The sequence below is a fragment of the Actinoplanes sp. NPDC089786 genome (assembly GCF_040684855.1).
Classification (GTDB): Bacteria; Actinomycetota; Actinomycetes; order Mycobacteriales; family Micromonosporaceae; genus Actinoplanes.
Map to the genome: position 1 here is coordinate 665339 of NZ_JBFBGU010000001.1, position 223702 is coordinate 889040.

The 223702-nt window shown below is 71.1% G+C and carries 231 protein-coding genes, 1 tRNA gene, 6 pseudogenes and 1 riboswitch (2 of these 239 cut by a window edge); of the genes and pseudogenes, 119 read left to right on the top strand and 119 right to left on the bottom strand.

The genetic code is table 11. The features are described 5' to 3' along the window. A protein-coding gene (locus tag AB0O15_RS03160) for a helix-turn-helix domain-containing protein (RefSeq protein WP_364313301.1) crosses the window boundary here: on the top strand, positions 1-94 show its 3' portion. The gene continues 908 nt to the left of window position 1, outside the view; only the last 94 of its 1002 coding nucleotides appear in the window; its start codon lies off the left edge, out of view; the stop codon is at positions 92-94. 25 nt (positions 95-119) lie between these two features. Then, entirely contained in the window at positions 120-659 is a 540-nt protein-coding gene (locus tag AB0O15_RS03165) for a hypothetical protein (RefSeq protein WP_364313304.1), read from the top strand. Between the two features lie 77 nt (positions 660-736). Here AB0O15_RS03165 and AB0O15_RS03170 read toward each other — a convergent pair whose 3' ends face one another. The 6 genes from AB0O15_RS03170 to AB0O15_RS03195 all read right to left on the bottom strand — a co-directional run bounded on the left by AB0O15_RS03170 (position 737) and on the right by AB0O15_RS03195 (position 4960). Next, positions 737-949: a hypothetical protein gene (locus AB0O15_RS03170; RefSeq protein WP_364313307.1), complete on the bottom strand. Its 213-nt coding sequence runs from the start codon at positions 947-949 to the stop codon at positions 737-739. Next, positions 942-1286, bottom strand: a complete 345-nt coding sequence (locus tag AB0O15_RS03175; protein WP_364313309.1) for a metalloregulator ArsR/SmtB family transcription factor — start codon at positions 1284-1286, stop codon at positions 942-944. Before AB0O15_RS03175 ends, AB0O15_RS03170 begins: the two co-directional genes overlap by 8 nt. After that, positions 1273-1707 carry an SRPBCC domain-containing protein gene (locus tag AB0O15_RS03180; protein WP_364313311.1) on the bottom strand — a complete coding sequence of 145 codons (435 nt, stop codon included), beginning with the start codon at positions 1705-1707 and terminating at the stop codon, positions 1273-1275. Before AB0O15_RS03180 ends, AB0O15_RS03175 begins: the two co-directional genes overlap by 14 nt. Before the next feature lie 61 nt (positions 1708-1768). After that, on the bottom strand, positions 1769-2335 hold the full coding sequence (locus AB0O15_RS03185; RefSeq protein WP_364313314.1) for a dihydrofolate reductase family protein: 567 nt from the start codon (positions 2333-2335) through the stop codon (positions 1769-1771). Between the two features lie 11 nt (positions 2336-2346). Further along, a complete protein-coding gene (locus AB0O15_RS03190) occupies positions 2347-3138 on the bottom strand; it encodes a DUF488 domain-containing protein (protein WP_364313316.1) in 792 nt (263 codons plus the stop codon). A gap of 31 nt (positions 3139-3169) precedes the next feature. Continuing rightward, positions 3170-4960 carry an NAD-binding protein gene (locus AB0O15_RS03195; protein ID WP_364313319.1) on the bottom strand — a complete coding sequence of 597 codons (1791 nt, stop codon included), beginning with the start codon at positions 4958-4960 and terminating at the stop codon, positions 3170-3172. Positions 4961-5062: 102 nt separating this feature from the next. Between AB0O15_RS03195 and AB0O15_RS03200 the strand changes: the two genes are divergently transcribed. Next, complete coding sequence (locus AB0O15_RS03200) at positions 5063-5866, top strand: hypothetical protein (RefSeq protein ID WP_364313321.1); 804 nt, start codon at positions 5063-5065, stop codon at positions 5864-5866. A gap of 70 nt (positions 5867-5936) precedes the next feature. Here the strand turns inward: AB0O15_RS03200 and AB0O15_RS03205 are convergent, their stop codons facing one another. The 3 genes from AB0O15_RS03205 to AB0O15_RS03215 all read right to left on the bottom strand — a co-directional run bounded on the left by AB0O15_RS03205 (position 5937) and on the right by AB0O15_RS03215 (position 11053). Then, on the bottom strand, positions 5937-9185 hold the full coding sequence (locus tag AB0O15_RS03205) for a S8 family serine peptidase (protein WP_364313324.1): 3249 nt from the start codon (positions 9183-9185) through the stop codon (positions 5937-5939). A gap of 196 nt (positions 9186-9381) precedes the next feature. Next, positions 9382-9795 (bottom strand): GNAT family N-acetyltransferase, encoded by a 414-nt coding sequence (locus tag AB0O15_RS03210; RefSeq protein ID WP_364313326.1) that lies wholly within the window; start codon positions 9793-9795, stop codon positions 9382-9384. Positions 9796-9826: 31 nt separating this feature from the next. Next, complete coding sequence (locus tag AB0O15_RS03215; RefSeq protein WP_364313329.1) at positions 9827-11053, bottom strand: DUF4032 domain-containing protein; 1227 nt, start codon at positions 11051-11053, stop codon at positions 9827-9829. A gap of 113 nt (positions 11054-11166) precedes the next feature. On the opposite strand from AB0O15_RS03215, the gene AB0O15_RS03220 reads away from it, so the two are divergent. Both AB0O15_RS03220 and AB0O15_RS03225 read left to right on the top strand, forming a co-directional pair. Continuing rightward, positions 11167-12558 (top strand): serine protease, encoded by a 1392-nt coding sequence (locus AB0O15_RS03220; RefSeq protein ID WP_364313331.1) that lies wholly within the window; start codon positions 11167-11169, stop codon positions 12556-12558. Between the two features lie 13 nt (positions 12559-12571). Beyond that, on the top strand, positions 12572-13273 hold the full coding sequence (locus AB0O15_RS03225; RefSeq protein ID WP_364313333.1) for a phosphatase PAP2 family protein: 702 nt from the start codon (positions 12572-12574) through the stop codon (positions 13271-13273). Here AB0O15_RS03225 and AB0O15_RS03230 read toward each other — a convergent pair. The 4 genes from AB0O15_RS03230 to AB0O15_RS03245 form a co-directional block, all read right to left on the bottom strand. Next, positions 13254-13382, bottom strand: coding sequence for a hypothetical protein (locus AB0O15_RS03230; protein ID WP_364313335.1), 129 nt, complete (start codon positions 13380-13382; stop codon positions 13254-13256). The genes AB0O15_RS03225 and AB0O15_RS03230 overlap by 20 nt on opposite strands. A gap of 225 nt (positions 13383-13607) precedes the next feature. Then, positions 13608-14693, bottom strand: a complete 1086-nt coding sequence (gene nagA, locus AB0O15_RS03235; protein WP_364313338.1) for an N-acetylglucosamine-6-phosphate deacetylase — start codon at positions 14691-14693, stop codon at positions 13608-13610. Then, on the bottom strand, positions 14690-15604 hold the full coding sequence (locus AB0O15_RS03240; protein WP_364313340.1) for an ROK family protein: 915 nt from the start codon (positions 15602-15604) through the stop codon (positions 14690-14692). The genes nagA and AB0O15_RS03240 overlap by 4 nt, the downstream gene beginning before the upstream one ends. Then, positions 15601-16518 (bottom strand): sugar isomerase, encoded by a 918-nt coding sequence (locus tag AB0O15_RS03245; RefSeq protein WP_364313342.1) that lies wholly within the window; start codon positions 16516-16518, stop codon positions 15601-15603. Before AB0O15_RS03245 ends, AB0O15_RS03240 begins: the two co-directional genes overlap by 4 nt. Before the next feature lie 189 nt (positions 16519-16707). Between AB0O15_RS03245 and AB0O15_RS03250 the strand changes: the two genes are divergently transcribed. From AB0O15_RS03250 to AB0O15_RS03265, 4 genes and pseudogenes are all read left to right on the top strand, one after another. After that, positions 16708-17493, top strand: a complete 786-nt coding sequence (locus AB0O15_RS03250) for a DeoR/GlpR family DNA-binding transcription regulator (protein WP_364313345.1) — start codon at positions 16708-16710, stop codon at positions 17491-17493. Positions 17494-17567: 74 nt separating this feature from the next. Continuing rightward, complete coding sequence (locus AB0O15_RS03255; protein ID WP_364313347.1) at positions 17568-18560, top strand: ATP-binding cassette domain-containing protein; 993 nt, start codon at positions 17568-17570, stop codon at positions 18558-18560. Further along, positions 18557-19558, top strand: coding sequence for an ABC transporter permease subunit (locus AB0O15_RS03260; protein WP_364316999.1), 1002 nt, complete (start codon positions 18557-18559; stop codon positions 19556-19558). Before AB0O15_RS03255 ends, AB0O15_RS03260 begins: the two co-directional genes overlap by 4 nt. Before the next feature lie 158 nt (positions 19559-19716). Then, positions 19717-19941: pseudogene (locus tag AB0O15_RS03265) on the top strand (DUF3263 domain-containing protein); the annotation flags it as partial. Here AB0O15_RS03265 and AB0O15_RS03270 read toward each other — a convergent pair. Next, positions 19938-22142, bottom strand: coding sequence for an AAA family ATPase (locus AB0O15_RS03270; RefSeq protein ID WP_364313349.1), 2205 nt, complete (start codon positions 22140-22142; stop codon positions 19938-19940). The pseudogene AB0O15_RS03265 and the gene AB0O15_RS03270 overlap by 4 nt on opposite strands. A gap of 86 nt (positions 22143-22228) precedes the next feature. Here AB0O15_RS03270 and AB0O15_RS03275 point away from each other — a divergent pair, with 86 nt between their 5' ends. The 4 genes from AB0O15_RS03275 (at position 22229) to AB0O15_RS03290 (ending at position 28640) form a co-directional block, all read left to right on the top strand. Next, positions 22229-24991, top strand: a complete 2763-nt coding sequence (locus AB0O15_RS03275; protein ID WP_364313352.1) for an alpha/beta fold hydrolase — start codon at positions 22229-22231, stop codon at positions 24989-24991. A gap of 104 nt (positions 24992-25095) precedes the next feature. After that, on the top strand, positions 25096-25911 hold the full coding sequence (locus AB0O15_RS03280; protein WP_364313354.1) for an ABC transporter permease subunit: 816 nt from the start codon (positions 25096-25098) through the stop codon (positions 25909-25911). Between the two features lie 55 nt (positions 25912-25966). Then, a riboswitch (SAM riboswitch) is annotated at positions 25967-26096 on the top strand. An 8-nt stretch (positions 26097-26104) separates the two neighbouring features. Continuing rightward, on the top strand, positions 26105-27388 hold the full coding sequence (gene thrC / locus AB0O15_RS03285; protein WP_364313357.1) for a threonine synthase: 1284 nt from the start codon (positions 26105-26107) through the stop codon (positions 27386-27388). A 253-nt stretch (positions 27389-27641) separates the two neighbouring features. After that, complete coding sequence (locus AB0O15_RS03290) at positions 27642-28640, top strand: GNAT family N-acetyltransferase (protein ID WP_364313360.1); 999 nt, start codon at positions 27642-27644, stop codon at positions 28638-28640. Here the strand turns inward: AB0O15_RS03290 and AB0O15_RS03295 are convergent. Continuing rightward, positions 28637-29083: a hypothetical protein gene (locus AB0O15_RS03295; protein WP_364313362.1), complete on the bottom strand. Its 447-nt coding sequence runs from the start codon at positions 29081-29083 to the stop codon at positions 28637-28639. The genes AB0O15_RS03290 and AB0O15_RS03295 overlap by 4 nt on opposite strands. 1 nt (position 29084) lies before the next feature. Then, positions 29085-29612, bottom strand: coding sequence for a GNAT family N-acetyltransferase (locus AB0O15_RS03300; protein WP_364313363.1), 528 nt, complete (start codon positions 29610-29612; stop codon positions 29085-29087). Between the two features lie 329 nt (positions 29613-29941). Here AB0O15_RS03300 and groL point away from each other — a divergent pair, with 329 nt between their 5' ends. Then, the gene (groL, locus tag AB0O15_RS03305) at positions 29942-31564 is read left to right on the top strand and encodes a chaperonin GroEL (protein WP_364313366.1); all 1623 of its coding nucleotides are present in this window, start codon (positions 29942-29944) and stop codon (positions 31562-31564) included. Between the two features lie 86 nt (positions 31565-31650). On the opposite strand, the gene AB0O15_RS03310 is transcribed toward groL, so the two are convergent. Further along, positions 31651-32601: a GNAT family N-acetyltransferase gene (locus tag AB0O15_RS03310; protein WP_364313368.1), complete on the bottom strand. Its 951-nt coding sequence runs from the start codon at positions 32599-32601 to the stop codon at positions 31651-31653. Between the two features lie 67 nt (positions 32602-32668). Here AB0O15_RS03310 and AB0O15_RS03315 point away from each other — a divergent pair, with 67 nt between their 5' ends. Together AB0O15_RS03315 and AB0O15_RS03320 are read left to right on the top strand one after the other, a co-directional pair. Further along, complete coding sequence (locus AB0O15_RS03315) at positions 32669-34444, top strand: glycerol-3-phosphate dehydrogenase/oxidase (protein WP_364313371.1); 1776 nt, start codon at positions 32669-32671, stop codon at positions 34442-34444. Further along, positions 34441-34722 (top strand): DUF4031 domain-containing protein, encoded by a 282-nt coding sequence (locus tag AB0O15_RS03320; protein ID WP_364313374.1) that lies wholly within the window; start codon positions 34441-34443, stop codon positions 34720-34722. The genes AB0O15_RS03315 and AB0O15_RS03320 overlap by 4 nt, the downstream gene beginning before the upstream one ends. Before the next feature lie 164 nt (positions 34723-34886). On the opposite strand, the gene AB0O15_RS03325 is transcribed toward AB0O15_RS03320, so the two are convergent. Further along, positions 34887-35519, bottom strand: a complete 633-nt coding sequence (locus AB0O15_RS03325) for a metal-dependent phosphohydrolase (protein WP_364313377.1) — start codon at positions 35517-35519, stop codon at positions 34887-34889. Between the two features lie 16 nt (positions 35520-35535). On the opposite strand from AB0O15_RS03325, the gene AB0O15_RS03330 reads away from it, so the two are divergent. Further along, positions 35536-36750 (top strand): FUSC family protein, encoded by a 1215-nt coding sequence (locus AB0O15_RS03330; RefSeq protein WP_364313380.1) that lies wholly within the window; start codon positions 35536-35538, stop codon positions 36748-36750. A 316-nt stretch (positions 36751-37066) separates the two neighbouring features. Next, a pseudogene (locus AB0O15_RS03335) lies at positions 37067-38587 on the top strand (PrsW family intramembrane metalloprotease); the annotation flags it as partial. A gap of 1672 nt (positions 38588-40259) precedes the next feature. On the opposite strand, the gene AB0O15_RS03340 reads toward AB0O15_RS03335, so the two are convergent. Beyond that, entirely contained in the window at positions 40260-40556 is a 297-nt protein-coding gene (locus AB0O15_RS03340; protein WP_364317002.1) for a co-chaperone GroES, read from the bottom strand. Positions 40557-40717: 161 nt separating this feature from the next. On the opposite strand from AB0O15_RS03340, the gene AB0O15_RS03345 reads away from it, so the two are divergent. Next, a complete protein-coding gene (locus AB0O15_RS03345) occupies positions 40718-41983 on the top strand; it encodes an AI-2E family transporter (protein ID WP_364313382.1) in 1266 nt (421 codons plus the stop codon). Positions 41984-42012: 29 nt separating this feature from the next. Here AB0O15_RS03345 and AB0O15_RS03350 read toward each other — a convergent pair whose 3' ends face one another. After that, positions 42013-44031 carry an ATP-dependent DNA helicase gene (locus AB0O15_RS03350; protein ID WP_364313384.1) on the bottom strand — a complete coding sequence of 673 codons (2019 nt, stop codon included), beginning with the start codon at positions 44029-44031 and terminating at the stop codon, positions 42013-42015. Between the two features lie 146 nt (positions 44032-44177). Here AB0O15_RS03350 and AB0O15_RS03355 point away from each other — a divergent pair, with 146 nt between their 5' ends. After that, complete coding sequence (locus AB0O15_RS03355) at positions 44178-44684, top strand: DUF402 domain-containing protein (protein ID WP_364313386.1); 507 nt, start codon at positions 44178-44180, stop codon at positions 44682-44684. Here the strand turns inward: AB0O15_RS03355 and sigJ are convergent. Continuing rightward, the gene (gene sigJ, locus AB0O15_RS03360; RefSeq protein WP_364313388.1) at positions 44667-45572 is read right to left on the bottom strand and encodes an RNA polymerase sigma factor SigJ; all 906 of its coding nucleotides are present in this window, start codon (positions 45570-45572) and stop codon (positions 44667-44669) included. The genes AB0O15_RS03355 and sigJ overlap by 18 nt on opposite strands. Positions 45573-45666: 94 nt before the next feature. Here sigJ and AB0O15_RS03365 point away from each other — a divergent pair, with 94 nt between their 5' ends. The 4 genes from AB0O15_RS03365 to AB0O15_RS03380 all read left to right on the top strand — a co-directional run bounded on the left by AB0O15_RS03365 (position 45667) and on the right by AB0O15_RS03380 (position 48890). Then, complete coding sequence (locus tag AB0O15_RS03365) at positions 45667-46647, top strand: hypothetical protein (protein ID WP_364313391.1); 981 nt, start codon at positions 45667-45669, stop codon at positions 46645-46647. Between the two features lie 108 nt (positions 46648-46755). Further along, positions 46756-47382, top strand: a complete 627-nt coding sequence (locus AB0O15_RS03370) for a DUF47 family protein (protein WP_364313393.1) — start codon at positions 46756-46758, stop codon at positions 47380-47382. Beyond that, the gene (locus tag AB0O15_RS03375) at positions 47383-48390 is read left to right on the top strand and encodes an inorganic phosphate transporter (protein ID WP_364313396.1); all 1008 of its coding nucleotides are present in this window, start codon (positions 47383-47385) and stop codon (positions 48388-48390) included. It abuts the gene before it with no gap. A gap of 182 nt (positions 48391-48572) precedes the next feature. Continuing rightward, positions 48573-48890 (top strand): NIPSNAP family protein, encoded by a 318-nt coding sequence (locus AB0O15_RS03380; protein ID WP_364313398.1) that lies wholly within the window; start codon positions 48573-48575, stop codon positions 48888-48890. On the opposite strand, the gene AB0O15_RS03385 is transcribed toward AB0O15_RS03380, so the two are convergent. Next, positions 48884-49849, bottom strand: a complete 966-nt coding sequence (locus AB0O15_RS03385; RefSeq protein ID WP_364313401.1) for a Gfo/Idh/MocA family oxidoreductase — start codon at positions 49847-49849, stop codon at positions 48884-48886. The two genes, AB0O15_RS03380 and AB0O15_RS03385, sit on opposite strands and share 7 nt — an antisense overlap. A gap of 47 nt (positions 49850-49896) precedes the next feature. Between AB0O15_RS03385 and AB0O15_RS03390 the strand changes: the two genes are divergently transcribed. Then, complete coding sequence (locus AB0O15_RS03390; protein ID WP_364313403.1) at positions 49897-50709, top strand: NUDIX hydrolase; 813 nt, start codon at positions 49897-49899, stop codon at positions 50707-50709. A gap of 82 nt (positions 50710-50791) precedes the next feature. Here AB0O15_RS03390 and pstB read toward each other — a convergent pair whose 3' ends face one another. From pstB to AB0O15_RS03420, 6 genes are all read right to left on the bottom strand, one after another. Next, positions 50792-51568, bottom strand: a complete 777-nt coding sequence (gene pstB, locus AB0O15_RS03395; RefSeq protein ID WP_364313405.1) for a phosphate ABC transporter ATP-binding protein PstB — start codon at positions 51566-51568, stop codon at positions 50792-50794. A 14-nt stretch (positions 51569-51582) separates the two neighbouring features. Next, on the bottom strand, positions 51583-52650 hold the full coding sequence (pstA, locus tag AB0O15_RS03400; protein WP_364313408.1) for a phosphate ABC transporter permease PstA: 1068 nt from the start codon (positions 52648-52650) through the stop codon (positions 51583-51585). Continuing rightward, the gene (pstC, locus tag AB0O15_RS03405; RefSeq protein ID WP_364313411.1) at positions 52647-53717 is read right to left on the bottom strand and encodes a phosphate ABC transporter permease subunit PstC; all 1071 of its coding nucleotides are present in this window, start codon (positions 53715-53717) and stop codon (positions 52647-52649) included. The genes pstA and pstC overlap by 4 nt, the downstream gene beginning before the upstream one ends. A gap of 43 nt (positions 53718-53760) precedes the next feature. Continuing rightward, entirely contained in the window at positions 53761-54855 is a 1095-nt protein-coding gene (pstS, locus tag AB0O15_RS03410; RefSeq protein ID WP_364313414.1) for a phosphate ABC transporter substrate-binding protein PstS, read from the bottom strand. Between the two features lie 183 nt (positions 54856-55038). Next, positions 55039-55920: a mycothiol synthase gene (gene mshD, locus AB0O15_RS03415; RefSeq protein WP_364313417.1), complete on the bottom strand. Its 882-nt coding sequence runs from the start codon at positions 55918-55920 to the stop codon at positions 55039-55041. 9 nt (positions 55921-55929) lie between these two features. After that, complete coding sequence (locus tag AB0O15_RS03420; RefSeq protein ID WP_364313419.1) at positions 55930-56652, bottom strand: response regulator transcription factor; 723 nt, start codon at positions 56650-56652, stop codon at positions 55930-55932. A gap of 267 nt (positions 56653-56919) precedes the next feature. Here AB0O15_RS03420 and AB0O15_RS03425 point away from each other — a divergent pair, with 267 nt between their 5' ends. From AB0O15_RS03425 to AB0O15_RS03455, 7 genes are all read left to right on the top strand, one after another. Continuing rightward, positions 56920-57918 carry a hypothetical protein gene (locus tag AB0O15_RS03425; protein ID WP_364313422.1) on the top strand — a complete coding sequence of 333 codons (999 nt, stop codon included), beginning with the start codon at positions 56920-56922 and terminating at the stop codon, positions 57916-57918. Positions 57919-58004: 86 nt separating this feature from the next. Further along, positions 58005-58793, top strand: coding sequence for a DUF2993 domain-containing protein (locus AB0O15_RS03430; protein WP_364313425.1), 789 nt, complete (start codon positions 58005-58007; stop codon positions 58791-58793). A gap of 71 nt (positions 58794-58864) precedes the next feature. Further along, positions 58865-58942 (top strand): Ms5788A family Cys-rich leader peptide, encoded by a 78-nt coding sequence (locus tag AB0O15_RS03435; RefSeq protein WP_311772860.1) that lies wholly within the window; start codon positions 58865-58867, stop codon positions 58940-58942. A 128-nt stretch (positions 58943-59070) separates the two neighbouring features. Beyond that, positions 59071-59919: a sulfurtransferase gene (locus AB0O15_RS03440; protein WP_364313428.1), complete on the top strand. Its 849-nt coding sequence runs from the start codon at positions 59071-59073 to the stop codon at positions 59917-59919. 3 nt (positions 59920-59922) lie between these two features. Beyond that, positions 59923-60246, top strand: coding sequence for a DUF1416 domain-containing protein (locus AB0O15_RS03445; protein WP_364313434.1), 324 nt, complete (start codon positions 59923-59925; stop codon positions 60244-60246). Between the two features lie 75 nt (positions 60247-60321). Next, a complete protein-coding gene (locus AB0O15_RS03450; protein WP_364313437.1) occupies positions 60322-61158 on the top strand; it encodes a hypothetical protein in 837 nt (278 codons plus the stop codon). Positions 61159-61233: 75 nt separating this feature from the next. Beyond that, positions 61234-64029 carry an RICIN domain-containing protein gene (locus AB0O15_RS03455; protein WP_364313440.1) on the top strand — a complete coding sequence of 932 codons (2796 nt, stop codon included), beginning with the start codon at positions 61234-61236 and terminating at the stop codon, positions 64027-64029. A gap of 154 nt (positions 64030-64183) precedes the next feature. On the opposite strand, the gene AB0O15_RS03460 is transcribed toward AB0O15_RS03455, so the two are convergent. The 11 genes and pseudogenes from AB0O15_RS03460 to AB0O15_RS03510 form a co-directional block, all read right to left on the bottom strand. After that, positions 64184-65638, bottom strand: a complete 1455-nt coding sequence (locus AB0O15_RS03460; RefSeq protein WP_364313442.1) for a tetratricopeptide repeat protein — start codon at positions 65636-65638, stop codon at positions 64184-64186. Then, positions 65635-66402 carry an EI24 domain-containing protein gene (locus AB0O15_RS03465; protein WP_364317005.1) on the bottom strand — a complete coding sequence of 256 codons (768 nt, stop codon included), beginning with the start codon at positions 66400-66402 and terminating at the stop codon, positions 65635-65637. Before AB0O15_RS03465 ends, AB0O15_RS03460 begins: the two co-directional genes overlap by 4 nt. Positions 66403-66428: 26 nt before the next feature. Next, positions 66429-66908: a hypothetical protein gene (locus AB0O15_RS03470; protein WP_364313444.1), complete on the bottom strand. Its 480-nt coding sequence runs from the start codon at positions 66906-66908 to the stop codon at positions 66429-66431. Positions 66909-66939: 31 nt separating this feature from the next. After that, positions 66940-67836 carry an alpha/beta hydrolase gene (locus tag AB0O15_RS03475; protein WP_364313447.1) on the bottom strand — a complete coding sequence of 299 codons (897 nt, stop codon included), beginning with the start codon at positions 67834-67836 and terminating at the stop codon, positions 66940-66942. After that, complete coding sequence (locus AB0O15_RS03480; RefSeq protein ID WP_364313450.1) at positions 67833-68156, bottom strand: DUF2516 family protein; 324 nt, start codon at positions 68154-68156, stop codon at positions 67833-67835. Before AB0O15_RS03480 ends, AB0O15_RS03475 begins: the two co-directional genes overlap by 4 nt. Positions 68157-68207: 51 nt before the next feature. Continuing rightward, the gene (locus AB0O15_RS03485; protein ID WP_364313453.1) at positions 68208-68660 is read right to left on the bottom strand and encodes a hypothetical protein; all 453 of its coding nucleotides are present in this window, start codon (positions 68658-68660) and stop codon (positions 68208-68210) included. A 122-nt stretch (positions 68661-68782) separates the two neighbouring features. After that, positions 68783-69127: pseudogene (locus AB0O15_RS03490) on the bottom strand (helix-turn-helix domain-containing protein); the annotation flags it as partial. Positions 69128-69309: 182 nt separating this feature from the next. Next, a complete protein-coding gene (locus AB0O15_RS03495) occupies positions 69310-70221 on the bottom strand; it encodes an asparaginase (protein WP_364313456.1) in 912 nt (303 codons plus the stop codon). Then, entirely contained in the window at positions 70218-71045 is an 828-nt protein-coding gene (locus AB0O15_RS03500; RefSeq protein ID WP_364313459.1) for a 3-keto-5-aminohexanoate cleavage protein, read from the bottom strand. Before AB0O15_RS03500 ends, AB0O15_RS03495 begins: the two co-directional genes overlap by 4 nt. Positions 71046-71163: 118 nt before the next feature. Further along, complete coding sequence (locus tag AB0O15_RS03505; RefSeq protein ID WP_364313462.1) at positions 71164-72192, bottom strand: folate-binding protein; 1029 nt, start codon at positions 72190-72192, stop codon at positions 71164-71166. Beyond that, complete coding sequence (locus AB0O15_RS03510; protein WP_364317007.1) at positions 72189-72587, bottom strand: transcriptional repressor; 399 nt, start codon at positions 72585-72587, stop codon at positions 72189-72191. Before AB0O15_RS03510 ends, AB0O15_RS03505 begins: the two co-directional genes overlap by 4 nt. Positions 72588-72686: 99 nt before the next feature. Between AB0O15_RS03510 and AB0O15_RS03515 the strand changes: the two genes are divergently transcribed. Continuing rightward, the gene (locus tag AB0O15_RS03515) at positions 72687-73427 is read left to right on the top strand and encodes an aminotransferase class IV (RefSeq protein WP_364317010.1); all 741 of its coding nucleotides are present in this window, start codon (positions 72687-72689) and stop codon (positions 73425-73427) included. Here AB0O15_RS03515 and AB0O15_RS03520 read toward each other — a convergent pair. Both AB0O15_RS03520 and mtfM read right to left on the bottom strand, forming a co-directional pair. Beyond that, positions 73408-73965, bottom strand: coding sequence for an FABP family protein (locus AB0O15_RS03520; protein ID WP_364317012.1), 558 nt, complete (start codon positions 73963-73965; stop codon positions 73408-73410). The two genes, AB0O15_RS03515 and AB0O15_RS03520, sit on opposite strands and share 20 nt — an antisense overlap. A 38-nt stretch (positions 73966-74003) precedes the next feature. Further along, entirely contained in the window at positions 74004-74108 is a 105-nt protein-coding gene (mtfM, locus tag AB0O15_RS03525) for a small membrane protein MtfM (RefSeq protein ID WP_364313465.1), read from the bottom strand. 13 nt (positions 74109-74121) lie between these two features. Here mtfM and AB0O15_RS03530 point away from each other — a divergent pair, with 13 nt between their 5' ends. Continuing rightward, positions 74122-74496: a DsrE family protein gene (locus AB0O15_RS03530; protein WP_364313468.1), complete on the top strand. Its 375-nt coding sequence runs from the start codon at positions 74122-74124 to the stop codon at positions 74494-74496. Positions 74497-75085: 589 nt separating this feature from the next. Here AB0O15_RS03530 and AB0O15_RS03535 read toward each other — a convergent pair. Next, positions 75086-76543 carry an MFS transporter gene (locus AB0O15_RS03535; protein WP_364313471.1) on the bottom strand — a complete coding sequence of 486 codons (1458 nt, stop codon included), beginning with the start codon at positions 76541-76543 and terminating at the stop codon, positions 75086-75088. Positions 76544-76621: 78 nt separating this feature from the next. On the opposite strand from AB0O15_RS03535, the gene AB0O15_RS03540 reads away from it, so the two are divergent. Further along, entirely contained in the window at positions 76622-77200 is a 579-nt protein-coding gene (locus AB0O15_RS03540; protein WP_364313474.1) for a TetR family transcriptional regulator, read from the top strand. Here AB0O15_RS03540 and AB0O15_RS03545 read toward each other — a convergent pair. The 4 genes from AB0O15_RS03545 to AB0O15_RS03560 form a co-directional block, all read right to left on the bottom strand. Further along, complete coding sequence (locus AB0O15_RS03545; protein ID WP_364313476.1) at positions 77163-78158, bottom strand: phosphotransferase; 996 nt, start codon at positions 78156-78158, stop codon at positions 77163-77165. The genes AB0O15_RS03540 and AB0O15_RS03545 overlap by 38 nt on opposite strands. Positions 78159-78162: 4 nt before the next feature. Then, positions 78163-79173: a LacI family DNA-binding transcriptional regulator gene (locus tag AB0O15_RS03550; RefSeq protein WP_364313479.1), complete on the bottom strand. Its 1011-nt coding sequence runs from the start codon at positions 79171-79173 to the stop codon at positions 78163-78165. Between the two features lie 5 nt (positions 79174-79178). Further along, complete coding sequence (locus tag AB0O15_RS03555) at positions 79179-80594, bottom strand: GH1 family beta-glucosidase (RefSeq protein ID WP_364313482.1); 1416 nt, start codon at positions 80592-80594, stop codon at positions 79179-79181. Positions 80595-80711: 117 nt separating this feature from the next. Continuing rightward, a complete protein-coding gene (locus tag AB0O15_RS03560; RefSeq protein ID WP_364313485.1) occupies positions 80712-81470 on the bottom strand; it encodes a maleylpyruvate isomerase family mycothiol-dependent enzyme in 759 nt (252 codons plus the stop codon). Positions 81471-81520: 50 nt separating this feature from the next. Here AB0O15_RS03560 and AB0O15_RS03565 point away from each other — a divergent pair, with 50 nt between their 5' ends. Next, positions 81521-82570, top strand: a complete 1050-nt coding sequence (locus AB0O15_RS03565; RefSeq protein ID WP_364313488.1) for a UDP-N-acetylmuramate dehydrogenase — start codon at positions 81521-81523, stop codon at positions 82568-82570. A gap of 8 nt (positions 82571-82578) precedes the next feature. Here AB0O15_RS03565 and AB0O15_RS03570 read toward each other — a convergent pair whose 3' ends face one another. Further along, a complete protein-coding gene (locus AB0O15_RS03570) occupies positions 82579-83055 on the bottom strand; it encodes a CAP domain-containing protein (RefSeq protein ID WP_364313491.1) in 477 nt (158 codons plus the stop codon). Between the two features lie 176 nt (positions 83056-83231). Further along, positions 83232-83906: a HAMP domain-containing sensor histidine kinase gene (locus tag AB0O15_RS03575; protein ID WP_364313493.1), complete on the bottom strand. Its 675-nt coding sequence runs from the start codon at positions 83904-83906 to the stop codon at positions 83232-83234. A gap of 169 nt (positions 83907-84075) precedes the next feature. On the opposite strand from AB0O15_RS03575, the gene AB0O15_RS03580 reads away from it, so the two are divergent. From AB0O15_RS03580 to AB0O15_RS03630, 11 genes are all read left to right on the top strand, one after another. After that, on the top strand, positions 84076-84777 hold the full coding sequence (locus tag AB0O15_RS03580) for a response regulator transcription factor (RefSeq protein ID WP_364313496.1): 702 nt from the start codon (positions 84076-84078) through the stop codon (positions 84775-84777). Positions 84778-84858: 81 nt separating this feature from the next. Next, on the top strand, positions 84859-87198 hold the full coding sequence (locus AB0O15_RS03585) for a chemotaxis protein CheA (protein ID WP_364313498.1): 2340 nt from the start codon (positions 84859-84861) through the stop codon (positions 87196-87198). Position 87199: 1 nt separating this feature from the next. Further along, entirely contained in the window at positions 87200-87637 is a 438-nt protein-coding gene (locus AB0O15_RS03590; RefSeq protein WP_364313500.1) for a chemotaxis protein CheW, read from the top strand. After that, entirely contained in the window at positions 87637-88524 is an 888-nt protein-coding gene (locus AB0O15_RS03595) for a hypothetical protein (protein ID WP_364313502.1), read from the top strand. Before AB0O15_RS03590 ends, AB0O15_RS03595 begins: the two co-directional genes overlap by 1 nt. Further along, on the top strand, positions 88524-89642 hold the full coding sequence (locus AB0O15_RS03600) for a chemotaxis response regulator protein-glutamate methylesterase (protein WP_364313505.1): 1119 nt from the start codon (positions 88524-88526) through the stop codon (positions 89640-89642). The genes AB0O15_RS03595 and AB0O15_RS03600 overlap by 1 nt, the downstream gene beginning before the upstream one ends. Continuing rightward, positions 89639-90484: a protein-glutamate O-methyltransferase CheR gene (locus tag AB0O15_RS03605; protein WP_364313507.1), complete on the top strand. Its 846-nt coding sequence runs from the start codon at positions 89639-89641 to the stop codon at positions 90482-90484. Before AB0O15_RS03600 ends, AB0O15_RS03605 begins: the two co-directional genes overlap by 4 nt. A gap of 15 nt (positions 90485-90499) precedes the next feature. After that, positions 90500-90877 carry a response regulator gene (locus AB0O15_RS03610; protein WP_364317015.1) on the top strand — a complete coding sequence of 126 codons (378 nt, stop codon included), beginning with the start codon at positions 90500-90502 and terminating at the stop codon, positions 90875-90877. Then, on the top strand, positions 90874-91362 hold the full coding sequence (locus AB0O15_RS03615; RefSeq protein ID WP_364313510.1) for a chemotaxis protein CheX: 489 nt from the start codon (positions 90874-90876) through the stop codon (positions 91360-91362). The genes AB0O15_RS03610 and AB0O15_RS03615 overlap by 4 nt, the downstream gene beginning before the upstream one ends. After that, positions 91359-91721: a response regulator gene (locus AB0O15_RS03620; protein WP_364313512.1), complete on the top strand. Its 363-nt coding sequence runs from the start codon at positions 91359-91361 to the stop codon at positions 91719-91721. Before AB0O15_RS03615 ends, AB0O15_RS03620 begins: the two co-directional genes overlap by 4 nt. Positions 91722-91726: 5 nt before the next feature. Continuing rightward, positions 91727-92215: a hypothetical protein gene (locus tag AB0O15_RS03625; RefSeq protein WP_364313514.1), complete on the top strand. Its 489-nt coding sequence runs from the start codon at positions 91727-91729 to the stop codon at positions 92213-92215. Between the two features lie 116 nt (positions 92216-92331). Next, positions 92332-93387, top strand: coding sequence for a winged helix DNA-binding domain-containing protein (locus AB0O15_RS03630; protein WP_364313516.1), 1056 nt, complete (start codon positions 92332-92334; stop codon positions 93385-93387). On the opposite strand, the gene AB0O15_RS03635 is transcribed toward AB0O15_RS03630, so the two are convergent. From AB0O15_RS03635 to AB0O15_RS03685, 11 genes are all read right to left on the bottom strand, one after another. Beyond that, positions 93374-94138, bottom strand: a complete 765-nt coding sequence (locus tag AB0O15_RS03635) for a flagellar biosynthetic protein FliR (protein WP_364313518.1) — start codon at positions 94136-94138, stop codon at positions 93374-93376. The genes AB0O15_RS03630 and AB0O15_RS03635 overlap by 14 nt on opposite strands. Continuing rightward, positions 94135-94881, bottom strand: a complete 747-nt coding sequence (fliP, locus tag AB0O15_RS03640) for a flagellar type III secretion system pore protein FliP (RefSeq protein WP_364313521.1) — start codon at positions 94879-94881, stop codon at positions 94135-94137. Before fliP ends, AB0O15_RS03635 begins: the two co-directional genes overlap by 4 nt. Positions 94882-94903: 22 nt before the next feature. Continuing rightward, positions 94904-95308 carry a flagellar biosynthetic protein FliO gene (locus AB0O15_RS03645; protein ID WP_364313524.1) on the bottom strand — a complete coding sequence of 135 codons (405 nt, stop codon included), beginning with the start codon at positions 95306-95308 and terminating at the stop codon, positions 94904-94906. A 4-nt stretch (positions 95309-95312) separates the two neighbouring features. Next, a complete protein-coding gene (gene fliN, locus AB0O15_RS03650; RefSeq protein WP_364313526.1) occupies positions 95313-96065 on the bottom strand; it encodes a flagellar motor switch protein FliN in 753 nt (250 codons plus the stop codon). Further along, positions 96062-97009: a flagellar motor switch protein FliM gene (locus AB0O15_RS03655; RefSeq protein ID WP_364313529.1), complete on the bottom strand. Its 948-nt coding sequence runs from the start codon at positions 97007-97009 to the stop codon at positions 96062-96064. Before AB0O15_RS03655 ends, fliN begins: the two co-directional genes overlap by 4 nt. A gap of 156 nt (positions 97010-97165) precedes the next feature. Then, positions 97166-97630 (bottom strand): flagellar basal body-associated FliL family protein, encoded by a 465-nt coding sequence (locus tag AB0O15_RS03660; RefSeq protein WP_364313531.1) that lies wholly within the window; start codon positions 97628-97630, stop codon positions 97166-97168. A 20-nt stretch (positions 97631-97650) separates the two neighbouring features. Beyond that, positions 97651-98643: a flagellar motor protein MotB gene (locus AB0O15_RS03665; protein WP_364313533.1), complete on the bottom strand. Its 993-nt coding sequence runs from the start codon at positions 98641-98643 to the stop codon at positions 97651-97653. A gap of 75 nt (positions 98644-98718) precedes the next feature. Continuing rightward, positions 98719-99510 carry a flagellar motor protein gene (locus AB0O15_RS03670; RefSeq protein ID WP_364313535.1) on the bottom strand — a complete coding sequence of 264 codons (792 nt, stop codon included), beginning with the start codon at positions 99508-99510 and terminating at the stop codon, positions 98719-98721. Then, positions 99510-99785, bottom strand: coding sequence for a flagellar FlbD family protein (locus AB0O15_RS03675; RefSeq protein WP_364313538.1), 276 nt, complete (start codon positions 99783-99785; stop codon positions 99510-99512). Before AB0O15_RS03675 ends, AB0O15_RS03670 begins: the two co-directional genes overlap by 1 nt. Before the next feature lie 202 nt (positions 99786-99987). Next, complete coding sequence (locus tag AB0O15_RS03680) at positions 99988-101181, bottom strand: flagellar hook protein FlgE (protein ID WP_364313540.1); 1194 nt, start codon at positions 101179-101181, stop codon at positions 99988-99990. A 3-nt stretch (positions 101182-101184) separates the two neighbouring features. Then, positions 101185-101661: a flagellar hook capping FlgD N-terminal domain-containing protein gene (locus AB0O15_RS03685; RefSeq protein WP_364313543.1), complete on the bottom strand. Its 477-nt coding sequence runs from the start codon at positions 101659-101661 to the stop codon at positions 101185-101187. Positions 101662-101765: 104 nt separating this feature from the next. On the opposite strand from AB0O15_RS03685, the gene AB0O15_RS03690 reads away from it, so the two are divergent. The 4 genes from AB0O15_RS03690 (at position 101766) to AB0O15_RS03705 (ending at position 106776) form a co-directional block, all read left to right on the top strand. Continuing rightward, positions 101766-102854, top strand: a complete 1089-nt coding sequence (locus tag AB0O15_RS03690; RefSeq protein ID WP_364313546.1) for an EscU/YscU/HrcU family type III secretion system export apparatus switch protein — start codon at positions 101766-101768, stop codon at positions 102852-102854. Between the two features lie 61 nt (positions 102855-102915). Continuing rightward, positions 102916-104961: a flagellar biosynthesis protein FlhA gene (locus AB0O15_RS03695; RefSeq protein ID WP_364313548.1), complete on the top strand. Its 2046-nt coding sequence runs from the start codon at positions 102916-102918 to the stop codon at positions 104959-104961. Beyond that, positions 104951-106540 (top strand): hypothetical protein, encoded by a 1590-nt coding sequence (locus AB0O15_RS03700; protein ID WP_364313551.1) that lies wholly within the window; start codon positions 104951-104953, stop codon positions 106538-106540. Before AB0O15_RS03695 ends, AB0O15_RS03700 begins: the two co-directional genes overlap by 11 nt. Next, positions 106537-106776 carry a hypothetical protein gene (locus AB0O15_RS03705; protein WP_364313554.1) on the top strand — a complete coding sequence of 80 codons (240 nt, stop codon included), beginning with the start codon at positions 106537-106539 and terminating at the stop codon, positions 106774-106776. The genes AB0O15_RS03700 and AB0O15_RS03705 overlap by 4 nt, the downstream gene beginning before the upstream one ends. A gap of 11 nt (positions 106777-106787) precedes the next feature. On the opposite strand, the gene AB0O15_RS03710 is transcribed toward AB0O15_RS03705, so the two are convergent. Then, positions 106788-107450 (bottom strand): MBL fold metallo-hydrolase, encoded by a 663-nt coding sequence (locus AB0O15_RS03710; RefSeq protein ID WP_364313556.1) that lies wholly within the window; start codon positions 107448-107450, stop codon positions 106788-106790. Positions 107451-107629: 179 nt separating this feature from the next. Between AB0O15_RS03710 and AB0O15_RS03715 the strand changes: the two genes are divergently transcribed. From AB0O15_RS03715 to AB0O15_RS03725, 3 genes are read left to right on the top strand one after another with little or no spacing between them, the layout of a single operon-like run. Continuing rightward, positions 107630-108277 (top strand): hypothetical protein, encoded by a 648-nt coding sequence (locus AB0O15_RS03715; protein ID WP_364313559.1) that lies wholly within the window; start codon positions 107630-107632, stop codon positions 108275-108277. After that, positions 108274-109251 (top strand): transglycosylase SLT domain-containing protein, encoded by a 978-nt coding sequence (locus AB0O15_RS03720; protein WP_364313561.1) that lies wholly within the window; start codon positions 108274-108276, stop codon positions 109249-109251. The genes AB0O15_RS03715 and AB0O15_RS03720 overlap by 4 nt, the downstream gene beginning before the upstream one ends. A gap of 17 nt (positions 109252-109268) precedes the next feature. After that, positions 109269-111305 (top strand): flagellar hook-length control protein FliK, encoded by a 2037-nt coding sequence (locus AB0O15_RS03725; protein ID WP_364313563.1) that lies wholly within the window; start codon positions 109269-109271, stop codon positions 111303-111305. 180 nt (positions 111306-111485) lie between these two features. On the opposite strand, the gene AB0O15_RS03730 is transcribed toward AB0O15_RS03725, so the two are convergent. The 11 genes from AB0O15_RS03730 to AB0O15_RS03780 form a co-directional block, all read right to left on the bottom strand. Then, positions 111486-112793, bottom strand: coding sequence for a FliI/YscN family ATPase (locus AB0O15_RS03730; protein WP_364313565.1), 1308 nt, complete (start codon positions 112791-112793; stop codon positions 111486-111488). After that, positions 112790-113458 (bottom strand): FliH/SctL family protein, encoded by a 669-nt coding sequence (locus AB0O15_RS03735; RefSeq protein WP_364313568.1) that lies wholly within the window; start codon positions 113456-113458, stop codon positions 112790-112792. Before AB0O15_RS03735 ends, AB0O15_RS03730 begins: the two co-directional genes overlap by 4 nt. Then, positions 113451-114446, bottom strand: a complete 996-nt coding sequence (fliG, locus tag AB0O15_RS03740; protein WP_364313571.1) for a flagellar motor switch protein FliG — start codon at positions 114444-114446, stop codon at positions 113451-113453. The genes AB0O15_RS03735 and fliG overlap by 8 nt, the downstream gene beginning before the upstream one ends. A 76-nt stretch (positions 114447-114522) precedes the next feature. Continuing rightward, positions 114523-116130 (bottom strand): flagellar basal-body MS-ring/collar protein FliF, encoded by a 1608-nt coding sequence (gene fliF / locus AB0O15_RS03745; RefSeq protein ID WP_364313574.1) that lies wholly within the window; start codon positions 116128-116130, stop codon positions 114523-114525. Positions 116131-116134: 4 nt separating this feature from the next. Then, positions 116135-116482 (bottom strand): flagellar hook-basal body complex protein FliE, encoded by a 348-nt coding sequence (gene fliE / locus AB0O15_RS03750; protein WP_364313577.1) that lies wholly within the window; start codon positions 116480-116482, stop codon positions 116135-116137. A gap of 2 nt (positions 116483-116484) precedes the next feature. Next, complete coding sequence (locus tag AB0O15_RS03755) at positions 116485-116880, bottom strand: flagellar basal body rod C-terminal domain-containing protein (protein ID WP_364313579.1); 396 nt, start codon at positions 116878-116880, stop codon at positions 116485-116487. A 5-nt stretch (positions 116881-116885) separates the two neighbouring features. After that, positions 116886-117233 carry a flagellar basal body protein gene (locus AB0O15_RS03760; RefSeq protein ID WP_364313582.1) on the bottom strand — a complete coding sequence of 116 codons (348 nt, stop codon included), beginning with the start codon at positions 117231-117233 and terminating at the stop codon, positions 116886-116888. A 124-nt stretch (positions 117234-117357) separates the two neighbouring features. Next, a complete protein-coding gene (locus AB0O15_RS03765; protein WP_364313585.1) occupies positions 117358-117678 on the bottom strand; it encodes a hypothetical protein in 321 nt (106 codons plus the stop codon). A gap of 19 nt (positions 117679-117697) precedes the next feature. Beyond that, positions 117698-118075 carry a flagellar export chaperone FliS gene (gene fliS / locus AB0O15_RS03770; protein WP_364313587.1) on the bottom strand — a complete coding sequence of 126 codons (378 nt, stop codon included), beginning with the start codon at positions 118073-118075 and terminating at the stop codon, positions 117698-117700. Between the two features lie 19 nt (positions 118076-118094). After that, positions 118095-119387 (bottom strand): flagellar filament capping protein FliD, encoded by a 1293-nt coding sequence (fliD, locus tag AB0O15_RS03775; RefSeq protein WP_364313590.1) that lies wholly within the window; start codon positions 119385-119387, stop codon positions 118095-118097. Positions 119388-119524: 137 nt separating this feature from the next. Continuing rightward, on the bottom strand, positions 119525-120340 hold the full coding sequence (locus AB0O15_RS03780; protein ID WP_364313593.1) for a flagellin: 816 nt from the start codon (positions 120338-120340) through the stop codon (positions 119525-119527). 248 nt (positions 120341-120588) lie between these two features. On the opposite strand from AB0O15_RS03780, the gene flgN reads away from it, so the two are divergent. Genes flgN through csrA form a run of 5 tightly spaced genes read left to right on the top strand, consistent with a single transcriptional unit; the run spans position 120589 to position 124107 of the window. Further along, entirely contained in the window at positions 120589-121074 is a 486-nt protein-coding gene (gene flgN, locus AB0O15_RS03785) for a flagellar export chaperone FlgN (protein WP_364313596.1), read from the top strand. After that, on the top strand, positions 121074-122471 hold the full coding sequence (gene flgK / locus AB0O15_RS03790) for a flagellar hook-associated protein FlgK (RefSeq protein ID WP_364313598.1): 1398 nt from the start codon (positions 121074-121076) through the stop codon (positions 122469-122471). The genes flgN and flgK overlap by 1 nt, the downstream gene beginning before the upstream one ends. 13 nt (positions 122472-122484) lie before the next feature. Further along, positions 122485-123378 (top strand): flagellin, encoded by an 894-nt coding sequence (locus AB0O15_RS03795; RefSeq protein WP_364313601.1) that lies wholly within the window; start codon positions 122485-122487, stop codon positions 123376-123378. Between the two features lie 41 nt (positions 123379-123419). Continuing rightward, positions 123420-123806 (top strand): flagellar assembly protein FliW, encoded by a 387-nt coding sequence (locus AB0O15_RS03800; protein ID WP_364313603.1) that lies wholly within the window; start codon positions 123420-123422, stop codon positions 123804-123806. 40 nt (positions 123807-123846) lie between these two features. Then, entirely contained in the window at positions 123847-124107 is a 261-nt protein-coding gene (gene csrA / locus AB0O15_RS03805; protein WP_364313605.1) for a carbon storage regulator CsrA, read from the top strand. 55 nt (positions 124108-124162) lie between these two features. Here csrA and AB0O15_RS03810 read toward each other — a convergent pair whose 3' ends face one another. Next, positions 124163-124996: a peptidoglycan DD-metalloendopeptidase family protein gene (locus AB0O15_RS03810; RefSeq protein ID WP_364313607.1), complete on the bottom strand. Its 834-nt coding sequence runs from the start codon at positions 124994-124996 to the stop codon at positions 124163-124165. Positions 124997-125177: 181 nt separating this feature from the next. On the opposite strand from AB0O15_RS03810, the gene AB0O15_RS03815 reads away from it, so the two are divergent. The 4 genes from AB0O15_RS03815 (at position 125178) to AB0O15_RS03830 (ending at position 129489) form a co-directional block, all read left to right on the top strand. Then, a complete protein-coding gene (locus AB0O15_RS03815; protein WP_364313609.1) occupies positions 125178-126737 on the top strand; it encodes a methyl-accepting chemotaxis protein in 1560 nt (519 codons plus the stop codon). Positions 126738-126846: 109 nt separating this feature from the next. Next, entirely contained in the window at positions 126847-127587 is a 741-nt protein-coding gene (locus AB0O15_RS03820) for a hydrolase (protein ID WP_364313612.1), read from the top strand. A 91-nt stretch (positions 127588-127678) separates the two neighbouring features. Next, on the top strand, positions 127679-128497 hold the full coding sequence (locus AB0O15_RS03825; protein WP_364313615.1) for an SRPBCC family protein: 819 nt from the start codon (positions 127679-127681) through the stop codon (positions 128495-128497). 80 nt (positions 128498-128577) lie between these two features. Continuing rightward, on the top strand, positions 128578-129489 hold the full coding sequence (locus AB0O15_RS03830) for a CDP-alcohol phosphatidyltransferase family protein (protein ID WP_364313618.1): 912 nt from the start codon (positions 128578-128580) through the stop codon (positions 129487-129489). On the opposite strand, the gene AB0O15_RS03835 is transcribed toward AB0O15_RS03830, so the two are convergent. Next, positions 129458-131263, bottom strand: a complete 1806-nt coding sequence (locus AB0O15_RS03835; RefSeq protein ID WP_364313621.1) for a PAS domain-containing sensor histidine kinase — start codon at positions 131261-131263, stop codon at positions 129458-129460. The genes AB0O15_RS03830 and AB0O15_RS03835 overlap by 32 nt on opposite strands. Positions 131264-131341: 78 nt before the next feature. Continuing rightward, positions 131342-131560: a hypothetical protein gene (locus tag AB0O15_RS03840; protein ID WP_364313624.1), complete on the bottom strand. Its 219-nt coding sequence runs from the start codon at positions 131558-131560 to the stop codon at positions 131342-131344. A 228-nt stretch (positions 131561-131788) separates the two neighbouring features. On the opposite strand from AB0O15_RS03840, the gene AB0O15_RS03845 reads away from it, so the two are divergent. The 3 genes from AB0O15_RS03845 to AB0O15_RS03855 all read left to right on the top strand — a co-directional run bounded on the left by AB0O15_RS03845 (position 131789) and on the right by AB0O15_RS03855 (position 133834). Further along, positions 131789-133006 (top strand): S8 family peptidase, encoded by a 1218-nt coding sequence (locus AB0O15_RS03845; protein WP_364313626.1) that lies wholly within the window; start codon positions 131789-131791, stop codon positions 133004-133006. A 130-nt stretch (positions 133007-133136) separates the two neighbouring features. Further along, positions 133137-133541, top strand: a complete 405-nt coding sequence (locus tag AB0O15_RS03850; protein ID WP_364313628.1) for a response regulator — start codon at positions 133137-133139, stop codon at positions 133539-133541. A gap of 149 nt (positions 133542-133690) precedes the next feature. Continuing rightward, positions 133691-133834: a hypothetical protein gene (locus AB0O15_RS03855; RefSeq protein ID WP_364313630.1), complete on the top strand. Its 144-nt coding sequence runs from the start codon at positions 133691-133693 to the stop codon at positions 133832-133834. On the opposite strand, the gene AB0O15_RS03860 is transcribed toward AB0O15_RS03855, so the two are convergent. Together AB0O15_RS03860 and AB0O15_RS03865 are read right to left on the bottom strand one after the other, a co-directional pair. Beyond that, entirely contained in the window at positions 133800-134570 is a 771-nt protein-coding gene (locus tag AB0O15_RS03860) for a class I SAM-dependent methyltransferase (protein WP_364313632.1), read from the bottom strand. The genes AB0O15_RS03855 and AB0O15_RS03860 overlap by 35 nt on opposite strands. Further along, positions 134567-135319: an SDR family oxidoreductase gene (locus AB0O15_RS03865; protein WP_364313635.1), complete on the bottom strand. Its 753-nt coding sequence runs from the start codon at positions 135317-135319 to the stop codon at positions 134567-134569. Before AB0O15_RS03865 ends, AB0O15_RS03860 begins: the two co-directional genes overlap by 4 nt. A gap of 222 nt (positions 135320-135541) precedes the next feature. Here AB0O15_RS03865 and mshA point away from each other — a divergent pair, with 222 nt between their 5' ends. Then, the gene (gene mshA, locus AB0O15_RS03870) at positions 135542-136840 is read left to right on the top strand and encodes a D-inositol-3-phosphate glycosyltransferase (RefSeq protein ID WP_364313638.1); all 1299 of its coding nucleotides are present in this window, start codon (positions 135542-135544) and stop codon (positions 136838-136840) included. Beyond that, positions 136834-137316, top strand: coding sequence for a YbjN domain-containing protein (locus AB0O15_RS03875; protein ID WP_364313640.1), 483 nt, complete (start codon positions 136834-136836; stop codon positions 137314-137316). Before mshA ends, AB0O15_RS03875 begins: the two co-directional genes overlap by 7 nt. Here AB0O15_RS03875 and AB0O15_RS03880 read toward each other — a convergent pair. Beyond that, positions 137313-138809, bottom strand: a complete 1497-nt coding sequence (locus AB0O15_RS03880) for a chemotaxis protein CheW (RefSeq protein ID WP_364313643.1) — start codon at positions 138807-138809, stop codon at positions 137313-137315. The two genes, AB0O15_RS03875 and AB0O15_RS03880, sit on opposite strands and share 4 nt — an antisense overlap. Further along, complete coding sequence (locus AB0O15_RS03885; RefSeq protein ID WP_364313646.1) at positions 138806-141601, bottom strand: PAS domain S-box protein; 2796 nt, start codon at positions 141599-141601, stop codon at positions 138806-138808. Before AB0O15_RS03885 ends, AB0O15_RS03880 begins: the two co-directional genes overlap by 4 nt. A 1009-nt stretch (positions 141602-142610) precedes the next feature. Here AB0O15_RS03885 and AB0O15_RS03890 point away from each other — a divergent pair. Then, complete coding sequence (locus tag AB0O15_RS03890; RefSeq protein WP_364313648.1) at positions 142611-143357, top strand: phosphoglyceromutase; 747 nt, start codon at positions 142611-142613, stop codon at positions 143355-143357. 127 nt (positions 143358-143484) lie between these two features. Here the strand turns inward: AB0O15_RS03890 and phoU are convergent, their stop codons facing one another. Then, a complete protein-coding gene (phoU, locus tag AB0O15_RS03895) occupies positions 143485-144132 on the bottom strand; it encodes a phosphate signaling complex protein PhoU (protein WP_364313650.1) in 648 nt (215 codons plus the stop codon). A gap of 185 nt (positions 144133-144317) precedes the next feature. Between phoU and AB0O15_RS03900 the strand changes: the two genes are divergently transcribed. Both AB0O15_RS03900 and AB0O15_RS03905 read left to right on the top strand, forming a co-directional pair. After that, positions 144318-145595, top strand: a complete 1278-nt coding sequence (locus AB0O15_RS03900; protein WP_364317018.1) for an ATP-binding protein — start codon at positions 144318-144320, stop codon at positions 145593-145595. Positions 145596-145624: 29 nt separating this feature from the next. Next, positions 145625-146308 (top strand): response regulator transcription factor, encoded by a 684-nt coding sequence (locus tag AB0O15_RS03905; protein WP_364313653.1) that lies wholly within the window; start codon positions 145625-145627, stop codon positions 146306-146308. Positions 146309-146316: 8 nt separating this feature from the next. Here AB0O15_RS03905 and AB0O15_RS03910 read toward each other — a convergent pair whose 3' ends face one another. Further along, the gene (locus AB0O15_RS03910; RefSeq protein ID WP_364313656.1) at positions 146317-147180 is read right to left on the bottom strand and encodes a hypothetical protein; all 864 of its coding nucleotides are present in this window, start codon (positions 147178-147180) and stop codon (positions 146317-146319) included. Positions 147181-147289: 109 nt separating this feature from the next. Between AB0O15_RS03910 and AB0O15_RS03915 the strand changes: the two genes are divergently transcribed. Continuing rightward, a complete protein-coding gene (locus AB0O15_RS03915) occupies positions 147290-148105 on the top strand; it encodes a sugar phosphate isomerase/epimerase (protein ID WP_364313659.1) in 816 nt (271 codons plus the stop codon). A gap of 44 nt (positions 148106-148149) precedes the next feature. Here the strand turns inward: AB0O15_RS03915 and AB0O15_RS03920 are convergent, their stop codons facing one another. Continuing rightward, a complete protein-coding gene (locus AB0O15_RS03920) occupies positions 148150-148686 on the bottom strand; it encodes a CGNR zinc finger domain-containing protein (RefSeq protein WP_364313662.1) in 537 nt (178 codons plus the stop codon). 54 nt (positions 148687-148740) lie between these two features. Here AB0O15_RS03920 and AB0O15_RS03925 point away from each other — a divergent pair, with 54 nt between their 5' ends. The 5 genes from AB0O15_RS03925 to AB0O15_RS03945 all read left to right on the top strand — a co-directional run bounded on the left by AB0O15_RS03925 (position 148741) and on the right by AB0O15_RS03945 (position 152679). Then, positions 148741-149661 (top strand): proline dehydrogenase family protein, encoded by a 921-nt coding sequence (locus tag AB0O15_RS03925; RefSeq protein WP_364313664.1) that lies wholly within the window; start codon positions 148741-148743, stop codon positions 149659-149661. A gap of 201 nt (positions 149662-149862) precedes the next feature. Then, positions 149863-150084, top strand: coding sequence for a helix-turn-helix domain-containing protein (locus AB0O15_RS03930; RefSeq protein WP_364313667.1), 222 nt, complete (start codon positions 149863-149865; stop codon positions 150082-150084). A gap of 238 nt (positions 150085-150322) precedes the next feature. Further along, complete coding sequence (locus tag AB0O15_RS03935) at positions 150323-150424, top strand: AURKAIP1/COX24 domain-containing protein (protein ID WP_007465623.1); 102 nt, start codon at positions 150323-150325, stop codon at positions 150422-150424. A gap of 70 nt (positions 150425-150494) precedes the next feature. Then, a complete protein-coding gene (locus AB0O15_RS03940; protein WP_364313670.1) occupies positions 150495-151580 on the top strand; it encodes an NAD-dependent epimerase/dehydratase family protein in 1086 nt (361 codons plus the stop codon). Between the two features lie 73 nt (positions 151581-151653). Beyond that, positions 151654-152679 (top strand): lysophospholipid acyltransferase family protein, encoded by a 1026-nt coding sequence (locus AB0O15_RS03945; RefSeq protein ID WP_364313673.1) that lies wholly within the window; start codon positions 151654-151656, stop codon positions 152677-152679. Between the two features lie 411 nt (positions 152680-153090). Here the strand turns inward: AB0O15_RS03945 and AB0O15_RS03950 are convergent. Together AB0O15_RS03950 and AB0O15_RS03955 are read right to left on the bottom strand one after the other, a co-directional pair. Further along, positions 153091-153930: pseudogene (locus AB0O15_RS03950) on the bottom strand (DUF5667 domain-containing protein); the annotation flags it as partial. A gap of 160 nt (positions 153931-154090) precedes the next feature. Further along, positions 154091-154942, bottom strand: coding sequence for an ECF subfamily RNA polymerase sigma factor, BldN family (locus AB0O15_RS03955; protein ID WP_364317020.1), 852 nt, complete (start codon positions 154940-154942; stop codon positions 154091-154093). A 442-nt stretch (positions 154943-155384) separates the two neighbouring features. Between AB0O15_RS03955 and AB0O15_RS03960 the strand changes: the two genes are divergently transcribed. The 9 genes from AB0O15_RS03960 to AB0O15_RS04000 all read left to right on the top strand — a co-directional run bounded on the left by AB0O15_RS03960 (position 155385) and on the right by AB0O15_RS04000 (position 164489). Next, the gene (locus AB0O15_RS03960; protein ID WP_364313676.1) at positions 155385-156887 is read left to right on the top strand and encodes an AMP-binding protein; all 1503 of its coding nucleotides are present in this window, start codon (positions 155385-155387) and stop codon (positions 156885-156887) included. After that, complete coding sequence (locus tag AB0O15_RS03965; RefSeq protein ID WP_364313678.1) at positions 156884-157141, top strand: glutaredoxin family protein; 258 nt, start codon at positions 156884-156886, stop codon at positions 157139-157141. The genes AB0O15_RS03960 and AB0O15_RS03965 overlap by 4 nt, the downstream gene beginning before the upstream one ends. A 9-nt stretch (positions 157142-157150) precedes the next feature. Continuing rightward, positions 157151-157792 (top strand): HAD hydrolase-like protein, encoded by a 642-nt coding sequence (locus AB0O15_RS03970; RefSeq protein ID WP_364313680.1) that lies wholly within the window; start codon positions 157151-157153, stop codon positions 157790-157792. Positions 157793-158032: 240 nt separating this feature from the next. Beyond that, complete coding sequence (locus AB0O15_RS03975) at positions 158033-158752, top strand: redox-sensing transcriptional repressor Rex (RefSeq protein ID WP_364313682.1); 720 nt, start codon at positions 158033-158035, stop codon at positions 158750-158752. After that, complete coding sequence (locus AB0O15_RS03980; protein ID WP_364313685.1) at positions 158749-160038, top strand: glutamyl-tRNA reductase; 1290 nt, start codon at positions 158749-158751, stop codon at positions 160036-160038. The genes AB0O15_RS03975 and AB0O15_RS03980 overlap by 4 nt, the downstream gene beginning before the upstream one ends. Further along, positions 160035-160964, top strand: a complete 930-nt coding sequence (hemC, locus tag AB0O15_RS03985; RefSeq protein ID WP_364313687.1) for a hydroxymethylbilane synthase — start codon at positions 160035-160037, stop codon at positions 160962-160964. Before AB0O15_RS03980 ends, hemC begins: the two co-directional genes overlap by 4 nt. Next, positions 160961-162547, top strand: coding sequence for a uroporphyrinogen-III synthase (locus tag AB0O15_RS03990; RefSeq protein ID WP_364313690.1), 1587 nt, complete (start codon positions 160961-160963; stop codon positions 162545-162547). The genes hemC and AB0O15_RS03990 overlap by 4 nt, the downstream gene beginning before the upstream one ends. A 9-nt stretch (positions 162548-162556) precedes the next feature. After that, the gene (gene hemB, locus AB0O15_RS03995) at positions 162557-163546 is read left to right on the top strand and encodes a porphobilinogen synthase (protein ID WP_364313693.1); all 990 of its coding nucleotides are present in this window, start codon (positions 162557-162559) and stop codon (positions 163544-163546) included. A gap of 448 nt (positions 163547-163994) precedes the next feature. Next, entirely contained in the window at positions 163995-164489 is a 495-nt protein-coding gene (locus tag AB0O15_RS04000; protein ID WP_364313696.1) for a helix-turn-helix transcriptional regulator, read from the top strand. A 4-nt stretch (positions 164490-164493) separates the two neighbouring features. Here the strand turns inward: AB0O15_RS04000 and AB0O15_RS04005 are convergent, their stop codons facing one another. Together AB0O15_RS04005 and AB0O15_RS04010 are read right to left on the bottom strand one after the other, a co-directional pair. Beyond that, positions 164494-165507, bottom strand: coding sequence for a GNAT family N-acetyltransferase (locus tag AB0O15_RS04005; RefSeq protein ID WP_364313698.1), 1014 nt, complete (start codon positions 165505-165507; stop codon positions 164494-164496). A gap of 77 nt (positions 165508-165584) precedes the next feature. Further along, a complete protein-coding gene (locus AB0O15_RS04010) occupies positions 165585-166943 on the bottom strand; it encodes a murein transglycosylase (RefSeq protein ID WP_364313700.1) in 1359 nt (452 codons plus the stop codon). Between the two features lie 281 nt (positions 166944-167224). Between AB0O15_RS04010 and AB0O15_RS04015 the strand changes: the two genes are divergently transcribed. Then, the gene (locus tag AB0O15_RS04015) at positions 167225-167434 is read left to right on the top strand and encodes a zinc ribbon domain-containing protein (protein ID WP_364313702.1); all 210 of its coding nucleotides are present in this window, start codon (positions 167225-167227) and stop codon (positions 167432-167434) included. 288 nt (positions 167435-167722) lie between these two features. Continuing rightward, entirely contained in the window at positions 167723-170359 is a 2637-nt protein-coding gene (locus AB0O15_RS04020) for an adenylate/guanylate cyclase domain-containing protein (RefSeq protein WP_364313704.1), read from the top strand. 94 nt (positions 170360-170453) lie between these two features. Here AB0O15_RS04020 and AB0O15_RS04025 read toward each other — a convergent pair whose 3' ends face one another. Next, complete coding sequence (locus tag AB0O15_RS04025; protein ID WP_364313707.1) at positions 170454-170963, bottom strand: phospholipase; 510 nt, start codon at positions 170961-170963, stop codon at positions 170454-170456. A gap of 212 nt (positions 170964-171175) precedes the next feature. Between AB0O15_RS04025 and AB0O15_RS04030 the strand changes: the two genes are divergently transcribed. Next, positions 171176-172192 carry an NAD-binding protein gene (locus AB0O15_RS04030; protein ID WP_364313710.1) on the top strand — a complete coding sequence of 339 codons (1017 nt, stop codon included), beginning with the start codon at positions 171176-171178 and terminating at the stop codon, positions 172190-172192. Positions 172193-172196: 4 nt separating this feature from the next. Here the strand turns inward: AB0O15_RS04030 and AB0O15_RS04035 are convergent, their stop codons facing one another. Together AB0O15_RS04035 and AB0O15_RS04040 are read right to left on the bottom strand one after the other, a co-directional pair. Then, positions 172197-173228: a 2-oxoacid:ferredoxin oxidoreductase subunit beta gene (locus tag AB0O15_RS04035; RefSeq protein WP_364313713.1), complete on the bottom strand. Its 1032-nt coding sequence runs from the start codon at positions 173226-173228 to the stop codon at positions 172197-172199. Beyond that, a complete protein-coding gene (locus AB0O15_RS04040; protein WP_364317023.1) occupies positions 173221-175074 on the bottom strand; it encodes a 2-oxoacid:acceptor oxidoreductase subunit alpha in 1854 nt (617 codons plus the stop codon). The genes AB0O15_RS04035 and AB0O15_RS04040 overlap by 8 nt, the downstream gene beginning before the upstream one ends. Positions 175075-175250: 176 nt before the next feature. Between AB0O15_RS04040 and ndhC the strand changes: the two genes are divergently transcribed. From ndhC to AB0O15_RS04065, 5 genes and pseudogenes are all read left to right on the top strand, one after another. Beyond that, a complete protein-coding gene (ndhC, locus tag AB0O15_RS04045) occupies positions 175251-175628 on the top strand; it encodes an NADH-quinone oxidoreductase subunit A (RefSeq protein WP_364317026.1) in 378 nt (125 codons plus the stop codon). Between the two features lie 50 nt (positions 175629-175678). Next, positions 175679-176050: pseudogene (locus AB0O15_RS04050) on the top strand (DivIVA domain-containing protein); the annotation flags it as partial. Between the two features lie 86 nt (positions 176051-176136). Next, positions 176137-176613, top strand: a complete 477-nt coding sequence (locus tag AB0O15_RS04055; protein WP_364313716.1) for an SRPBCC family protein — start codon at positions 176137-176139, stop codon at positions 176611-176613. A 35-nt stretch (positions 176614-176648) separates the two neighbouring features. Further along, the gene (locus AB0O15_RS04060) at positions 176649-177230 is read left to right on the top strand and encodes a DNA-3-methyladenine glycosylase I (RefSeq protein ID WP_364313718.1); all 582 of its coding nucleotides are present in this window, start codon (positions 176649-176651) and stop codon (positions 177228-177230) included. A 24-nt stretch (positions 177231-177254) separates the two neighbouring features. Continuing rightward, a complete protein-coding gene (locus tag AB0O15_RS04065; RefSeq protein ID WP_364313721.1) occupies positions 177255-177788 on the top strand; it encodes a hypothetical protein in 534 nt (177 codons plus the stop codon). Between the two features lie 44 nt (positions 177789-177832). Here the strand turns inward: AB0O15_RS04065 and AB0O15_RS04070 are convergent, their stop codons facing one another. The 3 genes from AB0O15_RS04070 to AB0O15_RS04080 all read right to left on the bottom strand — a co-directional run bounded on the left by AB0O15_RS04070 (position 177833) and on the right by AB0O15_RS04080 (position 180320). Further along, complete coding sequence (locus tag AB0O15_RS04070) at positions 177833-178639, bottom strand: serine protease (protein ID WP_364313723.1); 807 nt, start codon at positions 178637-178639, stop codon at positions 177833-177835. An 83-nt stretch (positions 178640-178722) separates the two neighbouring features. Next, positions 178723-179511 carry an enoyl-CoA hydratase-related protein gene (locus tag AB0O15_RS04075; protein ID WP_364313725.1) on the bottom strand — a complete coding sequence of 263 codons (789 nt, stop codon included), beginning with the start codon at positions 179509-179511 and terminating at the stop codon, positions 178723-178725. Further along, positions 179508-180320, bottom strand: a complete 813-nt coding sequence (locus AB0O15_RS04080) for a PaaX family transcriptional regulator C-terminal domain-containing protein (RefSeq protein ID WP_364313727.1) — start codon at positions 180318-180320, stop codon at positions 179508-179510. Before AB0O15_RS04080 ends, AB0O15_RS04075 begins: the two co-directional genes overlap by 4 nt. 259 nt (positions 180321-180579) lie before the next feature. Between AB0O15_RS04080 and AB0O15_RS04085 the strand changes: the two genes are divergently transcribed. Then, on the top strand, positions 180580-180747 hold the full coding sequence (locus AB0O15_RS04085) for a DUF3117 domain-containing protein (RefSeq protein ID WP_285683996.1): 168 nt from the start codon (positions 180580-180582) through the stop codon (positions 180745-180747). Between the two features lie 188 nt (positions 180748-180935). Further along, complete coding sequence (locus AB0O15_RS04090; RefSeq protein ID WP_364317029.1) at positions 180936-182264, top strand: leucyl aminopeptidase family protein; 1329 nt, start codon at positions 180936-180938, stop codon at positions 182262-182264. Between the two features lie 29 nt (positions 182265-182293). Here the strand turns inward: AB0O15_RS04090 and AB0O15_RS04095 are convergent, their stop codons facing one another. Continuing rightward, positions 182294-182899: an O-methyltransferase gene (locus AB0O15_RS04095; protein ID WP_364313730.1), complete on the bottom strand. Its 606-nt coding sequence runs from the start codon at positions 182897-182899 to the stop codon at positions 182294-182296. Between the two features lie 193 nt (positions 182900-183092). Here AB0O15_RS04095 and AB0O15_RS04100 point away from each other — a divergent pair, with 193 nt between their 5' ends. After that, on the top strand, positions 183093-184343 hold the full coding sequence (locus tag AB0O15_RS04100) for a trypsin-like peptidase domain-containing protein (RefSeq protein WP_364313733.1): 1251 nt from the start codon (positions 183093-183095) through the stop codon (positions 184341-184343). 56 nt (positions 184344-184399) lie between these two features. After that, positions 184400-184795 (top strand): preprotein translocase subunit TatB, encoded by a 396-nt coding sequence (locus tag AB0O15_RS04105; RefSeq protein WP_364313736.1) that lies wholly within the window; start codon positions 184400-184402, stop codon positions 184793-184795. Here AB0O15_RS04105 and AB0O15_RS04110 read toward each other — a convergent pair. From AB0O15_RS04110 to AB0O15_RS04120, 3 genes are read right to left on the bottom strand one after another with little or no spacing between them, the layout of a single operon-like run. Beyond that, on the bottom strand, positions 184788-185930 hold the full coding sequence (locus tag AB0O15_RS04110; protein ID WP_364313739.1) for an Mrp/NBP35 family ATP-binding protein: 1143 nt from the start codon (positions 185928-185930) through the stop codon (positions 184788-184790). The genes AB0O15_RS04105 and AB0O15_RS04110 overlap by 8 nt on opposite strands. Positions 185931-185951: 21 nt before the next feature. After that, entirely contained in the window at positions 185952-186497 is a 546-nt protein-coding gene (locus AB0O15_RS04115) for a DUF1003 domain-containing protein (protein ID WP_364313741.1), read from the bottom strand. After that, entirely contained in the window at positions 186494-187771 is a 1278-nt protein-coding gene (locus AB0O15_RS04120; protein ID WP_364313744.1) for a CBS domain-containing protein, read from the bottom strand. The genes AB0O15_RS04115 and AB0O15_RS04120 overlap by 4 nt, the downstream gene beginning before the upstream one ends. Positions 187772-187807: 36 nt before the next feature. On the opposite strand from AB0O15_RS04120, the gene AB0O15_RS04125 reads away from it, so the two are divergent. After that, on the top strand, positions 187808-188662 hold the full coding sequence (locus AB0O15_RS04125) for a PhzF family phenazine biosynthesis protein (RefSeq protein WP_364313746.1): 855 nt from the start codon (positions 187808-187810) through the stop codon (positions 188660-188662). Between the two features lie 154 nt (positions 188663-188816). Here AB0O15_RS04125 and AB0O15_RS04130 read toward each other — a convergent pair whose 3' ends face one another. Continuing rightward, a complete protein-coding gene (locus AB0O15_RS04130) occupies positions 188817-189311 on the bottom strand; it encodes a hypothetical protein (protein ID WP_364313749.1) in 495 nt (164 codons plus the stop codon). Positions 189312-189376: 65 nt separating this feature from the next. Beyond that, complete coding sequence (locus AB0O15_RS04135) at positions 189377-190075, bottom strand: HAD family hydrolase (RefSeq protein ID WP_364313752.1); 699 nt, start codon at positions 190073-190075, stop codon at positions 189377-189379. 124 nt (positions 190076-190199) lie between these two features. Between AB0O15_RS04135 and AB0O15_RS04140 the strand changes: the two genes are divergently transcribed. Continuing rightward, positions 190200-191144 carry a DMT family transporter gene (locus tag AB0O15_RS04140; protein WP_364313754.1) on the top strand — a complete coding sequence of 315 codons (945 nt, stop codon included), beginning with the start codon at positions 190200-190202 and terminating at the stop codon, positions 191142-191144. 120 nt (positions 191145-191264) lie between these two features. Here the strand turns inward: AB0O15_RS04140 and AB0O15_RS04145 are convergent, their stop codons facing one another. Beyond that, complete coding sequence (locus tag AB0O15_RS04145) at positions 191265-191873, bottom strand: DUF4190 domain-containing protein (RefSeq protein WP_364313756.1); 609 nt, start codon at positions 191871-191873, stop codon at positions 191265-191267. Between the two features lie 142 nt (positions 191874-192015). Between AB0O15_RS04145 and AB0O15_RS04150 the strand changes: the two genes are divergently transcribed. Continuing rightward, positions 192016-192939 (top strand): SDR family NAD(P)-dependent oxidoreductase, encoded by a 924-nt coding sequence (locus AB0O15_RS04150; RefSeq protein ID WP_364313758.1) that lies wholly within the window; start codon positions 192016-192018, stop codon positions 192937-192939. A 168-nt stretch (positions 192940-193107) separates the two neighbouring features. Here AB0O15_RS04150 and AB0O15_RS04155 read toward each other — a convergent pair whose 3' ends face one another. The 4 genes from AB0O15_RS04155 to trxA form a co-directional block, all read right to left on the bottom strand. Further along, positions 193108-193569: a DUF4190 domain-containing protein gene (locus AB0O15_RS04155; RefSeq protein WP_364313761.1), complete on the bottom strand. Its 462-nt coding sequence runs from the start codon at positions 193567-193569 to the stop codon at positions 193108-193110. Positions 193570-193668: 99 nt separating this feature from the next. Next, on the bottom strand, positions 193669-194076 hold the full coding sequence (locus tag AB0O15_RS04160; protein WP_364313764.1) for a CoA-binding protein: 408 nt from the start codon (positions 194074-194076) through the stop codon (positions 193669-193671). A 53-nt stretch (positions 194077-194129) separates the two neighbouring features. Continuing rightward, a complete protein-coding gene (locus tag AB0O15_RS04165; RefSeq protein ID WP_364313766.1) occupies positions 194130-196043 on the bottom strand; it encodes an intein-containing Rv2578c family radical SAM protein in 1914 nt (637 codons plus the stop codon). 119 nt (positions 196044-196162) lie between these two features. After that, the gene (trxA, locus tag AB0O15_RS04170) at positions 196163-196525 is read right to left on the bottom strand and encodes a thioredoxin (RefSeq protein ID WP_364313768.1); all 363 of its coding nucleotides are present in this window, start codon (positions 196523-196525) and stop codon (positions 196163-196165) included. Positions 196526-196938: 413 nt separating this feature from the next. Here trxA and AB0O15_RS04175 point away from each other — a divergent pair, with 413 nt between their 5' ends. The 4 genes from AB0O15_RS04175 (at position 196939) to AB0O15_RS04190 (ending at position 199474) form a co-directional block, all read left to right on the top strand. Further along, a complete protein-coding gene (locus AB0O15_RS04175; protein WP_364313771.1) occupies positions 196939-197589 on the top strand; it encodes an RNA methyltransferase in 651 nt (216 codons plus the stop codon). Between the two features lie 70 nt (positions 197590-197659). Beyond that, positions 197660-198331: a DUF6758 family protein gene (locus AB0O15_RS04180; protein WP_364313774.1), complete on the top strand. Its 672-nt coding sequence runs from the start codon at positions 197660-197662 to the stop codon at positions 198329-198331. 117 nt (positions 198332-198448) lie between these two features. Beyond that, the gene (locus AB0O15_RS04185) at positions 198449-198607 is read left to right on the top strand and encodes a hypothetical protein (RefSeq protein ID WP_189078560.1); all 159 of its coding nucleotides are present in this window, start codon (positions 198449-198451) and stop codon (positions 198605-198607) included. Positions 198608-198616: 9 nt separating this feature from the next. Beyond that, positions 198617-199474, top strand: coding sequence for a PH domain-containing protein (locus AB0O15_RS04190; RefSeq protein WP_364313776.1), 858 nt, complete (start codon positions 198617-198619; stop codon positions 199472-199474). A 111-nt stretch (positions 199475-199585) separates the two neighbouring features. Here AB0O15_RS04190 and AB0O15_RS04195 read toward each other — a convergent pair whose 3' ends face one another. From AB0O15_RS04195 to AB0O15_RS04205, 3 genes are read right to left on the bottom strand one after another with little or no spacing between them, the layout of a single operon-like run. After that, complete coding sequence (locus tag AB0O15_RS04195) at positions 199586-200641, bottom strand: helix-turn-helix transcriptional regulator (RefSeq protein WP_364313778.1); 1056 nt, start codon at positions 200639-200641, stop codon at positions 199586-199588. Between the two features lie 7 nt (positions 200642-200648). Next, on the bottom strand, positions 200649-200957 hold the full coding sequence (locus AB0O15_RS04200) for a hypothetical protein (protein ID WP_364313781.1): 309 nt from the start codon (positions 200955-200957) through the stop codon (positions 200649-200651). After that, complete coding sequence (locus tag AB0O15_RS04205) at positions 200957-201190, bottom strand: helix-turn-helix transcriptional regulator (protein WP_364313783.1); 234 nt, start codon at positions 201188-201190, stop codon at positions 200957-200959. The genes AB0O15_RS04200 and AB0O15_RS04205 overlap by 1 nt, the downstream gene beginning before the upstream one ends. Positions 201191-201434: 244 nt before the next feature. Between AB0O15_RS04205 and AB0O15_RS04210 the strand changes: the two genes are divergently transcribed. From AB0O15_RS04210 to AB0O15_RS04220, 3 genes are all read left to right on the top strand, one after another. Continuing rightward, positions 201435-202289, top strand: a complete 855-nt coding sequence (locus AB0O15_RS04210; protein WP_364313786.1) for a PHP domain-containing protein — start codon at positions 201435-201437, stop codon at positions 202287-202289. A gap of 4 nt (positions 202290-202293) precedes the next feature. After that, positions 202294-202911, top strand: coding sequence for a MarC family protein (locus tag AB0O15_RS04215; RefSeq protein ID WP_364313789.1), 618 nt, complete (start codon positions 202294-202296; stop codon positions 202909-202911). Positions 202912-202980: 69 nt separating this feature from the next. Beyond that, the gene (locus tag AB0O15_RS04220) at positions 202981-203796 is read left to right on the top strand and encodes a PD-(D/E)XK nuclease family protein (RefSeq protein WP_364317031.1); all 816 of its coding nucleotides are present in this window, start codon (positions 202981-202983) and stop codon (positions 203794-203796) included. Positions 203797-203803: 7 nt separating this feature from the next. Here AB0O15_RS04220 and AB0O15_RS04225 read toward each other — a convergent pair whose 3' ends face one another. Genes AB0O15_RS04225 through AB0O15_RS04235 form a run of 3 tightly spaced genes read right to left on the bottom strand, consistent with a single transcriptional unit; the run spans position 203804 to position 205146 of the window. Then, the gene (locus AB0O15_RS04225) at positions 203804-204367 is read right to left on the bottom strand and encodes a dienelactone hydrolase family protein (protein WP_364313792.1); all 564 of its coding nucleotides are present in this window, start codon (positions 204365-204367) and stop codon (positions 203804-203806) included. A 30-nt stretch (positions 204368-204397) separates the two neighbouring features. Next, positions 204398-204703 (bottom strand): GNAT family N-acetyltransferase, encoded by a 306-nt coding sequence (locus AB0O15_RS04230; RefSeq protein WP_364313794.1) that lies wholly within the window; start codon positions 204701-204703, stop codon positions 204398-204400. Further along, positions 204694-205146 carry an HD domain-containing protein gene (locus AB0O15_RS04235; protein WP_364313797.1) on the bottom strand — a complete coding sequence of 151 codons (453 nt, stop codon included), beginning with the start codon at positions 205144-205146 and terminating at the stop codon, positions 204694-204696. The genes AB0O15_RS04230 and AB0O15_RS04235 overlap by 10 nt, the downstream gene beginning before the upstream one ends. Positions 205147-205736: 590 nt before the next feature. On the opposite strand from AB0O15_RS04235, the gene AB0O15_RS04240 reads away from it, so the two are divergent. The 3 genes and pseudogenes from AB0O15_RS04240 to AB0O15_RS04250 form a co-directional block, all read left to right on the top strand. Continuing rightward, the gene (locus AB0O15_RS04240) at positions 205737-206450 is read left to right on the top strand and encodes a GAF and ANTAR domain-containing protein (RefSeq protein ID WP_364313799.1); all 714 of its coding nucleotides are present in this window, start codon (positions 205737-205739) and stop codon (positions 206448-206450) included. Between the two features lie 169 nt (positions 206451-206619). Then, positions 206620-207453, top strand: a complete 834-nt coding sequence (locus tag AB0O15_RS04245; RefSeq protein WP_364313801.1) for a PP2C family protein-serine/threonine phosphatase — start codon at positions 206620-206622, stop codon at positions 207451-207453. Positions 207454-207457: 4 nt separating this feature from the next. Continuing rightward, a pseudogene (locus AB0O15_RS04250) lies at positions 207458-207804 on the top strand (site-specific integrase); the annotation flags it as partial. Between the two features lie 148 nt (positions 207805-207952). Here the strand turns inward: AB0O15_RS04250 and AB0O15_RS04255 are convergent. The 6 genes from AB0O15_RS04255 to AB0O15_RS04280 all read right to left on the bottom strand — a co-directional run bounded on the left by AB0O15_RS04255 (position 207953) and on the right by AB0O15_RS04280 (position 213874). Then, positions 207953-208026 (bottom strand) — tRNA-Ala (locus AB0O15_RS04255). Between the two features lie 107 nt (positions 208027-208133). Continuing rightward, complete coding sequence (locus AB0O15_RS04260) at positions 208134-208856, bottom strand: hypothetical protein (protein WP_364313802.1); 723 nt, start codon at positions 208854-208856, stop codon at positions 208134-208136. 102 nt (positions 208857-208958) lie between these two features. Then, the gene (locus AB0O15_RS04265) at positions 208959-209597 is read right to left on the bottom strand and encodes a GNAT family protein (RefSeq protein WP_364313803.1); all 639 of its coding nucleotides are present in this window, start codon (positions 209595-209597) and stop codon (positions 208959-208961) included. Next, a complete protein-coding gene (gene glp, locus AB0O15_RS04270; RefSeq protein WP_364313805.1) occupies positions 209598-210908 on the bottom strand; it encodes a gephyrin-like molybdotransferase Glp in 1311 nt (436 codons plus the stop codon). Next, positions 210905-211828 carry a UTP--glucose-1-phosphate uridylyltransferase gene (locus tag AB0O15_RS04275; protein ID WP_364313807.1) on the bottom strand — a complete coding sequence of 308 codons (924 nt, stop codon included), beginning with the start codon at positions 211826-211828 and terminating at the stop codon, positions 210905-210907. Before AB0O15_RS04275 ends, glp begins: the two co-directional genes overlap by 4 nt. Positions 211829-211879: 51 nt before the next feature. Further along, positions 211880-213874: a diguanylate cyclase gene (locus tag AB0O15_RS04280; protein WP_364313809.1), complete on the bottom strand. Its 1995-nt coding sequence runs from the start codon at positions 213872-213874 to the stop codon at positions 211880-211882. 94 nt (positions 213875-213968) lie between these two features. Between AB0O15_RS04280 and AB0O15_RS04285 the strand changes: the two genes are divergently transcribed. Together AB0O15_RS04285 and AB0O15_RS04290 are read left to right on the top strand one after the other, a co-directional pair. Beyond that, positions 213969-214574, top strand: coding sequence for a 5-formyltetrahydrofolate cyclo-ligase (locus AB0O15_RS04285; protein WP_364313811.1), 606 nt, complete (start codon positions 213969-213971; stop codon positions 214572-214574). A 65-nt stretch (positions 214575-214639) separates the two neighbouring features. Beyond that, positions 214640-215017: an FmdB family zinc ribbon protein gene (locus tag AB0O15_RS04290; protein WP_364313814.1), complete on the top strand. Its 378-nt coding sequence runs from the start codon at positions 214640-214642 to the stop codon at positions 215015-215017. On the opposite strand, the gene AB0O15_RS04295 is transcribed toward AB0O15_RS04290, so the two are convergent. After that, a complete protein-coding gene (locus AB0O15_RS04295; RefSeq protein WP_364313816.1) occupies positions 215014-215193 on the bottom strand; it encodes a hypothetical protein in 180 nt (59 codons plus the stop codon). The two genes, AB0O15_RS04290 and AB0O15_RS04295, sit on opposite strands and share 4 nt — an antisense overlap. Before the next feature lie 64 nt (positions 215194-215257). On the opposite strand from AB0O15_RS04295, the gene AB0O15_RS04300 reads away from it, so the two are divergent. Next, positions 215258-215575: a translation initiation factor 2 gene (locus AB0O15_RS04300; RefSeq protein ID WP_364313819.1), complete on the top strand. Its 318-nt coding sequence runs from the start codon at positions 215258-215260 to the stop codon at positions 215573-215575. 58 nt (positions 215576-215633) lie between these two features. Here AB0O15_RS04300 and AB0O15_RS04305 read toward each other — a convergent pair whose 3' ends face one another. Beyond that, on the bottom strand, positions 215634-216107 hold the full coding sequence (locus AB0O15_RS04305; RefSeq protein WP_364313821.1) for a DUF2231 domain-containing protein: 474 nt from the start codon (positions 216105-216107) through the stop codon (positions 215634-215636). 181 nt (positions 216108-216288) lie between these two features. Between AB0O15_RS04305 and AB0O15_RS04310 the strand changes: the two genes are divergently transcribed. Continuing rightward, the gene (locus AB0O15_RS04310; RefSeq protein WP_364313823.1) at positions 216289-216714 is read left to right on the top strand and encodes a Fur family transcriptional regulator; all 426 of its coding nucleotides are present in this window, start codon (positions 216289-216291) and stop codon (positions 216712-216714) included. A 30-nt stretch (positions 216715-216744) separates the two neighbouring features. After that, positions 216745-217599 carry an oxygenase MpaB family protein gene (locus AB0O15_RS04315; protein ID WP_364313824.1) on the top strand — a complete coding sequence of 285 codons (855 nt, stop codon included), beginning with the start codon at positions 216745-216747 and terminating at the stop codon, positions 217597-217599. Here the strand turns inward: AB0O15_RS04315 and AB0O15_RS04320 are convergent. Beyond that, a complete protein-coding gene (locus AB0O15_RS04320) occupies positions 217507-218736 on the bottom strand; it encodes an MFS transporter (RefSeq protein ID WP_364313826.1) in 1230 nt (409 codons plus the stop codon). The two genes, AB0O15_RS04315 and AB0O15_RS04320, sit on opposite strands and share 93 nt — an antisense overlap. Positions 218737-218811: 75 nt before the next feature. Here AB0O15_RS04320 and AB0O15_RS04325 point away from each other — a divergent pair, with 75 nt between their 5' ends. Then, the gene (locus AB0O15_RS04325; protein WP_364313829.1) at positions 218812-219384 is read left to right on the top strand and encodes a CGNR zinc finger domain-containing protein; all 573 of its coding nucleotides are present in this window, start codon (positions 218812-218814) and stop codon (positions 219382-219384) included. Here AB0O15_RS04325 and metG read toward each other — a convergent pair. Further along, entirely contained in the window at positions 219376-221181 is a 1806-nt protein-coding gene (gene metG, locus AB0O15_RS04330; RefSeq protein WP_364313831.1) for a methionine--tRNA ligase, read from the bottom strand. The two genes, AB0O15_RS04325 and metG, sit on opposite strands and share 9 nt — an antisense overlap. Before the next feature lie 119 nt (positions 221182-221300). Between metG and AB0O15_RS04335 the strand changes: the two genes are divergently transcribed. Beyond that, a complete protein-coding gene (locus tag AB0O15_RS04335) occupies positions 221301-222626 on the top strand; it encodes a hypothetical protein (RefSeq protein WP_364313834.1) in 1326 nt (441 codons plus the stop codon). Positions 222627-222648: 22 nt separating this feature from the next. Here AB0O15_RS04335 and rsmI read toward each other — a convergent pair whose 3' ends face one another. Then, entirely contained in the window at positions 222649-223494 is an 846-nt protein-coding gene (gene rsmI, locus AB0O15_RS04340; RefSeq protein WP_364317034.1) for a 16S rRNA (cytidine(1402)-2'-O)-methyltransferase, read from the bottom strand. A gap of 137 nt (positions 223495-223631) precedes the next feature. Between rsmI and AB0O15_RS04345 the strand changes: the two genes are divergently transcribed. Continuing rightward, positions 223632-223702 carry the start of a phospholipid carrier-dependent glycosyltransferase gene (locus tag AB0O15_RS04345; RefSeq protein WP_364317036.1) on the top strand. 1450 nt of this gene lie beyond the right edge of the window, so 71 of the gene's 1521 nt are visible here — the first part of the coding sequence; the start codon lies at positions 223632-223634; the stop codon falls past the right edge of the window.

Genomic DNA, 223702 nt, shown 5'->3' on the forward strand with positions numbered 1-223702 from the left:
CCTGGAGTACGGGATGCCGCCGTCGAGGTACCGCAACGTTTCGGCCCAGGAGAACAGGAATCCGGACGGGTCCGTCTCGTCCTCCCCGGCCTGAGCCACGGCGTACCGACCATGGGTCCATGACTCTGTTGCGCCGCTGGCCCACGGCTCTGGGCCTGGTCACGATCGTCGCCGGGCTGCTGGTGCTGCCGCGCGACGCGGAGAGCTTCGGCCCGGCGGTCGCCGCGATGGGCGGCGTCTACCTCTTGGCGTACGCGGTGGGCATCCCGTGGTTCGCGTGGCCCGGCTTCGTCATCATCACGGCGGTCACCGTGGTCGCCCAGATCTTCCGGGACACCGTCGACCCGGCGGTCACGCTCGCCGTCGTGATGCTGTTGCTGTGGCTGGCGGCGGTGGTCCGGCGGCGCTGGACCGACCGCCGCACGTTCGTCGTGCAGACCGGCGGGCTCGTGGTGTTCGCCGTGATCGCGATGATGTGCTCGGCCGTGCGGCCCGGCTTGGGCCTGGCGTTGGCCGGCGTGGGCTGGCTCGCCCACGGCGCCTGGGACGCCTACCACTTCGCCCGGAACAGCGTGGTCGACCGGCCCTGGTCCGAGTTCTGCGCCGTGGTCGACCTGGGCGTCGGCGGCGCCCTGCTGATCGCCGCCCTTGCGCCGTAGGTGGAGGAGGCGCCCGGCCACCGCGTCCGCCGCCCCGGACGACGCGGTGGCCGCGATCGAGGAGCACGGCGGCACGGTCACGTTCCTGGTGCGTACGGACGTCGCGCCGGCGCGGCGTCCGGGCTGATCCGGTCGGCGAGCCGGCGCAGGGCGGTCACGGTCGCCCGGCGCAGGGCCACCCCGTGTTGGCGCGGCGGGCGCTCGGGCACGATCGGCGCGTCGGGCCGGGCCGACAGCACGTGTCGCCGGGTCGCGTCGTCGGCCAGTTTCACATGCAGCAGGTCAAGCATCGTCTTCTCCTTCGAGGGTCTGTCGGAGGGTGGCCAGCGGGCCGTCCCAGTCGCGGGCGAGCGCGCCGAGGAACTGCTGGGCCACCCGCATCGGCGCGGAATCGAGCCGGTAGCGGACCCGCCGCCGCTCGCCCGGCTCGGCCACCACCAGGCCCGCGTCGGTCAGCAGGGCGAGGTGTTTGGCGATGGCCTGGCGGGTGATCGGCAGCCGCGCCGCGAGGTCGGTCGCGGTGGCCGGGCCACCGGCCGCGAGCGACGCCAGGATCGCCCGCCGGCTCGGGTCGGCCAGCGCGGTGAAGACCTCGGCCGCCACCGCCTCGGGGTCAGGCCTGGCCATCGAGGTACGCGACCAGCTCGCCCAGCTCGTTCGTCCAGCCGGTGTTGTTGCCGGGCCAGGCCACCTGGTGTTCGGCCTCGGAGGTCTGGCCGAACCCGGTCTCGACCATGGTGAGGGTGGTGCCGGCGCCGACCGGCTCGAGCGTGAACTCGACGTAGGTGCGTCGCGGGTCGCTTTCGGGCAGCCCGTAGATCGGCCAGGTGTAGGCGAACACGCGCGGCGGCTCGAGCCGCTCGATGGTGAGGGTGGCGGTGTCGCCGCTGTCCCAGGCGAGCTTGGCCTGACCGCCGACGCGCAGGTCGACCTGGGCCTTGTTGCCGAACCAGGTGCCCAGACCCTCGGCGGTGGTCAGGGCCGCCCAGACCCGCTCGGGTGGCTGGGTCAGGTCGAGCCGGCGTTCGATCCGATCGGGGAATGCCATGACGCCTCCTCAGTAGCAACCATTTGGTTGCTACTGAAGTTATCGCAACCAGTGGGTTGCGTCAAGGGCGCCCGTATCGAAGGATGACCACGCCGGTGGTGGAAACCTCGCTGTGCTCCCAGGCGAGCGTCGCCGGTGCCACGCCCTCCGCGAACATCCGCTTCCCGGTGCCCAGCACCAGCGGGAACATCAGCAGCGTGCAGTGGTCGATCAGGTCCTTGGCGAGCAGCGTCGGCATCAGCCCGCTGCTCCCGAAGACGACCAGGTCCTCCCTCGTGCCGAGCGGGCCGATCTCGTCGTCCCGGATGACGTGGCTGTTCGTCCAGCCGGCGCTGTCGAGGGTCCGGGAGACGACGTACTTGGGCTTCTGGTTCAGCGCGGCCACGGCCGGCTCGCTCTGATCGGCCCCCGACCAGCTCGCGGCGAAATTGTCATAGGTCCGGCGGCCGAGGAGGAACCCGCCGGCCCCGGTGGTCGCGTCGCTCATCACCCGCCCGACGACCGGGTCCATGTAGGGCTCGGTCCAGCCGCCGTGCTCGAACCCGCCGTCCCGGTCCTCGTCGGCCGACAACACCGACTGCACGACCCCGTCCAGCGTCACGAAGTTGACCACCGAGATCCCGGGCATGTGTTCCCCTGTCAGCTGGAGCGCGTCTCGTGGATCAGCCACGCCGGTATCGGGGCGCCACGGTCCACCGCGGACAGCTGGTCGAGCATCTCGACCAGGCGATCGGGGGTGGTGCCCTGGTCGCCGCCGAGGTAGAGCTCGAGGCCGATCGCGATGGTGAAGTCGACCACCGGGCCGTACCGGAGGACGACGTCGGCCTCCAGGGTGACGCCGGTGATCCGGAGCAGCCAGGTCGCGTCCATGCCGGGGGCGTCGAACGGGCCGCGCAGCTCCAGGGCCAGGGTGCCGGCGTTGGCGTCCCGCCAGGCGGCCAGCGCCGCCCCCAGCGCCAGGTCACGGCTCTCCAAAGGCTCGTCGGCCGGCTCGGCCCGCCGGGGCAGACCGGACTCGACGGCCGAGAGGACGAGCCGGCGGTGGCACCGGTTCTGGTCGGCCTCGAAGCACAGCAGGGCTACGCGCGACCTGCGGGCCAGCCGGGCGAGGTCGTCGAGGGCCCGGGCCGGACCCGGGGCGCGGAGCAGCATGACGTAGGCGGCCTGCCGGGCCGGCGAATCGGCGAAGCCCTCCCGGTTGTCCCGCGGGTTGCCCAGTTCGGGCCGGTGCTCGTAGGCGATGTCGTGCTCGGCCAGCGCCTGGGACAGGGCGGCCCGGCCGAACCCGGGCTTGCGGGAGACCGGGTTGAGGCGCACGTCGACCACGCGGGTGATGCCGCTCGCGACCAGACCGGCGACAAAGGACTCGATGGCCTGGCCCTCGTAGCCGACGCCGACGAGGCCGGGCTCAGCGGAAGGTGCCGGCGACATGGGCCGCGTCGCGGAGGAAGAGGGTGTCTCGTCAGGCCGCATCGTGGTCCTCCGCCACCGGTGGCGTGGCCTGTTCCAGCAGGGCCCGCAGGCCGGCCCGCCGGGCCACCACGACCACGCGATCGCCGGCCGCCAGCACCCGGCGCCGGTCGGGGGACCAGTCGACCCACTCCGAGTCGGCCGCCGACATGCCGATCACCCGGACCATCAGCGGGCGGTCGGCCTGGTGCAGCACCGCGCCGTCCATGGGTGACCCGGGCAAAACCCGGACCGCCGCCACCAACAGCGCGTGCCGGTCGACCGGGATGGTCACGATCACGTCGCGGTCGAGCAGGGACGCGGCGAAGGCCGGGGCCACGAGACGGGACACGCTGCGCGAGATGTTGATGTTGAAGGCCTTCTGGACCCGGCCCGCGAAGTCGTCGTCGAACAGGCGCAGCACCACGCGCATGTCGGCCCGGGCGGCCCGCGCGTTCAGCGCCGCCTGCAGGTTGGTGACGTCGTCGGTGGAGACGACGACCAGCGCCTTCGCGGTGTCGATGTGGGCCTGGCGGAGCGTGTCGTCGGAGGCCGCGTCGCCGACGATGAACGGGACACCGAGCTGACGGGCGACCTTGGCGCCGCGGGCGTTCGGGTCGCGGTCGATGGCGACCACGTCCAGGCCGAGGTCGTTCAGGTGGCGGAGGGTACGCGTACCGACCGTGCCCAGGCCGACCAGCACGATGTGGTCGGTGTGCCCGCTGCGGACCTGCCCGTTGGCCAGCTCCAGCCGGGCGTTCACCATGCCCTCGACGACCGCCGCCGTGATCAGCGGGATCAGCGCGACACCGGCCAGCGTCAAGATCAGCTGGGCGGCCTGCGCGATCCCGTTGCGCTCGACCTCCACATCGGACGATCCGACCGCGGTCAGCAGCGTGACGTACATCGACGTCCAGAAGCCGCCCGGCACGTTGTCGGTGCGCGCCAGCACCGCGCCGGCCAGCACGGTGATCACCAGCGTGATGAGCACGGCCACGCCGAGCTTGCGGTTCATCGCGGCGCGGACGGCCCGGACGGTGGACCGGAACGGCCGCGGGCGGCGGGCCGAGCGGGCCAGCTTGCGGGCGGCCACCGCCTGGCCGACCGGCCGCCCGGAAGCCTCGGCGAGCACCAGGTCGGTGGGCCGGTCCTCGCCGGGGGCGGGGTCGGCGGGCAGCACGGCCACCTGACCCGATCCGTCCGACGAGGTCAGTGAGCAGACCACGTGATCTTCCGGTACGTCGGCCCGGCGGGCCACGTACATCGTCCGGCCGGCATGGCGGAAGTGGGTGGGCGCCGGCTCGCCCAGCGCGGCGGCGACGAACGCGGGCGCGGCCATGGTGGCGTCGCTGAGCACGGCGCAGTCGTCGAACAGCTTGCGGACGCCGTACCCGAGACCGGTGTTGAACATCCGCAGCACCAGCCGCAGGTCGGGCTCGACGGCCTGGGCGCACAGGGCGGCATGAAGGTTGATCACGTCGTCGGGCATGACCAGGGCCAGCGCCGCCGCGCCGGCCAGACCCGCGGCGCGGAACGTGCTCTCGTCGAGGCGGTCGGCGCGCACCACGCGTACCCCTCGAAGCCCGCCCAGGTCAGGGACGTTGGCCCGCAGCCGGTGGGGCACGACCAGGGTGATCCGGATCCGGTGGCCGGCGTTGGAGAGCTCCTCGGCGAGCGTGTAGACCAGCGAGTCGCTGCCGCAGATGACGAAGTGTGGACGCCCGTCGGCGCCGTTAGTGAGGCGTTGCTGGAGGCGGGACATGAGCCCGCGCCGCGACGCTCCGGACGGCTGATCGGCACTCACGGACTGATCGTAATCATGCCGATCACCGGAACCAGGTGCGCCGGACGCTCGTTGCCCCTTCCGAGCCATTTTGTCCGTGAGGCTGACATACGGAGGACCCGAATGCGTAAGTACCTGATCGCCGCCGCGGTGACCGGAGGGCTCGTCCTGTTCGGCGCCGGCCCGGCGCAGGCGGATGAGCGGCCGCTGCCCGTCGTCGACCAGGTCGGCGGGATGCTCGACCCGGCCGCGGGTGGCGCGAAGCCGTCGGTCGGGGGCCTCAACCCGCTGGGCGACGGCATGACTTTGGACAATCCGCTCGGTGAGGCGCCGATCGTCGACTTCAAGCCGGGCACCAACTCGGTGACGCCGCCGAAGCTGCCGGGCGGGGCGGCCCCGGCCACATCCACGGCCAAGTCCACGGCCAAGGCCACCGAGGACAAAGCCGACGGCCCGAACAACGGGATCTCCACGGGCGTCGGTGGCCTGCCGGTCGTCGGCGACCTGATGAACGGCGGCGGCCTCCCGCTGCTCGGCGGAGGCGGCGTTGGCGGCGGCGCGACCGGCGGTGAGCGCCCGGTCGCCACCCAGGAGTCCCGGCTGCTCGGCAGCGATCTGCCGCTGCTCGGCGGCCTGCTGCCGGAGAAGCCGGCGCGCACCCTGCCCGCGGCCGTCGGCGACGACCCGGCCGACGTGAGCGGCCTGCCCCAGGGCGGCACCGACGTCCCGGCGGCGACCAAGCCGGCCACCAAGCCGGCCGACGACACCCCGCCGGCCACCAAGCCGGGCAGCGACACCCCGGCCCCGGCCGCCCAGGGCCCGGGCGACGACCAGCAGCGCCTCGCCGAGGAGCCGATCGACAACGAGTCGGAGCGCCCGTTCTCGGACGGACGCCCGGTCACCGGCGAGGACCCGGACTTCAAGTAGAAGAAGAGCCGGACACGAACGGGCCCGCCCTCACCGTTGAGGACGGGCCCGCTCGCCTACCGAGAATTGCCTAGCTGACCGACCCGATCTGAACGGTGCCGCGGCCGACGACCGCGCCCTGGCTGGTCAGGAAGACCGCCTCACCGAAGAGGTTCCGGCCCTCGGCCGGCGCCGCCGAGGCGACCACCGACCCGGTCACGGTCGTGGATTCGCCGTTGGCCAGCGGCGTCGCCGTCGCCGGCACGGTCAGGGCGCCGAGCGCCGGGCTGTAGAACACGTCCAGGTAGTCGTACTGCGTGGTCCCGGCCGGAACCGCGTAGCCGTCGACCACCACGGTGTACGTGCCCGCCGCGGGCGACGGGATCGACACCGCTTCCTCGGAGTCGCCGTCGGCCCGCAGCGCCACCCGGACGCCGCCGAAGTAGACCTCGAGGTCGAGGTCGGCCGCCGGGTCGGACGGGTTGCCGATGGACACGTCGAGCCGCGACGCGCCCGCCGGGACGGCCACCTCGAACTCCTGCCCGTCACCGTCGGCGATGGTCGGGCGCTCCGACTTGGCGCTGCCCAGCGGACCGCCCTGCGCGGAGAGCGTGAACGGCCCGAAGGTGTTGGTGACCTTCCAGGTCACCGGGGCCGGGGTGCCGGCCGTGACGCTGGGCAGGGTGACCGTCTCGGGCTCGACCGTGGTGCCCTGCACCTTGGCGGTCAACCGGTACGGGTTCTGCAGGAACGGCGACGTCCGCCGGGACTCCACCTCGATCTCCCAGACGCCCGGGATCGGGTCGTCGTAGGAGCGCTCGTCCGGCTTGCAGGTGGCCGGGTCGGAGAAGTTCGGGTAGCACTCCAGGCTGGACGTCGAGTCCATCGGCACGCCGTTCGGGTTGATCGCGATGAACCGTGTCTGCGAGTCGCCCTTCAGCCCGGCCAGGTCGACCTGGAGCGAGGTGGCGGCCTCGGGCACGACCACGAAGTACGAGACGGACGAGTTGCGGTCCACCTTGCCCTCGCCGTTCAGCGCGTAGGCCGGCTTCGTCGTGGTGACCGAGGTGACGACCGTGTTCAGGATCTCGTAGTCGACCACCGACGTCGCCGGGTCGTCGACCTTGAGGATGGCCGCGTTCAGGCCGTCCTTCGGGTTGACGATGACCGAGACGGTGACCGCCTGGTTCAGCGGCAGCAGCACGTTGCCGGCCGACTTGAACGCGCCCTTGTCGCCGACCCAGGTCAGCTTGTGCCGGACCGGCTTGGCCGAGCCGCTGGTGCGCTTGATCTCCACGTTGTAGACGCGGGTCTGGCCGGCCGCCTGGCCGCCGTCACCGGCGACGCACCGGTTGTGGATGCCGGCGCCGCGGTTCGGGGTCGGGGTGAGGAACCCGGACAGCGGCGTGCAGACCGGCGCCGAGGACTCGTACCCGATGGTGTCGATGGTCTTGGACAGCAGCTTCCACGCGCCGTTGACCTCCATCAGGCCGTCGCCCTGCGCCGCCACCGAGACACCCTTGATCGGCTGGGCCGAGGTGTAGATCGCCTTGCGCAGTTGGGCCGAGGTGACCTGCTTGTTCGAGGCCTTGGCCGCGGAGAGCAGCAGGGCCGCGGCGCCGGTGGCCTGCGGCGAGGCCATCGAGGTGCCGTTCTGGTGGTTGAGGCCGATCGGCAGCGTGTAGCCGGCCTCGGCGATGCTCGGCTCGTCCAGCCACATGTTGATGGTGGAGACCGCCGAGCCGGGTGCGGCGATGTTCGGCTTGAAACCGCCGTCCTCACGCGGGCCGCGCGAGGAGAAGTTGAACATCGCCATGTCCTTGCGGACCACCGAGCCGTAGTTGGACAGCCAGGTGTCCTTGCTGATGCTGGCGGCCACGCTGACCACGTCGGTGGCCACGGACGGGTCGCCGATGGTGTTCACGCCGGGGCCGGAGTTGCCGGCCGAGATGAACAGCTGGACGTTGTAGTCCCGGATCAGCCGGTTGTAGAGCCCGGCCCGGGCGTCGGAGCCGTCGTTCAGCGCGGGCAGGCCGCCGATCGACATGTTGATCACGTCGACGCCACGGTTCACGACCAGGTCGATCATGCCGGTGGTCAGCGCGGCCGCGGTGCAGCCGCCGCCCCACGAGCAGGCCCGCGCCGACACGATCTTGGCGCCGGGCGCCTGACCGTCCAGGTTGTCGTTGCCGAGCATGTTGTTCGCGGCCAGGATGCCGGCGACGTGCGAACCGTGCAGGCTCTCCGGGATGCCGATGTTGACGAAGTCGACCAGCCGGCCCGGCTGGCCGAGCGGGGCCAGGTCGACGTCCTCACGGAACTCGACGACGAACGGGATGCGCTCGGCGACCGCGGTGGCCGGGTTGTCCGTGCCGAACCACCCGATGTCGTACTTCTCCTTGTACGGCCGCATGACGGCGTCGTCGGTGAAGTCGTTGTTCTGGTTGGTGTCGACCCGGATGTCGTGCGACGCCGGGTCGTAGAGGATGCCGAAGACATCGGTGGTGTCGCCGTCGCGGTTGACGTCACCGGCCGGGTCGCTGGCCGCGGTGATCGCCTCGCGGAACGTGTTGTAGAGGTAGGAGCCGGCCGGCACCTTCACGGTGGCCGGCGCCGGGTTGACCATGCCCCGCCAGGTGGCGTCGTTCTCGACCAGCGGGTCGGTGGCGGTCACCCAGTCGACGATCTTGCGTTCGCCGGTCGAGGTGGTCTGCAGCGCCGGGTTGTCCAGGGCCACACCGGAATCCATGACACCGATGGTCACGCCGCGGCCGTCCCACTCCGGGTGCTGCCGCTTGAACTTGACCGAGCCGGTCTCGTTGGTCGGCATGTACGGGTTCGACGCCGGCGTGCGGCGCCCGGGGCCGGGCAGCGTGGTCGTCTGCTTGGCGCCGCGCTTCCCCTTGTGCTCGAGCGGCTCGGGCAGCTTGATCTGTTCGTCGAGGTCGATCGCGGTGACGCCGGGCAGCTTGGCCACCTTGACCACGTTGCCGGTCGGCACCTGGGCCAGCACGTAGCCGACCTGGTCGAAGCGCCGGGCGACCTTGCCGCCGAGGCTCTTCACCTGGGCCGCCACCTCGGCCGTCTTGCCCTCGTCGGCGGCGATGATCACGGTGACGGCGGCGGCGCCCTTGGTCTCGGCCTGGTTCAGCAGGTCGGTGTCGTGCGCGCCGAGGGTCGCGGCGGGCGATTCCTTGGGCGTGTCGCCCGGTGTCTCCTGGGCCGGTGGCACGGTCGGTGCGGGCGCGGCCTGGGCGGGAAGGGCGTTGCCGAGTACGGCGACCCCCACCGCGAGCACGGCGACACTGGTGCGCCGGCTCCAGGCGGATCGATGTCTCACGTACGGTCCTCCGGAAGCATGGTCGCCCGCCAGGGGTTTAGCGGGCGTACCCGAGCGATCCTCGGACTCTTTCGTTCAGCTAGTCACTATGGTCGATGGAGTCGTGACAAGCTTGAGACATTTACATCTACGCATGTTCACTATGCTGGTGACTTTTTAAAGGGCGGCGTCCGTTAGGTCGGTTTCTTCCTGCCGGTCATGTCAGGTCCCAGTTGAGCAGCAGGAACGGCTGCTCCTCGGCCGCGCCGGCCTTCCGGTAGGTGGCCTGGGCGGCGGCGTTGTCACTCTCGGTGCCGACCCACATGCCGTAACACCCGCGTTCCCGGGCCAGGTTCGCCAGCGCCGTGACCAGCGCCGTGCCGACCCCTTGCAGCCGGGCGGCCGGCGCGACGCCGAGCTCGTACACGAACATCTCGGTTCCCTTGTCCGGGTGGGTGGTCTCCACCCCCGAGATCATCCCCACCGGCCGCCCCGCCTCGTCGTAGGCGAACAGCAGATGGTGTCCGGGCTGTTCCAGAAATCGCCGGGTGGCGTCGGGCCACGGCGGCCCGTCGAAGAGGTCTCCACCTCGCAGAACCTCGTCGACATCCACGACCCGCTCGATCCGCATGGCGCCACCCTATGACCGCCGCCGGTGATCGCTACGGAAGTGAGGGGGCGTCCTCGAGCGAGCCGACCTCGACACCGAGCACGGCCTGCTCGTCGGGCTTGTTGACCAGCACCTCGGTGAGGTAGCTCTGCACCGTGGGGGCCATCCCGACGTCGCGGCCGGCCTGTTCGGAGAGCAGCCACTTGTGCTGGATGATCTGGGAGAAGATCTCCTGCGGCTCGAGCTTGCGGCGCAGGTTGGCCGGCACGGCGCGGACCACCGGCTCGAAGACCTCGGTCAGCCAGCGGTGGGCGGCCTGCTGCTCGTCGATCAGGTCGCTCTCGGCGCGGTAGGTGTCGAGGTTGTTGAGCAGCTGGCGGGCCTGGTTCTCTTCGGCGTCGAGGCCGGTCAGGCGGATCAGGCGCCGGGTGTGGTAGCCGGCGTCGACCACCTTGGGCCGGATCCGGTAGCCGCCGTCCACCGTGGACATGGCCACCTCGGCGACGTCGAAGCCCAGCTCGTTGAGCCGGCGGATGCGGCCCTCGATGTCGTGCCGGGCGTCGCGGGGGATCTCCTGCTCGTAGGTGACCTCGTGCCACAGGCGCTCGTAGCGGGACACGATGTCGTCGACCACCGTCTCGGGGTCGATCGACTCGTGCAGCAGCTCGGCCGCCTGCAGGTCGAGGCATTCGCCGAAGATGTTCAGGCGGAGGATCTCGATGTCCTCGCTGCGCTGGCCCTCGGACAGCTTCGGGTAGAGGTTGCCGGTCTCGGCGTCGACCAGGTAGGCCGCGAAGGCGCCCGCGTCGCGGCGGAACAGGGTGTTGCTCAGGCTGCAGTCGCCCCAGCTGAAGCCGGTCAGGTGCATCCGGACGATCAGCGCGGCCAGCGCGTCGAGCAGACGGTTCATCGTCTCGGGGCGCAACACGTGTGAGAACAGCGCGCGGTACGGCAACGAGAACTGCAGGTGCCGGGTGATCAGCACGCTTTCCAGCGGCTCGCCCGACTCGTCGTGGCGATCGGTGACGATGGCCACCGCCTCGACCGCCGGGAAGTCGATCCGTTCCAGGGCGCGGAGCAGGTCGTACTCCTTCTCGGCGATCCGCTCGCGGGTCTCCTTGAGGGCGTACACGGTCTCGTTCAGCTTGACGAAGCGGACGATGTGGCGGGAGATGCCCTGCGGCAGCGCGACCAGGTGGTCGGCGGGCCAATCCTCGAGCGGCACCGACCACGGCAGGTCGAGCAGTGCCGGGTCGACGAGGGCGGACGTGATGCGCACCGACCCAGTGTGCACGCTGTCCCGCGCGCGTCGCTCCCGCACGTGGCTCGTTACACAAACTGCCAGATCGCCGTATTGGCCTTTTTGTGCCTTCTATGAGCTTCGGGAGCAGCATGCGCCGCAAGGTAGGCATCGTCGTCGGGGCCTGTGCCGCCCTCGTACTCACCGGATCGGCGGGTGCGGTGGCCTGGAACGCGCCGACCGGCGACGACCGCCGGCCGGTCGGGGGCTGGCAGGAGGCGCCGGCGGTGGAGCCTACCCCCGTGTCGTTGGCCGAACGCGCGGCCAAAGCGGCGCCGGTGACGACCACCGGGCAGCCCGAGACCGAAGACCCGCGCACGCACGCCGAGCCGGTCCGGACCAAGCCCGCGGCCCCGCGCCGGGTCGTCGAGGAGAGCGCGGCCGCGGCCGCCGCCAAGGGCCGGCAGAAGGTGGGTGAGCTGCTGCGGGTCGGAAAGATCCTGGGGTACGAGCAGAGCCCGCGCAAGGAGACCTTCCGCTACCCCGGCGCCTCGTACGTGAAGCTGCACTTCGACCGCATGATGATGGTGCCCGGCGACTACCTGACGGTCTCCGACGCCAAGGGCGAGGAGTCCTACCGGTACGACGCGCCGCCGCTGCTCGAGGGCGCGTCGGTGGACAAGTGGGCGATGTCGGTGACCGGTGACACCGCGGTGGTGGAGATGCACCGGGGCATCGACCCGCTCGGCACGCGTTCGCTGGCCGGGGACCTCGGGGTCAGCGTCGACCGGGTGGCGCGCGGCTTCTCGCGTACCGAACAGCGGGGTGTGCCCGAGGAAAGTCTGACCGCGCCGGGCCGCACCGGCCGGGAGGAATCGGTCTGCGGCTCGGACGAGTCCAAGGACGCGGTCTGCTACCGGTCGAACGACCCGGTCGCCTACACCCGGTCGAAGGCGGCCGCGCGGCTGCTGATCGACGGCACCGAGCTGTGCACCGGCTGGCGGATCGGCGCCAACAACCGCCTGCTGACCAACAACCACTGCTTCGACAACTCGGACGCGGCCTACGAGACCGAGGTGTGGTTCAACTACCAGTGCGCGGCCTGCGGCGGCTTCGACACGTTCAAGCCGACCAAGGTCTGGGGCGACCAGGTGCTGGCCACCAACCACACGCTCGACTACACGCTGTTCACGGTGGAGAACTTCAACGCGATCAAGAAGTACGGCTACCTGGAGCTGGACACCGCCCGCCCGGCGAAGGGCCAGCCGCTGTACGTGCCGCAGCACCCGGCCGGCGACCCGACGCGCATCGCCGGCGTGCTCGGTGACAAGGCGGGCAACTGTGCGGTCTCGGACAACGGCTACACCGGGTACGCGGCCGGCTCGGACGTCTCCTACTACTGCGACACCGAGGGCGGCTCGTCCGGCTCGCCGGTGCTGTCCCGCAAGACCAACAAGGTGGTCGCGCTGCACCACTTCGGCGGCTGCCCCAACTCGGGCGTGCGGGCCGACCTGCTCCACAACCAGCTGCAGAGCAAGCTGTAGGTACCGTGGTCGCGTGACCCGACCCCGCAGCTGGTGGCCCGACCTGGTCTTCGTGGGCGCGTTCGCGCTGCTCACGGTGCTGCTGGCGCAGGGGCACCTGCTCGGGGCCGATGCCGCGGTGGCCGACTGGTCGGACGCGCACCGGCCGCCGGTCGCCTACTGGATCGCCCGGGTCCTGAACAGCCTGGGCCAGGGCGGCTGGCTGCTGATGCCGCTGGCCGTGCTGCTCGCCGTGCTGCTGGCCTGGCGGACCCGGTCGGTGCGGCCGCTGCTGGTGTTCCTGGCCACCGGCGTGCTCACGTACCTGACGATCGGCCCGGCCAAGATCTTCTTCCAGCGGGCGGCGCCGGCCTTCACCGGCCCGGACCGGACGATCCTGTTCAACGACGCCGCGGTCGGCCCGCTCGGGATGAGCTATCCGTCCGGCCACGTGGCGAACGCGGTGGTCTGGTACGCGGTGATCGCGTTCCTGCTGGCCGGGCTGATCGGCGGGCTGGGCCGCCGGGCCAGGCTGGCCCTGCGGATCCTGCCGCCGGTGATCGTCTTCGGCACGACCACCTACCTGAGCTGGCACTGGATCACCGACTCGATCGCCGGCCTGTTCCTGGGGCTGGTGCTGGCCCGGCTGCTGGCCCGCGTCCCGTGGGAGACGCTGCCGCTCCCGCGATGGCTGGAGCGCCGGGCCCCGGTCGGAGCTAGCCGGCCCGGGAGCTGATCTCCATGCCGTCCTCGACCGGGAAGCCGACGCTCACGTAGCCGTTGGCCGGGTCGCGGACGAAGTCGACCGCCGCGATCTTGGCCGCGCTCATCTCGGTGGTGACCACGCGGCCCACGCCGTTGTCGCGGACGGCGGCGGCGAGATGGAGGGTGGAGATTCCGTACGAGGTGCCGAACTCGACCCGGGCGGGCGGCGCGGGTCAGCGCGTAGAGCAGCCGGCCGCCCTCGGGGGAGACCGGCAGGTAGGCCTCGGCCAGCGCGTCGGCCCGCTCCTGGGCGGTCGCGCTGGTCACCGGGCAGGAGATCACCGACGAGTACGTCGACGACCTGGTCAGATCCATTCTCCGGCCCGCATCACGCGCTTGACCCGCAGGTCGTCGGAGAGCACGACCAGGTCGGCGCGCAGGCCGGCTTCCAGGGCGCCGACCTCGTCCGACCGGCCCAGCACCCGGGCCGGGGTGGTCGACGCCATCAGGCAGGCGTCGGTCAGCGGGATGCCCGCGCCGACCGCCCGGCGCAGGGCCGCGTCCATGGTCAGCGTGCTGCCGGCGATCGAGCCGGTGGCGATCCGGGCGACCCGGCCGGCCACGGTCACGGTCTGGCCGCCGAGCTCGTAGGCGCCGTCCGGCATCCCGGCCGCGTCGATCGCGTCGGTGACCAGGGCGGTGCGGTCCGGGCCGGCGGCGCGGGCCAGGTAGCCGAGCATCCCGTCGTGCAGGTGGACGCCGTCGGCGATCAGCTCGCAGACGACCTGCCTGGCCGCGAGCAGGCCGATGACCGGGCCGGGCTCGCGGTGATGGATCGGGCGCATGCCGTTGAAGAGGTGCGTCCCGAGGGTGGCGCCGGCCTCCACACCCTTCAGGGTCTGTTCGTACGACGCGTCGGTGTGCCCGATGGCCGCGACGACGCCGTTCCGGTGGAGAAAGGAGATCGCCTCCCGGGCGCCGGGCAGCTCGGGGGCGATCGTGACGGCGCGGACGATGCCGCTCGCGACCAGCGCCCGCAGTTCGGTCAGGTCGGGATCACGGAGGAAGTCCGTGTTCTGGGCGCCGCAGCGGACCGCGGACAGGTAGGGGCCTTCGAAGTGGACCCCGTGGATCAGCCCGTCCTCGACGAGCGGCTGGAACGCCGTCACCGCGTCCCGCATCAGGTCGAAGGGCGAGCTGACCAGGCTCGCGAGCACCGTCGTGGTCCCGTGGGCCAGGTGGAAGGCCGCGGCCGCGGCGGCCGAGACCGGATCCCCGGTGGTGAAGGTGTGCCCGCCCCCGCCGTGGCAGTGCAGGTCGACGAAGCCCGGCACCACGTAGTCGGTGGTGTCGGCCGCTGACTCCTCGACGGCGAGGATCGCCGGACCGTCGACCGTGACGTGGCCGGGGACGATCGAGCCGGGCCGGACGATGCGGCCAGCGATGTTCACGACAGCGCGTCCAGTCCTAGGAGGGCGGCGCCGAGGCAGCCTGCATTGTCACCGAGCGCCGCTCGCTCCACGCGCGGCAGCCGGAGGAACCTCTTCCGCGCGTCCAGCGCGCCCCGGAGCGGGGCCAGCAGCGCCTCGCCGGCCTCGGCCAGGCCGCCGCCGATCACGATCATCCCGGCGTCGTAGAGGGCCTGGGCGGTCAGCAGCCCGTCGGCCAGGGCGTCCACGGCCTCGTCCCAGACCGTACGGGCGAGCGCCTCGCCCGCCGCGGCCCGGGTGGCGACGTCGAAGGCGGTGGAATCGGCCACGCCGGACACCCCGGCGTACCGCCGGCCGATCGCGGACGCCGACGCGATCGACTCCAGGCAGCCGTTCCCGCCGCACGGACAGGGCGGGCCGCCGGGCCGCACGATCACGTGCCCGACCTCGCCCGCGGCGCCGTGCGCCCCGGCGAACGCGACCCCGTCGACCACGTGGGCCGCGGCGATGCCGGTGCCGATCGCGATGAACAGCACGTGCGGTTCGCCCCGGCCCGCGCCCAGCCGCGCCTCGGCCAGGCCACCGGCGCGGACGTCGTGCCCCAGCGCGGCCGGTAACCCCAGCCGGGCCACGACCAGGTCGCGCATCGGCACGTCCCGGAAGCCCACGTTGGACGACCAGACCGCGATGCCGTTCGGCTCGTCGACGACACCGGGGACGGCCAGGCCCACCGCGGCCGGCTCGAGTCCCTCGGCGCGCGCCCGCTCGGCCAGGCCGACGATGACCGACAGGATCGTCTCGGTCACCGCCTCGGGCCCGCGCTCGGCCCGGGTCAGGTGTCGCTCGGTGTGCAGGACCCGGCCCTCCGGGTGGACCAGCGCGCACTTCATGCCGGTGCCGCCCACGTCGAGGGCGATGACGACGGGCGTCACTGGAGGACGACAGACCGGGTCAGGTTGCGGGGGTGGTCGGGGTCGAGACCGTGGGCCTCGGCCAGGGCGATGGCCACCCGCTGGGCCAGGATCAGGTCGGCCATCGGGTCGAGCGGGGTACGCCCGCCGCACCAGCGCCCGATCGCGCCGTACCCGCCGTGGTGCCGGGCGTGCACGAACGACGCGCCGGTGGCCTCCACGTCGTCGGCCAGGTGGGCCGGCACGTCACCGATGGCCCAGACCACCCGGCCCGGCGCCGCGATCGAGATCGGCCCGTGCCGGTAGTCCATCGCCGGGTACGCCTCGGTCCACATCATCGCGGCCTCACGGCACTTGAGCGCCGCCTCGTGGGCCAGGCCGACGGTCCAGCCGCGACCGAGATAGGTGATCTGGGTGGTGGTCTCGACCCGGATCGGCAGGGGCAGCCGGACGGCCACCTCGGCGTCGCAGGCGATCGGGGCGATGTCCTGGCCGAGCCCGGCCCGCAGCAGGGCCAGCGCGCTGGTGGCGAACCGGGTCTGCACCACGGCCTGCTCGTCGGCGAAGTCGAGCACGACCACCTCGTCGGCCACCGCCGCGGCCGGTTGCAGCGGATCGGCGGTCACCACCGTGGTCGGGGTACGCAGGGCGCCGAGCAGGTCGACCACCTCGGTCGTGGTGCCGGAGCGGGTGATCGCGACGACCCGGTCGTACCGCCGCCCGGCCGGGAACTCGGACGCCTGGAACGCGTCGGTCTCGCCCTGCCCGAGCTGCTCGCGCAGCGCCGCGTAGGCCTGGCCCATGAACCACGACGTGCCGCACCCGACCACCGCGACCCGCTCGCCGGCGACCGGCAGCCCCGGCGAGGAGGCCAGCTTGGCCGCCTGCTCCCAGCAGTCGGGCTGGCTGGCGATCTCGGTCTGCACGTAGGTCATCTGGGTTCCTTCGGCGGCGGGGATGCGCATATGCGTTCGGTACGGTGCCCTTTCGAGCTGCATTCTGCGTGGATCTCCGCTGGGATCGCAACAGTCGGGTTACGTTCGCGCAGGCGCGATCTTTGCTCCGCCGCTTTTCGAGCACTAATGTGCACACTCTTATCACGGAACGTGCATGAGGAGGGGTGGGTGGATCGGTACGCGCGGTGGAATGCCTTGCTCGAGCTACTGGCGGAGAGCGGGCGGGTGACCGTCGAGGACGCGGCCGCGCGACTGGACGTGTCCCAGGCCACCATCCGGCGCGACTTCGACCAGCTCGCCCAGCAGCAGATGATCACCCGGACCCGGGGTGGCGCGGTCGCCAACGGCGTCTCCTACGACCTGCCGCTGCGCTACAAGAGCGCCAAGCACTCGGCCGAGAAGCAGCGCATCGGCGAGGCCGCGGCCCGGCTGGTCGACCCCGGCATGGTCGTCGGGCTGAACGGCGGCACCACGATGACCGAGGTGGCCCGGGCCCTGGCGGTCCGCGCCGACCTCAACACCAGCGGCGAGGGCGCCCAGCTCACCGTGGTCACCAACGCCCTGAACATCGCCAACGAGCTGCTGGTCCGCTCGCGGATGAAGATCGTGGTGGCCGGCGGCGTGGTCCGCCCGCAGTCCTTCGAGCTGGTCGGCCCGCTCGGCGGCGCGCTGCTCAAGGAGGTCACCCTCGACGTCGTGCTGCTCGGCGTGGACGCGCTCGACGTGGAACTCGGCGCGGCCGCCCATCACGAGGGCGAGGCCGCGATGAACAGCCTGATGGTGGCCCGGGCCAAGCGGGTCGTGGTGATCGCCGACTCGTCGAAGCTGGGCGGGCACGCCTTCGCCCGGATCTGCCCGATCAGCAAGGTCGAGGTGCTGGTCACCGACTCGACCGCCCCGGAGAGCGCGCTGGCCGGGTTCCGTGATGTCGGCGTCGAGGTCATCGTGGCTTGATGCCCTGTCGCACATTCGCCTCCGGGGCGCCCAAACCGCGCCTGAATGTGGAACCGGGCACATAAGGTGCTCGCGTGACCGCCGTACTCGAGATCGAGGGTCTGCAGAAGACCTATCGGAGCCGCAAGGGGGTGCGCCGCGCGCTCGACGGCTTCGACATGGTCGTCGAGTCGGGTCAGGTGCACGGCTTCCTCGGGCCCAACGGCTCGGGCAAGACCACCACGCTGCGTACGCTGCTCGGCCTGATCAAGCCGAACGGCGGGCGCATGACCATCCTCGGCCGCGAGGTCCCCGAGCACCTGCCGGCGGTGGCCGGACAGGTCGGCGCGATCGTCGAGAGCCCCCAGTTCTTCCTGCCGTTCACCGCCTGGGACACGCTCAGCCTGCTGGCCGACGCGGGCGGGGTGCCGCGGCCGCGGGTGCCCGAGGTGCTCGAACTGGTCGGCCTGCGCGACCGTGCCAAGGACCGGGTCAAGACCTTCTCGCTCGGCATGAAGCAGCGGCTCGCCGTGGCGTCGGCGCTGCTCAAGAAGCCGAAGCTGCTCATTCTGGACGAGCCGGCCAACGGGCTCGACCCGGGCGGGATCCGGGAGATGCGCTCGTTGATGCGCACCCTCAGCGAGGCCGGCATGACGGTCGTCGTGTCCAGCCACATCCTCGGCGAGATCCAGCTGATCTGCGACTCGGTCACGATCATCTCGGCCGGGCGCCGGGTCGCGGCCGGCTCGGTCGCCAGCGTGCTGTCCCACAACCGGTCGGCCGGGGTCCGCGTACGCGTCGAACCCGGAGTTGACCTGGTCGCGGTGGCCGAGGTGTTGCGCTCGGCGGGCGCGCCGCAGGTGACCGCGGCCGACGACCACCTGATGGTCGGCGGGGTGGACCGACCGGCCTGGATCACCTGGGTGCTCGCGCAGCACGAGGTGTGGGTGAGCGAGCTGGCGCCGGTGGCGGTCGACCTGGAGAGCGTCTTCCTGGAGCTGACCGGCACGGCGCCCGTCGACGGGGTGAACCGGCAGGTGGACGAGTCGGCGGCGGCGACCGGCGGAGCGGGCGGGTGGGGACAGTGAGCCTGGCCACGGCGGAACTGCGCCGGCTGACCAAGCGCCGTTTCGTGCGCTGGCTGGTCGCCGGGACGCTGGCGGTGATGGTCGCGATCGCGGCGGGCATCTTCCTCAGCAACGAGAAGGTCGGCCCCGAGCAGGTCGCCCAGGCCAAGGCGGCGGCCGAGCGTGAGTACCAGGACGCGTTGCGCCAGGCCGAGCAGGACCGGCTCACCTGCGAGCGAGCGCCGGGCACCAACGGCCTGCCGGCCGACTGCACGCAGCTCTACCAGCCGCAGCCGCAGGACTTCTCGCCCGACTGGCACATGCCGTCGACGTTCACCTTCAAGTCCGACTTCGGCGCCGTCCTGACCACGTTCGCCGCGATCTTCGTGCTGCTCGGGTTCGTGGTCGGCGCCTCCTATGTGGGCGCCGAGTGGAGCAGCGGCGGCATGATGAACCTGCTGCTCTGGCGGCCGCGCCGGCTCCAGGTGCTGGGGACCAAGCTGGGCATCCTGCTGGGCGCGGCGGCGGCGCTGAGCGTGGTCGTCGCGGTGCTCTGGACGCTCGCCTTCATCGGGATCGCGTCGACGCGCGGCACCCTCGACGGCATGACGGCCGGCGCCTGGCGGTCGACCGCGCTGACCGAGCTGCGGGCGGTCGTGCTGATCCTGCTCGGCACCGCGATCGGGTTCGGGCTGGCCTCGCTGGGCCGGCACACCGCGGTGGCGCTCGGCGTGGCCGCCGGGGTCGTGGTGGTCCTGCAGTTCGGGCTGTTCCTGGTGCTGAACATGGCGTCGGTGCCGTTCGGCGAGATCTTCCTGCTGCCGATCTGGGCGGTCGCCTGGATGAACAAGGAGATCAAACTCGAGAATTACCAGTCCTGCGCCTATTCCGCGGTCAACGGCTGCCAGCCGGACACGCTGACCCTGACCTGGCCGATGGCCGGCGGCCTGTGGGTGGCGATCTTCGTCGTCATTGTGGGTGCCGCCCTGTGGACCATGCAACGCCGCGACATCACATGAGGTAGCTTCGGGGTTGCTCGTACGATGCTCTTCGATCCGTGCTCAGGAGCACCATGCACCCCGAAACCTCACCATCCGATGTGGAGCGTCTTCCGGCCCCGAGGCCGCCCGCTCCCTGCACGACCGCCCACGCCGCCGAGGCGCCGCCGGTCGCGGCGCTGTCCGAGCGCGAGCTGAAGATCCTGGCCTTCGAGGCCAAGTGGTGGCGCCACGCGGGCAGCAAGGAACAGGCCATCCGCGACACCTTCGAGCTCTCCTCGACGCGCTACTACCAACTGCTGAACGCCTTGCTGGACAACGCGGCCGCGCTCGAACACGACCCGGTGCTGGTCGGCCGGCTCCGCCGCCTGCGCTCGACCCGGGCGCGCAGCCGCCGCCGCTAGGCTCGCGCCTGCTGGTCGGCGAACTCGGCCAGCCACTTCACCTGGGCCGGGTTGAGCGACGGGCGGATCCGGCCGCGGGCCGCGGTCACGTTGGCCGCGGTCACCCGGGTCGCCTCCAGCGACTCACGCATCGCGGCCAGCGCCGACTCACGGATCAGCGCCGCGCAGTCGGCCGACGAGAAACCGTCCAGGTCGGCGGCGAGCGCGTCCAGGTCGACCTCGTCGTCCAGCGGCACCGAGCGGGACGACGCCTTGAGGATCGCCAGGCGCGCCTCGGTGTCCGGCGGCGGCACGTAGACCAGTCGTTCCAGCCGGCCCGGCCGCAGCAGCGCCGAGTCGATCAGGTCGGGCCGGTTGGTCGCCCCGATCACCACCACGTTGCGCAGTTCCTCGACACCGTCCAGCTCGGTGAGCAGTGCCGCGACCACGCGGTCGGTGGTGCCGCCGTCGGTGCCCTGCCCGCGCTGCGGCGCCAGCGCGTCCACCTCGTCCAGGAAGACCAGCGTCGGTGCGGCCTCGCGGGCGCGGCGGAACAGCTCCCGCACCGCCTTCTCACTGTCGCCGACCCACTTGCTGAGCAGCTCGGCGCCCTTGACCGACAGCACGTTCGCTTTACCCGTACCCGCGATGGCCTTGACCAGAAAGGTCTTGCCGCACCCGGGCGGGCCGTAGAGCAGCACACCGCGCGGCGGCGAGACGCCCAGTCGCGCGAACGTGTCGGGGTAGGTCAGCGGCCACAGCACCGACTCGGTGAGCACCTGCTTGACCTCGGCCATGTCGCCGACGTCGTCCAGCGTGACCGCCGCGACCTCCAGCGACGACTCGGCCATCGAGGTCGGCCGGACCACGTCGAGCGCCGCCTCGAAGTCGGCCATCGCCACCGTCGGCGAGTCGGCCTCCTTCTGGCGCAGGGCCGCGCGGACCCCGGCCTCGCGGGCCAGGGCGCCGAGATCGGCGGCGACGAATCCGGGAGTACGCCCGGCGACGTCGTCCAGGCGCACGTCCTCGGCCAGCGGCATTCCCCGGGTCAGCACACCCAGCTGCTCGCGGCGCATGGCCTGATCGGGCAGCGCCACCGCGAGCTGCACGGCCAGCAGGTCGGGCGCGCGCAGCTCGGGATCGACCGTCTCGGGCCGGCTGGTCGTGCAGACCACCGCCACGCCCGCCTTGACCGTCTCGGCCAGCACCTGCCGGAACACCGTGGCGATCGGACCGGGCTCGGCACGCGGGGCGAGCGCCTCCACATCGGCGACCAGGATGACGGCCGGGCCGCCCGTGCGCGCCTCCCGGGCGGCGGCGCGCAGCCGGCCGGCCGCGGCGTCGTTGGTGAGCGCGGCCAGCTCGGGACCCCAGATCGCCAGCACCCGCGCGCCCACGCCCGCGGCCACCGCCCGCACCAGCGCGGACTTGCCCGACCCGGCCGGACCGGAGAGCAGCACGCCCAGTGACACCGTGGTGCCCAGCCGGCCCAGCACCTCGCGGTGGTGGAAGCCCAGGTCGAGCAGCTCGGTCAGCTCCTTGGCCTGGGTGCGCAGGCCGGGCAGGTCGTCGATTGAGGGCGGCGGCACCTCGGGGTCGGTGGTCGCGGGCGCCTGGGGCCGTTCCGTCCGGGCGCCGGCCGGCTGGGCGAAGTGCCCGTCCTGCCAGCCGACCACGGTGTCCATGGTGACCAGCGCGGCGTCGGCCTCGGCCACGTCGATCACCTTGAGCAGCGTGCTGGTCCAGGCGTAGCCGACCCGGTTGGAGAGGCTGCGCCGGGCGCCCTCGACGGCCGCCCGGTGATCGGCCGAGAGCAGCACGTCCTGTGGCAGCAGCGACACGTCGTCGCCGGCGCTGACCACCTTGCCCAGCAGCGCGAGCCGGAGCATCTCGGGGGAGACCACGGCGACGATCTCGGCCGGGCCGCTCAGCGTGACCCGGCGGGCCGCGACCACCGGGATCGGGGTCACGGTCACCTGGCCGCCGTCGCGCAGGCCGAGGTTGCCGATGGTCAGGTCGTCGGCGTAGAGCAGCGCGCGGCTGGCGCTCGCCTCGGCCCGGGCCGCGATGCCGGCCGTGGTGCGGGCGCCGTCCAGTCGAAGTGGGTCGCCCGGGTTGATCGCCAGCGCCGCCATCACCTCGGGATGCAGGCGGACGATGCCGCGACGAGCGTCAAGGGCCGCGGGCCGCTGGGTCACGGTCAGCGTGAGATCGTCTGCCACGCGTACAAAGCTAGCGTCTCCCCGCCGGTCGTATCCCCTCGCAGTTCACAGCACTCGCACAGTTGGAGCGGGATAGTTTTGCACGCATGCAATCAGGCCGTCGTAGGGTTCTGTCCGCCGCGGCGGTTCTGGTGATCGTCGCGGGTCTCGTGGTGGCCGCCGTGTTGCCCGACCGCGCCGCCTGGACCACCGCCGACCAGATGGTCACCGTGCCCGAGGCGCCGGCCGGTGCGGCCACGATCGACCTGGACACCCGCTTCTACCTGCCCCGCGACCGCGACGGCAAGGTGCCCGCGGTGCTGCTGGCGCATGGTTTCGGCGGCACCAAGAACTCGGTCCGGACCGACGCCGAAGACCTGGCCGAGCAGGGGTACGCGGTGCTCACCTGGACCGCCCGCGGCTTCGGGCGCAGCGGCGGACAGATCCACCTGGACAGTCCCGACCACGAGGTCCGGGACGCCCAGCGCCTGCTCGACTGGCTGGCCCAGCGGCCCGAGGTTCGCACCGACGCGGCCGGCGACCCGCGGGTCGGCGTGGTCGGCGGGTCGTACGGCGGCGCTCTCGCCCTGATGCTGGCCGGCCATGACCCACGGGTCGACGCGATCGTCCCGCTGATCACCTGGAACGACCTGGGCCGCTCGTTCCTGCCGCAGTCGGCCGGCACCGGCGCGCCCGGCGTCTTCAAGAAGGGCTGGGCCGGCCTGTTCTTCGGCAACGGCGCCGCCTCGCCCGCGGCCTCGGGCGACTCGCCCGACACCGGCGGCGCCGGGCTGCCGCCGCGGCTGCCGGCCCAGCTCCCGCCCGGCACCAACCCCGCCTGTGGACGTTTCGCCGCCGACGTCTGTGCCGCCTACCTCTCGATGGCCACCACCGGCATCCCCGACCAGGCCGCGCTGGACGTGTTGCGCAAGTCGAGCCCGCAGGCCGTGCTCGGCCGGATCAAGGCGCCGACGCTGCTCATCCAGGGCGCGGTGGACACGCTCTTCCCGCTCTCCGAGGCCGACGTCAACGCGCGCGGCATCGCGGCGGCCGGCACGCCGGTGCGGGTCGCCTGGTTCACCGGCGGGCACGACGGCGGGCTCGGGCCGCAGACCGACCAGGACCGGACCAAGTTCCTGACCGTCCAGTGGCTGAACCACTACGTGAAGGGCGAGGGCGCCGCTCCGTCGATGAGCTTCACCTACTCGCGGGTGGCCGGCTTCAGCGCGCTCGACCGCGGCCTGGTCACCAACGGGTACTCGGTCGACGCGTACCCCGGCATCAGCGGGACCGGCCGCACCGACATCTCCGTGCAAGGCCCGGCGCAGCCGATCGCCAACCCGCCCAACGGCAATCCCGGCGGCCTCTCCTCGTTGCCCGGCGTCGGCGGCCGGCTGTCCACGCTGCTCGAAGGCGTGGCCGGCGACATCCCCGGCCAGTACGCCACGTTCGCCTCGGAGCCGGTCGCCCAGTCGGTCGACGTGGTCGGCGCGCCCACCGTCCGGCTGCGGGCCGCGTCACCGACCGGCGAGGCGACGCTGTTCGTCAAGCTCTACGACGTGAACCCGGCCGGGACCGAGACGCTGAGCGCCGGCCTGGTCGCCCCGGTCCGGCTCACCGGCCTGCCGCGCGACGTCGCCCAGGCCCAACCGGTCACCGTCACCCTGCCGGCGATCGTCCGGCGGATCGAGGCGGGCAACGCGCTGCGCGTCGTGGTGGCCACCTCCGACCAGGGCTATCTCACGCCCGCCGCCCCGGCCACCTACACGGTTGCGGTCGAGCCCACGCTCACGCTGCCCACGATGGTGGGCACGCCGATCAGCAACCCCCAGGTGATCTGGCGGTACGTGCTGGCCGGCCTGATCGCCGCCATCGTGCTGGGGCTGGCCGTGGTGCTGCTGCTGCGCCGCCGCCGGGCGCGGCGGGCGCCGACTGTGGCCGAGTTCGCCGACACCCCGCTGGTCGTGCGCGACCTGCGCAAGGAATATGCGGACGGCTTCGTCGCGGTCGAGGACATCAGCTTCACCGTCGAGCGCGGTCAGGTCGTCGGGTTGCTCGGTCCGAACGGCGCCGGCAAGACCACCACGCTTCGGGTGCTGATGGGGCTGACCATGCCCACCCGGGGTGAGGCGCTGGTCTTCGGCAACCCGCTGGTGCCGGGGTCGCCGATCCTGTCCCGGGTCGGCTCGCTGGTCGAGGGGCCGGGCTTCCTGCCCCACCTGACCGGCGAGCAGAACCTGCGGGCGTACTGGCAGGCGACCGGACGGCCGTGGGCCGACGCGCGGTTCGACGAGGCGCTGGAGATCGCCGGTCTGGGCGATTCGATCCACCGCCGGACCAAGAACTACAGCCACGGCATGCGGCAGCGGCTGGCCATCGCCCAGGCCATGCTCGGGCTGCCCGAGCTGCTGGTGCTGGACGAGCCGACCGACGGGCTCGACCCGCCACAGATCGCCGAGATGCGCCGGGTGCTCAAGCGGTACGCCACCGACGGGCGGGCGGTGCTGGTCTCCAGCCACCTGCTGGCCGAGGTGGAGCAGACCTGCACCCACGCGGTGGTGGTCAACAAGGGCCGGATCGTGGCGTCCGGGCTGGTCGACGAGATCGTCGGCGAGTCGCCGTCGGTGCAGATCGACGTGAGCGACGTGGCCGAGGCGTCGCGGGTGCTGGGCGGCCTGGGCGTCGCCTCGGTGCTGCCGGACGGGGCGAACGGGCTGATCGTGGACATGAACGGCACCCCGCGCGCCGAGGTGGTGGCGTCGCTGGTGCGGGCCGGGGTCGGTGTCGATCGGGTGGTGCCGAGACGCCGCCTGGAAGACGCCTTCCTGGCTCTGGTCGGCGAGAATTCGCGGGGGAGTGGAGACCGATGACGGGAAGCGGCAGCGGGGAGGCTACGGTCGCGACCACGACGGCGAATGATCGCCGGACCGCGGAGCGTGGAAACTCAGCCACGGGATATCGGCCGTCGGCCACCATGCCGATCTGGGCCGAGGTCAGGCGGCAGGCCTCACGGAGGCGTACCCAGCTGGCTCTGGGTTTCATGGCTCTTCTGCCGTTGATCGTGCTGGTGGCGTTCGAGTTCGGCGGCGAGAGCGACGACGACAACGGTGGCGGGCAGTTCTCCAGCCTGGTCGACCTGGCCACCTCGGGCGGGCTGAACTTCGCGCTGTTCTGCCTGTTCGTCTCGGCGTCGTTCCTGCTGGTCGTGGTGGTCGCGCTGTTCTGCGGCGACACCGTGGCCAGCGAGGCGTCCTGGGGCAGCCTGCGCTACCTGCTGGCGATCCCGGTGCCGCGCGCGCGGCTGCTCGGCGTCAAGCTCGTGGTGGCGCTGGCCTACTCGCTGCTCGGCCTGCTCACCCTGGCCGGGGTGGCGCTGCTGGTCGGCACGCTGCGGTACGGCTGGCACCCGCTGGGCAGCACGATCGCCGCGGAGATCCCGCCCGGCGAGGGGCTGCTGCGGCTGCTCGGGATCCTTGGCTATCTGGCCGTGATCCTGCTGATCGTGGCCGGGCTGGCCTTCCTGCTGTCGGTGCTGACCGACGCGGCGCTGGGCGCGGTCGGCGGCGCGGTGCTGCTGTGGATCCTGTCCAGCATCCTGGACCAGATCGAGGCGCTCGGGGTGGTCCGCGACTTCCTGCCCACCCACTACAGCGACGCCTGGCTCGGGCTGCTCTCCACCCCGACGCAGACCGACGACATGGTGCGCGGGGCGATCGCCGCGGTCGCGTACGCCACGATCTTCTGGTCTCTCGCGTTCTGGCGCTTCACCCGCAAGGACATCACGTCATAAGCATCACGTTTTCGCTTAGCGTGATGGGCACGTAAGGTGTGGGAAACAACTGAATACCTCATCCAGAGGGGCAGAGGGAACGGCCCTGCGAAGCCCCGGCAACCACCACGCATGTCTCGATGACGAGGCCCCGCGCGGCAGGTGCTAATTCCGGCCCAGCCATCTCGGTATGGGAAAGATGAGAGGAATCTCCGTGACGTCTACCGTCAGTGCATCCGCTCCCACCACCTCCAGCCCCGCGCGCGCCCTGGTCTGCCGCGCCTGCGGCGCCGAGTTCCCGCTGGCCGCCCAGCACGCCTGTTACGAGTGTTTCGGGCCGCTCGAGGTCGCGTACGACCCGGCGGCGATCGCCCAGGTGACCCGCGCCCAGATCGAGGCGGGTCCGCAGAACATCTGGCGCTATGCGCCGCTCCTCCCGGCCGGCCAGGACCCGGCCACCCGGGTGACCCTCGACCCCGGCCTGACCCCGCTGGTCAGCGCCCCGGCGCTGGCCACCGCGATCGGGCTGGACGCGCCGCTCTGGGTCAAGGACGACTCGGCCAACCCGACCCACTCGTTCAAGGACCGCGTGGTCTCGGTGGCCCTGACCGCCGCCCGCGGCCTCGGCTTCACCCGCTTCGCCTGCGCCTCCACCGGCAACCTGGCCAACTCGGTCGCCGCCCACGCGGCCCGGGCCGGCGTCCCGTCCATCGTCTTCATCCCCGGTGACCTCGAACAGGGCAAGATCGTCACCACCGCGGTGTACGGCGGGGAGCTGGTCGCGATCGACGGCTCGTACGACGACGTGAACCGGCTCTGCGGCGAGCTGGTCGAGACCGACGAGTTCGAGGACACCGCGTTCGTCAACGTGAACGTCCGCCCGTTCTACGCCGAGGGCTCCAAGACGCTCGGTTACGAGGTGGCCGAGCAGCTCGGCTGGCGCATCCCGGCCCAGGTGGTCATCCCGATGGCCAGCGGCGAGCTGCTCACCAAGATCGACAAGGCGTTCACCGAGCTGGTCGAGATCGGCCTGGTCGAGGCCCCGGCCGGCGGCTGGCGGGTGTTCGGCGCCCAGTCGGCCGGCTGCAATCCGATCGCGACGGCCCTGCACAACGGCACCGACCAGATCGTCCCGGTGAAGCCGACCGGCATCGCCAAGTCGCTGAACATCGGCGACCCGGCGGCCGGCGCCTACGCCATCGAGGCGGTCCAGCGCACCGGCGGCTGGATGGACTACGCCGGCGATGACGAGATCCGCGAGGCCATCCAGCTGCTCGCCCGCACCACCGGCGTCTTCGCCGAGACGGCCGGCGGGGTGACCGTGGCCGTCCTGCAGAAGCTGATCGCCTCGGGCAAGCTCGACCCGGCCAAGGAGACGGTGGTCTTCAACACCGGTGAGGGACTCAAGACGCTGGACGCGGTGGCCGACCGGGTCGGGCCCACCCACCGCATCAAGCCGTCGCTGCGGGGTGCTCGCGACGCCGGCCTGCTCGGGTAACAGGGTGTAGTCGGTGATCCGACAGTAAGTTCGTTTTCCATCCTGCGAGGACTTGCGAAGGGATCACAACGTCGGCAGGATGCTCTCTGCGGGAGGACGCGACGCCGTACGAGGCCCCACCTTCGAGCTTGGCGACAATCTCTACCGGGGCCCAACGACCCAGTGCCGGAGGCGCTGTGCGCGTGTCCTCCCGACCAATATCTCTCCCGGTAATTCGGTCGCGGCGGACTGGTAGTGCGTCCAGTCTGTGGGGATGCGCATCGATGTCGCCGCGTTCGACGGCTCCGACGAGTCCGTCCTCCACCAGGCCTACCAGGTGACCAGGGCCGCCCAGCTCCACGAGGTGCCGGACATCCCGTACATCCCGGAGCCCTTCTACGTCGACACGGTGCGCCGGGGCTACCCCGCTCAACGGCACATCCGCGCGCTGGCCACGCTCGACGGTCAGCCGGCCGGCACCGCCGAGCTGGGCCTGCCGCTGCTGGACAACCTCGAGCTGGTCAGCCTCGACCTGAACGTGCACCCCGAGTTGCGCCGGCGCGGGGTCGGCCGGGCCCTGCTCGACTGGGCGATCGAGCGGACCCGGGCCGAGGGCCGGAAGCACATCTCCTCGGAGACGGTCCAGAACCGCCCCGACGGCGACGCCTTCGCCGCGGCGGCGGGGGCCAAGGCCGCGCTGCCCGAGACCCGCAGCCGGCTCGACCTGACCACGGTCGACCCCGCCCGGCACGCGTCGATGCTCGCCGAGGCGTGGGAGCACGCCGCCGGCTACCGGGTGCTGAGCTGGCTGGGCATGCCCGCCGACCAGTACCTCGACGACATCGCCTACCTGGACAGCCGGATGGTCGAGGACGCGCCGATGGGTGATCTCACGATCGAGCCGGAGAAGATCGACGCCGACCGGGTCCGCGAGTCCGAGCAGAACCGGCTCGCCCGGGGCATGGACCGCTTCCACACCGGGATGGTGCACGAGGCGAGCGGGCGGATGGTCGCCTGGTCGACGCTCTCCGGGCCGCCCGCGCTGGAGACGCACATCTGGCAGCACATCACGATCGTCGACCCCGACCACCGCGGCCACCGGCTCGGGACGATCGTCAAGCTGGGGAACCTGCGTCACACGCTCGAGCACAAGCCGACGCTGACCGCGATCGACACGTTCAACGCCACGGCCAACGAGTACATGCTCTCGATCAACCGGGCGATGGGCTTCAAGGCGGCGGACACCTGGATGCAGTGGGAGCTGACGGTCTAGCCGTTCTCGCTCCTCCTTCGTCGGAAGCGCGCCGCCCAGGGGCGGAGCGGGTGGTCCGGGTCGTAGCCGCCGGCGTGCAGGCCCGCGTGCTTCTCCAGGGCGTTGCGGCAGCCGTAGGAGCCGGTCATCGCGTACGAGTAGCCGCAGAACAGGTAGTAGGCCGGCCAGAACAGCGGACCGAGGGCGGCGTACTGGCCGACGTGCCGGCTCTCGTGGCCGAACAGGTCGGTCCGCTCGTCGGCGAGCAGCCATTCCGCCGTCCGCCGGGTGAAGATCACCGACCCGACGGTGAAGCAGGTGTTCTTCGGGATCCGCCGGGTGTAGCCCTCGGCGATCAGCACGCCGTCACGGCCCGGCCGGATCGTCGCGCCGGTCGCCCGGGCGATCGCCAGGCCAGCCAGCGTGGTGCCGTTCGCCCAGGTCAGCAGCGTGCGGGCGCGCATCTCACGCCGTCCGGCGCATCTGCAGCTCGGTGAGGCTCGGGATCACCGGGTGGGGCACGCGGACGCCGGTGTCGGTGAAACCCAGCTTCTCGTACGCCCGGACCGCCCGGTCGTTGCCGGTCACCACCTCGAGCATCAACTCGTTCCGCCCGGCCTGCCGGGACCAGTCGGCGACCGCCTCGACCAGGTCGGCCAGGACGCCGCTGCCGCGCCGGGCCGGGGTGACGTAGACCGCGAAGACGACCGTGGCCGCCGGGTCCTCCGGCAGCACCGTGCCGCCGGCGTGGCCGACCAGCGGGCCGCCCGGGTCGGCCACGAACTGGGCGAGCGTCCGCCCGGCGCTGGCCTGCACGATCCGGCGCCGGTAGTCGTCGTGGCCCCGGGCCGCCGCCGCGGCCAGCGTCTCGAGGAAGGCGAGCGGGCTGTCGGCCAGCATCTCCAGGCGCAACGCGCGCATCCGGCCGGCGTCCTCCGGCGTCACGCGGTGAACCGCGACCGTCGAGCGAGGGGCTGTGCTGAGCGACACCATGATGCCTGCCTACCCGGCACACCGGGGAGCGGCAAGCAGGTTGCGTCTATCCGACCTCGCTGCCACCGGTTTCGCCACCGGCGTAACTAGTCGGGTGACTACGGCTTCGTCCTTGCACTCGCACCCTCGGAGTGCTAAACATGGCGTTGGCACTCGCGTCATGTGAGTGCCAAGCAGGTCGGGACGGTGGGGTTCCGGCCGGGCGCCGCCATCGGTGCCCCGGCACGGGGCCGGTCGTCGCGGGCTATCCGGCTCGACCTGAGGACGTCGCATCGCCAGGTGGCGACGTCCGCAGAGGTTCCTGTGAATGTCCGGGAGGACACAGCCGTATGGCCAAGATCATCGCATTCGACGAGGAAGCTCGTCGCGGCCTCGAGCGGGGCATGAACCAGCTCGCCGACGCCGTCAAGGTGACGCTCGGCCCCAAGGGCCGCAACGTCGTGCTCGAGAAGAAGTGGGGCGCGCCCACCATCACCAACGATGGTGTGTCGATCGCCAAGGAGATCGAGCTCGAGGACACCTTCGAGAAGATCGGCGCCGAGCTGGTCAAGGAGGTCGCCAAGAAGACCGACGACGTCGCCGGTGACGGCACGACGACGGCGACCGTCCTGGCCCAGGCGCTGGTTCGTGAGGGCCTGCGCAACGTTGCCGCCGGCGCCAACCCGATGGCCCTCAAGCGGGGCATCGAGGCCGGCGTGGCCAGCGTCATCGAGGCCCTGACGCAGCTCAGCAAGGACGTGGAGACCAAGGAGCAGATCGCTTCGACCGCCTCCATCTCCGCCGGTGACTCCACGGTCGGCGAGATCATCGCCGAGGCCATGGACAAGGTCGGCAAGGAAGGTGTCATCACCGTCGAGGAGAGCAACACCTTCGGGCTCGAGCTCGAGCTCACCGAGGGCATGCGCTTCGACAAGGGCTACATCTCGGCGTACTTCATGACCGACGCCGAGCGTATGGAGGCCGTCTTCGACGACCCCTACATCCTGATCGCGAACAGCAAGATCTCCGCGGTCAAGGACCTGCTCCCGATCCTCGAGAAGGTGATGCAGGGCGGCAAGCCGCTGATCATCATCGCCGAGGACGTCGAGGGCGAGGCCCTGGCGACGCTGGTCGTCAACAAGGTCCGCGGCACCTTCAAGTCGGTCGCCGTCAAGGCGCCGGGCTTCGGTGACCGCCGCAAGGCCATGCTGGACGACATCGCCATCCTCACCGGCGGCACCGTCGTCAGCGAGGAGGTCGGCCTCAAGCTCGACGCCGCCGACCTGTCCCTGCTGGGCCAGGCCCGCAAGGTGGTCATCACCAAGGACGAGACGACCATCGTCGACGGCAACGGCAACGCCGAGCAGATCCAGGGCCGGGTCAACCAGATCCGGGCCGAGATCGAGAAGTCGGACTCCGACTACGACCGTGAGAAGCTGCAGGAGCGCCTGGCCAAGCTGGCCGGCGGTGTTGCGGTGATCAAGGTCGGCGCGGCCACCGAGGTCGAGCTCAAGGAGCGCAAGCACCGCATCGAGGACGCCGTTCGCAACGCGAAGGCGGCCGTCGAGGAGGGCATCGTGCCCGGTGGTGGTGTCGCGCTGGTGCAGGCCGGCAAGACCGCGTTCGACAAGCTTGACCTGGTGGGCGACGAGGCCACCGGTGCCAACATCGTCAAGGTCGCGCTGGACGCCCCGCTGCGTCAGATCGCCGTCAACGCCGGCCTCGAGGGCGGCGTCGTGGTCGACAAGGTGCGCAACCTCGAGGCGGGCCACGGCCTGAACGCCGCGAACGGTGAGTACGTCGACCTGCTGGCCGCGGGCATCATCGACCCGGCCAAGGTCACCCGCTCGGCGCTGCAGAACGCCGCGTCGATCGCCGCCCTGTTCCTCACGACCGAGGCGGTCGTGGCGGACAAGCCGGAGAAGAACCCGGCCCCGGCCGGTGCTCCGGGTGGCGGAGACATGGACTTCTGAGTCCAAGCTTTCTCGAACGGGCGGGTCGCTGCTGCGGCCCGCCCGTTCTGTCGTTACTGCACGCGCCTTTACTGCCCGAGGGCCAGTCAGAGTTGTTTGCGATACAGGAAGAACACCCGCTCGACCCGGGCCCCCACCACCTGGGAGTAGAACGGCATCGGGCCCACCCAGCCGATCTGGACCGACGTCAGACCAGCCTTCTTCTGATCGGCCAGGCAGCGCTTGAGCAGCACCGAGCCGATGCCCAGCCCCTGCGCGGCGGGCGCGGTGCCCATCGGGCCGAACCAGTTCGGCCGGGACCCGTACGCGGCGAAGCCGAGGATCGAGCCGTCCCGCACGGCGACGTGACAGCCGGTGCTGTCGGTGATCTCGGCCGCCCACTGGCGCCCGAAATTCGACTCGGCGAGGTCGGTCAGCGCGGGCCCGTCGGCCGGCGTCGCGCCCCGGACCACCACGCCCCGCCCGGCCAGCCGCGCCTCGTCGGCCTCGGTGTCGCCCAGGGTCTCCAGGTCGGCGGTCATGTTCCAGGCGGGCTGGTCCTCCTCGAAGCCCAGCGCCATCGCGGCGCAGATCGCCGGGGTGTATCGCACGTCGATGCCCGGCCAGGCGTAGACCGGCGGGTTGCCGGCGATCACCACGTCGCTGGCGCCTAGCCCGGCCAGCGCGCCCTCGACCCGGGACACCAGGGCCCGGGCCACGCCGCGGCGGCGCTCCCGCCGATCCACCGCGATCAGGTCGATGTGCCCGATGGACGGGTCGCGGTGGGACACCGAGCCCAGCACCACGCCGATCACCCGGTTGCTCGTCGCCGCCACTTCTTCCCCGGCGCCTTCACTCCAGGCCTTCTCCTCGGCCGGCGCCAGCGCCAGGAAACCCGCCGTCCGCCGGGTCGCCGGCCCGCCGGTCCCGCGCAGCCGGTGCACGATCTCGGCCGCCTCGGCCGCGTCCTCCGGCAGATCCAGGGCGGCCCGGCACAGGGACACCACGGCCGGGACGTCGTCGTCGGTCAGTTCGGCGATCCAGAACTCGCTGTCCACAGACGTCGAACCTACCGGGCCGGATTCAACCGCCGGAGTGACGCCTCGGAGCGCTAACGTGGGACGGGTGCGTGATCCCTCGGTTTCCCGGTACACGGCCGGCCGGCTCTCACCGATACGCCGCGTCACCGACCTCAAACGCTTGCGCGACGAGCGGTTCGACGTGCTCGTCATCGGTGGTGGCGTGACCGGCGCGGGCGCCGCTCTCGACGCCGCCTCCCGGGGCCTCAAGGTTGCCCTGGTCGAGGCCCGTGACCTGGCCGCCGGCACGTCCAGCCGGTCGAGCAAGCTGATCCACGGCGGCCTTCGCTACCTGGAACAGCTCGAGTTGCACCTGGTGCACGAGGCGCTCACCGAGCGTGGCCTGCTGGCCAGCCGGATCGCGCCCCACCTGGTGCGCCCGGTCCCCATCCTGGTCCCGCTGGAGAAGACGAGCCCGCCCTCCCGGGCCTGGCACCGCGCCTACTACGGGCTGGGCGTGGCGGCGTACGACGTGTTCGCCGGCGTCTTCGGCTCGGGCCGGGGCATGCCGCTGCATCGCCACCTGAGCAGCCACGGCGCCCGGCACATGTTCCCGAGCCTGCGCGCCGACCGGGTGGCCGGGGCGATCCGCTACTTCGACGGGCAGGTCGACGACGCGCGGCTGGTGGTCAACCTGGCCCGCACCGCGGGCAGCCTGGGCGCGGCGGTGGTGACCAGCGCCCGGGTGGTCGGCTTCGTCCGCGAGGCGCGCGAGGTGGTCGGCGTGCGGGTCCGCGACCTGGAGGCGCCCGACGAGCCCGACTTCGAGGTCCGGGCGCGCACGGTGGTCGCGGCGACCGGCGTGTGGAGCGACGACATGTCGCAGATGCTGAGCGACGTCGGCGTACGCCCGGGCCTGCGCGTCCGCGCGTCCAAGGGGGTCCACGTGGTGGTGCCGCGCTCGGCCATCACCGGCGAGGCGGGCCTCATCCTCCGTACGCCCACCTCGGTGCTCTTCGTCATCCCGTGGGGCGGCCACTGGATCATCGGGACCACCGACACCGACTGGCAGCTCGACCGGGCCCACCCGGCGGCCTCCGCGCGCGACATCAGCTACCTGCTCGACCAGGTCAACCAGTGGCTCGACCGGCCGCTGACCACCGACGACATCGAGGGCGTGTACGCCGGCCTGCGCCCGTTGCTCTCCGGCGAGGCCGACTCCACCTCCAAGCTGTCCCGCGAACACGCCGTGGTCGAGCCGATGCTCGGGCTGATGCTGGTGGCGGGCGGCAAGTACACGACGTACCGGGTGATGGCGGCCGACGTGATCGACCGCGCGGTGCGCCGGCTGGGCGGTCCGTGGCGCCCGTCACAGACCGCCGAGCTGCCCCTGCTCGGCGCGGACGGCTATGCGGCGGCCTGGCGCGACCGTCTCGACACGGCCCGGCGCCATGGCGTCTCGACCGGCGTGGTCGAACATCTGCTCGAACGCTACGGCACCCTCACGGTGCACCTGCTGGCCATGATCAACGCCGACCCGGCGCTGGCCACCCCGCTGACCGGTGCCCCGGAATACCTGGCCGCCGAGGTCGCCTACGCGGCCCAGGCCGAGGGCGCGCTCCACCTCGACGACGTGCTCACCCGCCGCACCCGGATCTCCATCGAGACCTCGCACCGCGGCGCCGAGACCGCCAAGCACACCGCCGCGATCATGGGCGAGGTGCTGGGCTGGGACGAGGCGGTGCGCGAGCGCGAGGTCGAGCACTACCTGGCCCGGGTCGAGTCGGAGCGGCAGTCCCAGAAGATGCCCGACGACGCGACCGCCGACGCCGCCCGGATCGGGGTGCCCGACGTGCGCGGATACGCCGCGGACCGCCCTTGATCCTGGTGGACGAGCCGGTCTGGCCGGCTCGCGGACGGCTGTGGTCGCACCTGATCAGCGACCTCTCCTACGAGGAACTGCACGTGTTCGCCGAGATGCTCGGGGCGCCGCGGCGGGCCTTCGACCGCGACCACTACGACATCCCGGACGTACGCTTCCGGCCGGCGCTGTGGCTCGGCGCGACGCTGCTGCCGTCCCGCGACCTAGCCGCCCGCCTGCGCGCGAACGGCCTGCGCCGGCCCAAACACCTGCACCGTCCTTCGCCGCGCCTGCGCTGAGCCGCTTCTTCGCCTGTTTCTTCCGCCCTGCGCCTCGCGTTCTGCGCTGAGCCCTTCTCCCCGCTTGTGCTGAGCCCTTCTCCGCCTGCGCTGAGCCTTTCTCCCCGCTTGTGCTGAGCCCTTCTCCGCCTGCGCTGAGCCCTCCTCCTGCGCCCGGCTGGCCGTCAGCCGTTGAGCTCGCGTTCCAGGTTGGCGCGGGCCTTCGCCTCCCACTCCTCGCGCAGCGGCGGGTGGCGGTAGATCGACGGCAGTTCGAGCAGCGCCTTCAACACTTGGGCGCGGCCGTCCTTGAAGGCGTCGTCCGGCACGTGCGCGTATTCGCGCCGGATCGCCGCGGTGTACTCGGCGTACCGCTCCTCGTCGGCGGCCAGGATCGCCAGGTCGGCGTCGCACAGCAACTCGCCGTCCGGGTCGTCCTCGCCGGTCGCGTGCCCCGCGGTCAGGCCGACCAGGCGCGCGATCTCGGCCGCCACCTCGGCCGGCGCCCCCAGCGTGGTCAGCAGCCCCTCGGCGAACTCGGCGCTGTCCCGCTCGTTCTCATCACCCAGCGCCCGCGGGTCGTAGATCGCATCGTGCAGCCACGCCGCCACGCGCACGCGGTCCGGATGCGGCGCCAGCGCCGCATGACGATCCACCACCGCGAGTACGGCGGACAGATGCGACACGTCGTGATATTGCCGCTGTGGTTCCGCCCAGCGCGACAGCAGGTATTCGCCCGCCGCGCCCAGGTCGTCGTCCCCGGCCGTTGCCCCGACGCCCCGAACCGCTGCCCGCCATTGCTCCACAAGACTCGTCACCGCCTAAGTTTGGGTCATGACCGAGGCGGGTGACGAACCCACCGACCGCAGGGTGGCGAAGATCCTGGCCGGAATCCCCGGGCGCTCCCGGCATGGCGCGGCGGCCGCGTGGACCCGGGTGCGCGGCGGACTCTTCCTGGCCGTCCAGGCCGCCCTGGCCGCCGGGCTGGCCTGGTTCCTGGCCCACGACGTGCTACATCGGCCGACACCGTTCTTCGCGCCGATCGCCGCCGTGATCACCCTGGCCTCGTCGGTGGGCCAGCGCGCCCGCCGCACCGCCGAGCTGGTCCTCGGCGTCGCCATCGGCATCGGGGTCGGCGACGCGCTGATCTACCTGATCGGTCGCGGCCCCTGGCAGATCGGCCTGATCGTGCTCGGCGCCGTCCTGGTGGCGACCGCGGTCGGCGGCGGCACCCCGCTGGTCGTCCAGTCCGCCTCGTCCGCCGTCCTCGTCGCCACCCTGACCACCGGGCCGGGCCTGCCTTACACCCGATTCATCGACGCCCTGGTCGGCGGCGGCGTCGGCCTGATCGTGATGACGCTGCTGCTTCCCCTGAACCCGCTGAGCGTGGTCCGCCGCGCCGCCGACCCCGCCCTCACCGAACTGGCCGAGGGCCTGCACGGCGTCGCCGATGGCCTGGCCGACCACGACGACGACGCGGTCGACAAGGCGCTCACCCGCCTCCGGTCGGCCGAGGCCGCCTTCGCCGCATTCACCGCCGCGGTGGCCGCGGCCCGGGAGAACGTCGCCTTCGCCCCCGCCCGCTGGCGGTCCAAGGGCGCGCTGGCCCAGTACGTCGACGGCGCCCAGCACCTCACCTACGCCCTGCGGAACGTCCGGGTGCTGACCCGCCGGGTGCTCACCGCGATGGGCGACCAGGAGACCATGCCCGAGGTGCTCCCCGAGTCGATCAGAGCGCTCGGCGACGCGGTCGCCCTGCTCCGCCAGGAGTGGGCCAAGGGCGTCGAACCGATCGCCACCCGCGAGCGCGCGCTGCGGGCCGCCGCCGAGGCCGGCCGCGGCTACGAGGAGGGCGTCGGCTTCTCAGGCGGCGTCGTGGTCGCCCAGATCCGCACCACGGCCACCGACCTGCTCCGCGCCACCGGCGTCGACCACGCCGAGGCGCCCCGCCTGGTCCGCAAGGCAGTCGGCTGGCAGGCCAAACGCCGCGCCGGCCGCTACCGCACCGCCCGCCCCCGCCCCGAAGCCACCGGCCACCAGCCCTCCTGACCCTCACCCGCCGCCCTCCCGCCCTGTTCGTCCTGGCTCGGGCCAGCCGGGTCGAGGGCGGATGGCTACGCTGGGCGCTATGGCCGAACCAGCCCCGCCGAGCGGCGCGCCCGACCCGCATTCCCAGTCGGTCGTGCCCGCGGCCGCGCATCAAGACGCGCAGTCGGCGGCGCCCACGACCGCATATCAGTCCGAGCAGCCCGCGGCGTCGTCCGCCGAGCAGCCGGGGGCGTTCTCCGCCGAGCAGCCCGCGGCGTCGTCCGCCCAGCAGCCCGGGACGTTCTCCGCCGAGCAGCCGGCGGCGCCTCTGGGCCAGCCGCCGGCCGTCCCCGCGATGCCCCGCCGGAAGACCGGCTGGCGGCGCTGGCTGCCGCTCACGCTGGTGATCACCGGCATCGCCATCTGCTCGGTGGCGATGCTGCTCGTCCTCGGCTTCAACAACGGCATCCAGGGCCTGGTCGTCGGCCTGATCGCGGCGATGCTGCCGGTGCCCGTACTCGTCGGCTGTTTCCTCTGGCTCGACCGCTACGAGCCGGAGCCGAACCGCTACCTGGTCTTCTGCTTCGCCTGGGGCGCGGCGGTCGCCACCTTCACGGCGTACTGGGTGAACAACGGCGCGGCCTGGCTCTTCGGCGTCCTGGGCCTGCCCGACGCCCTGGTCGCCGTCCTGATCGCGCCGTTCATCGAGGAGTCGATGAAGGCCCTCGGCCCCGCCCTGCTGTTCTGGCGCCGGCGCGGCGAGTGGTCCGGCATCACCGACGGCATCGTCTACTGCGGAATCTCCGCCCTCGGCTTCGCCATGGTGGAGAACGTCCTCTACCTCGGCGGGCACGGCTACGCCGCGGGCAACGAACAGTACGGTCCGGCCACCGGCATCCAGAACGTCTTCCTGATCTTCATCGTGCGCATCCTCTTCACCGGCTTCGCGCACCCGCTCTTCACCTCGATGACCGGCATCGGCCTCGGCCTCGCCTCCCGCTCCAGCGACGGCCGGGTCCGCGTGCTGGCCCCCATCGCCGGCCTGCTGCTCGCGATGATCCTGCACGGCACCTTCAACCTGCTGCCCACGCTGTCCGTGGCCACCGGTCAACCCCTGATCATGCTGTACGGCTACCTGGGCTTCATGGTCCCGTTCTTCTTCGCCACGGTCGGTTTCGCGATCGCACTACGTGGCTACGAGGGCCGCCTCAGCGAACGTGTCCTGCCCCGCTACGTGCAGGCCGGCTGGTTCGCCCCACCCGAGGTCGCCTCCCTGAGCAGCCTGGGCCGCCGCCACTCGGCCCGCCGCTGGGCCCAGCGCGTCGCCGGCGCCGCCGGCAGCAAGGCCATGCGCAGCTTCCAGTTCGCCGCCACCAGACTCGCGATCGTCCGCGACAGCATGGAACGCGGCCTGCTCCGCAAACCCGAGGACCAGGCCCGGGCGCTCGAGGAGGAACAGGAGCTGCTGACCGCCATCGGCGGCTACCGCGCCATCTTCTCCGGCCGCGACCCGCTGATGCCCCGAGCCTTCTGGAACGGCCACGACTACCAGATCTCCTTCCCCGACGGCGTGACCCGCACGGTCAGCGCCCCCATCGAGCCGGTCGTCCCGGTGCCGGTACGCCTGGCCCCGCAGCCGGCAATGGCCTGGTCGGGCGGCAGCGGATACGGGGCGGTGCCGGGGTATGGCGGTGCGCCCGGCTATGGCTCCGCGCCCGGCTATGGCTCCGCGCCCGGCTATGGCGCGGCCCCGGGTTACGGCGGCTCGACGCCCGGCTACGGCGGCGCACCGGGCTACGGCGGCAGCTCGCCGGGTTACGGCGGCTCGACCCCGGGTTACGGCTCGACTCCCGGCTATGGCCCCGCAACCGGCTATGGCCCCGCAACCGGTTATGGCCCCGCAACCGGTTATGGCTCAACCCCGAGCTACGGCGCGAACCCTGGCTATGGCTCAACCCCGGGCTACGGCGACGCTCAGCCAGCTACGGGTGCTCAGCCTGCGACGGGCACTCAGCCTGCCACTGGCGAACAGCCTGTCTCGGGCGCGTATCCCGGATACGGCGCGGCACCCGGTTACGCGCCGCGGCCTGATCTCTTCGGACAGCCCGGCTACCCGCCCCAGCCAGGCCAAGGGTCCCAACCCGTATCCGGTCCCTCTGCCCAGGCGGGGTATTCCGCTCAGCCCGGCCAGCCCGCTCAGCCGGGCTATTCTTCTCAACCTGGCCAGCCCTACCAGCCGGGCTATCCGTCCCAGCCTGGCCAGCCTTCTCAGTCGGGCTATCCGTCCCAGTCCGGCCAGCCTTCCCCGTCTGGCTACCCGGCTCAGCCTGGCCAGCCTTCCCAGTCGGGATATGCACCCCAGCAGGGCTATTCGGGTCAGCCTGGTCAGCCTTCTCAACAGGGCTATTCGAATCAGCCCGGCCAACCTCCTCAGCCGGGGTATCCGGCCGGGCCGGGCCAACCGTTCCAGCCCGGCTACCCGAACCAGGCCGGCCAGACTTCTCAGCCGGGTATCTCTGCGCCGCGACCGGCGGCGCCGGGCTGGGGTGCCCCGGTAAGTGGAACCAACACCCCGCAGGACCTGGCATCCGGGTCCGTGCCGCAGGTGCGGCCGCAGTCGCCGGAGCCCTCCGCATACCCGTCCTACGGCAATCCCTCCACCTTCGGCGGCCCGGACACGACCCCGAGCCACACCCCCTACGCCCCGCCGTCGTATCCCTACTCCGCGCCTGACCCGACTGCCACGCCGCAGCCTGCGTCCGATCCGCAGTCTGGGTCCACCTCGCCGCCTTCGGGATCGACGCCGTGGTCCTCGCCGCCGAGTTCGGCTCCGCCGCACTCGACCGGCTGGGGTGACTCGCACTCCTCGGCAGCCGCCGGGATGCCCGGCTATGGCTCACCATGGCCGGACTACAACTCACCGAACACCGGATCGGGCTCGTCGTCCTCGGGCGACGACTCACGGTCGTCCGACTCGGGTGCAGCGTCGGACTCGGGTTCTTCCTCGTCGTCCACCGATTCCGGCTCGTCCTCGTCGTCCGACGGCTCGTCGTCTTCCTCGGACAGCTCGTCCTCCAGCTGACCTGGTGCCTGCTTCTGAGCGCCTACTGGCCGGCCGGTAGGCGCTCGGCGCTCAGGGACGTCGTCAGCCGGGCGGGAGTGGTGCATGGTCCGGAACGCTGTTGGCCTGGGCGGGAGTGCTGACGCTCAGGAATGCCGTTAGCCCGGGCGGGAGTGCTGAGGGCACGAGGACGCTGTTGACCCGGCGAAAATGCTGCGCGCTCAGCGACGCTGCTGGTAGGTGGAAAGCGCGGCGCGCAAGCGGGACTTGCGCCGGGTCAGGGGCACGTGGCTATCGAGGCCAGCCGGTCGCCGAGCCCCGGTTCGGGGGTGTCACGGGCGTGAGGGCGGAGCGGGTGCCTGGGGTGACCACCCTCATTCAGCCCGGATGCGGGCGCAACGGCCTTGAGTGGCAGGTGGTCGCTTCGATGGCGGGGCCTTGTGTTCGGCGTACCTCAGCGGTTTGGTTCTCAGAGGTAGAGGCCGGTGCCGTCGGACTCCACGCGGGTGGCCGCGACGGCGTGGACGTCGCGTTCGCGGAGGAGGGTGTACTCGCGGCCGTGCAGCTCGACCTCGGAGCGGTCGTCAGGGTCGAAGAGCACCCGGTCGTTCACCACGATGGAGCGGACGTTCGGGCCGATGCCGACCGCCGTCGCCCAGGAGAGCCGGCGGCCCATCGACGCGGTCGCCGGGATCACGATGCCGCCGCCGGAGCGGCGTTCGCCTTCGCCGCCGTCCATGCGGACGAGGACACGGTCATGCAACATCCGGATCGGCAGCCCGGTCTCGGTAGTGGTGTCGGCAGTCACGACGGAGACGGTACGCCCGCCACGCCGAGTGGGAAGACTCGGCCACGTGCGGCGCGGAATGTGTCGTGCCGTGCGACTACGGTGATCCCTACGCGATGACGCGAGGAGGGTTTGGCGGGGTGAGTCGCTTTCAGCGTGTGCGGGACAACCTGCAGCGCGCTTACCAGAGCGGGCGTGAGTCCGTGCGGATCGCCCGGGCCGACCGTGACCGTGAGCGCGAGGCAGAACCAGAGGTCGAGTTTGTTCCTCCGCCTCCACCCGACCCGCTCGACAACCAGTCCACCAGCAGCCGTGACGACACCGAGGTGCCCCACGCGCTGCGCATCGCCGCCGCCTGGTCGTGGCGCCTGATAGTGGTCGGGGTGGTCGGCTGGGCGCTGCTGCGATTTGTCGGGATCATCCGCATCGTCATGATCCCCCTGGCTATCGCGCTGCTGCTGTCCGCTCTGCTGGCGCCGGCCGTCGGCTGGCTGCTCAAGCTCAAGCTGCCGCGGTCACTGGCGACGTTCCTGGTGCTGATCTGCGGGCTGGCCGCCGTCGCGGGCACGCTGACGCTGGTGGTCAACCAGTTCGTCGACGGCCTGCCCAAGCTGACCGACAACGCCAGCGCGGGCATCCGCCAGATCCAGGAGTGGGCCCGCACCGGTCCGCTGCACCTCTCCGACGATCAGGTCGACAACGCCATCGACCAGCTGCAGCGGTGGGTCAACGCGAACACCTCGTCGCTGACCTCGACCGGCATCTCGACGGCCGCGACCCTCGCCGAGATCCTGGCCGGCGCGCTGCTCGTGCTGTTCACGACGTTCTTCTTCCTGCGAGACGGCCGCAAGATCTGGCGCTTCCTGGTACGGCTCTTCCCGGTGAACGCCCGCTGGTCGCTCTCCGACGCCGGTGACGCCTCCTGGTCGACGCTGGGCGCCTACGTGCGGGCCACGGTCCTGGTGGCCTTCATCGACGCCACCGGCATCGGCCTGGCCCTGGTGATCCTCGACGTCCCGTTCCCGTTCCCGCTGGCCGCCCTGGTCTTCCTGGGCGCCTTCATCCCGATCGCCGGCGCCAGCATCTCGGGTGCGGTGGCCGTGCTGGTCGCCCTGGTGGACAAGGGCTGGGTGATCGCCCTGATCCTGCTCGGCGCCGTCATCGCCGTGCAGCAACTCGAGGGCCACGTCCTCCAGCCGCTGATCATGGGGCGTGCCGTCGCGATTCACCCGCTGGTGATCATCATCGGCATCACCTCGGGCGTGGTGGTGGCCGGTGTCATCGGCGCGCTCGTCGCCGTGCCGCTGATCGCCGTGCTCAACACCGGCATCCGCCGCCTGGCCCGCCGCATACCCGAGGTCCCTCCCGACGCCGTTGTCGTCACCGCCGAGCAACCAGCGACCTGACCAAGGCCGGTTGCGCTGACCGGCCAGGGCTACGGCTTGCCGGAGAGGCGCTTCAACGCGCCCATCGCAACCTCTTGGCGGGTCGTGTACCAGAACGGCGGCAGCGACCGGCGGAGGAAGGCGCCGTAGCCACGGGCGGTCTCGAGCCGGGAGTCGAGGACGGCGACCACGCCCTTGTCACCGGTCGAGCGGATCAGCCGGCCGACGCCCTGGGCCAGCCGGATCGCGGCGATCGGGACGCTCACCGCGGAGAAGCCGGAGCCACCCGTCGCGTCCACCGCCGCCGCCCGGGCCGCCGCCAGCGGCTCGTCGGGGCGGGGGAACGGCAGCCGGTCGATGACCACGAGCTGGCAGGACTCGCCGGGAACGTCCACGCCCTGCCAGAGCGACATCACGCCGAAGAGGCAGGTCGCCCGCTCCTCGCGGAACCGGCGGACCAGCAGCGGCAGCGCCTCTTCGCCCTGCAGCAGGACCGGCAGCGTGGTGCGGGAGCGGACCAGCTCGGCCGCCTGTGTCGCGGCCTTGCGGGACGAGAACAGGCCCAGCGTGGCGCCGCCCAGCGCCTGCACCAGCTCGAGCAGTTCCTCACCGGCCTGGTCGGGCAGCCCGGACGCGGCGGGCCGGGGCAGGTGGGACGCGACGTAGAGGATGCCCTGTTTCGGGTAGTCGAACGGCGAGCCCACGTCGAGCGAGGTCCAGCCCTCGCCGGACGTCTCCTGCGGGGCGCGTGGCGCGGGCAGACCCAGCGACCGGGCCACCGTGTCGAAGCGACCGCCCAGCGTCAGCGTGGCCGAGGTGGCGACCACGGTGCGTTCCTCGTACAGCTTGCTGGCCAGCGTGCCGGCCACGGACAGCGGCGCCACCACGAGCGCTCGGCGGCCGCTTCCGAGGTCGGACTTCTCGACCCACGCCACGTCGAAGTCCGACTCTTCGAGCAGGCGCCGGGACGTCTCGGCGATCTCGTCCAGGGTCGCCTTCGCCTGCTGTTTGCGTACCGGATCGGGGTCGTCGTTCTTGACCTCACCGACCGCGGACAGGGCCTGACGGGTGGCCGAGTCGATCAGGATCACCGCCTCGGCGAGCAACGGCGGGAGGCCGGTGGTGATGCGACCGGCGGGTGCGTCGCCCAGGCCGACGGTGAGGGCGTCGGCGGCCTCGGCCAGCGCCTCGGCGGCGGCCGGTGGGAGCAGCGTGCGGGCGCGCTTGGCGGCCCGCTCGATGGCGTCGGGGGTCAGCTCGGCCTGCGACGCCGACGACACCCGGTCGGCCAGTTCGTGGGCCTCGTCGATGATCAGCAGCTTGTGTGGCGGCACGATGTTGCGCTCGGCCAGCATGTCGACCGCCAGCAGGCTGTGGTTGGTGACCACGATGTCCGCCTCGCGGGCCCGGGTGCGCGAGGCCTCGGCGAAGCATTCCTGACCGTACGGGCAGCGCGCCGCGCCTGGGCAGTCGCGCGCCGGCATCGACACCTGGCGCCAGGCCGTGTCGTCGACGCCCGGGTCGAGCTCGTCGCGGTCGCCGGTCTTCGTCTTCTCGGCCCAGGCCTGAAGCCGCTGGATCTGTTTGCCGAGCCGGCCCGCCTCGCCCAGCCACTGGGTGCCGGCGCGCTGGGCGGGCGCCGTGTCGAACAGCGTGTCGGTCGGCTCCTCCTCGTCGGCGTGTTCCATCTTCGCCACGCAGAGGTAGTGATGGCGGCCCTTGAGAACGGCGAACTTCGGGCGCCGCCGGAGCAGCGGCTCGACCGCGTCGGCCAGCCGGGGCAGGTCGTGCTCGACGAGCTGGTTCTGCAGAGCCAGCGTTGCTGTCGACACGACGACCGGGCCGTCCACCAGAAGCGAGGGCGTGAGGTAGGCCAGCGACTTGCCGGTGCCGGTGCCGGCTTGGACGAGCAGATGTTCCTTCTCTCGGACGGCGCGCTCGATGGCGTTGGCCATCTCTTGCTGGCCGGGCCGGGTGGCGCCACCGGGCACGGCGCCGACCGCCGCCCCGAGCAGATCGGCGGCCTTGGCCTTGCGTCCCTGGGCCTTGTCGCCCACCGCGGCCGTCACGACCGCCCGCCCCGGATGACAGCTGCCCGCACCCCACCGCGACGCCGCGGTTGAGGGCCGGGAGGACAGGAGTGAGATGGCTCGACCACGTCGGAGACCGTACCCGCAGCCACCGACAAAGTCCGCGCACCGTTAGGGTGCCTGTCATGCCGAGCGAGACGGTCCGGGTCGTCTATACGAAGTTTGACGGCTCGGCGCACCGCGACTATCCGGCCCGCAAGCTCAGTGAGGATGACCTGGGCATCTGGGTCGGTGTGCCGCGCGGAACGGCCTCCGTCTACCACGGACGGCCGTCGGTCGAGCAGATTCCGTTCGTGCTCCTGATTCCGCACGCGGCGTGGTGGACCGGCATGTTCAACCCTCCTCCTCGCACCAGCGAGGTTTATTGCGACATCACCACTCCCGCTCGGTGGGAGGGTGACACGGTTCACATCGTGGATCTCGACCTGGATGTGGTCCGCAGGCGCGAGACGCAGGCCGTCGAACTGCGCGACGAAGACGAGTTCGCCGACCACCGGGAGCGGTTCGGCTATCCGGACGAGGTGGTCACCGAGGCGTTCGCGGCGGCGAGCAAGCTGCTGGTCGCCCTGGGCGACGGCACCGAGCCGTTCGCCACGCAGTACCGCAAGTGGCTGTCAGACGTCGTCGACTAGCCCCAGCTTCTCGATGTCGCCCAGCTTCGCCGGGTTGAGCTGGTTGTAGACGGCGGTGATGCGGCCGTCCTCGACGGCGAGCGAGAGCACCGACCGGAACTCCCGGCCGTCCGGGTGCCAGCCGTGCGCGAAGAGGCCCAGATCGCCGTTGACGAGCACCGGGGTCATGGTCATGCCGGTCATCGCGCCCAGCCGGGTGCCGAGCAGGCCGATCCAGAAGCGGGCCACCTTGTCGGCGCCGACGATCGCCCGGGTGCCGGCGTTGACGACGCCGCCACCGTCGCCGATCGAGACCACGTCCGGCGCCAGCACGGCGGCGAGCGCCTGGGTGTCGCCGGAACTGGCCGCCGCCATGAAGGCCTCGAGCACCCGCCGCTGCTCCGGAAGGTCGGCGTTGTGCCGGGCGTGGTCCTCGGCCACCGCGCGGCGCCCGCGTGAGGCGTGCTGGCGGGCCGCGGTCACCGAGGTGTGCAGGACGTCGGCGATCTCCTCGTACGGCACTGCGAACGCGTCGTGCAGCACCAGCGAGACGCGTTGCTCCGGGGTGAGCTTCTCGAGGACGACGAGCAGCGCCAGGCCGACCTCGCTGCGCTGCGTGACGCGCTCGGCGGGGTCGTCCAGCCGGGTCACGACCGGCTCGGGGAGCCACTGCCCGGGGTACGCCTCACGACGCACCCGGGCCGACTTGAGCACATCCAGGCTCAGCCGCCCCACGACGGTCGTCAGCCACCCACGGAGATCGTTGATCGCACCGACCCGCCGTGCCTTGTCGAAACGGAGCCACGCCTCCTGCACCGCGTCTTCCGCCTCGGCCCGGCTGCCCAGCATCCGGTAGGCCACGGAGATGAGGTGCGGCCGCTCGCGCTCGAACTCCTCCTCGGGAGACATGGGGTAATTCTCTGCGACATTGCCCGCTCGCGGGAGCCTTGTGTGTCACAGTGGCAGCACCGAACGTACCATTTGTCCGATCTCGGAGAAAGCCGTGGCGAACGATGTGACCACCATGGTGGGCGGTGCTGTCGGCCTGGCCGGCGCCGCCGGCGCTCTGTCGGCCGGTGTTGCCGCCCTGCGCCGACCCGCGCGGTACCAGCCATCGGGCCATGCCCTGGTTGGCACCAACGACGTGGATCCGCTACCCGCCGTGCTCAGAAGCGGCCTTGCCGGACTGACCGTGCCGGTGCTGCCCGGCCCGCACGGTGAGCTGTTCATCGGCCCCGGCGTGCCGCAGCCGGGCCGAACTCTGCGCCGCCTGGTCCTCGGGCCCCTCCTGGCCCGGGCGAAGGCGCGTGGTGGCCGGTTGTGCCCCGACCAGACGGTGCCGTTCCGGCTGGTCGTCGAGTTCATCGGGCCCAGCCGGGACGCGAAGACGCTGCTTCGCGCCTACCGGATGCTCGACCAGCAGCTTCGCGACCACGCCTCGCTGCTGAGCCGATGTGTGGACGGCCGGCTCGAGCCGGGCGCGGTGACCGTGGCCGTGGCCGGCATCGTGGACGTCCGCGAGCTCCTCATCGCGGAACGTCAGCGCTACGCCTTTGCCGACGGCACCTTCGACGACATCGGCTCGCGTTCCGCACCGCCCTCGCTGGTGCCGATGATCAGCGAACCGTGGTCGCGGCGGTTCGGCTGGGACGGCCGTGAACCGATCTCGGCCGAGGAGAGGCACTTGCTTCACGCCATGGTGCGCGCGGCGCACGAGGACGGCCGCACCGTCCGCATCTCGGGTCTGAGCGTGGGCGCCCGCAACGCGCGCCGCGCCGTCTGGCGTGAACTCGGTCTTGCCGGCGTGGACGTGCTCGCCGACACCGATCACGTCGGGCTGGTCCGCCACCTGCGGCGGCACCCGGTACGCCCGCAGGAGGCCGTGCGGACCTTCGTCGCCAAGCCGGCCCGGAAATCGGCGCCGGCCCCGCGCGCGGTGGTCTCGGACGACGCGACGGCGTTGCGTAAGGTGAACGAAGCCTGACCTGCGGGTGATCGGGAAATGAGCCGGGGTGGGCCGGGTCAAGGCGCCACTCGGGCGTTACCTATTGTTCCCGAAGAATCTCCACTCCCGTCGATCGAGGTCCGCGCCGTGAAGTTCTCCTTCCGCCCCACTGAGGGCGCGTTCTACGAGCTGTTCACCCGTGCTGCCCAGAACCTCGTCCGCGGCACCGAGCTGCTCAACGAACTTGCTCTGCCTGGGGTGGACGTGCAGTCGGTCAGCGACCGGATCACCGACGTGGAGCACGACAGCGACCAGATCACCCACGACCTCTACAAGAAGATCAACTCCACCTTCATCACCCCGTTCGACCGCGAGGACATCTATTCGCTGGGCTCTCAGCTCGACGACGTGATGGACCACCTGGAGGCGGTCGGCAACCTGCTCTATCTCTACGGCCTGACCGAGTTGCCGTCGCTGCCGCGGGAGATGCACGAGATGGTCAACGTGCTCGATCAGCAGGCGAAGATCACCGCGGACGCGATGCCGCGGCTGCGCGCGATGAAGGGCCTCGACGAGTACTGGATCGAGATCAACCGCCTCGAGAACGAAGGCGACCGCACCTATCGGATGCTGCTGGTCCGGCTCTTCAGCGGTGAGTACGACGCTCTGACCGTGCTCAAGATGAAGGAGGTCGCCGACGAACTGGAGGCGGCCTGCGACGCGTTCGAGCACGTGGCCAACACCATCGAGACCATCTCGGTCAAGGAGTCGTAGTTGTCCGCGGAACTCATCGCCGTCATCGCGGTGATCGTCGTCGCGCTCGCCTTCGACTACACGAACGGTTTCCACGACGCCGCCAACGCGATCGCGACGAGCGTCAGCACGCGAGCCCTGACCCCGCGCGTCGCACTGGCCATGGCGGCGGTGGGTAACTTCATCGGCGCGCACATCGGAACCAAGGTCGCCGCGACCGTCGGCAGCGGCCTCGTCGATCTGCCCACGGGCGTGCCCAGCCTGGGTGTGGTCTTCGCGGGCGTTCTCGGCGCCATTTGCTGGAATCTGGTCACCTGGTATTTCGGCCTGCCCAGCAGTTCGTCGCACGCCCTTTTCGGTGGGCTGGTCGGCGCCACCATCTTCGCCGCCGGCGGCGAAGTGCAATGGTCGAACATCACCGAGAAGATCTTGCTACCCATGGTGTTGTCGCCGATTGTGGGATTCGTCCTCGGATTCGCCGCGATGATCGCCGTGCTGTGGATTTTCCGGGGCGGCCACCCGGCTCGTCTCAATCGTGGTTTCAGGCACGCGCAGACCATCAGCGCGGCCGCCATGTCCATCGGGCATGGCATGCAGGACGCTGCCAAGACGATCGGTGTGGTGGTGTTGGCCCTGCACGTGGGTGGGTGGCAGTCGGACGCCCGGACCATTCCGGAATGGTCGATCTGGGCCTCGGCCGCCGTCCTGGCGGCGGGCACCTATTCGGGCGGGTGGCGGATCATCCGCACGCTGGGCCGCAAGATCATCGACCTGCGGCCGCCGGAGGGATTCGCGGCGGAGACGGTCGCCAGCGGCGTGCTCTACTTCAACGCCCTGGTGCTGGGCGCGCCGATCTCGACGACCCACACCATCACCTCGGCCATCATGGGTGTGGGAGCCACCAAGCGTCTCTCCGCGGTGCGCTGGAACGTCGCCGGCAACATCGTGCTCGGCTGGGTCATCACCTTTCCCGCCGCGGCGACCATTGCCTGCCTGCTCTATTTAGTTGTCAAGCCACTGTTCGCCTAGGCGCTTTCGCCTGCGAGGCCACAATCGTCGCAGGGCGGCCGCCGGCGGCGGTAGTGACAAAGTGTCATGGGATTTCGATGACATTTGTCAGTTGCCGTCGGCAGCCGGTGCGGGTCTATGGTCGAACGGCATCGAAGCTTTCAAGGAGGCGGGCTTATGACGTTGCGGCAGAGAGTCGCGAGATGATCACCTGCGTTGTCGACTACGTGATCGACCCGGCCAAGGTCGCCGACTTCGAGGAGTTCGGGCGGCGCTGGATGCGGCTGGTGGATGAGCATGGCGGAACCCACCACGGCTACTTCCTGCCGTCCGAGGGCGCGAGTGACCGGGCGCTGGCGCTGTTCAGCTTCCCGAGCCTGGCGGCCTACGAGAACTACCGGGCGCTGTTCGGCCACGATCCCGAGTTCGTCGAGGCCGACCGGATCCGGGATGAGAGCGGGTGCGTGTTGCGCTACGACCGCACGTTCATGCGCCCTCTGCTACCGGGAGGCGATCAGTAGGAGACACCGATCTGTTCGCGGACCATGTCCAGCAGGGTCATGACCTCGAGCGTCGTGGCGATGGGGACGAGCGGGCTCTCCCTGAGACCGGCGTCCAGGCAGCGCTGCACCTCGGCCGCCTCGAAGCGGTAGCCGAGGCCGTCGTAGTCACGCTGCCGGTGCTCGACCTCGGTGCCACGGGTCACGGTGAAGCCGCGCGGGGCCCAGAAGCCGTCCGGGATGTCGATGCGGCCGGTTTCGCCGGTGATCGACGCGCCGTTGGCCGAGGCGCCGTTGATGCTGCAGGTCAAGGCCGCTACGGCGCCGCTGTCATAGCCGAAGAGGAGGCCGGTGGTCTCGTCCACGCCTTCGGGGGTGAGCCGGGCCCAGGACTGGACCGAGGCGGGAGCGCCGAGGAAGAGGTGGGCGAAGTGGATGGGGTAGACACCCAGGTCGAGCAGGGCGCCGCCGCCGAGCGACGGGGCGCGCAGGCGGTGCGTGGGCTCGAACGGGCCTTGCAGGCCGAAGTCGGCGTGGATGGCGGTGACCGGGCCGATGTGGCCCTGTTCGATCAGTTCGGCGATCTCGCGGATGACCGGGTTGCAGCGCATCCACATGGCCTCCATGAGGAAGGCGTTGTGGCCGCGGGCCTCCTGGACCAGCAGGGCGGACGAGGCCAGGTCGAGGGTCATCGGCTTCTCGCAGAGGACCGCCTTGCCGGCGCGCAGGCACTCCAGCGCGGCGGCCTCGTGCTGTGCGTGCGGGGTGGCCACGTAGACCACGTCAACGTCGGGGTCGGCGGCCAGGTCGGCCCACGAGCCGTGCGCGCGGGCGAAGCCGTGGCGCTCGGCGAACGCCGTCGCCGTCTCGAGGGAGCGGGAGCCGACGGCGGCCAGTTCGGCGCCGTCGACCAGTTTGAGGTCCGAGGCGAACGACTCGGCGATGCCACCGGTGCTCAAGACTCCCCAACGCGTCGTCATGATCGCCACCGTATCGTCCGGCGTCGGCCCGGTGGGAGGATCCTCCCGTGACAGAACCTCGTGATGGGTATCCGCTGCCGCCCGCGATGGTGAAGCGGGCGAACGAGTTCACCGGGCCGCCGGCGCCGACCCGCCCGGCCGCCACCGTGGTTCTGCTGCGCCCGGGCGGTGTCGGGCTCGAGGCCTATGTGCTGCGACGGGCGAGGGGGATGGCGTTCGGTGGGGTGTATGCGTTCCCGGGCGGGGGCGTGGACCCGGACGATCAGCCCGCGACGGTGCGCCAGGACTGGGCGGACCTGCTCGGGGTGAGCGACGCCGAGGCCCGGGCCGTGGTGGGCGCGGCCGTGCGGGAGCTGTTCGAGGAGGCCGGCGTGCTGCTGGCCGGAAAGCACGAGGCGGGAAGCGGCGCGGCGGCGAGCGGCGGGGAGATCGTGGGAGATGTCGCGGGGGAGGAGTGGGACGCGGAGAGGGTGGCGGTCTTGCGGCGGGAGTTGCGGATGGCCGACCTGCTCGCGAGGCGGGGGCTGAGGATGCGTGACGATCTTTTGCATCCCTGGGGCCGGTGGGTCACGCCAGAGTTCGAGCCGCGTCGGTTCGACACGTGGTTCTTCGTGGCGGCGCTTCCGGCCGGTCAGGAGGCTCGGGACGTGTCCGGGGAGAGCGACGGCACCGCCTGGATCGATCCGGCGGACACCGGCGGCCTGGCCATGTTGCCGCCTACGCGGGTGACGCTGGCCTCGCTCAGCGGGTTCGGCAGCGTGGACGAGGTCTTCGCCACCAAGCGGAACGCCGCCGTGCCGGTGCAGCCCCGGGTGGAGCTGACCGACGACGGCGGCGCGGTGTTGCGGGTCGATCCCTGAGAAGAGGCCGACCCTAGGAAGAGGCCGACCCTAATTAGGAAGAGGCCGACCCCTGAGAAGGGTCGATGCCCAGGAAGACAGCTCAGCCGAAGCGGCCGGTGATGTAGTCCTCGGTCTTCTTCTCCGTCGGGTTGGAGAAGATCTTCTGGGTGTCGTCGTACTCGATCAGGCGGCCGGGGTCGCCCGTCTTGTCGATCGAGAAGAAGCCGGTCTTGTCGCTGACCCGGGCGGCCTGCTGCATGTTGTGCGTCACGATGATGATCGTGAAGCGGTCCTTGAGCTTGAACATCAGGTCCTCGATCGCCAGCGTGGAGATCGGGTCGAGCGCCGAGCAGGGCTCGTCCATGAGGACGACCTGCGGCTCGACGGCGATCGTGCGGGCGATGCAGAGACGCTGCTGCTGACCACCCGAGAGCCCGGCGCCGGGCCGGCTGAGGCGGTCCTTGACCTCGTCCCAGAGGTTCGCCGAGCGGAGCGAGTTCTCCACCGCGTCGTCGAGCACCGACTTCTTCTTGACGCCGTTCAGTTTGAGGCCGGCCACGACGTTCTCGTAGATCGACATCGTCGGGAACGGGTTCGGGCGCTGGAACACCATGCCGATCATGCGACGGACCGCGGTCACGTCGACGTCGGGGTCGTAGATGTTCTGGTCGTCGATGGTGAGCCGGCCCTCGATGCGGGCGTTCGGCAGCACCTCGTGCATGCGGTTGATCGACCGCAGGAACGTGGACTTGCCGCAGCCCGACGGACCGATCAGGGCGGTGATCGTCTTCGGCTCGACCGTCATCGAGATGCCGTCGATCGCCTTGAAACTTCCGTAGAAGGACGTCACGCCGGACGCCTCGATACGCTTGGCCATGGGGTTACCTCTTGTCAGGAAAGCCGGTTGCGGCGGGCGAGCAGCTTGGCGGCGATCGTCAGGATCAGCACGATGGCGACCAGCGTCAGTGCGGCCGTCCAGGCGCGGTCGGGCGCGAAGCGGGACGCGTCACCGGCCTGCGAGTACGTGTACAACGCGAGCGACGACTGGTTGCCGTTGAACGGGTCGAAGTTGATCGCCGCGGCGCCACCGGCGACGAGCAGCACCGGCGCGGTCTCGCCGGCCGCGCGGGCCACCGACAGCATGACACCGGTCACGATGCCGGGGAGAGCGGTCGGAAGGACGATCTTCATGATCGTCTTCCACTGGGGTACGCCCAGCGCGTACGACCCTTCGCGCAGCGGCCCGGGCACGAGCCGCAGCATCTCCTCCGTGGACCGCACGATCGTCGGCAGCATCAGCACGGTCAGGGCCAGCGATGCCGCGAATCCGGAGAACCGCGGCTGCCCGTCGTTGAACCAGGGGCTGACGATCAGCACCCAGAACGCCAGCACGAACAGGCCGGCGACGATCGACGGGATGCCGGTCATGACGTCCACGAAGAAGCGGACGGTCAGGGCGAACCGGCCCCGGCCGTACTCGACCAGGTAGATCGCGCCGAGCACACCCAGCGGCACCGCGATGAGCGTGGCCAGCCCGACCTGCTCCAGCGTGCCGATGATGGCGTGGTAGGCGCCACCGTTCGGGTCGCGCGCGCCGATGTTGTTCATCGACGACCCGAAGAAGTCGCCGTCGAGCCGGTTGACGCCCTTCGAGACGAGCGTCCAGACCACCGAGGCGAGCGGCAGCACGGCCAGCACACAGGTGGTGTAGATGAGCGTCTGCCAGACCCGGTTGGTGGCCGACCGGCGGCCCTCGACCCGGGTGGCGGCGACGGACAGCCCGATCAGGTAGAGGATGGCGCCCACGACCACGACGAGCACCCAGCCGCCGAAGCCGGTGCCGAGGACGACGGCCGCGGAGACGGCCAGGGCCGCCACGGCGATGAGCAGGTTGACCACCACCGGCAACTGCTTGGTGCGCAGGCCGGACGGTGTCATGGCGTAGTTCGCGTTGCTCATGCGGCACTGTCCCGGAACTCGCGACGGCGGTAGATGATCGCCCGCGCCGCCATGTTGACCACCAGGGTGATCGCGAACAGGACCAGACCGGAGGCGATCAGCGCGCCGCGGCCGGTGGCGTTCGCCTCACCGAAGGTGTTGGCGATGTTGGCGGCGATCGAGTTCCCGCCGTTCTCGATGATGTTGTAGGAGATGTTGAAGACGATGCCGAGGGTCAGCGCCAGGGCGATCGTCTCGCCGAGGGCCCGGCCCAGGCCGAGCATGATCGCGGCGATGATGCCGGGCTTTCCGTACGGCATCACCGCGGTGCGGACCATCTCCCACTTGGTCGCGCCCAGGGCGAGCGCGGCCTCCTCGTTCATGGCCGGGGTCTGCATGAAGACCTCGCGGGAGAGCGAGGTGACGATCGGCAGCACCATGATCGCCAGCACCAGGCTGCCGAGCATGATCGAGCGGCCGAACGGCCCGTCGCCACCGAAGATCGGGATCCAGCCGAAGTATTCGTTGAGCCACACCGAGAAGTCGCGCACCGGGTTCAGGAACACGTCCCGGCCCCAGAGTCCGAAGACCACGCTGGGCACGGCGGCGAGCAGGTCGATGATGAAGCCGAGCGGCGTGGCCAGCCGCTTCGGCGCGTAGTGCGACAGGAACAGGGCGATGCCCAGCGCGATCGGCACCGCGACGATGAGCGCGATGACCGAGGACAGGACGGTGCCGAACGCCAGCGCGGCGATGCCGAACTTCGGTTCTGCATCGTTCGGGAACCACGCCTTGTAGGTCAGGAAGCTCTCGGTGTTGGCCGACAGGGCCGGCACCGCCTTGGAGATCAGGAAGATCGCGATGGCCACGATGATGACCAGCAGCATCGCGCCGGCCGCGGTGCTCAGCCCTCGGAAGACGGCTTCCATACCGAAGCGCTTCTTCGGGGGCAGGGCGCCGCCACCACCAAGGGACGGTCCAGCGGGGGCGTTCGGCGATACGCCGGTGCCGGCGGACCGGGTGTGACGTCCTGTCACACCTGGTTCGCCGGCCGGTGTTGTCGCCGAGCGGGAGGGGATGTCACCCATTCGCTCGCTCGCTTATTTGTGAGAAGGGGCTGTTCGAACGGGGTCAGGCGATCGCGGCGACGGCGGTCTCGACCTTGGCGCGGACGGTCTCCGGCAGCGGCGCGTAGCCCAGCTCGGCGAGGGCCTGCTGGCCACCGGTGCTGGCGGTGTAGCTCAGGAAGCCCTTGATGGCGGCGGCCTTGGCGCTGCCCTTGCTGCAGGTGATCTCGTAGGTGACCAGGACGATCGGGTAGGCCCCGGCCTCCTTGGTCGCGTAGTCGATGGACAGCTTGAGGTCGTTGCCGGTGCCCGCGATCTTGGCGCCCGCGATGGTCTTGCCGGCGCTCTCGCCGGTGAGCTCGGCGTACTCGCCGGCACCGTTCTTGATCTTGGCCATCTTCAGGTCGCTGTTCTCGGCGAACGAGAGCTCGACGTAGGAGATGGTGCCCGCGGTGCCCTTCACCTGGGTGGCCACGCCGTCCGACTTGGCCGCGCCGGTGCCGCCCGGAGCCTTCCACGCCTTGGCGTTGCCGAAGGTCCACACGGACTCGGCGGTCTTGCTCAGGTACTTGGTGAAGTTGTCGGTCGTGCCCGACTCGTCCGAGCGGTGGACCGACTGGATCGCGGTCGACGGCAGCTTCGCCGACGGGTTGTCCGCCTTGATCTTGGCGTCGTCCCACTTGGTGACCTTGCCGGCGAAGATGCCGGCCAGGGTCTCCGGCGAGAACTGGAGGCCGTCGACGCCGTCCAGGTTGTAGACGACGGCGATCGGGCCGATCACCATCGGGAGGTTGAGGGCCTGGCCACCGGCGCACTTGGCGTCGGCCTGCGGCTGCTCCTCCTCCTTCAGGGCGGAGTCGGAGCCGGCGAAGTCGGCGGTGCCGGCGATGAACGCCTGGATGCCCGCGCCGGAGCCGGTGCCCTCGTAGCCGATCTTGGCGTCGGCACACTGGCCCTGATATGCCTTGATCCACTCGTCCATCGCGTTCTTCTGAGCGCTGGAACCCTGAGCGGTGATCTGGCCGGCCACGCAGTTGGCGTTGGCCGCGGAGGCGCCGCCGGCGGACGGCGTGGCCTCGTTGTCCGAACCGCACGCGGTGAGCGCGAGGGTCGCAGTCAAAGCAATGCCGGCCACGTAGCCGACCCGCTGGAGCTTCACGGTTGTCCCTTCGAATGGATTGCACGGCCGGTATCTCACCGGTCCACCCGAAAGCTAAAAGGAGCAAGTGACTGGGCCCCGGGCCCGAAATGAACGAGACGTGAACAGGTCTGCGCCTAAGGGTGCACGACGACTGAGGATGTGTTGTCCGTTACGTGAACCAGCGCACGGCGTGCCTGGTCGTCAGGCTTGCCGGTGGTACATCACGTCGGCGGCGTGGACACCGAATTCCAGGCTCTGGTAGAGCCGGACGGCCGCCTCGTTGGACTCGTCGACGTACAGCATCGCAGTGCTCAGACCCTGGGCTTCGAGGTGGGTCAGGCCGGCCACGCTCAAGGCCCGGCCCAGCCCCCGGCGGTGGCCGCCCGGGTCGACGCCGAGCACGTAGATCTCGCCCAGCGCGGGGTCGGCGCCGGTCGCGGGATGCACCTTCGTCCAGTGGAAGCCGAGCAGCGTGTCGGCGATGTCGACGGCGAGCAGGAAGCCGGCCGGATCGAACCACGGCTCTTGCTCGCGGAGCGCGAGGTCGCGCTCGGTCCAGCGGCCCTGCTCGGGGTGGTGCGAGAAGGCGCGGGCGTTGACCGCCAGCCAGGCCGCCTCGTCCTGGCCGGGGCGGAACTCGCGCACGGTGACGCCGTCGGGCAGCCGGTTCGGCGGCAGCGGCGGCGAGCCCAGCGACCGGCGCATCTGCCACAGCACCCGGGCGCGGGTGAAACCCAGCCCCTCGGCGAAGAGGCGGGCGCCCGCGTCGTCGCCGTGGGCCCAGAAGCTCAGAGACCCGGAACCGGCAGCGCGAAGAAGGGCCGTTCCATGGCCGCGACGCCGGAACGAGGGATGAACCACGAGCTCGCCCGAGTCATCCGCGACGTTGGCGAAGCCCACGACGGCACCCTCGGAGTGGGCGAGAAGGGAAGCCCCGCCGCCGCTGCGGACGCGCAGCACCACATCTTCGGACAGCGGGTAGACGCCGTCAACGGAGGAAGCGGCGTCGGCCAGCGCGAGGACGGCCGACACCTCGGAAGGGGTAAGCCGGTCCGTGCGCCGGACCGGCTCCACCGAAGTCATGCGGAAAGACTAGACCGGCAGCGGGACCGGCTCGTTGTCGGGCAGTTGCCGGCCGCTCGGCGGGGTGACGAACTTGTAACCCACCTGGCGGACGGTTCCGATCATCGACTCGTACTCCGAGCCGAGCTTGGCGCGCAGCCGCCGCACGTGCACGTCGACCGTGCGGGTGCCGCCGAAGTAGTCGTAGCCCCAGACCTCACGCAGCAACTGGTCGCGGGTGAACACCCGGCCCGGGTGCTGCGCCAGGAACTTGAGCAGCTCGAACTCCTTGTAGGTGAGGTCGAGTGGGCGGCCCTTGAGCTTCGCGGCGTAGGTGTCGGGGTCGATGTTGAGCTCGCCGGCCCGGATCGAGCCGCCGGCCCCGGCGGTCGCGTTCGACAGCCGGCCCACGCCCAGCCGCAGCCGGGCCTCGACCTCGGCCGGTCCGGCGCTGGCCAGGATCACGTCGTCGACGCCCCAGTCGGCGTTCAGCGCGATCAGGCCGGCCTCGGTCACCACGGCGACCAGCGGGACGCCGAGCCCGGTCGCGTGCAGCATGCGGCAGGTCGCCCGGGCCTCGGAGAGCTCGGAGCGGGCGTCGACCATGACGGCGTCCGGGCTGGGCCCGGAAACCAGAGTGCGCACGTCGCGGGGCGCCGTGCGCACGGAGTGGGGCAGCAGGTCCAGGGCGGGCAGCACGGCGGAAGGTTCGCCGGCACGCGCCGTCACCAACAGGAGGATTTCCACACTCACCTCGTTCCTCGCGGGCCTGGGGAGGCCGCTCGGGTGACCCGGCTCAACTAGCACGAGCCGGAGGAACTGTCCCGGCGTCACCGACGGGTGGGCTGGGCTTACCTTAACCGACGCATGGCTTTGTTCACCCCGGTCGCACCCGCCTGTGATATTGCGTACGCCCAACAGGCAGCCGAAAGGCTGAGTGGTAACCAACCGTTCATATGACTGCCGCGCCGGACCGCACCGGATCCGGAGTCTGGCACGATCGCAGTCGTGTTCCCCTCGATGCCGACTGACGGCGACCGCGACAACTGGGATGAGGACGTCTCCCGGGAGATCGCGCGCTCTTCGCCGCGTGCGGCGTCCGGTGTCTACGGAGCGGTGCCCGACGACCCCGGGCCGGTCGCCGAACCCGACGACGGTGACGAGGAGGAGCACGAGTCCGAAGTCCTGCTCGTGCCGGTCCGCCGCTCGCTGTCGGTGGCCATCGCCGGCTTCGCCGGGCTGCTCGGCCTCGCGCTGATCCTGGGCGCGCAGACCGCCGGGCCGGATTCCCGCTGGCCGTACGCGATGGTCCTGTTCGGTGTGCAGCTGCTCTTCGTGCTGGCCTGGACGATGGCCATGCGCCCGCCGGTGCCGCTGCTCGTCGCCGGGGCCGCGGTGGTGGCCGGCGCCGTCTCCGACTACCTCTCGGTGACCGCCGACCAGCCCCGGCTGCTGCCGCTGGTGCTGATCGCGCTGCTCGGCGTCGTGGTGATCGTCGGCGGGCAGTTCGCGTTCCAGGTCGACCGGCTGGGCGTCCGGGACGCGCTGGCCTCGACCGTGCTGATCATCGGCGGCGTGGTGACCCCGGCCGCCTACGTGGTGCTGACCCGCGAGCCGGTCGGCACCCAGGCGCAGATGGTCTGCCTGGCCGCGGCCGCCCTGGGCCTGATGGTGGCCCGGCTGGTCGACGCGGTCTTCCCGAAGCCGCGGATCGCCCCGCAGGTGCCGCGGGGCGCGACCGGCATCATCCTCGGCGCGATGGTCGGCACGCTCGGCGCGGCTCAGCTGGGCAGCATCATGGTGCTGCCGTTCACGCCGGCCCGGGGCGCGGTGCTCGGGCTGGTCGCGGCCGGGGCGGCGGTGCTGGTCGACCTGGCCATCAACTTCACCGAGGCGGGTCGCGACCGGCCGGACGAGGCGCCGACGTTCTGGCTGGCCCGGCACATGCAGGGCCCGCTCGGCGCGTTCACCGCGGTCGCCGTGGTGGCGTACGCGCTGAACGCGTTCTTCCTGACCTGAGCGGTCGTGATCTGAGCCTGCTTGAGAAGTGATGGACGGGGGCATATACGGTCGCCGACATCACAGGGCGACGACAGGAGAGACCGGTGGCCGAGGTGTACGGGCAATCGAAGCCCCGCAGGCGGTGGGGACGGCGGCTGCTGGTCACCTTGATCGTGCTGCTGATCATCCTGGGGCTGATCGCGGTGGTGGCCGACCGGCTCGGCGCCTCGTACGCCGAGCGGATGATCGGTGACCGCGTCGCCCAGCAGGTCGCCGACCAGAAGGCGACCTCGGCCGAGCCGCAGGTGACGATCAAGGGCGTGCCCTTCCTCACCCAGGTTCTGCGGGGCGAGTACCAGGAGATCCAGATCCAGCTGGCCGATTTCGCCGGCCCCGCGGGCAACGGCAAGACGATCAAGATGCCGGTGCTCGACGTCCGGGCCCGTGACGTCCGCGCGCCCCTGGACACCGTGCGGTCGGGACAGGGCGACATCGTGGCCGGCACGATCACCGGCACCGGCACCGTCGACTACGTCACCCTGGCCGAGCTGAGCGACCAGCAGGGCATCAAGCTGGCCGAGCAGGGCGGCAAGCTCGCCGTCACCGCGCCGGTGAAGATCCTGAACCAGACCGTCACCGTGAACGGCACGGCCAACCTCGAGGTGGCCAAGGACAACGTGGTCCGGGTGCGTTTCGAGCAGGTCACCGCCGAGGGTCTGCCCGATGTCCCGCTGGTGCGGGGCGCGCTCAACAACTACGCCCGGCAGCTGTCCATCGACGTGCCGGTGCCCGCCCTGCCGCTGCAGCTGAAGGTCGAGAAGGTGCAGCCCACGCCGAACGGGCTGGCGGTCACGGCCAGCGCGAAGGAAGTTCCGCTGAACGGGGCGAGCTGACACTGTGACCGCCGTCCCGGATGATGGTTCGTAGTGTTCCGGTAACTGGAACCGCTGGTAGGGTCGGCCGCATGAGCCTGTTGCTCACCAAACGGCGCGCGGTCGACCTGTGCCGCGTGGCCGCCTGCCTGTGTCGCCCTGTCATCTGACGGGGTCATTCCGGCTGCTCTCTTTTCGCCCGGCAGTGGCGCCGTTCGCATTTCACGCATGAATCCCCCTCGGGGGTCCGCGCGTGTGCGGACCCCCCTCTGAACCGATTCCGAACAGGGAGAAGACAATGAGCCGCGACTCTGCGCTCGTATCTGCCGACTGGGCCGAGAAGAACCTGGACACTCCGGGTGTCGTCTTCGTCGAGGTCGACGAGGACACCACCGCCTACGACGGCGGGCACATCCCGGGCGCGATCAAGCTCGACTGGAAGAAGGACCTGCAGGACCCGGTCCGGCGCGACTTCGTCAACCAGGAGCAGTTCTCGGCGCTGCTGTCCGAGCGGGGCATCGCCAACGACGACAAGGTCGTCCTCTACGGCGGCAACAACAACTGGTTCGCCGCGTACGCCTACTGGTACTTCAAGCTCTACGGTCACGGCGACGTGGTGCTGCTCGACGGTGGCCGCAAGAAGTGGGAGCTGGACGCCCGCACGTACACCACCGACCTGCCGCAGCGCGAGAAGACCTCGTACACGGCGTCGACGCCGGACCGGTCGATCCGCGCGTTCCGCGACGAGGTCGTCGAGGCGATCGGGGCGCAGAACCTGGTCGACGTGCGCAGCCCCGACGAGTTCGCCGGCCGGCTGCTCGCCCCGGCGCACCTGCCGCAGGAGCAGGCGCAGCGGGCCGGGCACATCCCGACCGCGATCAACGTGCCGTGGAGCAAGTCGGCCAACGAGGACGGCACGTTCAAGTCCGACGACGAGCTCGCCAAGATCTACGGCGAGGCCGGGCTGGACGAGAGCAAGGACACCATCGCCTACTGCCGCATCGGCGAGCGGTCGAGCCACACCTGGTTCGTGCTCAAGGAGCTGCTGGGCAAGGAGAACGTGAAGAACTACGACGGCTCCTGGACCGAGTACGGCTCGCTGATCGGCGTGCCCGTGGTGCTCGGCGACGAGCCCGGGAAGGCCTGACCGATGACCGCATCCGATATTTCCGGCTGCGCCGCACCGGATCAGTCGGCGCCGATTCCGGCGAGCGTCGACCTGGAGAAGGAAACTGTGATCACCGGGGTGGTGAACAACGCCGAGGGTGACGCGGTGGGTGGCGCGTACGTCCGCCTGCTCGACTCGACCGGCGAGTTCACGGCCGAGGTGGTCACGTCGCCGCAGGGGGTGTTCCGCTTCTTCGCGGCGCCCGGGTCCTGGACGCTGCGGGCGCTCTCCCGCCACGGCAATGGAGACCTGGTCGTCGACGCCACCCGCGGCGTGAACGAGGTTGGGCTCAGCGTCGCCGCCTGACGCTCGGTCGGTGAAGGCCCGCCTCGGGCAGGGGCGGGCCTTTCGCGCTGACGAGGGCGTGTCACCATGACTGCCGTGACCACGCCGACGACCGAGCGACCGCGCGTGCGCCGTCCCCGGCTGGTCGCCCTCGTGGTGGTGTGGATCCTGATCGTGACCGGGCTCTCGGTGTGGTCGGTGCGGCATGATCCGCCGACCGTGCCCGAGCAGCGCGACATCGCCGAGGCGGTGCCGGTGCTCCAGGCGGCGACCGGCGCGGTCTTCGCGGCCGCGACCGCCGGGCGCGACCGCGCGGTCGAGATCGAAGATGTGCGGGTACGCCGGGGATGCCGCGTGACCCCGGTCCGGTCCGGCGTCGAGGCGACCCGGCTGGTGACCGTGTACGTCCGCGGCGACGGCGCGCTGCCGGTGCTCAAGGCGATCGCCGCCGGGCTGCCGGCCGGCTACCACGCGCGGGCCGACGCGAGCAGCAGCGGCAAGCGGGTGGGCCTGGAGGCGGACGCCGGCGGCTACGTGGCGATCGACGTGCGCGCCGATGCCGCCAGCCAGGTGCTGCCGATCGAGATCTCCACCGGCTGCCGCCCGGACGGCGACCTGAAGCTGGGTTCGCCCGGCCTGGCCGCGCCCCCGCCCCCGCTGACCTCGGTGCTGCGGGCGTTCGGCCAGGAGCAGGCGGGTGCGGCCGGGGTGACCACCGTGACGTGTCCGGGCGGGAGCGAAGGCCGTACGTACACGGTGGACGGTGTGCCGCCGCCCCGTGATCTGGGCAAGGCGTTGCAGCCGCTGACCGACGGCGCGACCGTGGTGCGTGCCGAGCCCTCCGGGTGGGCGTACCTCACCGGCGACGGATCGGTGGCCGTGGTCAAGCAGGGGTCGACGCTGCGCCTGAGCCTGACCCAGCCCTGTCACTGATAGACAACCTTCGATCTGCTGCGTTACGCTCCGGTTACGCGTCTGATCGAACATTTTCTATCAAAGGTGAACGTCGTGCGTCGTCGAACCTTGCTGACCGGAGCCGCTGCCGCCGTCCCGGTCGTCGCCCTCGCCGCGAGCCCCGCGGCCGCCGCCGCTCCCGGATACGTCGTCAACCGCGCCCCGCTGCGGGCCGACGCGCTGATCCGGCTCACGCCCGGCTCGACCCGCGCCGCCGGGTGGCTCGCCACCCAGCTGAACTACCAGCTCACCGGCCTGAACGGGCGGTTGCCCGAGGTCTCGCACTTCCTCCGGTACGACAACACCGGCTGGATCGACCCGAGCCTGGCCGGCGGGGAGGAACTGCCGTACTGGCTCAAAGGCTTCGGCAGCCTGGGCTACACCACCGGCGACGCGCGGGTGATGAGCGAGACCCAGCGCTGGATCAACGGCGTGCTGGCCACGCAGGCGCCGGACGGCTTCTTCGGACCCACCCGGCTTCGCACGAGTTTGAACAACGGCCCGGACTTCTGGCCGCACATGCCGATGTTGCACGCCATCCGCTCGCACGCCGAATACACCGCCGACACCCGGGTGGTGCCGTTCCTGACCAGGTTCTTCCAGTACGTCAACTCGCGCCCGGCCAGCGTCTTCCAGTCCGACTGGGGCAGCTTCCGCTGGGCCGACACGCTCGAGGTGGTGTTCTGGACCTACAACCGCACCGGCGACGCGTTCCTGCTCGACCTGGCGCGCAAGATCCACCAGTACTCGCAGAACTACCTCAACAACCTGCCGACCGCGCACAACGTCAACCTGGCGCAGGGTTTCCGCGAGCCCGCGGTCTACTCGGTCCTCTCCGGCGACAACGCGCACCGGCAGGCCAGCTACACCGACTACAACCTGATCATGTCGCAGTGGGGACAGTTCGCCGGCGGCGGCTTCGCCGGGGACGAGAACGCTCGCCCCGGCTTCGGCGACCCCCGCCAGGGCTTCGAGACCTGCGGCATCGTCGAGTTCATGGCCAGCCACGAGATGCTCACCCGGATCACCGGCGACCCGCTGTGGGGCGACCGCACCGAGGACCTGGCGTTCAACTCGCTGCCCGCGTCGCTCGACCCGCAGCAGCGCGGCATCCACTACATCACCAGCGCGAACAGCATCTCGCTGCGGGACCGGCCGGGCCGTCAGGGCCAGTTCCAGAACGGGTTCGCGATGCAGGCCTACATGCTCGGCATCGACAACTACCGGTGCTGCCCGCACAACTACGGCATGGGCTGGCCCTACTACGTCGAGGAGATGTGGGCGGCCACGCCGGACGGCGGCTTGGCGGCCACGCTGCACGGGCCGTCCCGGGTGACCGCCCGGGTTGCCGACGGCACCTCGGTGACGATCACGGCCGACACGACCTACCCGTTCTCGGACACCATCACCTACACGGTGAGCACGCCTCGGCAACTCGCTTTCCCGTTGCTCCTGAGGGTCCCGGCGTGGTGCGCGGCCCCCATCGTCACTGTGAACGGGGCCGCTGCGCCTGTGGCACCCGGCCCGGCGTACCTGCGGATCGAACGGACCTGGACCACCGGTGACTGGGTCGTTCTCCGCCTGCCGATGCAGGCCCGGACCCGGACCTGGTCGAGCAACCACAACGCGGTCTCGGTCGATTTCGGGGCGCTGACCTTCTCGCTGGCCATCACCGAGAACTGGGCGCAGACCGGCGGGACCAGCACCTGGCCGACACGCGAGGTGCGGCCCGGTTCCACCTGGAACTACGGGCTGGCGCTGAACGGCTTCGCGGTGACCACCGGGCTGGGCAACGCGGCCGACCCGTTCACGCCGGCCAACGCGCCGATCCGGATCACCACCGGCGCGCGCCGGATCCCGGCGTGGAAGGCCGACGCCGACGACATCATCACGCCGCTGCAGGACAGCCCCACGCCGTCGAGCGAGCCGCTGGAGACCGTGACGCTGATCCCGATGGGCGCGGCGCGGCTGCGGATCACGTCGTTCCCGCGGATCGGCGACGGGCGGCCGTGGACCGAGCCGGCCGTCCCCTTCCGCATCCAGAACCAGAACTCCGGCAAGGTGCTCGGCGTGGCCGGCATGTCGGCCGACGACTCGGCCCAGGTCGTGCAGTTCGCCGACAACGGGACGGCCGACCACCTGTGGGTGCCGGTGGACAACGGCGACGGCTGGTTCCGGATCCGGAACGTCAACTCGGGCAAGGTGCTGGGCGTGTCCGGCATGTCGACCGCCGACGCGGCCAACGTGGTGCAGTTCAGCGACAACGGCACCGCCGACCACCTGTGGCAGATCGTCGACAACGGCACCGGGTACGCCCGCATCCGCAACCAGAACTCCGGCAAGGTGCTCGGCGTCGACCAGATGTCCACTGCGGACAGCGCCCGGGTCGTGCAGTTCGCCGACAACGGCACCGCCGACCACAACTGGCGGCTGATCCCCGACGGCCGGGTCAAGCTCCAGGCCACGCACTCCGGCAAGGTGCTCGCCATCCAGGACATGTCGGCCGCTGACGGCGCCCAGCTCACCCAGTGGCCGCCGACCGGGACGGCCGACCACCTCTGGCACTTCGAGGACGCGGGCGCGGGCTGGTTCCGGATCGTCAGCGACCACAGCGGCAAGGTTGTCGACGTGCTGGGCGGCGCTACGGCTGATGGCACGCGGGTGGTTCAGTGGGGGTCGGCGGGGGCGCCGAATCAGCAGTGGCGGCTGGCGTGGGCCGGTCCGTCGACGTTCGCGATCGTGGCCCGCCACAGCGGCAAGCTGCTCGAGGTGTCGGGTCAGTCCACTGCGGACGGCGCGATCGTCACTCAGGGGTCGAGCCAGCGCTGGCGATTGATTCCGGGGTCCTAGGAGCAAGATCAAGAGCTTGGGTCGTAGCTTGGTGGGTGGTGCCGACCGTCGCTCCCGCCGAGGGTCGCTTCGCTCCACGTGCGTGAGTGACCACCCTCGAAACCGAAAAACCCCGAAACCGAAAACCCCGAAAACCGAACTTCGAAAACCCGGCTTAGTTTCGGGTCGTTATGCGGCCGCGGAACTCGGCCAGGGCGGTTTGGAAGACCTCGTTGAGGCGGGCCAGTTCGGACTCTTCCGGCTCGCGTCGCAGGGACACGTCGATCTTGAAGTCGCCGTCGACGATGGTCACGTCGAGGTGGTCGAGGAGGTCGGCGGGGAGTCGGGTGATGACGAAGTCGCGGAAGGCGGCGGCGATCGTCTCGGGCATGTCGCCGCAGCCGCAGGACCGCCCGTCCAGGACCGCGCCGAGGTGGCTGCGCCCGACGATCGCGTCCGGGTGCAGCGGATCCATCACGGCCAGGCCCTGTTCCAGCACGGTCCGGGCCTCGGCCAGCCGGTCCTCGTGCTGGAGGAACAGGCCGAGGGCGACACCGGCCCGCCCGGCCGTGTCGTGGTCGGCGCCGCGCCCGGCCTCGGCCACCGCCTCGGTCAGCCGCTGCTCGGCCGGTCCGGTCCGGCCGGCCTCCTTCAGGGCCAGCCCCCAGTTCCGCAACACCTGGCTCCGCAGCTCGGGGCGGCCGATGCGGTCCGCCCGCTCGTGCGCCTCGGAGTACGTCCGCAGCCCGGCCTCGGCGTCGCCCGCCTCGCCCTGGGCCATGGCCAGCCCGAGCGTCGCCATCAGCGCGTCCTCCGGCCGGCCCTGCCGGTCGTAGGACGCGAGCACCCGCTCGATCGCCTCCACCCGCCCGGCCTGGTCACCCAGGTCACGGCCCAGATTGGCCTGCGCCGACAGGGCGTTCAGCGTCGCCTGGTGATCGCGGCCGAGGCGTCCCTCCAACATGGACACGGTGGCCCGGAGCAGGGCCATGGACGAAGGGTCGGTCTCGGCGACCGCGCGCCCGATCTGCTCGACGACCTCGTCCGGCAGCGGGCGCAGGTCGGGGAACAGCGGCTCACCGGTGCCGGCGTCGTGCACCAGCGCCGCGCGGAGGGCCAGCGCCGTACCCACCCGCTCGTGCCCGTTGCGCCAGAAGTTCGCCACCGTCTCCTCGGTCACGCGGCGGGCCTCGGCCAGGTCGCCGCGCCGCCGGAGCAGGTCGGCCAGGGGCTCGAGGCCGAACGCGTACCCGGCGTGCTCGCGACCGTAGAAGGCGAGCCGCTCCTCGGCGCCCCGGCGCAACTCGGCCTCGGCCTCGTCGAGGCGGCCGGCCATGCGCAGCGCCAGACCCAGGTTGAGCCGGTAGGTCAGCTGGTCCTTGTGCGACTCGTTGTCCCGGGGCGCGGCCGAGGCGGCGCGGCGGTAGCACTCGACCGCGCGCTCGTGCTGACCGGTGTTGAGCAGCACCGTGCCGAGGTCGGACTGGGCCGAGGCCCACGCCGGGCTGCCCTCGCCGTGCTGGTCGGTCACGGCCTGCAGCTCGCGGGTCAGAAGGCTCTCGGCGTCGCCCATGCGGCCCTCGCGCAACAGTGCGAAGGCGACCTCGACCGGGGTGGGGGTGTGGGTCACGAGCCGGAAGTGTACGAGGTCGCCGGCAGTCCGAGAACCGACCGGGACAACAGGGCCGCACCGGCCACCGCGGCCGGCATCAGCAGGACCGCGCCGAGCGGGATCAGGAAGCAGAGGAACACCGCGACACCGAAGCCCAGCGCCATCGGCCGCCGGGTCCGCAGCACCGCCCGCCGGTCGCGCAGCCGCTTGCCCCGGCGCTGGAACGGCACGCCGGTCAGCTCCACCGCCAGCAGCCAGCCGCCGACCGCGCCGCCGAGCACGATGCCGAGGATCTGACCGGCCACCGGGATCAGGCCGATCAGCAGCAGCGGGATGCCGAGCAGGATGGACAGGCCGATCAGGCGCAGGCTGTCGACCAGGTTGCGGCCCAGCGAACGCCACCACACGGTCTCGACCGCGTCGGGCACGCCGCCGTAGCGGTCCTCGACCAGCTCCGAGATCTTCTCGTAGAACGGGTCGCCGATCAGCAGCGTGACCGCGGTGAAGGTGAGCACGGTGAGCAGGCCGCTCACCCCGAGCAGGGCCAGCCCGGCGAAGATCCGCAGCGCGTCACGCCAGCCCGTGGCCCAGTCGTCGGCGAACCAGGTGACCGCGGCGGCCAGGTCGTCGACGTAGGCGATCAGGGCGGCCAGCGCCGCGGCGTACACCAGCGCGGAGATCAGCGCGGGCAGGATGCCGAGGCCGAGCAGCCGGGGCCGGCGCAGCACCTCGCCCAGGCCGCGGCCGAGCAGACCGGCGCCGGTGAAGAAGTCGCGAATCACCACCCGGACAGGGTAGGGCCAGAAGCTCAGCGCCGCCGGAGGAGCCCGGCGCCGAGACCGCTCGGGGTCGCGGACGGTGACGACGACGGGGTGGCCGAGGGCGGCGGCGGCTCGCTGGTGACCATCGTCGGCGTCGGCACCGGCGGATCGGTGAGCGGCGGCAACGTCGGCAACGTGGTCAGCGGGCCGCCGCGGGGGCCGGCCTGGGTCTCGGCGCCCGAGGACGGCGGTGTGACCGGCAGCGCCAGGGCGGCCGGGGCGGACGCGGCGGACGACGGCGCGGGCGCGGCCGGCCGGTTCTCGTAGCGGCCGGGCAGCCACCTCGGCGCGGAGTCATCGGTGGCCCGGGCCGGCGCGGTGCCGAGCAGGCCGGACCCGCCGGGGCCGGCGGTCGCCGGTGGCGTGGACGTGAGGTGGTGGCCGCCCAGCACCCAGCCGACCGTCAGCGCGAACGGCAGGCCGAGCGCGATGACGCCGACGAAGATGGATCTGGGGGAGAGCCGCACGCCCAGAACACCGGTCGGCGGGCCGGAAAGGTTACGGCCTCTCGTCGTTCAGGAACGTGGAGATCCGCCGGCGCAGGTCGGCCCGGTTGGTCCAGAGCACCGACGGCCGGTCGTACACATGCAGGTCAGCGCCGGGGATGGCGGCCGCGAGGCGTTCCGCGACCCGCACCGGGTGTACGTCGTCGCCGGCGCAGCCGAGCACCAGCGCGCGGGCGGTGACCCGGCCCAGCGCGGCCAGGTCGGGCACGGCGGGCACAGCCCACAGCGTGTCGAGGTCGGGGGAGAGCCCGTCACGCATCAACTGCTCGACCCGGTGGCGCAGGTGACTCCAGCCGGCCGGGGTGTTGCGGACGGCCGGCGGCATCTCGGCCTCGACCGCCTCGGCGACCAGCGCCGCCTCACCACTCTCCAGGGCGGCGAGCAGCCGCTGGAGCCGGGCCGCGGTCACCGGTGACCGGGTGCCGTCGAGCGGCGCGGGCAGGTAGAACACCACCCGCTCGAACCGGTCGGGACGGTCGGCCAGCAGCCGGCACAACGCACCGGCGCCCATGCTGACCCCGAGCGCCCGGGTCGCCGACGCATGATCGGCGACGGCGCGCAGGTCGTCGGCCAGGTCGGCGAAGGTCCAGGGCCCGGGTGGCGAGGACGAGCGCCCGTGGCCGCGGAACTGGAATAAGACTCGCCGGCCGGTCACCGCGCTGCCCAGCGGGCGGGTGCCGGAGATGTCGCCGGCCAGCCCGTGCGCGAACACCGTGACGGGTGTGCCGACGCCGGTGGTGAGCTGTTCCAGGCGTACGCCGGCCGACGCGGTGATCATCTCGGTCGGCGGCGACGGCAGGGTCGGCCGGCCGGTGCGGGGACCGGTCGGTGCCGGGCCCCAGGTCCGCGGCCCGCCGTCCGGAGGCGGCGGCCAGCGGAACCCTCTCACCAGAAGCCTTTACCGTCCGTCAGGTCACGCAGGCCTTGGCGGACGTCGAGCAGATAGATCAGGGCCGCCGCCACGCCGATCAGGCCGAAGATGCCGGTGGCGCCGCCGCCGACACCGAGGAAGGTCAGCACGAAGCAGACGGCGAGGATGGCCAGCCAGGCGCCCTTGGGCAGGGTGCCGATGGCCTGGAACCCGTCGCCACGCTGGGTGACGCAGTGGATGAGGGCGACCGCCTGCACAATCAACGAGGCGATGATGACCGTGATCGAGATCACGCCCTGCACTTGAATGTAGAAGATCGGCGCGCTTGTCGTGGCCATGGCTTCGAGTCTAAGCCGGAGGCCCCGGCGGCTGCCGGGGCCTCCACAGGCTCAGTTGCCGGGGGTGGCCTTCTTGGCCGGGGTGGCCTTCTTGCGCGGCTTCGGGGCCGAGGCCGCGGCGGCGGCCTCGATGGCGGCCGGCTCCTCGGTGGTCTCGATGTCGGCGTTGACCACCTCGGCGGCCCCGACCACGCCGGTGCCGACGACCCGCTCGCCCCGGGCGACCAGGGCGGTGTACGCCGAGACGGCCCGCTCGGAGGCGACCTGCGCGAAGCTGACCGCGCTGGAGGCGGCGTTGTCCCGCAGCTTGTCGAAGTCGGTCTGGTTGGCCTTGTCGTTGGCGGCCCGCAGCGACGCCGTGGCCCGCTCGCTGATCTCGTTCACCCGCACACCCAGCTCGTCGACCAGGGCCGGGAGCTTGCGGAGCTGCTGGTACGCCAGGTCACCGGCGCCGGCGGCGGCGTAGAGCGGGGCGGGCAGTCGGGTCTTGGTCTGCTCAGGCATTACTTCTCCTCCGAGATGGTGGTGGTGGTCTCTGTGGCGAGCCGCGAGCGGATCGCCGCCTCCTCGTCGAGGTCAGGCGCGGTCTCGAGGACGGGCTCGTCGTCGGCGACGGGAGCGTCCCGCCGGGTGTTCTCGTTGCGGAACGTCTCGTAGATCTGCGAGAGCGACTGCTTCTGCGCGATCGTGAGATCGGGGTCGGCGGCGATCGCGGCCAGCACGCCCGGCTGACCATCGCTGTCGAGCAGGCCGGCCCGCAGGTACATCGCCGGGGTGGAGACCCGCAGCGCGCTGGCGATCTGTTGCAGCACTTCGGCGCTGGGCTTGCGCAGGCCCCGCTCGATCTGGCTGAGGTAGGGGTTGCTCACCCCGGCCTTGTCGGCGAGCTGCCGAAGCGAGATCTTGGCGGTCTGCCGCAGGTCACGGATGAACGTCCCGATGTCCTGAGGCAGTTCCTGTTTTCCGGCCATGCGTTCGAACGTAGTCGGCTTTGCTAGCTCCAGCAAGCGTTCTGCTAACTGTAGCTAGCGTGAGTCGAGTCACTTGGTGGTCAAGGCATGTCAATCTGGGTGCACTTGTCCACACCCGCGGAAGTCAAGGCGGCTGGCATCCCGCCGGGTCACCCCAGCGGGCGTCCAGGACTACCCTCGCGTCACCAGGTGGCGCGGACCTCGCCGACCGGTTCGCCGCCGCCCAGGACCAGCTCGGTGTGGTGCGGCGCGGCCACGCCCAGGCGGCGCAAGCCCGAGAGGAGCACGGGGGTACGAGCACGCATGCCGCCGTCCGAGATCTTGAGGGCCACCGCTCCCGCCCCCGGCACCGCGGCCGCCACCACGCCCTCGGCGCCGCCCTTCATGAGCAGCCCCGGCACCGCCCGCATAAGCACGGTGTCGTCGTCGCCGGTGCCGGCCACCAGCTCGGGGTGGGCCCGCATCTCGTCGGCCACCCGCCGCTCATGGCTGCCCGGCGCGGCGTCCACCAGCGCGCTGAACGAGCGGGCCAGCCCGGTCAGCGAGAACCCGAGGACCGGCGCGCCACAGCCGTCCACCCCGGTCACCGCGACCGGCTCGCCGGCCAGGTCGGCCACCGCGTCGGCCAGCGCCACCTGGAGCGGATGCTTCGGATCCAGGTAGGTGTCGGTCGGCCAGCCGTTGGCCACACAGGTGGCGAGCATCCCGGCGTGTTTGCCCGAGCAGTTCATCAGCACCCGCTCGGGCCCGCCGCCGGACCGCAGCCAGGAGTCCCGCGTCGGCTCGTGCCGCGGCAGCGACGCCGGGCAGCGCAACGCGCCCAGCGCCAGCCCCGCGTTCTCGAGGATCTCGTGGACCATGCGGACGTGGACCGGCTCGCCGTAGTGGCTGCCGCTGATCAGGGCCAGCGCCGCGCCGTCGGCGACGGTCAGCCCCGCCCGCAGCATGCCGACCGTCTGCAGGGGCTTGTTCGACGACCGCGGGAACATCGGCCCGGTCACGTCGCCGGCCGAGGCGACGTCCGGGGTGACCACAACCGCGCCGTGGTGCACGCTCTCGACGAAACCGGAGCGGACCACCTCGGCCAGGATCATGCCGGGACGCCGAGCATCCGGCGGGCCTCGGCCGGGGTGATCGGCGGCCGCTGGGCCAGCTGGGCGAAGCCGACCGCGCGGGCCACCAGCTGCATGTTCGACTCGACCGGGCGGCCCTTGGCGTACGTGACGGTGTCTTCCATGCCGACCCGCAGGTGGCCGCCGGCGGACAGCGAGGCCAGCATCACCGGGATCGTCGAGCGCCCGATGCCGGTGGCGCTGAACGTGGTCCCGTCGGGGAGGTCGCGGATCGCCGACGTGCAGGCGACCAGCGCATCGGGCGTGCCTGGCATCCCACCCGGCACGCCCATCACCAGGTCGACGTGCACGTGCCCGCCGACCGGCAGCCCGTGCCTGGCCAGCAGCCGCTGGAGCGTGGCCAGCTGGCCCAGGTCGAAGATCTCGTACTCCGGCACGATGCCGCGGTCCTGCATGCGGGTGTGCAGGTCGACGATGAAGTCCCAGCGGTTCAGGAACACGTCGTCGCCGAAGTTGACCGTGCCCATCGTGCAGGACGCCATCTCGGGGCCGGCGTCGAGCACGGCCAGCCGCGCCTCTTCCGGGTCGGTCACCGCCCCGCCCGAGGAGACCTGCACGATCAGGTCGGTGGACTGCTTCAACGCGGCCACCGTGGCCCGCAGCCGCCCCTGGTCGAGGGTGGGCCGGGCCTGGTCGTCGCGGATGTGCACGTGGATGATCGCCGCGCCGAGCGCCTCGCACTCCTTGGCGGTCACGACGAGCTCGTCGAGCGTCACCGGCAGCGCGGGCACGGCCGCCTTGCTGCTCTCCGCTCCGGTCGGCGCAACGGTGATCAAAGTGCTCATGCCGCCCCTCCGGACTTTTTGCGCGGGGTTGCGCTGTGTTTCAGCGCGGGATGGATCCCTGGTTGCGATGGGTACGCAGCCTAACGCGTCGGTTGCGTAGGCGAGGCGGTTGCGCTGGTCAGTGCGGGTCGATCGCCGCAGCGGACTCGCCGATCAGCAGGTAGGCGTCGTCGGCGACGTTCTTCTTGATCACGGCCAGGGCGATCATGCCGAGCTCGTGGTGGCGCACGGCGGTGCCGACGAAGCCGACCTGCCGCCCGTCGAGCATGACCGCGGCGCCCTGGGCCGGCGGCTGGTCGGTGGCCACGCCGTCGAGGTGGAGCAGCACCAGCCGGCGCGGCGGGCGGCCCAGGTGGTGCACCCGGGCCACGGTCTCCTGGCCGCGGTAACAACCCTTGTCCAGATGTACGGACTGAGCGAGGAACCCGGCCTCGGCCGGAATCGTGCGGTGATCGGTCTCCCAGCCCAGTCGCGGGATCCGGTGGGCGACGCGGACCGCTTCGTACGCCCACAGCCCCGCCCGCGGCACATCCAGGTCGGGCACCTGACCATGGGGCACGAGCAGGTCGACGCCCATCGGGACCCGGCGCACCAGCATGCCGTTCACCTCGAGCGCCGGATAGAGCGCGGTCGGCTCGGGCGGCACCGAACCGGCGGCGAACTTCGGGCCCGGCACCGGCACGATCCGCGGCTCGGCCAGCGACGGGAAGAGCTCGGCGGCACCCGGGCCGACCAGCGACCAGACGTCACGCTCGGCGGAGGCGTCGCGCGGCTCGACCTTGGTGAAGAACCGCATCATCTCGAGGTACTTGAGCAGGCCCGCCCCGGCCCCCGGCTCGGTGTCGAGCCAGGCCGTGGAGCCGTCCTCGGTGACGAACGCGTGTTGTTCGACGTGGCCGTTCGGGGACAGGACCAGCAGCTCGGAGCCCTGGCCGGCGCGCAGGTCGGTCAGGTGTTGGGTGGTGAGCGTGTGGAGCCAGGAGGCGCGCTCCTCGCCCGGCACCGCCAGCACGTCGCGGTTGGAGCGGTCGACCAGGCCGACCGCGGTCTCGAGCAGGCGCTGCTCGCGCATCGGGTCGCCGTAGTGGGCCGCCACGCCGGCGTCGGCCGACTCGGGCGTCAGATCCTCGATCGTCACGGTGGTCACAGTCGATCCTTACAGTCGCCGCACTCACCGAACAATGAGACGTGCCCGACATCGACCCGGAACGCGCGCTCGGCCAGCAGCCGCTCGGTCACCGGCCGCATGACCGACGGGTCGACCTCGGCGATCGAGCCGCAGGCCCGGCAGACCAGGTGGACATGCTGGTCCTCGCCCGCCGCGTGGTAGGTCGGCGAGCCGTGCGAGAGGTGGGTGTGGTTGACCAGCCCGAGCTCCTCGAGCAGCTCGAGGGTGCGGTAGACGGTGGTGATGTTGACCCCGGCCACCCGCTCACGCACATAGGTGTGCACCTGCTCGGGGGTGGCATGGCCGAGCTCGTGGACGGCTTCCAGGATGAGCTGGCGCTGCGGGGTCAGCCGCAGGCCGCGCTCCCGGAGCATCTCTGCGAGGGTCGAGGCGGGCACCCTCCGAGCATAGTGCGGCTTCCTGGTTACGCTGCGCCGGTGGACGACCGGTTTGTGGTGATCCCGGCGGGGACGATGCTCCGGCCGGACGATCGCGGGGTGCTGTACGGCGAGGGCGTCTTCGAGACGGTGTGGATCCGGGACGGCGTCGCGCGGCTGCGGGATGCCCATCTGGCCCGGATGGCCCGGTCGGCGGCGCTGCTGGAGATCCCGCTGCCCGACCCGGCGCCCCTGGTCGACGAGGCCGAGGCGCGGTGGCGGGCCGACGGGGAGGGCGCGCTGCGGCTGGTGTGCACGGCCGGCCCGGCCGGTGGCGAGCCGGTGCTCTACGCGACCGTCACCCCCGTACCCGATGCCGTGATCGCTCAGCGGGCCGACGGGGTGCGCGTGGTGACCGCCGAGGCCGGAGTGTCCCGCGAACGGCCCGGATGGTCGCTGACCACCGCCAAGACCCTCTCCTACGCCGCGAACCTGGCGGCGCGGCGATCGGCCGGCGACCGCGACATGCTGTGGGTCTCCACCGAGGGGTACGCGCTGGAGTCGCCGACCGCGGGCCTGGTCTGGTTGAGCGACGGCGTCCTGCACGGTGTGGCCGGCGACGGGGTGCTGCCCAGCGTGACCGTGGCCCACCTCCTGTCCGAGGCCGGCGGTGTCCACGGCGAGGCGACGGTGGCCGACCTGGACCGGTCGGACGGGATCTGGCTGGTGTCGGCGTTGCGCGGGCTGGCCGAGGTGATCGAGCTGGACGGCCGCGGGCGCGCCCGGTCGCCGTGGACCGGGCGCTTGTCGCGGATCGTCAGCCGCCGACCCGGATGAGCCGGGCCGACATGTGCGGGTGGGGTCCCTCGCCGTTCGCCACCATCTCGTGGGCGTAGAGCAGGGCGCCCTCGACGATGCCGTACAGCCGCTGGGCTCCCGTCACCTGGGCGCCGGTGGGCGTACGCACGATCGCGTCGGCCTCCATCTCGAGCCGGGTGCCGTTGGCCCGGCCGAGATACAGCTCCATCACCCCGTCGGGCGTGATCATGGTGGCTTCCATGTCGTCGCCGGGCCGGCCGTCGACCAGCACCGGACGCCAGAAGCCGAACTCACGCACCGCCTCGCCCATCGGCTTGGAGTCGCCGTCGAGCAGCCAGGCGCGCGACTCGAACATCAGGAACGGCCGGCCGTCATGGCTGATCGTGATCTCCTGCGCGAAGTCGTAGTCTTCCGGCGCCGGGAATCCACCCTGGCCGCGGCCGCGCCACTGCCCGACGAACGGCAGCAGGCCCAGCAGAGCCGGGTTGAGGTCAGGACCCTTGCGCAGGTCGAAGGTGTCCTCGTACGGGTAGGGCTCGACGGCCGGCGCGTTCATCCACGGCGGCGGGCCGAGCGGGTTCTCGTCACTGTCGCTCACCAACGCCCCCTAGCGATACGCATGGCCAGGTAGCTGACGCCGCCCGCGACGGCGCCCAGGCCCGCCACGAGCAGGCTCACGAATCCGATCTCGGTAACCACGGGGACCCATCCTATGCTGAGCCGCATGGCACGCATGCTGGTCGTCAAGGCGACCGCCGGTTCGGACGCCCCGGAACGCTGCTCGCAGGCCTTCACGGTGGCCAGCACCGCCGCGGCGGCCGGTGTGGACGTCTCGTTCTGGCTGACCGGCGAGTCCACCTGGTTCGCCCTGCCGTCTCGGGCCGAGGAGTTCGAGCTGCCCCACGCGGCCCCCTTGCCCGAGCTGCTCGGCATCCTGCTCGAGGCGGGCCGCGTCACGGCCTGCACCCAGTGCGCCGCCCGCCGCGACATCGGCCCCGACGACGTCCTCCCCGGCATCCGCATCGCCGGCGCCGCCGTCTTCGTCGAGGAGATCACGACCGACGGCGCCCAGGCGCTGGTCTACTGAGGTCAAGATCAAGAGGGTGATGTCGCACCTGGGTGGGTGGCCCAGACCGTCGCTCCCGGCCCTTTCTTCTTCCCAACCCAGGTCAAGGTCAAGAACTTCATGTCGTAGCTGACTGGGTGGTGCTGACCGTCGCTCCCGAGGCCGGGCGCGCGGCTCCAAGGCCGTGACCGGCCAGAACAGAGCCGCCCACCCTTCATTCTGCGTAAGCGGTCACCCTGAACCCCCTCAAGTGGTAGCCAGGCGCGCCATCCGTGCCTTGAACACCGTCCGGGCCTACCACTGCAGGCGGGGGTGGTAGCCCAGCGCGCCATCCGCGTCCCCGATCCCGCCCTGAGCTACCACCGTCCCGGCGCGACCGGCGGCAATCAGCGTGAGCGGGCACCCGCCGGCATGGCCACCCGCCTCAGCCCACCACCGGGCGCAATGGGCGGCAGCAAAGGGCGACCGGGCACCACCTCGCCCGCCGGAGAAGACAGCGCGGCGACGCAGGCGCTCTTGCCGAAGGTCCACGTGGGTGAGTGGTCACACTCCGGCGCGCGCCGAACAGGACGGCCCGGCGGGCCGAGTCGGCGCCGCCGGGCTGACGAGATCAGCGGTTGCTCAGATGCAGCTCGACCGGCTCGGGCGGGAGGTCGTCGACGCCCGCGGCCACCGCCTGGTTGTGGCGGCGCCTGGCCGACGGGACCAGGAGGGCGGCGACGATGGCCAGGACGGCCACGCCGGCGCAGACCGCGAAGCCCATCGTGAACGCGTCGTCGGTGGGGAGGCCGCGCAGTGTGGTGTTCGAGGCGATCACGGCCGCGATGACCGCGGTGCCGATGCTGCTGCCGACGGTTCGGGCGATGGTGTTGACGCTGATGGCCTCGCCGGTCTGGGCCGCCGGGACGCTTTCGATGATCGCGTTCGACATGGCGGCGAAGCAGAGGCCGATGCCGGCGCCGACCAGCACGCCGGACAGGACGACCTGCCACAGCTGGCCGTGTGCGACCGCGGGGACCACGAAGCCGGCGACCACGGCGACGGTGCCGAAGAAGAGTGGGAGCTTCGGGCCGAACCTGCGGGCGAGCAGGCCGGCCAGCGGGCCGAAGACGACCATGGTGGCCACGGTGGGCAGGAGGAACAGGCCGGCCTGGGAGACCGACTTGCCGAAGCCGTAGCCGGTGATCGCGGGCAGCTGGAGCAGCGTCGGCACCAGCAGGAATGTGCCGAACATGGCGAAGCCGAGGATCAGCGCGACCAGGTCGGTGGCCCACACGCCGCGGATGCGCATCAGGCGCATGTCGATCAGCGGCTCCTTCGTACGCGTCTCGACCAGGACGAACGCGACCAGCGCGACCGCACCGAGGGCCAGCAGGCCGATGGTCGAACCCGAACCCCAGCCCCATTCGCGGCCCTTGCTGATCGCCAGCAGCAGGGAGACCAGTGACACCGAGAGGATGGTGGCGCCGACCCAGTCGAGGTGGCCGGGCTTGCGTACCGCCGATTCGGGCATGCCGAAGATGGCGCCGAGCAGGGCGATCACGACCAGCACCAGCGGCAGCCAGAACAGCCAGTGCCAGGACAGGTGCTCGACGATCGGGCCGGCCGCGACGATGCCGATGCCGGCGCCGACCCCGAAGATCGCGGAGAGCAGGCCGACCGTGACTCCGACCCGCTCGCGGGGCAGGGCGTCGCGGACCAGGCCGATGGAGAGCGGCATGATCGCGCCGGCCGCGCCCTGCAGGGCCCGGGCCACGATCAGCACGGCCAGGTTCGGGGCGAGGGCGGCCAGGGCGGTGCCGATGGCGAGGATGGCGAGGACGCCGATGAGCACCTTCCGCTTGCCGACCATGTCGCCGAGGCGCCCGAGGATCGGGGTCAGCACGGATGCGGACAGCAGGTACGCGGTGATCACCCAGCTGGCGTCGCCGCTGGACACCTCGAGCTCCCGGGCGATGGTCGACAGGGCGGGCGCCACCAGCGACTGGAGTACGGCGAAGGCCAGGCCGCCCAGCGAGAGGTAGAGCACGAGCAGGGTGCCGTTGACGTGACGGCTGGGCTGAGTCATGGAACCAGTGTGGGGGAGAGTCCCCGGATAAGTAAACGGTTGTTTACGTCACATCACGGACCGCGTACCCTGCACGGCATGACGCAACAGGCCCGCCGCCGGGACGCGGCCGGCACCCGGCAGGCGCTGCTCGACGCGGCCCGCCACCGGTTCGCCACCAACGGGTACGCGGCCACCACGGTGCGCGACATCGCCGACGAGGCGGGCGTCAACGTGTCCCTGATCAGCCGCTACTTCGTGTCCAAGGAGGGCCTGTTCGAGGCCTGCCTGACCGGGGCGGTGGACGAGTTCGACCGCAGCGTCACGCCCGGCATCACCCTCGACGAGCTGCCCCGCACCATGGTCCGCCACCTCGCCGACGACAGCGGCAAGACGCGTCTGCTGCTGCTCCTGCGCTCGTCCGGCGACGCGGCGGCCGACCAGGTCCGGCGCAACGTGATGCGCAACTTCGCCGAGCGCCTGGTCGCGGCGACCGGGCTGGAGGCCGACGACGCGCTCCTGCGTGCCGAGTTCGTGCTGGCCACCGCCCTCGGCCTGGTGCTGATGAGGACGGTCATCGGGGTGCAGCCGCTGGCCGCCGCCGATCAGGAAGACCTGGTCACGCCGCTGGGTGACGTCATCACCGGACTGCTGCGGCCCACTCCCCGAGCATCGTGATCAGCCCGCGCAGCCGCACCATCGCGCTGTCGCCGCTGGTGTCCTGGCCGTAGGTCTTCTGGCCCAGGTCGCCGTCGTGGATCATCCGGCCGAGCAGGGCCGGCGCGAACCAGGAGTACTTGGTGACCCCGAACAGCATGATCCACCGCCGGACGTCGTCGCCCGAGCCGGTCCAGCCGCCGTCGCGCAGCCCCTCGACGTAGGAATCCATCACCGCTTCGGTCAGTTCCGGCAGCAGGGAAGGGTCCATCAGGCCGTCGGTGAAGCTGTCCACGATCAGGTTGGCCGGGTCCTCACCGATCCCGCCGTCGCCGCAGAACGCCCAGTCGAGCAGCACGCTGGTCGCGCCGGAGGAGATCAGGTTGTTGGGCCAGACATCGAGGTGGCACAGCGTATGCGGAACGGCGTCGCATCGGGTGACCAGCGACGGCCGCGCGATCCACGCCGACCGCAACCGGTCCAGCGCGTCCGAGGGCCACAGTGGATGACGCCAGGGCGAGGCCGGGGACAGGAAGACCGAGGTCGCCGGCCCGGCGGAGAGATATTGCGCCAGCCAGTGCCGGGAGAGCCAGGGTTCGGCAGGTACGCGGCCCGCCCACCCGGCCTGCGCCTGGCCCAGCTGCCGGGCGAAGGCGGCGATCCGTGCCACCGGCCACGAGAAGCCGGGCATCCCGTCGGCGAACGCCAGCCAGAGCTCGATCTCGCCGTCGGGCCGGTCGGCGGTCCGCAACAGCGAAGGCGGCACGATGCCGGCGTCCGCGTAGACCGACGCGGCGAACCCGGTCCGGTAGGCGAGCGCCTCCCGCTGCCAGTAGTTCCAGTGAGCCGGATCGTCGCTGGTCGGCCAGGTCACCGGGTGCAGTGGCGGCAGCCAGGCCGGCCGGGCGACCTTGAGCACCTCGCCGCCCGGCATCCGCCACACCCCGCCGGTGGCTGGGTTCCCCCGGTTGTGAACCAAGAGCTCAGGCTGAGGCACGGACCACCAGTTCGGTCGCGAGGACCACCGACTGGGGCACGTCGAGATCGTCGTTGACCAGGCCGAGCATCTGCCGTGCCATGGTGCGTCCCATGTCCACTATGGGCTGCCGGACCGTGGTCAGCGGCGGGTCGCTGTACTGGCTGATCTCGAAGTCGTCGAAGCCGATCACGGCCACGTCGGCCGGCACCCGGCGGCCCTTGTCCTTGAGGGCCTGGAGCGCGCCGTGCGCCATCATGTCCGACGCCACGAAGACCGCGTCCAGGTCGGGGTCCTCGGCCAGCAGGTCGTTCATCGCGCGTACGCCCGAATCGCGGGTGAAGTCACCCACCGCGACGTGCCCGCTCAGCCCGGCCTCCTCCAGCGCCGCCCGGTAGCCGTTCAACCGGTCCACCCCGGCCACCATGTCCTGCGGGCCGGCGATGGTGGCGATCCGCCGTCGCCCGCCGGCCACCAGGTGGGCCACCGCCTGGGCGACGCCGCCGAAGTGGTCGACGTCGACGTACGGCACCGGCGACCCGGCCGGCGGCCGGCCGCTGCACACCACCGGGATGCCGAGCCGGGCCAGCGCGCCGGGCAGCGGGTCGGCGCCGTGCATCGAGGCGAACATGACGCCGTCGACGTGCCCGGCCATCGCGTACCGCTCGACCCGGCCGTGGCTGGCCGGCGACCCGGCCATCATCAACACCAGTTGCTTGTCGGCCGCCTCCAGTTCCTGGCTCACCCCGCGGATCACCGCCGGGAAGAACAGGTCGTCGGAGAAGACCCGGTTCGCGGTCTCCGGCAGGATCAGCGCGATCGACTCGGTGCGCTGCGTGACCAGGCTGCGCGCGGCCTGGTTGGGCACGTAGCCGAGTTCCTGCACGGCGGCGTTGACCGCGTCCCGGATCGCGACGGCGACCGTGGTCGAGCCGTTGACGACCCGGGACACCGTGGCCCGGGAGACCCCGGCGCGCCGGGCGACCGCCTCCAGGGTGGGCCGTTCCCGGGTCACCATGGACCTCACTCCAAGCCGTTGCGTCGGATCACGTCCGCGTACCACCGGGCACTGTCCTTCGGGCGCCGCTCCTGCGTCGCGTAGTCGACGTGGATCACGCCGAACCGCTTCGCATATCCCTCAGCCCACTCGAAATTGTCCATCAGAGACCACACGAAGTATCCCCTCAGGTCAACCCCGTTCGAGATGGCGTCGAGGCAGGCCCGCAGGTGGCCGTCGAGATACTCGACCCGGCGGGTGTCGTGCACCTCGTCCGAGCCCGGCGCCGGGACCTCGGGGTAGGCGGCGCCGTTCTCGGTGATCATCAGCGGCACGCCGTAGTCGTTGTGCAGGCGCTCCAGCAGCTTGCGCAGGGCGTCCGGCTCGATCAGCCAGTTCATGTCGGTGACCGGGCCGGCCGGCTTGGCGAAGCTGATGCCTTCGGTGCCGGGGGCCTCGGGCGCGGCCGGCTGTCCCGGCTTCGCGGAGACGTAGGACGGCGTGTAGTAGTTCACGCCGAGCACGTCGATCGGCTGGTTGATCTGCTTCTCGTCGCCGTCGGAGATGAAGTCGAGCGGCGTGAACCGGGACATCAGCTCACGCATGTCGTCCGGGTAGGCGCCCTTGATCAGCGGGTCCAGGAAGATCCGGTTGTGCAGGCCGTCGGCGATCCGGGCCGCGGCCTGGTCGGCCGGGCTGGCCGGGTCGACCGGGATGACCGCGTCCGGGTTGAGCGTGATGCCGATCGTCCCGGCGCCGGCCGCGCGCAGCGCCTCGGCGGCCAGGCCGTGGCCGAGCAGCAGGTGGTGGACGGCGCGGAAGGCGGAGGCCGGGTCCTGGACGCCGGGCGCGTGCCGGCCCGAGGCGTAGCCCAGGAAGGCCGAGCACCACGGCTCGTTCAGGGTGGTCCAGGTGGGCACGCGGTCGCCGAGGCGGGCGTACGCGATCTGGGCGTACTCGGCGAACGCGAGAGCGGTTTCCCGCGAGGCCCAGCCGCCGCGGCTCTCCAGCGCCTGTGGCAGGTCCCAGTGGTAGAGCGTGACCACCGGCTGGATGCCCTGACCCAGCAGTTCGTCGGTCAGCCGGTCGTAGAAGTCCAGGCCACGGGTGTTGACCGGGCCGGTGCCGTCCGGCTGGATCCGCGGCCAGGCGATCGAGAACCGGTAGGACTGGAGCCCGAGGTCCGCCATGATCGCGACGTCGTCGCGGTAGCGGTGGTAGTGGTCGCAGGCCACGTCGCCGGTGTGCCCGGCGAAGACCTTCCCGGGGGTACGGGAGAACGTGTCCCAGATCGACGGCCCGCGCCCGTCCTCGGTGGCCGCGCCCTCGATCTGGTACGACGCAGTCGCCGATCCCCACACGAATCCGTCCGGGAACCGGGCCGTCGCGGGCTGTGCCGCTTCGCCGGGCTCCACCGACTCGGACGTGACGGTTGCCGTCATGCCTTCACCGCTTCCTACGAATGGGTGTACCTAGCCAACCGCTACAGAGTAAATGTTTGAACGGTTGCGGTAACCCACCGATAGTTGCGGAACTATGACCGCATCCCGGGACGGTGATCAGGCGGCGTGCAGGGCCTGGACCAGCCGCGGGTCGCCGGTGACGGTCAGCGCCTCGATCGGCCGGCGGCCCATCAGCGCCAGCTGGAGGTCACTGGCCGTGCCGGTGGCCTCGGCCCGGGGGTGGTGGTCGTCGGTGTCCAGGATGGTTCCGGTGTCGAGCAGCGCCACCCCGGTGCCGCGCAACCGGACGAACCACTCGTATGCCGCGTCGGTGGCGGTCAGGTGCACCACACCCTGAAGCTCGGTGGACTCGAAGCGCCGGCCGGCGGGCAGCCAGGTGTCGAGGATCTCCATCACCCCGTCGGCGGCCAGCTTGGTCTCGATCGGCTGGGGCCGGCCGGCCGCCGCCTCGGCATCCCACCGGTGCACCGAGACCTCGTGGGCCACCCGGCGCGGCCAGAAACCGGCCTTCTTGGCCTGCGCGGGCCAGGTCCAGGCCGGAAATTCCGGGTCGAGGGCGTCGAGGGTCTCGATCGTGCCGACCAGCTCGCGGCGCAGGATCTCGAGCGCCTCGTCCCACGGCGGGCGGGGCGGCAGCGGCGGGCGTTCCGGCGCGGTGGTCACACCCCGGGGCGCGGACTCGCGGACCCGGCGGAGCACGGCGGTCAGGTGCTCGACGAGCTCGGCCGTGGACCAGCCCGGGCAGCTCGGCACAACGGCGTCGGGACCGGCCTCGGTGACCGCGTCGAGCAGCGCCGGACCGTCGGCGCGCAGCGCGGCGAGCCAGAAGTCCTTGGTCGCGTGCAACCTGTTCATGACCTGCTCCCGCCCGAGTCCTGCGAAATCGATGAGCCTAGGCTGACTTCGTGTCCGAAGTCTTCCCTGAGCAACGAGTCGAAGCGTCCCCCGGTTCACTCGGGGCCTACACGACGCTACGCCTCGGTGGTCCGGCCGGCGCACTGACGGTGGCCACCGAGCCCGGCGAAGCGGTGACAACCGTGCGAAACGCCGCCGCCGCCGGGGAACCGGTGCTCATCCTGGCAGGTGGGAGCAACGTCGTCATCGGCGACGCCGGCTTCGCGGGACGCGTGGTGCTGCTCCGCACGTGCGGGATCAGGGAGATCGCCCGGGACGCCACCTTCGTCACACTGCGCGTCGCGGCCGGTGAGGTCTGGGACGACTTCGTCGCGCGGACCGTCGCCGAGGGTCTGTCCGGCGTGGAGTGCCTGTCCGGCATCCCGGGGTCGGCCGGCGCCACCCCGATCCAGAACGTCGGCGCGTACGGCCAGGAGGTCGGTCACACGATCGTGGCGGTGCACGCGTACGACCGCGAGGCCGACGCCATGGTCACGATGACCGCCGCCGAGTGCGGGTTCGGTTATCGCGCCAGCGTCTTCAAGTACAGCGACCGCTGGCTGGTCCTCGAGGTCGACTTCCGGCTCGCCCGCAGCACCGAGTCCGAGCCCATCCGGTACGCCGAACTGGCCCGTCAGCTGGGCGTCGAGGCCGGCGACCGGGTGCCGCTGGAGCGGGCCCGGGAGACCGTGCTCAAGCTCCGAGCGGGCAAGGGCATGGTGCTCGACCCGGACGACCGGGACACCTGGTCGGTGGGTTCGTTCTTCACCAATCCGGTGGTCGGCGAGCTGCCCGAGCCGGACATGCCGCACTGGCCGGCGGCCGGCGGGCGGGTGAAGATCCCGGCGGCCTGGCTGATCGAGCACGCCGGGTTCAGCAAGGGCTTCGGCGTGAGCGAGGGCGTGCGCATCTCCTCCAAGCACACCCTGGCGCTCACCAACCGGGGTTCGGGCACCACCACCGAGCTGCTCGAGCTGGCCCGGGTGATCCGAGCCGGCGTGCGGGACCGGTTCGGCATCGAGCTGCATCCCGAACCGGTCCTCGTCGGCTGCCAGGTCTGACGGCCGTACTACTCCCACCCGAAGACCTGCGTGTAGTACGGCGTGCCGTCGGCCGACCGCCGGGTGCCGATGCCGACCGACTTGGCCTCGCAGTTGAGGATGTTCTCCCGGTGCTGCGGGCTGGCCATCCAGGCCTCCATGACCTGGGCCGGGTCGCGGTAGCCCCAGGCGATGTTCTCGCCGGCCGGCGTGGCGTACCCGGCCTGGCGGGCCCGGCTCACGAAGGTCGAACCGTCCGCCCCGACGTGGCCGAAGTTGCGGGTGGTGGCCATGTAGCCGCTCTGCTCGACGGACGCGATGATCAGCTCGGTCTCCACCCGGAGCGGGGCGCAGCCGGCCGTGGCGCGCTGCTCGTTGGTCGCGGTGAGCAGGGCGTAGCTGAGCATGCCGTCGGGCGAGTAGCGCGGGGCCGCGGCGCCGGCCGCGGTCGTCGCGGCCAGCAGGGCGGGCGCCGCGAGACCGGCGATGAGGGACTTCCACATCATGGAATGCCTCCGATACAGGGCCGGGCGTCCATCGCCCGGTATCACGTATCGGACCGTCTTCCCGGCTGTACGTCCGATTTATCGGCATTGTCATCCCGGGCGTGTCGCCGCGATGTCAGGCTGTGGGTTTCAGTGGTAGGCCCACACGGCATCCGCGCCGCGGATGCCGTGCTGGGCTACCACTCGGGTGTGAGCGGCAGCCGGATCTCGGCGCCCGCGCCGGCGGCCGGGTCGTAGGTGAGCCGCACCGACCCGCCGTGCCGGGTGGCGATCGCGTCGGCCAGCAACATCCACAGCGCGGTGCTGCGCCGCCGGTGCGGTGGCTCGGGCGCGGCCAGCATCTCGGCCATCAGGTGCTCGTCGGTGAGCGGCTCGGCCTGCCACGCCGTGATGGTCACCGTCCAGCCGTCCCCGTCGGCGGCGGACGAGATCACCGCCGACCGGTCGGCGGCGCCGCAGGCCACCGTGCCGAGCACCGCGTAGAACAGGTCGCGCAGCAGCGACCGGTCGGCGCGCAGGTCGGGCCCGTCGCCGGCGGTCAGGGTGGCGGCGGTGTGCGGCTCGTGGCCGGCCAGCAGGTCGATCGCCTCCCGCAGGATCGGGGCGAGCGGCCCGTCGGCCGGGTTCAGCGGCAGGTCGCCGGTCTGCAGCCGGCTCACCACCATGAGGTCGTCGATCAGGGTGAGCATCCGGTCGGTGTTGCGCCGGACCGCCGAAAGTGCCAGCGAGCGTTCGTCGGGTGCGAGATCGTCGTGATCGAGGCTCTCGGTGAACGAGGCGATGGTGGTCAGCGGCGTTCGCAGTTCGTGGGAGATGACGGCCAGAAAGCGGGCCTCGAGGGTGGCGGTCACCGGATCCTCGCGGACCGGCCCGGACGGCGGATAAGCACGCTAAAGTTTAACTGTCCGTATTTGACTGGACACATCACGCTATCGCGCGTTTCGCGTGTTTCGCGGGTTCCGGTGCGACGGGGGTTGTGGCGATGGGTATAACGAGCATGACGTGCTCCGGTGACGCCGGATGAGCCGGCTTCTGGTCGTCGAGGACGACCCGGACATCGCGCTGGCCCTGCGCCTGCTGTTCGGCCGGGCCGGCTACGAGGTGGCGCACGCCGGTGACGGCCGCACCGGCCTCAAGGAGGCCTACGCCGAACACCCCGACCTGGTGGTGCTCGACGTCGGCCTCCCCGAGATGGACGGCTGGCAGGTCCTCGAGCGGCTGCGCGACGTCTCCGACGTGCCGGTCCTGGTGCTCACCGCGCACGGCCAGGAGACCGAGAAAGTACGCGGCCTCCGCGGCGGCGCCGACGACTACCTGACCAAGCCGTTCGCCAACAACGAGCTGCTGGCCCGGGTCGAGGCGCTGCTGCGCCGCTCGTCCTCCGGGCAGAACAGCTGGGCCAGTCAGATCTACGACGACGGCCTCGTGCACCTCGACCCGACCAAGCGCCGGGTTTACGTCAAGGGTGACGAGAAGCGCCTCACGCCGACCGAGTTCCGGCTGCTCAACGCGCTGGTCCGGCACGCCGGCGCGGTGCTCAGCCCAAACCAGCTGCTCACCCAGGCCTGGGACGACCCGACCGGGATCGGCCAGGAGCGGGTCAAGTTCGCCGTGCTCCGGCTGCGCCGCAAGCTCGGCTGGTCGGAGCCGGACGACTCGCCGATCGAGTCGGTCCGCGGCTTCGGCTACCGCTATCGGAAGGCCTCCGGGGACGAGGGATGAGGTGCGGTCCGGGTGTGCTCAGGTTGCGCGTACCCGGGTCGATCAGGGTCTTGAAGAGCTCGAGCGGAAGGTGGGCGCACGGTGGAAGACCTTGGTGAGATCGTCGGCGAGTTCCTCATGGAGAGCCACGAGAACCTGGACCAGATCGACCGGGATCTCGTCGAACTCGAGCAGGAACCGAACTCGCGCGATTTGATCTCGCGCATCTTCCGCGCGATCCACACGATCAAGGGCACGAGCGGCTTCCTGGCCTTCGGCCGGTTGGAGACGCTGGCCCACGCCGGTGAATCGCTGCTGTCCAAGCTGCGGGACGGCGTCATGCCGGTCACCCCGCAGACGATCACCACGCTGCTGGCCACCATCGACGGCGTCCGGTCGCTGCTCGCCGAGATCGAGGCGAACGGCAACGAGGGCGACGTCGACGTGGAAAGCATCATCAGCGCGGTGCACGCCCAGATGCAGGCGCCGGTGGCCGAGGCCGAGGCCCCGATCGCGCCGGCCTCGGCGGAGCCGGAGGTGGCGCCGGCGCCGATCGAGGAGCAGGGCGTACGCCCGGCGCCCGACCCGGTGGAGGGTCAGCGCCGCCCGCTCGGCGAGATGCTGGTCGAGTCGGGCGCGGCCCAGCCCGCGGACGTGGCCTCGGGCCTCCAGTCGCAGCTCGAGGGCGACGACCGCAAGCTCGGCACGATCCTGCTGGAGGAGGGCAAGGCCCAGCCGGCCGCGGTGAACGAGGCCCTGCAGCAGCAGGCGCCCAAGCGCAGCGCCGCCGACCAGGCCATCCGGGTCGACGTCGACCTGCTGGACAACCTGATGAACATGGTCGGCGAGCTGGTGCTGGCCCGGAACCAGCTGGTCCGCGGCGTGATGGACATCGGCGACTCCGGCCTGGTCCGCAGCGCCCAGCGGCTCGGCATGATCACCAGCGAGCTGCAGGAAGGCATCATGAAGACCCGCATGCAGCCGATCGAACACATCTGGTCGAAGCTGCCGCGGGTCATCCGGGACCTCTCCAACTCGCTGGGCAAGCAGGTCCAGCTGGTCATGGAGGGCAAGGAGACCGAACTCGACCGCAGCCTGCTCGAGGCGGTCAAGGACCCGCTGACCCACCTGGTGCGCAACGCGGTCGACCACGGCATCGAGGACACCGAGACCCGGATCGCCAGCGGCAAGACCCCGGAGGGGACGCTGACGCTGCGGGCCTACCACGAGGGTGGGCATGTCGCGGTCGAGGTCGCGGACAACGGCGCCGGCATGAACGTCGACCGGATCGCGCAGAAGGCCGTGGAGAACGGCCTGCTGCGCCCCGAGCAGGTGCCCACCATGGACAAGCGGGACATCATGGCGATGGTGTTCCAGCCCGGCTTCTCCACCGCGGCCAAGGTGACCAACGTGTCCGGCCGCGGCGTCGGCATGGACGTGGTGAAGACCAACATCGAGCGGATCGGCGGCGCGGTCAGCGTCGACTCCACCCTCGGCGAGGGCACGGTCTGGCGGCTGACCATCCCGCTCACCCTGGCCATCATCCAGGCGCTGACCGTCGACTGCGGCGACCAGCGGTACGTCGTACCCCAGGTCGCGGTCCTCGAACTGGTCTTCATCGACGGCCAGTCCACCAAGATCGAGTACGCCTCGGGCGCGCCCGTCTACCGCCTCCGGGGCAAGCTGCTGCCGCTGGTCCGGCTGGACCGCGCGCTCGGCCTCGAGGTCGGCGGTGACCAGGGCGTCTACATCATGGTGCTGCAGGCCGACGGTCGCCGCTTCGGCCTGGTCGTGGACCGCGTCCTGAACACCGAGGAGGTCGTGGTCAAGGCGCTCAACAGCCGGTTCAAGGACATCGGCCTGTACGCCGGGGCCACCATCCTCGGCGACGGCAAGGTCGGCCTGATCCTGGACGCCTCCTCGTTGGCCCGGCGCAGCCACCTGGCCGACTCCAAGGAGAGCAAGGCCGGCACGTCCCGGGAGTCCAAGATCGGCGGCACCGGCGAACGGCTGCTGGTCACCGCGGTCGGCGAGCGCCGGGTGGCGATCCCGCTGGACACGGTCACCCGGCTCGAGGAGTTCCCGCGGGACCGGATCGAGCAGGCCGGCTCGCGCGAGGTGGTCCAGTACCGCGGACAGATCCTGCCGCTGGTCCGGCTGTCGCATCTGCTCGGCGCGTACAGCGAGGAGCCGGAGGGCGACACCGTCTCGGTGGTGGTCTACAGCGAGGGCGGCCGCAGCGTCGCGCTGGTGGTGGACCGGATCGTCGACATCGCCGAGAACTCCACCGCCGCCCGCCGGGACGCCGAGGAGGACGGCCTGGTCGGCACCGCGGTGATCCAGCAACGGGTGACCGAGCTGCTCGACGTACGCCGGGCCATCCTCGCCGCCGACCCGAACTTCTACCGCGACGCCGACGACCCGATACTGGTGGAGGCCTGACATGGCGACTCGGCAGTTCGCCACCTTCGAGGTGGCCGACCAGCTCTTCGGTGTCGAGGTGTACACCGTGCAGGAGGTGCTCTCGTACAACGAGTACACCCCGGTGCCGCTCGCCCCGCCGGCCGTCGGTGGCCTGTTCAACCTGCGGGGCCAGGTGATCGCCGCGGTCGACCTGCGGGTCCAGCTCGGCCTGGCCCGGCAGTCGCTGGAGGGCCCGGTGATGAACGTGATCCTGCGCGGCGACGGCGAGCCGGTCAGCCTGCTGGTCGACCGGATCGGCGAGGTGGTCGACCTGGACGACGACGCGTTCGAGCCGCCGCCGGACACCCTCGGCGGGCCCACCCGTGAGCTGGTGGTCGGCACGTTCAAGCTGGACGGGCGCCTGATGCTGGCCCTGGACGTGCGGCAGGCCGTCGACACGTATCGAGCCACCACCTGATGTACAGCCTGGTCAGCGCTCCCGTCCTCGGTTTCGACCTGACCCGCCTGGGCGGCGGGGCGGCCACGGCCGAGGTGTTCCTGCGTGGCCTGCGGCTGGGGCCGGGCGACCTGTCGATCCTCGCCGAGCGGCTGCCGCACGAGGACATCCGGGGCCCGCTCTGGGTCGACGTGGAGAGCGCCGCCCGGCGGCTGCCGTCGCTCAAGTCGCTGGCCAAGGACGACCCGGCCGGCGCGCTGGCCCTGGTCGAACGGGCCCCGATCGGCTCGGTGGACTCGCTGCTGACCTGCATCCGCTACGACGTGATGGCCTGGACCTGGCACGGGACCGGGCGGGAGGCGACGCAGACCGACGCGGCGGCCTCGGCCACCGCGCTGCTCTGCGACGCGGCGGTGGCGAGCTACCTGCGCGAGGTGCTGAGCGAGTCGACCCGGCGGATGCTCGGCGCCGGCTGGGTCTCGGCGATCCGGAAGCTGCCGGCCGGGGCGCCGATCGACCTCGGCCCGCACCACTACGCGGTGTCGGCGCTGCTGGATCGGCTGCGTGGCCTCCGGTCCCGCGATCTGACCCGCCTGACGGCCTCGGCGGAGGACGCGCGGCGCAACGCCGGTGGGTGGTCCCCGGCGGTCCATTCCGCCTCGTGGGCGGCCTATCTGTCGGATCGGGTCCGCACGGCCGCCGCAGCACAGATGCTGTTGGTACAGGCCGTGGACACGGCCGGTATTCCGCTGGCCGACCGGGCCGGCGGGGTGTGGAACATGCTCAGCGGCGCGGTCCAGGCGCTGGTCGTGCGTGACCTGCTGGACACCGCTACGGCTCACCGGCTGCTCGCGCCGGTGGTCGCGGCGCTCGGCCCGTCCTGGCTCGGCGAGAAGGGGGTGATCTGATGATCACTGTCCTCGTCGTGGACGACTCCGTCGTGGTCCGGAAGCTGATCACCGACGCTCTGGGCGGCGCGCCCGGCATCGAGGTGGTCGGCACGGCGGCCAACGGGCAGCTGGCCCAGGCCAAGATCGACCAGCTGCGACCGGACGTCGTGACCATGGACATCGAGATGCCGAAGATGAACGGCATCGAGGCGGTCCGGGAGCTGCGCAAGCGGCACCGGCAGCTGCCGGTCATCATGTTCAGCACGCTGTCCGCGGCGGGCGCGTCGGCCACGCTGGAGGCGCTGTCCGCGGGCGCCACCGACTACGTGACCAAGCCGTCCAACGTCGGCTCGATCGCCGAGTCGGTGGCGGCGGTCCGGGAACAGCTGGTACCCAAGATTCACGCGCTGGCCAGGAAGGGCCCGCCGCCGCGGGCCCTGATGCGGCCGTCGAACGCCCCGCCCGGGCGGCCTGCGCCGACCCTGCGGCCCGCGCCCACCCGACCGGCCGCCGCTCCGGCGCGCCGGGGTCCGGCCGGCCGGGTCGACCTGATCGCGGTCGGCTGCTCCACCGGCGGCCCGGACGCGCTGACCAAGGTGCTGCTCGGGCTGACCGCCGACCTGCCGGTGCCGATGGTGGTCACCCAGCACATGCCGCCGGTCTTCACCAAGATGTTCGCCGAGCGGCTCGACCGCAGCACCGCGCTGTCCGTGGTCGAGGCGACCGACGGCATGGAACTGACCGCGGGCACGGTCTACATCGCGCCCGGCGACAAGCACCTGGTACTGCTGCGCAAGGGCACCTCGGTGGTCACCCAGCTCAGCGCCGCGCCGCCGGAGAACTCCTGCCGGCCCGCGGTGGACGTGATGTTCCGCTCGGTGGCGCAGCTGTTCGGCGGGTCCGGGTACGCCCTGGTGCTCACCGGCATGGGCCACGACGGCCGCGGCGGCGCCAAGGTGATGCGCGACGCCGGCGCCGAGGTGCTCGCCCAGGACGAGGCCAGCTCGGTGGTCTGGGGCATGCCCGGCGCCGTCGTGCAGGCCGGGCTGGCCGACGATGTGCTGCCCCTCGACCGCATCGCCTCCTGCCTGCTCACCCGGCTCAAGGTCGGCCGATCCGCGGCGGTGGCCCGATGACCCTCTCCCAGTCCGACTTCTCCTACGTCTCCACGCTGGTCCGCCGCGAGGCGTCGATCGTGCTCGCCCCCGGCAAGGAGTATCTGGTCGAGGCGCGGCTGATCCCGGTGGCCCGGGCGGTCGGCGCGGCCGGGGTGGCGGAGTTCCTGTCCGACCTCCAGCGCCGCCCGGACAAGGCCAACGAGCGCCTGGTCGTCGACGCGCTCACCACCAACGAGACGTCCTGGTTCCGGGACCGCGAGCCGTTCACCGCGCTGACCGACGTGGTGCTGCCCGACCTGGTCAAGTCCCGGGGCGCCCAGCGCAAGCTCCGGGTCTGGTCGGCGGCCAGCTCCAGCGGCCAGGAGGCGTACAGCCTGGCCATCACGATGCAGGAGCACCTGCCGCCCGGCTGGTCGTTCGAGATCGTGGGCAGCGATATCTCCACCGAGATGGTCAAGCGCGCCGAGACCGCCGAGTACAGCCAGGTCGAGGTCAACCGAGGCCTGCCCGCGGCGCAGCTGGTGCAGTACTTCGAACGGGCCGGCGCCCACTGGCGGGTCATGCCGGCGCTGCGCCGCAACATCAGCTTCAAGCTGATGAACCTGACCGCGCCGCTGCCGCCGATGCCCCCGTTCGACGTGATCTTCCTGCGCAACGTGCTGATCTATTTCGACGTCGCGACCAAGAAGAACGTGCTGCGCAACGTCGCCCGGCTGCTGCGGCCGGACGGCTGGCTGTTCCTCGGAGCGGCCGAGACGACCATCGGCATCGATGACAACTACGAACGGGTGGCGGCCGGACGGACCTCTGCCTATCGGATCCGCAGTGCCGTGCCGGTCGGCGCGGCGAGGAGAGGGTGAACCCGCGTGCGCGCCATGGTGATCGACGACTCCCGAGCGATGCGCATGATCCTCAAGCGCATCGTCTCCAAGCTCAACTTCGAGGCCACCGAGGCGGGTGACGGGCAGGAGGCCCTCGACCTGCTGGCCACGATGACCGAGGTGCCGGAACTGGCACTGATCGACTGGAACATGCCCAACATGAACGGGCTCGAGTTCGTCACCCGGGTGCGGTCCGATCCGCGCCTGCGGGAGATGACCTTGGTCATGGTCACGACCGAGAGCGAACAGAGCCAGATCGTGCGGGCGCTCGCTGCGGGCGCCCACGAATACGTGATCAAGCCCTTCACCGAAGGGGCGATGATCGAGAAGCTGGCCCTGCTGGGCCTCGTCCCGACCGGAGCGAACTCATGAGCGTCGACGTCGTGGTGAAAGAGGGCGACCTCGCCGAGATGGTGGAACAGGTCTGGGTGTCGTACCTGGACCCGGAGGGCGTCAACCCGCTGGTACCGACCGGTGATGCGAAGCAGCCGTCCGAGGTGCACTCGTCGGTCTCGATAACCGGCTCCTGGACCGGACACGTGGTCTACGCGTCGTCCATCAAGGCCGCCAAGATGGCCGCCGCCGCGTTCCTGGCCATGGAGGTCGAGGAGATCGGCGTCGAGGACCTGTCCGACGTGCTCGGCGAGCTGGCCAACATCGTCGGCGGCAACGTCAAGGCGATGCTGCCGCCCGGCTGCTTCCTGTCCCTGCCCCAGGTGGTGATGGCGCCCGACTCGGCCACCAAGTATCCGAGCGCCGAGCGGATCAGCGGCCTCTACGGCGTGTGGGACGGCGAGCCGGTGTCGGTCTCGATGTGGCAGAGCCGCGACGGCCGGAACGAGGGGGAGTCCGCATGAAGATCCTGATCGCCGACGACAGCCGGGTGATGCGGCAGATCGTGACCCGGACGCTGCGGCAGGCCGGCTTCGGCGACCACGATCTGGTGGAGGCCGCGGACGGCCAGGAGGCGCTGGACAAGGCCACCGCCGAAGGCCCCGACCTGGTCATCTCCGACTGGAACATGCCGGAGATGACCGGGATCGAGGTGCTCCGGAAGCTGCGGGGCGCCGGCAACGACGTGAAGTTCGGCTTCGTCACCTCGGAGTGCACACCTGAGATGCAGCAGCAGGCCGAGGCGGCGGGCTCGCTGTTCTTCATCGTCAAGCCCTTCACCGCCGACCGTTTCGACGAGGTTCTCACTCCGATTTTGGGATGATGCATATGTCTGACACCACGGTTATCCCCGGTTCCCACCTGGTCCGGAATCTCTTCGAAGACCTGCTCGGCCGGGACTGCAACGTCAGTCCGGGCGCGCCGATGAGCGCCGACGATCTGCCCGGCGGCACGATCGCCATCTACACCGACAGCCAGCAGCAGATCTACGCCGTGATGGGCATGGAACTCGTGCTGGCGGCCAACGTGGGCGCGGCGCTCGGCCTGCTCCCGCCCGGCGCGGCGGAGGACAGCATCGACGACAAGAAGCTGGCGCCCAACCTCGCCGAGAACGTGTTCGAGCTCTTCAACGTGCTGACCTCGCTGCTCAACCGCGAGGGCGGCCCGCACGTCAAGCTCTACCAGGTGATCTATCCGGGCATGCCGCTCCCGAACGACGCCCGCGCCCACTTCCTGGCGCTGGGCCGCCGCCTCGACCTGACCATCGAGGTCGCGAGGTACGGCAAGGGGAAGTACTCGCTCTCGTTTGCCCCGTAAAGATCAAGGGCTTTTCTTCCCACGTCCGTCGGGGTACAGACCGTTTGCTCCCGCGGGCTCCAGGTCCGTGCGTGGTGCGGTCAGAACCTGACCGCAATTCCGGCCATGCTGGGTGCATGGCCGTTCTCTCCGATCGTCAGCTGAATCGGGCGACCCTCCAGCGGCAACTCCTGCTGGAGCGGTCGCCCGACGCGTGCCCGCTGGATGTGCTGAAGCTGCTGGTGGGGATGCAGGGGCAGGATCCGGAGCTGCCGCACATCGGGTTGTGGAACCGGCTCTCGTCCTTTGTGCCGGCCGACCTCGACGCGCTGCTGGCGAAGCGGCTCGTCGCGCGGGCCACGCTGTATCGGTGCACCCAGCATCTGCTGGCCACCGAGGACTACGTGTGGGTGCGGCCGGTGTTGCAGCCGCTCCTCGGGCGGATGTGCACCACGCTCTTCAACCAGTGGGTGCCGGCGATCGAGCGGGACGCGCTGGCCGCGGAGGCGGCCCGGCTGCTCGACGGCCGGATCCTCAGCCGGCCCGAGCTCGGGCGGGCCCTCCAGCAGCGGTGGCCTGAGCAAGACGGTGTGTGGCTGGCGCGGGCCGCCCAGGTGGCGCTGCCGATCGTGCACCCGCATCCGGACGGGACCTGGGGCAAGCGCGGGGCGACCCCGTTCGCGCTGGCCGAGCAGTGGCTGGGCGGCCCGTTCGCGACCGACCGATCGGCGCGCGACCTGGTGCTGCGTTACCTGGCCGGCTTCGGGCCGGCGAGCGTGCGCGACCTCCAGGCGTGGAGCGGGCTGACCCGGATGAAGCCGGTCGTCGAGGAGCTGCGGCCCGAGCTGGTCACCTATCGCAACGAGCACGGCGCCGAGCTGTTCGACCTGCCCGGCCGCGAGCTGCCCGACCCGGACGTCCCGGCGCCGGTCCGCTTCCTGCCCGGCTTCGACAACGTCACCTTCGGGTACGCCGACCGCCGCCGGATCATCGACGACGAGCACCGCCCGGCCCTGGTCGAGTTCGCCGCGTTCACCGTCGACGGCCGCGTCCGCGGCGTGTGGAAGATCCGCGCCGGCGTCCTGACCGTCCGCCCGTTCGGCGCGCTGACCAAGGCCGAACGCGCCGACGTGGAACCGGAGGCCGAGGCGCTGCGGGCCTTCGCCGGAGTGGGCGAGCTCATCCTCCGGTGAGCGAGACGACCGCCGAGACCGCCTTCTGGACCAGCCCGTCCAGCGCCTTGGGCAACATCGCGACCGCGGTGCCGGCCAGCGTCAGAACCAGCATGATCTTGGCCGGGAAGCCGAGCTGGAACGCGTTCAGCGCCGGGGCGACCCGGTTGAGCAGACCGAACGCGACGTCGGTGAGGAACAGGACGGCGATCAGCGGACCGGCGATCTGCAGCGCGGCCAGGAACATCTCGGCGATCCCGGAGAGCAGCAGCTTGCTGAACGTCTCCATGGAGAAGTTCGCGTTCAGCGGCAGCGCCTCGTACGACTGGAGGAACCCGCGCAGGATCAGCTGATGACCGTCCGAGGCGAACAGCAGGGTGGCCGCGGTCAGGTTGTAGAACCGGCCGAAGATCGAGCTCTGGTTCATCGACAGCGGGTCGAAGGCCATGGCCAGCGTGAAACCGCCGAACACGTCGATCAGGTCGCCGGCCGCCTGGATCGCGGCGAAGATCATCGCGGTGATGAAGCCGAGCGACGCGCCGACGAAGACCTGGAGCGCCGCGCACGCGACGATGTCCGGCGTCTCGATCGACGGCAGGTGGCCGCGCAGGTACGGCGCCATCGGCAGGGTGATCCCGATCGACAGCAGCACCTTGACCTGGCGCGGGATCAGCCGGTTCTGGAACGGCGGGCAGATCGCCAGCCACGCGCCGGCCCGCACCGCCCCCAGCGCGATCGCGAGCAACTCGGCGATCGGGACGTCGTAGTTCACCCGTAACTCGCCACCAGCGACGTGATGATCAGCCCCCAGCCGTTGACCAGCACGAACAGCAACAGCTTGAACGGCATGGCCACGGTCACCGGCGGCAACATCATCATGCCCAGCGACATCAAGGACGCCGACACCACCATGTCGATGATCAGGAACGGGATGAAGATGACGAAGCCGATGATGAAGGCGGCCCGGATCTCGGAGAGCACGAACGCCGGGATCAGCGTGGTCAGCTCGACGTCGTCCTTGTTCTTCGGCGCCTCCTGCCGGGACACCTTGATCAGCAGCGCCACCTCGTCCTCGCGGGTGGTCCGCCACATGAAGTCGCGCAGCGGCTCCACGCCGGCCTTGAACGCCTGCGTCTGCGTCTTGTCACCCTTCAGGTAGGGCTGGATCCCCTGCTCGTTCACCTGCGAGATGGTCGGGCCCATGATGAACAGGCTGATGAACAGGGCCAGCCCGGCCAGCACCTGGTTAGGCGGCATGCTCTGCAGCCCGAGCGCGTTGCGGGTGATGCCGAGAACCATGAAGACCTTGGTGAAGCAGGTGCACAGCAGCAGCCCGGCGGGGGCGACCGACAGCAGGGTCAGGCCGAGCACGATGACCAGCGAGGTGGCCGGCTTGCTGCCGTCCGGGTTGGTGCCGCCGATGTCGATGTCGATGCCGGGCGGGGTCGGCGGGGTCGGCGCCGCCCACGCCGCGTCCGGCAGGAGCACCAGGCCCAGGCCGAGACCCAAGATCAAGATCCAGAGGGTACGCCGCATGTCAGCGCCTCGTGGTCCGGTCGCGGAGGAAGTCCATCGTCGAGCGCCAGGTCCGCGGGGACAGCACCGAGCCGTCCAGCCGCCCCGGCTGGACGAACGTCTCGCTGGGCAGGGCCACCGCGTCCCGATGCTCGTGCGGGTGCGCCGCCTGCTTCTGGAACACCGCCAGCTCGGTCTCGCCCAGCAGGTTGACCTGCTGGTCGGTGACGCCCAGGATGAGCGCCCGGTCGGCCACCTGGACCACGGTCACCGCCGCGCCCCGGGTGAGTTGCTGCCGGTTGAGCACCGACAGCGTCCCCGTCCCACGGCTGCCAGTCACTCCGCGCCGGGCCACTTTGGCCAGGCCCCACATCAGGCCGAAGACGACCAGGAGCGAGAAGCCGATCCGCAGGACGAGTTCGAACAAGGGGTCACTCCCGTTCGCTGCCCGGCGCGACGATCTCGGTGATCCGGATGCCGAAGTTCTCGTCCACCACGACCACCTCGCCGCGCGCGATCAGCCGGCCGTTGACCAGCAGGTCGGCCGGGCTGCCGGCGGCCCGGTCGAGCTCGACGATCGCGCCGGGGGACAGCGACAGCAGCTCGCGCACGCTCATCCGGGTCCGGCCCAGTTCGGCCGAGACCTCCATCTCGACGTCGTGCAGCATGTCCAGGCCGCCCCGGATCGCGGCCGCCCCGGGCGACCGGGACGCCATCCCGCCGCCGGCCTCGCCGTCGGCCGGCCAGGGGCTGAGCGCGAGCGCCACCACGGCCCGGATCTGACCGCCGTCCAGCAGCGGCACGGCCACGGCGTCCGGCTTGGCGGCGATCGCGCTGAGCGCCACGCCGGGCTCCATCAGCTGGCCGGGGTCGAGCACGGTGGGCCCGAAGGCGCGGGCGGCCGCCTCCAGCGCCGGGCGTACCGCCGCGGTCAGGTCCAGCTCACCCAGGGGGCTCTCCTTGAGCGCGTCGGCGAGGTCCTGGCCCACCACCACGACCACCTCGCCCGAGGCGGCGCCGCTGAACTTCGCGGTGATCGCCTGGCCGTCGGTGAGCAGGTCGGCGGCCGCGGCCACCGGTTTGCCGGGCATCAGCTCGCGGCTGGTCGGCAGCACCGCCAGCGCGGCCTCGGCGGCGGTCCGGGCCAGCACGAGCTGCGGTGCGGTGATCGTCGGCGCGGTCATCGACGGCCAACCTCCTTCGACGGGGCCTCATGGGGCGTCGGCACGATCAGGCACGCGAGCCGGGCGCCCTGGTTGCCGGGGACCGCGTGCGCGAAGACCGTCTCGTTGACGGTGACGTCGAGCGGCAGGCTGGTCGGGTGGCCGAGCGGCACGACGTCGCCGGGCCGCAGATCCACGATGTCATCCGTACGCATCCGGATGGGCTGAAATCGGACGGCTACGTCGATCGGCGCCGAGGAGAGGCCGGCCGTCAGGTTGCGCTGCGAGGAGTCCCGGACCATCCGCTCGGCCGCGGTCAGCTCGATGTGCTCCTGCTTCTCCAGCACCGGGAGGATCGTGTTGTACGGCAGGCAGATGCTGGCCACACACTCCTCGGTCCCGATCTTCACTTCGAAGGACGCGACGACCACCGCGTCACTGGGCTGATGGGCCCGCAGGAACTGGGCGTTGTACTCGATCTCGCGCAGCTTGGGGGAGATGTCGACCAGGGTCTCGAACCCGTACCGCAGCTCGCCCAGCATCCGTTCCAGCAGGCCGCGCAGCAGCGGCATCTCGACCTCGGTGAGCGGGCGTTCCGGCTGGGCGCCGCCCGGGCCGCCGAGCATGTGGTCGATCGCGGTCATCGCCGCCGACGAGGCCATTTCCATCAGCACCGTGCCGGGCAGCGGGTCGATCGTGACCATCGCGATCACGGTCGGGTTGAACAGCGACGACACGTACTCGTCGTAGTTCAGCTGCTCGATCGAGGCGAGGGTGACGCTGCTGACCACGCGCAGCCGGGTGGTGAGCAGGTTGCCGCAGCTCCGGGCGTAGGTCTCGAAGCAGATCTGCAGCGAGCGCACGTGCTCGCGGGACAGCTTGATCGGCCGGCGGAAGTCGTACAGGGTCGGCCCGCTGCCACGGCGCGACATCTTGCCCGGTGGGCGCGCGGCGGTGGAGGTCACATGGCCATAATCGCGCCATTTCACCCGGACCCGTGCCGGTATGCGCAAGATGCCGTGTTCCAGATTCGCTTGCGAGGCGTCGAACAGGTGGCGAATCGGGAACACGGCAGTGGGCAGGTCCGGTGGTGACCGGCCTGCCCATCTGAGCGTTTCGCGTTACTGCGTCACGAACTGGGTGAAGTAGATGTCCATGACCGGCGACTCCGTCTCGCCCTCCTTCAGGTACGCCTTCTCGACCTTCTCCAGCAGCTCCGCCTTGGCCGTGTCGCGGCCCTTCTCGGTCTCCAGCTCGCCGACCTTCATGCCGGTGTACTGGTCGATCGCCAGGTCGATCGCCTCGGCGATGTCCGGGGCCTCCTCGCCGGCCGCCTCGGTGAGCTGGAGCGTGAAGGCCAGCTTGAGGTAGTGGGCGTCGGCCAGGTTGATCGTGATCGCGTTCTCCATGGTCACCACGGCGCCCTTCACCGGCGCCTCCGGCTTGGCCTCGGCCTTGTCGCCCTTCAGCATGAAGAACGCGCCCGCCCCACCGCCGCCCAGGACGACCAGGGCGATGACGATGATCATCAGCATCTTCTTGGACTTCTTCGGCGCCTCGGCCGCTTCGGTCTTCTGCTCAGCCATTTCGTGTCCCCCTGTCTCGCTCAGTCGTGGGTGGTGCTGGTCGTGGTTCCGGTGGTCTGTTCGGCAGCCGCCTCGGCGGTCGTAGCGCCGGCGTGCAGCTTGCTGTCGTTGCCCGCGGCGGCCGGCAGCAGCGCCGCCTGCTCCGCGGTGAGCCGGGTCAGGACGACGACGTCGACACGACGGTTCGTCGTCACCGACCTCGGATCCTTCGGGTTGATCAGCGGCTTGGTGTCGGAGAAACCGACCGCGCTCATCCGGTCCTTGGACAGGCCGTGCCCGGTCAGGAAGCGCACCACCGTCGAGGCGCGGGCCGCGGAGAGCTCCCAGCCGCTCGGGTAGTACGTCGTCGTGGCCTTGAGCTGGTTGGTGTGCCCGTCGACCTCGATGTTGTTGGGCAGCTCGGCCAGGGCCGGCGCCACCGCGTCCAGGATCTTCTCGCCACCGGCCTGCAGGTCGGCGCGGTTGCCGTTGAACACCACGTCGTTGGTGATGACGGTGATCACCAGCCCGCGCTCGTTGATGGTGAACTTGACCTGGTCGCGCAGCTTCGCCTTGACCAGGGCGTCGGTCACCTTCTCCTCGACCTGCTTGAGGTTCTTCGCCTCCTTGGTGGCCGCCTCGGCGTCCTTGGACGCCTTGGACCGGGCCTCGGCCCGCAGCGCCGCCTCGACGGCCTGCTTGTCCTTCTGGGACATGTTGGCCGTGCCGGAGCCGCCGTCACCGGGGTTGGCGCCCGGGTCGATCGGCACCACCGAGGTGGAGTTGCCGGAGCCGTCGAGCGTCGCGGCCGAGCCGCTGAACGCCGCGCTCTGGGCGCCGAACCCCTCGGAGAGGCCGGACGCCAGCTCGGCGAACTTCTTCTGGTCGACGCTGCTCATCGAGAACAGCACCACGAACAGGACGAACAGCAGCGTGAGCATGTCGGCGTACGACACGAGCCAGCGCTCGTGGTTGACGTGCTCCTCGTGCTCCTCGTGACCGCCCTTCTTCTTCCTGCCCCCGCCGCTACTCATGTCAACCTCCGCTTCGCTCCGGTCGCCAGGAGCGACTCAACTGTGCTTGCCGGCCTCGCCGCGCTCGGGCGCAGATCACGCAGCCTTCTTGTTCGATGCGGCGACCTCCGCGGCAGCGGCGGCGTCCGGCGGCAACAGGGAACGGAGCTTCTGGGCGACCAGGCGTGGGTTGGAGCCGGCCTGGATGGCGAGCACGCCGTCGATCACCAGCTCCATCTCGTCGACCTCGATGCCGGTCAGACGGTCCAGGCGGGCGGCCATCGGCAGGAAGATCAGGTTGGCCGAGAGCACGCCCCACAGGGTGGCGACGAACGCCGCGGCGATCGAGTGGCCGAGCGACTCCGGCTTGTCCAGGTTCTCGAGCACGTGGACCAGGCCCATGACCGTGCCGATGATGCCGACGGTCGGCGCGTACCCGCCCATGTTCTCGAAGATCTTCTTGCCGGCCTTGTCGGCCTTCTTCTTGGCGCCGATCTCCGCGTGGAGGATGTCGTGCAGCTCCTCCGGGTCGGTGCCGTCGATGGCCAGCTGCAGGCCGCGCTTGAGGAACGGGTGCTCGACGGTCTTGACCGCGTCCTCGAGGGCCAGCAGGCCTTCGCGGCGGGCCCGCTCGGCCAGCTTGACGACCTCGTCGACCAGCTTGGTCGGCGGCGCGACCTTGGCCAGCAGCGCCTTCTGGAACAGCTTGCCGATGCCGATCGCGTCCTTCATCACGCCGCCGGCCATGGCGGCCATGAACGCGCCACCGAAGACCAGGAGCATCGACGGGATCAGGATGATCGAGGCCGGGTTGCCACCCTCCAGGATCTGGACGGCGAACACGATGACGACGGCAACGACGATGCCGATGATGCTTGCGAGGTCCATCAGCGGTCCTTCCGGTGCAGCGGGAGCACGACGGCGTCCTGCTCGACGTTGTCGGAGACCGCGGTGGCGGGCTCAGTCTCGAGGCGGCTCGCCTGGGCGATCAGCGAGGCGCGGTAGTGGCGCACCGAGTCGATGAACTCGGGCACGGATTCCGAGATGACGTACTTGGTGCCGTCGACCAGCGTGATCACCGTGTCGGGCGTGCAGTCGGCACGCTCGACCAGGTCCGGGTTGAGTGCGAACACGGCTCCGTTGATGCGGGTTACGAGGATCAAGACGTCCATCCTTGGTCAGTCAGGTATCGGCTGGGTGGGCCATCCGTAGCCCGTCAACTTGTCCATCGGCCCAGGCTCGGTTGCCGATGAGCGCGCAATGGTCGCCGTTGGGGTGCGACCTGCGCCGTGTGCTTGAACAAACAGAAGCCGGGGCGGCCACCTACGCCCGCCCCGGCCTCGGCCGGCTCGTACCCTGGTGCTGTTAGCGCTTGAGGTTGACCAGTTCCTGCAGGATCTCGTCGCTGGTGGTGATGATCCGGCTGTTGGCCTGGAAGCCGCGCTGGGCGATGACCAGGTTGGTGAACTCCTGGGCCAGGTCGACGTTCGACATCTCCAGCGCGCCGCTGGTGATCAGGCCCAGCCCGGCCGAGCCGGCCGCGCCCACCTGGGCCAGGCCGGAGTTGACCGTGCTGCGGAACATCGAGTCGCCGATCTTCTCCAGGCCGTTGACGTTGTTGAAGTTGGCCAGGGCCACCTGGCCCAGCGTCTGCTTCAGGCCGTTGGAGAAGACGCCGACGATCTGGCCGATGTTCGACACCGTGTACGAGCTCAGCACACCCGCCCCGGACCCGTCCGAGTTGCTCACCCGGGCCTCGGTGTTGCCGCTGTACTGCGTGAGGTCGTGGATGTCGAAAGTGAAGTCGCCGACCGCGACCTTCCCGCTGTCCAGGCCGGTGTCCGGGTCCGGGTCGCCGACCGGCTTGCCGTCGGTGAACGTGATGGCCTTGGTGGAGCCGTCCGGCAGCGACATCGTCCACTCGGTGTCGGCGGTCTTCTCGAAGGCGACGACCAGGGTGTTCGCGGCGCCCGCGGCGTCGTACACCTTGACCGGGATCTCCTTCTTGGTGCCGAGCACCGCCTCGTTGGAGAAGTTGCCGGTGAGCGTGATGTTCTCGGTGACCTCGGGCTTCAGGCTGATGCCGATCGGCAGCTTGATGTTGCCCGGTGCGCCGGAGGTGTTGACCTCGCCGTCGCCGTCGGCACTCCAGCCCTGCACGATCTGGCCGTTCGGGTTGGTCAGCGAGCCGTTGGCGTCGAAGGTGAAGGAGCCGGCCCGGGTGTAGAGCGACTCGCCGCCGCTCTTCACCACGAAGAAGCCGTCGCCCTGGATCATCATGTCCGACGACTTGCCGGTGGTCTGCGCGGCGCCCTGGCCGAAGTTGGCGTTGATGCTGGCCAGCCGCACGCCCAGGCCGACCTGCGCCGGGTTGGTGCCGCCGGACTGGTTCTGCGGCGCGCCGGCCGCGTTGACCATCTGCGACAGCGTGTCCTGGAAGACGGTCTGGCTCGACTTGTAGCCGGTGGTGTTGACGTTGGCGATGTTGTTGCCGGTGACGTCCATCATCTGCTGGTGCGCGCGGAGTCCGCTGATGCCGGAGAAGAGGGAACGCAGCATAGGTCAGGCTTCCTTCGTGGTGGAGGTGGCAGGGTCGGAGGTTTCCTGGACTTCCGTGACCTTCGACAGCTCCACATCCATGTTCCCGACCGTGAGGGTCGGGCCGCTGTCGCCGTTGAGCTTGGTCTTCGTCACGACGCCGGTGTGGTCCATGCCGTCGGCGTCCTTGTACGTGACCGTGCGGCCGACCAGCGAGCTCGCGCCGATCAGCTGCTGGGCGGAGAGCATGTCGGCGATCTCGCCGAGCTTCTCCACCTGGGTGAACTGGGCCGTCTGCGCGAGGAACTGGGTCGAGTCGGCCGGGTTGCTCGGATCCTGGTACTTCAGCTGGGCCACCAGGAGCTTGAGGAAGGTGTCCTGGTCGCCGAGCTTCTTGGCGCCGCCGGCGTCCGTGTTCGTCTTGTTGGTGTACAGCGACGTGGACTGAAGGCCCGCGGCGTCGTAATCCCGGCTGACGTTCCCACCGATTGGTGAGGTCATGGTCTCTCCCCTGGACGTTGACGGCCCCTACTCACTGGTTTTCGGCCGCCCGCGCGATCCGCTTAGGCGAGGATCACCGGAGGTGAGGGAGGTGAGAGTAGGCCGTGAGCGAGAAGACCGAACAACCCACCGCGCAAAAACTCAAGAAGGCCAAGCAGGAGGGCCAGATCGGGCGCAGCCAGGACGTGGGCGCCTGGTTCGGCATGCTGGCGGCGAGCATCATGCTCCCCCGGACGCTCGGCTCGGCGATGGACCACGCCCGTGAGCTGATGGCCAGGATCCCCGACGTGATCCAGGACCCGGATCCGGCCGTCGCCCTCGGCATCATGAAGGACGGCCTGATGAGCGCCGGCTGGGCGGTACTGCCGCTGGCGCTGACCATGATGGCGGTGGGCATCGCCTCGGCCGGGGCGCAGGGCGGCATCCGGGTCGCCACCAAGCTCTTCATCCCGAAGTTCAACCGGTTGAACCCGCTGCCCGGCATCAAGAAGATGTTCGGGCCGCAGTCGCTCTGGGAGGGCACCAAGGCGCTGGTCAAGACCGGGGTGCTGGCCGCCGTGCTGTACCTGACGATGAAGAACATCGTGCCGCTGCTGATGACCGCCGGCCGGCTCCAGCTCGGTTCCCTGCTCGGCGTGATCAACCAGGCGGTGCTGACGCTGATCCGGTCGGCGTCGGTGGCCGGCATCGTGATGGCCGCGGCCGACTACTTCGTGGTGCGGCGGCGGACCAACAAGCAGCTCCGGATGACCAAGGAAGAGGTCAAGCAGGAGAACAAGAACACCGACGGCGATCCGCACGTGAAGGCCGCGATCCGCCAGCGGCAGATGGCGATGGCCCGGAACCGGCAGATGGCCGACGTGCCGACCGCGGACGTGATCCTGGTCAACCCGACCCACGTGGCGGTGGCCCTGCGCTACGAGCCCGAGAAGGGCGCGCCCCGGGTGATCGCCAAGGGCACCGGGCCGATCGCCGGCAAGATCCGGGATCTGGCCGCCGAGCACCGGATCCCGATGGTCCAGGATGTCGCCCTGGCCCGGGCGCTCGAGTCGGCGGTCGACGTCGGCATGGAGATCCCGGCCGACTTCTTCGGCGCGGTGGCCAAGGTGCTCGCGTTCGTGATGAGCCTGAAGAAACGCGGGTCGGCAGCCGGCTTGCATCGCAACCCGAACCCCACACCAGTACCGGCATAAGCGAAGTTTCCGCACATCACGCCTGGTTTCGAGAGACCATTCGGGGTGAGGGGAGGAGGCCGTGGAAAAGAAGAACCTCAGCAGGCTCGCCGTGCCCATCGGGGTCATCGGCATCATCGTCATGATGGTCGTGCCGCTGCCGACCTTCCTCCTCGACCTGTTCATCGCGCTGAACATCACCGTCGCCCTGCTGGTGCTGCTGGTCTCGATGTTCGTGCAACGGCCGCTGGACTTCTCGGTCTTCCCGGCGCTGCTGCTGGTCATGACCCTGTTCCGGCTGGCCCTGAACATCAGCGCGACCCGGCTGGTGCTGCGCGACGGCGACGCCGGCAAGGTGATCCACGCGTTCGGCGACTTCGTGGTCGGCGGCTCCCTGGTCATCGGCCTGGTGATCTTCCTGATCCTGATCATCGTGCAGATGGTCGTGGTCACCAAGGGCGCCGAGCGGGTGGCCGAGGTCGGCGCCCGCTTCACCCTGGACGCCATGCCCGGCAAGCAGATGGCCATCGACGCCGACCTGAACGCCGGCCTGATCGAAGAGTCCGAGGCCAAGCGGCGTCGCGCCGACGTGACCGCCGAGGCCGACTTCTACGGCGCCATGGACGGTGGCTCCAAGTTCGTCAAGGGCGACGCCATCGCGGCCATCATCATCACCGTCATCAACCTGGTCGGCGGCTTCGCCGTGGGCATCCTCCAGCAGGGCATGTCGCCGACCGACGCGATGAACCAGTACAGCCTGCTGACCGTCGGCGACGGCCTGGTCTCGCAGATCCCGGCGCTGCTGCTCTCCGTGTCGACCGGTCTGATCACCACCCGCTCGGCCACCAGCGGCGACATGGGCACCAGCGTCACCAAGCAGCTCAGCCAGAACAAGCTGGCGCTGCGCATCGCCGGTGGCGCGGCGCTCGGGCTGTGTGTCATCCCGGGCCTGCCGAAGGTCCCGTTCCTGATCATCGGCGTGCTCACCCTGGTCATCGCCCAGCGCATCAAGGACCCGGAGCCCGAACCGGAGACGCCGGTCGGGGCCGAGGAGGGCGAGCGCCCGGCGCCGGACTCGCCCGAGCAGCTGATGGGCGAGATGCGGGTGGACCCGCTCGAGCTGGCGCTCTCACCCGACCTGGTCGACCTGGTCGACACCAACGGCGGAGACCTTCTCGACCGGGTACGCGCGCTGCGCCGCAAGATGGCCCTGGAGCTGGGCGTGGTGATGCCTCCCGTGCGTACCCGGGACGACCTGGATCTTCCGCTCTCCTCCTACGCGATCCGGATCAGTGGCGTCGACGCCGGGACCGGGCAGGCGCCACCGGGAACCGTGCTGGCCATCGGCGACGGTCTGCAGGCGCTGCCCGGCCGGGCCGGCGTCGAACCGGTCTTCGGGCTGGCCGGCAAGTGGGTGCCGGCCGAACTGCACTACCAGGCCGAGCTGTCCGGCGCGACGGTGGTCGACCGGGCGTCGGTGATCATCACGCACCTGGCCGAGGTGGTCCGCACCAACGCCAGCCGGCTGCTCGGGCGTGAGGACGTCCGCCAGCTCACCGAGATGGTCAAGCGCACCCACCCGGTGGTGGTCGAGGAGCTCACCCCGGCCCAGCTCAGCCTCGGCCAGGTGCAGAAGGTGCTGCAGGGCATGCTCGACGAGGGCGTGCCGATCCGGGACCTGGTGCGGATCTTCGAGGCGCTGTCGTTGCGGGCCAAGATGTCCACCGAGCACGACGGCCTGATCGAGGCGGCCCGCAGCGCGCTCGGCCCGGCGATCGCCGCCCAGTACGCCCAGCACGGCCGGCTCACCGTGATCACCCTCGACCCGCTGCTCGAACAGGGCCTGCTCGAGTCGCTGCGGCCCAGCGAGAGCGGAGTGTTCATGGCCATCGACGGGATGCGCGCCGAGGCCATCGTCAGCGAGGCCGGCCGGCTGATCGAGGTCGCCGAGCAGTCCGGCGTCACCCCGGTGCTGGCCTGCTCACCGCAACTGCGGCTGCCCCTGATGCGGCTGCTCAAGGCCGGCGCACGCCGGATCCAAGTCCTCTCCTACACGGAGATCTCAGGTTCCACCGCACAGATCGAGACGATGGGGGTGGTGAACGGTGCCTACGCGGGTGCTGCTTGAGGGACCGGCCATCGAGCCGTTGCTGGCTCAGGTCCGCGAGGAGTACGGCTCCGGGGTGCGGATCATCTCGGCCGACAAGGTCCGTAGTGGTGGCTTCGGCGGCTTCTTCGCGAAGCAGCACTATGAGCTCTCCGTGGAGGTGCCGGACGCCACCGAGGACAGGAAGACCATGCCCCAGCGCAGAACACCGGCGGCCGCGCCGGCGCCGCAGCGGACCGTGCCGGCGAAGACCGCCCCGCCCGCCCGCGACGAACCGGCGCAGACTTTGGAACAGCTGCTGGAACGGGCCGAGGCCAAGGACCGGATCGTGCCGGACGAGCCGCCGCTGAAGCCGCGCCCGACGCCTCCGCCGGTCGAACGTCAGGCCGGCCGGGACGCGGGCATGGACGACCTCGAGGCGGCCGGCAAACGCGATCTCTCCGACAACGCGGCCGCGTTCGCCGAGCTCATGGCCGGACTGGACGCGGCCAGTCACATCGCCACGACCGCACCCCGTCGCCCGGCGCCGAGGCCCAAGGCGGAGGACAAGCCGGAAACCCCGATGGTACGGCCGTTCCGGCCCGCCCCGGCCGGCGATGCGCCGGTCAACGCGCCACTTCGGCCGCTGCCACCCGTACCCAGCCTGGCCGAGCTGATGGGCGGCCTCGGGGTGACCCAACCGCAGAGCCCGGCCGCCCCGCGCCCGCCTTCCCCACCCCCCGGTCCCGGCCGGTCGGCGGCCGAGGCCTACGGGCTGACCCAGCCGCTGCCGCCGCCGAAGACCCCGCCGACCCCGTTCGAGGCCACGCCCGAAACCGGGCCTTCGCCCGAGGTCCAGGTCGAGGCCGAGGCGACCCCTGCGGCGCCGCCGCCGAGCACGGAGGTGGCGTTGCGCCCGGCCATGACCGATCCGGTGGTCGCGAACCTGGTCTCGGTGGGCATGCCCGAGCCGATGGCCGCGCAGATCATCGGCGGCGACACGTACGCCGGGGTGCTCACCGCCCTGGCCTCCCGCCCCGCCGCACCGGCCGTGCCCGACGGCGCCGGCGAGATCCTGGTCCTGGCCGGCGACCTGACCTACGCCGTGCCGATCGCCAAGCAGCTGCTCGACCAGGGCAACATCGACCAGAGCCACCTGCTGCTGGCCGGCCCCTCGTCGGCCGGCACCGGGCTGCACTCCTCGCGGGTGCTGCGCAACCCCAAGGAGGCGGCGGCCCGAGCGGACAAGCTGCAGAACGGCACGTCGGCCTGGGTCGTGGTGATGGACGCCAAGGTCGGCTCGGTCGACCCGATCTGGGTGAACGACATGTGCGACGCGATCGGCGCCACCGCGCTGTGGGCCGTCGTCGACGCCACCCGCAAGACCGCTGACACCGCTCGCCACCTGCGCGCCCTCGGCGACGTCGAGGCGCTGGTGGTGCACAGCGTCGACCTGACCAGCGACCCGGCCACCGTGCTCGGGCTGGACCTGCCGATCTATTCGCTGGACGGCAAGCCGGCCACCCCGCACGCCTGGGCGGCGATGCTCTGTGCCCGGATCGCCGCGGACGTGACGCCCCAGGTCGCCGCGCCGCGCCGGCAGGTGCGATCCTCGCGATGATCCGCTGGTCGGTGCTGCTGTTCGCGCTGCTGATGAGCGCACCGGCGGTGTACCGCTTCGTCCTCGACGAGATCGACGTCACCGAGATGCTGGTGCGTTTCCTCATCGCGGTGCCGATCGCGGCGCTGCTGCTGGCCGGGCTGCGCTTCCTCACCTCCGGGTACGGCCGCACCGACGAGCCGGCCACCCCGGTCACGCCTTCGCCCGCCCCGGACCCGGGCGAGAAGCAGCCCTGACCCCGTCCTGCTCAGCCGACCAGGGCGCGGAAGCGGTCGGCGGCGCCGTCGGTGACCGCGCGGCCGTGGCCGAAGACGACCACCTCGAAGTCGAGGGCGGCCAGCCGGCGCAGGCTCTCGTCGGCCACCGTCCGGTCCTCGGTCATCACGCCCGGGCTGCGCCGCACGGTCCGCCCGCCCGCGGCCGCGTCGCCCGCGAAGAGCACCCCGCCGGCCCGGTCGAGCAGGTAGGCGACGTGGCCGTCGGTGTGCCCCGGGGTGTGCACAGCGGTGAAGCCGGGCACCGAGGTCGCGCCGTCGGCGGAGAGCAACTCGTCCACCGGAGCGGCCTCGGCCGGCTTCATGAACCTCGAACTGAACCGCTGGAGCGGGGTCAGCGACGGGGCCGGCGCGCCCTCGATCGTCGGCGCGTCCAGCCGGTGGGCGATCACCCGGGCGCCGGACCGGCGGCGCAGCTCGGCCAGCCCGCCCACATGATCGGGATGACGGTGGGTGAGCAGGATCGCGGTGACGTCGCCGATCGCCCGGCGCATCTCGCGCAGCGCCTTGCCGAACTCGGCCGACCGGCCGGGCAGCCCGGTGTCGACCAGAACCACCCCGTCGTCGACCACCACGAGGTGGGCGTGCACATAGCCGACGCTGATCTCGAAGACCCCGTCCACGATCTCTCGCATGGGCGAATGCTCCCACGTCGGCGCAGGTTGACGCGGCTCCCGCGCGGCAGCGCCGCCCGTGGCGGAGAGCAGCAGGTCCACCGCCCGGGCCGGGACGAAGCCGGTTGCAGGTCGGGTGCAGGCGCTCAGCGATCGGCGCTCCGGGTCGATGCGGCAGATGAGGGCTCGAGGAGGATTGGGTGAATCGACTGTTTCGGCTGGGGCCGGTGCTACGGGCGCGCAAGGCCCAGGAGGACGCCGCCCGCGGCGCGGTGATCCAGTCCCGTCGGGAGATCAGGGAGGCGCAGCAGCTGGCCAAGCGGCGTGCACTCGACCTGACCGGCGCCGACGCGCCCACCGAGGGGACCGCGCGGGCCATGGTCGCGTCCATGGTCGCCCGGCAGTCGCTGGCGCAGAGCCTGACCAACGCCCACCGGATGGTCGCCGACGCCGAGGAGGTCACCCGGGAGAGGGTGGCCGAGCTCGCCGACGCGGCCAAGCGCCGGCGTGCGGTGGAGATGATGGCCGAGCGGCACGCCGACACGGTCCGCTCCCACGATCTCAAGGTCGACCAGGCCAACCTCGACGAGCTGGCGGTCACCATGAAGGCCCGCAACGCCGCCCGCGGACTGGACGGTCAGTCCGAGGAAAGGGCCAACCTGTTGCGTACGGGGGCCGGCACGGCCGCCGACCGGGAGGCCGTGAGCCGGGACGCCGCGCTCGCCGTGCACGCCACCCGCACCCAGCCGCTCGACCTCGCCGACGCCGCCCAGGCGATCGCCGCCCGCCGGGGGGACCTGGCCGAGGCGGTGCGCAAGGCCGAGCCTTCGCCGTCGGAGCCCACATGACGATGGGTGTCACGGGAGTCCTCTCCCGGATCTCCGAGTTGCAGTCGCAGCTCGGGCTGACGCCGACCGCGAACACCGCCACCACGGCCGCCAACCGCACCGGGTTCGCGAGCGCGCTCGCCGACGCCACCTCGTCGGGCGGCACCAAGGGCGGGGTCACCGGCGACCAGATCGTCACGTCCGCCAAGAAGTACCTGGGCACCAAGTACGTGTTCGGCAGCACCGACCCGAGCAAGGGGCTGGACTGCTCGGGGCTGGTGCAGCGGGCGTACCAGGACCTCGGCATCGAACTGCCCCGGAACTCGTGGCAGCAGGCCAAGTCGGGCACCGAGGTGAAGAGCCTCAAGGAGGCCAAGCCGGGCGACATCCTGGCCTTCGACTCGCCGGTCGACCACGTGGCCATCTACCTGGGCGGCAACAAGATGATCGCCGCCCCCAAACCCGGCGACCACGTCAAGATCCAGTCGGTGTACGAGACCCCGACGCACATCCGCCGGGTGGTCGGCACCGAGGCCGCCGCCGGGGCCACCGGGCTGAACGCCGCCGCCACGGTCCGCCCGGCCAGCCTGCAGAGCTCCGGCCAGCTGTCCGGTGTCCCGTACGGCGATCTGTTCGCCAAGGCCGGCGCCAAGTACGGCGTCTCGCCGAAGCTGCTCGCCGCCGTGGCCAAGGTGGAGTCGGGCTACAACCCGAAGGCGGTCAGTCCGGCCGGGGCGCAGGGCCTCATGCAGCTGATGCCCGGCACGGCCAAGGGTCTGGGCGTACACAACTCGTTCGACCCGGAACAAGCGATCAACGGCGCGGCCAAGCTGCTGTCCCGCAACCTGAAGGAGTTCAGGTCGCTGCCGCTGGCGCTCGCGGCCTACAACGCGGGCGGCGGGGCGGTGCACAAGTACGGCGGCATCCCGCCGTTCGCCGAGACCCAGGCCTACGTGCCGAAGGTGCAGAAGGCGCTCGCCGCCCTGGGCGGCTGATTTCCGAGGAGAACCTTATGAATACGCCGGGCTCCGTCACCGGTCCGGACCGCCGTCCGGCCGCCGATGTCACCCGCCGAGGCGCGTCCGCCCGCACCAGCGAGAGCGGCGGCGAGGAGTTCGGCACGGCCCTGTCGGCCGAACTCTCCCGCCCCGACACCGAACGCAACCGCCAGACCCAGGACCGTTTCGCCCGCAACCAGGCCGCCCAGTACACCAACGCCCAGCTCCAGGCCGCCCGCGACCGCAACACCACCACCCGCACCGCCCCCGGCCGCACCGCCGACCGTTCGGCCGCGGACCGCGCGGTAGCCGATCGTGCCGCGGCCGAGCGGGCCACCACCAGCCGCTCCCTGGCCGACCGCGCCGCGACCGACCGCGCGTCCGGCCGCGCCGCGGCGAACCGGGCCGTCGACCGTGGGGTAGCCGCCGATCGGGCCCTCGCCGGCCGTGCCGCCGCAGCCGATCGCGCCGCCGACCGGGCGTCGGCCCAGGAGCACCGGGCGGCGCCGCCGCACCACGACCGGACCGGCGCCGACCGGGCGGCCGGCCAGTCCGAGGCCCGGCAGGCCGCCGCCGAACGTTCACAGGCCCGGGCCGCGGCCCAGCGAACCACAGCCGACCGCTCCCACCCCGCCTCACCTTCCAGCTCACCGTCCGCGACCGAGCCGGCAAGCACCGAGGCCGCCGAGGCTTCCCAGGCCGCCCAGGCCGCCCAGGCCGCCCAGGCCGCCCAGGCCGCCCAGGCCGCGACCCAGGCTCAAGCCACCGCGGCCCCCGCCGCCTCCGTCGCGACCCCAGCGGGCGCCGCCGTGGAAGGCGTCGAGGCGTCCGGCGCGGCCGCCCCCGGCGCCGCGCCGGCCACCGCGGCAGTCTCCGCCCTGCCCACCGATCAGCCCACCGCCGACGGCACGCCGAGAGCGACCACCCCGATGCCGGACACCCCCGTCCAGGGCGGACCGATCGCTCCAGCCGGACCGGGCGCACCTGGCACCACCGCACCGACGGCCCCGTCCACCGCCGGCGCGACCCCGACCGGTCAGTCCACCGCCGGCCTCGCACCCGCCGCCCAGTCCGTCGCCGGCCGCACACCCGCCGGCGCGTCCATCGCGGGCCTCACCCCGGTCACCGCCGACGCCGCCCGCGCCCCCGGCCTCGCCGCAACCCCAGCCCCGCAAGGCGCATCCACCCAGGCCCCCACCACACCACCGTCGGCCACCGGGCCCGCCGCCGCAGAGGCACCTGCCGCCCAGCCCCCCACCGCATCAGCCTCCGCACCCTCCGCGCCCTCAGCCGCAGGGGCCACACCGCCCGTCACCGCCGAGTCCACCGCTGCCGCCGCACAGACCACCTCACCGCAGGCCGCCCAGGGCGTCAGTCCCCAGGCCGGCGCCGCAGTGGCCGCCGCCGCGCTGACCGACCCGTCCGCCGCGTCCCCCACCGAAGGCATCCCCAGCGCCACGCCCACACCCGCCAGTTTCCAGGCCGACCTGGCCGCCCAGGCGGACACGACGGCCGGCGTACCCGGAATCACCGCAGCCGCACCAACCGCACCCACCGCGCCCGCGGCCCCCACCGTCCCAACCGCCCCCGCCGCCCCACCACCCCACGTCCCCGTCCCCGGCAGCCCCGCCACCCAGGTGGCGATGCGCATCGCCCCGCTGCGCCTGGAGGCCGACGGCATCCACCGCCTGACCGTCAACCTGCACCCCGCCGATCTGGGCCCGGTCCAGGTCGTGGCCGAGATCCGCAACGGCCAGATCAACGTCCAGCTCTCCGGCTCGACCGACGCCGGCAACGACGCCCTGCGCAACGCCATGGACGACCTGCGCCGCGAACTGGAGCAGTCCGGTTTCGGCAACACCAACCTCGACCTGCGCCAGGGCCCGAACCAGCAGGATCAGGCGCGCCAGCAGTTCGCCTTCATGGACCAGGGCCGCCCCGGCGGCGGTGGCTCCGGCGGCGGGGCGTCAGCGCCCGCTCCGGCCGACGCGCCCGCCCCCACGCCGACGCGCCCGGCCCCCGACGACGGCCGACTCGACATCCAAGCCTGACGCCCCTTTGCTCTGCGCACCTATACGCACCCCGTCGATACCGCCACCAATCGGACGCCGCGCCGATGCGGGAGCGATCGGCATCGCATTTCCGCAGCTGGGAAGGGGGGTGAGTATGAGTGCGCAGAGCAGAGGGGCCCTCGCGGGCTGGGGGCGGGCCAGGGGCGGCGGGCGCGGCGGTCAGCTGGCGGCGATCAGCTGGCGCAAGGCGTCCCAGGCCTCGTCGGCGGTCACCCGCTCGTCGAGGCCCTGGCGCAGGAAGTCGGTGATCTGGGGCCACACCGCGGTGGCCCGGTCGGCCTCAGGGTTGGTGCCGGGGACGTAGGCGCCGATCTCCACGAGTTCGCGCACCTCGCGGTGGGCGGCCATCATCCGGCGTAGTTCGGTGGCGTCCGACTTCTGCTGGGGCGTGGTGATCTTGTTGGCCACCCGGGAGATCGAGTCCAGGGCCTGGATGCTGGGGAAGTGGCCGGCGGTGGCCAGCTTGCGGTCGAGGACGACGTGACCGTCCAGGATGGAGCGCGCGGCGTCGGCGATGGGCTCGTTGTGGTCGTCGCCCTCGACCAGGACGGTGTAGAGGCCGGTGATGCTGCCGCGGGCGCCGGGGCCGGCCCGTTCCAGCAGGCCGGCCAGCATCGCGAAGACCGACGGCGGGTAGCCGCGGGTGGCGGGTGGTTCGCCGACGGACAGGCCGACCTCGCGCTGGGCCATGGCCGCGCGGGTCACGCTGTCCATCATGAGGAGCACGTCCTGGCCCTCGTCGCGGTAGTACTCGGCGATCCGGGTGGCCACGGCGCCGGCGCGCAGGCGTACCAGCGGAGGGGTGTCGGAGGTGGCGATCACCACCACCGAGCGGGCCAGGCCTTCGGGGCCCAGGTCGTGTTCGATGAACTCGCGCACCTCGCGGCCGCGCTCGCCGACCAGGGCGACCACGTTGAGCTCGGCCGACGTGCCGCGGGTGATCATGCTCATCAGCGTGCTCTTGCCGACGCCGGAGCCGGCGAAGATGCCGATGCGCTGGCCGCGGCCGCAGGGTACGAGCGTGTCGAGCACCCGTACGCCCAGCGACATCGGCGCGTCGACCAGCTGGCGCTCCATCGCGGACGGTGGCGCGGCGTCGATGCTCACCAGGTCTCCGCGCAGCGGCGGGCCGCCGTCCATCGGGCGGCCGAGCCCGTCCAGGATCCGGCCGCGCAGGTCGGGGCCGACCGCCACGCGCAGGGGTCCGCCGGTGCTGACCACGGGCTGGCCGGTGCCGAGGCCGGCGATCGGGCCGAGTGGGAGGCAGGACAGGCGGTCGCCGTCCAGGGCGGCCACCTCGGCGTACACCGAGGACGGGCCTTCGCCGATCTCGAGCAGTTCGCCGACGCGGGCCTCGAGGCCGCCGACGGTGACCCGGAGGCCGACGGCGCCGGTGACCCGGCCGCGGGAGAGCGGGCGGGCGGCGGAGAGCGCGGCGTCGACGCGCGCGCGGAACAGGTCGCTCACAGCCGCAGGGCCTCCCGGGCACGGTGGACCGCCGCGGCGATGGACGCGTCGACGGTGGTGGAGCCGGTCTCGGCGATGGCGTCGCCGGGCCGTAGCGCCGGGTCGGGTCGCAGGTGGACGGCCCGTCCGGCGTAGTTGTGGTCGGCCTGGCCGGAGCCGCCGACCAGGTTCCGATAGTCGTCGGGGTGCAGGTTGACCACGATCTCGCCCTGGTCGGGGGCGGCCGCCATGGCCCGGCGCAGGGCGTCGGCGCCGCGGTGCTCGGGGTCGTCCAGGGTGCGCCCGACGATGGCCTCGGCCAGTTCGAAGGCGTGTGCCAGCACCGCCTCTTGCAGCTCGTGCAGGGTGGGCATGAGCTGGGTCTCCAGCCCGGTCACGGCGCGGCCGAGCGCGTTCACGGCCTGGCTGAGCGCGGCCGCCCGGCGCTGCTCGTGCGCGTTCTCCAGGGCGCGCGCCCGTTCCGCGGCGGCTTCGGCCTCCAGGGCGGCGGCTCGCTGGCCCTGCGCCCAGCCCTCGGCGTACCCGGCGGTCCGGGCCTGTTGTTTGGCCTTCTCCACCGGAGCGCTGTCCATCGGCGGCTCTCGGCGCAGGTCCGTGCCGAACCGCGCGGCCGCCGCCGATTCGGCGACGTTGCCACGCAGCACGGACGGGCGCTCGTCAGGCAATGAGTTCCTCCTGCTCGCCGCCGCGCTGGATCTCGATCTGGCCGGAGTCCTCCAGCGCGCGGATCACCGAGACGATCTTCTGCTGCGACTCCTCGACCATCTTGACCTTGACCGGGCCGAGGAGGTCGATCTCCTCGAGCAGGTTGTCCCGGCCGCGTTCGGACAGGTTGCCGGTGACCTTCTCGCGGACGTCCTCGCCGACGCCCTTGAGCGCGGTGGCCAGGTCGGACGGCTCCACCTGGCGCAGCACCAGCTGGATCGAGCGGTCGTCGAGGTTGATGATGTCCTCGAACATGAACATCCGCCGGCGGATCTCCTCGGCGATCTCCGGGTTGCGCGCCTCCAGCGCCTCCAGGATGAGCCGCTCGGTGGTGCGGTCGGCGCGGTTGATGATGTCGACCAGCGGTTGCAGGCCGCCGACGGTGGACAGCTCGTCGGGCTGGAGCACGGTGGACAGCTTGCGCTGCAACGCCAGCTCGACCTGGCGGATCACGTCCGGTGAGGTGCGGTCCATCACCGCGATGCGGTGCGCCACGTCGCTCTGGACCTCCGGCGCGAGGCCGGAGAGGATCGAGGAGGCGAGGGCCGAGGGTACGTGCGCCAGCACGAGCGCGATCGTCTGCGGGTGCTCGTACTGCACGTAGGAGAGCACCTGCCGTGGGTCGGCGTGGCTGAGGAAGTTGAACGGCATGTCGGTCATGGAGGCCTGGAGCCGGTCCAGGATCAGGTTGGCCCGTTCGGAGCCCAGGGACGCTTCGAGCAGCTCCCGGGCGTACTGCAGGCCGCCGGCGCCGGCGTGCTTGGTGGTGGCCATCGCGTAGAACTCGTCGATGACGTCGCCCACCACGTCGGGCTCCAGCTTGCCCAGCCGGGCGATCTCCGCGGACAGCTCCTCGACCTCGCCCTCGCTGAGCGCGGCGAGAACCCGGGTGGAGTACTCCTTGCCCATCCGCACCAGCAGGATCGCGGCCTTGCGCAGGCCAGTCATCGACGTCGTGCTCAATGCCGGTGTGGTCAACGTGGTCCTTCCTCAAACCGCGGGGGTGATGCCAGGAACTCCAAGGTCAGCGGCCCGCGCCCAGCCAGCCGCGCAGCAGGGAGGCCATCTCCTCGGGCTGGTCCTCGACCATCTGCTCGATCTCGCGCTGCCGCCCGTCGACCTCTTCCTGCTGCCGGTCGGGCACCGCCTCGATGGCCGGGCCGGGGATGACGGCGTTCAGCTCGGCCAGCCTCTGCGCCTCCAGGGCGGCCTGCATCTGCTCCAGGTGGGCGAGCTCGGACGGGCTCAGCGACTTGCGCTTCCTGGCGCGGCGGCTGGCCCGCCAGGCGAATAACAGCAGGAGCAGGACGACCAGGGCGAGCGCGGCCGTCTTGACCAGCGACTGCTGCTTGTCGGCGGTGGCCGCGGCGGACGACTCGGCGAGCTCCTTCTTGGCCGCTTCGGCGGCGCTGGTGTCGAACGGCATGGCCGCGATCGCCACCGAGTCGCCGCGGGTCGCGTCGATGCCGGCGGCCGTGCTGACCAGCTGCTGCACCTGGGCCGAGTCGACGGTCCCGGCCGTGGTCGCGTTGAGCAGCACGGCCACCGACAGCTTCTTCACGCCGCCGGGCGCGCTCTTGCGGACCTCGTCGACCTGGTTCACCGCGTTGTTGCGGGTCTGCTGGGTGTTCTCGTACTGGCCGGCGGCGCTGGTGCTGGTGTTGCCGTTGGGGACCTGGATGTTGTCCGGGCCGAGCACGCCGCCCTGCCCCTTGCCGTCGTCGCCGTTGTACGCCTCGCGGCTGATCTGCTCGGACAGCGCCGCCACGGACGGGTCCGAGGTGTACTGGCGGGATGTCGTGGAGGTCTGGTCGAAGTCGAGCTCGGCGGTCGTGGTGACCACGGCGTTGCCCGGTCCGACCACGCTGTCCAGCATGTTCTGCAGCGAGGTGTTGAGCCGGTTCTGGTAGGCCACGGTCTGCGAGTCGGCGCCGCTGTCGCCGCCGGTCGCCACCGCGGCGCCGCCGCCGGTGGAGAGGATCTTGCCGTCCGCGCCGGCCACCGTGACCTGGGTCGGGTCGAGGCCCTCGACGCTGGAGGCGACCAGGTTGACGATCGCCTGCACCTGCTGGTTGGAGAGCGGCTTGCTGGCCGAGGACTGGACCAGGACGGAGGCCGTGGTCTTGTTCTGGTCGTCGGCGAAGACGTCCTTCTGCGGGATGACCAGGTGCACGGTGGCGGCCTCGACGCCGTCGATCGACTTGATGGTGTTGGACAGCTCGCCCTCGAGCGCGCGCTGGTAGTTGGTGTGCTGCATGAAGTCGCTGGTGGTGATGCCCTGCTGGTCGAGCAGCGCGTAACCGGTGTCCGACTCCCCGGGCAGGCCTTCGCCGGACAGCGACAGCCGCAGGTCGTAGACCTGGTCCTGGGGCACCATGATGGTCTGGCCGCCGTTGGCCAGCTCGTACGGTGTTCCGGTCTTCTGGAGCGACTCGACGATCGCGCTCGCGTCCTTGCTCGACAGGTTGCTGAACAGGGCGGCGTACGACGGCTTGGACGCCCAGGTGGCGAAGAAGTAGCCGCCGACGGCGAGGGCGACGACCGCGAAGATCGTGACGGCCTTCTGTCCCGGGGTGAAGGACTTGAAGGCGTCGCTGACCTTGCGGACGGGCGCGGGGAGACGGTCCGTCATGACGTCAGGCCTGCATTCTCATGATCTCCTGGAAAGCCTCCAGGGCCTTGTTCCGGACCGCCATGGTCAGCTGGAGACCGAGCGCGGCCTCGGTCGAGGCCATGGTGTACTGCGCCGGGTCGGCGAGCGTGCCGTTGGCGACCTGCGTGGCCAGGTCGGACGCCTTCGTCTGAGCGGCCTGGACGCTCTCCAGGCCGGAGGACAACATGCCGGCGAAGTCGGTGCCGGAGGTGGATTCGGCGGCTTCGGCGCCCGAGGCGCCCGCGGTCTTGCCGATCTCGGTGACCTTGCTGAGCGCGTCCATCGGGCTGATCCCCGAGAATCCGCTGATCGCGCTGATCGGAGAGGTCATGATCAGGCCTTCCCGAGGTTGATCGCCGCGGTGTACGAGTCACGGGCGCGGTCGACCACAGACAGGTTCGCCTGGTACGCGCGCTGCGCCATGATCATCTGGGCCATCTGGCTGCCGAGGTCGATGTCCGGCCGGCGGACGTACCCCTCGGTATCGGCCAGCGGGTTGTCCGGCTCGTAGGTCAGCTTGCCCTCGGCGCTGCCCAACGCGATGCCGCCGACCTGGGCGCCGTTGCCGTCCTGGGCCTCCTGGGCCACCACGTACCGGGCCTGGAAGGCGTTCTCCGAGGTCCGGGTGACGTTGTCGATGTTGGCGATGTTGTCCGAGACGGCGTCCAGCCACTTGCGGTAGACCGTGACGCCGCTGGCGGCCACGCCGATCGCGTTGAAGGTGCTCATCCGGATCAGGCCCCCTTGATCGCGTCGCGGATCAGGCCGTACTTGCCGTCCAGCGCGCGGAGAGTCAGCTGGTAGCGCATCGTGGTGTCGATGTGCGAGAGCGTCTCCTCATCGAGGTTGACGTTGCTGCCGTTCAGCCGGGTCGGCTCGAGCGAGCGGGCCACCGACGGCGTCACCGACCGGGGTGCACGACCGTGCTCGACGGCGCTGCTCAGCGCCTCCTCGAACTTGACCTTACGGGCCTGGTAACCGGGCGTCTCGATGTTCGCGATGTTGTCCGCGATGGCGGTCTGACGGGCGGCCAGGCCGGCCACGGAGACCTTGAGCGAAGCGGTGGACACGTCGTTGAACACGGCTGATTCCCCTCGGTCGTGCAGGTCGCCGGTCCGTGGCGGTCGTTGAGCGATCCGTCGCTCGTACCATCCGAATCGGCGTGTTGAGGGATCCGCTTAGGGCCAATCGGTTGCCGCGTGGTTGCTACATCGCGCAGTCGAGATAGACCGGGCGCTTGGACGCCTCACCGGTCTCGATCCGGGAGTTCATCGCCATCTGCTGGCGGGTGGCGACCATCCGGCGGGCGATCTCCTCGGCCGCGCGCAACTGGCGGGTGAGGATCTCGTCGGCCCGGGGCCGCAGCTCGAGCGGGAGGGCGCCGAGCTCGGTCGGCGGCTTCCACAGGTCGGCCGGCGGGTGCTGGGCGTGCCGGTGCTCGTCGGTCAGCATGGCTTCGGCCGCCGCGACGTCGAGTTCCATCTCGTCGAGCGCGGCGACCCACGCTTCCCGCCAGTCCCCAGTCACAAAGGTGATCCCTTACGTCTCAGTTGGTCGCCTGAGCCGCGGCCTCGCGCCACGCGTCGCGCAGCGGTTCGACCAGGCGCCGGCAGGCGGCCACCCGATCGGCGTCGCGCTTGATGTTGGCGCCGATCAGCTCGGTGACCAGGAAGCCGTACAGGTTGGCCAGGCCGGGCGCGCCGGACCAGGCGTCCAGGTCCAGTGTCGTACGCAGCTCCAGGATGATCTCCTGGGCGTGGGTGAGTTTGTCGGCGGCGACCTCGCGGTTCCCCGTGCGCACCGCTTCCTCACCCTGCACCAGGTCGATCACCAGGCGGTCGTAGAGCATGACCAGCAACTTGCCGGGCGAGGCAGTGTTGACCGAGTCCGCCAGGTAACGGTCGCGCAGTGCGGGAGAAGACATTGGATCCCTTGGGTCGGTGTCAGCCGAGCTGACTGGAGAGGTAGGAGGACTGCGACTTGAGGTTGCTGAGCGCGGTCTCCAGGGATGCGTATTGCTTGGTGAGGGCTTCGCGACGCTGATCGAGCCGCACGTCCCAGTGGTCGATCTGCGCGTTCATCGAGTCGATGAACGACTTCCGTCCGGTGATCGCGTTGGTGATGTTGGCCGTCTGCTTCTGCGAGACGGCCTTGAACGTGTCCGCCATGCCCATGCCGGCGTTCTTGATCTTGTCCGGGTCGGCGGCGTACGACGCCTCGAACGCCTCCTTCGCGAAGGTGAGCGTCCCGTCCTTCTCCAGCTGCACGCCGAGCTTGCTGAGGCTGCCGATATCGGCCTGGCCCTGGCTGACCGCGCTCATCACGGACTGGCTGATCTGCCGGACCATGAATTCGCTGGAGAGGGCGGCGCCGGACTTGGTCGTCGCGTCGTACTTGGTCTGCTTGGTGACCTCGCTGATCACCGCGTTCGCGGCGTCCACCATCGCCTTGATCTTGTCGGTCATGCCCCCGATGTCCGAGGTGACGCCGATCGTGACGTTGTTCTCCTCCTTGGTGGCGGTGAGCGTCACGCCGGTCATCAGGTCGGTGAACGTGTTGGTGCTGCTGGTGACCGTGTAGCCGCCGTCCTCGTCGGCGCCGCCGACCTGGAGCATCGCGTCCTGGGCCACGGCGGCGGTCTTCAGGTCGGCGTCGAGGCCGCCGACGGTGAAGCTGCCGGCGACGCCGGTCTTGGCCGCGGTCATCTGCAGCACGCTGTCGCCGGTGCTGGTCTTGACCACGGACGCCTTGACGCTGAGGCCGGCGCCGTTGATCGCGTCCGAGATGCCCTGGGCGTTGCGCGGCTGGTCGGTGAGGTCGATGGTGACCGGGTCGCTGCCGTCGTCGAAGCTGATGGTGATGCTGCCGCCGGGGGCGAGGTCGGCATCGGAGTCCACCCGGGCGGTGGAGATCTGGGCCTTCGCGAGCTGCTTGACGTCGAAGGTGAGGCTGCCGGTCTGCGTGGCCGCGGCGTTAGGGGTGGCGGCGGCGGTGACCGAGGTGGACGACGAGGTCGGCTTGATCGAACGCCAGGTGGCGGGCTTGGCGAGATCTTCCGACGCGGTCTTCAGAGCGGCGAGCTTGGTGTTGACCGACTGGTAGGAGGTGACCATCGACTCCGCGCCGGAGACCTTGGTCTTGAGGCGGTTCTGCGGCGCTGCCTCGATCTGCATGAGCTGGCTGATCATCGAGGAGGTGCTGAGGCCGCTGACCAGGCCGTCAACAGTGCTGCCCACGGTGCGCCCCTTTCTGTCGGTCGTGGTGGTGCCGGTGACGCTGGATGTGCCGAGGGCGGCCGGCGCCGTCTGCCAGCCGCCCTCAACCTGTTCGGTCGTGCGTCGTATTCAGTTAGCCCGCGCCGGTTGCCAATCGGTTAGCGGAGCAGCGAGAGCACGTTCTGCGACGCCTGGTTGGCCTGCCCGAGCATCGACGTGCCGGCCTGGGTCAGGATCTGGCTCCGGGTGAAGGAGACCATTTCCTGCGCCATGTCGGTGTCCCGGATCCGGGACTCCGACGCGGACAGGTTCTCCACCGAGACGTTGAGGTTGTTGATGGTGTGCTCGAACCGGTTCTGGGCGGCACCCAGCGTGGACCGCTGCTCGGAGACCGTCTCGATGGCGGCGTCGATCGTGTCGATGGCAGCCGCGGCGCCGGTGGTGAGGTCCAGGCTGTCGATACCCAGATCCGCGGCGCTGACCTGGTCGATGGTGACGGTTACCTTCTCGCCGGTGTTGGCGCCGATCTGGAAATCCTTGGCCGTGAAGGAGCCGTCCAGCAGCTTGGTCTTCCCGAACGCCGTGTCGGTGCCGATCTGGTCGAGCGCGGAACTGAGCTCCGCGAACTCAGCCTGCGCCGCTTCCTTGGCCTTCGGGTCACTGGCGCCGTCGTTCGCCGCCTGCACCGACAGGTCACGCATGCGTTGCAGCACGGAGTGCACCTCGTTCAGGGCGCCTTCAGCGGTCTGTGCGACGCTGATGCCGTCCTGGGCGTTGCGGACGGCGACCTTGAGGCCACCGACCTGGGCGCGCAGGCCCTCCGAGATGGAGAGGCCGGCCGCGTCGTCGGCCGCCCGGTTGATGCGGAAACCGCTGGACAGCTTCTCCAGCGACTTCGACATCTGCCCGTCGGTGATCGACAGGTTCCGGTAGGAGTTCTGCGCGGCGACGTTCTGATTGATGCGAAGACCCATGGGGTTTTCCTCCTTGATGAGGGTCTGGTCCGGGCTCGTCCATGAGCCCTTGGCGTACGCCCTGAGTGATCGGACGGTTGCCATCAGTCATGAGAAGTATCCGAGACTTGTTCGCACCTGTTCTCGAAACCGCGGAAAACGGGTCGCACCGGACTGCAACCCGATGGAGCCCAAATCCTCAGAGAGGCGCCCTCCGTTGCCGACCTGTCCGGTAGCGGGGGAGAAGCCTCCGCGGATGGAGGACCGGCGTGAGCCTTACCGACCTGTCCAGCGTCCTGTGGCGGTCCCGCGAGTTGCTCGAGTTGCTGCTGTTCAAGCTGGAGGAGGAGCAGTTGCTCCTCGCGGCGAACCGGTCGCGCTGGCTGTCGCACGCCACCCGCGAGGTCGAGGTGGTGCTGGACCAGATCCGGCAGACCGAGGTGGCTCGTGCGGCGTACGCGCAGGCCGTGGCCTCCGAGCTGGGCCTGCCGGTCGAGGCGTCCCTGGGCGAGCTCGCCGACGCCGCCCCGGACCCCTGGTCCGAGCTGCTTCACCAGCACCGTAAGGCATTCCTGACGCTGACCTCGGAGATCAGCGCGATGGCCGAGGCCAACCGGGACCTGCTCACCGCCGGTCAGCGCGCAGCTCGCGAAACGATGCTCGCGTTCGCCGGAACCGTGGAAACGTATGGCCGGCAAGGACAGACCGTCACCGGCGGCGTGCGCCGCCCCAGCCTGGTGGACGAGGCGATCTGATGGCAAGCAGCTTCGGGGGCATCAACACCGCTCTGACCTCGCTCTACGCGCAACGTCGCGCCCTGGACGTGACGGGTCAGAACATCGCGAACGCGAACACCGAGGGCTACACCCGGCAGCGCGCCGAGATGCAGTCCCAGGTGGGCTCGCTCTCGCCGGCCATGTACGCCAGGACCGACGGCCTCGGCACCGGTGTCGCGGTGTCCGACGTGCAGCGGCTGCGCGACGAGTTCATGGAGAACCGGGGCCGCGCCGAGCACGGCAAGAGCGCCTACCTGGCCCAGCAGACGTCCGCCTACGGCTCCATCGAGGACGTGTTCGCCGAGCCCGGCGACACCGCGCTGGCCGCACAGCTGCACGACATGTGGGGCGGCTGGAACGACGTGTCCAACAACCCGCAGCTCGCCGCGACCCGCTCGACCCTGCTCCAGCAGGCGTCGACGGTGGCCGACGGGCTCAACTCGGCCCACTCGTCGCTCGCGTCGCAGTGGTCACAGTCCAGCACCCAGCTGGCCGCGTACACCAACGAGGTCAACACCACGGCCGACTCGATCGCCCAGCTCAACGACAGCATCGTCAAGGCCAAGGCCACCGGCCTGACCGTCAACGAGCTCGAGGACCGCCGCGACCTGCAGGTGATGAAGCTGTCCGAGCTGGCCGGGGCCACCGCGTCGGCACGGGCCAACGGCGCGGTCGACGTGTTCGTCGGCAACTCCACTCTGGTCAGTGAGTTCACCACCCGGAAGCTGGAGGTCTCCGGCGCCAAGCGGCTGGACGACCAGAACTCCGACCCGATGACGCTGCGCTGGGCCGACACCAAGACCGCGGTGCAGGCCGGCGGCACGATGGGCGCGATGGCCGACACGATGACCACGATCATCCCGGCCATCTCGGACGCCCTGGACTCGGTGGCCAAGAACCTCGCCGACAAGGTGAACACCCTGCACGGCGGCGGATACAGCAAGGACGGCAGCACGGGGCTGGACTTCTTCACCAGCAGCAGCGGCGGCGACATCACGGCCGGCACGATCCGGCTGAACATCACCGACCCGGACCAGGTCGCGGTCTCCGGCACCGACGGCACCTACGACAACTCGATCGCCGACCAGATGGCCGACCTCGGCGAGTCGATCGACGGGCCGGACCGCGAGTACCAGGGCATGATCGGCCAGCTCGGCGTGGCCGCGCAGGCGTCCGGCCGGCGCAACGACATCCAGGCCACGGTGACCGAGCAGGTGGACGCGTCGCGCGAGGGGCAGTCCGGGGTCAACCTCGACGAGGAGATGACCAACCTGCTGACCTATCAGCGTGGATACGAGGCGGCGTCGCGCGTGCTGACCACCATCGACTCGATGCTCGACCAGCTCATCAACCGCACCGGACTGGTCGGAAGGTAAGGAGTAGAACGTCATGGCGATCGGCGGACGCGTCACCGAGGGCAGCATCCACACCCGGGTGCTGGCCAACCTTCAGCGGAACATCGCGAAGGGCGAGAAGATCCAGGAGCAGTTGTCCAGCGGCAAGACGATCAACCGCCCGTCGGACTCACCGACCGGCACGGTGTCGTCACTCCAGCTGCGCGGCGAGGTGCGGGCCAGTCAGCAGTACGCCCGCAACGCCGACGATGGCCTCGGCTGGCTGGGCACGCTCGACAACACGCTGTCGACCGTCTCCTCCCGGACCATCGCGGCGCGCGACCTCGTCGTCCGCGGCCTCAACCAGGGAGCCAACGACCCGACCACCAACGCTGCGATCGCGTCCGAATTGGATCAGATTCGCGAGCAGCTCGTCGGGTATGGCAACACCAAGTACATGGATCGTCCGGTGTTTGGCGGCTCGACCGCCAGTGAGGTCGCGTACGACCCGGACGGTACCTTCGTCGGCGACACCGGCACCACCTCACGGACCGTCGGCGCCGGCGCCAAGGTGCGCGTCGACGCCACCGGCCCGGAGGCCTTCGGCGAGGGAGATACCCAGCTCTTCAAGGTTCTGAAGGATGTCGCCGATTCCATTCGGGCCGGTGACACCACTGCGACTGCCGCGAACCTGGAGAAGCTTGACGCCGCGCACAATCTCGTGAAAACCACTCTTTCGGATGTTGGCGCTCGTTACAATCGGCTTGAAGGGATGAAGCAGTCCGCACAGGATCGATTGCTGACCGTGACGTCGCAGCTGTCCGATATCGAGGATGTCGACCTGCCGAAAACGATCATGGAGATGCAGCTTCAGCAGACCTCGTACCAGGCAGCTTTGGCCGCCTCGGCCAAGGTGATCCAGCCCTCGCTCATCGATTTCTTGAGGTGACCATGAGCACGCAAGCAGTCTCTCGAACGCACGGGGATCAGATGATCACGACTATTCCCACGATCCACCTGGCCGCCCCGATGCCGGGCTTCCCGGCGCACACCCGGTTCGCTCTCGTGCGGCTCAACGACGAAGGCCTTCTCTACGCCTTCACCTCGCTGGACAACCCGGAGCTCCGCTTCCTCGTGGTCCCGCCGGACCCGTTCTTCGAGAACTACACCCCGGAGATTCCGGACGAGTCGCTCGCCCTGCTGGGCTACCCCGAGGCCGAGGACGTGATCACGATGCTGGTGATCACCGCCGGCAAGGAGGCCACCGCGGCCAACCTGATGGCGCCGATCGTCATCAACACGGTGAACCGGATGGCCCTCCAGGTCGTACTCGCGGGCACGGAGATGCCGGTGCGCGCGATCCTCAACAAGAAGTAGGCGTCGGGCCGGTCCTGTCCACGGATGGAAAGGGGCATCGGTGCTCGTGCTGACCAGACGGGCCGGCGAGAGCGTGATGATCGGCGACGACGTCGTCATCACCGTTCTCGAGGCCCGGGGTGATGTGATCCGGCTCGGCATCCAGGCGCCACGGGACGTGCGCGTGCATCGCGAAGAGGTCTATCGCGAGCTGCAGGCGGCCAACCGTGAGGCGGCCTCGCCCACCGACGCGGTGGTCGACGAGCTTTCCCGGACACTGCGGCCACCGTCCGAACCGGACGGTCCGCAAGACAATCGGTAACCACGAAAAGCGCCCCGCCGGAACCGGCGGGGCGCTTTCGCGTCTGTGTGAGGCGTCAGGCGATCGGGGCGCCGCGCGCCGCCATGAACCGGATCGGGTCGATCGCGTTGGCGTGCGTGGCCGGCGTTCCGGTGTGGACCTCGAAGTGCAGGTGCGGGCCGGACGACGAGCCGGACGTGCCGACGTACCCGAGAAGCTGGCCGGTGGCCACGGTCTGGCCGACGACCACCGACGGCTTGCGCACCATGTGGCAGTAGCGGGTCACGTAGTTCAGCGCGTGCTGCACCTCGACGTACCAGCCGCAGCCGGAGATCGAGCGGCTGCCGTCCACGTCGCAGTTGTTGGTGGAGGCGTTGCAGACCACCCGGATCACCTTGCCGCCGTTCGCGGCCCTGATCGGGGTGTTGCGCGCGGCGCCCAGGTCGACACCGTCGTGCGACGGGCGGGTCACGGTACGGAATCCACTGACCAGCCCGGCCGACACCGGCTGGGTCCAGGTCTTGGACACCACGGGCGCAGGCGTGGTCGTCGAGGTCTTGGGGCAGGTCGGGATCGGGAACACGGCGCGGGCGACGTAGGCGTCCGCGACCCAGTAGTTGTTCGCCAGCTTGTCCCAGAGGTTCGTGGTGCGGACCGTGCCGTGGATCGTCTCGGCGCGAACCTGGCAGACGATGGAGAGCTTGCCGCCGTTGGGAACGGTGCCGGCCAGCTTGCCGGCGGAGGCGGGTGTCACGCGCATGTTGAGCGCGGTGCCGCCGGTCTTGGCGGTGCCGATGCCGGCCACCTTCGGGGCGGCGGCGGCGGGACCGGCCGCGCCCAGCACACCGGCCAAGATGCCGGCGGCGGCGAGCAGCGTGGTGGAGACGCGGCGCTGATGTCGGGCCTTCATGGGCTTCCTTCCCGGCACGTGGTCACGTGCTCACGGGCCAATCTGCCGAGCGTGGGATGCCACCGGGGTGCGCCTCCAGTGCAGAACAGTTGCTGCTGAATCCGCCGAAACCGCCATCGGACGGGCGGCCAGCGCTGAAGATTGAGGCACCGGCAAATGCTCGCGTCTGAAGGAGTCGTACATGTCGCGATTGGCCGAACTCGGCGTCGCCAAGCGGTTGAGCCTCATCGTGGCCAGCGGTGTGGTCGCGCTGGGCGCCCTGACCGTGATCAGCACCATGAGTCAGGGACAGCTCACCGACCAGGCCGAGAATGTCCGGCGGCTGGAATCGGCCCTGGGCGCGCTGAACCACCTGGACACCCGCCAGTCCGAGCTGAAGGTCGACATGTACCGGCAGCTGCTCGGCCAGGACATGTCCGCCGACGTGGCCGACGACGCGGTCTCGGCGTCCGAGGCGGCCCAGGCCGTGCAGGACGCCGGGTTGCCGGCCCGGATCCAGCCGATGTTCGACGACCTGAAGCCGGACGTGGTGTCGTTCGGCGCGTTCGCCGGTGACTTCGTCAAGCGGGCCGCCACCGACCGCGAGGCGGCCCTGCGCGACATCGACCAGATCCCGGAGCGCAACAACATCTCCGACGACAAGATCGACGCGATCAAGACGGAGCTGGAGAAGGACATCAGCACCGAACGCGGCGACATGACCAGCACCACCAGCCGCACCGCGTGGTTGACCGACGGCGTCGCCCTGCTCGGCCTGCTGCTGCTGATCGGCCTGGCCGTCCCGGTGGCCCGGTCGATCCTGCGGCCGGTCCGCCGCCTCGGCGAGGTGATCGGGAGCCTGTCCCGCGGCGACCTCACCGCGCGCAGCGGGATCACGACCCGCGACGAGATGGGCCGGATGGCCGAGGCCCTGGACAGCGCGCTCGAGTCGATCCACCGGTCGATGGCCGCGATCGGCAGCAACGCCGACGTCCTGGCCAACTCGGCCGGCGAGCTCACCGCGGTGGCGGCCAAGATCGCGGACGCGGCCAACGACACCGACGCGCAGAGCACGTCAGCGTCGGCCGAGGCCGAGGAGATCTCCCGCAACGTGCAGACGGTCGCGGCCGGCTCCGAGGAGATGGGCCTGTCGATCCGCGAGATCTCCAGCAACACCAGCGAGGCCGCGCAGATCGCGGCGGTGGCGGTGTCCGAGTCGGCCCGGGCCACCGAGACGATCCGGCAGCTGGGCGAGTCGTCGGCCGAGATCGGCAACGTGATCAAGCTGATCACGTCGATCGCCGAGCAGACCAACCTGCTGGCCCTGAACGCGACGATCGAGGCGGCCCGGGCCGGTGACGCCGGCAAGGGTTTCGCGGTGGTGGCGTCCGAGGTGAAGGACCTGGCCCAGGAGACGGCGCGGGCGACCGAGGATATCGGCGCCCGGGTCACCGCGATCCAGCAGGACACCGGCGGCGCGGTCGAGGTGATCAGCCGGATCAGCGAGGTGATCGCGAAGATCAACGACTACCAGACCACGATCGCCAGCGCGGTCGAGGAGCAGACCGCCACCACGGCCGAGATGAGCCGCAGCATCAGCGAGGTCGCCTCCGGCAGCAGCCGCATCGCGGCCAACATCGCCGACGTCTCGCACGCCAGCGCTTCCGCGGTGCAGGGCGTCAACCAGACCCGGCAGGCCAGTTCCGAGGTCGCCCGCACCGCCGAGGAGCTCCGCGGGCTGGTCTCCGGCTTCAAGCTCTGAGCATTTGATACTCACCTGCACCGGCCACATACCTTGCTTCACAACGCCGCCGTCCGACTCTTCTCCCAGACGGGAAAGGGCCCGTCGGTGATCAGCGCGGGAGCGAATCGTGGGCGCAGAGCAGGAAACCGTCGTGGCCGGACCGGGCCACACCCTCGATCTGACCGTCGACGCGCACGTGCACACCGGCTTCGCGGCCGGCCGGGACAGCGTCGGCGTGGTCGTCTCGGCCGCCGACCGGGCCGGGCTGACCGCCGTCACCTTCGCCGACCAGGTCGCCCGGGACACCACCTGGCTGCCCGCGTACGCCGACGCCGTGCGCCGGGCCCGCCGGCGCACCGAGCTCACCCTCCGGATCGCCGCCGAGGTCGAGGTCGTCCGGCCGGACGGCTGGCTGGCCTGGCCCTCGGCCGACCTGCCCCACCTCGAGGCCCTCTCGGTCGCCGTCACCCGGCTGCCCGCCGCGGACGGCCCGCTCGGCCCGCGTGAGGTCCGGCAGGCGATCGCCGCCGGCGCCCTGACCGAGGCCGAGGTGGCCGAGATCGTGGTCGGCGCGACGGTCAAGGGCCTGGAGCGCGCCTCCCGCTACGTGCCCACCCAGCTGGCCCGCCCGCTGAGCCTGCTCACCCAGGTCGGCATCGACGACGCGGTGCTCTCCGACGAGGTGCTCGACCACCTGGCCGACGCCTGCCGGAACACCGGCGCCGCGGTCGAGATCAGCGAGGCGTGGCGCAGCCCGTCGGCGCGGCTGGTCGGCCGGCTCCGGGACGCGGGAGTGCCGCTGGTGGCCGCGAGTGACGCCCGATACGCGGCCGAGGTCGGCCAGTGGCAGTACCTGCTCCGGGTCTGAGGGAAATTGCCCTCCGGGTCTGAGGGACAGCACCCTCCGGGTCTGAGGGAAAGCAAGCACACGGCGTGTTCGCGACCGTACTCTCGGTCGCATGAGCCTGGTTCAGCAGAGCATCGAGGTCGGCGCGCCCCTGCACACCGTGTACGAGCAGATCGCCGCGTTCGAGAACTATCCCCGCTTCATGACCGGGGTGGAGCAGGTCACGCCGATCGGCGCCGACCGTACCCATTGGGTGATGGATCTCGACGGGCACCGCCGGGAGTTCGACGCGCAGATCACCGAGCTCGCCCTGGACGAGCGGATCTCCTGGTCGACCACGGACGGTCCGAGGCTCAGCGAGACGATCACGCTGCGGCCGATGAGCGAGACCCGGACCCAGCTGGTCGCGCAACTGGACGCGGACATCGCGTTCCTGCTGCCCAGCGACCGGCACGGCCAGGAGACGCTGACCAAGCAGCTCAAGAACGACCTGACCACCTTCAAGGGCCTGGTGGAGAGCGGGGTGCTGGGCTCGCACACGATGGGCGGCGCCAGCTCGAAGCAGCTCGCCGGCAAGTCCAGCACGGTCTTCGGGAGCCCGCCCACGCCGGCCTCGGTGGCCGCCCGGATCAAGCGGCGCGACCAGCAGCCCCACCCCGGTGCGGGCTGGGGTACGAGCGCCGGGGACCTGGCCCGGATGGGTACGAACGTCGACATCACCTCGGCCCCCGGCATCGACAGCCCGCACGACCTGGAAGACGTGCTCGCCCCCGGCCGGAAGATCGGCGGCACGCGCGGTCTCCGGGGCGGCGCGGCCGGCACCGGGACCGGCACGGCGGCGATGGGCGGGCGTACGCAGGGCCGCGACACCTGGGGCGAAGGCGTGAGCCACGAGGAGGACCGGGGCAGCTCCCACGACTACGGCGGGTGATGTTTCGGGCCGGCTGATAATTCCGTTACAAGCCGCGCACCGAACTTGCAAAGACGACGATCGAACGGCAAGTTAACCGAGTGCAACGCATACCCCTCCAAGAGATCACCGACCGGACGGCCAAGCGCCGCGACGCGTGGTGGACGGTTCTGCTCGTCGACCCGCTGGCGATCCGGCTGGTCCGGCTGGTCTACCCGTACCGCTGGATCACGCCGAACCTGCTCTCGAGCTTCGCGTTCGTCCTCGGTCTCGGGTCCGCGGCCTGCTTCCTGATGCAGGACCGCTGGTGGCTGGTCGCCGGGGCGCTGCTGTTCCACCTGGCCTTCGTGATCGACTGCATGGACGGCAAGATCGCCCGGCTGAACGGCACCGGGACGATCTTCGGTGTCTGGTTCGACTTCATCTTCGACCGCGTCCGCGTGGTCATCTGCGCGATCGCGCTGTTCGGCGGTCAGTACTCGCGGACCGGCGACGTCGCGTGGATCTGGCTCGCCGCCGCGGTGATCGGCATCGACTTCTTCCGCTACCTCAACGGGTCGCAGGTCGGCAAGATCAAGAGCAGCCTGAACGCCCAGCTGGCCGAGGCCCGTGGTGATCGGCCCGACCTGCCGTCGGCCGACGAGGAGGAGTCCGACCCGGACGACGCCAAGCAGGAGGCGCCGGGGCCGATCGAGGGCGAGGGCGGCACCTACCTCCGCATCCGCAACCGGCTGCTGCGCAACCGGATCCGCATCCACCTGTTCAGCGGCATCGAGTACGAGATGACGGTGTTCATCGTCGGCCCGCTGATCGGTTTCGTCTTCTGGACCTCGATCGTCTCCGGCGTGCTGCTGCTGGCCTTCGAGGCCCTGCTCGTGCTGCGCCTCTACCAGCTCGCCCGGCGGTTCCCGAAGCAGCTGGCCAAGGCTCAGGCCGAGGGCGAGGCGGCCCGGGCCGAGGCGGCCGGCGGGAACGGCGACGTCACGACCCCACCGTGGCCGACTCGAGTGTGACGATCAGGCGGGCGCCGCGCGGGTCGACCGGCTCGTAGCGGACCGACCCGCCGTTCGCCTCCACCAGGTGCCGGACGATGAACAGGCCCAGTCCGGCGCCGCGCATGAACCGCCCGAAGAGATCGGGCACCAGCTCGTCCGGGATGCCCGGCCCGTGGTCCCTGACGGTCAGGTCCACGCGGTCGGCCTGCCGCTCGGCCCGGATCTCCACCGGCGCCTCGCCGTAGGCCAGCGCGTTGGCCAGCAGGTTCCGCACCACCGCCTGCACGTGGCCGCGGTCGGCCAGGGCCGAGACGTGGTCGTCGACGAGGACCTCGACCGTGCCACCGGCGGCCGGGCCGGCCGCCGCCACCACCGCCTCCACCACCTCGCGGATCGGCACCGGCGTGCGCCGGGCCGTGACCGAGCCGGTGTCCAGCCGGAACAGCAGCTGGAGGTCGTTCATCATCTTGATCAGCCGGCGGGTGTTCCGGTCGATCTTGGTGGCCAGCTCCTGCCGGATGTCGTCCGGCAGGTCGGCCCAGTCGGCGGTGAGCAGCTCGGCCAGGCTGGCGATCGAGCTGATCGGCTGGGCCACGTCGTGGGTGAGCATCGAGGTCAGGTCGTTCTTGAAGGCCAGCGCGCCGGCCAGCCGGGCGTTCGCCTCGCGCAGCTGCTCGTTGCCGCTCTCCAACTCGGCGGCGTGCGCCCGGACCGACTCCTCGGCCCGCTTCCGGTCGGTGATGTCGACGTAGGTGGCGACGTAGGCCCGGGCCGCGCCGTCCGATCCGGGCACCGCGGCCATCGTGGCCAGCACCGGGACATCGGCGCCGTCGCGGTGCCGCACCGACCAGTCGCCGGTGCCGTCCGGTGGCAGCGTCTCGGGCCGCGAGCCCACCGCGTCCTCGTGCCGGTGCCCGGTCAGCTCCCGCCACCGCCGGTTCACGTCGATGACCCGATGGTCGGCGTCCAGCACCATCACCGCCTCGTTCATCGACTGGAGCAGCGTGTTCGCGAACTCCTGCCGGGTATGCAGCTCGGCCACGAGCTCGCGGTGCCGCCGGTCGGCCGCCTCCAGCGAGCGGATCAGGTGGGCGATCAGGGCCAGCACGGCCAGCGCGGCGAGGATCGCGCCGGTGCTGATGGCGGCCTCGGGCCGGGAGATTCCGGTACGCACGGCGAGCGCGCTGACCAGGGCGGCGAGCACCGGTACGGCGATCAGGGCGGGCAGGGCCCGGCGCACCGTGGTGCCCGCGCCGGCCATCGCCGAGGTGCGCAGCGGTCCCGCCTCCGGCCGGGCCAGGAGCGCGCCCAAGGTCAGGGTGAGCAGGGCGCCGGCCAGGTACGGCGAGATCAGCGGCACCGGGCCGTGGCCGTCCGGGAAGGTGGGCGCGAACATCCGCGGCACCAGGGCGACCAGGGCGATGGTGGCGGCGCCGGCCAGCAGCGGGTCGGCCACCCGGGCGCGGCGGCCGGGCAGGCGCATGTCCAGGACGGCCAGCGCGGTGGCGGCCAGCACGGTGGCCACGCCGGCGGCCGGATGCGAGCCGATGGCCAGCGCGCCGAGCACGCCCGAGGCCGCCGCGAGCAGATATCCGGTGATGCGTACGGAGAGTCGGCGGGCCGGCAGCACGACCAGGACGAGCGCGAGCCCGGCGGGCAGAAAGGCCGGCGCCGGGCTTGGTTCGAGGGTGCTCACCGGCAGGGCGGCGGCACCGTACACAGCTGTCGCGACCCCGGCGCACCCGGCGCCGAGGCGGGACAGCCGGCTCACGTCGTATGCCGCGAACTGCACCCGCGCCCTCTCTCAGACGGGGCAAATGCCTCTAATAGGTAAGACAGCGAGCATATCGCGGCAGAAGCCGTCTAGTGGTTACTGTGCGACACCCGCCCAGATGAAGCCCTTCTCCACCCGGGCCACGGTGGCCAGCCGGGCCAGCTCGGCGCCGTGCTTGTTCGCGTGGTGCCCACAGAAGGCCAGGGTGCCGGTGGGGAGGGTGACCTCCAGCCTGGCGGCCGCGGCGCAGCTGTCGCAGCGTTCGATCAGCTCGTCGACGGTCACGATCTCGGGAGTGCTCACCAGCGTGGTCATCTCGGCTCTCCTAGCTCGGCATGCTGCCTGTTCAGACAGCGGGTACATCGGCCTTCCGGGGTACCGAATTAGCTCTTCATGCCCAACCGGGGCGGGCTGCAACCCAAGGGCAACCCGGCCGGTCCCGGGCGGACTCCGCCCCGGCCACAACATTTCCCCCAGGTGACTTCGGCATGCGTCCCGACTTGGTGACTAGCGCCGCCGAAGCCGATCAGGGGGGACCTGTTTATGACTCGCATCACCGGCCGGCGTCGTGCCGCCCGCTTCGTGCTGACCGCCGGCCTCACCGCCGCGGCCGCCGTCACCGGATTCGCCGGTTCGGCCGCCGCCGCGACACCCGCCGCGCTGCCCACCGGCACGATCCTGGAGGCCGACCGGTCCGCGGCGATCGCGGACAGCTACATCGTCACGTTCCGGCCGGGCACCCGCGCCGCCGACGTGCCGGCCGAGGCTCAGCGCCTGGTCCGTCGCTACGGCGGCGCCGTGCGGGCCAGCTACACCGCGGTCAGCGGGTTCAACGCCGAGATGACGCGTACGCAAGCCGCCCGGCTCGCCGCGCACCCGGCCGTGCAGTCGGTCGAGCAGGACGCCCGGATCACCGCGGACGGCGTACAGAACAACCCGGTCTGGGGCCTGGACCGGATCGACCAGAGCGCGCTGCCGCTGTCGAAGTCGTACACCTACGGCTCGGCGTCCGGCGTGACCGCGTACGTGCTGGACACCGGCATCCGGACCAGCGCCAAGGAGTTCGGCGGGCGGGCCCGGGCCGGGTTCGACGCGATCACCCGCAACGGTGGCGCCGAGGACTGCAACGGGCACGGCACGCACGTGGCCGGGACGATCGGTGGCGCCACGTACGGCGTGGCCAAGGACGTGAAGCTGGTCGCCGTGCGGGTGCTCGACTGCCAGGGCAGCGGCTCGTACTCGGCGATCATCGCCGGCATCGACTGGGTCACCAGGAACGCCGCCAAGCCGGCCGTGGCCAACATGAGCCTCGGCGGCACCACCAGCAAGACCCTGGACGACGCGGTGAAGAAGTCGATCGCCTCCGGCGTGACGTACGCGCTGGCCGCCGGCAACGACGACAAGGACGCCTGCCAGCAGTCGCCGGCCCGGCAGCCGGACGCGATCACGGTCGCCGCCACCGACAACACGGACACCCGGGCGACTTTCAGCAACTACGGGACGTGCGTCGACATCTTCGCGCCCGGCGTGAAGATCGTCTCGGCGTCGTCGTCCTCGGACACCGCCACCAAGACCATGAGCGGCACCTCGATGGCCAGCCCGCACGTGGCCGGTGCGGCCGCCCTGGTCCTCGGCGCCGACCCGAAGCTCACGCCGGCCCAGGTCCGGGACGCGCTGGTGTCGCACGCTTCGACGAAGGTCCAGGATCGGGCCGGTTCGCCGGCCAAGCTGCTCGACACCAGCTGGCTCAACGCGCGATGACAGCGGCTCAACGCGCGATGACAGCGGCTCAACGCGCGATAACAGCACCGGAAAGCCCGGAACCGGCAATGACCGGCCCCGGCTACGGATAGCGTGATTCGCGGAACCAAACCCCTGCGAGGAGGGACCCATGTCGGAGGTCTACGAGAACCGTCCGACCGTGCTCGTCGTCGACGACGAAGAGGATCTGCGCGACATCATGCGGCGGATGCTCGAGCGCCGCGGATTCGACACCCTGGTCGCGCCGGACTCCGAGTCGGCCATCGCCACCTGCCGTGAGCACGACGGCGAGATCGACGTGCTGATCACCGACCTGGGCCTGCCCGGCGCCTCCGGCGGCGAGCTGTCCCGGGCGGCCACGTCGCTGCGGCCGGGCATGGGCGTGGTCTACATCTCCGGTCTGCCCAAGGACATCGCGGTGACCAAGGGCCTGATCGGCGAGGACGCCCTGCTGGTCAAGAAACCGTTCACCTCCGACCTGCTGATCGAGGCGCTCCGCGTGGTGATGGCGCAGCGGGCCGGTTCCACGCCCTAGCATCACGACATAGAGACACCTGGCGCCGTCGGCCTTCCTGGCCGGCGGCGCCGTTTCGTGCCCGGACCCGAAAGATGTCAACCTTCTGCGTACTCCCGTCGTCTTGACCGAGACGAGAGGAGAGCGATGGTGACGGCCGCATCGCCAAAGTGGCCACGAGCACCGCGTGGGAGGCGATCATCCCGTCCAAGGGCGGTCCCCAGAAGGGCACCTACGCGGCCACGCTGGAGCTGTTCGACTACGGCGCCCCGGTGTCGGTCAAGCGTCCGAAGGACGTGGTGCCGGCCACCTGACCGTCAGCTCGCCGAGGCGCCACCGGTTCGGCTCGTGCGACACGGGCAGTCCGGCGGCGTGCAGGGCGGCGACGGCCTGACGCCAGCGCTGCCGGGGGCCGAACGGCCCGGCCGCCACGTCCCAGGCGTGACCCAGCGCCGTCAGGAACTCGTGGATCGGCCGGCCCGGGACGTTGTGGTGGATCAGCGCCTTGGGCAGCCGCTCGGCGAAGGTCGCCGGATGGTCCAGATCGGACAGCCGGGCCGACAGGGTCAGGGTGAGCGGGCTCCCGTTCTCGACGTAGGCCCAGGCCGCCACCCGGCCCAGCTCGTCGCAGGTGCCCTCGACCAGCGCCGCGCCGGTCGCGGTCATCGTCCGCCAGGCCGTGGCCACCTCGGCCTCGTCGTACTGGCGCAGCACGTTCAGGGCGCGGACCACGACCGGGCGCAGGCCGGCCAGCTCGAACCCGCCGCGGCGGAACTCCAGCCGTGGTGGGTCGGCGGCCGGAAGGGCCGCGGCGACGCGTACCGGATCGATCTCCAGACCGACCACCGCGACATCGCGCCGGACCCGGGTGGCCAGCCGCTCCCGCAGCTCGATCGCGGTCACCGGCGTCGCGCCGAAGCCCAGATCGACCACCAGCGGGTCGGCCGCCGCGGCGAGCCGGGCGCCGCAGCGGTACGCGATCCAGTTGTCGACGCGGCGCAACCGGTTCGGGTTGGTCGTGCCCCGGGTGACCGCGCCGACGGGCTTCACTTCTGCCGGAACACCTTGTGCTGCGCGGCCTGCACGATCGGGCGCACCACCAGCCGGTCGATGTTGACGTGCTGCGGCCGGGTCGCCGTCCACGCCACGCAGTCCGCGATGTCCTCGGCGACCAGCGGCTCGGGAACACCGTCGTAGATCGCGTCCGCCTTGGCCTGATCGCCGAAGCGGTTGAGCGAGAACTCGTCGGTGCGCACCATGCCCGGGTCGATCTCGATCACCCGGACCGGCTTGCCGACGATCTCCAGGCGCAGGGTCCCGACCAGCGCGGCCTGGGCGTGTTTGGCCGCGCTGTACCCGCCACCGCCCTCGTAGACCACGAACGACGCGGTCGAGCCGATCGTCACGATCGTCCCGGCGCCGCCGGCCTCCAGCGCCGGCAGCAGGGCCTGGGTGACCCGCAGGGTGCCGAGCACGTTCACGTCGTACATCCACTGCCAGTCCTTGACCGAGCCGGACGCGACCGGGTCGCCGCCGTGGGCGCCACCGGCGTTGTTGACCAGCAGGGTGAGTGTCCCGTCGAGGCCGGCCACGGTCGCCCGGAGCCGTTCCACCGACGCGTCGTCGGTGATGTCGCACTCCACGGCGGTGGCGTCACCGGTCTCCTTGACCAGCGCCTCCAGCCGGTCGGCCCGCCGGGCGGCGGCGACCACGTGGAAGCCCTCGGCGACCAGCCGGCGGGCCGTGGCCGCGCCGATCCCGCTGGACGCTCCCGTGACCACGGCGATGTTCTTAGTCATGCCCCCGATCCTGCCTCATGCTGAGCCTTCCTTTGTCATGCCCTCTTGGCCCTCGCCCGCGGCCACGTGGGGCCGCCGCCGGCGATTGCCGCTCGGTGCAATCGGTCATGACCTCGGTCACCCTCGACCGGTAGCGTGTTGGGTTCAGTGCACGTCGATGGGGAAGATGAACAACGTCGTATTAGTTGTCCGTAACGATTGCCCCCCTCGAGAGGACCTGACGTGGCTGAGCCGCTGGCCGCATTGAGCTGGCCGACCCCCCGGCGCATTGCCACACTCTCCGTACACACCTCGCCGCTCGAGCAGCCGGGCACCGGCGACGCCGGCGGCATGAACGTGTACATCGTCGAGACCGCGAAACGCCTGGCCAGACTGGGTGTCGAGGTCGAGGTGTTCACCCGGGCCACCTCGTCCGAGCTGCCCCCGGTGGTCGAGATGGCGCCCGGCGTCACCGTCCGCCACGTGACCGCCGGCCCGTTCGAAGGTCTGTCGAAGGAAGAGTTGCCGTCCCAGCTGTGCGCGTTCCTCAACGGCGTGCTGCGCGCCGAGGCGGCCCACCCGCCCGGCCACTACGACCTCATCCACTCCCACTACTGGCTGTCCGGCCAGGTGGGCTGGCTGGCCCGCGAGCGCTGGGGCGTGCCACACGTGCACACCGCGCACACCCTGGCCAAGGTCAAGAACAGGCTGATCGCCGCCGGTGACCGGCCCGAGCCCAAGGCCCGGCTGATCGGTGAGGAGCAGGTGGTCGCCGAGTCGGACGCGCTGGTGGCCAACACTCGCTTCGAGGCGCAGGACCTGGTCGCCTGCTACGACGCCGACCCGGCCCGGCTGAGCGTGGTGCAGCCCGGCGTCGACCTGGGCCGGTTCCGGCCGGGGCCGCGCGACCGCGCCCGGTTCGGCCTGCCCGAGACCGGCCACGTGGTCTCGTTCGTCGGCCGGATCCAGCCGCTCAAGGGCCCGGACGTGCTGATCCGGGCGCTGGCCGCGCTCCGCGCCCGAGACCCGGGCCTTCCGGTGACCGTGGTCATCTGCGGCGGGCCCAGCGGCACCGGACTGGACCGGCCGACCTCGCTGATCGAGCTGGCCGAGTCGCTCGGCGTCGCCGAGTCGGTGGTCTTCCTGCCGCCGCAGACCGGTGAGGGGCTGGCCACTCTGTACCGCACCTCCGACCTGGTCGCGGTGCCGTCCCACAACGAGTCGTTCGGGCTGGTCGCGCTGGAGGCGCAGGCGTGCGGGACGCCGGTGGTCGCGGCCGCGGTCGGCGGCCTGGTCACCGCCGTGCGTGACGGCATCAGCGGGGTGCTGGTCGACGGGCACGATCCGGAGGACTGGGGCCGGGTCCTGGGCCGGCTGCTGGCCGCGCCGGGCTTCCGGGCCGAACTGTCGACCGGGGCGGTCGCGCACGCGGCCGGGTTCTCCTGGGACCGTACGGCCGAGGGCCTGCTCCGCGTCTACCGTGAGGCGGTGACCGCGCACCGGGCGCTGATCGCGGCGCGCTTGGAGGCGTACGCATGGTGAAGGATCTGATCGAGAAGGTCTGCGCCGAGCGCGAACTGGAGTGCGAGCCGACCGGTGCCAACTCGTGGGTGGTCACGCTGCCCGGCACCCACAAGCTCAAGACCGCGTGCAACCTGATCGCCGGCGAGCACGCCCTGCGCATAGAGGCGTTCGTGATGCGGCAGCCCGACGAGAACCGCGAGGAGCTCTGGGCGTGGCTGTTGCGGCGCAACGCCCGGATGTACGCGGTGAGCTTCTCGATCGACGCCGGCGGCGACGTCTACCTGACCGGTCGCGTCTCGCTGCGGTCGCTGGACGAGGACGAACTGGACCGGCTCCTCGGCGCGGTGCTGACGTACGCCGACGAGTCCTTCGACCCGATGCTCGAGATCGGCTTCGGCGAGTCCATCCGGCGTGAGTGGGCGTGGCGGGTCAAGCGCGGCGAGTCCCTGGCCAACCTGAAAGCCTTCGAGCACTTCGCCCGACCAGCCGATTAGGCGACCAGCTCGGCGGCGACCAGATCGTTCAGATCGATGTACGGCAGCAGCCGGCCCTGAGCCTCGGTGCCGATCTTCACCAGCGGCCCGCGCTGCAACATCGTGGCCGGGTCGCCGGTCGGGGCCGGGCTGATCTCCTCCCACACCGAGTCCTCGATCGCGTGCAGGGCGGGCACCACGAACCCGACCAGCTCGCCGCCGGGCGTGTCCACCAGCAGCACCCGCGCGGCGGCGGTGTCCACCGGGTCGGGCAGGCCGAGCAGCAGGCTGAGGGAGAGCAGCGGCACCGACAACTTGCGGTGGGTGAAGACGCCGAGCAGTTCGCCCCCGCTGTCCATGGCGATCGCGTGCTCCGGGTACGGCACGATCTCGGTGATCTGCTCCAGCGGCGTGGCCGCCTCCATCCCGACGCTGTAGGTCAGGAACTTGCGGACCCGCGGCTGGATCCGCCGGCCGTCGTGCGTCTTCCCGGCCGTCCCGCCGCCCTTGGCCGGCGCCGCCTCCGCAGCGGGCATGCCGGTCGAGGCCGAGGCGTCCAGCGGCAGGCCGAGGCCCGCGAGGGTGTCCAGTTCGGCGTCCGCCCGCAGGGCCGCGCCATTCAGCAGCAGGTGCTGGCGGCCGCCCTCGACCCGGAGGATGCCGTCCAGGAAGCCGCCCTTGCGCATGCCCACCGGCGGCAGCGGCAGCACGTCGTCGATCGGCACCGCCGCGATGTCCGAGATGTCAGAGACGGTGAGGACGACGAGGCCGCGTTCGGTGGCCAGCACCAGCCCGCGCAGCTTCCCGTCGTCGGGCAGCGCGCCCAGCCCGAGCAGCCCGAGCGGGTCGACCGCGGGCACCGCCCGGCCGTGCAGGTGCACGACGCCCCGGCAGGTCGCCCCGTCCAATGGGGACGGATGCAGGGTCAGCTGCGGGATCACCGAGTGTACGTGGGTCACGTCGATGCTCAGCCCGACCGCGCCACACTGCAGCAGCAGGACCGTACGCCGGGAGGAGTCCACGCCGCCGCCGACCGGCGGGCGCAACCCCACGTCCTTGACCACCGGGATGCCCGGGCGGGCGGCGATCGCGGCCGCGTCCAGCAGGGACACCACGGCCCGGTCCTCGGGCCGCTCGAAGGTGTGCGAGAACAGCGCCCGGCCCTCACCGGCCACATTGGTCTCCAGCAGCCCGTCCGCGGTGACCCGGGCGACCCCCTCGATCTCGTCGGCGAGCAGCCCGAACACCTGGCCCTCCCGGGCCACGATCACGATCACCCGGCCGCCCTCGTCGCTGTCGTGCGCGCCGAAGCCGGCCAGCCGGCACAGATCCAGCACCGGGATCACCACGTGCCGCAGGTTCACGGCGCCGAGCAGGCCGTCCGCCGCCGCGGGCAGCGGGCTGAACTTCGGCGGCCGCATGATCACCTCGCGCAGCTCGTCCAGGGGCAGCGCCACCCGGACGTCGCCGGCGTGGAACACCCCGTAGAGGGCGTCGGTGGTGCTCGTGGTCACCGGTCTGCCTCACCGCTGCCGAGCAGTTCCTTGATGTGACCGGAGACGGCCCGGGACGCGGTCTGCTGGAGCGTGGTCGAGTCGGCGATCCGTTTGATCGACTCGCTGGTCGAGGCGACGCTCTTCAGGATCATCCCGAATGCTTCCTGCGCCCGGTGCGACACCTGCGAGCCCTGGCCGACCCGGGCCGCCGACTCGTGGATCAGCGTGGTGATCTCGCGGGCCGCGTCGGACGAGCGCTCGGCCAGCTTGCGCACCTCGCCGGCGACCACCGAGAAGCCGACGCCGTGCTCGCCGGCCCGGGCCGCCTCGATCGAGGCGTTGAAGGCCAGCAGGTTGGTCTGGCCGGCGATCTCGCCGATCACGTTGACGATCGCGGCGATCTGGTCGGAGGACCGCTCGATCAGGTCGATCGCCTCGATCGCGTTGCGCAGTTCCTCGTACCCGTCCTGGGCGTTCTGCTGTGTCTCCCCGGCCAGCGTGCTGGCCTGCTGCGCGCTCACCGTGATCTCGTCGATCGACCCGGTCAGGGCCGTGATCGACTGGCTCATCTCCTGGGTCTTGGCCGAGATGCGCTGTTCCATCGCGACCTGGTCGGTGATGTCGTGCGCGTACTTGACGACCTTGAACGGCTCGCCCTTGGTGTTGAAGATCGGGTTGTACGTGGCCTGGATCCACACGTCCCGGCTGAACTTGCCGATCCGGTGGAACCGCCCGGCCAGGTATTCGCCCTTGCGCAGCCGCAGCCAGAAGTCCCGGTACTCGGCCGAGGTCACGTAGTCGCCGGCGCACAGCATCGAGTGGTGCTGGCCGACCAGCTCCCGGGCCGAGTAGCCGAGGGTGCGCTGGAAGTTCTCGTTGGCCATCAGGATGTTGCCCTCGAGGTCGAACTCGATGACCGCCTGGGCTCGGTTGATGGCCAGGTCCTTGCCCTGGTACTCGGCGTTGCGCAGCTTGGTCCCGGTCACGTCGACCGCGTACTTGACCACCTTGTACGGCTTGCCGTCGAGATCGAAGATCGGATTGTAGGTGGCCTGCAGCCAGATCTCCCGGTCGCCCTTGGCCACCCGCTTGTACTCGCCCGAGTCGAATTCGCCGCGGCCCAGCTTCTCCCAGAACGCCGCGTACTCCGCGCTGTTGGCCGACTCCGCATCCACGAACATCCGATGGTGCTGGCCGCGGATCTCGGCCAGCGAGTAGCCCATGGTGTCGACGAAGTTCTGGTTGGCGTCCAGGATCCGGCCCGTCAGGTCGAACTCGACGACCGCCTGGGCCCGGCCGATCGCCGACACCTTGCCCTCGTACTCGGCGTTGCGCAGCTTGCCGTCGGTGACCTCGGTCGCGTACTTGACCACCTTGAAGGGCCGGCCCTCGAGATCGAAGATCGGGTTGTACGAGGCCAGCAGCCAGATGTCCCGCCCGCCCTTGGCGACCCGGCGGTACTCCCCGGCCTCGTACTCGCCACGGCTGAGGCGCTGCCAGAACGCGGCGTACTCCTGGCTCCGGGCGTGTTCGGCGTCGACGAAGATCCGGTGATGCTGGCCGCGGATCTCGTCCATCGTGTAGCCCATGGTGGTCAGGAAGTTCTCGTTCGCCTCGAGGATGTGGCCGTTCAGATCGAACTCGACGACCGCCTGGGACCGGCTGATCGCGGACACCTTCCCGACGTACTCAGCACTCTTGATCTTGCTGTCGGTGACCTCGGTCGCGTACTTGACGACCTTGAAGGGCCGCCCGTCCAGATCGAAGATCGGGTTGTACGTGGCCTGGAGCCAGACCTCCCGGCCGCCCTTGGCCAGCCGCTTGTACTCGCCCGTCTCGAACTCGCCCCGGGACAGCGCCTGCCAGAAGTTCCGGTAGGCGGCCCCGCGCGCCTCCTGCTCGTCCACGAACATCCGGTGATGCTGGCCGCGGACCTCGTCGATCGTGTAACCCATGGTGTTCAGGAAGTTCTGGTTCGCGTCCAGGATCAGGCCGTTGAGGTCGAACTCGATCACCGCCTGGGCCCGGCCGATCGCGGTCACCTTGCCCTCGTACTCGGCGTTGCGCAGCTTGGTCTCGGTGACGTCCAGGGCGTACTTGACGACCTTGTACGGCCGGCCGTCCAGGTTGAGGATCGGGTTGTAGGTGGCCCGGATCCACACCTCCCGCCCGCCCCGCCCGACCCGCTTGAACTCGCCGCTCTCCACCTCGCCGTTGCGCAGCCGCTCCCAGAGCTGGGCGTGCTCGGTGCTCTCGGCGTACCGCTCCTCGCACAGCAACCGGTGGTGCTGGCCGACCAGGTCGCCGAGCGCGTAGCCGGTCAGCTCCAGGAAGTTCTCGTTCGCGCTGAGGATGAGGCCGTCCAGGTCGAACTCGATGACGGCCTGGGCGCGGTCGATCGCCGTGTACTTGCCCTTCAGCTCGGTGACCTGCCGGCGGTCCTCGGTGATGTCGTACGCGGTGATCAGCACCAGCGTCCGCTCCGGCTCCACCGGCCCGCAGTTGATCCGCAGCCACCGGGTGCGCTCGGTGCTGTCGATCACGGATGTGACCTGCTCCAGGTACTGGCCGTCGCGGGCGGCATCGAGCAGCCGGTCCACCGCGGTGGCCGACGCGTTCCACAACGCGGCCAGCTGCTCGCCGCGGACCTCGGCCTCGGGCCGCCCGATGAGCTCACAGAACCGCTCGTTGGCCGACACCACCTCGCCGTTGCGGGCGCTGACCGTGGCGACGAGCCGCTCGTGCAGCAGCAGCTCCAGCGCGGCGCGGTTCAGCGGCCGGTCGTCAGCGGTGGGGGTGGGCTGGGCCATCAGGGCTCCCGTGACTCGATGCCGGCAATCACCTCACCGTTCGGCAACCGGATCGAAACCCTGAGACGGCCCGTTGCTGTCGATGCCCGTTTTCGACGAACTTATGCCTGATTCATGCCCGGTTCGACCCTGGTTCCTGGTTCCCGTCGGGCGGGGGAGGGCGCCTCATCCGGTCGGTGACCTCGGGCGCCTCGGCCGTTCGGCCAGCTGTGACGGTTCAGACAGATGGCAGACAGCCAACTAGCTTGCCCCCCATTGCGCCATCCAACTAGCGTAGTCAATGAACACCGAACCGTTAGTTCGGGGAACGGGTCGACCGCTAGCGGTCACCGCGGTTCGGTGTTTGGGGACGGGTGGCACTAAGCCGTTGGGGGACGGCGCGACCCGAGACCGGCGGTTAGTGCGGGCGACGCCTATGGGGATGGGCGTCGTCCGCCGCCGCCGGCGATTCGATCTCCACCCCTCTTCCGTTCCGCCGGAAATGCCCCCTCCCTCCGCCGCCCCGGAAATGGTGGAAGTTCTCAGCTCGCGGGTTTGCCGGCCAGGAGATGCAGTCCCGCGGCTGTTGCGGCTGTTGCCACCCAATGGGCGTTGCCCATTGTTTCGAGGCTGACGCCTCCGATTGCCGGAGCCAGGAAGTTGGCCGCCGGGACCCACGAAGATCAGGATGATGTGATCTTTGGCGATCGTTCTCAGGGCGGCCTTCGGACGGTCCTCTGTGGTCGTTGTTTCCTTCACCTTTCAGGTCAGGATTAATGCCGTCAGCAGTGTGCAGGCTGCATCGATGAGAAACAGCGCGGTGTCGCTCCAGGTGGCCAAAGGTTCGGGCAATCGACGAAGCGCCGGCCGGCACGGGTTGAACGCCCAGAATCGCAGGTTGAAAGCTCTCGATCAGCGGTCCTCGCGTGCCGGCGACGCACCGCGACGCTCCTTCAGTTAGTTGGCCTAACAGTTGACGACCCTAGGCCCCACGGGCGGCCGTTCACGATGGCGCGGCAGTATGAGACGCATGACAGGGACCCTGGTGCTGCTGCGGCACGGTGAAAGCGAATGGAATGCCAAGAACCTCTTCACCGGGTGGGTCGACGTCGACCTGACCGCCAAAGGTGAGGACGAGGCGCGGCGCGGCGGCGTACTGATCAAGGACTCCGGCCTGCGGCTGGATGTCGTGCACACGAGCGTGCTGCGGCGCGCGATCCGCACCAGCGAGATCGCCCTGCACGCGGCGGACCGGCACTGGATCCCGGTGAAGCGGTCCTGGCGCCTCAACGAGCGTCACTACGGCGCGCTGCAGGGCAAGGACAAGAAGCAGACCCTCCAGGAGTACGGCGAGGAGCAGTTCATGCTCTGGCGCCGGTCGTACGACACCCCGCCGCCGGCCATCGAGATCGGCGACGAGTACTCGCAGTACGACGACCCGCGGTACGCCGACCTGCCGCCGGAGATCAAGCCGCGCACCGAGTGCCTCAAGGACGTGCTCGAGCGGGCCCTCCCGTACTGGTACGACCAGATCGTGCCCGACCTGCGCCTGGGCAAGACCGTGCTGGTCGCGGCGCACGGCAACTCGCTGCGGGCCATCGTCAAGCACCTCGACCAGGTCTCCGACGAGGCGATCGCCAAGCTGAACATCCCGACCGGCATCCCGCTGCGCTACGACCTCGACGACGACCTGCGCCCGGTCACCACCGGCGGGGCGTACCTCGACCCGGACGCCGCCGTCGAGGCGGCCGCCGCGGTCGCCAACCAGGGGCGCTGACACACGACTGAGGGGGCGCCCCCGTGGCGCCCCCTCAGTCGTCAGTACGACGGTCAGTCGGTGATCGGTTCACCGGTCACCAGGAACGCGAGTTGCTCCTCGGGGTTGAGCGACACTGCTCGGCCTGCTAGTCGGTGATCGGTTCGCCGGTCACCAGGAAGGCGAGCTGTTCGCCGATGTTGACCGCGTGGTCGGCGTAGCGCTCGTAGAAGCGGCCCAGCAGGGCGCCGTCGATCGCCGTCTCGGCGCCGTACGGCCAGTCGTCGTGCAGCAGGATCTTGAAGAGCTCCCGCTCCAGCTCGTCCATCGCGTCGTCGTCCTTCTCCAGCTCCTCGGCCGCGCCGGCCTCGGGGCTGGCGAGCAGTCCGGTGATCTTCTCGGCCATCAGGTCGGCCCGCTCGGCCATGCTCTGGAAGACGCCGCGCAGCTCGGCCGGGACCGCGGGCGACGGGTGCCGCCGCTGTGCGGTCTTGGCCACGTGCTCGGCCAGGTCGCCCATCCGCTCCAGGTCGGCGGAGATGTGCAGGGCCGTGATCACGGTCCGCAGGTCGCTCGCGACCGGCGCCTGGCGGGCGATCGTGTCCGCGACCTTGGTCTCCACCTGGGCGTAGAGCTTGTCCACCTCGGCGTCCCGCTCCATCACCGCCCGGGCGGCCTCGATATCGGCGGTGAGCAGGGCCTTGGTCGCCTTCTTCATCGCGGCGCGTACGGCTTCGGCCATGGTCACCAGCAGCCGGTTGACCTCGGCCAGGTCGGCCCGGAATTCCTCGCGCATCGTCACGTCCTGTTGTCGGTCGGGGCTGTCGTCCTCGCCACGCTAGGTGCGTGGGACGGCAGGCGTGTGAACGGTGATGAACGACGCCGGGCGGAGCAGTGAACATTGCCTGACGCGCGTCCGTTATGTCCTATTCTCGTGTGGGCCCAGGTAAACAATGACCCTACGATCGCTGCGTGGACCGGGTGTCAGGCGTCAGCCTCCTCCTCGTCGCCCTCGTCATCGGAGTGGCGGCCGGGCTGCTCATCGCCCGTCGGCGAACCGGCAAACAGGACGCCAGGGCCACGACCGTGGAAACGGGGAAGAAAGGACGCGCCATCGAAGCCGACGGAGAGTCTTCCAGCGGCAAGCTCAAGGGCCTGGGCCGCAAGAGCCTCGACTCCCTCCGGGTCGGCGTGGTCGTGCTCGACGCCGACGACGAGCCCGTCCTGGTCAACCCGGCCGCGCGAGCCATGGGGCTGCTGCGGTCCGGTGGCGCCCCCGGCACGATCGCGGCGCATCCGATCCTCCGTACCCTGGCCGGCCAGGTCCGTCGCACCGGCGTGCGCCGCGAGGTCGAGCTCGACCTGCCCCGGGGCCGCGCGGGTGGCCCGCAGGCGCCGCTCGGCCTGCACCTGCGCGCGGTCGCGCTGAGCGCCACCCACGTGGCCGTCGAGGCGGCCGACGTGACCGAGTCGCACCGGCTGGCCCGGGTGCGGCGCGACTTCGTGGCCAACGTCAGCCACGAGCTGAAGACCCCGATCGGCGCCCTCCAACTGCTCGCCGAGGCGCTGCTGGACGCCACCGAGATGCCCGAGCCCGAGCCGGACGACGAGGCCAACGAAGACCTGATCGCCGCCCGGCGCTTCGCCGAGCGGATCCATCACGAGTCGGCGCGGATGGGCCGGCTGGTCAACGAGCTGCTCGAGCTCACCCGGCTGCAGGGCGCCGAGCCGCTGCCCACCCCCGAGCCGGTCGCCGTCGACTGGGTGATCGCCGAGGTCATCGACCGCACGCGAACCACCGCCAGCGCCAAGAAGATCGAGGTGGTGTACGCCGGGCCGCGCGGCGCCATGGTCTTCGGCAGCGACAGCCAGGTCGCCACCGCGGTCACCAACCTGGTGGAGAACGCGATCGCCTACTCCGGCGACGACACCACGGTCTCGCTGACCGTGCGTCAGGCCGACGACTGGATCGAGGTCGACGTGGCCGACCAGGGGATCGGCATCGCGCCGCACGACCTGGACCGGATCTTCGAGCGTTTCTACCGGGCCGACCAGGCGCGTTCCCGGTCCACCGGCGGCACCGGGCTGGGCCTGGCCATCGTCAAGCACATCGCCACCAACCATGGTGGCCGGGTGGATGTCTCCAGCACACTTGGTGGTGGTTCGACGTTCACGCTGCGCCTACCGGCGCGACCCCCGGAAGCCCCGTCGCCGTTACCACCGGCGGCTGAGATCGACCCTGGCGCGGAAGAGCGCTAGCCCTCCCGCGCGAACGGAAAGGAACCACATTGGCCCGCGTGCTCGTGGTCGAGGACGAGGAGTCGTTCTCCGACGCCTTGTCGTACATGCTGCGCAAGGAAGGGTTCGAGGTCTCGGTCGCACCGACCGGCACCTCGGCGTTGACCCAGTTCGACCGGACCGGCGCCGACATCGTCCTGCTCGACCTGATGTTGCCGGAGATGTCCGGCACCGAGGTCTGCCGCCAGCTCCGGCAGCGGTCGGCGGTGCCGATCATCATGGTCACCGCCCGGGACAGCGAGATCGACAAGGTCGTCGGCCTCGAGATCGGCGCCGACGACTACGTCACCAAACCGTATTCGCCGCGGGAGCTCGTCGCCCGCATACGAGCCGTGCTGCGCCGCCAGGGCGCCGAGACGGCCGAGGTGACCACCCCGACGCTGGCCGCCGGCCCGGTCCGGATGGACGTCGAGCGCCACGTGGTGACCGTCGACGGCTCGTCGGTGCAGCTGCCGCTCAAGGAGTTCGAGCTGCTCGAGCTGCTGCTGCGCAACGCCGGCCGGGTGCTCACCCGGGGCCAGCTGATCGACCGGGTCTGGGGCGCCGACTACGTGGGCGACACCAAGACCCTCGACGTGCACGTCAAGCGGCTGCGTTCCAAGGTGGAGCCGGAGCCCAGCGCGCCGCGCTACATCGTCACGGTGCGGGGTCTCGGCTACAAGTTCGAGCCGTAGGCCGGCGGCTAGAGGATCTTCTTCTTCTTGCTGGCCGCCGGGTTGATCTTCCGTTGGGCCCGGGCCTTCACCGTGGCCGGGTGCTCGGCGATCAGCCCGGTCGCCAGCCGGGCCTCGCACAGCTCGGCCAGGCGGTGGTAGGCCTCCTCGCCGATCAGGGCGATCAGCTCGGGCGCGTACGACTTGAACATCGGCTCGGTGCCGACGTGCGCGTCCGGTGACGAGGTGCACCACCAGTCGAGATCGTGCCCGCCGGCGCCCCAGCCCCGGCGGTCGAACTCGGCCAGCGTCGACTGCAGCACCTTGGTGCCGTCGGGGCGCTCGACCCAGTTCTGCTCGCGGCGCACCGGCAGCTGCCAGCAGACGTCGGGCTTGTAGGTGAGCGGGTGCACACCGTCGCGCAGCGCCTGGGCGTGCAGCGCGCAACCGCCGCCACCGGGGAAGCCGGCGTCGTTGAGGAAGACGCACGGGCCGTCGGCCGACTGGGTCGCGGTCCGCCGGGCCGGCTTGCTGCCGTCCACGGTGTCCATCTCGGTGTAGTTCTTGAAGCCCTTGCGGTAGTACTGCCAGTTCTCCGGGGTGAGCCGGGCGGCCGCCGCCTTGGTGCGGTTCTCGTCGTCGGCGTCGGTGAAGAACGCGCCGTGCGAGCAGCAGCCGTCCTGGGCCCGGCCGGCGACGATGCCGTGGCAGGCCGACCCGAAGACACAGGTCCAGCTGGACAGCAGCCAGGTGAGGTCGGCGCGGACCGAATGCTGATCGTCGGCCGGGTCGGGGAACTCGATCCATTCACGGGCGTAGTCGAGGTCGACCTCTTCGGCCCGCGCGGCGGCGGTGGCGCCCAGCGTGATCTGGACGGGGGTGCGGCGGCTCACCCGCGTCAGCGTACGCGTGCGGGTGACCGTCACCTCGGCGCCGCCCGGTTTGACGGTTATATCCAGCCACGAGTCGAGCCTTCGAGCACGCCGGGTCTACCCTGGAAGCGTGAGTTCCAGGGTCCCCGTCCTTCTGTCCAGCTCGTCGGTCTTCCCCGAGCCGACCGCGGCCGCCTTCGAGATGGCGGCCACGGTGGGCTTCGACGGCCTCGAGGTGATGGTGTGGACCGATGCGGTCAGCCAGGACGCCGACGCGCTGCGCGTCCTGTCCCGGCACTACGACATGCCGGTCCGCTCGGTGCACGCCCCCTGCCTGCTGGTCACCCAGCGGGTGTGGAGCCCCGACCCGTGGGAGCGGCTGAACCGCGCCGCCCAGCTGGCCGAGTCGCTCGAAGCGCCGACCGTGGTGGTGCACCCGCCGTTCAGCTGGCAGCGCGACTACGCCCGGAACTTCGCCCCCGGGGTGGCCAAGATGCAGGCCAAACACCCCGACATCACGTTCGCCATCGAGAACATGTTCCCGGTGAAGATGGCCGGGCGCTGGTTCGTGCCGTACACCCCGGGCTGGGATCCGACGACCACCGGCTTCGACGCGTACACGCTGGACATCTCGCACTGCTCGGCCGCCCGGGTCGACTCGCTGGAGATGCTCGGCAAGATGGGCTCGGCCATGCGCCACCTCCATCTCGGCGACGGCACCGGCGAGGGCCGTGACGAGCATCTGGTGCCCGGCCGCGGCAACCAGCCGTGTGCACAGGTGCTGCAGTCACTGGCCGCGGGCGGGTTCACCGGCTCGGTCGCGCTCGAGGTGAACACCCGCAAGGTGTCCAGCCGGGCCGAGCGCGAGGTCGACCTGCGTGAGTCGCTGGAGTTCGCCCGGCGTCACCTGGCGCCGGCCCAGAACCCGGCCCACGCCACGGCCTAAGCCGGCTCTCATCACAGGGCCGGGGTGAGGCCTGGCGGCGCGCCTCAGGCCGGGGTGAGGCTGGCGGCGCGCTTGCGGGCGCGGTGCGCGGCCACATGCGAGCGGGTCGCGCAGCGCTCCGAGCAGAAGCGGCGGCAGTTGTTCGACGACGTGTCGAGGTAGACGTTGCCGCAGCGCTCGTCGGCGCAGATGCCGAACCGGGCGCTGCCGTACTCGCACAGCCAGACCGACAGGCCCCAGACCGCCCCGGCCAGGTATTCCGCGCTGACCGAGGCGCCGCGGCTGGTCACGTGCATGTGCCAGTCGGAGGCGTCGTGGCCGGAGATGCGCGGCTGGACCGGGAAGGCGGCGAGCAGGGCGTTCAGCTCGGTGACAGCCTCGGCGTCACGGCCCGCCGTACCGTGCTGGAAGACCTCGCGCAGCCGCTTCTGAGCCCGCCGGAAGACCGGCACGTCCTTGTCGGCCGCCTCGTCGCGCATCCACTGGTGCTCGTCGCCGAACATGGCCCGCAGGCCGCCCAGGTCGTCCAGGCGGGCATTGACCAGATCAACGGCGGTCCGGGCGTACGCGTCGAAGTCCACCCGACAAAGGTAGCTGCCCCGGCCCAGCACAGCACCGGGCGATACGCTCGGCCCATGCTCCGATCCGTCTTTCTCGCCGCCGCCGGATCGTCCCGGTTGGAGCGGCTGGTCGAGTCCGCGCCCGTCAGCAAGGGCATCGTGCGCCGGTTCGTCGCGGGCAGCGGCGTGCAGGAGGCGCTACGGACCAGCCGGGGGCTGGCCGACGACGGGCTGGCGGTGTCACTGGACTACCTGGGCGAGGACACGCTGACCGCCGAGCAGGCGACGGCCACCCGCGACGAATACCTCACCCTGCTGGGCCGGTTGCGCGAGGCCGGTCTGACCCCGGCCGCCGAGGTCAGCGTGAAGCTGTCGGCGCTGGGTCAGAAGGTCGACGAGCGGGTGGCGTACGACTACGCGCACCAGATCTGCGCCGCCGCCCAGGAGGCGGGCACCACGGTGACCCTCGACATGGAGGACCACTCGACCACCGACTCGACCCTGGAGATCCTGGCCGAGCTGCGCAAGGACTTCCCGTCGACCGGGGCGGTGCTGCAGGCGTACCTCCGCCGCACCGAGGGCGACTGCCGCGAGCTGGCCACGGCCGGTTCCCGGGTCCGCCTGTGCAAGGGCGCGTACGCCGAACCGGAGTCGGTCGCGTACCAGTCGGCGCTGGATGTCGACAAGTCGTACGTGCGCTGCCTGAACATCCTGATGTCGGGCGAGGGCTACCCGATGGTCGCCACCCACGATCCGCGGCTCATCTCGATCGCCGAGGACCGGGCCCGCTGGTTCGACCGGTCGCCCGAGGAGTACGAGTTCCAGATGCTCTACGGCTGCCGTCCCGAGGAGCAGGCGCGGCTGGCCGGCGCCGGGCACACCGTCCGCGTCTACGTCCCCTACGGCGACCAGTGGTACGGCTACCTGATGCGCCGGCTGGCCGAGCGTCCGGCCAACCTCGCCTTCTTCGGACGGGCACTAGCCTCGCGTAAGTAATCATTCCGGACGAAAAGGGCCCACTCTCCGGCGCGGCGCGTTGACTTTCTGAAGCAATTTCACGGAACGCATCGCGTTGGTCACAGAAGCATCGATACCGTACTGATGACACGCGCGTCCGAGCGCCACGGCACCGGCCTCGTCAGAGGCCTCGCCCGAGCCGCGGTGACCGACGCCTGCGAGAGGATCGGTGCGAGGGAGATGACGGGTCCGACGGGTCCAGACCAGTCCGAGGAACGGCTGTCCGAAGTGCGGTTTCTGACCGTGGCCGAGGTGGCCGCGCTCATGCGGGTCTCGAAGATGACCGTCTACCGGCTGGTGCACGGGGGAGATCTGACCGCCGTTCGCGTCGGTCGATCATTCCGGGTTCCGGAGCACGCGGTACACGAATATCTGCGAGGAGCGTTCAGCCAGACGGCCTGACGAGCCGCTATACGCCTAGTCTCAAATTCGCCGGCCATGGATGCGCCCCGGAAGCGAATTTGAGGCCAGGCGTGGGGGCCGTGTTGGTCTCGCCGAGGTGAGGCCGCTACGCTGGAGCGGTTGGTTCCCGGGTGTGACGTGTGCGTGAGCGCCCGGCCCGGGACACCGTCCAGTCATTGGATCCAGGTGCGTGATGCGCGCCGATCCAGCGAACACATGGTTTCGAGAGGCTTTTCGTATGGGCTCCGTGGTCAAGAAGCGTCGCAAGCGTATGGCGAAGAAGAAGCACCGTAAGCTGCTGCGCAAGACCCGCGTCCAGCGTCGCCGTCTCGGCAAGTGATCGCCGGCCGGGCCCTGCCCGGCCGACCCCGCTTGCCATTCGCCGCCGTCCGTCGTGAGAGAGGGCGCCCGTGGTGACCTCCGATAACAGGCCTCCACGGGTGGTCGTCGTCACCGGGGTCAGTCGGTTCCTCGGCGCCCGGGTGGCTTCACGTCTCGCCGCCCAGCCCGGCGTCGAGCGCGTCATCGGCCTTGATCCCCGTGATCCGCCCCCGGCGCTGGCCGGCCTGCTCGGCGACGTCGAGCTGGTCAAGGCCGACGCCCGGGCCGCCTCCGGGGCGATCGCCGATCTGGGCGCCGAAGCGGTGGTCCATCTCGCCGTCACCAGCGCGCCCGATCCCGACAGCGGCGGTCGCGCGGCGATGAAAGAACAGAACGTCATCGGCTCGATGCAGTTGCTCGCCGCCGCGCAGGCGGCGCCGCGGCTGCGCAAGCTGGTGGTGCGTTCCTCCACGGCCGCCTACGGCGCGTCTTTCAAGGACCCGGCGGTCTTCACCGAGGACACCGAGCCGCGGGCCGTGCCGCGTGGCTCGTTCGCGCGCGACATTCTCGACATCGAGGGGTACGTGCGTGGCTTCCGCCGGCGCCGCCCCGAGGTCGGCGCCACCGTGTTGCGCTTCGCGCCGTTCATCAGCGCGTCCGCCGAGACCACGCTCACCCGCTACTTCGCGCAGCCGGTGGTGCCTACGGTCTGGGGCCGGGACGCCCGCCTCCAGTTCGTGCACGTGGACGACGCGCTGGAGATCCTGCACCGCGCCGTGGTCGAGGACCACCCGGGCACCTTCAATGTGGCCGGGGCCGGGGTCATCGTGCTCTCCCAGGCGGTGCGCCGGGCCGGCCGCATCTCGATCGCGTTGCCCGAGGGCACGCTGTCGTCGCTGGCCGCGGTGGCCCGCAACGTACGCATCGGGCAGATCGGGCTGGACCAGATCGACTGGTTCGTGCACGGCCGCGTGGTCGACACCGCCCGGCTGACCGAGGAGTTCGGCTTCACGCCCCGCACCACGGCCGAGGCCTTCGACGACTTCGTCACCGGGCACGCGAACGGCGCGTCGCTGACCGCCGATCGACTCGACGCCGCCGAGAAGGCCATTCTCGAGGGCATCCGGGCCGTTCGCGCATCGGCGGCCGCCTCCCTGGGAAGTGATAAGCCGTGAGGGAGCGAAGCGAGCGAACCATTCGGCTCAGCAGTCCGGCTCACGATGGCACGGAGCGAAGCGGAGTGTCATCGTGAGTCAAGAGGAGTACCGCCGCGCCACCCTGCCGGGACACCTCGACTTCGAGCTCCCGGCCGAGGAGGCCGTGCCGCGGATCAACGGCAACCACCCGCTCAACGGGCGTACGCCGGGCAAACCGGCGCCCGCCCCCGAGCCCGAGCCGGAGGAGCCGGTCGGCGAGGAGCCGCGCGACACCGTCGACATCTGGGATCAGCGGGTCGCCAAGGGTCTCGCCTTCCTGCGCCGACGGCTGGCCGGCGCCTACGAGGTCGACGATTTCGGCTTCGACCCCGACCTCACCGACTCGATGTTCCTGCCGATGCTCAAGCGGCTCTACCGCGACTGGTTCCGCACCGAGGTCTTCGGGATCGAGAATGTTCCGGCCACCGGCGGCGGCCTGCTGGTCGGCAACCACTCCGGCGTGCTCGCGCTCGACGCGGTGATGCTCTCGGTGGCGCTGCGCGACCAGCACCCCGAGGAGCGGCACCTCCGCCTGCTCGGCGCCGACCTGGTCTTCCGGGTTCCGGTGATGTCCGAGCTGGCCCGCAAGGTCGGTGCGACGGTCGCCTGCAACCCGGACGCCGAGCGGCTGATGCGCAACGACGAACTGGTCGGCGTCTTCCCCGAGGGCTTCAAGGGCACCGGGAAGCTGTACGCCGACCGCTACAAGCTGCAGCGTTTCGGGCGGGGCGGCTTCGTGTCGGCGGCCCTGCGCACCGGCACCCCGATCGTCCCGGTCGGCATCGTCGGCGCCGAGGAGATCTATCCGATGCTCGCCGACTTCAAGCCGCTGGCCCGGCTGCTCGGCGTGCCGTACTTCCCGGTGACGCCGTTCTTCCCGTGGCTCGGCCCGCTCGGCCTGGTGCCGCTGCCGAGCAAGTGGATGATCCAGTTCTGCCCGCCGATCCCGACGGCCCACCTCACCGAGTACGCGGACGACCCGATGGTGGTCTACAACCTGGCCGATCAGGTGCGCGAGACGATTCAGGCCACTGTGCACGACCTGCTGGCGAAAAGGCCCGATCCGTTCGGCCTGTGACGTCGTATCATGTGACTGAAGGGCGGCCCCGGGTTCAACCCCGGCACCGCCCTTCGCCATCTCCGCTGGGCTGGGCTGTCAGCCTCCGAAGATTCCGTTCAGCAGTCCACCGAGCACACCCTGGTCCTCGTCATCGGTCGCCGGCGACTCGGCCGGTGACGGCTCGCCGTCCGGGGTGCCGGTCGGCGCCACCTTGGTGCGGCTGTCGCCCGGCTTGGTGGCCGGGGTCGTGCCGGTCGGACCGGCCGCCGGGCCGGTCTTCTCCGGACGCGCCTCGCCGGTGGTGGCCGGCTGCTCGTCGTCCTTCGCGGCGCCGGTCGCACCGGGCTTGCTGCCCGCCTTCTGACCGTGCCCCTGAGAGCCGCCGTTGTCGCTGGACGAGTCCTTGCCGGCCATGCACCCGCGCAGACGCGGACCGAGCGAGTCGGCGCCTGTTCGGGTGGCGGTGCCGCAGGACAGCCCGGCGCGCAGTTCCTCGGCGCGGGCCTGGACGTCGTCCAACAGGGACAGCGACGTGCCCGCCCGCTCCCGGTCGGCCGGCCGGAGCCGGCCCAGCAGGGGCGCGAACGTCTGCCGCTGACCGGCGACGAAGGTGTCGATCCGGCTCAACGGCGCCTTGTCGGAACGCGTCACGGCCGCCTCGTTGAGCAGCTTGACGCCCTGCCGGGTGTCGGCGTCCATGTCGTTCAGCACGCCGGAGAACCCGGTCGCGCCGCCCGGCAACGCGGCCGCCTCGGCCAGCCGGGTCCGCGCGAAGTCCAGCGACAACTGGCCCCGGGTGACTTCCGAGCCGGCCATCGCCAGCTGCGCGCGCTCGGTCGAGCGCTTGACGCCGTACAGCGCGTCGCCGGGTGCGGCGTTCTCGCTGGCCGCGGAGATCCCGGAGACGGCCATCGCGCCGGCGGCGACGCCGATCACGATGGCGCCACGGGCCCGGACCCGGCGGCCGTTGAAGCTCAGGCCGCGGCGCGGTGCGGCGTGGCCGACCGGTTCGGTCGCGGTCGGGGCAGCGGTCCGGCCGATCCCGTCCCGCTCGGCCGTGGCCACGAGCATCGCTCGCAGCCCGGTGCGGAACTCGTTGCCCACCTGCGCCCGCGGGTTGACCGCGGACAGGCTGTGACCGATGGCGACGAGCTCGGCGAGCTCGCCGTCGGCCGGACCACGCGAGTGGTGCCGACGGCCGCCGCCGGTCTCGTCGAGAAGTTCCGCGAAGCGCCCGGCGCGCCGCCGGTCGAAAAGGTCGAACCTCACCGGGGGCACCTCCCTTCGCTCGTGACTGATCCACCGATCGCGTGACCGACGGATGCGACCGCGGGTCGCACCCGGACAAACGCTCCGAGGAGGTTTAGGGTTACGGGCATCGACGGTCGGTGAAGTGTCGGCTGTGCGAGTGTGTGCTGCCCCGTGCGCGTCACCACTGGAATCCTTCGGGCAACAACCGTGCCAGCGCTCGCACCGCCCGATACTGCAGCGCCTTGATCGCGCCCTCGTTCTTGCCCATGGTCTGTGCGGTCTCGGCCACCGAGAAGCCCTGCAGGAACCGCAGCACGATGCATTCCTGCTGCTCCGGGTTGAGCTGCTTGACCGCGGTGAGCAGGGCGACGTTGGTGATGTGGTCGACCACGGCCGACTCCGGGCTGCCCTCCGGGCCGCGGTCCTCGCGGTCGGCGTCGAGCACGTCGCCGGTGGTCACCTCGAGCCGGTAGCGGCCGGACTTGAAGTGGTCGGCGACCAGGTTGCGGGCGATGGTGACCAGCCAGGCGCCCAGGTCACGGCCCTGCCAGGTGAAGCTGCTGATCCGTTTGAGCGCGCGCAGGAAGGTGTCCGAGGTCAGATCCTCGGCCAGCTGGCGGTTGCCCACCCGGAAGTAGACGAACCGGAAGACCGTGTCGACGTACCGGTCGTAGATCAGGCCGAAGGCCGCCGCCTCGCCGGCCTGTGCGCGTTCGACCAGCGCCCACACCTCGGCGGCGGCATCGGTCGGATCGGGCCGGGCCGGATACTTCGGCGGCTCGGACTCGGTGGGTGGCCCGGTGGTGCTCTGTGTCGGCACGACCACCTGGGTGTCGGCGTTGTCCAGGGGACGGGTCTCACCGTCCAGGCTGCGGTCGCCGGGGCCGGGCTGGGCGGGCATGGCCGGGCGGCCGGGCACCGCCACGCGGCCGCCGACCGGCTTGACGTTGCCGGTGGGCGGCGAGTGCCGGCTGGGGGACTCGTTGATGTGCGGCCGGTTGCGGGTCCGTTTGGGTCCGTCGCCTCGGATGGCGTGGGCGACGAACGTCTCGACGGAGCCGGCCAGCCGGGTCAGCCCCGAGTTGAGCGTGAAGCGTGCCGCGCTGTACGGATCGCCGGCATACACATCGCTCACTGCGCCTCCGTCCGTTCGTGCTGAATCCGTGCTTCGTGTGGCACAGCGGCCTCCTCGGGGGTGAGGGATGGTCACTCACAACAAAAGGGGTGGGCCGAGCCCGGAACTGCCGGGACCACGACCGCACCCATGGGTGTGGAGTCCGTTACACAGATCTGGAGTGTCACGGACACCGGACACACGGAGTCGCACACCGTGTGCGCTGCGCGAAAACAGCATGAAGTGGCGCAGACAAGACAACAGGAACTTCTGCGACGATGTACGACCCACGCCGGACGGAGACGGACAAGTTGTCCGTCCTCCTCCGTCCGGGGGTGATGTGCCACACTCAGCCGCTGTGGAGAACAGAGCACGCGACGCGGTCCGCGAGGCCGCCCGGCGCCGCCCCCACGGCATCGCGCTGATCGCCGGAGAAACGTCGCTGACCTGGGAAGACGTCGACGCGAGGGTCGACCGGGCGGCCCGCCGGCTGGCCACCGCGGTCGATGGGCCGGGCCACCGGATCGGCCTCGTGCTGGGTACCTCGATCGACTTCGCGATCGCGTACTTCGGTGTGTTGCGAGCCGGGCTGGTCGCGGTGCCGCTCAATCCCGGGTACACCGCCGACGAGCGGGGATATGCTCTGTCCGACGCGGGCGTGTCGCTGGTGGTCACGGCCGGCGCGCTGGACGGCGTGTCGTGCGTGTCGCCGCGCGAGCTGGAGGACGCCGGCTCCGGCGCGGCCGCCGAACTGCCGGACATCGCCGCCGATCAGCTCGCCGTGCTGCTCTACACCTCGGGCACCAGCGGGCGGCCCCGGGGCGCCATGCTCAGCCACGGCGCGCTGGCCGCCAACCACGAGCAGCTCGACCGGATCGAGCCGGCCGTCGTCGGCCCGGCCGACGTCGTGCTGCTCACCGTGCCGTTCTTCCACGCCTACGGGCTGAACACCGGGCTCGGGTCGGTCGCCCATCACGCGGCCACCGGCGTGCTGCTGGACCGCTTCGACCCCGAGGCCTCGCTCGGCGTGATCGCCGAGCACGGCGTGACCGTGACGGTCGGGGTGCCGAGCATGTACGCGGCGTGGTCGCGTACGGAATCGGCCGGAACCTCTCTCGCGACCGTGCGCACCGCGGTCTGTGGCGCCGCCCCGCTCGGCCCTGACGACGCCGCCCGGTTCACCGCGGTCACCGGCCGGACCGTGATCATCGGGTACGGGCTGACCGAGACCGCCCCGGTGCTGACCACCACCGCGGTGAGCGACCGGGGCAAGCCCGGCTCGATCGGGCGCCCGCTGCCCGGCGTGGAGCTGCGGCTGCGCACGGCCGACGGCGAGGTGCTCTGGGCCGACGGCACCGCCACCCCGGCCGAGGACCTGGCCGAGCTGGACCTCTCCGTGGAGGACTCGGCCGGCACCGACCCCGGCGAGATCGTGGTGCGCGGGGCCAACCTGTTCGGCGGCTACTGGCCGGACGGGCGGGACGGGCCGGACCCCGACGGATGGTGGGCCACCGGGGACATCGCGTACGCCGACGGCGACGGTGACCTGCACCTGGTCGACCGGCTCGGCGAGCTGATCCTGGTGAACGGCTTCAACGTCTACCCGGCCGAGATCGAGCGGGTGCTGGACGCCCACCCGGGCGTGGCCGAGGCGGCGGTGGTCGCGATGGACCACCCGGACACCGGGCAGGCGCCCCACGCGTACGTGGTGCCGGCCCTCGACCCGCCACCCACCGCGGCCGAGCTTCAGGTCTTCTGCGCGGCGCAGCTCGCGCGCTTCAAGCTGCCCGCCGCGATCGAGCTGGTGCCCTCGCTGCCCCACTCGGCGCTGGGCAAGGTGCGGAAGCGGGAGCTGTCATGACCACGACCAACCGGGTCACGCTGATCAGCCGGGACGGGTGCCACCTGTGCGAGGTGGCCGAGCAGGCGCTGGAGCGGGTCGTGCCCGGCGCCTGGGACCGGGTCGACGTGGAGTCGTCGCTCGAGCTGGAGCGGGACTACGGCGACCGGGTGCCGGTGGTGCTGCTGGACGGCCGGGAGCACGGCTACTGGCGGGTCGAGGAGGAACGGCTGCGGCGCGATATCGCGAAGCCGCCCGGCGCGCCTCGCCTGTAGGTTGTCCGCGTGGCGCGTACGCATCTTGTCTGGGACTGGAACGGCACTCTGCTCGACGATTTCGCGCTGGTGGTGATCGCCACCAACCAGGCCTTCGCGGCCGTCGGCGGGCGCGACGTGAGCCCGGACGAGCACCGCACCCGGTTCCGCCGGCCGGTGGCCGAGTTCTACGCCGAGATCCTCGAGCGGGCGGTCGACGACGAGGAGTTCGGCAAGCTGGACCGGATCTTCCACGACGCGTACCGGCTCGGGCTGACCACGATGGCCCTGGCCGCGGATGCCAAGGAGGCGCTGACCAGCTGGCCGGGCTGCCAGTCGCTGCTGTCCATGTGGTTCCACAGCGAGCTGGTCCCGGCCCTGGAGACGTACGGGCTGAGCGGGCACTTCACCCGGGTCGACGGCCTGCGCACCGAGGTGGGCGGCGACCTCAAGGCCGGACACCTGGCCGGCCACCTGCGTGAGATAGGCGTCACCGGCGCCGAGGCCGTCCTGATCGGCGACTCGCTCGACGACGCCGCGGCGGCCCGGTCCAACGGCGCCGCGGTGGTGCTCTACACGGGCGGCTTCACCGACGCCACGCGCCTGCGGGCGGCCGGCTGCCCGGTGGCGGACACCCTGGTCGAGGCCGTGGAGATCGCCCGTACGCTCTGATACCCGGGGTCGGGATCGTGACGCGATTGGGCGTGGGGCGGGTCCACCGGTAATACTCGGGAGAGCTTGCCTTTAGCACGGCAAGTGGATCTTCGTCCAGACCTCCTACCAAGATCGCGATTTGTGCACGCCTTCACAAGCGCCTACTCTGTGGCACTGACGAGCCCCGCTATCACAGCCGGACCTTGCCGTCCACGTCGGGCTCTCTGCAGGTCAGCCATCTCGTCGGCACGGAGTCAGATGAGCGAGCAGCGACACGGAAACACACCCGGCACGCCAGGTGCGGTTCCCGCCTTCCCGGATCTACCCGAGGCGACCATCGCCCGGCTGCCGGAATATCTCCGTGCGCTGCACAACCTGGCGGACGGAGCAGAGACCATCTCCAGCGAGGGCCTCGCGGCCGCCGCCGGGGTCAACTCGGCCAAGCTCCGCAAGGACCTCTCCCACCTGGGGTCGTACGGCACCCGCGGCGTCGGCTACGACGTGGCCCTGCTGACCGCCCAGATCGAGTACATCCTCGGGCTCGACCAGCGCCGGGCGGTCTGCCTGGTCGGCGTCGGCAACCTCGGACACGCGCTGGCCGGGTACGACGGGTTCGCCAGCCGCGGCTTCCGCATCGTCGCCCTCTTCGACGCCGACGCCAACCGGGTCGGCGAAGAGATCAGCGGCCTGGTCGTCCGGCACATCGACGAATTGCCGCAGGTCGCCGCCGAGGAGTCGATCGCCATCGGGGTGATCGCCACCCCGGCCTCGGCCGCGCAGACCGTGGCCGACGACCTGGTCGCCGCCGGCGTGACCAGCATCCTGAACTTCGCGCCGTGCGTGCTCACGGTCCCGGCGGGCGTCGACGTCCGCAAGGTCGACCTGGCCATCGAGCTGCAGATCCTCTCCTTCCACGAGCACCGCAAGGCGTCGCTGACCGCGTTGCCCGGCGGCCGGACCGAGGCGGTGGGGTCATGAACCTGCTCTGTGTCGGCACGTCCTACCGCACGGCGGACGTCGCCACCCTGGAACGGCTCGTGTTCACGCCGGCCCAGCAGGAGGCGGTGCTCCAGGAGCTGGTCCGGCAGCCGTACGTCGGCGAGGCCGTGGTCGTCTCGACCTGCAACCGGGTCGAGGTGTACGCGGCGGTCACCGGCTTCCACGGCGGCCTCGGCGACATCTGCAGCGTCCTGGCCGAACATTCCGGCATCGGTGGTAACACGCTCGCCGCTCACCTCTACGTGCACTACGACGAGGCGGCCGTCCGGCACGCCTTCCGGGTCTCGGCCGGTCTCGAGTCGATGGTCGTCGGCGAGGCGCAGATCCTCGGGCAGCTCCGCGACGCCTACCACCAGGCCACCGAGGCGGACACTGCCGGACGGCTGCTGCACGAGCTGATGCAGCAGACGCTGCGGGTCGGCAAGCGGGCCCACGCCGAGACCGGCATCGACAAGGCCGGGCAGAGCGTGGTCTCCGCCGCCCTCGACGTGGCCGCCTCGCACATCGGTGACCTGACCGGCCGGCCGGCGCTGGTGATCGGGGCCGGGGCGATGGGCGCGCTGTCGGTCGCCACGCTCACCCGGGCCGGGGTCGGGCCGCTGACGATCACCAACCGGGGCGCCGAGCGGGCGTCGCGGCTGGCCGAGGCCTACGGCGCCACCGCGGTTCCCTACGCCGACCTGGCCGGCGCGCTGGCCGAGGCCGAGGTCGTGGTCAGCGCCACCGCGTCCGCCGGGCCGGTGCTCGACCGCGCCCTGCTCGCCGCCGCCGCCCCGCTGGTCGTGCTCGACCTGGCGGTGCCGCGGGACGTGGCGCCGGACGTGACCGGGATCGACGGCGTGACCGTGATCGACATCGAGGGCCTGGCCGACAGCCGGCGGGCCCTGCCCGCGGCGGCCGAGACGGCGGCGGTCGAACAGATCGTGGCCGCCGAGGTCGAGCACTTCCTGGCCTGGCTGCGCGGCGCCGACATCGCTCCGACGGTGGCGGCGCTACGGACCCGGGCCGACGACGTGGTGGCCGGCGAGCTGCGCAAGCTGCACGCGCGACGGCCGGAATTCACCGAGGAGCAGCGGGCCGACGTTTCCCGTACGCTGCACCGGGTCGTCCAGCAGCTGCTGCACTCGCCGACCGTCCGGGTCCGGCAGCTGGCCGCCGAGCCCGGTGGTGATCAGTACGCCACCCTGCTGCGCGAGCTGTTCGACCTGGACGTTCCACTGGCCACGCAGGCCGACGCCGTACCGGAGATCGGGGGTAACGCATGAGGACGCCACTGCGCCTCGGGACCCGCGGCTCGCAACTGGCCCTGGCCCAGTCGCGGCAGGTCGCGGATGCCCTGATGGCGGTCACCGGTCACCCGGTCGAGTTGGTGCGCATCGCCACCGCGGGGGACAAGTCGGCCGCGCCGGTCGCCCAGCTCGGCGTCGGGGTCTTCGTGTCCGCACTGCGGGATGCATTGCTGGCCGACGAGATCGACTTCGCCGTGCACTCGTACAAGGACCTGCCCACCGGCGACCAGCCCAGCCTGCACATCGCCGCAGTTCCCGAGCGTGCCGACCCGCGCGACGTGCTGATCGCACGCGACCGGCTGACCCTGACCGAGCTGCCCGCGGGCTCGCAGATCGGGACGGGCGCGGTGCGCCGAATCGCGCAACTGCACGCTTTGGGCCTACAGTTGCGGATCACTCCGATCCGGGGCAACGTCGACAGCCGGATCGCTCGGGTGCTCGGCCCTCAGGCCGACCTCGACGCGGTCGTCCTGGCCCGGGCCGGAGTGGCGCGTCTCGGCCGCACGGCCGAGGTCACCGAAACGCTGGATCCGATGCTCATGCTGCCCGCCCCGGCCCAGGGCGCGCTGGCGGTCGAGTGCCGGTCCGGCGACACCGACCTGGTCGAACTGCTGGCCACGCTCGATCATGCACCGTCCCGTTCCACCGTCACGGCGGAACGGGCGATGCTCGCCACGCTGGAGGCCGGGTGCTCCGCCCCGGTCGCCGCATATGCCGAGCTCGCTGAAGGCGAGGACGGCGACGAGATCTACCTGCGCGGTGCCGTGATCAGCCCGGACGGGGGCCGAGACGTCCGGTTGTCGCGCACCGGAACGCCCGCCGACGCGGCGGAGATCGGCAAGGCACTCGCCGCCGATCTCCTCGACGCCGGCGCCGACACCCTGATGGGGAGCACAGCATGACCACCCGCACCGCCCGCAAGCCCGCCGGACGCATCGCGTTCGTCGGCGCTGGACCCGGCGACCCCGAGCTGTTGACACGCCGGGCGCACGACGCTCTGGTCGAGGCCGACCAGGTGGTCTACGACAGCGGCGTACCCGACACGCTGCTCGCCGCGATCAGGGCCGAGGCCAAGGCGGACGCCCAGTTCAGCCCGGCCGAGGGCGCGTCCGGCGACGTGGCCAAGGTGCTGATCTCCGCGGCCCGCTCCGGGCTCAACGCGGTCCACCTGGTGGCCGGCGACCCGTTCGGGCACGAGACGGTGGTGCGCGAGGTCCAGGCGGTCGCGCGTACGGCGGTGCACTTCGAGGTGGTGCCCGGTCTCGGGCAGGCCGAGGGTGTGGCCACCTACGCCGGTGTGCCGCTGCCGGGCGTACGCACCGTGGCCGACGTCGACGACGTGGCCGCACTCGACTTCGAGAGCCTCGCCAACGCCGCGCGCAAGGGCACGTTCGCGGTCGCCGTGGACGCCGGTGACCTGGCCGCGGTTCGCGACGGCCTGCTCGCCGCGGGCATCGAGCCCGGCACCGCGGTCGCGGTGACCGGCGACGGCACCGGCGAGACGCAGTACACGACCACCTCCAGCGTGGACAGCTTCGTCGCGGCGGCGCTCGGCTTCACCGGCCGGGTCGTCCTCACCGTCGGCGGCGAGGTCGCCCACCGCGACAAGATGAGCTGGTGGGAGAACCGCCCGCTGTACGGGTGGAAGGTGCTGGTGCCGCGCACCAAGGAGCAGGCGGGCGCGATGAGCGCGCGGCTGCGGGCGTACGGCGCCATCCCGTGCGAGGTGCCGACCATCGCGGTCGAGCCGCCCCGCACCCCCGCCCAGATGGAGCGCGCGGTCAAGGGCCTGGTCGACGGCCGGTACGCCTGGGTCGTCTTCACCTCGGTCAACGCGGTCCGCGCGGTCTGGGAGAAGTTCGCCGAGCACGGCCTGGACGCCCGCCACTTCGGCGGCGTGAAGATCGCCTGCATCGGTGAGGCGACCGCCGAGGCCGTGCGGGCGTTCGGCATCCAGCCCGAGATGGTGCCCGCCGGCGACCAGTCCAGCGACGGCCTGCTGGCCGAGTTCTCGCCGCACGACGAGATCCTCGACCCGGTCGGCCGGGTGCTGCTGCCGCGCGCCGACATCGCCACCGAGACGCTCGCCGCCGGGCTGATCGAGCGCGGCTGGGAGGTCGACGACGTGACCGCCTACCGCACGGTGCGTGCCGCGCCGCCGCCGGCCGACATCCGCGACGCCATCAAGTCCGGTGGCTTCGACGCGGTGCTCTTCACCAGCTCGTCGACGGTCCGCAACCTGGTCGGCATCGCCGGCAAGCCGCACGCCCGCACGGTGGTCGCGGTGATCGGCCCGAAGACGGCCGAGACCGCCATCGAGTTCGGCCTCCGGGTCGACGTGCAGCCGCAGCACGCGTCGGTGCCCGACCTGGTCGAGGCGCTGGCCGAGTACGCGATCGAGCTGCGCGAGAAGCTCGCCGCCATGCCGGCCAAGCAGCGGCGTGGCTCGAAGGTGCAGGGACCCACGGCGCTCCGCTTCCGCTAGGAGATCCTCATGTCGTACCCGGATGTCCGCCCACGTCGTCTTCGCCGCAGCGCCGCCATTCGTCGCCTGGTCGAGGAGACGCGGGTGGCGCCGGCCGAACTGGTGCTGCCACTCTTCGTCAAGGAGGGCCTGACCGAGCCGCGCGCGATCTCCTCGATGCCCGGCGCGGTCCAGCACTCGCGGGAGAGCCTGCGCAAGGCGGCCCACGAGGCGGTCCGGGCCGGGGTCGGCGGCCTGATGCTCTACGGCGTGCCCACCGACGACCACAAGGACGAGACCGGCAGCCAGGGCCTCGCCCCCGACGGCATCCTGAACGTGGCCATCAGCGACGTCATCGCCGAGGTGGGCGACAGCACGGTCGTGATGAGCGACCTGTGCCTGGACGAGTTCACCTCACACGGCCACTGCGGCGTGCTGGCCGACGACGGCTCGGTGGACAACGACGCCACCCTGGCCCTCTACGCCCGGATGGGCGTCGCGCAGGCCACCGCCGGCGCCCACATGGTCGGCACGTCCGGCATGATGGACGGCCAGGTCGGCGCCGTCCGCAAGGCCCTCGACGCGGCGAATTTCCAGGACACCAGCATCCTGGCGTACGCCGCCAAGTACGCCGGCGCCTTCTACGGCCCGTTCCGCGAGGCCGTGGAGAGCTCCCTCCAGGGCGACCGCCGCCAGTACCAGCAGGACCCCGGCAACGCCCGCGAGGCCCTCCGCGAGACCGATCTCGACATCGCCGAGGGCGCCGACATCGTCATGGTCAAGCCCGCGATGCCCTACCTCGACATCATCACCCGCCTCCGCGACCGGGTCGACATCCCCATCGCCGCCTACCAGGTGAGCGGCGAGTACGCGATGATCGAGGCCGCCGCCGCCAACAACTGGATCGACCGCGAGCGCGCCATCCTCGAGTCCCTCACCTCCATCAAGCGAGCCGGCGCCCAGATCATCCTGACCTACTGGGCCACCGAGGCCGCCCAGCTCCTCCGCGCCCGCTACTGACCCAAACCCGCAGCTCACGCCCGCCCGCCCGGCTGCCCGACCGGCCGACGTTCCGACCGTCGCACCGACCGTCCTCAGCGTCTGCCGCAGCGGAGTTCCCCTTTCCTGACGGACACTCTCCGCAGTCAGTAGCTCCAACCCGCCACCACCCTCCTCCGCCCTTTTGCTCTGAGCGCGTATAGGCAACACCGGCATGAGCTGCACTTCCGGCATCCAGGCGATGGGTGCGGGGAGAGGTCGGTGGCCACGCAGAGCGATATTCCGGCTCTGACTCGACGATGACGGCCCGATTCGGGGCATATGCACCTGCTGGCTACGTCAATTCTCGGGTTCGGCCGCGGCTCCCTTGGTCAGGGTGTTGCCTATACGCGCTCAGAGCAAAAGGCGTGGGGAGGCGTTGTCCACAGGGGCGCGGAGCGAGCGGCCGGCAACTGCCACCATTTCGCTCGTGACAGCAGCAAAGGACGACGAATTTCCCGCGGCCGGGCTCGTTCGGCGCGCGCGCCGGTTGGCCGATCTCAGTCAGCGTGAGATCGCCAAGGCCAGCGGCCTGTCGCATTCCGTGGTGAGCCGGATCGAGGCGGGTGTTCGAATTCCCAGCCTGGCGGTGATGTCGCGGCTTCTGCGGCCGGCGGAGTTATGGCTGGCGGTCATCGACGAGGAGGGGCGGCTGGTGCAGCCCATGGAAGACTGGGATGACACGAGGGACGGAGCGGAGCGGCGCTATCCGAGCCATCTGGACATGGTTCTCGATCCGGAGCCCGGGGAGTGGTGGGGAGACCGCTACGGGTTGGCAAGGCCGCCCGAAACCTTCCACCGGGACCGGGAGCGGCGGGATGTGATGCGCATGCGCAGCCAATGGGAGGTCCGGGTGTCGAAGTACCGGCACATGCCGCCGCCGCCGGATCTCGATCTCTGGTGGCGGATTCAGCGGGCGAGTTGAGAGGTCACTCGGTGGGGGCGAAGGACTCGACGAGGCCGGAGACGTCGGCGCCGTATTCGCACCAGTCGCGGTCGGGCTGGAAGCCCAGTTCGGCGTTGACCTTCAGCATGGACTCGTTGTGCTGGGCGTTCCAGGTCTGTACCTCGTGCAGGCCGGGCTCGGCGCTGCGGAGCTCGAAGAGCATCTTGGCCTTGATGGCGCGGTCGATGCCGTAGCCGCGGTGGTCGCGGACGACGATCGTGTCGTACTGGTCGGCGCGTTCGGGGTGTTGGGCCGGGACGACGACCTCGGTCAGGCCGGCCACCGCGCCGGTCGCCTCGTGGATGGCCAGCACGATGTACGGCTTCAGGCCGCGCCGGTGCAGGGTCAGCAGGCTGTCCTTCAGGCGCTGCGGGTCGGAGCTGCGCGGCTGCATCTCCAGGTCGCTGTCCTCGGCCTCGGTCTTCGCCTGGGCGTACGCCTCCATCAGCTCGTCGGGCGGGCCGCCGGGGTGGTACTCGAGCCGGTAGCCCTCGCTGATGCCGTTCGCCATCTCGCCCAGCGTCACCCAGTCCACCTTGGACAGGTGGAGCACGCTTCTCGTCTCGACGTACTCCTTCTCGAAGCCCAGCGCCTCGTAGAACGCGATCGCCGGCGTCCGCCCGATGGCCTCGACCCCCAAGGACGAGAAGCCTTCGAGGTACGCGCGCCGCGCCGCGACCGCCACCAGCTGGCGACCCAGCCCCCGTCGGCGCAGCCGTGGGTGCACCAGCACCTCGAGCACGCCGATGTTGCCCAGGAGCAGCAGGTTCACATGGGCATAGATCTGGCTCTCGCCCTCGGCGAGCCGGTCGTCCTCGGCCACCCAGCTGATCCGGCGTTCGCCCGGCATGGTCTCGGCCAGATAGTCCCTGACCTGGACCTCACGCCATGGCGGGTCATCGGGCAGGTCCTGTGCCAGGACCGCGTTGACCGTCACCACGAGCGCTTCGATCTCACCGTCCGACGCCGCCCGCGGATCCCATTCGCGCACCCTCACCCGTACAGCTTGCCGAATGCGGGCAAGAACGGGAAGTGCCGGGGAGTCATTCGTGCCGATCTGCTCACGCTGAGTTGTCAAACCCGACTGCGCTGGCCATACTCATTTGCCGCGTCGAAGACCTTCTGCGCGTACGGGCGCACCGCGTTGTAGGTCAGGATCGCATCCCACCAGGCGTCCGCCTTGGACAGGTCGCGCCCACTCTGACACAGGTAGAAGGCCGCGGCCATGGACGCGTCGTCGATGTCGTTGGGGTCGGCGGCGCCGCTGTTGTCGGCGTCCACCTCCTTGCGCGCCGTCATCAGCGTCCAGGTGGCCGGGATGAACTGGAGCGGCCCGATCGCCCGGTCGAAGGAGGTGTCGGCGTCGAGCACGCCCTTGTCGGTGTCCGGGATCGACTGCCGGCCGCCCTTGCCGTCCAGCGGCAGGCCGTAGATCGGGGGCGCCACGGTGCCGTCGGCGTTGAGCACCGAGCCGTTGGCGCTGCCGTGGCCCGACTCGACCTTGGCGATGGCGGCGAGCGTGGTCCAGCTGAGGTGGCAGTTCGGGGTCATCTTGGCCGCGATCAGTTCGGCGTACCCGTAGGCCTGGACCGCCACCACCGGGATGCCGACCCGGGTGCCGACGCCCTGGGCCCAGCCCTGCAACGAGTCGGCGGGGCGGCCGCCGCCGGTGACCGGGGGAAGCACCGGGTCGGCGCTGAAGCCGCCGACGTTGGGGTCGATCGGTGGGAGGGCGCCGTTGCTGGCCCCGAGCGGGCCGGGGGCGGCCTGGTCGAGCGGGAAGCCCGGGCTGCGGCTGGGTGCGGCGCCGGCTTCCAGGGCCTTGGGTACGAGGTAAGCACCCGCGGCGCCGGCCGCACCGATCAGCAGGGCGGCCGCGACCGCCGGGATGAGCAGACGCCCGGACGGCTTCTTGGCCCACGCCGACGTGCTGCGGGTCGCCGTGCGGGCGGCCTTGATCGGGTTGGCCCGCCGCAGCACCCGGGTGACCCGCTTGCCGGACGCGGTGCCCGTGGTGACGACGACCGGCTTGTCGAGGTCGATGTCGGCGACATCTTTCTTGCCGTCGCCGCCGTCCTTCTTCTCCGGGCCGCCGCTGTCCTTCTTGTCGGCGCTGCCGCCGTCCTTGCTGTCACCGTCCTTCGCCGCGTCGGGCTTGCCTGCATCCGTCTTCTCGCCGTCGGCTTCAACCTTGGCCGGCGCGACCGTCCCGGCGCCTCCGACAGGCGCGGGCGCCTCGGCCGCCTTGGCCTCGGCAGGCTTTGAGGGAACGGCAGCGGCGGCAGGAGCCGCAGCCGCGGCGGGCTTAGCGGGCGCGGGCGGCTCGGACGCCTCCTCCTCGGCCTTAGCAGGCGCGGGCGGCTCGGAGGACGAGGAGGAGGCGTCCGCACTCTCGACCTTGGACGTACTCTCCGCGCTTTCCTTCTCACTCACCGCAGGGGCAGCGTCTTCGGCGGTTGCCCGCTCGGACCCCTCGGACGGGGTGGCTTCGGGCAGAATTTCCGGCGAGGAGGAGGACCCGGGGGCCGCCCCGGAGCTGCCGAGCGGCCCACCCCGATGTGGCGCCGGCGGACGCACGTCAGGACCCGGCGCGTCGTCTTTCCCGGGCCGGTTCGATGGTTTCTCGTGCCGCTCCGCCACGGCCACGACACTACCCGGCGAACGCGACCCGCACGGGACCGCGTTTGTCGCACCGGCGGCCTACCCTGACCGTCATGCCGCGTTATGACTACCGCTGCCGGGCCTGCGGTGACACCTTCGAGGTCAGCCGCCCGATGGCCGAGGCCACCGCCCCCGCGTCCTGCCCTCAGGGCCACGCCGACACTGTCAAGCTTCTGTCCACAGTCGCCCTGGGCAAGGGCGGCGCCGGGGCGCCCGCGCCGTCCGCCGGTGGCGGCTGTTGTGGCGGCGCCTGCGGCTGCTGATCGCGGCCGACGCCCCGGCTGTCCGTCAGTAATGGTGTTGAGGCGCGTTACTCCCTGAGGGGCCGTCCGAACAGCCGGTGAGATCGATCCACTTGCCGGCGCAACTGGACGTGAACCGCTTCGTTACGTCACGCGTAGTGCTGTGAGTAATCGTCGATGACCCGCGCGCGTCGCCCGTCCAGGGTCGGCCGTGACGGGAAGATGGTTACCGACCGTTTCTACGATGTGCTACCCCATAACTGTGCGGCAGCATGAAACGCGACTTCCCTAGGGGCGGAGGTTCTTACCGTGTCGGGTCGGACCGAGCTGCCGAGTGGGCTGGTGACCTTTATGTTCACCGACATCGAGGGCTCGACGCGTCTGGCCCAGATGCTCGGTGAGTCGTATGCAGCCGTGCTCGGCGCACACAGGAGTGTGCTTCGCGCTGCGCTGAGTAACTTTGGCGGCTACGAGCTCTTCACTGAGGGTGACTCCTTTTTCGTCGCCTTCGACGAGGCGCCGGCCGCCGTGGCCGCGTGCGTCGCTGCGCAGCGTGCACTCGCCGCACATGCCTGGCCGACCCCGGAGGCTCAGCCCCGGGTCCGGATGGGCCTGCACACCGGCTGGGCCCTGCCGGCCAACGGCGAGTACGTCAGCGCCGAGGTGCACCGGGCCGCCCGGGTGGCCTCGGCCGCGCACGGCAGCCAAGTGCTCTGCTCGGAGGCGACCGCGATGGCCGTCACCACCTGGCCCGCCGAACGAGGCGGCGCCGCGGTCAAGGCGGCGATGACCGGGGTCGACCTGCTCGACCTGGGCCCGCACAAGCTCCGTGGCTTCGACGACGCCGAGCGGCTGTTCCAGCTCGTCGCGAACGGGCTCGACCGCGAGTTCCCGAGGCCCCGCACCCCGGGCGCCCCGACGAACAACCTGCCGGCCGCGCTGACCCCGCTCGTGGGGCGGCGGCCCGAGCGGGACGAGCTGACCGCGCTGGTCGCCCGGCACCGGCTGGTCACCGTGGCCGGTCCCGGTGGCATCGGCAAGACCCGGCTGGCGCTGGCGGCCGCGGCCGAGCTGCTGATCGCGTACCCGGACGGGGTCTGGATCGTGGACGCGGCGAGCGCGACCGGCCCGACCGGCCTGCCCGGCGCGATCGCCCGCGCCCTGAGCCTGCGCCGCGAACCCGGCCGCCCGCTGCTGGACACGGTGCTCGAGGCCTGCGCCGAACGACGGTTGCTGCTGCTGATCGACACGGTCGACGCCGCGCCCCGGACGGTGGCCTCGGTGGTTCGCCGGCTGATCGCCGAATGCCCCGAGGTGGACGTGCTGGCCGCCGGCCGGGAGCCGCTCGACGTGCACGGCGAGCTGGTGTGGCGGGTGCCGCCGATGGCTCCGGCCGACGCGTACGCGCTGCTGAGCACCCGCACCACGGCGGCCCGTGGCGGCCGTCCGATCACCCGGGACGAGTCCGGTGACCTGGCCCGGGTGGCGTCCGGCCTGGACGGTTCCCCGCTGGCCCTGGAGCTGGCCGCGACCCGGCTGCGCCTGCTGACCGCGGCCGAGCTGGCCGGTCGCCTGGACGATCCGGCGTGGGCGCTCGACACCATGCGGGCGGGCGACCCGGGCGACCCGGACCAGCGGCACCGGAGCCTGACCGCCAGCCTGGACTGGTCGTACCGGACGCTCGGCGACGGCGCCTCGGGACTGCTGCGGCGGCTTGCCGTCTTCGCCGGCCCGGTGAATCTGTCCGCCGTGGAGTGGTGCGGCGACGACGCGCTGGCCGGGCTGACCGAGCTGGCCGACAAGTCTCTGATCGAGGTTCTGCCGGGGTCGCGCTACCGGCTTTCCCGGACCATCCGGGGGTACGCCACCCGCAAGCTGGCCGCCGCCGGTGACGAGTCGGCCGCCCGCAACCGGCACACCGCCTGGGCACTGCACACCCTGGACGGTGTCGCGGTGGACACCGACGGCCAGCCGCGCACCGTGTCGCTGGCCGAGGGCGCGCCCTACGTGGACGAGTGGCAGGCGGCCCTGCGCTGGTCCGCCGCCGAGGGCAGCGTGCGGGCCGGTCTGCGGCTGGCCGGCGCCCTGGACCCGTGGTGGCGTGAGCACGGCGGCGCCCGGGAGGGCCGCGACCTGCTCTACCGGTTGTACGGCCGGCTGGGCGGCCGGCACATCGCCCCGGCCGAGCTGGCGTCGGCCTATCTGGTGCACGCCGGCCTGGCCGACGACCGGGACGAGCGGGTCCGTTTCCTGGACCGGGCCGAGGATGTCGCCCGCCGCGCCGATCACCCGGGCCTGCTCGTGCGGGCGCTGGCCGGTCGCCGGATCGGGTTGGGCGCGGCCGAGGCCGAGCGGGTCTGCCGCGACGTGATCGCGCGCGCCGAGCGAACCGGTGTCCCGGCCGCCGCCCTGCCGACCGTGGTGGCGCTGGCCGAGCTGCTGTGGCGGAGGGACGCGCTCGACGAGGCGGCGGAGCTGCTCGGCGGCGCGCGCCAGGCCGAGGCCGGCCGCCCGTCGGATCGCGGACGGCGTACCGTCGACTGGCTTCTGGGTCTGATCGCCCTGCGCCGCGGCGACCTGGTGGCGGCCCACGATCACGTGGTGGTGGCGCTGCGGTCGCGGCTGCGGCACGGGTTCCGGGGCGGCACCGCGGACGCCGTCGCCGCGCTGGCCGTGCGCTGTGCGATGGGTGGCGACCACACCACGGCGGCGATGCTGTTCGGCGGCTCGGAGGGTGTGCGCGGGGTGCGCCGGACCGAGATGTTCGGGGCGTTCTGGGCCGAGCAGCAGGCCAAGTCCCGTGGCGCGATCGGCGACGCGGCGTTCGACGCGGCCTATGCGAACGGGGCCGATCAGGGCTTCGACCGGATCATCGCGGCCGCGCTGGCGGTCGAGCACCCCGATCTGGAGTACGGCTCGGTCCGATTCGCCCCGACCCTGCGATGACTCCGACCCTGCGATGACTCCGACCCTGCGATGACTCCGCCCCTGCGGTGACGCGGGGCCGCCGATCCGGCGACCCCGCATCCGGCCGGTCCGTTCAGTGAACGGCCGGCATCAGCTCGCGCGCGTGGTCGATGTCGGCCTGCTTGACCGCGGCGAGCGACCCGAAGTTCTTCACGGCCTGGTAGTAGATCCAGGCCAGGGCGTCGCACGGCGGCTGGAGCAGCCTGTTGTAGGTGTCGCAGACGCGCTGGAGGTCGGCGTGGAACGCCGAGTCGACCCGCGCCTTGTTGGCGTCGAAGGCGCCGATGGCCTTGTAGTTGCGGTACCCGAAGTCGTGGCGCCGGCAGGAGAGGTCGAAGTGGAAGCCGAGCGGGTTGTCGGGGCTGCTCGAGCACGAGTCGGTGGACCAGTCGAAGTTGTAGGACGCCCACGGGCCGTGGTTCAGGCGTGCCGCGTTCCAGGCGTTGTAGCTCGAGGCGGACGTCTGGGTCCAGCTCCTGATGACGTCGGCCTTGCTGGCGGCGGCCTGGGCGGCGACGCTCGGCGCGAGCACGGCGAGCACGGCGGTGAGGACCACGAGCGTACGGCGGATGTAACGAGTCATCGTCGACCTTCCAGCAACAACGGGCCCCTCGTGAGGGCCGAGGAAGGCCAGTCTTCGATCCGGAGCTTGCGATGTACAAGCCGGTCGATTTCTTTTGTTCGAACGATGAAGTAACTGATTGATGGGTGTTCCGTCACTGCGTGTCTTGTGCTGTCCTGGTCCAACGGGCCTCGCCCTGGCGGCTATCGTGAGCACGTGCACAGAGGCGCCCGATGATCCACTTACCGCTGGTCCGCCAAGGACCACTGCGGGCTCTCACCTCGCGGCTGGCCATTGCGGTCGGCCTGGTGCTGGTCACCGTGGCGATCGTCTACACCGGCCGGGACGGCTACCGGGACGTCAACGAGGACGGCCTGACCCTGCTCGACTGCTTCTACTACGCGGTCGTGTCGCTCTCCACGACCGGGTACGGCGACATCACGCCGGCCACCCCGCACGCGCGGCTCATCAACGTCCTGTTCATCACGCCGGCCCGCGTCCTCTTCCTGATCATCCTGGTCGGCACGACCCTCGAGGTCCTGACCGAGCAGTACCGCAAGGGCCTGCGTGTCGCGCGCTGGAGGCACAAGTTGAAGGACCACATCATCATCTGCGGGTACGGCACCAAGGGCGCCGCCGCGGTCAGCGCGCTGCTCGAGACCGGCTACGACAAGCGGCGCATCGTGCTGGTCGAGACCCGTCCCGAGGCGATCCGGCAGGCCACGGCCAACGGTCTGGCCATCATCGAGGGCAACGCCACCCGCTCGTCGGTGCTCAAGCAGGCGGACGTGCAGAACTGCAAGGCGGTGATCATCGCGACCGACAGCGACGAGGCGTCGGTGCTGATCACGTTGACCGTCCGCCAGCTCACCGCAGGTCAGGTGCGGATCATCGCCTCGGTCCGCGAGCAGGAGAACGCCGCCCTGCTCAAGCAGAGCGGCGCCCACCACGTGATCGTCAGCTCCGCGACCGCGGGCCGGCTGCTGGGCCTGACCACCACCGCGCCGCCGCTCATCGACGTGGTGGAAGACCTGCTCACCCCGGGTCAGGGCATGGCGCTGGCGATGCGGTCGGCCGAGCGGGCCGAGGTCGGTCGCAACCCGCGCCAGCTGGACACCCTGGTGGTGGCGCTGATCCGCCGCGGCAAGGTGGTGCCGCTGGGCGGGCCCGATCCGATGACGATCGAGACCGGCGACATGCTCGTCTACATCCGCGACGAGAACGCGTCCGTCGCCGGCCTCTCCATCTGACGTTCTAGAGGATTGTCCAGGTGTCGCCCGAGGTCAGCAGCTCGGAGAGCATGCCCTCGGGGGTGCCGGTGGCCTGCGACCGGGCGTCGAGCAACTGCTTCTGCACGATCTCGTCGTAGGACGGCCGCCGCACCGAACGGAACACCCCGATCGGCGTGGTGTTCAGGTCGGAGCCGGAGAGCCGGCTGAGCGCGAACGCGTAGGCCGGGTCGTCGACGGTCGGGTCGTGGACGATCGCGTCGCCGCCTTCCTGCACCTGGAGCCCGAAGCTGCCCTCGGGGTGCACGACGGAGAAGCGGCCCTCGGGCCCGAACGTGATCGGCTGGCCCTGCTCCAGGCGGATCAGGTGGTCGTCACGGGTGCCCGGGTCCTTGATCAGCTCGAACGCGTTGTCGTTGAAGATGTTGCAGTTCTGGTAGATCTCCACGAACGCCGAACCCTCGTGCTCGGCCGCCGCGCGCAGCACCGACTGGAGGTGCTTGCGGTCCGAGTCGATGGTGCGGGCCACGAAGGTCGCCTCGGCGCCCAGCGCCAGCGACAGTGGATTGAACGGCGAGTCGGCCGACCCGGACGGCGTCGACTTGGTGATCTTCCCGATCTCCGACGTCGGCGAGTACTGCCCCTTGGTCAGACCGTAGATCCGGTTGTTGAACAGCAGGATCTTCAGGTTGACGTTGCGGCGCAGGGCGTGGATCAGGTGGTTGCCGCCGATCGACAGCGCGTCGCCGTCGCCGGTGACGACCCAGACCGACAGGTCGGGGCGGGACGCCGACAGACCGGTCGCGATCGCCGGCGCGCGCCCGTGGATCGAGTGCAGACCGTACGTGTTCATGTAGTACGGGAAGCGCGACGAGCAGCCGATCCCGGACACGAAGACGGTGTTCTCCCGGGCGATGCCCAGCTCGGGCATGAACTGCTGGACCGCGGCCAGGATGGCGTAGTCACCGCAGCCGGGGCACCAGCGGACCTCCTGGTCGGACTTGAAGTCCTTCGCGGTCAACTTCACCGGCGTCAACGGGATGGAGGTGCTAACCATTCTTGACCACGTCCTCGAGCATGTTCTCCAGCGTCGCGGCCGTGAAGGGAAGACCGCTGACCTGGTTGAAGGGAATCGCGTCGACGAGGTATCTCGCGCGGATGACGTGGGCCAGCTGACCCAGGTTCATCTCGGGGATCACCACCTTGTCGTACGCCTTGAGCACCTCGCCGAGGTTGGCCGGCATCGGGTTCAGGTGGCGCAGGTGGGCCTGGGCGATCGGCAGGCCACGCTGGCGCAGCGCCCGGCAGGCGGCGCCGATCGGACCGTACGTCGAGCCCCAGCCCAGCACCAGCACCCGGGAGTCGTCGTCCGGGTCTTCCACCTCGACGTCCGGCACCGGGATCGACTCGATCCGCTCGGCCCGGATCCGCACCATGAACTCGTGGTTGGCCGGGTCGTACGAGATGTCGCCGGTCTTGTCGGCCTTCTCCAGGCCACCGATGCGGTGTTGCAGGCCGGGCGTGCCCGGGATCGCCCACGGCCGGGCCAGCGTCTCGGGGTCGCGCAGGTAGGGCAGGAAGCGCCCGTCGTCGGCGTTCGGCTCGCGGGCGAAGTCGACGGTGAGATCGGGCAGCTCGCCGATCTCGGGCAGCAGCCACGGCTCGGACCCGTTCGCCACGTAGTTGTCGCTGAGCAGGATGACCGGGGTGCGGTAGGTCAACGCGATGCGGACCGCCTCGAGCGCCGCGTGGAAGCAGTCGGACGGCGACTTGGGCGCGATTACCGCGAGCGGCGCCTCGCCGTGCCGGCCGTACAGGGCCATGTTGAGGTCGGCCTGCTCGGTCTTGGTCGGCATGCCGGTGGACGGGCCGGCCCGTTGCACGTCGACGATGACCAGCGGCAGTTCCAGCGCGATGGCCAGCGAGATGGTCTCGCCCTTGAGCGCCACACCCGGGCCCGAGGTGGTGGTCACGCCGATCGCGCCGCCGTACGACGCGCCCAGCGCCGCGCCGATCGCCGCGATCTCGTCTTCCGCCTGCATCGTGGTGATGCCGAACCGCTTGTGCTTGGACAGCTCGTGCAGGATGTCGGAGGCCGGGGTGATCGGGTAGGCGCCCAGGAACATCGGGAGCTTGGCCCGCACGCTCGCGGCCACCAGCCCGAGTGCCAGGGCGGCGTTGCCGGTGATGTTCCGGTAGGTGCCCGGGCGCATCTTGGCCGGCTTCACCTCGTACCGCACCGAGAAGTCCTCGGTCGTCTCGCCGAAGTTCCAGCCGGCCTGGAACGCCGCCTTGTTGGCCGCCACGAGGTCGGGCCGCTTGGCGAACTTGCGCTCCAGGAACCGCAGCGTGGACTCGAACGGCCGCGAGTACATCCAGCTCAGCAGGCCGAGGGCGAACATGTTCTTGGCCCGCTCGGCGTCCTTCTTGGCGATGTTGAGGTCGGCCAGCGCCCCGATCGTCATCGAGGTCAGCGCGACCGGGTGCAGGACGTAGCCGGACAGCGAGCCGTCTTCGAGCGGGCTCACCGCGTAGCCCACCTTGGCCAGGTTGCGCTTGGTGAACTCGTCGGTGTTGACGATGATGTCGGCGCCGGACGGCAGGTCGGAGAGGTTGGCCTTGAGCGCGGCCGGGTTCATCGCGACCAGCACGTTGGGCGCGTCGCCGGGGGTCAGGATGTCGTAGTCGGCGAAGTGCACCTGGAAACTGGAGACCCCGGGCAGCGTCCCGGCCGGTGCGCGGATCTCGGCGGGGAAGTTCGGCAACGTGGAGATGTCGTTGCCCAGCTGTGCGGTCTCGGACGTGAATCGGTCCCCGGTGAGCTGCATGCCGTCGCCGGAGTCGCCGGCGAACCGGATGACCACGCGGTCCAGCTGCTCGACCAGTTTCGTGGGATGCGAAATCCCATCGACCTCGGCCACTTTCGTCACCCTCCCGTGCGTCAGTTCCAGCCTACGTCGCCAGTCCTTACCACCGTTGGTCGAGGAGCCTGTCCGATCAAAGACCGTTGACCACAGTAGCCAGGCGCGGCACGGTGTCCCAATCGTGTCTCGGCAGACGGATGGCTAGGCTGACAGACGTGCAGGGCTACCTGGGTACGTACGCCACACTCGGCCTCGTCCTTCTCGCTGGGGTGCTGGTGTTCGTCGGCGCGTTCGGGGCCAACCGGCTGCTGAGCCCGTCCTCGCCGGCCGAGCCGTCCGGCAAGCGAATCGCCTACGAAAGTGGCATGGATCCGGTCGGTGGCGACTGGGCTCAGGCCCAGATTCGCTATTACGTGTACGCGTACCTTTATGTCCTTTTCGCCGTCGAGGCGGTGTTCCTGTTCCCCTGGGCGGTGGTCTTCGACCGGCCCGGGTTCGGCCTGGTCACGGTGGCCGAGATGGGCATCTTCGTGGCCGTGCTGGCGCTGGGCATCCTCTACGCGTGGCGCAAGCGCATCCTGTCCTGGACGTGAGAGGGGTGGCGCATTCGCGGCCCGGCGTCCGTCGTGCCACGATCTGATCCATGGGTCAGGTTCTGCTCTTCCTGGTCGTGGCGCTGGTGGTCGCCGCGATCATCTTCGGTGTGACCGTGATGATCGGCGGTGGCGACTCGGGGCTGACCCCGACCGAGCCGGACGGCCGGGCGTTGCCGCTGCCCGGCGACCGTCCGCTGGGCGAGGAGGACGTGGTGGGCACCCGGTTCGACACCGCGTTCCGCGGTTACCGGATGGCGCAGGTCGACCAGGCGCTGCAGCGGGCGGCGTACGACATCGGCTACAAGGGCGAGCTGATCAGCGTCCTCGAGGCCGAGGTGACCGCACTGCGCGAGGGGCGCCTGGCCGACGCCGACACGCTGCGCCGGGCCCGTGAGGCGGCCATCGCCCCGCCCGCGGCGCCGGCCACCCTCCCCGCGGCCGACGTGCCGCCACCCGACCGGCCGGCCGACGTCCTGCAGGACGCCAGGACCGCCGAGGAGAACGCGTGAGCGACGACGCCGCCCAGCCCGGCTCGGGTGAGATCACCGCCACGGTCATCGTGAACGCGCCGGTGGAACGGGTGTTCAACGCCTTCATCGACTGGCCCAGCCAGTCCGAGTGGATCCCGTTCACCAAGGTGCGGGTGGTCGAGGGCGACGGGCTCGAGGGCAGCCTGGTCGAGGCGGTCACCGCGCTCGGCCCCGCGGTGCTGCGGGACGAGCTCCGGGTGGTCCGGGTCGATCGGCCGTACGAGGTGCGGGTCGTGCACGAGGGCAAGGTGCTGCGGGGCCCGGGCTCGATGAGGTGTACGCCGATGACCGGCAACCGCACCCAGATGGTCATGCACGAGTGGTTCCACCTGCCCGGCGGCACGGCCGGGAAGCTCGCCTGGCCGGTGCTGTGGCCCGGGTCGAAGATCGGCTTCACCGGGGCGCTGCGCCGCTTCGGGCGGATGGTCGAGCAGGGCCGGCTCGGCGCCTGACCGTTCTGTCGTACCCCGGCCCTACGGTTGTCGACATGACGGAGACGGGTCTGGTGGCCGGCGAGGACGGGCGCCTGCGCTGCTTCTGGGGTGTGAGCACCCCCGACTACGTGGCTTATCACGACACCGAGTGGGGCCGCCCGGTGCGCACCGACGACGGGCTCTTCGAGCGGATGACCCTCGAGGCGTTCCAGTCCGGCCTGGCCTGGATCACCATCCTGCGCAAGCGGCCGGCCTTCCGCGCGGCCTTCGCCGGTTTCGAGATCGGCAAGGTGGCGGCGTTCGGCGAGGCCGACGCCACCCGGCTGATGGCCGACACCGGCATCGTGCGTAACCGGATGAAGGTCGACGCCGCCCTGCACAACGCCCGGGTGGCCGCCGACCTCGACGAGGGGCTGGCCGCGTTCGTCTGGTCGTTCGCGCCGCCACCGCGTCCGCGCCCGGCCTCCCGCGCCGAGGTGCCGGCCCTGACGCCCGAGTCCACCGCGATGGCCAAGGCGCTCAAGAAGCGTGGTTTCAAGTTCGTCGGACCCACCACGGCATACGCGTTGATGCAGGCCACCGGCATGGTCGACGACCACATCGCCGGGTGCTGCGTCCCACCGGCGGCGCCCTGACGAGCGCGTGGTTCGATGGTGCGCATGGCGCAGTGGGCGGTGATCATTCCGGCAGACCGGTGGGCGACCGAGAGGTTGTACGAGCGAGACATCCTGCCCGTTGACGCCGCCGGCCCTGCGGCCGGCGCCTCCCCGGGTGACGAGGCGATCCTCCTCACCGGCGACGACGATCAACACCACGCGGTCGCGCTGGGCCGGTTCACCGCGCCCGGCGAGATCAGCTACACCCGCCGCGCCTTCGACGAGCCGGTGCCGGCCGACGACCTCAAGCTCACCGAATCGGTCACGGCCCTCGACGCCGAGTCGTTCGACCGCGTCGCGACCCGCATCGGCCGGCCCGTCGCCCGCACACCGTGGCTGGTCAGCGTGGCCATGCCGATCGAGGCGGCCACCCCGGCCGAGGCGGTGCGCCAGTTCTGGACCTACGTGGCCGAGCTCGGTCCGGCCGAGCTGCCGGCGTTCGTCTGGCCCTCCGGCGACGACCTGGCCATGCAGGCCTTCGTCCTCGGCGTCGAGGCGAATCAAGACCCGGAAGAGGAAGACGAGGACGACGACTGAAAACGGCCCCCGCCGCGGCGGGGGCCGTTTCTCGATCGGTCCGGTCAGCCGCCCAGTGAGCCGGCCGCCGAGGCGATGTTCGCGGCGAAGTAGCTCACCTGCGAGTAGACGCCCGGCTTGTTCGGGCGGGCACAGCCCTCGCCCCAGCTGACGATGCCGACCTGGATCCAGGCGTTGGCGGAGTCGCGGCGGAACATCGGCCCGCCGGAGTCGCCCTGGCAGGTGTCCACGCCGCCCTGGGTGTACCCGGCGCAGATCTCGTCGGTCGCGATGACCGAGCCGTTGTACATCGTGCGGGAGTTGCAGGTCGTGTCGCTGACGAACGGCACGGTGGCCTTGAGCAGGTAGCGCTGCTGGGCGCCGCCCTCGCTGGCCGAGCCCCAGCCGGCGATGGTGAACGTGCCGGTGTCGTACGCCGAGGTGGTCGCGATCTTCAGCGTGGGCAGGGTGGTGACCGGGCTGGCCAGCCGGATCAGCGCCCAGTCCTTGCCGTTGCCGTTGTAGCCGGGCGCCCGGTAGACGTAGTTCGAGCGGACCTGGATGCGGCCCGACGTGTTCTGCAGGTCGACCACGCCGAGGGTGGCCGTGATGCTGGTGTTCGCGCCGGTCGCCCCGACGCAGTGCGCCGCGGTGAGGACCAGCCTCGGGCTGTAGAGCGCGCCGCCGCAGCCCATCGACAACCGCACCATGAACGGGAACTCACCCTGCGCCGCGCGGGTGCCGCCGACGACCTGAGGGGTGACCACGCCGCCACCCGGGTCCGGCGGCGCCGCCGCGGCCGGTGAGGAGAACATCGTCGCCGCCGTGACCGCGGCCGCCGCCACGGCCAGAAGATTGCGCCACCTTGCCATCCGGTTCCTCCACATCAACGAGTAGTCGATGGGAGAACCTAAACATTCATTCAGGTGGATATGGCCATCTCAGGCGGGTCATATCACCTGCCGCTGAAGGTCGGCTTCGCCTTTGACAGGAAGGACGTGACGGCGTTCTGGTGGTCGTCGGTGCCGCCACAGATCGCCTGGGCCTGGGCCTCGGCCGCGAGCGCGTCGGAGAGCGTCCCGGCGTCCCCGATGGACAGCTCCCGCTTGATCGCGCCGTAGGCCACCGTGGGTCCCGCGGCCAGCCGGGCGCCGAGCTCCTGCGCCGCCGTCAGCACCTGCTCGTCGTCCTCGACGAGGCGGGAGAGCAGACCCATCTGGTACGCCGCCTCGGCGCGCACCGGCTCGGCCAGCAGCAGCAGTTCCAGGGCCCGGGCATGCCCGACGATGCGCGGCAGCGACCACGACACGCCGGTGTCCCCGGCCAGGCCGACATTGGCGAACGCCATCAGGATCGAGGTGGACGGCCCGCCGATCCGGAAGTCGCAGAGCAGGCTGATGCCGGCGCCCGCACCGGCCGCCGAACCCCGGATCGCGGCCACGACCGGCTTGGGCATGTTCGCCAGCCGCTGGGCGATCGGGTTGTAGTGCTTGCGGACCGTGTCGATCTCGGTGTGACCCTGCTTCAGCAGCTCGGCGTGCTCACGCAGGTCTTGCCCGACGCAGAAGGCCCGCCCCGCGCCGGCCAGCACGATCGCCCGGCAGGACCGGTCGGTCTCCAGCTGGGCCAGCGTGTCCCGCAGCGCCTCCTTCAGGTCCACGTCGAGCGAGTTCATCGAGGCCGGCCGGTTCAGGGTGAGCGTGACGACGGCGTCGGTGCGGTCGACGAGAAGGGAGTCGGTCATGACTCAGAGAATCCCACACGAGCGCCTCTACTGATCCCCCCGAGGCATCGCTCGACGTAGCGCTCCGCGGCGGGCCGGAGCCGGGTGGCGTGCCGGTCGACGAAGCCGGCCGCGCCGACGCCCGGCCAGCGTGGCGGGAGCAGGGCCGTGGGCAGCTGCGGGTCGCGGGCCAGGGAGCGGCGCCAGTGGTGGACCAGGCCGACGCGGGCGGTGTACGCCTCCTCGTCGCTGCTGCGCGCGTTGATCGCGCCGACGATCGGGCGCTGTTCGGCGACGAAGTCCTCGTAGGCGCGGCCGATGCCGGCCAGGTCCCAGGCACGGCGGACCACGTCGGCGGCGCCGCTGGTGCCGGCCGGGTGCCCGGCGCTGAACCGCTCGTACCGGACCTGAGCGGCCTCCAGGAGGGCCAGCGCCTCGTCGGCCGGGCGCGGGGCGACCCAGGCGTGTTCGCTCAGCCGGCCGTACCCCAGGGCGGTCAGCCGGGTCGCCTCGGCGCGACCGACCGGTGCGTACGGAAGAATCAGGTCGAACCGGCCGTCCCACCCGGACCGGCCGCTCCGCGCGATCCGCGCCGACGTCTCATCGAGTCTGCGCGCCGCCTGCGGCGTCAGCGAATAGCCTGGTCCGGAGGCCAGCCGCAGCGGGCGCAACCAGCCCTGGCGGACCATCCGGGAGACGGCGGTACGCACCGCCGGGGCCGCGATGTCGAGCGGAGCGAGCAGTTTGACCAGCGCCGAGACCGGTGCGCGACCGCCGCGGGGACGCAGGTAATCGCCGTAGACCTCGAAGAGTGCCGGCCGCGCCCGCATGAGCGCACATTGTGACAGTCGCAAAGGCGATATGCTAGACGCTGTCACATCCGCCCGGGCTGGGTTTGGGTTCGCCGGTGTTCATCAGGGAAAATGTTTGATCGGCACGGTGGGCCAGGGTCGCGGTGGCACGCGACGGGTCTGCACGGCCGCCGGTCGGAGAACGAAATAACGGCGTCATGTGGGGCTGAGCACATGGCGTTGAGTAGTGGCTGTGGGGCAACCCACCGACCCTGATGTAGGTCTGAGGGGAGACAAGATGGCGGCGATGAAGCCGCGGACGGGCGACGGTCCGCTGGAGGTCACCAAGGAAGGGCGGGGCATCGTCATGCGCGTCCCGCTGGAGGGCGGTGGCCGTCTCGTCGTTGAGATGACTCCGGACGAGGCCAATGCCCTCGGTGACGCGTTGAAGTCGATCGTCGGCTGATAAGAACGCGAGCCCGCCGATGCGTCTGGCGCATCGGCGGGCTTTCCGTGTCCGGATCGGCGGGCTTTCCCCCGCCGGCCGGGCTTCCATGTCGGTAAGGGGAGGCGGCGGCTTTGTTCGCCATCAGGTTGGCAAGCGACGCGGGACAACCGACGCGGGTGGTCCTGGTGGACGCGGCGGGCACACCGCTGGGCGGCGACGACGAGGTCGCGGCCTGGTGCCGGATCGCCGACGATCCGGGCGCGGCCGGCCGGATCGAGGTGCTGCCGCGGCCGCTGCGTACGCCGGCGAAGGTGATCCTGGCCGGTCTCGGCGACGGTGACTACCGCGCGGCGGGCGCGGCGGCCGTCGGCGCCGTGCCGGGCGACGAGGAGATCCAGATCGTCGTGCCCGACGGCGCCACCGCCGAGCAGGTGCGCGACCTGGCCGAGGGCGCGTGGTTCGCCGGCTACCGGTTCCGCGAGGCGCCGACCGGCCCGCGGACCGCGGCGGTCGACCTGGTCACGACCGATGACGGGTACGCCGACGCGATCGCCGCCGCCCGCGCCGTGGCCGAGGCGGTCTGGCTGGCCCGCGACCTCACCAACATGCCCTCGTCGACCAAGAACCCGGCCTGGTTCGCCGGTCAGGTGGTGGCCGCGGCCGCGACCCGGCCCGGCCTCGAGGTGATCGTCCGCGAGCCCGAGCAGCTGGCCGAGGAGGGCTTCGGCGGCATCCTGGCGGTCGGCGGCGCGTCGGCCACCCCGCCCCGGCTGGTCGAGCTGCGCTGGGCGCCGGCCGGCGCGACCCGCCACGTGGTGCTGGTCGGCAAGGGCATCACCTTCGACACCGGCGGCATCTCGATCAAGACCCGCGACGGCATGAAGCTGATGAAGAAGGACATGGGCGGCGCGGCCTCGGTGATCGCGGCCACGCTGGCCGCGGCCGACCTGAATCTTCCGGTCCGCGTGACCACGCTGGCCCCGCTGGCCGAGAACGCGGTCGGTGACAACGCCTACCGGCCCGGCGACGTGATCACCCACTACGACGGCACGACCAGCGAGACCACCAACTCGGACGCCGAGGGCCGGCTGGTCCTGGCCGACGCGCTGGGTTACGCGGTGAGCCGGCTCGACCCCGACGTGGTGATCGACCTGGCCACCCTGACCGGCGCCAACGCGGTCGCCCTGGGCAAGGGCCTGGCCGCGATGTACACCCACGACGATGATCTGGCGGCGGCGCTGGTGGCGGCGGGCTCAGCGGCCGGCGAGGGCATGTGGCGGCTGCCGCTGCCCGACGACTACGTCGAGTACCTCCGCTCGGACATCGCCGACCGGCACAGCTCCCCGGCCCAGGGCGCCGGCTCGGTGGTCGCCGCGCTCTACCTGCGCGAGTTCCTCGGCGACAAGGCCGCCAACTGGGCCCACTTCGACATGTCGGCGCCGTCCTGGTCCGACCGCACGTCGGGCGACCTGGTCAAGGGCGCCACCGGCTGGGGCGTCCGCACCCTGGTCCGCTACCTGGCCGCGCTGTCCTGACGGCTCTGGGACCCCTTTCAAAATCCGGCCTAACGGCGCACCGCGGTCAGCAGGCCGGCCCCGACCGGCAGCACGGCCGGGATCCACTCCTCGGCCTCGCGCATCGTCTTGAGCAGGTCGCGGATGGTGACCGTCACCGCGTCCCGGGCCGACGGGTCGGAGATCCGGCCACCGGCGTGCGCCCCGTTGATGATCAGCGTGCCGCCGGGGCGGAGCAGCCGCAGCGCCGCCTCCGCGCACGAGCTGAACTCGGCCGGGTCGGAGTCGACGAAGACCAGGTCGTAGACGCCGTCGGCCAGCCGGGGGAGCACGTCCAGGGCCCGGCCGGCGATGATCCTGGTCCGCGACGGGGTGAAACCGGCCTCGACGAAGATGCGGCGGGCGATGCGCTGGTGCTCGTTCTCCACGTCGATGGTGGTCAGCACGCCGTCGGCGCGCATACCCCGGAGGAGCCAGGTGCCGCTCACGCCCGTACCCGTGCCGATCTCCACCACCGCCTTGGCGCTCCCCGCGGCCGCCAGCAGGCGCAACACCGAGCCCGCGCCCGGCGAGACCGGGTCGAGGGCGAGCTCCGCGGCCAGGGCGCGGGCGGTCTGCAGGACGACGTCCTCGGCGGCATAGGCCTCGGCGAACATCCGGCTCTGATCCGGCAAATCGGACGAACGCGCTGCGCTGACGATGGGGACCCCCTTGGTGCGGGATGTGCGACCCGGGACCGGCGCACATCGGGTAAGAGAGTAGAAGTGATGTCCGCGGAGCGCGCACCGGGCCGTCGATGGCTGAACGGTCCGGCCGATCCGTGTCATCCTGGAGCGTGGGGGCGCCGGGATGGCTCCCGGAACGAGTGGAGGCATCGACGTGACCGACGGCTCATCACCGTGGTGGAACGGTGACGCCAGGCATGATCCTTGGCGGGACCCGTACGCTCCGTCGGCCGTGGTGATCCCCAGCGCTCCGGTCAGCACCGGACCCGCGCCGGAAAAGGTCCCCGATCCCGACGCCCCGCGTCGTGGCCTCGGGCCGACCCTGATGATCTGCCTGGTCACCGCGCTGCTCGCGGGCGGCCTGGGCGGCACCCTGGGGTACGTGTTCGCCACCCGCTCCGGCGTCGGCGGCGGCACCACCCTCGGCGCTCCGCAACAGGCCGCGCCCGGCGCCGCCCAGCGCGCCCCCGAGTCCCTGGCCGGGGTGGCCAAGGAGGTCGCGCCCAGCGTGGTCACCGTGCGGGTCACCGGCGCGATCGGCTCCGGCTTCGTGGTCTCGGCCGACGGTTACGTGATCACCAACGACCACGTCGTCGAGGGCGGCGGCAGCGGCGCCATGTCGGTCGCCTTCTCGGACGGCTCGACCGCCACCGCGAGCCTGGTCGGCCGCGACCCCGAGTCGGACATCGCGGTCATCAAGGTCGACAAGTCCGGCCTGCCGCCGATCAAGTTCGGCAACTCCGACGAGATCGCGGTCGGCGACCCGGTCCTCGCCTTCGGCTCCCCGCTGGCCCTGGCCAACACCGTCACCTCGGGCATCGTCAGCGCCCTCGACCGCACCATCCAGGCCGGCGAGCCGGGCGGCACGACGCGCTACTACGCGGCGATCCAGACCGACGCCGCGGTCAACCAGGGCAACTCCGGCGGCCCGCTGGTCGACGGGGCCGGCCGGGTGATCGGCGTGAACTCGGTGATCCGCTCGGTCGGCGCCACCGACACCGAGGCCGGCAACATCGGTCTCGCCTTCGCCATCCCGATCAACCAGGCCCGCCGGGTCGCCGAAGACATCATCGACACCGGCAAGGCCCGGCGTACGGTGATCGGCGCCGAGGTCAACACCGGCAACGCGAGCGGCACCGGCTCCGGCGGCGTGGGCGCCCGGCTGCGCACGGTGAACGCGGCCGGTCCCGCGGCGGCCGCCGGCCTCAAGGCGGGCGACGTGGTCACCAAGCTCGACGGGCACGTGCTGGAAGACGGCACCGACCTGATCGCCCTGGTCCGCAAGTACGCGCCGGGCGCCACGGTCGCGGTGGAGTTCCGCCGCGGCGGCAAGGCCGAAACGGCTTCGGTGACGTTGGCCGCAGACGCGAAATAGCCGACGCACAGCTTTCGTGGTTAGGCTGGCGCGCGGGATCGTTCTGGGGAGGCCCGGTGTTCGAGAACCTGAACTGGTGGGAGATCGGCGCGCTGCTGATGCTGGCGTTGCTGATCTTCGGGGAACGGCTGCCCAAGGTGCTGGGTGACGGCCTGAAGATGCTGCGCGGCCTGCGGGCGATGGCTCAGAACGCGACCAGTGACCTGAGCCGCGAGCTGGGCACCGACATCCAGCTGCAAGACCTGCACCCGAAGGCGTTCATCCGCAAGCACCTGCTCAGCGAGGAAGACGAGCAGAACCTGCGTAAGCCGCTGCAGGGCCTCTTCGAAGACGTGAAGTCGGATCTCAACGACGTGAAGAACGCGGCCGACATCAACAAGGCGCCCGCCACCCCCGCGCCGGCAGCTCCCAAGCCGCCGGCGCGCCGTTCCTTCGACGTCGACGCTACCTAGTCGTCACGCTCAGGCCGAGCGGCTTGCCGACCAGCGACTCGCGCCGCAGGGCGAGCTTGTCGGCCACCGCGTCCAGGGCCTGAGCCGCGGGCGAGTCCGGCGCCTCCAGCACGATCGGCCGGCCGGCGTCGCCCGCCTCCCGCACCCGGGTGTCCAGCGGCACCTGGCCCAGCAACGGCACCGAGGCGCCGACCGTCCGGGTCAGCGAGTCGGCCACGGTCTGGCCACCGCCCGCGCCGAAGACCTCCATCCGCGAGCCGTCCGGCAGCTCGAGCCACGACATGTTCTCGACCACGCCGACCAGGCGCTGGTGGGTCTGCATGGCGATCGCCCCGGCCCGCTCGGCCACCTCGGCCGCGGCCGTCTGTGGGGTGGTCACCACCAGGATCTCGGCGTTGGGCAGCAGCTGGGCCAGCGAGATCGCTACATCGCCGGTGCCCGGCGGCAGGTCGAGCAGCAGGACGTCGAGGTCGCCCCAGTAGACGTCGGCCAGGAACTGCTGGAGCGCGCGGTGCAGCATCGGCCCGCGCCACACCACGGCGGCGTTGCCCGCGGTGAACATGCCGATCGAGATCACCTTCACGCCGTGCGACTGCGGCGGCATGATCATGTCTTCCACCCGGGTCGGCCGGCCCTCCACGCCGAGCATCCGCGGCACCGAGTGGCCGTAGATGTCCGCGTCGACCACGCCCACCGACAGGCCCCGTTTGGCCAGGGCGGCGGCCAGGTTGACGGTGACGCTCGACTTGCCGACGCCGCCCTTGCCGCTGGCCACCGCGTACACCCTGGTCCGGGAACCGGGCTGGGCGAACGGGATGACCGGTTCGGCGGCGCCGCCACCGCGCAGCTGCTGCTGCAGCGACTTGCGCTGTTCCTCGCTCATCACGCCGAAGTCGATGCTGACGGTGGTGATCCCGGGGATCGTGGTGAGCGCGGCGGTGATGTCGTTGGTCAGCTTGTCCCGCAGCGGGCAGCCGGCCACGGTGAGCAGCAGCTCGACCTTGACCAGCGCGTCCGCGACGGTGAATCCCTTGACCATGCCGAGCTCGGTGATCGGCCGGCGGATCTCGGGATCGTCGACGGTGGCCAGGGCGGCCTGGATCGCTTCCTCGACGGTGGGGGCGGGTGCAGACATGGTTTTGAGCTTACGTCGGCGTCAGGTGTGGTCGGCGTCCCACTCCTTGCGGTCCTCGTCCCACTCCTTCCGGTCCAGCTTCGACCGCCGCATCGCCGCCTCGTCCAGTTCGTCGGCCAGCCGGGCCAGCTCCGACCGCAGGAAGTCGCGGGTCGCCACCTCGCCCAGCGCGATTCGCAGCGAGGCGATCTCACGGGCCAGGTATTCGGTGTCGGCCTTCTGCTGCGCGGCCCGGCGCCGATCCTCCTCCATGCCCAGCCGGTCCCGGTCGGTCTGCCGGTTCTGCGCGAGCAGGATCAGCGGCGCCGCGTAGGAGGCCTGCAAGGACAGGACCAGGGTCAGGAACGTGAAGGTGTACGGGTCGAAGCGCAGGCCCGCCGGGGCCAGTGTGTTCCAGAGGAACCAGGCGGCGATGACCAGCGTCATGATCACGATGAAGTTGGCTGTGCCCATGTACCGGGCGATGCTCTCCGACCAGCGGCCGAACGCCTCCGCGTCGAACCGGGGCAGGCGGACCCGGCCCGGCTCGACCGGCTGGTCCAGCCGGTCCTTGCGCGGTTCGGTCATGCCTCAGCTCCCGGGAGGATTCCCTGCCCGGCCTCTTCCGCGTCACGGTCGCGCCAGTCGCGCGGCAGCGAGTGGTCGAGAACGTCGTCGACGGTCACGGCGCCGACCAGCCGGTTGGTGTTGTCCACCACCGGCATCGCCACCATGTCATAGGTCGCCATCCGCCGGGTGATGTCCTTCAGGTCGTGGTCCGGGTGCAGCGGGTCGATGTCGTTGATCACCAGGCCGCCGAGCAGCGAGGCCGGCGGCTCCCGGAGCAGACGCTGGAAGTGGACCATGCCCAGATACTTCCCGCTCGGCGTCGCGCTCGGCGCCCGCGCCACGAACACCTGCGCGGCAACCACCGGCGGCAGCTCGGGCTCGCGGATCCGGGCCAGCGCCTCGGCCACCGTCGCGTCCGGCGTCATGATCACCGGCTCGGAGGTCATCACCGAGCCCGCCGTGCCCGGCGAGTAGTTCATCAGCTGCCGGACCGGGGCCGCCTCGTCCGGCTCCATCAGGTCGAGCAGCAACGTCTGCTCGGCCTGCGGCAGTTCGGCCAGCAGGTCGGCGGCGTCGTCCGGCTCCATCCGTTCCAGCACGTCCGCGGCCCGTTCGCGATCCAGCTTGATCAGGATCTCGACCTGGTCGTGCTCGGGCAGCTCCTCGAGCACGTCGGCGAGCGTACGGTCGCTCAGCGCCGCCGCCACCTCGTCCCGCCGCGCGTCCGGCAGCTCCTGCAAGGCGTTCGCCATGTCGGCCGGGCGCATCTGCTCGAGCAGCGCCACCAGGTTGGCCGACCCCTGGGTGTCGGTCGGGCCGACCAGTCCGCGCACCCGGTCGTACTCGGCCTGGAACACGTGCCCGCGCCGGGTCAGCCGCCCGGTGTGCTCGCGCACCGCCACCCGGGTGATCAGGTACTCGTTGTTGCGGTTCAGCTCCATGCCCAGGTCGACCACGCTGCCCGCGGTCTTCTCGGGCTCGACCGTGACCCGCCGGTCGAGCAGGTCCTCGATGACGAGCAGCTCGTTCGGCCGCTTCTCGAACCGGCGCAGGTTGAGCATGCCGGTGGAGAGCACGACCGCCTCGGCGTCCATGCTCGTGACCCGCCCGATCGGCAGGAAGATCCGCCGGCGCAGCGCCATCTCGGCCACCAGCCCCACCACCTGCGGCGGCCGGTTCGTGGTCCGCAGCCGCACCACGGCATCGCGCACCCGGCCGACCCGGTCGCCGTTGGGATCGAAGACGGGAAGCGCCGCCAGCCGCGCCAGATAAACCCTCGTCCCCAGTGTCACGGGCTCCAGCCTAGGCGCTGGGTTAGGGTCCCGGGCATGTCCACCGTGGCGTACGAGATCGTCGACGTCTTCACCGACCGCCCCTTCGCCGGCAACCCGCTCGCCGTCGTCTTCGGCGCCGCGTCGCTCGCCGGCGATCAGATGCAGGCCCTGGCCAGGGAGTTCAACCTCTCCGAGACGGTGTTCCTGCTGCCCGCGACGACGCCCGGGGCCACCTACCGGGCGCGCATCTTCACGCCCGAGTCGGAACTCCCGTTCGCCGGCCACCCCAGCGTCGGCGCGGCGGTCACCGGCGTGCGCCGCGGCCTGTTCCCCGAGGGGCAGGTGGTGCAGGAGTGCGGCGCCGGCCTGCTGCCGATCACCGTGGCCGCGGCCGGCGAGGCGAGCCTGACCGGCGGGCCGGCCACGCTGGGCGATCCGCTCGACGCCGCGCCGCTGCTGGCCCTGGTCGGCCTGTCGGCCGACGATCACGCGGGCCCGGCCCCACGTCGCGCCGGGTGCGGGCTCGAGTTCACCTACCTTCCGGTACGCCGGGAAGCCCTGTCCCGGGCCACGGTGCCGCTGAACCCCGACGTCCCGATGCTGAGCGTCTTCGCGTGGTCGTCCCCGACGGCGTACGCGCGGGTCTTCTGCCCCGGCGTGTCGGTCCCCGAAGACCCGGCGACCGGTTCGGCGGCCCTCGGACTCGGCGTCTACCTGACCGCGTCGGGCTGGCTGCCGGCCACCGGGAGCAGCGCCTACACGGTCCACCAGGGTGTGGAGATGGGCCGCCCGTCCCTGCTGCGCTGCACGGTGACGGCCGGCGCCGGGGCCGTGACGACCGCGACGGTCCGCGGCCACGTGGTCCCGATCGCCAAGGGTGAGATCGCCGTCCCGCCGTTCATCGGCTGACCTCACCGTCGCCGCGCTTACCTTCTTCTGGTCGGGCCGCCTGCCTTGCTCGGCTCAGCCCGCCCCGCCCTGTCGGGCCCGCCTGTCTGCCTACCGGGCCTGGCCTGCCGGTTCTGGCCTGCCTGCCCGACCGGGCCGCGCGTGTTTTCGCTGGTCAGCGGCGGCGGACGCGGTGCAGGCGGAACGGGCGTTTGGTCTCGACCCGGGCCGGCGTCTCGCGCACGACGGCGGCGCCGGAGGTGTCGGGCAGGTCGGGCGAGGTCGTGGGCGTCTCCTCGGCCGGGGTGAGCCGCACCACGGCGCAGCCCTCCTCGGCCCAGCGGGCGATCTGCGCGTCGGCCGTTCCCGAGGCGTTCAGGCGCTTGGCGGCCAGCTGCGGGGTGACGGCGTCCCACTTCTCGGTGCCGGGCTGGAGCCGCTCGACGACGGCCTCCCACAGCACGATCAGCCCGCCGGTGTCCCCGCGCAGCCGCACGCTGACCCGCGACGCCTCGCCGAGCCCCGGCGCCGCCTGCTCGCCGGGCCCACTGACCATGATCAGCGACCCGTCCAGCGGCACGCACCACAGCCCACGCGCCGCCCCGCCATCCACCGAGACCCAGGCGATGGCGGCCTTCTTCAGCGCCTCGTCAAGCACAGCCGAACCCACGCCGCCATCCTCCCACGCCGCGCCACCTCTCCCGTCCCTGCTCCGTGCACTCCCGCGCCCCTCGCTCAGACCGGGACCGGCCGGCGGTCGATCAGGGTGAGCAACTCGGTCAGCGAGTCGACCGCCGCCCCGCGGAACCTGGTGTCCCGCCCGAAGACCAGGTGATCGGCCAAGTCGGGCGCGGCCAGCCGGACCGCGGTCATGCCGACCGCCTCGGCGCCGGTCAGCTCGTGGCTGCCGCCGTCGCCGACGTACACGCATTCTTCCGGGCGTACCCCCAGCCTCTCGCACGCCGTCAGATAGATCCGGGGGTCGGGTTTGCAGAAGCCGACCTCGACCGAGAAGACGCTGGCGTCGAGCAGCCCGGCCACCGGCAGGCTGGGCAGGAAGGCCGGCAGCTCGTGGGTGCAGTCGCTGATCAACGCGGTGGCCAGGCCGCGCCCCCGGATCTCGATGAGAGCGCTCACCGCGTCGAGCCGCAGCTGCGTATCGGCCTTGAGCGCGTCGACCCGGGCCGGCACCGCGGCACGGAGCTGGGCGGGCCGCGGGCGGCCGCCGGCCTGCTCGGACACCCATCGTAGGGTGGCCTCGGCGGACCCGAACGCGCCCTTCGCGCGGGAGTGGAACGTGCGATCCAGGACGCCGCGGACGACTTCCGGATCGCAGCCGAGAGCCCGGGCGATCTCGGCGTGCTGAGGCCCGCGCCTGACGCTGCGGGTCAGCGTGCCGAAGAAGTCGAAGATGACCGCACGTAATGCGGACACAGAGCACCAGCCTCCAAGGCATCGATGTATATGAGCGGAGGGGAGCGTAACCAGGCCTTCACTTTCCGCTCAACTGAGGTCAACAAACTGTGACGTGCAGCTATGCAAGAAGCGACGCCGAGGGATGAATATGCGTTCAAACCGCGCTTTGCTCACCGGAGCGGCGCTGGCGATCGCGGTTCTCGCCGTCTCTTCGTCGGCGCCGCTGATCGCGTTCGCGGCCGCGCCGGCCCTGGCCATCGCCTTCTGGCGCAACGCGCTCTCCGCCGCCGCGCTCACGCCGATCACGCTGGGTCCGCGCCGCGCCGAGTTCCGTGGCCTGCTCCGCGGCGGCCGGCGGGACGGCCTGTTGTGCGTGCTGGCCGGGGTCGCCCTGGCCGTGCATTTCGCGACGTGGATGCCGAGCGTGCAGCTGGGCTCGGTGGCGACGGCGACCGCCCTGGTGGCGACCCAGCCGGTGTGGCAGGGCCTGATCGCCGCCGCGCAGGGCCGTCGCCCGTCCGCCGCCGCGTGGGTCGGCATCGGCCTGGCCGTCGCGGGCGCCGCCTGGGCCACCGGCGCCGACCTCACGGTCTCCACCCAGGCCGTCCTGGCCGACATCCTCGCGCTGATCGGCGGCATGGCGGCCGCCGTCTACACCGCGCTGGGCGAGCGCGTCCGGGCCCGCACCAGCACCACCACCTACACCTGGGCCTGCTACGGCACCTGCGCGGTGGTCCTGCTGATCGTCTGCCTCACCCTCAGAGCCCCACTGCACGGGTACGCCGTGAGCACCTGGCTAGCCATCCTGGCCATCGTGGCCGGCGCCCAGCTCCTGGGCCATTCCATGTTCAACTACGCCTTGCAGCACATCTCCGCCACCACGGTGAGCGTCCTGATCCTCCTGGAAACCCCCGGCGCGGCCTTGCTGGCCTGGTCGTGGCTGGGCCAGCACCCAAGACCGGCCGCCCTCCCGGGCCTGGCCCTGATCCTCTCCGGCGTAGCCGTGGTCATCCTCGGCTCCCGCCGCCCCACCCAACCCCGCCCGGCCAAAGCCTCGCTAACCGAAACCGCCGACCCAATCCTTTGACCCGCGACAATCCGGGCCTCCCACCGCGCTCGGCGTCCTTGGCGAGACACCGATCGACCCCGGCATGCTGAGCCGCCGGCGCCGTTGTCAGCGTGGGCCGGCCCTGCGCCGAAGGGCGGGTCAGAAGTCGTCGTAGGGGGAGGTGCTGCCCGTGTCGCTGACGATCGCGAAGATGATGAGGGCCACCGTCGCGAGGGCCAGCGCGGTGGCCACCCAGCCGATGATCACGCCGGCCAGGGCCATGCCGTTGCCGCTCAGGCCGTTGGTGCGGATCCTGCGCTGGGCGACGTGGCCCATGATCGCGCCGACGACGCCGAGGAAGCCGCCCACGCCCGAGGCGCAGACCGCGGCCACGGCGATGCACGAGATGACCAGCGAGGCGATCGCCAGCCCCTCGGCCGGCGGCTTCAACGCCGGACCGTAGCCCTGGCTGTACGGACTGCCGTACCCATAGTCGTAGGGCTGCGGCGAGGCATAGGGCGTGTACGGCGGAGGCTGATAGGCCGCCCCGTAGGGCGACTGCTGTTCCGGCGTGGCGTAGGGCAACTGCGGGTAGGCCGCCTGGTTCGGCGTCCCGTAGGGCGACTGCTGTTCCGGCGTCGCATACGGCAACTGCGGGTAGGCCGCCGGCGTTTCCGGCGAGTACGGCTGCGGCGGCTGGTAGGGCTGGACCGGGTCGGGCGGCGGGTACTGCCCGTCCGAGCTGGGCGGCGGTGGGGGGTAGGTCATCGCGTTCTCCGTCCGGCCGCGCTGGTTGTCCGCAAGGATAGACAGGGCTGTCATCAGCGGTGGCCCCGTTTCGCGCGATCGGACGACACGGCACGCGGACCCCATGTTTGCCCCGACCGGGCCGACCGGGCAGGATCGCCGCATGGTCGACGACGCCCGTTCGCGCGGTGGCAGCCCGCCGAGGCGCGACACCACGCGCCCCGCGGCCGGTCGTCGGCCACGCACCACCTACGCGAGCAGCACCGATTTGCCGGAGGCCGAGATGGCTGTGGACGTGCCTGACAACGACACGGAGGAAGCGCCGGTCACCTTGCGCCTGGACGGCAAGGTCGCGCTGGTCACCGGCGCCGGCAGCCCGGACGGCATCGGGTACGCCACCGCGCGCCGCCTCCGCGACCTGGGCGCCCGGGTGGCGATCGTGTCGACCACCCGGCGCATCCACGAGCGCGCCTCCGAGCTGGGCGTCACCGGTTTCGTCGCCGATCTGACCGACGATTCCGAGGTCGGCGCGCTGGCCGACGCGGTCGCCGACTCGCTGGGCGACGTCGAGGTGCTGGTGAACAACGCCGGCCTGGCCAGCCGGGCCAGCCCCGAGGTGCTGCGGCCGGTGGCGCAGCTCACCTACGACGAGTGGCGTTCCGAGATCGACCGCAACCTGAGCACCGCGTTCCTGGTCAGCCGCGCCTTCGTGGGCGGCATGGCCGAGCAGGGCTGGGGCCGCATCGTCAATCTGGCCGCCACCGCCGGCGCGGTGAACGCGCTGCCGACCGAGGCCGCCTACGCCGCCGCGAAGGCCGGTGTGGTGGGCCTGACCCGGGCGCTGGCGATGGAGCTGGTCGCCGACGGCGTGAACGTCAACTGCGTCGCGCCGGGCACGATCTACACCGCCGCGTCCACGGTCACCGAGATCAAACAGGGCTTGGGCACACCGATCGGCCGCCCGGGCACCCCGGACGAGGTCGCCGCGGCGATCGCCTTCCTCTGCTCACCCGCCGCCTCCTACATCACCGGCCAGATGCTGGTGGTCGACGGCGGCAACAGCGTCCGCGAGGCCGAGTTCCGCTGAGAGCGGGGCCCGATGCTGGTGGTCGACGGCGTCCGCGAGGCCGGGTTCCGCTGAGAGCGGGGCCCGATGCTGGAGGCGGACGGCGGCAACGGCGTCCGCGAGGCGGAGTTCCCGCTGAGAGCGGGCGCCGCGCCGGCCGGGTGAGCCCCGGACCGGCGCGGTGACCGATCAGAAGCTGCCGGAGCTGCTGCTGGCCAGCCCGACGATCGCGATGACGTAGATGCCACACCCGATCACCGAGAGCCCGGTGAAGATGTAGCCGAGCCAGAGGCCGGCGGTGGCCAGGCCATCGCCCTGCTCGCCGGTCTCCCGGATCTGCTTCTTCGCGAGGTGGCCCAGGACGATCGCGGCCGGCGCGAAGACGAACGCGAACACGAGGGCCAGGATCGCCAGCGTGTTCGTGGTCGCCACCTGCGGGCCGCCATACGGCGGCGGGTAACCCGGCTGCCCGTACCCCTGCTGTTGCTGCCCGTACGCCGGCGGCGGGTAGGGCTGGCCGCTGGACGGCGCACCGCTCGAAGGCGGCGACGAATACGGGTCTTGTTGCGAGTACGACGGCTGCTCGTACTGCCCGTAAGGCTGCTGCGGCTGATAAGGGTCGGGCGAGCCGCCTGGCGGCGGATAAGTCATGTCGGTCCTCCTCGTTCACCGGGCACCGTACTGGTCCGGGGTGGTGGCGGGACACCCCGTTCGAGGTGTGTTCCGCAGCTGTGACGCTCTTGGGACAGATCAGTGCAGCCGGCTGAGACCGGCGACGGCCCTTTCGACGGCCACGCAACGGTCCTCGACGTAGTCCAGACCGGCCTCGGTGGCGATCTTCCGCGCCTCGGCCGACACGATCCCGGATTGCAGCCAGACCGCCGGCGCCTTTATCGCAACGGCCTGACGCACGATCTCGACGGCATCGGCCGCCGGCCGGAAGATGTCGACCAGATCGACCGGTTCCCCGATGTCGGCCAGCGTGGGCACGGTCGGCACCCCGAAGACCTCGTCGGCGAACGGGTTGACCGGGATGATCCGCCACCCGTGCCGCATCATCTGCAACGGCACCGAATGGGACGGCTTCCACGACTCGCGCGAGGCCCCGACCACCGCGATGACCTCGGCGTCCCGCAGGATCTGCTCGGCAGTACGCATGCCTCGACTCTAGCGACGCCGCGCATCCCCCCGGTGAGCGGAACGTCACAACGTCACAGGAGCGTGAGCTGGGTGGGCTCGTCGGCCTCGGCCGGCTCGATCGGCAGCGACCGTGCCTCGCTCGGCCCGGACCGGTGCAACCCGTGTCGCCGCGCCGCCATCCGCACCCGTGCCGTGATCTCGTCCTGGAACGGCTGGGGCAGGTAGGACCCGCGACCGTAGAGCCGGCGGTAGTGCGGGGCCAGCTCAGGATGGTTGCTCCGCAGCCAGGCGGCATACCACTCCTTGGCGCCGGGCCGCAGATGGAGCGGCAGGGGCGTCACGCTGCTCGCCCCGGCCGCGGCGATCGCCGCCACCGTCGCCTCGATCGACTCGTCGGTGTCGGTGAGCCCGGGCAAGATCGGCGCCATCAGCACGCCGACCGCGAACCCCGCGTTGGTCAGCGTGCGAACGGCGTCGAGCCGGCGGCGCGGGCTGGGGGTGCCGGCCTCGACCGACCGCCAGACCTCTTCGTCGAGGAACCCGATCGAGAACGAGATACCGACCCGGGTCACCTCGGCCGCCTGCTTGAGCAGCTCGAGGTCGCGCAGGATCAGCGTGCCCTTGGTCAGGATGGAGAACGGGTTGGCGAAGTCGCGCAGCGCCTCGAGGATCGGCGGCATCAACCGGTAGCGGCCCTCGGCCCGCTGATAGACGTCGACGTTGGTGCCCATCGCGATGTGGGCCCCGGACCAGCGCGGCGCGCCCAGCTCGCGGCGCACCACCTCGCCCGCGTTGACCTTGACCACGATCTGGGTGTCGAAGTCATGGCCGGCGTCGAGGTCGAGGTAGCGGTGGGTGTTGCGGGCGAAGCAGTTGTGACTCACCGTCCCGTCGGCCACGAAGTCGCCTGTGCCGGTGGTGATGTCGAACAGCGGCAGGGTCAGCCCGAGCGGCTCGATGTCGACCACGGTCAGCTGGGTGTCGCTGCGCACGCCCACCCCGGAGGCGTCGAGCCGCGCGCCGGTCACCCCGGTCATGTGGCGGAACCGCAGCGCCGCCCACAGGTCGCGGGGCGTCTCGACGGTCGCGGCGCCAGGCGGGCGGGCGGCCGGTCGGCGGCTGGCCAGCCCGAGATGGGTCAGCGCGTCGGTCACGTGGCGCAGGAACATGGCGTCGTGGCTGGTGAAGACCACGGCCAGGCGGTCGGTGCGGCCGGTCGAGCCGTAGGCGCCGGCCAGGAAGCCCCGGTGCCAGTCGTCGCCCGGCGCCTCGGGCCAGCGCAGCGCGTCATGCAGCGGCATCTCGTCGAGGTAGCCGTCGGCCCGGACCCAGGCGTCACCCTCGCGCGCCCGGCCGCCGTCGCCCCGGATCAGCCCGCACAGGAAGCCGGCCTGGTAGTCGGGGGTCTCCTTGGGTGGGTCGGCGAACCGGCCGACGCCGGGCAGCCGGTCGCCCACCGCCAGCGCCGGGCACTCGGCCCGGACCGGCGAGACGTGTCGCCAGCCGCGGTCGGTGAGGAACCGGTGTTCGCCGCCGGAGACGATGCGGGTGCCGTCGGCCAGCGTCACGCGCCAGGCCGGCTTGCTGGTGCTCCAGTGGTCGAGCACGGTGGTCGGCACGTAACGCCGGTGTGGGCCGGCGCCCATGGTGCCGAGCACGGCGTCACCGGGGCGCAGGTCGGCGATCGGGCGCGTGCTGCCGTCGGCCATCAGCACCGGGGTGTCGCCGGCCAGGCAGTACGAGCACGCATGCGAGCAACCGCGATAGGGGTTGATCGTCCACTCGAACGGCACCCGGGAGGCGCCGGGCACCCGGTTGATCACCGATTTCGCCCGCACCTCGTAGAACGTCATGCCCCGGAACGCGGGCGTGTCGAACGTGCGCACGGTGGCGCCGGGCAGCGCCAGCGGCAGGGGTGGTGCCGCCGGCGCCGCCCTGTCGAGGAGCGAGGAGTCGGCTTCGGCCGACAGGTGGGACCATCGCATGCCGAAGATTCGAACACATGTTCGATCACCTGTCCACCCGCTTCACCCGGGTGTGGACAAGGAGAAGCGCCGCGGTCCCGGAGGGGCCGCGGCGCCTGTGGTGAAGCCGTGCGAGGTGCTCAGCCGGCCTGCGAGGCCAGCTGCTTCTTCACGTCCTCCATGTCGAGCTTCTCAACCTGCTCGATCAGCGACTCGAGGGCCGATTCCGGCAGCGCGCCCGGCTGTGAGAAGACGAGCACGCCGTCGCGGATGGCCATGATGGTCGGGATCGAGCGGATGTCGAACTTGGCCGCCAGCAGCTGCTCGGCCTCGGTGTCGACCTTGCCGAAGGTGATCTCGGTGTGCTTCTCCGAGGACCGCTCGTAGGTGGGGGCGAAGCGCACACACGGCCCGCACCAGCTGGCCCAGAAGTCGACCAGGACGATCCCGTCCTTCTTGGTGACCTCGTCGAAGTTCTCTGCGGTCAACGCAACGGTGGCCATGATCTCTCCGTCCACGGGAAATGGCTTACCTGACGTGAAACCCCTCGTCACCGTAGACAATTCCCGGACACCGAGTGGCCGACACGTGTGCTACGGCACCTTTCGAGTTACCGCGCTCACCAGGGCATTATGACGGAAAGTGATGGAACCGCTTCCGGCAAATCGACCTGCTAGCTGGCAGTTTGCGACCGGGCAAGATATCTGGCAGATACACGCTGTCGCAGATCGCAGCCGGTGCCGTGAATGCCGTATTCAACTGAAAACAAAGTTTAATGTGACCTGGGTCACTTTATAAAACTCTTCACATCGATACGCAGGGTGAGGCACACTGTAAATCCAACAGAGCGTGGGCGGCGGGTGCCGGGGAGGGCCCCGCCGCTCATTGCGTCCGCAGGTTGTTTAGCGTGAGCCCGGTGACTGAGCCCCCGGCTGTTGAACCCGACGAGGTCGAGATCGGTGTCGGCCCGTGGCCCGGCGAGTGGCCCACCGGCAAACAATACGACCCCGAGCTTCTCGCGCACGGCGATCGCCGCAACGTCGTGGATCGCTATCGGTACTGGACCCGCGAGGCCGTGGTCGCCGATCTCGACACCCGCCGGCACGATTTCCACGTCGCGATCGAGAATTGGCAGCACGATTTCAACATCGGCACGGTCGTCCGCAACGCCAACGCGTTCCTCGCCCGTGAGGTGCACATCGTCGGCCTCCGCCGGTGGAACCGCCGCGGCGCCATGGTCACCGATCGCTATCAGCACGTCCGGCACCATCCGGCCATCGACGACTTCGTGGCCTGGGCCGAGGGCGAGCGGCTGCCGGTGGTCGGGATCGACAACCTGCCCGGGTCGCGGCCGCTCGAGACGGTCACCCTGCCGCGCCGCTGCGTACTCCTCTTCGGCCAGGAGGGTCCCGGCCTCTCCGAGCCGGCGCGGGCGGCGTGCGCCCAGCTCTTCTCGATCGCCCAGTACGGCTCGACGCGCTCGATCAACGCAGGCGTGGCCAGCGGCATCGCCATGCACGCCTGGATCACCGCACACGCCGGACCGCTGCCCGCGGGAAATGAGTGAACAGCCATGAGGGCAGGTGGGAATGCCCGATCCGCTTGACGGGGGAGCGGCCGGGATCCACGGTTAGGGGGTGGGTGTCACGGTCAGTTGCCCCCGATGTGCAGCACAGGTCCGGCCGCCGGACCTGATGCACAGCGAGTGGCGCTGTGACGGCTGCGGGGAGGTTCCTCCGTTCCGGGTCGCCAAGCACATCGGCCCGGAGATCGTGGAGAGCGTTCTGCGGCAGCCTCGGCCCACCGTCGACCACATGCCACTCTGGTGCCCCTGGCCGCTTCCCCCGGGCTGGATGGTCACCGGTGTCGGCTGGGCCGGCGACGACCGGCTGGGCGTACGAGCGACGGCGCTCGCGTGCAGCGGACCCGACCCGCTCGGCGGCGGACCCGCCGACGTGGTGCTCATCGCCGAGCAACCCGGTGTCGGTCTGGGCAACCGCTTCGGCGGTATCCCGGGCATCGACCCGGGTTACCTGATCACCGAATGCCTCAGTGACATGAGTGGACATGGCGGTCCACACGCGAAGATCAAGGCCGGCGGTCACCGCATCCCGCTGTGGTCGGTGAAAAGTCCGGAAGATCGATCGGCGTACGTGTCGGAGGCGAAGGGGATCTGGCTCTATGCGGTAGCGTGGCCCGCGAGCGCGGGCTACTTCCTGGCCGAGCATGTCGTCCTGCACGACTTGAACGACGGGATTCCGCCCGAACTCGTGTATGGAGCGCCGTCCCCGTACCTGATCGGTTCCTAGTAGACCATTAGGGTCGAGTGGATCTTTCTGGGACAACGTTCACACACAGCAGCGTTGCTGATACCGTCAGTACACTGCGGGATGAGCCGTCACCCGCCACGGAGGAGAAGGCCCGCCATGATCAAGAAGGTTCTCACCTGGCTTGGCATCGCTTTCCTGATCTTCTTCATCGCGTTCAACCCGAACTCCGCCGCTCAGGTGTTCTCATCCCTGGGTAGCACGATCGGGGACATCGCGCAGGGTTTTGGAACGTTCTTCACGAACCTCGTCGCATAACATCGCCCTATGGGTCCTGGTGAGCCGCGCGAACCACGTGATGAGGGCGCGCGCCGCCCTCAGGAGGACGACGCGACGTTCGGATACAACGATCCGGCGTTCGACGACCCCGACTACCCCCGCCGTTCCGGCCGGGGGGACGGTCCCGGCTTCAACCCCGACGCGGGCTTCAACCCCGACGCCGGCTATGCCATGGACGACGACACCGCGGAATACGAGTACCAGCGGCCGGTCATCACCGAGGAAGAGCTCGAGGGCCTCGGCGGCGGTGGTGGCGGAGGCGGCGGTGGTGGTGGCGGCGGTTCCCGGCGGGTGCTCCCGCTCGAGGACGAACCGACCACTCTGGTCAGCCGATACCTGTTCCCGACCGAGCGTTACCGCGGCGAGTGGAAGCGGCACTGGATCCACCTCTCCGGACCGCTCGGCATCGGCGCCGGCGCCACCCTCCTGCTCGGATACCTGGCCGGCTTCCTGACCAAACAGAACATCGACGGGCTGGTGACCGCGGCCGTGCTGATCTGGCTCGCGGTGATCGGCTGGGTGGCCTGGAAGGTCTTCGACTGGTATTTCGACCGCTTCATCCTGACCAACAAGCGGGTCATGGTGGTCAACGGGATCATCACCCGGAAGGTCGCCATGATGCCGCTGCTGCGGGTCACCGACATGAAGTACGAGCAGAGCGCGCTCGGCCGGATGCTCAACTACGGCACGTTCGTGCTCGAGTCGGCGGGCCAGGACCAGGCGCTCCGCGAGGTCAAGCACCTGCCCAACCCCAACGAGCTCTACCTGCGCGTGGTCGAGGAGATGTACGAGCCGCAGGCGGTCGAGGCGCGCCTCGGAAAGGACAGCGAGGGCGACGACGCCTGACCCGGCTCAGCGCAGGGAAGGCGGGCAGCGACGCCCAAGGCTCAGCGCAGAGACGGCGGGCAGCAACGCCCAAGGCTCAGCGCAGAGACGGCGGGCAGCAACGCCCAAGGCTCAGCGCAGAGACGGCGGGGCGGCGACGTCCATCGCGCCCAGCGCCAGCCCGAGCTGGAAGCGGTTGTCCACACCCAGCCGGTCCATCAGCGCGCGCAGCGCGTTGGTCACCGAGCGGGCGCTGATCCGCAGCTCCTCGGCCGCGGTCACGTCGGTGTGCCCGGCCGCCAGCAGGTCGACCAGGGCGCGCTCCCGGGTGGACAGCAGGATCATCGGCACCCCGTACGCGTCGGGGTCGACCGCGGCCGTCCACCGTGCCTCGAAGAGCTCCACGAGCAGGCCGATCACCCCGCGGTGGGTGATCTCGAGGTAGCCACGCTCCAGGTTGGCCGGGTCGGCGGGCAGGAACGCGGTCTGCCGGTCGCAGATGAACAGCTTCAGCGGTGTGTCCGGCGTCTCGCGGAACGCGTACCCGGGAAGCTTCTGTTCTCGCTCGACCGACACGGTGTCGCCGTCGCTGGGCGGCTGGCCGAGGATGCGGTAGGAGATCGTGCCGTTGAACAGCTCCTCGGTGATCGGCTGCACCCGGCTGACGTCGGCCGTCTCCACCTCCTCGTTGTTGATCACGAGGTGTTCGTGGCGCTCGCGGTTCCAGGCCTGGGCGATCCGCTGCCGGGCGAGGGCCCGGGTGGGCAGGTAACGCACCTGGTCACCGACCGGACCGGCGATCGCGGGATCGAGCGGGAGGCCGACGCCGGCCAGCCGCTCGTTGATCATGTTGACGACCGCCTGGTGGCGGCGGGCGGCGCGACGCGGGTCGGCCGGGTTCAGCAGCCGCCGCCGCAGCCGGTTCACCACCTCGTCGGGCGGCCGGTTGACCCAGGTCACCTGCCGCCCGGAGCCCGCCTCGATCACCACCGCGCCGCACTCGTGCAGCTCGGCGAGCGCGCTCTCGACCCGATGCCGGGTCAGGCCGAGATCGGTGGCCAGCGTGCGGGCGTCGTGCCGGCCGAACGTGGCGAGCGTGCGGAACACCAGGTCGGCGTCGCTGCTCAGCCCCCACCGGGCCAGCGACGGGATGAGGGCGCCGACCGGGACGGTCGTGGTGAGCGTCATGGCCGGGTCAGTCCTGGGACGGGCCCTGGCTCGGCTGGGCGCAGCCCGCGCAGTCCTTCGGACCCGGCGAGGGACCGTCCTTCGGCCCCGGCGGCGTCGGCGCGGTCGGTGGGGTGGTCGGAGCCGGGGCCGGCGGGGTGGTCGCGGCCGGAGTCGTCGGGGCGGGCGCCGGAGCGGGCGCGGTGGTCGCGCTGCCGTCCTGGCCCGGCGTGATGATCGGACCCGCGGAACTGGGCAGGGCGGCCGCCGTGGCGAACCCGATCGCCGAGACGACGACCAGGAGCGGAACAAGGGGCTTGGGTACGCGGCGGGCCATCAGACGTCCTTCTCCAGGGTCGGGGGTGGAACCTGTGCCTTGCGCAGGAACCCCAGCGCCAGACCGAGCTGGAACCGGTTCTCCACGCCGAGGCGGTCCATCAGGTTACGAAGGATATTCGTAACCGACCGGGGGCTGATTCTCAGCTGCTCCGCCGCGCTCACATCGGTGTGGCCCTCGGCGAGCAGCGCGATCAACTCGCGCTCGCGTCCGGTCAGGGTGATCTTCGGCACGGTGAAGCTCCAACAGTGAACAGGTGGCGGTGGCGCGAATGCAACCACAAACCGGTTTGCTCGTCGATGGATGCGGCCGGCGACTGCGGTATCCCGCACCCGCGCGTTTCCGTATCCCGCAACTTTGCCGGGCCGGAGCCGGTGGACGTTGACCGGTCGCGGCGCGGTCAGCAAGGTGGGTGCCGCGGCCGGTTCCGACATTCAAACGGGGGATGTCGGACCCGGCCGGTTGTAACGTCTTCGGGTGACCAGAATCGACCTGCATTGCCACTCGACCGCCAGCGACGGCACGCTCACGCCGGCCGAGCTGGTGCGGGCCGGCGCCGCGGCGGGTCTGGACGTGATGGCGATCACCGATCACGACACCACCGGTGGCTGGGCCGAGGCGGCCGAGGCGCGGCCCGAGGGTCTGACCCTGGTACGCGGGGCCGAGCTGTCCTGCCGTTGGCGTGGTGGCCCACGCTGGCCGATCGCGCTGCACCTGCTCGCCTACCTCTTCGACCCGGCCGAGCCGCGGTTCGCCGCCGACCTGGCCCGGCTGCGCGACGACCGGGAACAACGCGCCGAGCAGATCGTCGACCTGCTCCGGGCGGACGGCGTGCCGATCTCCTGGGCCGAGGTGCACGACTATGCCGCGGGCGGGTCGGTGGGCCGCCCGCACATCGCTCAGGCCCTGATCAGGGCCGGTCTGGTGGCCACCACGACGGAGGCCTTCCAGTCCGGGTGGCTGGGCGGTCGTTACTTCGTACCCAAATCGGATCTTGATGTTTTCGAGGGTGTGCGGGCGGTGCGGGCGGCCGGTGGGGTGCCGGTGTTCGCGCATCCGCGGGCGACCAGGCGGGGTCCGGTGGTGCCGGACAGCCTGGTCGAGGAACTGGCCGAGGCCGGATTGTTCGGGGTGGAGGCCGACCACGAGGACCACTCGCCGGCCGAACGGGCCGAGATGCGAGCGCTGGCCGATCGGCTCGGGCTGGTGGTGACCGGTTCGTCAGACTTCCACGGCACGCACAAGACCGTTCAGCTGGGTGCGTTCCAGACCTCCCCGGAGGCGTACGAGAAGATCATGTCCGCCGCGACCGGCGTTCCCGTCCTGGAGTGAGCGCGTGAATCTGAAACTTCTGGGTGAGGTGTTCGTCACCCTGCTCGTGATCGTCGACCCGCCGGGCATGGTGCCGGTCTTCCTCGCCCTCACCGGCGCGCTGCCGGTCAAGCAGCGGATCAAGGCCGGCACCCAGGCGGTGCTGCTGGCGCTCGGCGTGATCGTGATCTTCGCGGTGGCCGGGCAGACGCTGCTCGACTACCTGCACGTCCAGCTGCCGGCCCTGCAGGGCGCGGGTGGCCTGCTGCTCGTGCTGGTCGCGTTGCAGCTGCTCACCGGCAAGACCGACGAGCCCGACGACCAGGTCGGCACGTCCAACGTGGCCCTGGTCCCGCTGGGCACGCCGCTGCTGGCCGGGCCCGGCGCGATCGTCGCCACGATGCTGTTCGTCCGCCGGGCCGAGGGCACCGGCGACTACCTGGTGATCGCCCTCGGGATCGTCCTGGTCATGTTCCTGGTCTGGCTGGTGCTGCGCTTCTCCGGCCTGATCGTGCGGCTGCTGCGGCCGGGCGGCATCGAGGTGCTCACCCGCATCGCCGGCCTGCTGCTGGCGGCGATCGCGGTGCAGCTGATCGCCGACGCCGTCGCGGCCTTCGTCCGGCTCTACACCTCCGGTGGATGAGAACCTGTCGTACCCGGCTGGCAGGATTGGGTCGTGCCCGTCGTTTCAGAGCAGCTTGGTTTCGCCGGCATGCCCGAGCGTCTCTTCGTCTGCACGCCCAGCAAGCTGGGGGCTTTCGAAGACTGCCCCCGGCGCTACCGCTATTCCTATGTCGACCGGCCGGCCCCGATCAAGGGCCCGCCGTGGGCACACAACTCGCTCGGCGCGAGCGTGCACACGGCGTTGAAGAACTGGTACGCGCTGTCCGTCGACCGGCGCGAGGCGGGTGCGTTGCCCGCTCTTCTCAAGGCCACCTGGGTACGCGAGGGTTACCGCGACGTCGACCAGGAGCGGGCGGTCTACCGCCGTGCGCTGGGGTGGCTGGAGGCGTACACCTCGGGTCTCGATCCTGACGACGAACCGCTGGGCGTCGAGCGCGTGGTGGCCACGAAGACCGCCGTGATCGCCTTCAACGGCCGGGCCGACCGCATCGACTCCCGCCGCGGCGCCGACGGGCCCGAGGCGGTGATCGTCGACTACAAGACCGGCCGCCAGGGCATGGACGCCGACGACGCCCGCGGCTCGCGAGCCCTGGCCCTCTACGCGTACGCCGCCGAGCGCATGTTCCGCCGCCCGTGCCGCCGCGTCGAGCTCCACCACCTGCCGACCGGCTCGGTGGCCGCCCACGACCACACCACCGAGTCCCTGGCCCGCCACATGTCCCGCGCCGAGGACACCGCCCGTGACATCCTCGCCGCCGAGAAGGCCGTGGCCGCCGGCGCCGACCCCGACGAAGAGTTCCCGGTCCGGCCGGGTTCGCTGTGCTCGTGGTGCGACTTCCGCCGCTCCTGCCCGGCCGGCATGAACGCCCCCGAGAAGCAGCCCTGGACGGCCGTCGAGGCGTGACGCCGGGTCAGGCGAGGAAGGCGAGCACCCGCTCCGTGACGAGCGCCGCGGCCGCCGGGTCGTAGGACGGCAGGGAGCGGTCGGTGAAGAGGTGGCGGTTGCCGGGGTAGACGAACAGCTCACCGTGGTCGGCCTGCTCGACCAGGGCGCGCGCCGCGTCGATGTCGCCCTCCTCGGCGAAGAAGGGGTCGGCGTCCATGCCATGGACCTGCACGGGCACGCCGGCCGGCCAGGCCTCGCCGAACTCGGTCGGCGGGATGCACGCCTCGAGCAGGACGGCGCCGCGGGCGCCGGGACGGGTCTGCGCCAGCCGCTGGGCCGCCGGGACACCGAGCGAGATGCCGATGTAGACCAGCGCCTCAGGCAGGGATTCGGCCGCGGCCGCCCCGCGCTCGATGAAGGCGTCCATGCCGACCTGCTGGGCGTACGCGACGCCCTCGTCCAGGGTCGCGAAGACCTTGCCGTCGTAGAGGTCGGGCGTGTGCACGGTGTGCCCGGCCTGGCGCAACCCGTCGGCGAAGGCGCGGACGCCGTCGGTCAGGCCTTGGGCGTGGTGAAACAGAAGGATCATCCGGGCAGCCTAGAGGGCGTACCGGACGATCTACTTCCGGATCTTCTTGGTGGATCGGGCCACGATTTTCTCGAACTCCCGGTGCGAGTCGAGCCACGCGGTCACCGCCGGGCTCATCGGCACGACCGTCCGCTCCTTGTCGCGCGCGTCTTCCATGGCCGCCCGGAGCAGGGCGTCCTCGACCTCACGGCCGTCCGGCCGGTCGCCGACGTCGGTATGCGTGAGGACGATGATCGGGCCGGTCACCTGGTAGGTCAGCACACCGGCGACCGCACCGCCGGCCTCCCGGGCTTCGAACCGCTCGCGCTCGGGCACGTCGACAACCGTCAGATCCACCCGGACATGAAACCACGAGTCCCCGGACCAAGACGGACGTCACCGTTCGCGCCACGCCAGGGGAGACAAGGCCTCTGCGGCTTCGGCGATTCGGCGGCTGGTCTCGGTTCGGAGGTCCTTCCGTGCCGAGTCGGAAGTCGTTCGGTCTGGTCTGCGGTGATCTGGCGCGGATCCGGCTTGTTCAGGTACGCGGTGGCGGTGTGTGGCAGGTCGCCGGTGCGGGTTTCCTGGGTGTCGTGCCACAGGGCAAGGAACGCTGCCCGGGCTGGGTCGGCCCCCTCCTCAGCCGCGATCAGGGCGGCAAGCTGGGCGGTGCGCATGGTGTGTTCGGCGACTGACTCCGGGTCTCGAACTCCGGCATGCCACCAGCCGGTGCGGCGGACGCGCTTCAACAGACCGAGTTCGTATCCGAAGGCGGCGATTGCCTCGGCGTCTTCTGGCACCTGAAGTCCTTCCTACCGGTCGGCGATGCGTACGACGTACTGAAGACCGGCGAGCTGGGTGCGCTCGGTTCGGCTCAGGTCGGCTGTGGAGGCGAGCGTATCGAGCACCTCACCCGGGGCAGGCCCGCAAGGAACCGCAACCCTGGCCAGCGTCGCGCGTGCCGGGCTGACGGCGGTCCGGGTGGCCGGTCTGACCGTTCGACGTTGTCTGCGTCAGCGTTGGCGGCGATACCTCAGCGGCGCGCTACGCCAGCAAGGCTGCAGACCCTGCGCCGCCCCTCTATCGGGTTGGAGCATCGCTCCATCTTGGATGACCGCGACCGGCAGGTTGCACACGGCGAACTCGCCCAGTTCGAGGGGTACTGCCCAGCGGATCGCCACGGGAACGACCTGTTGACCGTGCCCGAGGGACGCTCCGAGGTACGCTCGTGTCCTGGGATCGACATCCTTACAATGTTGGTCGAACCAGCGCCAACTGACGGCGCGGTCCAGGGCCTTGCCCCATGGCAACGAGTGTCCTACAGCGGATCCGCGCACGCCCGCGCCCATCAGGGGTGCGGTGATGTGCCCATCGCAAGGGACACACCCTCATGGCGCATGCCCAGGACATGGAACCCGCGGACGCCTTCGCGCTGCTCGGCCGGATCAAACTCAGCGAAACGGACCTCGACGGCGTCTTCGCGAAGATCGCCGACCTCGCCAAACGCACCATCCCCGGCGCCAGCGAGGTGTCCGTCACCCTGGTCGAGAACCAGGATGCACACACTCCCGCCCTCACCGGTGAGCTCGCCCTGGCCCTCGACGAGGCACAGTACAAACTCGGCCACGGCCCCTGCCTCGACGCAGCAGTCTCCACCAGTACCCAGCACATCGCCGACATGATCACCGAGCGCCGCTGGCCGGATTGGACCGTCCGGGCGCACGAAGCAGGAGCTTGCAGCTCCGTGTCGATCGGGTTGCCCGTGCAGGAGGCAGTCACCGGGGCACTCAACATCTACGCCACCAAGCCTGACGCCTTCGACGAGGACGCCCTCGCCGTCGCGCAGACGTTCGCGAGCTATGCCGCGGTGGCCATGGCCAACGCCTACCTCTACAACGCCCAGACGACCCTAGCCCAGCACATGGAGATCGCGATGCGCAGCCGCGCAGTGATTGAGCAGGCCAAGGGCATCATCATGGGCGGCCGGCGGTGCAGCGCCGACGAGGCCTTCACCATTCTGACCAAGCTGTCGCAGGACACCAACCGCAAACTCCGCGACGTCGCCGGCGCCCTGGTGGAGCGCGCTACCACTCCGAAGCCCTGAGCCCAGACAATTCCGAACCGCCGACAGCTTGGCGGAGAGCCGGATCGGACTCGCGGTCACAGGCTTACCGACGGTGCCCGGCCAACGATGTACCCGGGTCCTCGAACGCGCCGTGGCCCGCACCAGTTGACGCGTGATTTTGACCCATGCGGCAGGAGCCGACCTAGTCATGACCATCCCATCCGCCGAGCACCTGTGGCTTGCCGCGTTCACCGATCTGCTGGACCGCTCGCACTTGTTCCAGGCCGACGGCCTGGCCCCGGCGGTCACCGCTGTGCTGAGACCGCTGGGCCTTCACGCCGCGATCTACCTCGTCGACGACGAGCAGCGGGCGTTACGACCCGTCCTGACCGACGGCCGGCCGGCAGCCGAGCCGATCGACCTGGAAGGTTCCCTTCCCGGACGGGTGTTCACCCTGGTGCTGAGCATGCCCACCGCCCAGAGCAGCGGGTGGTGGATACCGATTGTCAACGGCACCGACCGCCTCGGCGTCATCGAGTTCACTGTCACCGGCGGCATCGCCGAGGACAATGACCTCGTCCGGCAGCGGTGCGAGACGATGGCCGGGCTGATCGGGCACCTGGTCACGGTGACCGCCCCGAAGGGCGACTTCTTGTTCCAGGTCCGCCGGGCACGGCACCCCGCCCCGCTGCTATTACGCGCTGGAAGAGTCGTGCGGGAGCTGCCCGGCGGCAGGCGGATGCCGCTCGGCCTCGACCACGCCTCCGTCCAGATCGGCGAGGAGACCATGGAACCCGGCGACCGGCTGTTGCTTTACACCGACGGCGTCACCGAAGCCCGCGACGCCAGCGGCGAACAGTTCGGCGTCCACCGGCTGATCGACCAGGCCGAACGCGACGCCGCCGCCGGGCTGCCCGCCCCGGAAACCTTGCGCCGGCTCGCGCACGCCGTCGCCGGCCACCACGACGGCCCCGCCGCTGACGACGCCACTTTGCTGCTCGCCGAATGGTCCCCGACCTCCGTCGGACGCCTGCTGCCCTGACACCGGACGCCTCGACAAGTTCCTGCACGAGATGGCGAAGGACCGCCCGGCAGCGGCCAAGAACGCGAAGGTTGCCCTCGGGCTGATATTCGCCTTGGCGGTGCGCCGTGGCGCGCTGGGACGAACCCTGTTCGTGAGACCGGTCGCCTTCGCAAGCCCCGCCGAACCGTGTGCCCGCTCGAAGCCGAACACCTCGAAGGTGTCCGTTCGGCGATCCGCCAGTGGCAGCAGCCCACTCCGGGCAAGCCGGGACCTCGGCAAACCGGCGACTTGGCCGACGTCGTCGACCTCATGCTCGCCACCGGCGTCCGCATCGGCGAGGTCTTGGTCGTGTGGTGGGCGGACGTCGATCGTCGAACGCCTGACACCCCGCAGCGCGGACAGGACCACCCCCGCCGAACGTGGTCGCCGCAGACATTTGTGTGTGGGTGATTCAAAATCGCATAGACAAACTTTAAGGCCCTGACCGGCGTTCTCGCTGGTCAGAGCCTTAAATGTGTGGAGCTGAGGGGATTTGAACCCCTGACCCCCTCGATGCGAACGAGGTGCGCTACCAGTCTGCGCCACAGCCCCATGGCCCCGAAGAGCCGCAGCAAGGCTAACAGGTCGCCCGGTTCCGCCGCGAACCGGATACCCCCGACGGCGGGTCACGCGGGCGGGGCCGCGGAGAAAGACGCGGGTCACGCCGAGAAGGAGCGGCCGCCGGCCTCGTAGGGGCGGCCGCGGAGGCCGCGCGCCGGTCGGTAGGACACCGAGCCGCCGCTGGCCACCGCGGGCAGGTCGGAGGTGCCGTCGAGGCCCATGGCCGTACGCCGGACGGCCTCTTTCTGGGCCGCCAGCCGGCGTTGCGCCTCGCGCCGGGCCGCCGCCCGCCGGGCCTGCTCGCGACGCACCTCGGCCTGCCGGGCGGCCAGCCACGCCGCCTCGCGGGCCTCGATGCGGCGGCGCCGGCGGTCGGCCAGGGCCCGGTTGCGCAGGTGCACCAGGTACCAGCCGAGCAGGGAGCCGGTCACCGCGCAGCCGATCCAGAAGCCGGGGCCGACGGCCAGCACGCCGACCAGTTCGATCACGTTGAGCAGGAGCAGCGCGGCGAAGACCCGGCGGCGGCGGACCACCGCGGGGGTGTGCCGGCGCGGCAGGACGACCCGGGCGGGGCGCCGGGTGACCAGTTTCAGCGGGCGGGTCGGGGTCGCCGGGACGGTGGCCTTGACCTGGCGGGGGAGGGCGACCGGACGGCGTCCGGGCACGGTGCGGCGCCGGCGGTCACGGGAGAGCACCCGTGCCGTCGACAGCGCCCGCTCCGCGGCGAGGCGCTCGGTGGCGTCGTACCGGCGCACGAGTGCCGGTGCGAGTGCGAGCAGCCCGGCCGCGGCGAGGACAGCGAGGAGCACCGAGGTGGGCACCTCACGCCTCCCGTCAACCTCGTGAAATCTCAATCATTTCGAGATTAAGGCCGGGACCTGCGGAAATAACGACGCCGCGCCGGGCGCGTCACAGTGAGTTGATCATTTTGTCGTGGTACGGAGGCGGCGCCAGCGGGCCAGGAGGCCGCCCTCGCCGGCGACTTCTTCGCTCGTCATCGCGTACCCGAGGTGGTCTCGCCATTGCCCGTCGATGTGCATGTAGCGCGGGTGGTAGGCCTCTTCCCGGAAGCCGAGTTTCTCGACCACGCGGCGGCTGGGCGTGTTCTCGGGGCGGATGTTGACCTCGATGCGGTGCAGCCCGCCGACGTTGAACGCGTGGTCGACGGCCAGGGCCAGCGCGGTCGGGATGACGCCGTGCCCGGCCACCCGGGAGTCGACCCAGTAGCCGGCGTAGGCCGAACTGAACGCCCGCCGCACGATGTTGCCGAGGTTGAGGTGGCCGACCAGGCGGTCGCCGTCGTCGTCGCGGTACCAGACGGCGAACGGCATGCTCTCGCCCCGCCGGGCGGCCCGTCGCATGTCGCGGTAGACGTAGAGGTAGGCGCGCGGGGAGTTCATCTCGACCCACGGCCCGGGTGGCGACGACTCCCAGGGGGCCAGCCATTTCTGGTTGGCGATGCGCACTTCTGACCACGCGCGGGCGTCCCCGCGCCGGTACGGGCGCAGCGTCACCGCCCCGTCCGCCAGGACGGCCGGCCAGCCGGGCGCGGACCCCAGCATCTATCGCCTCCGGTCGAGCAACAACACATCGACGGTCGACCCGGCCGCGGCCGAGGTGACCCGCTCACCGAGGACCAGCAGACCGTTGGCTTCGGCAAGGCCGGACAGAGTGTACGGCCCTCCGGAGAGAGGTTGCACCGTATGGCCGCCGCCGCGCCGTTCCGCGACGTGGGCCGGCCGGAACTCGCGCAGCCCGCCGGGCGACGACACGGTCTCCAGCAGATGGGCCTTCACGCTGGGGCGGAACACCGGCTCGGCCCCGGCCAGAAGCTGGATGACCGGGCGGGCGAGCACCTCGAAGCCGATCAGCGCGGCGCCGGGCTCGCCGGGCAGGCAGACCACCGGCACCTCTTCGCCGCCGACCGTGCCGAAGCCGAGCGCGGTGCCGGGGCAGAGCGCGACGTTGGTGAACTCGACGACGCCCCGCCCGTTGTCGCGCCGGGACAGCACCCGGCGGAGCATGTCGCCGGGCCCGGTGCCGGTGCCGCCGGTGGTGATGATCAGGTCGGCGCGCAGCGTCTGGTCTTCCAGCAGGCCGCGCAGGCCCTCGGGGTCGTCGTCGCAGATGCCGATCCGGTACGCCAGCGCGCCGGCCTCGACGGCGGCCGCGGTCAGCGCATGGGAGTTGGCGTCGACCACCTGGCCGGGCTGGCTGGGCCGGCCCACGTCGACCAGCTCGTCCCCGGTCGCCACCACGACGACCCGCGGGCTGGGCCGGACCACCACGTGGCCGATGCCGGCGGCGGCGAACACGGCGACCATGGCCGGCGTGACGTAGGCCCCGTCGGCGGCGAGCACCTGCCCGACCTGGATCTCGTCGCCGGCCCGCCGGACGCCGGAGCCGCGCTTGGGCGCGTGCAGGATCTCCACCGCGGCCATGCCCTGGTCGGTCCAGTGCACCGGCACCACGACGTCGGCGCCGATCGGCAGGGGCGAGCCCGCCGCCACCGAGAAGCAGGTGCCGGGCGTCAGGCGTACCGGTCGCCAGCTCGCCGCGCCGAGGTCGCCGACCACATTGAGCCGCACCGGGCGTGGACCGCCCTCGAGCCGGCCGAAGGACGGGTGCGACCCGATGCGGCCGGCGGCCGCGAGGTCTTCCCAGCGCGCCGCGTACCCGTCGATGGCCGCCTGGTCGAAGGCCGGGAACGGGTGCGGGGCGAGCACGGCGCCGGAGAGGACGTTGCCGTGCGCCTGGGTGAGGTCGAGGTCGAGCGGGGGCAGCGCACGGAGCCTGCGCAGCGCGCTGCCCAGGTATTCCGCGAGAGGCATCAGCTCGTTGGCGGCCGCCTCGGCATCGGCCGTCGCGGTCATCCCTTGCCGCTCCCCACGAACTCGCCCAGCCAGCGGCGGAACTCCTCGCCGAGGTCGGGGCGCTTGACCGCGAGCTGGACGACGGCCTGGAGGTAGCCGAGCGGCATGCCGGTGTCGTACCGGTGACCGCGGTAGATGACGCCGTGCACCGGGGTGCCCGCCGCGAGCAGCGTGGCCATCGCGTCGGTGAGCTGGATCTCGCCGCCGCTGCCGGGCTTGGTGTCGTCGATGACGTCGAAGATCGTCGGGGGCAGCACGTAGCGGCCGAGCACGGCCAGGTTGCTGGGCGCCTCGGCCGGTGAGGGCTTCTCCACCAGGCCGGTCACCTTGACCACGTCAGCTCCTCCGCCGAGTTCGGCCGCGGCGGGCTCGACCGAGGCGATGCCGTAGCGGGAGGTCTCCGACGGGTCGACCTCGATGAACGCGAGCACGATGCCGCCGGTGCGGGCCTGCAGGTCGAGCATGCCGGGGAGCAGCGGCTCGTCCACGTCGCAGAACTCGTCGCCGAGCAGTACGGCGAACGGCTGGTCGCCCACGTGTGAGGCGGCGGTGCCGATGGCGTGGCCGAGGCCGAGCGGCTCGCCCTGGCGGCAGGTGTAGATGTCGGCGATCTCGCTGGTGCGGCGGACCTCGGCGAGGCGCTCCAGGTCGCCCTTCTCCTCGAGCCGGGCCTCGACGTCGGGGCGGCGGTCGAAGTGGTCGACCATCGACGTCTTGCCCCGGCCGGTGACGAGCAGCACGTCGGTGATGCCGGCCGCGGCCGCCTCCTCGACGATGTACTGCAGGACCGGTCGGTCCACCACCGGCAGCAGTTCCTTGGGCACGGCCTTGGTGGCCGGCAGGAACCGGGTGGCGAGCCCGGCGGCGGGAATCACGGCCTTGACCGCCCGGCGGTTCGCGTCGGGGGCTGATGTCGTCATCAGAGAGGTCACCGCACCTTCGTTCGGATCGTGCCCGGACATGCCGCGAGACTATCGGCCGCGAGCTTGACGCGGAGGCTGCGGCCCGCCGGGAGAGGCGCCGGCTTGCCCGAAGTGCCCATCCTGTACCCGGCCGGAAACCACCTCGGCCAAGCGATACGTGTCACGTCCGGCGTGCTTGGCGGCGTAGAGCGCGTCATCCGCCGCTTCCAGCACCTGCTTGGCGTCGGCGCCGTGTTCGGGATAGACGGCGATGCCGATGGACACGCTGATCGGGATGCGGTCGACGGCTCGGCCGGTGGCGGCGTCGACCCTTCTCGCGTCGATCGGTATGGGTATATCCCGGATCGCCGCCCCCAAACGCTCGGCGACGATGATCCCGCCGTACGCGTCGGTCTCCGGCAGAAGCACGACGAATTCCTCGCCGCCCTGCCGGAACGCGGCATCCACCTCGCGCAGCCCGATCCGCAGCCGGCGGGCGAACTCGCCGAGCACCGCGTCGCCGGCCGCGTGGCCGTATGTGTCGTTCACCTCCTTGAAGTGATCGAGGTCGAGCACGAGCACGGTGAGCATCCGCCCGAACCGGTTCGCCCGCTCCACCTCGCGTCGCAGCGAGTCCCGCAGGCACCGGTAGTTCCACAGTCCGGTGAGCGGGTCGGTGAGCGAGAGCCGCTGCGCCTCCTCGTGCATCCGCACGTTGTGCACGGCCACCCCGGCCTGCCCGGCGAAGGTGCCCAGGGTGGCCAGGTCGTTGTCGTCGAACTCGTCCGAGCCGAGCCGGTCGTAGAGGGCCAGGACTCCGAGCGGGGTGGGCGTCAGGTCCGATTCGTCGGGGTCGGGCGGTGGGCAGATCGGAACCGCGACATAGGTACGGCAGGCCGGCTCGTCCAGCGCCTCGCCGCCCAGCCCGCAGACGCCGCGCCGGGGCTTCCCGGTGGCCGCGACCGCGCCCAGCACACCCCGCCCGACCGGCACCCGCAGCCCGGCCAGCTCGGTCTCGGGGACCGCCCAGCGGCCGCTCAGCCCGATGGTGCAGCGGGCCACCAGCCGGCCGTCCTTGGGGTCGATGAGCAGCACCACGCCGCCCCGGGCGCCGGTCGCGGAGAGGGCGGTCCGCAGGATCACCTGGAGTATCCGGTGCAGGTCGTGGGTGCTGGAGAGGGTGTCGCCGAGGATCGCCAGATGGCCGCGGAGCTGGTCCCGGCTCGCGGTCAGGGCCTGCACGTACGCCTGGAGCTCGCGGGTCATCCGGTTGAACGCGCCGGCCAGCCGGCCGAGCTCGTCGTCCCGGGTCAGCGGCACCCGGGTGTCCAGCTCGCCGCCGGCTACCCGGTCGGCGGCCCGGGCCAGCTCGGCCAGTGGGCGGGTGGTCGAGCGGGCCAGCCAGCGGGCCACCAGCACGGCGCCGGCCGCGACCGCGAGCACGCCCATGGTCATCAGCGCGTACAGGCCGCGCGGGTCGTCCTCGGGAACGCTGACGGCCAGCGGCAGCGGCTGTCCGGGGCCGACGGCCACGCGGCGGACCGTGCCGGTCGGGCTCGCGCCGGGACCCCGCGCCTGGGTGCCCCGCACGGTGGCCGCGCCGGCGCCGTCGTGGGCCCGCAGCAGCACGTCGGCGCCGCTGGAGGCGGCCAGCCGGTCCACGAAGCCGGCGTCCAGGCGCTGGGCGGCGACGACCTGGGTGCCGTCCTCGGCGGTGCTGGCGGCGGAGATCGCGTCCACGCCCCCGGCCGGTCGGGCGCAGTCCCGCCAGCGCGGGTCCGTCCGGTCGGTGATCTCGCTGGCCAGACCCCGTTTGACGAGCTGGCGGGCGGCAGCGGCGCGGTCGCCGGCGGACAGCACGGCCACGGCGTCGGCGGTGGCCTGGAGCTGCCGGCAGACGGCGCCGATCGCGGTGCGTACGGTGGTCGCGGCGTGATCGAGCCGCTCCTCGGCGCGGTCGGCGTTGACGGTGGTCACGGCGACGCCGACGAAGAACGATCCGAGCAGCACCGGGCCGAGCACCACGGCCAGGAAGGCGCTGGTCAGCCGGCCACGTAGCGTCACGCGTCCTCCATCGGGCAGGCCCGGTCGTGATGGGCGTTGTGGGGCGATGCTGACATGGTGTGCACCGTTTGTCGGTTTTGGAAAGGGGTGTTGCATGTCCGATTTCGCCCGTGACGCGGAACGATTGAAAGCCGCGAAGGTTGCGCTGCGCAATCGATTGCTTACTGCGCGCCAATCATTGTCCGAGGCGGTTCGCCGGTCGGCCGACGCGTCGGTCCAGGCTTCGACCATCACATGGGTACGTGCACAGCAACCGACTGTCTGTGCGGCGTACGCGCCGGTCGGCGGCGAGCCGGGCGGCCGCGACCTGCCCGATCGGCTCGCCGAGGTGTGCACGGTGCTGCTGCCGGTGCTGCTGCCGGACGGCGACCTGGACTGGGCCGAGTACGACGGCGCGGCCCGGCGTACCCCTCGGGGCCTGCTCGAACCCGGCGGACCGCGGCTCGGCCCCGAGGCGATCGCCCGGGTCCCGGTGATCGTGGTGCCGGCGCTGGCGGTGTCCCGGGACGGCGTCCGGATGGGCCGGGGCGGCGGCTCCTACGACCGGGCGCTGAGCCGCGCCCGGCCGGCCCGGACGGTCGCGCTGCTGCACGACGGCGAGCTGCTCGACTCGGTGCCGGCCGAGCCGCACGACCAGCGGGTGGGCGCCGTCATCACACCGTCGGGAGGCCTTATCGAGTCGTCCGGCTGGACGAAATAAACTCCGATGACGCAGCATTGGCACTCACGGAACACGAGTGCCAGCCCGATCTCTCCGGAGGACCAGTGCCGACCTATCAGTACGCCTGCACCGAGTGCGGTGAGCACCTCGAGATGGTGCAGTCGTTCTCCGACGAACCACTGACCGTGTGTCCGGCCTGCCAGGGCCGGCTGCGCAAGGTGTTCAACTCGGTGGGCGTCGTCTTCAAGGGCTCCGGGTTCTACCGGAACGACTCCCGCAAGGCCCCGACCACGGCCGAGTCGCCGTCCGAGTCCAAGTCGTCCGAGTCGAAGTCGTCCGAGTCGAAGTCGTCGGACACCAAGTCGTCGGACTCCGGCAGCACCACCAAGACGGACAGCAAGCCCGCGGCCACGTCGTCGACCTCATCGAGTTCATCGAGTTCATCGAGTTCATCGAGCTCGTCGAGCTCCTCGACGAGCTAGCCCCAGTGCGGCGGGCGGTCCTCGAGGAGGCGGTCGTCGTTCGTCCGGTCGGTCTCGCCCCAGCCGCGCTCGGTGTCGTCGCGGGTCTGTTCCGGGAGCAACGGCGCTTCTTCCGCCTCGAAGTCGACGATGCGCTCGCCGTCCGCATCACGCTCGGGCTGATCCAGGATGTCCACGGCATTCAGGGTAAGGCCGCGTCGGCTCCGTCGTCGTCCCCCGCCCGCTGTACCGTCGGTGAACGTGAGCACCCCCACCGGTGGCGATGACGAATACTGGCGTCGGCCGGACGCGGCCTACGATGCGGCCCGTCCCGCCGAGCCCGGAACGCCTGCTGAGCCGCCGTACGCCGGACCGCCGCGCACCGAGGCGCCCAACCCGTTGTGGCGGCCGCCGACCGTGGCCCACCCGCCGCCGCCACGCGAGATGCCCGCTCAGGACATCGACGCGCTGGACGACGCGGAGGGGTCGGCGCGCACGGTGACGTACGGCGTGGGCCTGGTGGCCGGCGCGATCGTGCTGATCCTGATGTGCCTGCTCTGCGGCCGGCTGGTTTTCTGACCACGCTTTCCACGCGAAACGGCCCCGACCTTCCCGGTCGGGGCCGTTGCTCAACGACTCAGTACTGGCCCCACACCGCGGTGGCGCCCGAGTCGCCGGTGCGGAAGCAGTAGTAACCGGACACCGCGGCGAGCGCGACCATCACCACGGTCAGGCCGATGTTGGCCGCCGCGGGCAGCGCCGCCGACCGGCGCAGGGTGACCGCGAGCATGACCAGCGTGATGACGCCCAGGGCCAGCGAGGACCAGAAGGTCAGCGTGCCGAAGCCCTGGTGGTCGGCGATGATCTCGGCGCCGCGGCCCTTGAGCCCCTGGTCGAGCAGCCGCTGGCGCAGCTCGTTGCCGGACAGCATGGCCACCAGGGCGGAGATCGGGGCGACGATGGCGAGCAGGCCGACGGCCCAGCCGATGCGCGGGCGGAGCCGGGCGAACAGGGCGTACACGATCGCGCCGAGCGCCAGCAGGGGTACGAAGATGACCACGGCGTGGATCACCAGCGCGTGCACGGGCAGGCCATTTATCTGATCGAACACGGACGCCTCCTCGATTCGGGCGGGGCTGACAGCCTCGGTACAGCGACAGTCACGGACACCCCGCGCTCGCGAGTACCTCTGACCGGACGATTCGGTTCACCGATTAAGTCAAAACTTCAAGGATCTTGGCATACCGTACGTCAGGTTGAGGGTGGGGGGCGGCGCGTGCTGTCATGGTGTGATGTCGACCGGTGCCGAAATGTTGCGCGCTAGCGGCCTGCGCGTCACCCGCCAGCGCCTGGCCGTTCTCGAGGTGCTGACCCGGGGCGGACACCTCGAGGTCGACGAGATCACCCGGCACGTCCGGGCCCGGCTCGACTCGGTCTCGACCCAGGCGGTGTACGACGTGCTCGGCGCGCTATCCCGGGCCGGGCTGGCCCGCCGCATCGAGCCGGCCGGCAGCCCCGCGCTCTACGAGGCCCGGGTCGGCGACAACCACCACCACATCGTCTGCCGCGGCTGTGGCGCGATCGAGGACGTCGACTGCGCGGTCGGCGAGAAGCCCTGCCTGGCGCCGTCCTCGCCGCACGGGTTCGCGGTCGACGAGGCCGAGGTGACGTTCTGGGGGCTCTGCCCGTCGTGCCAGGCCCTGACGCGAGAATCCTGAACGAGTTCAACTTGTGGCACGCTGGATGGCGTGGACCCTGACTTCGGCCTCTTCGGCCCGCACTCGGTGACGTGGAAGGTGCACAGCGAGCCGATCGTCACGCTGGGCGGCCTGCGCAGCCTCTACCTCCAGGCGTTGCATCCGCGCGCGGTCGCCGGGGTGGCGCAGAACTCGTCGTACAAGAGCGACCCCTGGGGCCGGTTCAACCGCACCTCCGAGTACGTCGGCACGGTGCTCTACGGCACCACGGCCGAGGTCACCCTCGCGTCCAGCCGGTTGCGCCGCCTCCATTCGAGGATGACGGCGACCGACCCGCGAACCGGCGAGACCTTCCGCATCGACGAGCCCGACCTGCTCCGCTGGGTGCACGTGACCGAGGTCGAGTCCTTCGTGACCACCGCCCGCCGGGCCGGCCTGCAACTCACCGACGGCGAGGTCGACGAGTACTACACCGAGCAGCGCCGGGCGGCCGAACTGGTCGGCCTCGACCCGTCGTCCGTGCCCGGCACCGCGGCCGAGGTCGACGCCTACTACGAGGCGATGCGGCCGGAGCTGGGCCTGACCAAGGATGGCGTGGAGACGGCCGCCTTCCTGACCGTGCCGCCCATCCCGTCCGGCTGGGGCGGCCGGGCCTTCCGCCTGGCGCTCACCCTGGGCCCGGCGCGCTGGGGCTACCTGGGCGTCGCCTCGACCGCGGTCGCCCTGCTGCCGCCCTGGGCCCGCAAGATCTACGGCGGGCTGGGCTGGCCCACCACCGACGTCACGGCCAGCCTCTCGGCCCGCGCCATGCGCCTACTGCTGCAGGGCGCCCTGGCCGCGATGCCGTCCGAGTACCGCGTCCCGCCGATGCGCCGAGCCGCCCTGGAACGCGCCGGCCTCGCCTGACCGCTCGCCCCGCCGGCGCGGCTCGGCCAGGGCGCTGATCACCGCCGCCACCGAGATCAGGGCCGCGATCAGGGCCGAGTCGCGCAGCCCGGGGCCGTCCAGCAGGCCGCTGCCGATCAGAGCGCCCGCGGTGATGCCCACGTTGAAGGCGGTGGACGAGCCGGCCGAGGCGAGATCGGTGTCGCCCGGCGCCAGGTCGAGGACGCGGGCGGAGAGGACGACGGTCAGGCCGGACAGGACCAGGCCGGTCGCCGCGGTGGCGATCACGGTGGCCGCCGGGTTCCCGCTCCACACGTACTGCGCGGCCAGGGCCACCGCCTGGAGGCCGATCAGGCCGGTCATGGCCGGCCAGGCGTACCGGCTGATCAGAAAACCCACGGCGATCGCGCCGAGCAGGCCGGCCAGCCCGCGGAGCAGCAGGACCGGGCCGACCGCCGAACCGGGGAGGCCGGTCACGTCGGTGAGGAACGGCGTGATGCAGGTGAACGCGGTGAACGCGGCGGTCACCGTCACCGTGGTGGTGACGATCAGGCTGAAATACCGTCGGGCGTCCGGGTTCCGCCCTCGGCCGGCGTCACCGCCGGGCGGTTGCTCCGGCATCAGTGCCAGGATCACGGCGGAGGCGGCGACGGCGAGCACGGCGAGGACGAGGAACGGCGCCCGCCAGTCCAGCCGCTGGCCCAGCCATGTGCCGCCCGGCACGCCGAGCAGGGGCGCCGCCGAGGTGCCGGCGACCAGGACGGCGATGGCACGGGCTCGCACGGCCGGCGGGAACAGCGCGGCCGCCGCCGGGGTGACCACGGCCCAGAACACGGCCTGGCTGAGCGCCGTCACGATGCGGCCGGCGACCAGGACCGGATAGGTCGGGGCGAGCGCCGACAGCGTCATGGCCGCGGCGGAGATCAGCAGCAACGTGCTCAGCAGCCGCCGCCGCGGCCAGCGGTGCGTGAGCCGGGTCAGCGGAATGGTCGAGACGACCACGATCAGCCCGTACACGGTCACGAGCAGGCCGATTCTCGAGGCCGGGGTGCCGAGCTCGCCGGCGATCTGGGGCAGCAACCCGATCGGCAGGGTCTCGGTGGTGACGAACAGGAAGGTCGACGCGGTCAACGCCGCGACGATGGTCCAGGCACGCATGCTTCCCCCATAACCATGTTTTGGTGGTAGCGACTTGAGGGCACGCTACCACCAAAACCACGCTATGGTGGAGACATGGATCTGCGCATCGTCGGCGGGCACCCGGCGCTCGACCTCGCCAACACGGTCGCGCCCCGGCAGACCGGCGTCGATCAGATCGAGTTCCTGTCCGACCCGGCCGCCCTGCTCGCGTGGGCGCCGAGGATCGGCATCGTGACCGGCGCCGACATCGAGCGCGTCGAGCGGTCCTGGGCGCCGGAGGCTGCCCTGGCCGACGTGCTCGAGTTGCGGTCCCTGGTCGACCTGACCCTGGCCGGACAGGATCTCGACCGGCTGAGCCACCGATGGGCCGCGGCGATGGACCGGTCGGCGCTGGCGCCCACCTCGCCCGTCTCGCTGCTGGTCGGCACCGACCCGGCGTGGATGATCGGCGACCGCCTGGCCGACGCGCTGGTCGACCTGCTGCGCACCGCCGACCTGAGCCGGCTGCGCGCCTGCCCGCCGGACGAGGGCGGCTGCGGTTTCCTCTTCCTCGACCGCAGCCGCAACCTGACCCGCCGGTGGTGCTCCATGGACGACTGCGGCGCCCAGGCCAAGTCCCGCCGCCTCACCGAACGGCGGCGGGTCCGAGGCGGGCGGTCAGGCTGAGTCGCCGCTGAGGCGGGCCAGTTCCTCGTCGATGACCGCGATGTCGAGCTTCTTGAAGACCGGCTTCGGGGCCTGCAGCGCGGTGCCGGCCGGCAGCGGCACCGACTCCCAGCGGGCGCCCACGGTGTAGTCGCCGGTCAGGATCGGGTACGACGGGCCGCCGTCCAGGTCGTCGACCTCGACGATGGCCGGCATCGGCTGGTGGACGCCGGTGTTGCCGAGCAGCTCGTGAACCTTCTGGGCGGAGTGCGGCAGGAACGGGCTGAGCAGCGTGTTCGCGTCGCTGACGACCTGGAGGGCGACGTGCAGGATGGTGCCCATCCGGTCTTTCGACGACGGGTCCTTGAGCTTCCACGGCGCCTGGTCGGACAGGTACTTGTTGGCCTCGGCGACCACGCGCATGGCCTCACCGATGGCCGCCTTCTGGCGGTGCTTGCCGATCAGGTCGCCGACCCCGGCGAAACCGGCCCGGGACACCTCGAGCAGGCGGAGGTCGTCGGCGGTGGGATCGAGCAGCGGGGGGATCTGGCCGAAGTTCTTCGCGGCCATCGAGATCGAGCGGTTGACCAGGTTGCCCCAGCCGGCGACCAGCTCGTCGTTGTTGCGGCGGACGAACTCGGCCCAGGTGAAGTCGGTGTCGTTGGCCTCGGGGCCGGCCGCGGCGATGAAGTAGCGCAGGGCGTCGGCGTCGTACCGGGACAGGAAGTCGCGTACATAGATGACCACGCGGCGGGACGAGGAGAACTTCTTGCCCTCCATGGTCAGGTATTCCGAGCTGACCACCTCGGTGGGCAGGTTGAGCCGGCCCAGCCGGCCGGGCTCGCCGCCCTTGTCGCCCTCGCCGGAGTAGCCGAGCAGGATGGCCGGCCAGATCACCGAGTGGAAGACGATGTTGTCCTTGCCCATGAAGTAGTAGGCCAGCGCGTCCTTGCCCTCGCTGTCGGCCGACCACCACTTGCGCCACGCCTCGGGATCGCCGGTGCGGCGGGCCCACTCGACCGACGCCGACAGGTAGCCGATGACCGCGTCGAACCACACGTAGATGCGCTTGTCGTTGCGGTCGCTCCAGCCGTCGAGCGGGATCGGCACGCCCCACTCGAGGTCGCGGGTGATCGCCCGGGGCTGGAGGTCGTCGAGCAGGTTGCGGCTGAACTTCAGGACGTTGGGCCGCCAGTTCTCCCGCTGGTCGAGCCACGCGCCGATGGCCTGGGCGAAGGCCGGCAGGTCGAGGAAGAAGTGTTCGGTCTCGACGAACTCGGGCGTCTCGCCGTTGATCTTGGAGCGCGGGTTGATCAGCTGCTCGGGGTCGAGCTGGTTGCCGCAGTTGTCGCACTGGTCGCCGCGGGCGCTGTCGTAGCCGCAGATCGGGCAGGTGCCCTCGATGTACCGGTCGGGCAGGGTGCGGCCGGTCGACGGGGACTTCGCGCCGAGCGTGGTCTTGCGGACGATGTAGTTGTTGGCCAGCAGGCCGGTGAACAGCTCCTGGGTGACCGCGTAATGGTTGCGCGTGGTGGTGCGCGTGAAGAGGTCGTACGACAGCCCCAGCCCGTGCAGGTCTTCCACGATCACCCGGTTGTAGCGGTCGGCCAGCTCGCGGGGCGTCACCCCGTCGGCGTCGGCCTGCACCTGGATCGGGGTGCCGTGCTCGTCGGTGCCGGAGACCATGAGCACGTCGTGGCCGGCCATCCGCATGTACCGGCTGAACACGTCGGAGGGCACTCCGAAGCCGGAGACATGACCGATGTGGCGCGGGCCGTTGGCGTAGGGCCAGGCGACCGCGGCGAGAACGTGACTCATGGTTCCCCAGCGTAGTGACACCTGAGGTACGCCTGCGAGCGCCATGGCGCCGTACCGAAAAAGGTAGACACGCCCCTTATATGGGTGATCGTCGGGAAGATGTGCAGTCTACTGAGGCGGTGACCGGAGACGCGCCGCAGCCAGGGGAAACGCCGCGGACCGAGAGCGAGACGTGGTCTTTTCCCGACCCCAACACGGCATGGTGGCGGGTCGAGGAGGAACGCGACCGCGCGGAGGCGCTCGCCGAGGCGGCCGCCGCCCGGCCCCGGCATCCACGACGCCGTCCGGTGTCGAGCGCCCCGGCCAACGCCCTGCCCGCCGCCTATGGCGGCACCGAGCCCGCCTTCGCCCCGGAGGCCCTGGACGCCCACGCGGCCGGCGCCCACGACCTGGCCGGCGCGCTCGAGCCCGCCCCGCCGGTCGAAGCGGAGCGGACCACGGCGCTGGTCGAGGCCGGGCCGGCCACGCCCGCCGCGCTGGTCGAGGCCGAGCAGGAGGAGCGGATCGAGCTGGTCGAGGCCATCGCGGCCGCGCAGGCCGTCGAGGACGCGACCCCGGAGCCCGAGCCGGTCGAGCGCGACCACCACCGCCGGCCCAAGGACCGTTACAACCCGCCGGACAAGACCGATGAGGGGTACGCCGTGAGCAGCGCCGACGAGGCCCAGGCCGAAGCACCCGCCACCCCGGACCCCGAACCCGAGGTGATGGTCCTGCCCGAGCCCAAGGACCGGGTGCCGGTCCTGCCCGGGCAGGGGGTCTCCCGGCTCGGCCAGGTGGCCGACGAGGCGAAGCGGGAGCGGCTGGAGAACCACCCGTTCTGGCTGAGCGAGGAGGAGCGGGCGGCCGCCGGCAACGCCTGGCCGTCGCCGGAGACGCGGCAGCGGCTGGCCGCCTCGCCCGGCCCGGCCGACGAACGACGGGGTCTGCCGCCGGCCCGTAAGCCGCGGTCACCGCGTGGCCCGGTGGCCGGACTGCTCGGTCTGGTGCTGCTCGCGCTGGTGGCGGCGTTCTTCTCGTGGGTCAGCGCGGAACCGTTCTGGTTGGCCGTGGGCCACGGTGACCAGGGCGTCGCGACCGTCTCGCGGTGCACCGGCAGCGGCGTCACGCAGCGCTGTCAGGGCTCGTTCGCGGCGGCCGACGGCGGCTTCCCGGTCGAGCGGGTCACGCTGCTCGGGGTGGACGCGAACTCACGCGACACCGGGGCGATCACGCCGGCCCGGATGGTCAGCCCGGAGAGCCGGCAGGCGTACGTGGGCGGGCCCGGTCTGATGTTGCACCTGCGCTGGACGCTGGGGTTCGTGCTGGTGCTCCTGTGCGGCTACGGCATCGCGGGGATGACCGGGGCGCGGCGGCTGGAGACCGCCCGCAGCCGGCGCGGCGCGGTGCTGATCAGCCTGGCCGGACCGGTCCTGCTGCTGCTCGGCTTCCTCGCCGCCGCCTACTGAACCCGCCCTGGGCTACCACTGGCTATTGGTCCTGGTGGACGAGCGCGTAGACCTCGCGGCGGCGGAGCCCGAACTCGGTGGCGACCGCGGTGATCGCGTCCCGCCGCGAGTCGCCGGCCGCCTCGCGCGACGCCACCGCGGCCCGGAGGTCCTCGTCCGGCGGGCGCTCGGCCGCGACCACCGGGGCGCCGCCCAGCACCAGCGTGATCTCCCCGCGTGGGGGCGTGGCGGCGGCCCAATCGCTGAGCTCGGTCAGCGTCCCGCGGCGGATCTCCTCGTACGTCTTGGTCAGCTCGCGGCAGACCGCCGCGGGCCGCTCCCCGCCGAACGTGGCGACCAGGTCGGCCAGCGCGTCGCCGATCCGGTGCGGCGCCTCGAAGAGGACCAGCGTGCGCGGCTCGGCGGCCAGCTCACGCAGCCGGGAGCGGCGGCCCGAGCCGGAGCGGGGCAGGAAGCCCTCGAAGACGAACCGGTCGCTGGGCAGGCCGGACAGCGCCAGCGCGGTGGTCACGGCGCTGGGCCCGGGCGCGGCGGTCACCGGGAAGCCGGCGTCCAGGGCGGCGCGGACCAGCCGGTACCCGGGGTCGGAGACGCTCGGCATGCCGCCGTCGGTCACCACCGCGACGGTCTGTCCGGCGCGAAGGGCCTCGACCAGGTCGGGCGTACGCCGCTCCTCGTTGCCCTCGAAGTAGGACACGATCTTCCCGCCGACCGTCACCCCGAGGTCGCGGGCCAGCCGGGTCAGGCGGCGGGTGTCCTCGGCCGCGACGACGTCCGCGGTCGACAGGATGTCGCGCAGCCGCTGCGACGCGTCGCCGACGTTGCCCAGCGGCGCGCCGAGGAGCACCACCCGTCCGTTGCCCCCGATTGCCCCTGGCTCAGTCACGGGAGGAAGTCCATCACACCGCGCCACGAGGGCTGGACGAGCACGGCCATGGCCGCGCGGCCTACCATCGCGGGGTGAGTGTGGCGACCGACATCGCGCCCGTACCCGTCGAGGCCGACATGGCTCCCTTCGGGAAGCGGCGGGTGCCCGACGCCGTGCGCCGCCGGTTGTCGACGCTCGACAACTGGCT

Excerpts from the sequence above, each read along its gene's own strand:
- AB0O15_RS03165 (WP_364313304.1), top strand. The coding sequence starts at position 120 with ATGACTCTGTTGCGCCGCTGGCCCACGGCTCTGGGCCTGGTCACGATC.
- AB0O15_RS03170 (WP_364313307.1), bottom strand. The coding sequence starts at position 949 with ATGCTTGACCTGCTGCATGTGAAACTGGCCGACGACGCGACCCGGCGA.
- AB0O15_RS03175 (WP_364313309.1), bottom strand. The coding sequence starts at position 1,286 with ATGGCCAGGCCTGACCCCGAGGCGGTGGCGGCCGAGGTCTTCACCGCG.
- AB0O15_RS03180 (WP_364313311.1), bottom strand. The coding sequence starts at position 1,707 with ATGGCATTCCCCGATCGGATCGAACGCCGGCTCGACCTGACCCAGCCA.
- AB0O15_RS03185 (WP_364313314.1), bottom strand. The coding sequence starts at position 2,335 with ATGCCCGGGATCTCGGTGGTCAACTTCGTGACGCTGGACGGGGTCGTG.
- AB0O15_RS03190 (WP_364313316.1), bottom strand. The coding sequence starts at position 3,138 with ATGTCGCCGGCACCTTCCGCTGAGCCCGGCCTCGTCGGCGTCGGCTAC.
- AB0O15_RS03200 (WP_364313321.1), top strand. The coding sequence starts at position 5,063 with ATGCGTAAGTACCTGATCGCCGCCGCGGTGACCGGAGGGCTCGTCCTG.
- AB0O15_RS03210 (WP_364313326.1), bottom strand. The coding sequence starts at position 9,795 with ATGCGGATCGAGCGGGTCGTGGATGTCGACGAGGTTCTGCGAGGTGGA.
- AB0O15_RS03220 (WP_364313331.1), top strand. The coding sequence starts at position 11,167 with ATGCGCCGCAAGGTAGGCATCGTCGTCGGGGCCTGTGCCGCCCTCGTA.
- AB0O15_RS03245 (WP_364313342.1), bottom strand. The coding sequence starts at position 16,518 with ATGACCTACGTGCAGACCGAGATCGCCAGCCAGCCCGACTGCTGGGAG.
- AB0O15_RS03275 (WP_364313352.1), top strand. The coding sequence starts at position 22,229 with ATGCAATCAGGCCGTCGTAGGGTTCTGTCCGCCGCGGCGGTTCTGGTG.
- AB0O15_RS03280 (WP_364313354.1), top strand. The coding sequence starts at position 25,096 with ATGCCGATCTGGGCCGAGGTCAGGCGGCAGGCCTCACGGAGGCGTACC.
- AB0O15_RS03290 (WP_364313360.1), top strand. The coding sequence starts at position 27,642 with ATGCGCATCGATGTCGCCGCGTTCGACGGCTCCGACGAGTCCGTCCTC.
- AB0O15_RS03295 (WP_364313362.1), bottom strand. The coding sequence starts at position 29,083 with ATGCGCGCCCGCACGCTGCTGACCTGGGCGAACGGCACCACGCTGGCT.
- AB0O15_RS03300 (WP_364313363.1), bottom strand. The coding sequence starts at position 29,612 with ATGGTGTCGCTCAGCACAGCCCCTCGCTCGACGGTCGCGGTTCACCGC.
- groL (WP_364313366.1), top strand. The coding sequence starts at position 29,942 with ATGGCCAAGATCATCGCATTCGACGAGGAAGCTCGTCGCGGCCTCGAG.
- AB0O15_RS03330 (WP_364313380.1), top strand. The coding sequence starts at position 35,536 with ATGACCGAGGCGGGTGACGAACCCACCGACCGCAGGGTGGCGAAGATC.
- AB0O15_RS03340 (WP_364317002.1), bottom strand. The coding sequence starts at position 40,556 with ATGTTGCATGACCGTGTCCTCGTCCGCATGGACGGCGGCGAAGGCGAA.
- AB0O15_RS03355 (WP_364313386.1), top strand. The coding sequence starts at position 44,178 with ATGCCGAGCGAGACGGTCCGGGTCGTCTATACGAAGTTTGACGGCTCG.
- sigJ (WP_364313388.1), bottom strand. The coding sequence starts at position 45,572 with ATGTCTCCCGAGGAGGAGTTCGAGCGCGAGCGGCCGCACCTCATCTCC.
- AB0O15_RS03380 (WP_364313398.1), top strand. The coding sequence starts at position 48,573 with ATGATCACCTGCGTTGTCGACTACGTGATCGACCCGGCCAAGGTCGCC.
- AB0O15_RS03385 (WP_364313401.1), bottom strand. The coding sequence starts at position 49,849 with ATGACGACGCGTTGGGGAGTCTTGAGCACCGGTGGCATCGCCGAGTCG.
- pstB (WP_364313405.1), bottom strand. The coding sequence starts at position 51,568 with ATGGCCAAGCGTATCGAGGCGTCCGGCGTGACGTCCTTCTACGGAAGT.
- pstA (WP_364313408.1), bottom strand. The coding sequence starts at position 52,650 with ATGAGCAACGCGAACTACGCCATGACACCGTCCGGCCTGCGCACCAAG.
- pstC (WP_364313411.1), bottom strand. The coding sequence starts at position 53,717 with ATGGGTGACATCCCCTCCCGCTCGGCGACAACACCGGCCGGCGAACCA.
- mshD (WP_364313417.1), bottom strand. The coding sequence starts at position 55,920 with ATGACTTCGGTGGAGCCGGTCCGGCGCACGGACCGGCTTACCCCTTCC.
- AB0O15_RS03425 (WP_364313422.1), top strand. The coding sequence starts at position 56,920 with ATGCCGACTGACGGCGACCGCGACAACTGGGATGAGGACGTCTCCCGG.
- AB0O15_RS03435 (WP_311772860.1), top strand. The coding sequence starts at position 58,865 with ATGAGCCTGTTGCTCACCAAACGGCGCGCGGTCGACCTGTGCCGCGTG.
- AB0O15_RS03440 (WP_364313428.1), top strand. The coding sequence starts at position 59,071 with ATGAGCCGCGACTCTGCGCTCGTATCTGCCGACTGGGCCGAGAAGAAC.
- AB0O15_RS03445 (WP_364313434.1), top strand. The coding sequence starts at position 59,923 with ATGACCGCATCCGATATTTCCGGCTGCGCCGCACCGGATCAGTCGGCG.
- AB0O15_RS03480 (WP_364313450.1), bottom strand. The coding sequence starts at position 68,156 with ATGGCCACGACAAGCGCGCCGATCTTCTACATTCAAGTGCAGGGCGTG.
- AB0O15_RS03485 (WP_364313453.1), bottom strand. The coding sequence starts at position 68,660 with ATGCCTGAGCAGACCAAGACCCGACTGCCCGCCCCGCTCTACGCCGCC.
- AB0O15_RS03495 (WP_364313456.1), bottom strand. The coding sequence starts at position 70,221 with ATGATCCTGGCCGAGGTGGTCCGCTCCGGTTTCGTCGAGAGCGTGCAC.
- AB0O15_RS03500 (WP_364313459.1), bottom strand. The coding sequence starts at position 71,045 with ATGAGCACTTTGATCACCGTTGCGCCGACCGGAGCGGAGAGCAGCAAG.
- AB0O15_RS03510 (WP_364317007.1), bottom strand. The coding sequence starts at position 72,587 with ATGCTCCGGGAGCGCGGCCTGCGGCTGACCCCGCAGCGCCAGCTCATC.
- AB0O15_RS03515 (WP_364317010.1), top strand. The coding sequence starts at position 72,687 with ATGCTCCGGCCGGACGATCGCGGGGTGCTGTACGGCGAGGGCGTCTTC.
- AB0O15_RS03520 (WP_364317012.1), bottom strand. The coding sequence starts at position 73,965 with ATGAACGCGCCGGCCGTCGAGCCCTACCCGTACGAGGACACCTTCGAC.
- AB0O15_RS03530 (WP_364313468.1), top strand. The coding sequence starts at position 74,122 with ATGCTGAGCCGCATGGCACGCATGCTGGTCGTCAAGGCGACCGCCGGT.
- AB0O15_RS03535 (WP_364313471.1), bottom strand. The coding sequence starts at position 76,543 with ATGACTCAGCCCAGCCGTCACGTCAACGGCACCCTGCTCGTGCTCTAC.
- AB0O15_RS03540 (WP_364313474.1), top strand. The coding sequence starts at position 76,622 with ATGACGCAACAGGCCCGCCGCCGGGACGCGGCCGGCACCCGGCAGGCG.
- AB0O15_RS03550 (WP_364313479.1), bottom strand. The coding sequence starts at position 79,173 with ATGGTGACCCGGGAACGGCCCACCCTGGAGGCGGTCGCCCGGCGCGCC.
- AB0O15_RS03555 (WP_364313482.1), bottom strand. The coding sequence starts at position 80,594 with ATGACGGCAACCGTCACGTCCGAGTCGGTGGAGCCCGGCGAAGCGGCA.
- AB0O15_RS03560 (WP_364313485.1), bottom strand. The coding sequence starts at position 81,470 with ATGAACAGGTTGCACGCGACCAAGGACTTCTGGCTCGCCGCGCTGCGC.
- AB0O15_RS03570 (WP_364313491.1), bottom strand. The coding sequence starts at position 83,055 with ATGATGTGGAAGTCCCTCATCGCCGGTCTCGCGGCGCCCGCCCTGCTG.
- AB0O15_RS03580 (WP_364313496.1), top strand. The coding sequence starts at position 84,076 with ATGAGCCGGCTTCTGGTCGTCGAGGACGACCCGGACATCGCGCTGGCC.
- AB0O15_RS03590 (WP_364313500.1), top strand. The coding sequence starts at position 87,200 with ATGGCGACTCGGCAGTTCGCCACCTTCGAGGTGGCCGACCAGCTCTTC.
- AB0O15_RS03595 (WP_364313502.1), top strand. The coding sequence starts at position 87,637 with ATGTACAGCCTGGTCAGCGCTCCCGTCCTCGGTTTCGACCTGACCCGC.
- AB0O15_RS03600 (WP_364313505.1), top strand. The coding sequence starts at position 88,524 with ATGATCACTGTCCTCGTCGTGGACGACTCCGTCGTGGTCCGGAAGCTG.
- AB0O15_RS03605 (WP_364313507.1), top strand. The coding sequence starts at position 89,639 with ATGACCCTCTCCCAGTCCGACTTCTCCTACGTCTCCACGCTGGTCCGC.
- AB0O15_RS03610 (WP_364317015.1), top strand. The coding sequence starts at position 90,500 with ATGGTGATCGACGACTCCCGAGCGATGCGCATGATCCTCAAGCGCATC.
- AB0O15_RS03615 (WP_364313510.1), top strand. The coding sequence starts at position 90,874 with ATGAGCGTCGACGTCGTGGTGAAAGAGGGCGACCTCGCCGAGATGGTG.
- AB0O15_RS03620 (WP_364313512.1), top strand. The coding sequence starts at position 91,359 with ATGAAGATCCTGATCGCCGACGACAGCCGGGTGATGCGGCAGATCGTG.
- AB0O15_RS03625 (WP_364313514.1), top strand. The coding sequence starts at position 91,727 with ATGTCTGACACCACGGTTATCCCCGGTTCCCACCTGGTCCGGAATCTC.
- AB0O15_RS03630 (WP_364313516.1), top strand. The coding sequence starts at position 92,332 with ATGGCCGTTCTCTCCGATCGTCAGCTGAATCGGGCGACCCTCCAGCGG.
- fliN (WP_364313526.1), bottom strand. The coding sequence starts at position 96,065 with ATGACCGCGCCGACGATCACCGCACCGCAGCTCGTGCTGGCCCGGACC.
- AB0O15_RS03660 (WP_364313531.1), bottom strand. The coding sequence starts at position 97,630 with ATGGCTGAGCAGAAGACCGAAGCGGCCGAGGCGCCGAAGAAGTCCAAG.
- AB0O15_RS03665 (WP_364313533.1), bottom strand. The coding sequence starts at position 98,643 with ATGAGTAGCGGCGGGGGCAGGAAGAAGAAGGGCGGTCACGAGGAGCAC.
- AB0O15_RS03670 (WP_364313535.1), bottom strand. The coding sequence starts at position 99,510 with ATGGACCTCGCAAGCATCATCGGCATCGTCGTTGCCGTCGTCATCGTG.
- AB0O15_RS03680 (WP_364313540.1), bottom strand. The coding sequence starts at position 101,181 with ATGCTGCGTTCCCTCTTCTCCGGCATCAGCGGACTCCGCGCGCACCAG.
- AB0O15_RS03685 (WP_364313543.1), bottom strand. The coding sequence starts at position 101,661 with ATGACCTCACCAATCGGTGGGAACGTCAGCCGGGATTACGACGCCGCG.
- AB0O15_RS03705 (WP_364313554.1), top strand. The coding sequence starts at position 106,537 with ATGATCCGCTGGTCGGTGCTGCTGTTCGCGCTGCTGATGAGCGCACCG.
- AB0O15_RS03710 (WP_364313556.1), bottom strand. The coding sequence starts at position 107,450 with ATGCGAGAGATCGTGGACGGGGTCTTCGAGATCAGCGTCGGCTATGTG.
- AB0O15_RS03720 (WP_364313561.1), top strand. The coding sequence starts at position 108,274 with ATGACGATGGGTGTCACGGGAGTCCTCTCCCGGATCTCCGAGTTGCAG.
- AB0O15_RS03725 (WP_364313563.1), top strand. The coding sequence starts at position 109,269 with ATGAATACGCCGGGCTCCGTCACCGGTCCGGACCGCCGTCCGGCCGCC.
- fliG (WP_364313571.1), bottom strand. The coding sequence starts at position 114,446 with ATGACTGGCCTGCGCAAGGCCGCGATCCTGCTGGTGCGGATGGGCAAG.
- fliF (WP_364313574.1), bottom strand. The coding sequence starts at position 116,130 with ATGACGGACCGTCTCCCCGCGCCCGTCCGCAAGGTCAGCGACGCCTTC.
- fliE (WP_364313577.1), bottom strand. The coding sequence starts at position 116,482 with ATGACCTCTCCGATCAGCGCGATCAGCGGATTCTCGGGGATCAGCCCG.
- AB0O15_RS03755 (WP_364313579.1), bottom strand. The coding sequence starts at position 116,880 with ATGAGCACCTTCAACGCGATCGGCGTGGCCGCCAGCGGCGTCACGGTC.
- fliS (WP_364313587.1), bottom strand. The coding sequence starts at position 118,075 with ATGTCTTCTCCCGCACTGCGCGACCGTTACCTGGCGGACTCGGTCAAC.
- AB0O15_RS03780 (WP_364313593.1), bottom strand. The coding sequence starts at position 120,340 with ATGGGTCTTCGCATCAATCAGAACGTCGCCGCGCAGAACTCCTACCGG.
- flgK (WP_364313598.1), top strand. The coding sequence starts at position 121,074 with ATGGCAAGCAGCTTCGGGGGCATCAACACCGCTCTGACCTCGCTCTAC.
- AB0O15_RS03795 (WP_364313601.1), top strand. The coding sequence starts at position 122,485 with ATGGCGATCGGCGGACGCGTCACCGAGGGCAGCATCCACACCCGGGTG.
- AB0O15_RS03800 (WP_364313603.1), top strand. The coding sequence starts at position 123,420 with ATGATCACGACTATTCCCACGATCCACCTGGCCGCCCCGATGCCGGGC.
- AB0O15_RS03810 (WP_364313607.1), bottom strand. The coding sequence starts at position 124,996 with ATGAAGGCCCGACATCAGCGCCGCGTCTCCACCACGCTGCTCGCCGCC.
- AB0O15_RS03815 (WP_364313609.1), top strand. The coding sequence starts at position 125,178 with ATGTCGCGATTGGCCGAACTCGGCGTCGCCAAGCGGTTGAGCCTCATC.
- AB0O15_RS03825 (WP_364313615.1), top strand. The coding sequence starts at position 127,679 with ATGAGCCTGGTTCAGCAGAGCATCGAGGTCGGCGCGCCCCTGCACACC.
- AB0O15_RS03840 (WP_364313624.1), bottom strand. The coding sequence starts at position 131,560 with ATGACCACGCTGGTGAGCACTCCCGAGATCGTGACCGTCGACGAGCTG.
- AB0O15_RS03845 (WP_364313626.1), top strand. The coding sequence starts at position 131,789 with ATGACTCGCATCACCGGCCGGCGTCGTGCCGCCCGCTTCGTGCTGACC.
- AB0O15_RS03850 (WP_364313628.1), top strand. The coding sequence starts at position 133,137 with ATGTCGGAGGTCTACGAGAACCGTCCGACCGTGCTCGTCGTCGACGAC.
- AB0O15_RS03865 (WP_364313635.1), bottom strand. The coding sequence starts at position 135,319 with ATGACTAAGAACATCGCCGTGGTCACGGGAGCGTCCAGCGGGATCGGC.
- AB0O15_RS03875 (WP_364313640.1), top strand. The coding sequence starts at position 136,834 with ATGGTGAAGGATCTGATCGAGAAGGTCTGCGCCGAGCGCGAACTGGAG.
- AB0O15_RS03885 (WP_364313646.1), bottom strand. The coding sequence starts at position 141,601 with ATGGCCCAGCCCACCCCCACCGCTGACGACCGGCCGCTGAACCGCGCC.
- AB0O15_RS03890 (WP_364313648.1), top strand. The coding sequence starts at position 142,611 with ATGACAGGGACCCTGGTGCTGCTGCGGCACGGTGAAAGCGAATGGAAT.
- phoU (WP_364313650.1), bottom strand. The coding sequence starts at position 144,132 with ATGCGCGAGGAATTCCGGGCCGACCTGGCCGAGGTCAACCGGCTGCTG.
- AB0O15_RS03925 (WP_364313664.1), top strand. The coding sequence starts at position 148,741 with ATGCTCCGATCCGTCTTTCTCGCCGCCGCCGGATCGTCCCGGTTGGAG.
- AB0O15_RS03930 (WP_364313667.1), top strand. The coding sequence starts at position 149,863 with ATGACGGGTCCGACGGGTCCAGACCAGTCCGAGGAACGGCTGTCCGAA.
- AB0O15_RS03935 (WP_007465623.1), top strand. The coding sequence starts at position 150,323 with ATGGGCTCCGTGGTCAAGAAGCGTCGCAAGCGTATGGCGAAGAAGAAG.
- AB0O15_RS03965 (WP_364313678.1), top strand. The coding sequence starts at position 156,884 with ATGACCACGACCAACCGGGTCACGCTGATCAGCCGGGACGGGTGCCAC.
- AB0O15_RS03975 (WP_364313682.1), top strand. The coding sequence starts at position 158,033 with ATGAGCGAGCAGCGACACGGAAACACACCCGGCACGCCAGGTGCGGTT.
- AB0O15_RS03980 (WP_364313685.1), top strand. The coding sequence starts at position 158,749 with ATGAACCTGCTCTGTGTCGGCACGTCCTACCGCACGGCGGACGTCGCC.
- hemC (WP_364313687.1), top strand. The coding sequence starts at position 160,035 with ATGAGGACGCCACTGCGCCTCGGGACCCGCGGCTCGCAACTGGCCCTG.
- AB0O15_RS03990 (WP_364313690.1), top strand. The coding sequence starts at position 160,961 with ATGACCACCCGCACCGCCCGCAAGCCCGCCGGACGCATCGCGTTCGTC.
- hemB (WP_364313693.1), top strand. The coding sequence starts at position 162,557 with ATGTCGTACCCGGATGTCCGCCCACGTCGTCTTCGCCGCAGCGCCGCC.
- AB0O15_RS04015 (WP_364313702.1), top strand. The coding sequence starts at position 167,225 with ATGCCGCGTTATGACTACCGCTGCCGGGCCTGCGGTGACACCTTCGAG.
- AB0O15_RS04025 (WP_364313707.1), bottom strand. The coding sequence starts at position 170,963 with ATGACTCGTTACATCCGCCGTACGCTCGTGGTCCTCACCGCCGTGCTC.
- AB0O15_RS04030 (WP_364313710.1), top strand. The coding sequence starts at position 171,176 with ATGATCCACTTACCGCTGGTCCGCCAAGGACCACTGCGGGCTCTCACC.
- AB0O15_RS04035 (WP_364313713.1), bottom strand. The coding sequence starts at position 173,228 with ATGGTTAGCACCTCCATCCCGTTGACGCCGGTGAAGTTGACCGCGAAG.
- AB0O15_RS04060 (WP_364313718.1), top strand. The coding sequence starts at position 176,649 with ATGACGGAGACGGGTCTGGTGGCCGGCGAGGACGGGCGCCTGCGCTGC.
- AB0O15_RS04065 (WP_364313721.1), top strand. The coding sequence starts at position 177,255 with ATGGCGCAGTGGGCGGTGATCATTCCGGCAGACCGGTGGGCGACCGAG.
- AB0O15_RS04070 (WP_364313723.1), bottom strand. The coding sequence starts at position 178,639 with ATGGCAAGGTGGCGCAATCTTCTGGCCGTGGCGGCGGCCGCGGTCACG.
- AB0O15_RS04075 (WP_364313725.1), bottom strand. The coding sequence starts at position 179,511 with ATGACCGACTCCCTTCTCGTCGACCGCACCGACGCCGTCGTCACGCTC.
- AB0O15_RS04080 (WP_364313727.1), bottom strand. The coding sequence starts at position 180,320 with ATGCGGGCGCGGCCGGCACTCTTCGAGGTCTACGGCGATTACCTGCGT.
- AB0O15_RS04085 (WP_285683996.1), top strand. The coding sequence starts at position 180,580 with ATGGCGGCGATGAAGCCGCGGACGGGCGACGGTCCGCTGGAGGTCACC.
- AB0O15_RS04095 (WP_364313730.1), bottom strand. The coding sequence starts at position 182,899 with ATGTTCGCCGAGGCCTATGCCGCCGAGGACGTCGTCCTGCAGACCGCC.
- AB0O15_RS04100 (WP_364313733.1), top strand. The coding sequence starts at position 183,093 with ATGGCTCCCGGAACGAGTGGAGGCATCGACGTGACCGACGGCTCATCA.
- AB0O15_RS04110 (WP_364313739.1), bottom strand. The coding sequence starts at position 185,930 with ATGTCTGCACCCGCCCCCACCGTCGAGGAAGCGATCCAGGCCGCCCTG.
- AB0O15_RS04115 (WP_364313741.1), bottom strand. The coding sequence starts at position 186,497 with ATGACCGAACCGCGCAAGGACCGGCTGGACCAGCCGGTCGAGCCGGGC.
- AB0O15_RS04125 (WP_364313746.1), top strand. The coding sequence starts at position 187,808 with ATGTCCACCGTGGCGTACGAGATCGTCGACGTCTTCACCGACCGCCCC.
- AB0O15_RS04140 (WP_364313754.1), top strand. The coding sequence starts at position 190,200 with ATGAATATGCGTTCAAACCGCGCTTTGCTCACCGGAGCGGCGCTGGCG.
- AB0O15_RS04145 (WP_364313756.1), bottom strand. The coding sequence starts at position 191,873 with ATGACCTACCCCCCACCGCCGCCCAGCTCGGACGGGCAGTACCCGCCG.
- AB0O15_RS04150 (WP_364313758.1), top strand. The coding sequence starts at position 192,016 with ATGGTCGACGACGCCCGTTCGCGCGGTGGCAGCCCGCCGAGGCGCGAC.
- AB0O15_RS04155 (WP_364313761.1), bottom strand. The coding sequence starts at position 193,569 with ATGACTTATCCGCCGCCAGGCGGCTCGCCCGACCCTTATCAGCCGCAG.
- AB0O15_RS04160 (WP_364313764.1), bottom strand. The coding sequence starts at position 194,076 with ATGCGTACTGCCGAGCAGATCCTGCGGGACGCCGAGGTCATCGCGGTG.
- AB0O15_RS04165 (WP_364313766.1), bottom strand. The coding sequence starts at position 196,043 with ATGCGATGGTCCCACCTGTCGGCCGAAGCCGACTCCTCGCTCCTCGAC.
- trxA (WP_364313768.1), bottom strand. The coding sequence starts at position 196,525 with ATGGCCACCGTTGCGTTGACCGCAGAGAACTTCGACGAGGTCACCAAG.
- AB0O15_RS04185 (WP_189078560.1), top strand. The coding sequence starts at position 198,449 with ATGATCAAGAAGGTTCTCACCTGGCTTGGCATCGCTTTCCTGATCTTC.
- AB0O15_RS04190 (WP_364313776.1), top strand. The coding sequence starts at position 198,617 with ATGGGTCCTGGTGAGCCGCGCGAACCACGTGATGAGGGCGCGCGCCGC.
- AB0O15_RS04195 (WP_364313778.1), bottom strand. The coding sequence starts at position 200,641 with ATGACGCTCACCACGACCGTCCCGGTCGGCGCCCTCATCCCGTCGCTG.
- AB0O15_RS04200 (WP_364313781.1), bottom strand. The coding sequence starts at position 200,957 with ATGGCCCGCCGCGTACCCAAGCCCCTTGTTCCGCTCCTGGTCGTCGTC.
- AB0O15_RS04220 (WP_364317031.1), top strand. The coding sequence starts at position 202,981 with ATGCCCGAGCGTCTCTTCGTCTGCACGCCCAGCAAGCTGGGGGCTTTC.
- AB0O15_RS04225 (WP_364313792.1), bottom strand. The coding sequence starts at position 204,367 with ATGATCCTTCTGTTTCACCACGCCCAAGGCCTGACCGACGGCGTCCGC.
- AB0O15_RS04240 (WP_364313799.1), top strand. The coding sequence starts at position 205,737 with ATGGCGCATGCCCAGGACATGGAACCCGCGGACGCCTTCGCGCTGCTC.
- AB0O15_RS04245 (WP_364313801.1), top strand. The coding sequence starts at position 206,620 with ATGACCATCCCATCCGCCGAGCACCTGTGGCTTGCCGCGTTCACCGAT.
- AB0O15_RS04265 (WP_364313803.1), bottom strand. The coding sequence starts at position 209,597 with ATGCTGGGGTCCGCGCCCGGCTGGCCGGCCGTCCTGGCGGACGGGGCG.
- glp (WP_364313805.1), bottom strand. The coding sequence starts at position 210,908 with ATGACCGCGACGGCCGATGCCGAGGCGGCCGCCAACGAGCTGATGCCT.
- AB0O15_RS04275 (WP_364313807.1), bottom strand. The coding sequence starts at position 211,828 with ATGACGACATCAGCCCCCGACGCGAACCGCCGGGCGGTCAAGGCCGTG.
- AB0O15_RS04285 (WP_364313811.1), top strand. The coding sequence starts at position 213,969 with ATGTCCGATTTCGCCCGTGACGCGGAACGATTGAAAGCCGCGAAGGTT.
- AB0O15_RS04310 (WP_364313823.1), top strand. The coding sequence starts at position 216,289 with ATGTCGACCGGTGCCGAAATGTTGCGCGCTAGCGGCCTGCGCGTCACC.
- AB0O15_RS04320 (WP_364313826.1), bottom strand. The coding sequence starts at position 218,736 with ATGCGTGCCTGGACCATCGTCGCGGCGTTGACCGCGTCGACCTTCCTG.
- AB0O15_RS04325 (WP_364313829.1), top strand. The coding sequence starts at position 218,812 with ATGGATCTGCGCATCGTCGGCGGGCACCCGGCGCTCGACCTCGCCAAC.
- metG (WP_364313831.1), bottom strand. The coding sequence starts at position 221,181 with ATGAGTCACGTTCTCGCCGCGGTCGCCTGGCCCTACGCCAACGGCCCG.